The organism is Lysinibacillus sp. YS11 (assembly GCF_002896375.1).
GTDB lineage: Bacteria > Bacillota > Bacilli > Bacillales_A > Planococcaceae > Lysinibacillus > Lysinibacillus capsici.
In genome coordinates this window covers 142,501-373,186 of sequence record NZ_CP026007.1, presented here as the reverse complement: position 1 = coordinate 373,186, position 230,686 = coordinate 142,501, and the positions used below count along the sequence as shown (strand labels likewise).

The following is a 230,686-nucleotide window of genomic DNA, read 5'->3' as shown; positions in this document are numbered from 1 at the left end:
AATAATAAGCAGAATTTTTTCTTTAAGCCTTGTACAAACTCGTAAATTTGTGTTTTATTATTTTTTAATTTATGTGCCTCATCAATAATTATCATGTCATAATCCTGCTCATAAATGCGCTCTCTATGTGGACTCTTTTTTGCCGTATCCATACTCATAATAAGGACATCATAGCGCTCTATCGGGCAATTTTTTTTATATGCGACGGCAGGAATATGAAATTTTATATTTAACTCTTCAATCCACTGATTAATTAAAGAAGCAGGTGCTAAAATTAATGCTCTTTTCACAAGACCTCGAATAAGGTATTCCTTTAAGATTAAGCCCGCTTCTATTGTTTTACCTAGCCCCACCTCATCAGCTAAAATAGCTTTCCCATTCATACGTTCAATAACTGTTTCAGCTGCTTCTAACTGGTGTTTCAAAGGTTGTAAATTAGGTAAGTACTTTGTAGCCTGCAATCCTGTAAAATCAGGAATTAGTTTCATTTTCACAATATCATAGTTCATCTTGTACAATGTCCAGCTATCCCATTTTTCAAGATGATTTAATCGATCGATAAAGCCCTCTTCCCACTCGGACGACCTTTCTATTTTCATGATCATCACCCCATGTCATTTTTTCTAGTTTAGGGTGTCCAAAAAAGGAAAAGCTATGTTATTTCTAGATGAAAAACACCTAATGAAAGTTATTTTTTCATTAGGTATTTGTTAATTCATATATTTACGGAATTGTTTTGGAGATTTTTCAGCAAATTCTTTAATGATAAATGAGAGTTTCTCAGGTACATTTTAGATTTTTTGAGTTGACGAACATTTTTTTCTCTAATAGATAGACTCTTTATTAAAATGTTTCCATGACAATCATATTCTCTGTATAATTTTCTTATATATACTCCATAATCAGCGTTATGTTTTCTTTTTATATTGATAGTCCATCAGAAGTATTTCTTCTAAAATATACATCAAGACAAAAAGAAAGGAACACCAACAATATATTAGTGCTCCTAAAATTGATTATTTTAAACTTTCCTGTAATAGCTTACGATTACGTTGTTTGAAAATGTCATTATGTGAAGAAACAATACCTCCCTCAGAAGCATCAGGTTGAATATACTTCTTCGCACTATTCACTGCATGAAGTGCATCATGAAAGGCTGCTGCAATTAAATGAATTTTACCATCATGGCTCAAAATATCACCCGCAGCATAAAGGCCTGGGATCGATGATTCACTGTTAATCGTACCAGCGATAAAATAATCATTTTTGCGCTCAATGGCTAATGGACTATTATCTAACAATTCTTTATCACGCACATACCCATGACTAATAACAACTTCATCAATAGGAATTTCTGTTACAGTCCCAGTTTCATGATTTGTTAAAGCAATAGCTTTAATCATTCCTGCTTGATCGTCTGCAATCAGCTTAGTAATTTCAGAATTGAAATGGCATTCGATCGAACTATTTGCAAGCTCTGTAATTTGAGCCTCATGTGCAGACAATGTATCTTTTCGATAAGTTAAATAGACCTTGGATGCTACCTCCGTTAATTCTAATGCCCAGTCTACCGCTGTGTTACCACCACCAGAAATAATAACTGCCTTATCTTTAAATTTTTCATAGGATTTAATTGTGTAATTTAAATTAGATACTTCAAAGCGTTCAGCCCCCTCAATTTCAATTTTTTGAGGATTTAGGATGCCACCACCAATAGCAACGATAACTGTTTTGGAATAATGAATATTCCCTGACTCTGCTGCGATGACAAATATACCATCTTCATTTTTAGCAATGGACAGCACTTTTTCATTTGTATAAATAGAAGGATTAAAGGTTAAGGCCTGCTCAACTAATTGTTTAATTAGTTGCCCCCCTGATATAGGCGTTACACCTCCCACATCCCAAATCATTTTCTCTGGATAAACATGAATTTTACCGCCTAGCTGTGGTTGTGATTCAATTAGCTTGGTTTTCATTTCACGTAAACCACAATAAAAGCTTGAATATAAACCCGCTGGCCCACCACCAATAATGGTTACATCATACAATTCTTGTTCTAACAATTCCTAACACACCTTTCATTTGGTCATTACTATCTCAACAATTGGACTAGCTCATACTGCATAACAGCTCAATCGTAAATGTCTAAATGTAAATATTGCTTTGGAAAATCCTCCTTAACTCCATTATACGATAATGATAATCATTATCAAATAAAATTATAACAAATCATGATATTAATAACAGATGTGGTCACCTTTTATTAATATTTTCATTTATGTAATTAGTAAAAAAATAAATTTATGTATTTGTCCATAAAAATTTTCATCATTATGCTTTTGCACTATTCATTCTAAAAGCAGATTATACGTTTTACTTACTTTTTGATACACTATTGGAAAAAAGATCGAGGGCACAATGAAAAGAAAAATTTTTATATTACATGAAATCTATGGAGTTAATCATTTTATTGAAGAACAAATACAAATATACAGCGATGAGGACACTGCCGTTTCCCTTATTTCACTTTATCCAGAAGGGCTTTCCTTTCCATATGACCTGGAAAAACAAGCCTATGACTTTTTCTTACAGACAGTTGGCTTTGATGCTCCTCTTGAATTGCTTTCACCAAAAATATTGGAGGCTTGTGAAAACTACAACGAGGTAATATTAATTGGATATAGTGTAGGTGCAACTTTAGCCTGGAGATTAACTACACTCCCCCTACACCGTGTCATTTGTGTATATGGCTCACGGATCCGCCAATACCTTGATAACATTCCATCTTGTCCAACTTTGGTTGTTTTACCTAGCCATGAAGATAGTTTTGATATTCAATCATTGAAGGATACTCTTGTAAACATACCGAATGTTCAAATTAAACAATTTCAAGGCTTACATGGCTTTATGGATGCCTCTAACTCAAACTACTGTCAGTTGAGCCACTCGCAAGCACTCAACGACATTCAATACTTTTTACAAGCTAGCAAGCTATAGGAGGAATAAACGTGGAACAAAATATTGATATTCAGGTTGATCCATATATTGAAGCAGGCAATGTTATTTATCCAAGCTTCCATCTTTCTCTACAACCTGGCACGATTATAGGCATCTATACAGATGTTTCCAAAATACATACATTAATGCAATGGTTTATGAAACGAGATGATACGTATACTTCTTTTCGTGAAAGCTCGTTATATGAGCGACTCACAGCGCGCGAGTATATCCAGTTCATTTTAAAGCTTTTTAACCGCCCAACTAATGAAACAGAGAACATATTGAATCTTTTTAAACTTACTGAACAAAAAAACAATAGAATTAGTAAGCTTTCTAATAGTGAAAAACAGCGATTAAAACTATTGAATATGTACCTACATCCGGCATCTATTCAAACTTTAGAAGAACCCTTTCAAAATATAGATGAATTTTCAAAGCAAACTATCCAACAGTTATTAAAAAATCTTACAAAAGAGCATAAAATTATCATTTTGTTATCAAATAATCTAGAAGACTTAATGGTTGCAAGTACAACTATACATCGATTAGATGGGGCAGACTTACATACTTTAGACGTAAAAGAGGGTAGCCTTGAGCAAGCTCAAAAGCCTCTTGAAGATGCACCAATTCGACTAGATAAAATCCCAACAAAGAAAAATGAAAAGATTATTTTATTTAATCCACCCGAAATTGATTATATTGAAAGTGTTGAAGGAGAAGTATCTATTTATGTAGCAGGTGAAGCTTATCCATGTACTCTATCGCTAAATGAGTTAGAGCAAAAATTGACACCATTCGGCTTTTTTAGAAGCCATCGTTCTTATATTGTGAACCTACAAAAGGTTCGAGAGATTATTACTTGGACACGCAATAGCTATAGCTTAGCACTCAACAGTACAGAAAAGACAGTTGTTCCACTGTCGAAAAATAAATTGGCCACTTTAAAGGAAATACTCGGAATTTAGTAGATTTCCCAGGAAATAATCGACTCCTGTCACCTTTAATAATATTCCATTAAAGGTCCTTTTTCTGCCATTCACATGATTTTTACTGTGAGCCTTACCCTTGTTGTTTATAGTGTAGACATCAACAACAAACAGGAGGTTACACATGAACACAGTGATTGATGTGCAACATTTGAAAAAAATTTTTAATAATGAAACAGCATTACAGGATGTTTCCTTTACCATTAAAAAAGGGGAAATATTCGGCTTTCTTGGCCCAAGTGGTTCTGGTAAAACTACTACAATTAAAATATTAACCGCACAAACAGATAAATCGGCTGGTAATGTTCTATTATTTGGGCAGCATGCATCTGAAATGAAGCAAAGTCAAAATCGTAAACGTTTTGGTATTTTAACAGATAATAGTGGCTTGTATACGAGACTATCAATTGAAGAAAATTTAATACTTTATAGTAATTTATATCAGCTATCTCAATCTGCTGTAAAAGAAGCTTTGGACTTTGTCAATTTATATGCAGAACGTAAGAAAAAGATCAGTCAGCTTTCCAAAGGAATGATTCAACGTGTTACACTTGCTCGTGCAATTATGCACAAGCCCGAATTATTATTTTTAGATGAGCCTACTTCTGCTTTGGACCCAGTAAATACACAACATATATATAATGGCTTACGAAAATTAAATGCTATGGGTACAACAATTTTTTTAACAACACACGATATGAGCGAAGCAGAAATACTTTGTGATCGTGTTGCTTTCCTGCATAAAGGGAAGATCCGAGCAATCGGCACTCCAAAAGATCTAAAAAAAGAATTTGGCTCTGACACTATTACAGTAGAGCTTAAAAATGGTGAACAGGAAATTATAGAGAATGGTTCTCAAGATGCAGAGAAGTTATATCAATGGATGCAATCCGATCAAGTAACACGTATCTATACAAACGAGCCAACACTAGGTGACATTTTTATGCAAATAACAGGGAGTGATTTAGTATGAATATCTCAATGACACGTATTCAAGCTATATTGATGAAGGATTATAAGGAATTCTCACGGAACTATGCCGTATCAACTATGGTATTACTACCACTTATAATGGCGTTTTTATATAATCAATTAGGTGCAAATACTATTAGCATGTATTTTCTACCAATTAACATGACATTTTCCATAGTGACTACTTACGTACAATGTAGTTTAATTGCAGAAGAAAAGGAAAAAAACACTCTTCGCAGTCTTATGCTCTCCCCTGCCTCACTTGGAGATATTTTAATTGGTAAAAGCCTGTTTGTTCTAATTGTTACAATTGTATCTGTAACAATGGCTATTTTTCTAGTTGGCTACGAACCTGCAAACCTTTTTATCTTAACAATTGCATTATTGCTTTCTGCTGTGTTTTATATTGCTCTAGGTACAATATGCGGTTTATTTGCTAAATCTATTATGGAAGCATCTATTATTGTGTTGCCTGTAATGGTTATCTTCTCATTTGGACCTCTGGCCTTAGCTCTATCTTCGGCATACCCAATCTTAAAATTAGCTGAATGGCTACCAAGCTCACAGTTATTACTTTTAGCAGAGGCGTTAGAAGGTAAGTATTCTATGGCAGATGTTCTTATTCCTATGATTACGATAATTGTATGGTCTCTTCTTTCTTGGATTTTTGCAGCAATTATCTATAAAAAAAGAATGGTCGATTAAAGACCATTCTTTTCTTCAGGTAATAATTCCTTCTCCCGTTTTTCAATTTCCTCTAACGTATCTGCATACCATACACCCACAAATCTAGAAGGTACAGACTCCTCAAAATAATCTCCATCATAGAAAGATAAAGGAAATAACATACCCTTTTCTATATATTTCTTAATTGTTTGATAGAAATGATCATTCTGTTGTGGGCTTTGTGATGAATAGGAGCTAAATTTATTGATGGGCTTTCCTAAAGCATCATGAAACATCAGCATTGAGGTTGAACCATTTTGGCGGAAATTTAAGTCTATTGCTTGAACATCACCAGCTTCCGTGACAATTAAATCAAAGCCTGCCACACCGACAAAGCCTTCCTCAACGCCACGTTCCATAATATGCTTTCCTACTTCAATTACTTTTTCGGGTACTTTATCTACAATGATATTCCCTTCGTAAATGCCGTTATCATCCGTAATTTGCTGGGAAGCTCCTAAGTATTGAATCCCTAGCTCCTCTGAGTAAACAAATTGACAGCTATAGTTGTCCTTTGTCTGTAAAAGCTCCTCAATAATTATACTTTCAGTTCCTGTCATGCGAAATTGTCGTAAACCTTCCGTCAATTCATCTTTATTATGACAAATGGTAACGCCATATCCTCCCGAGGTTGGCGAATCATCACCAGGCTTTAATACTACAGGGGGCTGCCAATTTTTAATGGCATCTGAAAGTCTATACGTCTCCACATTTAGACGACTTGGCACATATTTACTATCGATTAAATGATCAATATAAGCTTTTGTATTCAACTCATTAAATTTCTCCGCATCCATCCAATAACATTGACGATCCATATGCTCCAGGTCGTGTATATATTGACATACAATGGTCTTCCCTTCCTTACACCATGTTTGGATCTGTGCCAGATATTCCTCTTGAGTCTCATAACTATAAGGCTGTTCTACCCATGGTAATCCTGCTAATTGATGAAGCTCTTGCGCCTTTTCTGTTTGTGTTGCTCGATGTACTAGCACGGGGATATCAGCAATAGCAACTTCTCTTGAGGTTAAAGCATCTAGCTTATGAGAATCATCCATCATCCATGGATTATCGCTATACGGTGTTCTTGGTGTATACACAGCATTATCACCATAAATTTGTCTTAACGTGTATTTAGGTTTCAAGTAGATTACCCTCTTTCAATTTTTCGGTACTCTACTCTACCCTCCCCTTTATTTTTTGACACTTTTTATAAGAAAAAAGGGTTTTACGGGTTATATAAATCCCTTTTTATACCTATTAACATCCCAATTGCACTAATAGACTTTCTAAATGCTTTTTCACCTGTGGCCATTCTTCTATTGTAATGCTATACATAACGGTATGCCTAGTTGTCCCATCTTTGCGAATCATATGGTTACGCAATATTCCCTCTTTTGTAGCACCAATTCGCTCAATTGCCTTTTGAGAACGAATATTTTCATGATCCGTTTTTATTTGTACACGTTGTAAATGAAGATGCTCAAAAGAGTATCGTAATAGCAAATACTTACAATTAGTATTAATAGCTGTACGCCAGTATGCGGGTGTTAGCCATGTATAGCCAATTTCTAATCGCTGATGCTTGTCATCAATATCCATAAAACGTGTAGACCCGATAATGTCCCCTGATTGTTTATCCACAATCACAAATGGAAATTCTGTTTTTTCGTTTTTTGCCTTTAATGCGTTTTCCACAAATTTATTCACATCTTCCTTTTTTTCTATGGTTGTGGACATATGTGACCAAATTTCTGGATAACTTCCTGTCTCTAAAATTCCTGGTAAATCCCTCAATTCTAAAGGCTTTAGTTTAACCACTTCATTTTCTAATGTTATAAATTCCATTACACTTCACTCCTTTTTACTTATTTAACGGTAAAATTGATATGATATATATAACCAATTACTAAAAAATCAACCATACCAGAGGAGGAGGAAATTATCTGGAGCTCTCCATTATATTTACAGGCAATCTAGCGAAATACATTCAAATCTATGAAGAAATAAAGCATAAGATTATTACTAAAAAATTACTTGCTCATGAACAACTGCCTTCTAAACGAGCTCTCGCCCTAACATTGAATGTGAGTGTACACACCATAAAGGAAGCCTATGAGCAGTTACTTGCAGAAGGCTATATTTATAGTAGAGAGCGTTCTGGTTATTTTATTGCGCCCTTTGAATTTGATTGGCTACAGCAAGTACCCCGGCATGTATCTGTTCCAAGTAACAATATCCCTAACAATATACAATTTGATTTTACAAATGGACATGTGGATAACGAGGCTTTTCCCTATGCTGCTTGGCACAAGCTTATAAAAAAGCATTTTAATAGTAACAACTTATCAACAAGCCCTTGGGAGGGAGAGACAACTTTACGCACAGAGATTGCCCGCTATGTAGAGCGTTCTCGTGGGGTTAGCTGTGATGCTTCACAGGTATTTATATACAGTGGTACACAAAGCCAGCTTCAGGCTCTTTGTCATTTTCTTGGGTCTGCGATACGCGTTGGGTTAGAGGAGCCAGGATTTAAAAGAGTGCGTGCCGTTTTACAGCAATGTGGATTGTCCACAGAGGCGATTCCTGTGGACTATTCAGGGGTTACACTCCCTGCAACACCAATTCACATGTTATACACAACACCTGCTCATCAATTTCCATTAGGCATGATTATGACCATAGAAAGAAGAGTGGCATTGTTACAATGGGCTAACTCGAACGCGGGGCTTATTATTGAAGATGATTATGATTCCGAATTTCGTTATAAGGGGCTACCAATCCCGTCTTTAGCAAAAATGGATCAGCTTCAGCGTGTCATTTATTTCGGAACATTTTCAAAAACATTACTTCCATCCTTACGCATTAGTTATATGATCCTTCCAAAGTCTTTAGTAGTGCCGTTTATGACTTTTCATTCTGAGCAAAAATCGGTTGTCTCCAAAGTAGACCAACTTGTCTTAGCAGACTTTCTTGCACAAGGTCTATTCGATAAGCATTTGGCAAAAATGCGAACAATCTATCGTAAAAAACAACAAGCATTATTGACCGCCATCTCTTCACATTTTTCAAATGAATTTCAAGTAATCGGTGAAAAATCCGGACTTCATATAGTCATCAAGCTACCACAACATCTCACCGAGAGTAGAGCGATTCAGCTTGCTCAAGAGGTAGGGGTTCAAGTCTATCCATGCTCTACCTCCTATCAGAATGGAACAAATGAAACCATGATCATTATAGGGTATGGTGGACTGACACTTCAGCAAATAAATGAAGGAATTGCACTCCTTGCGTCCGTTTGGCAATAGCATGTGATTCATTAGTTTGTCGAAATCTCATTTAAATAAAGCGAAACTTTATATAGTTTTTTTCGTATTTAAAGTTAAATGGACACATAAGGGGATAAGACAATAATGGAGAATCGAGAGTTATTAGAGCAGCATTTACAAGAGATTCAAGTGTGGGAAAAAGATCAAAAAGATTTATGGTTTTGGGAGAAATTAGGGAGAATACCATTTAAATTATTAGATAAAATGACACCTGCCTTTCTCCAAAATAAAATTGCTTTATTGGTAGATGAACTAGGCAATTATATTCAGTCCGGTGGAAAGTATTTAATCAATGAACAAGCCATGATACAAAAAATTCGTGACCATTCTTCCACTCAGCATATTATAACTATATCTGATATTGGTCAGATTCCTTTAGAGGACATGATCTCCCTCAGTGACCAATTACAAAATGAACGTGTGAAATTTGCTACTGTACAAGGAGCCTCTACTGGCTTTGGAGGCATCTTTACTTTAGCTATTGATATTCCAATGATTTTAGGGACTGCACTAAAAACTTTGCAAGAAATAGCAATTATTCATGGCTATGATCCGAACGATAAAATGGAACGTATTTTTATTGTAAAATGTCTACAATTTACCTCTGCTGATATTGTTGGTAAAGAAGCAATCTTACAGGAGCTTTCTACTATAAATAGCTCAAAAAAAGCTTCAGATAACATGATTTCTCAGCTTCAAGGATGGCAGGAGGTATTTTACACATATCGTGATCAGCTAGGCTGGAAAAAGCTGTTTCAAATGATCCCTATTGCAGGGATGGTTTTTGGAGCCTATGCTAATAAAGGCATGATTCAGGATGTAGCCGAAACTGGTATTATGCTTTATCGTAAAAGACGTATTTATGAAAAACTTACTGAACTAGATTGTTGATCGACAAAAGATGACACTCCAAATATGGGTGTCATCTTTTTTGTGCTTTATATTTTAATAAGTATTTTTCCTTGGTGCTGACGACTTTCCATAAATTCATGAGCCTTTTTCATTTCCTCTAAGGCAAATATTTTAGCAATTGGCACCTGAAAACTGTCTTCGTTTACTAAAGAGAAAATATCCTGCGCCACCTGTTGTAACAGTTCTGGCTTCAAAGCTCTTGTCGTACCTAAGCTAAATCCTTTTATATTGCGGCAGCTATTATGTAAATCTGCTGTTTTTATATTTCCTGCTCTTCCTCCACTATTCCCGAATTGGACAAGAGTGCCATAAGGCGCTAAACAAGTTAAACTCTCCTCGGTGATAGCTCCTGCAATAGAATCGTACACAATATCAACACCCTGACCCTTTGTAAGTTCATTGACATTTGTACTAAATTGATCATATGTAAGTACATGATCCGCACCAAGCTGATAAACAATTGGGGCTTTTTCTAAATTACTCACCGTACCTATAATCTGTTTAGCTCCGAGCCTTTTGGCCATTTGGACAAGCATTGTCCCTACCCCACCAGAAGCAGCATGAATTAAGACGGCATCCTGCTGACCAATGGCCGCTATTTGATGTGTTAACATATATGATAAAAATAAAACTGTCGGTACAGCTGCTACCTTCTCGATTGGTACCCCACTAGGAATTTTAAAAACTAGTTGTTCCTTTGCTACTACAAATTCTGCATAAGCACCGTTTTTCGGGAATGCGATAACTTGGTCACCCTTTTGAAAACCACTGCTATCATTAAAAACTTCTTCTATTACCCCTGCAACATCTAAACCAAGAACCATCGGAAAATTTGCTTTAGCTTTATTACCTGTGCGATTTTTAATATCTGCAAAATTTACGCTTGTATGGGTTGTCCTTATTAAGACTTCACCCTCAGAAATAGTCGGTTTTGGACAATCAATAAAAGTTAAAACATCCGATGTACCAAATTCATTGATAATAATAGCCTTCATAAATTTCTCCCTCCTTGCTATGGTAAAATTATATACTATATATAGAAATGATGGAGGAATATTCATGAAAATCAAACCTAAGCACGCCATGTACAATGGTATATCCTACAATTTTTTTGATGGAACAAGCGATAAGGTATGTTTTATGCTCTCTGGCACGGGCTATACCTATGATAAACCTATACTTTATTATTCTACAGCATTACTGTTAGAACTTGGCTATGATGTCGTCCAAATCAATTATACATTTGAGCAACAGCAATTCGAACAGGACTCCCAAGCCATATCAAAAATGGTCTATCGTGTTGCCAACCCTATTGTAGAAAATAGCTTGCAATCAAAGCCTTATAGAGAAGTCGTTTATCTAGGAAAATCTTTAGGTACTATGCCTATTGTCGATTATTATATGCAGCAGACTCCTTCTATTCCTGCTCGTTATGTACTTTTCACCCCATTACTTTCTCTTCAACATACAATGACAAATCTATTAGACAAACATGCATTTTTGGCAATTGGTACAGCGGACCCTCATTATTCACAGGAGAAGCTAGCGCAACTTGCTACCCTTCAGCTTGCTGTTTTTGAGGACCTTAATCATTCACTTGAAATTCCTTTGAATGCTGTTTTATCCATACAGCACTGCCAATCGCTGATAACACAATTAAAAATCTTCCTACAAAATAATTAGTAATATTTTTATAGTACTATTTACCAAAATCGTGTACATATGCTACACTAGCAAAAATACATTGAAGAGAAGAGTAAATAAGGCTGTTCTTCCCAGAGAGCTCGGATTGCTGAAAACGAGTAAGAACGAATTATTGAAACAAGCCTCGGAGTAGCGCATTGGATTTTGTTTGAATGATGGTGCGACGGGAACTCCCGTTATAGAGTTACAGTATAAGCATAGGCTCTATGCCGTACTGAAAAGGCTATTATGGTGACATAATAGTGAACTAGGGTGGCACCACGTGAGTATATAAATTCTACAACCTCGTCCCTAAGACTAATCGTCTTGGAGGTGGGGTTTTTTATTTTGCAAATCGTCACTTTGCTTAAGGAGGAATTTATATGAGAAAAGCTTTAGAAAGCTGGCGTTATCCTGCCATCCTATTATGTAGTATTGGTGTTTCAAGTGTTGGCGAATGGATTTATTTTATCGCCTTAAATTTAATTGTGTTAAACCTCACAGAATCTGCTCTGGCTGTCTCTGGATTATATATTGTAAGAGCGATCTCTTCCTTGTTCACTAATTTTTGGTCAGGAAGCCTAATCGATCGTTTTAATAAGAAAAAGCTAATGATTTTTCTAAATTTGGTTCAATCTATACTCATTGTCATACTCCCCTGCTTTTCTAGCCTCTTGTGGATGTATGTCCTTGTTTTTCTCATTACAGTAGCTAGCTCTATGTATCAGCCGACATCTATGACTTATATCACTAAGTTAATTCCTGTCGAACAAAGGAAACGTTTTAATGCATTACGCAGCTTACTCGACTCTGGTGCATTTCTAACTGGACCAGCAATCGCAGGTTTCTTGTTCACAGTCGGAACACCCTATATGGCCATATATTTAAACGCAATTGCTTTATTTCTATCAGCCTGTATAACGTTCAAAATGCCGAACATTGAAGCCCTTGAAAAATTTATTAATCGTACAGAAAAAGCATCCCTTTTTCGAGTATTGCTTCTGGATTGGCAAATGGTCATACGCTTTAGCTTAAAAAATTCCTATGTTATGGTAGTCTATTTGTTGTTTAGTGCTATCATCATCTTGATGACAGCTACTGATTCTTTGGAGGCTGCCTTTGCAACACAGATATTAGCTTTATCCGAAGGAGAATATGGGATTTTAGTCAGTATCGCAGGGGTAGGTGTTTTATTTGGCTCGCTAACCAACTCTGTTATTGTTGAAAAAATACCAACTTCTTGGTTAATAGGTATGGGGTCTCTCGTAACAGCACTGGGCTATTTAATATTTACCTCATCCTTTTCCTTTCTTATAGCTGCTATAGGTTGCTTTGTATTATCCTTTGCAACTGCCTTTGCGAATACAGGATTTTATACATTTTATCAAAATAATATTCCCTCTGAGAGCATGGGTCGTATAGGAAGTATTTATGGATTTTTTGAAGCACTTTTTATTATTATTTTTACTACTATTTTTGGGATTTTCGCTGAATGGATTACTATACGCTCAGTTGTCATTAGTGCATCCTTTATGATGGCATTTGTAGCTGTCATTCTACTATGGCTAAATATAAAACCTTCGAAAAGCCACTATTATAGAAGGTTGATAAGTAGCAAGCAACAGTAATCTCACTTTTCATATAAAAATTAACCATCTAATGTCTACTAATTACTGACACTAGATGGTTTTTTATCGAAATAAGCAATTTTATATATACCCTAATTCAAAGGATAGCTGCTGTGCAGTTTTAAGGACTTCCTGTGTTATACTTTCTAATTTTTCAGCATCTGTATCATATTCAAAGCACTCTGCACTAATGGCTGCAATTGTTTGTTTATTTGAATCAAATATAGGTGCTGCTATGGATACTGTCCCCTTTGTTTTTTCTCCAACGCTTATGGCAAAGCCTTTTTCTCTTACATCATTGAGGCTCTCTATCAATTTTTCTTTCTCAGGCTCCTCAAGTTGTTGGAAAAATTGTTGCTGTACATCGCTTTTAGAAAACGCAAGTAATACTTTATTTGGAGCTCCTATAGGATATGGAATTTTTTCACCAATCATATCAATAATACGGACATTTTTAGGACTATCAATTCGATCAATAATAATGGATGCAAACTGTTTAGCAATACTTAAATAGATTGTTTCTCGAACATTATATGCAAGGTTTTCTAATAGAGGATGCGCTTTTTCTCTAATATCCGTCTCATGATACATTTTCATGCCAAGTTGCAGCCATGTATACCCCAATCGAAATTCTTTTTTATTCTCATTTCTCTCTACTAAATCAAAACTCTCTAATGTATATAATAATCTGTAAATTGTGCTAGTAGGCAAGTCTGTTTCATTAAAAATTTCTTGCACAGTAAAAAAACGCTTCGGATGCTTCGCCAGTATATTTATAACTAACATTGCTCTTTCGATTGATTGAATCATTACAATTACTCCCTTTCATTTCCCCATATGATCACTATCTTAAGGTTTTTATAGATCCATTTAGCTTTTACTAGGATCATTATGAAATTAAAATTCATGCAAATTATCAAATTTTTATGTACCTTCAATTTTTTACATGTAGCCCTGCTTTTAAATGTAGTTTCATTTTATTTTAACTAATTTTTATGCATATAAATAGATGCTACATGAAATATATACATAGTTCCACTCAATTAGCGCAGAAAATTACGAGTATTCACAAAAATTCAAATTGACAATTTGTTGTTTTGCATTTACGATGAATTTATATTCCACTATGTAGATTTAATTTCATATAGTGAAAAATATATAACGGTAAAAATATGTATTTCTCTACTAATTATCTATTTATATCATCTTGAAAATAAAAAACTTTTCTATAAAAGGAGAAAAAATCATGAATACTTTTATGTGGGATACACCCGAAAAACTACGTGCCCTATTATGTGAACTTGTGAGCTGGGAAAGCCGTACATTAACGGAGGGTGAAAATAAATTTGCCTTTCGACTAAAAGATAAATTGTTAACGCTTCCATATTTTGAAAAGCACCCAGACTTGATTGAATTACATGATGCAGGACTTGGCAGAAATGCAGTGACAGCCTTCTATAAGCATCCAACCGCAACTGAAACCGTTGTGTTAATCAGTCACTTCGATACCGTGCATACAGAGGAATATGGTGAACTAGAGCCGTTAGCCTTTTCTCCAGAAGAACTAACGAAAAAGCTAATGGAACCTAAATACCTAAAAGATTTACCAGAGGCAGCTCGCATTGATTTGGCGTCTGGGAATTATTTATTTGGACGCGGCACAATGGATATGAAAATGGGTCTTGCCTTACACATGCAGTTGATCGAAAAGGCAAGCTTTGAGCAATGGCCGATTAATTTGATTTTAACAACGGTCCCTGATGAGGAAGTCAACTCTGCTGGTATGAGAGCGGCTGTTGTGGAACTGGTGAGACTGCGGGAACAGCATGGCTTAACCTATAAATTATTTTTAAATAGTGAGCCATCGTTTTCACAAGGGCCTTCGGATACGAATGAATATATTTATTCAGGTACAATTGGTAAAATCATGCCTGCTGCTTTGTTCTACGGAAAAGAGACACATGTTGGTGAGCCATTAAAAGGGATGACGGCTCCCTTTATCGCTTCCTATATGACACAGCATATGGAGTGGAATCCCCTTTTCCGTGAAACAGATTTAGGCGAAAGCACACCACTACCCGTCTCTCTACAATTAAAAGATTTAAAAATGGAGTATTCTACACAAACACCATACCGTGCGGCGGCACTTTACAATGTCTTTTTGTTAAAACGTACAGCGGCTGAGGTGATGGCTATTTTTGAGGAAGTTGCGTTACAGGCAATGGCTGCTTGCAATGCGCACTATCAGGACATTTGTACACGCGAAAATGTTCAGGGTGTGGGCAAGGTAAAGGTCTTACGCTACGAGGCATTATTGGAGCATGCGATCCATAAGTTAGGAGCTGAGGAAGTACAAGCGATTAAGCACCAGGTTCAGCAGCATCCTGCATGGGATGATCGTGAAAAATCCATTCGTATTGTGGATCAGCTCATGATTCGCTGTCAGGAATTAGCACCTGCCACAGTTCTGTTATATGCACCACCTTACTATCCAGCCATTAATTCATCCAACCATCCATTAGTGAAACAGTCGATTGAATTAATGAAGCAAACAGCTCAAACATTTGATATTGAGGTGGAGCAGATCCACTACTTTAATGGAATTTGTGATTTAAGCTATGTCAATTATTCAGATGCATCCAATGAGTGGCTAGCATTTGAACGGAACACACCTGTATGGGGCGATACGTATCATATTCCATTCAAAGAGATGGCGGCATTACAAGGTCCTGTCTTAAATGTCGGTCCATTTGGAAAGGATGCCCATCAAAAAACAGAGCGATTGCATGTGGATAGTGCGTTTAAAGAGATGCCTATTATGATTGATACATTGATTAAAAGTTTATTTTAAATAAAAGAAACTTCATTCAAAATAGCTTTCATATCCTCTCATTTAAATTGTTACCTAATAATCTAAGATGACAAGTACAAAATAGAAAGAGGTTGTTATATGGATTTTGCCGCTTTAACAGGTAAAATAGCAGGGATTATCTGGAGTAACGCATTAGTTTATCTTTGCTTAGGAGCTGGCGTTTACTTTTCGCTTATTATGAGGTTTCCACAGCTGCGTCTCTTCAAAGATATGATTAAACAATTATTTAATAGAAAAACTTCGGCAAATGGCGTTTCATCTTTTCAAAGCTTTGCAATGGCATTGGGTGGACGTGTCGGAATTGGGAATATAGCTGGTGTAGCTACTGCAATTTATTTTGGAGGACCAGGGGCTATCTTTTGGATGTGGGTCATAGCCTTTTTAGGAGCTGGTGCTGCCTATATTGAGTCCTCGTTAGCCCAGGTTTGGAAACAAGAAATCGCAGGAGAGTATCGTGGAGGGCCAGCATATTATATTGAGAAAGGGTTAAAAAATAAGCCATTTGCTATATTATTTGCTATCGCTACAATTATAGCAACTGGTTTCACTGGTTCAGGTGTTCAAGCCTTTAATATTGCTGATTCAACAAAAAATGCCTTCGGGATTTCACCAATAATTACAGGTATTATTGTTTCTGCAATATTTGGATTTGCTATTTTTGGCGGTATTAAAAGGGTTGGAAAAGTTGCTGAATATGCTGTACCGTTTATGGCAACTGCTTACATACTTCTTGCATTCATTATTTTATTGATCAATATAAAAGATGTACCTGCAATATTTGCTTTAATTTTCAGCTCTGCCTTTAATTTAAATGCTGCATTCGGTGCTGTTTTTGGAAATGCAATTATGTGGGGAGTAAAAAGAGGGGCTTATTCAAATGAAGCAGGTCAAGGTACTGGGGCACAGGCAGCTGGTACCGCAGAAGTATCTCATCCTGCTAAACAAGGGCTTGTCCAAGCATTCTCGGTCTATGTAGATACACTGCTTGTTTGTACAGCTACAGCCATTATGATCATCTCCACAGGCAGTTACAATATTGCCCATCCTAATGGGGGATTTTTAGTTGAGAATCTACCAGGAGTTGAAGCAGGTACTGCATTTGCACAAGAAGCAATTAACTCATTCATTCCTGGTTTAGGAAGTCCTTTTATTGCTATCGCTGTATTTTTCTTTGCAATAACTACTATGCTTGCTTTTGGGGTATACACAGAAAGTAATGTTGCTTACTTATTTAGAAACAATAAAAACTTTGCTACTATTGCTATTGTCGTAAAAGTACTACTAGTTATCTCTATCTTTTTTGGAACGATTCGTTCCTCATCAACTGCTTGGAATCTTGCTGATATCGGTGTAGGTACACTTGCATGGTTAAACCTAATTGCTATTATTTTATTAACAAAGCCAGGTATAGCTACATTAAGAGATTATGAAGAGCAAAAGAAGTTGGGGCTTGACCCAGTCTTTATTCCCGAAAGATGTGGAATTAAAGATGCACAATTGTGGAATGAAATAACTGAAAAAAACTATCCAGATCAATTAGCCGCATTAAAAGAAAAAGTTGGCGACTTGAAATAATTAAATGAACCCTGTAGTAGTCACTAAGAAGTTGAAAAGTTGCTGCTATGCAGGGTTCTTGCTTTTTAAATTTCCATAGAATGAAGTTAAAATCTCTATCTTTCAGTTGGGAAATGCTTTACTTGATCAACTGCCTCTAATAATTTTTTTGTTACAATTTCTGATTCATCAATATGGCTTGTTAGAACGCGATTTGTTTCATCGAATAAGGCTGTCGTCCTATTAAATTTATGGATAACATCTTCGTTTGATAGCCTCTGATCTTTAATTGAAGCTAATAGCTCATTTATTCCCGTTTGAACATTTGTCATAATGTGCAGTAATTGATCAATTTTTACTGATGTTTTAGCACTTTTATCAATGCCTTCCGTTACTAGCTGCATGTTATTTTTATTATCCTCGTAAGCAAGTCCAATTTGTTCTTCGATTTTCTTTGTTAAATTAGCAATATCTTCTGTGCTTGTTTTCGTATTTTCAGCTAATTTGCGAACTTCCTCGGCAACAACCGAAAAGCCTTTACCATGCTCCCCTGCTCTTGCTGCCTCAATAGATGCATTCAAAGCTAGTAAATTGGTTTGATTTGATATTTCTCCAATAACATTTACAATTTCAGCTATTTGCTTTGAGCGCTCACTTAAATTACTCATGCTTAAAGACGTTTTTTGAGACTGCTCTCCCAACGCATCAATCAAATGCTCTACTTCCTGAACAGCATGCTTGCTTTCAACCGATAATGTCATCATTTGATCCGAGGAAGAGATTAATAAATTTCCTTTATCTAGGGCATTTTCAGAAATTTTATTGGAGTGAATTGTGCTATCCTCAACTTTATTAAACTCTCCTACAATATCTGCGACCATTTCTCCTAAAATAGTATGCTGGTCATTTACCTTGTTATGTTGTTCAATAGTTTCAATGATTTCCTTATGTAACTCATTTAAAAAAATTTGAAATTCATGATCTTTCTTATCCAGCTTTGCATTCAGTTCATCAATTTTAGCCTTAAATTGCTCTATATCTACTTTTTTTGATTGGAACATTGTTAACACAGCCATCACCTCAGAAAATAGAATATTGAATATGTATTTATTTTACTGGATTTAAAGTAATTAATATACATCTTTAGAAAAAAACAAACACTCACTACTAACAACGACATAGCGTGATAGTAGTGAGTGTTTTGTTTTTTAATAGGCTAAACCAAATAAAGCTTTAATATGTGTTAAGTAACGAATATTAGAAGCTTCTTTCATTAATGTTGCAGGAAGGCCTTTAAGCTCTGTGTTGCTCGCACCAATTGTAGCAACAGCATCTTTACGACCTAAGCTTGCAAGTGTGCCAGAGTTTACAGCTGAGAATGCTTTCATGTCTTGGTTTTTGTATTGTGCAAATACATTATAACCAGCACATTCACCCATTTGCCATGCAACTTGTGCTGTTGGAGCGTATAGTGGACGACCTCCATCAGCTGGTAGTGCAACAGATGCATCACCAATAACAAAGACATCTTCGTGAGACGTAGATTGTAAGAATTCATTAATAGTTGCTTTTCCACGATCAGCAGCTAGACCTGATTCGCCTACGATTGGAAGTGGAGCTACCCCACCTGTCCAAACAAGTGTATTTGCAACAATTGGTTCACGGTCTTTTAAAGAAATAACGTTGCCGTCAACACCTGTTACTGGTGTACCTGTAATAAATTCTACGCCACGTTTAGTTAAGCTTTCAGTAGCGCGTTGGATAAGTGTATCTGGAAGAACTGGCAAGATTTTTGGACCAGCTTCAACAAGTTTAATTTTAAGATCAGCAAAATTAACACCATGTTTTGCAGCGATTTTCGGGAAGTTGTCCACGATTTCACCAACAAGCTCAACACCTGTTAAACCGCCACCACCAATAACGATTGTTGCATCTGCTTCATCTTTAGATTGTGCATATGCTTTAATGCGGTCTTCAATATGTTTGTTGATTTTATTGGCATCATTTACTGATTTAAGAACCATAGAGTTTTCTTCTAATCCTGGGATACCAAAGAATCCAGTTTGGCTACCTAAAGATACTACAAGTGTGTCATAAGTTAATGTATAACCATTATCTAAATCAACTTTTTTAGTATCTACATTAAATTTTGATACTTTCGCAATGTGTAGGTCGATATCTAAACCTTTAAAGATTTTTTTAAGTGGTAATGCAACAGCACCTTCTGCAATTGTACCACCAGCTAAACGGTGAAGCTCAGTGATAATTTGGTGTGTTGGGAATTGGTTTACTACAGTAATTTTAGCTTCATCAGCTGATAGATACTTACGTGCTGTTAATGCAGTTAAAACGCCAGCGTAACCTGCACCTAAGATGACGATTTCTTTTGACATGATTAATTAATCCTCCGTCCTTACGAATTGAATTTACCTTGAGTCTTATTTGGCTTTGCGTTCTGAGCTTACTTGTAAGAAAGCATTAACAAAACGGAAAACATTTTGAACTTGAGGGTCTTTTAACATTTTCACAAGACCGAATAAACCAATTACCTCATGGCTTTCAGATGCACGGTCTTTCGCTTCAATTGCAGTTGCTGCAAGGTTTTTCGCAGAGCCCACTACAGGACCAGCGATTTCTGTTACTGCTCCAACAGTATCGTTTTTAAGCACTTCGTCTGTTGCAACAGCTTGAGCAAACTCATATGATTTCGTTAATAATGTCATCATTTCAGTTAACTTTGGTAATTGCTCAACTAAAGTTGTTAGTGATTCTTGAACTTCAGGCTTTAATAATTGATCTAGTACATCTAATTGCTCTTTACTCACAGTTACTTGTTCAGCCTGTGTTTGGTTATTCGTTTCTGACATTTTGAACTCTCCTTTGCCATCACTAGTACTATTTTTTATTGCTTACATGTAAAAAAGACCATTAAGGTAAAACTTAACAGTCGTTACAGCGTATATCTTACACAATCACCAGTCACAAGGGCTGGATAGCGATTCGTATGACTTGTTATTACAATGTTTACTTTAAATCGCAAAAAGCGCATCATAATACCATCCTTATCTTGTCTTGGTGACATTACAACCTTCATTATAAGACTGTTTGTACATTATTTCAATGAGCTATATCACAATTTCGACAATCTTTTCAAAATTCATTGATTTCATCAACTATTAACTGTCTTGCTATAATAAATTTTCCAACGCATCATAATTTTTATTGATAATTCCTTTTCCTGTCATCTCTATATCCCCTTCTCTTTGGAGAGCAGATAAACGACGGCTTTAGATTTCTCTAGTAATATTCAATAAGGACGCTAAATCTTTTTTGTTAGTGTCAATAGAAATGTGTCACTCTTGGCTAACAAAGCAGATTTTAGAATATAGGAGCTTTTCTTTATTTTAATTTAGTTTAATGACAATAACACGAACGTCTGTAACTGCTTCTAAGCTGTGCTTTTCAGATGGTTTTAAAGTTAAAATTGTATCTTGTGTTAAAATTTCTTCCACACCTTCAACAATAAAGCGAACTTCACCAAATTGAACAATAATTAGCACTTCATTGTCCGCACGATGCTCAGGAATTTTTTCACCTGCACGCAATTGAATGTTCAAAATATCTGCACCAGCGATACTCCCTAATTTACCAATATGTTTTGACTTTTCTTCTAGCATTGCTTGGATTGGTATAATTGTCATTGTCATTCCTCCATTAAACTGTTTTTATGCTATTATAGGTTCTTTTGATTTACGATGTTCCACTACTTTTTAGGCCACACCCCCACTATAATGAAGAATCACTCTAATTGTCTGTGACTTACATCACTAAAAAAGAAGTATCCCAAATGAATGAGATAGCTCCTCTTACAAACCTATTTTGTGTTAACGTTTTTCAACAGAAAGCCAGAAGAAATTTGTTACTTCCTTTGCCGTCACATCTACTGAGCCTAGCAAAGTTTTACCATCCCCATCTTTAAAATACCCTACAGTCATCAATGCCATAAAGTTATGAGCGAAAAACTTTGCATTTCCTTTTCGAATTGTGCCCTTTTCCATCTCTTTTTGCATAGCCTGCTCTATTGTTTGAAACATACCATTTTCGGATGCTTGAACTTGTCTCAGCTGCGATTCCGATAAATTAATGGTAGCCTCTTTCATAAAATTTTTCATATCAATATCGATAGTGGCTGATAAATGAACCTCAACGAGCTGTTCGAGTCGTTCTTTAAATGGTTTAGGCTGCTCTAAAATTTGTAGAATAGATAGCTTGATACGATCCATCATAGCGATTAAAGCAGATGTATATAAATCCCCTTTAGTTGGGTAGTAGTAATAGACAGTCGCCTTTGTTACGTTACAAGCCTTTGCTACATCATCCATTGAAATATTTTTGTAGCCCTCTTTAATAAAAAGTCTTGTGGCCGTTTCAAGGACAATATCTTTTGTAGGTTTCGCATTTTCATCATGGCGAGGTCTCCCGAGAACACGCGGTGATTGTTTCAACAAGTTCGCCTCCTTAATTAAGCATTCTTTTTACACATATTATAACATATTAATATTTATGGATTGATTAATTAACCTTCTAGTATATATAATTAAATCACTTACATGAATGGGGGTCTTTTGATGAAAAAACATCCACTTGAGCAATGGGGCTCAATGGTTGCAAGTAAAAAGGGAAGATTATTAGCACTAGCTTTTTGGGTGCTATTAGTAGTTGTATTCTCATTTGCTTGGCCACAAATCAATAGTATAGAAAGTGAGTCAGGCAAAAACTTACCTAATACCGAAATGTCTGAGCAAGCTGCGTCCATTATTGCAGAGCAATTTCCTAATGATGCTGGAACACCTCTATTGTTGGTGTGGCATCGTGAAAATGGCTTAACACCTGATGATTTTTCGGCTATACAAGGTGTATACAACGAGTTGCAAGCAAAGCCCTTAGCCCATCAAACAATGGTTCCACCATTTGATCAAATGCCACCTCAGGCTTTAATGGCTTCCGCTTCTGAAAATGGTTCAACAATTGTTACACCTGTGTTTTTTGAAAAAGGTGTCGCAACAGATATGCTACAGGATAGTTTAGATAAGCTGTCAAAAATAATGGAAGGCTATCAAGTCCAATTAGATGATAAATTATCAAGCGATGCACTCCATGTGCGCTATTCTGGACCAGTGGGAATTGCCACTGATGCTGTCAGTTTATTTTCACAAGCAGATGTGAAGCTATTGATCGCAACTGTATTACTCGTTTTAGTATTACTTATTATTATTTATCGTTCTCCATTGCTAGCTATTATTCCTTTAATTGTTGTAGGGCTTGCCTATGGTGTGATTAGCCCGACACTTGGTTTTTTTGCTGAACAGGGATGGATAGATAAAGATTCACAGGCAGTCTCCATTATGACTGTTTTACTATTTGGTGCAGGTACTGACTATTGTTTATTTTTAATTTCAAAATATAGAGAAATACTCTTTGATGTTGAGGATAAGACGGTCGCAATGAAGCTAGCTGTTAAAGAATCGGGTGGTGCTATTTTAATGAGTGCCCTAACAGTGGTTATAGGTTTAGCGACCCTTAGTCTTGCCCATTATGGCGCATTTCAACGCTTTGCTGTACCATTTAGTTTTGGTGTGCTTGTCATGGGGGTCGCAGCACTTGTTGTCCTACCAGCAATTCTTGTCCTTATTGGGCGAGTAGCGTTCTTCCCCTTCACTCCTCGAACGGAGGAAATGGCCAAGAAAAAGGGCAAGAAACAGCATAAGCCTTCACATAAGGTTAGTCATAAAATTGGTCATTTTGTTACCCATAAACCTTGGGTCGTTATCGCTGTAACTGTAATCTTACTTGGAGGGTTGGCGGCATTTGTTCCGCGAATTCAATATACATTTGATTTGCTTTCATCCTTCCCAAAAGATATGCCGTCTAGAGAAGGATTTACATTAATAGAAGAGAATTTTTCGCCTGGAGAACTAGCACCTGTTCAATTAGTAATAGACACAGAAGGTACTGATATTAATATCCAGCAACAACTTGAAGCTATCTCTTATATTGATAGTGTGGCAGATGTACAAATTGGCGAAAAAAATAAGAATATACACTTGTATGAACTCAATTTCGATGCCAACCCTTATGCACAGGAGTCATTAGCTCATATTCCTGAACTACAAAAAGAGGTTATTAAAATACTAGAGGCACAAGGTCTCAACAATGCTGATAAACATGTTTGGCTTGGTGGAGAAACAGCTAGTCAATATGATACACAACAAATAACTAAGCGAGATGAAACAGTAATCATGCCAACCATGATTGCCTTAATCGCATTATTATTATTTGTCTATTTACGTTCTATTACAGCAACTGTTTATCTATTAGCAACTGTTATTATTTCTTATTTTGGGGCATTAGGCGCTGGATGGTTAATCTTACATCATATCATGGGGGCCGAAGCAATTTCTGGAGCTATTCCATTGTATGCTTTTGTGTTCTTAGTAGCTCTCGGAGAGGATTATAATATCTTTATGATCTCAGAGATTTGGAAAAAGCGTAAAACCACTGACCATTTATCAGCTGTAGAAGAAGGTGTTGTCCGAACAGGAAGCGTTATTACATCTGCTGGACTCATCCTAGCAGGTACATTTGCGGTACTGGCAACATTACCGATTCAAGTGCTTGTTCAATTTGGTGTTGTGACAGCCATTGGTGTATTGCTCGATACATTTATTGTAAGGCCATTACTTGTACCAGCCATCACAACAGTACTAGGTAAATATGCTTTCTGGCCAGGTAAGTTATTTAAAAAAGATGCCTAAATAGATAACACGGACATTAGCTAGGTGTGATTGTCATGCATGCTAATGTCCGTGTTTTTTTATATTAATACTATAATCATTTCATCATATAATTATAGTAAATTAACCTTATTACATTAAATAAGGAGTGGCATGTATGGATCTTCAAAAATTACAGCAACGTTTCCCATTATTAAGCCCCTTCTCAGGTAAAACTGATGGAAATTATGTATTTAATTTTGACAATCAGCTTTACGAAATTCCCATACACACAATGACACAAAATGAATATGAGCTATTGCGAATATTCTCAGGCCCCACTGTCTTATACGATAACAATGATATGATTTGGCTTGATTATTTTACAGATAAAACAGATATTGCTCCAACTAATCTTTCTATGCATCGTTTGTTATTTCTTCATTTTGATAAAGACTTTACAACACCTACATTATTGCGTTCAGTCTTCGAAGCTTTACTTGGGAAGGATATTATTCTGCTATCGCTTCAGCCACAATTATTTGTCATAATCGAATGTATCGACTACAATGAGGAGTTTTTAGATTTGACTCATTATGTTAATCCCATAATGGCAGACTTAGAGACTCATTTTAAAATTTTTGTTTCTGATATTATACACAACATCACCACGACCAAGGAACGATTTAACTGGTATGTTCACCTTCTACCATCCATTTGGACTTATACACCAAAGCATGTACTCACACAGCAAGAGCTTTTAGTGCCTTATATAACGCGGCATCTAGCCTATCAAGAGAAAGAAATTTTTATCTCCTCTATCCTAAAAAGAGCCACTTCTCAGCCAGAATTACTCCATACAATTAAGAAATTGATTGAATGTGATGGAAACATTACATTAGCCTCTAAAAAAATGTATATGCACCGTAATACCTTACAAAATCGCTTAGAAAAATTTCAACAAATGACGCAAAAGGATATTCGGCAATTTTCCCATCGGCTAGAAGTTTATCTTGCAATTATTTTCTTAGAATCACTTTAAGACCAACTGCACAAATTATGCCTTCAACACTGTGCAAGCTTTCCATATCACTCTATTCTAAAGTCATTTACAATGAAAATATGACTTGTAAAGGGGTGCAGTATGTATGGCGGAATTACGGTTAGAGCATATCTATAAGATTTACGATAAAAATATCCAGGCTGTAACTGATTTTAATTTGCATATCCATGATAAAGAATTCATTGTGTTTGTAGGCCCTTCTGGCTGTGGCAAGACCACAACTTTACGTATGATTGCTGGCTTAGAGGATATATCAAAGGGAGAACTATACATTGACGATGTTTTCATGAATGATGTGGAATCAAAAGATCGTAGCATTGCAATGGTATTTCAAAGCTATGCTTTATATCCACATATGACAGTCTATGAAAATATGGCATTTAGCTTAAAGCTACGAAAGGTTGATAAAAAGGAAATAGACCGTCGTGTTAAAGAAGCTGCTAAGATTTTAGGATTAGAGGATTATTTAAAAAGAAAACCAAAAGCTCTATCTGGTGGACAACGTCAGCGTGTAGCACTGGGAAGAGCAATTGTCAGAGATGCTAAGGTATTTTTAATGGATGAACCTCTTTCTAATTTGGATGCCAAATTACGTGTACAAATGCGAGCAGAAATCCAGAAGCTCCATCAACGAATTCAAACGACAACGATCTATGTCACACATGACCAAACAGAGGCTATGACGATGGCTACCCGTCTGGTAGTGATGAAGGATGGCCTTATACAACAAATTGGGACACCTAAAGAAGTATATAATACACCACTTAACATGTTTGTGGCAGGCTTTATTGGTTCACCATCCATGAACCTCTTCCACTGTCGTCTAACAGATACCGAGATCCTTTTAGGCGAGCAAAGCTTCCCTATCCCATCCATGCATTTACCATTGTTAAAGGAAAAAAATTATATAGGGAAAGAGATTATTATGGGTATACGACCTGAGGATTTACAAATGACTGATGTTATTTCCCCTTACACTTTCACTGCAACGATTGATGTTGCAGAATTACTAGGAGCAGAAACTTATCTCTATTGTTCTTTAGTAAATCAGAATTTTATTGCTCGAGTACAGGCTGATAACAATTTTCATCCATCCGACAAGGTTTTCCTATTTATGAAGGAAGAAAAGATCCATTTCTTCGACCCTCAAACAGAGGAACGTCTTTAAAGCCTGCTTCGAATCCATGAGTTCGGGAAGAGAAAGCCAGCTGTATATACCATTGATGGCAATCGAATTATGTTCAAACTTCTACATCTGGTAATTTAAATAAGAAATTAATTGATTTCTTCAAACGAATTAAAAGCACGCTAGGCATTATCCACCTAGCGTGCTTATTCTATTAATCTTATTTTGCCGCGGCTTGAATCTCAAAGTAAGCCCAATGCTCTTTAGGTATATCCTTGAAGATTTGTTCTGTGTCCTCAGTTGGTATTGGACGATTAAAGATTCGATTCAGTACCTTTACTGCCTGTGCACGTGTTAGTTTTTCTTCAGGTCTAAATTCACCATTGCCTGAGCCAACCATTATACCTATCGCACTTATGCGATTGATTTCTTTTGCTGCCCAATGTGTGACCGCCACATCACGATATGTTTCTCCACTTGTATTTATTTCGCAATACGAGGTATCTGTAGCCCCTTCTACACATTGTTTATCAATCCATCTCACAGCAATAACCGCCATTTGGGCTCTAGTAATCATTTCATTCGGCCCGAATGAACGATCATGACGTCCTTGCATAATTCCTTCTGTACGAATATATTCAATATCGTTTTTTGCCCATGAAGTAGCTGTATCTGCATAAAATAGGTTAGACGCTTCTGGTACATGATTGTCACTTAGGTTTCTTGCCAACATTGCTGCCATTTGGGCACGAGTGACATTTACATTCGGACGGAAAGTGCCATCTGTATAGCCGTGAATATAGGAAGCAAATGTGCTGTCTACCTCTATTGGTTCTTTCTCTGGTGGCACTTCTTCCTGCGCTTGTTCTACATAAAGTAGAGAAAATGTAGAAAAGTGCTCTACATCAAAGACTATACCTGTTTGCCCTCTCGTAAATTCTGCAAAACGCCCACGTATTATTTCAACTGTTCCATTACTATGCTCTACATAGACCATCATATTTTCTCGTTGAGCTGATGTGAGATTCGCTGGTAATGGTAGTAGCAATGTTACTTGACGGTTTTGTAGATTTGTGTCGATAGATATTGGCTGACCAACGAGTTTTACATTAGCGCCATTACCCTGTTGTAAAACGATTTCAGCTTGTTTAGCCTGATCCTCAATAGCTTTTTGCCGCAATGCATCCTTAATCGGTACAATTCGGAAGTAAATGTCTTCATTGAAATCATTCATTGAAGTAAAAGGAACATCTATTTTGACCATTCCCATAGCTATACTAAAATGTGATTTACCCTCTATTAATCGCTTAGCAGCATCTCTATCAAGTATCACCTTTGTTTCACTTGCTGGAGGTTCCATATTAGGGATCACAAGTCGAGATCTTTTATCTTCCTTATTCCCTAATATCCGAAGAAACTCGTTTGCATTTGCAACTGTAAAGTTTACTGTATCTTGAAAGCTACCGTTACTCAATACACGTGTTAACACGGTTTGGAGGAGCACATCATCTGGCATACTTTGATCTACAACATTTATCTTTAGCTGATTACTTGGTGCAACAGGATCAGGTGTTGGTGTAGGACTAGGCGTTGAAGATCCTCCATCTCCTGGTACATTGTTTTTAGACCACAAAGCATACAATATCAAATTCCCTTTCCCCATTTGAATCGTTTGCCCAATTTTATAAGTAACACCTTTTCCATCAGCCCTCGTATTCCATCCTACAAATGTATAGCCTGCTTTCATTAAATTACCTGTATTGCCCAGTACTGTAATAGTGTCCTGATTTTTATACTGCTTTGAATCTGTTGGTACTATCCCCCCATCAGACCCGTTACTGTCATACGTAACCGTATATGTTTGCAGTGCACTAGTCGTAAAATTCCAGGAAGTATTATTAGTAATACCTTTATACGCATTACCTGCTACATCAGTAAATGCACCTGCGTCAATTTGAATGCTGTAAGTAGTATTATGGGCTAAATCCAATGTAGGATTTACTGTCACAGTTTCATTAGTGATAGAAACATTTGCTTGTGTAACAGCAATAGTTTCGACAATTTGGTTATCTGCAGCATTTCTTATGACAATATTTTTACTAGTTACAGGTAAGACCTTTTCATCAAATGTTAATACAAGATTATCTGCAGGCTGTACATTAATTGCCTGATGCGCTGGGAAATAGGTTGTTATTTCAGGAGAAATTTTATCAAATATCACAATTGTCCCTGATGAAATCTCTGTTACCTGTAAGCCCTCATTCCCTGCTATATCTTGAAAATCAATTGTAAAACTGATAGGTCCATCTGAGTCTATGGACTTTAACGTATTGCTTGCTTGCCATGTTTTAGCATCCCCATCACCTTTATCATTGACATTTGCTGTTTGTCCTAGGATTGATACATTCGGTGATTGAATGTCCTCACTTGTCTCAAAGTCGATTGTGATTACATCGTCTACCTTAGCAACTGTTGGGTTAGCATTATTTGAAGCCATTGTCACCTTTTTTACTGTTGGCTTTACGCTATCGACAATGACATAGCTTCCATCAGTTACGTCCGTTACCTCTATTGCCGAATTACCTAACAGATCTTTAAAGTTAATTGTAAAAGGTGCTGTTCCCTCTAAATCACCATTATCTATAACATATGTTGCCTGCCAGTTTGTGGATGCTCCTGTTACAATAGCAGCTTTCCTCGAAATGGTAATTATAGGTGCTTGTATATTTTTATCTGTTTTCATTGTTAAGGTGATCGTATCTCCTACCTTAGCCTTTGTTGGATCCAGATTATTCGATTTTATCTTTACCTCTACAGCTTTTGGCAGAGCTTTATCAATCACAAATGTAATGGTTGTGGTATTCCCTGCACTATCTGTTGCTACCAAAGTATAATTTCCAGATGTACTTACTGTGGTTCCACTTGAAAAGGTTGCTCCATTCAGGGTAGCAGTTCCTTCATTAAAACTAATCGTTACATCAGTGTTATAAACACCGTTATTTGTAACCCCTGTTATGACTGGTGGAGTTGTATCTAGAACAATTGTATCTGAGAATGTATTTGATATATTGCCAGCAGTATCCCTTAGTTGCATATAAACTGTTTTACTACCTTCTCCATGGGATAAAGTCCAACTTTTCGTAGATATTTTTGACTCCCAACTGGACCAAGTAATACCATCATTCGAAAAGCGCATTTCTATCGCTTCTCCTTCTAAATCTGTTGCCGTCAAATTTAAGGTAACATTTATAGAACTTGTCGAGATTTGTCCACCGTTAACAATGATGGAACCTGATGGTGCATGATTTTTAGTAATCTGGATTGTAAACTCCTTATCCAACGTATTACCAGCCTCATCAGTTACTCTTATCGTAATCTTATAACTATTTTTCGTATCGAATTCAAACATTGCCTTTGTCTTTAATACATTCCCATCAATCGTAAAGAAGCTTGTATCTCCAGACTGTAATGAATACGTGAATGTTTGTGAGCTTCCTGTATCCACTGCCGCCAATGTTCCAACTGTTGTACCAATGGGTTTCTTTTCTTGTACAGTAGTATTATTGAGCTCAATATCAGTAGGTGGTGTACTATCATAGAATATTTGTAATTCATTTGATGCTTTATTTAAAGCACCTCCACTAGTTGCAACAACCTTTTCAGGAATTTTGATTTTCACAGCTCCATCTGTAATAGGTGATACTAGGGCTGTATACGTGTTACCAATTCCTGATAGCGCTGTCACATTTCCATTTGTAACCTCTATATCCCCAATCGTAAAGCCTGTCACTGACCCACTGAAAACAATAGCTATAAAAATTGGAAGGCTATTTGTTGGACTAGGTTTATTTGTTGAAATTGTCACTGCTGGACGTGCATTGACGACTAGACTCATCGTATAGACAGTACTAAAATCAATACCATCGCTTACCTTAAATGTAAAAGATGAAGAAGATCCATTTTCTGTAATATATTTTAAATTACCTGCATCTAAATTAGCCTTACTGATTGTCATACCATTTGTAATCGCTTCCCCACCATCAAATTGCTGATTATTATTGCTATCAAGAAAGAGCTGTCCGCTATTTGGGATAGTAGAGATTTGAATCTGTTGCAAAGTATCTCCTGCATCTTCATCAGAAAATGCGAAGGAAGTACTATTAAATGTATACACTTGACCCTCGTTTACATCTATGGTTCCATTACTGGATGTCGGTGGTTTATTTAAGGCAAGGGTTGTTACCTGCTGCATCGTATATGCACTCTTATTGCCATCGGTATCTTTGACAATGATATTAAAATAATAGGTAGTATTGGCAGCAAGGCCTGTAACATTAAAGGAGTTACTATCTTTGGTATAGCCGTCTAACGGTGTCCCATTCAATTCTATGGTACTAACCGTATCAATATTGTTACTACTAGATTGATAGATTTGATATTCTAAATCCTCTTGAGCTGTTATATCATCAGATGCTTTAGCCCAGTCCAGCTGTACGCCTGAGGTAGTAATATTTGAAGGAGTTATAGCACCATTTGTAATTGTTGGCGGATTATTATTTGGGATATCAATCGTAAATTGGGTAAACGTTAAATCCCATAGTCCCGCCTGTACAGTAGGTATAAAATTTACACTCGCAGTAATGACAAATGAGTTGATTCCTTCTATATTAATAGGAATATCATAAATAGGCTCATGATTTGCAACTGTCTTAAAAGTTACAGGATTTCCTTTTAGGTTTCCTGCCCCATCATACCCTTGAATTGTTAAGGACAATGCATCGTTTTCAAGATGTTTATTAATCGTATTAATTTTTATTGATTTTAAATCGAAGATCCCGCCTGCAAAGCTTTCCCCAGCAGAAATTCTAATTGATTTTGGTGGTGAATATTCATCTGCATCAAAATAATAACCAGCTGGAAATTGTGATCCATTGCTATACGTGAATAGATCAATACCATTATCACCAGGAATACCGCTTACTACAAAGCCATTATTTGTGTCATCTTTCCACGAAGCTTGACTTAAATCCTGTATACAACTTGGAAAATCTGGCGAATCGCATGCAGCCGCCTCCACTTTTAAAGGTGACACGAACCCTATCCCTACCATTTGACTATAAGCGATTAACAGCAAACACAAGGTTATGGTTAATATCTTTTTTCCCATTCTATATTCTCCTTCTTGGTTTCACACCCTTCATTTAATGAATCGTTAACTCTTAGGAGGCCATTCCCCATATAAACAAATAATAAAGTTTAGTCCTAAATATGGTTGCATATTGTTATGTGGTTGACTTCCCCCAGTTTGATCGATAGCAAAGGCGTTCATTGATGTATTCACTGAATTTGAATATACCGGGAGAGAACCTCTACCTCGTTGTTCGGTCCATAATGCTCCAGTTGGCTCATTATTTGATGGTTGAGTATTGTTACAAGTAACAATATGATTATGACTAGGTATTTCAGTGGTTAATAATGTAACAGTAGATGAACCTCCAGATGCTCCAACACTTCTTGGTGTTAATCCAACACCTGTTCCTTGATGAAGCGCTACCCTACCATTTAAGTTTGGTAATGCAAACGTTGTTTTACCATCTCCCCCATATCTGTTACCCAAAATAGCATATAATGCACTATTCGAGGCAATGTTTATTATCTGACCATCGCACAAAGCCCAGTCTTTTGGTGCAAAATTACCGCCAAATATTCTAATTTCTCCTATATATGCTTCTGACACTTTGCCCACCCCTTTTTTCTAATCTCTTGATGGATAAATTCCGACTAAAGCTATGCAGTAATTAGCGACACTATATGGCTGCATATTTTGATGTGGCTGTGAATTTCCTGATGTTGACAATGCTTGCAAGTTCATATTAGTGTTTGGTTGATTGATAGAATAAATATTATTAGCAGATGTACCCCACACATTTCCAGTAGCCACTTTCAACGTAGCACTTTCTGAACTACCATTAATAATATGTGTATGAGTCGGCATCTCATTAGTTGTTAACACATGTGCCTCTTCTCCTGCTTTTTGTCCACGTGTGATGCTACTGCTTACATGAACTGGGACTCTTCCCCTTAAGTCAGGTAATGCAAATGTCGTAGAGCCATTACCACCATAAGTTGCTCCTAAAATTGAATACAGCGCTTGGTTTGTATTAATTTGTAATATTTGTCCATCACATCGCGCCCATCCGCTTGGAACTGTCCCAAAGCTAAATAATCGTATTTCACCTACATATTGTTCACTCATCCTTCATACCCCCTATTCTGTTGGATACATACCGTAAAGAGCAATAATGTAACTAATTGTTAAAAACGGCATTACATTGTTATGAGAAGCGTTTCCTCCCACACTTGAAACAATGGCGGCATTCATTGTGCCATTTGGTGGTTGTGTCGAATATTGTATATTTTTTGCCCAAACAGCATTTTCTGGACTAGGGGTTGTGCCATCAAGAGAAGAAGCTTTTACCTGATGTGTATGTGCAGGAAGCTGTGACGAGATTAAAGTGACGGTTTCCACCCCTCCCATTTGACCATTGACAAAGGTAGTACCAGTAGTTGGATTCTGTCCTTGATGTACTACAACCCTGCCCTGAAAATTTGGTAATGCAAAGGTTGATTGACCATCTCCCCCATAGGTTGTGCCAATCAAAGAAAAAAGTATTTCATTTTCGGAAATAGATAATAGTTGACCATTACAAAGAGCCCAGCCATCTGGGGCATAATCACCAGCAAATAATCGAATTTCTCCGACATATTGTTCCATTCTTAAAACCTCCTTACAAAATATTGCTTTACCTAGCACATTACAATAACAAGGTTAAAATTAGGTTAAAAAATATATTTTTTCCAAAATGGACTAACTCACCAACCATTTAATCCAAAATATCAATACAATATTGTTGCTTATAAGAAAGAGTTAAAAGAAAAAAGTGGGTAATGATATTACATCTATAAAAATATTAAACTAAATACCTAAAACCAAATTCGTTTTTATTTCCGAGAATAAAAATGTCAAAAGCTATCGAGAGAAAACTTCTCGATAGCTTTTGTCTACAGTCTGAACATACTAACACTAATATGTTTTTATTTTATTTTTTCTTTTAGCCACTTTTTTATGCAACCCCTGAATAACAGAACGTGTTTCATCTAAATAATCCACTGTCTGCTCATAGGCACTCGTCACTATCCCCATAAATAAAATATCAATGACAAGTAACTGCGCTAGACGTGAGGAAGTGGCACCACTTCTAAAAGTTGCTTCAACATTGGGAGAGATATATAAACAAATGTCTGCTAGGCTAGACACTAGTGAACTACCATAGCGCGTTAAACTGATTGTAGTGGCTGGTGTTTGGCTAGCTATTTCAAGGATTTTAGCCACTTCATGCGTTTCTCCGGAGAAGGAGATACCTACTACCACATCCCCCTTCTGTGTATTGACAACGGCTGTAGCGCCTAAATGCAAATCCACAAATGCCCTACTATTTTTATTGATTCGTAAAAATTTTTGATCTGCATCCATTGCTGCTATACCTGATGCACCCACTCCAAAAAATATAATTTTATCAGCTTGTGATAAGGCCGTTATTGCACGCTCTAATTCAGCAATATTTATTAAATTAGCTGTTTGTGTCAAAATTTCACTACTTTGCGTCGTTACCTTCTCTACAATCGATGGCAGCGCTTCATTCGCCTCAATATCTCGATCTTCAACTTTAGCATGTTGTAAATCACCAGCAATGCGCAATTTCAGCTCTTGAACACCACTAATATTTAACGATTTACACAGCCGAATAACTGCGGCACTACTTGTTTGACTTGCCTCTCCTAGTTCAACCGCGGTCATTTTTATAGCCTGTGTAGGATGTGCTAATATATAGCTTGCCACCTTTTTTTCGGAGAGTGGAAGCTTTTCGCACATTTCAGCAAGCATAATTAAACCCGCATTTATTTTTTCCATTTTTCCAGCTCCATCTCTAGATAAAAGGAAGTTATCCATGTACCTCCTTCATCAATATTTCTTTAGAGACACCGCTCTCCGCACATGCCCTTCTGATTGAGCAAGTAATTCCGTCGCCTCTTCAATCGTTGTATTCGTCAGTAGCACCACAATCGCGAGCTTTACTTGATAATTGTTTTGCTCCAGAACACTTTCAGCCTGATTATAAGAAACTCCCGTTACCTCACAGACGATTTGTTTGGCTCTCTCTCGCAATTTAAAATTACTAGCATGAACGTCCACCATTAAATTTTTATAGACCTTTCCAAGCTTAATCATGGTTGTCGTTGTAATCATATTTAATATTTGTTTATGAGCTGTTGCAGCCTTTAGTCTTGTAGAACCTGTTAAAATTTCTGGTCCTGTAATCACCTCTATTGCAATATCTGCATGCTTACTAATAATAGAATGAGCGTTGCTCACTAAGCTGATTGTTTTTGCCCCTAGTTGTTGAGCATAATTTAATGCTCCTTTGACAAAAGGCGTTCGACCGCTTGCTGCAATCCCTATCACTACATCTCGGTTTGTTAGCTGTTGTTTCTGTAGTTCAACCTCTCCTAATGAAAGATCATCTTCTGCACCTTCTATGGCAATCATTACTGCATCTGCTCCTCCAGCCAATATTGCCTGCACAAGCTTTGGTGATGTACTAAATGTAGGTGGACATTCTACGGCATCTAGCAAACCAATTCGCCCACTTGTCCCTGCACCAACATAAAATAATCTACCGCCTTTCTTTAGTGCATCCACAACAGCTGTGACAGCCTGCTCGATTTCAGGTAAAACCTTTGCTATGGCTAATGGTACTTTTTTATCCTCTTCATTCATCAGCTTTACAATTTCAATAGTGGACATTAAATCTAGATTTGTCGTATCTGGATGATAGCCTTCAGTCGTCAGTTTTGTCATTCGTTCCATTGAAATCAAATCCCTCCAAACTATTTTTCATGGATACTCATCCAAGTTCCTTTTACCTTTCGTTGTAAAGCCTCTGTGATTGGAATTCCTTCACTGAGAAGTCCATTAACGAAAGCTCCTATAACAGGTGGCACCTCTGGTTGTATTAGTCGATTAGGTATTTTAGCAAGCTGTAATTTTTCTCGAAAGCATTGAACAAAATAAAAATTTTCGAATAAACCTCCACATAGGACAATAGAGTCACCTTTTAGCTGAGGCTCTTTTTTCAACATTATTTGGATGAAATGAGTTAAATGATGAGCAGCGTGTTCAATAATTTTTTGTGCCCTATCATTATTTTGCTCTGCTAAACGCAACACCACACGAGCTACGGAGGCTATGAGTACACGTGGCTGTGGATGCTCATAAACATGCGTAATAATTTCAGTAGGATTCTTTAATGCTAGCTGCTCCATAATAGTCGCTGTAAACAGATCCTCATTCACGCCAATAGCATCATAATGTCGCGTAATCAATCGCAATGCCTCTTGCCCAATATAGTAGCCACTGCCCTCATCTCCTAATAAATAACCCCATCCTCCAACACGACTAACTTGATGATTTTTTCCAACTGCATATACGATGGAACCCGTTCCTGCTATCACAACGAGCCCTTGCTGTGTAAATGTGCCGCTAGTAAGTGCCGCTACCGCATCATTGGTGATGGTTATCTTACAGGAGCTAGCAGGGAAAAGGAAGCTAATCCATTGCTCCCAGCGTTCTTTATCTAACTGGCGATCGCCCCCTGCCACACATAAGAACACCGCAGCAATATCATTATTTGTTGCATCTATCTTTTGTAGTAACGTGGCAAGGAGCTTGATAATATGTAGCCTTACCTCGTCAGGTGGCGTTGATTTTATATTCGTTCCAGCTCCTTCAACAAAAGCCAGCACTTCCCCTTTTCTTGTCCCAATCACTGCACGAGTTCTAGTCCCACCACCATCGACCCCAATAATGTATTCCCTATTTAATGGCACCAGCCGTCAGCCCCTCCATAAATTGCTTTGAGGCAATAAAGAATAATAGGATCATTGGTAATGAAGCTAATGTTAAACCTGCAAAAAGAGAGCCCCAATCTGCCGAATGCTCACCAAAAAGTGACATCATTCCAACAGGTATCGTCCGTTTCATTTTTTCTGTAATAAAAATAAGTGGGAAGAAGAAATCATTCCATGAAGCAATAAAATTTATAATAACCACTGTTCCAAGGGCAGGTCTCATTAACGGTAACATTACATGCCAAAGAACTCTTAAGTTCCCCGCCCCATCTATACGGGCTGCTTCCTCTAATTCATAAGGCATTGTTTTAAAAAAGCCAGTTAAGATCAGCATGGATAATGGAATACCTGTCGCCATGTTCATCAAAATTAAAGACCATAAGGAATTTATCAGCCCTAAATCACGCATTAATATAAAGAGCGGGACAATCCCCAATTTTATAGGAATCATCATGCCTAATAAAAAAATAAAGAACAATGCATGATTCCAAGAAAATTTAAAGCGAGCAATATAAAATGCAGCCAGTGAACAAACAACCACTATTAGTATCACAGATACAATACTGACAAATAGACTGTTTAGAAAGTATGTGGTAAATGGAATTTTTGCTAATAATGTACGATAAGTATCTAAGCTAAAGCTAGTCGGTAAACCCAATGGATTTTTATAGATATCCACGCTCTTTTTAAATGAAGATAAAATCATTAACAAAATTGGATATAAACTAATGGTCGCCACCGTAAACACCACAAGATAATAAAATGGTCGAACCCAAATAGCGCCTTGCTTCACTATAATCACCCCTTACATTTGAACATTCTTTTTATTGGCAAAGCGTAAAAATAGCGTGGTACAAACTAATATAAATAAGAATAGTACTGTAGCTAACGCCGAACCCAATCCAATAGCTGTTGCCCCAGAAGCGGTAGAGCTACCAAATGCTAAACGATAGAAAAACACAGCTAACGTATCTGTAGAATAGTACGGCTCTCCCATGGAGCCCTGCATTGCATATACTAATTCAAATGCTTCAAATGACTGGATAAATGTTAAAATGCCCATGATCATAATTGATGGCACCATTAAAGGCAAGTAAATCGTACGCAATAAAGTAAAACCCTTAGCGCCATCTAACTTTGCCGCTTCGACTAACTCACTTGGGATCCCTTGAAAGCCAGCAAGAAAAATTAAGACACCAAAACCTAGTCCAAACCAACAATTGACTAAAATAATGGCGATTAACGCCGTGTTGGGATCACCAAGCCAAGCCTTTTGTAAAGTTTCAAGACCTAATTTCTCCAAAATGACATTTAAAGTACCAAAATTTGGATTTAGAATGAGCTTCCATAAGAAACCTACAACAATCACTGATAATAATCGCGGTAGAAAGAAAGCAGCCTTAAAAAACTCTGCACCTTTAATTTTTTGATAAATAATAAAGGCAAGAAAGAAGGCTAATCCATTCATAACAATCATTTGCACAACAAAATAGAGGACATTATGCTTAAAGGCATTCCAAAACATGGAGCCATAGGGTTCTGTCGTAAAAAGCGTCACAAAATTTTGAAAACCAATAAAATCACCACGAGCCATCCCTTTCCATTCAAAAAAACTATAGGATAATGCCGCTATTATCGGATAAAGCACAAACAACCCATAGATTATTAGTGCAGGAATAGGGAAAAGATGGATAGTCCACCTTACTCTCGATTTCCTCCTTCTTACTGATGGAGCTGTATATTCTCTTATCATGAGCAGCCTCCTTTTACTAATCATGAAACAACAAGACCCCTAAACTCCTTATAGCACTTCAGGGGTCTACTGACTTGATACTTTCATTATTTTTGAAATGGCGTAAACCAAGTTTTAGCGTTTTCCTGTACTTTTGTGGCAACCTCTTCAGGCGTTACTTTACCTAAATACATGCCTTGTAGCTCACTTTCAAGCAAGCTCTTTGTTGTTGGGTCCCCACCAGTAAAATTAGTTACCCACATATATGGCGTTGCTTCATTTGCAGTCGAATGACTAATAGCGTTTAACAATGCATCGTCAGAGGTAATACCTGGAATAGCGCTGATCATAGAAAACTCTTTTACAAACAAATCGCCAAACTCCTTAGTTGTTAAAAATTCTAAAAATACTTTAGCTGCTTCTTTATTTTTCGAATTAGCATTAATCGCAAATGAGCCATCTACCCAAGTCGTCACTGTTGTATTACTCTCTTTAGATGGAATAGGAAAATAACCTAAATCTAAATCTGGATTCATTTCTAATACAACAGGAATTTCCCAGCTACCTAACGGAAACATTGCCGCGTCTTCTAGTGCAAACAAAGTACGGATATCATCCATTCCTAAGCCTTCTGAATTGACAGGAAAATACTTTTTCAAGTCATTCATTACTTGAATGGATTCAATAAACTTCGGATCTGTAAAATCCTTTTCTCCTGCGAGCACTGCTTGGTAAAAGTCATTGCCCTCATAAACAGCAGGACCGACAATACCGTGTAGCAACGATAATAGCCAGCCTTCTTTTGTACCCATTGCAATTGGTGTAATACCCTTTTCTAATAATTGGTCATTTAATGCTATGAATTCATCCCATGTAGTAGGAATTTCAAGATTATTATTTTTAAAAATCTTCTTATTATAGAAAAATTGTGTAGAGCTTAAGTTAATTGGTACACCGTACTGATTCCCTTGGTCATCACGAGAAGCCTGTAATGCTTCTTCAGGAAATACATTCAATCCATTTAAACCGTTTATTTTCTCAACATAACCTGCCTCCGCAAGCTTCAATCCAGCTGCATAAGGACGTAAGTGAAAAATATCTGGACCCTCTCCAGCCTGTAATGCCGTATTGAGGACTGTATTATATTCAGTATTTTTAGTTGGGTTAAATGAAACATGTATTTCAGGATGTTGTTCATTGAATAAAGCAATCACTTTTTCATACTTGGCAACATCTTCTGTGCGCCAACTCCCTATTGTTAGCGAAACCTCTTCAGTTTTCGATTTCTCTTCATTATCAGGTGTTGTTGAGGTCGTTATTTTCTCGTTCGTGTTACAGCCTACCAAACCCACAACCAGTAATAAAAGAAGCAACAATAACCATTTACTCTTTTGTCTCATACCAGCAGATCCACCCTTCATATCAGTAATTTTTCATAAATCATCGTATGAAGCTTCTCTCTAATCCTTCCCATGTTTGTATTTCTCCCATAATGCACAGCATTCGTTAGTAAAATGACAAATGCCTTTTTTACAGGGTCCATCCAAATACTCGTGCCTGTAAATCCTGTATGACCAAATGAGCCCTTGCTCCACCTCCTACCAAAACAAAATGATGCTTCATCTCCTCCCCATACTTCAAACCCAAGTCCCCTCGTTTTAAAAGTTTTCGTATAGGCAAGCTCTAACCATTCATATGGAATTACACTTTGTTGCTTGATCCCCAACCAAATTTCCGCATACTTTGCTAAATCCTCTACACATGAAAATAAACCTGCACTACCAGCAATACCATCTAGTAATAAAGCTTTCTCATCATGGACTATTCCCTGTACAAATTGACCTGCCACCATTTCTGTAGATGCAGCAAGCCTTCTTGTATGCACAGGCAGTTGAAAACATGTATGATGCATGCCCCATGGCTTAAAAACCTCTTGCTCTACAAAACTTTTTAATGAAATGCCAGTAACTTCCTCAATCACCTTTCCTATAATAATCATACCTAAATCACTATATTGCACTTGTTCATTTGGCTGCCATACTACATCACTTGCCAGTACCTCCTGCAGGATGTCACGCTTATGATGTCTTTTAACTACAGGTGTTAAATCTGCTGGCAATCCTGAGCAATGCTGCAATAAATGCTGGATTGTAATAAGAGGATAATTAAAATCAGGCAAATAGGTTTGGACTGGATCTGTTATATAAACTTGATTTCGACTCATCAGGAGTAAAATAGCTGGGAGTGTTGCGACAACTTTTGTTAAGGAGGCTAAATCAAACAACGTATTACTTAAAATAGCTTGCTCGCTGCCATCCTCAGCAGTATAGGCTCCATAATTGCATGAAAATAGCCTTCTTTCTTGCTGCTGAACAATTAATACAGCACCTGGAATTTTCTGTTCTTTCACTAAGCCAGTTATATATGCATCTACCAAGGAAGCACCCCACTATTAAATATCTAAATTTTCTGTAAATTAGTATTATCATATAAAATAAAATGATGAAAAATAACACCAATCCTAAAATTTTTTTCATGTGTACTCAATAAAAAAAGCCCTAGCCAGTAAGTATTTACTGGCTAGGGCTACTTTGATTATTTAGTTGGTTTTTTTAAATCCATTGACGCTGCTGCGCTTTCAACTTTTACGCGTTTCAAGAAGAATGCAAGTACCACTGCAATCACTGTTATACCAGCTGCAATTAAGAAGGAATGCGTAATACCATCTAATAAGGCGGTTTGCATAATCTGATCTTGCATTTGTTGCATTTGCTCTGCTGTAGGCGTTGCTCCTGATTGTGCAGCATTCGCTTTGGCTTCTGCAATTAATTCTTCCGCTTTAACTTTTGTACGATTATTCATAAATGTTACAAGGATCGCACTACCGATTGCTCCTGATACCTGCTGTAATGTATTGTTAATCGCTGTACCATGTGGATTCATCATTTGCGGTAGTTGATTTAAACCGTTTGTCATAATAGGCATCATGACCATCGACATACCGAACATACGAATTGTATACATCGATACGATATATGTGTAGCTTGAATCAATTTCTAACTTTGTTAAACCGAAAGTTGCGATTGTTGTAATCGTTAATCCAATAATGGCTAACACACGTGGACCAAATTTATCGAAAAGCTTACCAGTGATTGGTGACATAATCCCCATGACAAGTGCTCCTGGAAGCATCATTAAGCCTGCTTCAAATGGTTCGATACCACGGATAGACTGTACATATGCTGGTGTTAAAATCATCCCTGAGAACATTGCCATAGAGACAATAACTGAGATAACAGACCCTAAAGCAAACATTGGATATTTATAGATACGTAGTTCCAGTAATGGCTCATCCATTTTCAGCTGTTTAACAACGAAAATAATTAAAGCGATGAAGCCAATTGTAATTGTGCCATATACCCATGGACTTGACCAACCTTTATCTCCTGCAGTACTAAAGCCGTATAAAATACCACCAAATGCAACTGTTGATAAAAGTACTGAAAGGAAATCTAAGTGAACTTCACGTGTCTCCATCACGTTTCTTAATTTCCAAACACCAAATAATAAACTAATTAAAGCAAATGGAATAATCATTTGGAAAAGCATACGCCAATCATGATGTTCCACAATATACCCTGATAATGTAGGACCAATTGCTGGCGCCATAATCATAACTAAACCAAAGATCCCCATTGCTGCCCCACGCTTTTCTTTCGGGAAGCTTGTTAGCATAACGTTCATTAAAAGTGGTGACATACTAGAAGCTCCGGCTGCTTGCACCATACGACCTGCTAGCAGCACGCCAAAATTAGGAGCGAAACCTGCCATAATTGTACCAATTGTAAAGATAGACATCGCTGTAATAAATAAATGTCTATTTTTAAAGCGTGTCACAAAGAATGCTGAAGCAGGCACTAGAATACCGCTCACAAGCATATACCCTGTTGCTAACCATTGTACTTTTGAATAGGTGATCCCAAAATCTTTCATGATTGTTGGTAATGCCACATTCAACAATGTGTTATTTAGAAAAGCAACAAAAGCACCCACAAATAGAATAGCTATCATGCCATAAGGGGGCTTTTTCATTGTTTGCTCACTATTCATTTATATCCCTCAATTCTTTCTTGTGTTTTACGATAAAACTTATTTTATACTCGTAGTCTACTTTTTTCAACAAATAAGTTTATATTTTTTATAAACGTTGATATAAAAGCATTCCAAGTGTAGAATAAGAGTATAATATTATAAAAAAGGTGAGGTTATGAACAAAAGAAAAAGACAAATTATAACAGCAGCACGTGAACTTTTTATTGAAAAAGGCTTTCTAGATACATCAATTAATGACATCATCAATGCGGCTAAAATCTCTAAAGGCACATTTTATAATCATTTTACTTCGAAAAATGAATGCTTAATCGCCATCTTAGATGAAGGTCGCGAAGAAGCTAGTAATCGTCGCCATGAGCTCATTTATGGCAAAGACCCTACAGATTTAGAGGTATTGACGCAGCAAGTCGCTGTTCTCATGTATGTCAATCGTGAACATAATTTAGTACAGATATTCGAATCCATCTTCCAATCAAGAGATAAAGAACTAAAAAAAATTATTATTAATTACCATTTACAAGAACTAGAATGGCTCGCCAATCGTCTAGTACAAGTCTTTGGAGAAGAGATTAGCCCTATTAGCTATGAATGTGCTGTTCAAACACTTGGAATGATTAACCTCACTCTACGTGCTGTCTTTATTGCCGATTATAAATATATCAATCGAGAAGCTATTGTACGTGTAGCATTGCGCAATATTAGCGTAATTATACCCACTATGCTTGAGTCAAAAGAGATTATCGTAAGTGTTGAAATGATCAATACCATTCAAAATGTCGTGAACTATAAAACCGTTACAAAAGGAATGGTTATTGAACAACTAAAAGGATTTACAAAGGGATTATCGAATAACGAAACAATGGAAGGTTTGGAGTATGCACAATTCTTATTAGAAGAATTGCAGAAAGAAAAACCAAAGCTTTTTATCATCGAATCACTTCTTACACCTTTCCGTAAGGCTTTCGTCGGCACAGAACATATCGCAGAGGCCCGTGACATCGCCAATAACTTATGGCGTTACGTAAAAATTGAACAGCCCGCTGAACGATGTACGAAAAATAAATAAAAAAAGAGGTATCAAATGAACACTTTGATACCTCTTTACTCTGTTGAATGAAATTAAGTTCTATGACAGACCTTTGTACAGTCTTAAGAAAGCTCAGAGATTCACCTTAATGACATTGAAATATTAGCACAAAGATTGTCCCATCCTGACCTGAACGGACACTAATTGTGCCATTGTGTAAATCAATGAGCTGCTTCGTTATGGCTAGTCCTAGCCCTGTTCCTGTTATATCGTCTGTTGTATTCGTACCTCGATAATAGCGTTCGAATAGATTATCGAGCTCCTCCTGTGGAATACCGGGTCCTTGATCAGCAATGGTAAGCATTACTTCTTTACCAGTATGTTGTGCTTCCACAATTACCTTCGTGCCTTCAGGAGTATATTTTTTCGCATTGGTAATTAAATTATCCATTATTCGCTTGAGTAAAAGCTCATCCGCTTGTAACAACACTTCACCATACACCTTCACACACACCTGTTCGTCTGCAAATTGTGGTAGCCATGTTGCTAGCGGCAGTACCACTTTCTCTAGCTGTATGGCTTTATTTTTTAATTGATACGTATACGTCAAATCCTGAATAAGTGCATCCATATAGGTTGCCTTTTCCTGCATGGTCTGTGCAAAAATCCGCATCTCATCCTTTGTCCACTCATAATCCTCCGATGCCAGCATCGTTGAATAACCGTAAATTGAGCTTAACGGGGTCTTTAAATCATGCGATAAACCTGTTATCCACTCCTCCCGTAATTGCTCTGCATGCTTGATTTGCCTTTCATTTGAATCAAGTCGCTCTGATAAGTGATTGAGTGACTCTTCTACAGGTTGGAACAGTTTAAATTTTCTTTTCAACTTACCTGTCTTTTTATGATGGATTTTTTTGTCACTAATCTCACTGTAATCGAATTGGGTAAGTCGCTCAATGCGCGATATCACATAGACAAGTGGTCGCACGAATTGACGTGAAATACTAATAGATAAGAAAATAACGCCCAACAGCAAAATAATATGTCCCCCAAAGAAGATAGAAACAAACAGTACCATTGCCTTATTAAAAGGCTCTTCAAATGGCTTATACGATGGATTAGGCATTCTTACAACAAATGTCCTATCATTGGATAAGGCTGTACTTTGCTTCAGCTCCGCATGCTCGAAAATATCGTATTTTTCCTCTAGTAATTGTGGCTTATTTAGCTTCTCATAACGTTCGCCTATGACCTCAATCCGATTCCATTGCTCGTCATAAATTTCAACACTAGCTTTATTTTCTTTTAGACGTTGCCGTGTTACAGCTGAAATGTCCCCTGTCGCTGTCCAGTTTTCAAGCGCATCCTCAAAAAGTGGTTGCACAGGAGTAGTTGGAAGAAATAATAAGTAGTAATTTGGCAATTCCCATGTATGCATGCCTGGTTGCTGCAATGCCAATATTTCACTATCTGACTTTCCACATAGACCACATGTATCTCCTGTATAATCAACAATCTTCATGGTTGGATCAAATAAATAAAGCTGTCCAACATTTTCTTCAGCTCTCTTCACTAAATAATCAGCAATTTTAACTGTCTTCCCTTGCTCTACAACTGCATCATCTTCGATTTCAAAGGAGCTCATCACATGAATGTTGTCACCAACACGGTCATTGATAAAAATAGCAAAAAACACCAAACTCATAATAAAACCTGAAATGATCAGTAGATAGAATATGATGAAATACGAAACAAAGCGGAGTGTTAATTTTCCAGCAGGCTTCATGAAGAAATGTCCCCAACAAGCTTATAGCCAATGCCTCTGACAGTAATAATGCATGTCGGTTTTCCAGGATTTTTTTCTATTTTTTCTCGCAGCTTTCTTATATGTACCATCACTGTATTATCATCAAATAAACAATCACCCCATACACGTTCGTATATTTGCTCTTTTGATAACACTTGCCCTGCATTGTCACATAAATATTTTAATAAATGAAACAAGCGACCACTGATTATTTCCTTTACACCGTCTACCTCAATTTCTGCTGCATCAATGTCAAATGTAAAACGGCTGCAAGTAAATATGTGATTTTCTGGTACACCTTTTTTCTTCATATAACGGACTAGCTGCACCTTTACTCGTGCTACAAGCTCTAAGGGGTTAAATGGTTTTGTAATATAATCATCTGCACCATTCATAAAACCACGAAGCTTATCTGCATCACTACTTTTTGCGGTTAAATAAAAAATAGGGGCATCACTTTTTTCTCGAATACTATTCGCAATATCCAGCCCACTTCCATCTGGTAGCATGATATCTAATAGATAAAAATCAAATGTTTTAGTATTCATTTCATCTTTTGCTTCTTCAATTGTATTACATAAGGTAATATTGTTAATTCCTTCTTTTCTTAAAATGATTTCAATCATTTCAGCAATGGCACATTCATCCTCTAACACTAAAATTGATGCTTCCTGCATTTCCTCACCTACTTTTAAGATTACTTTAAGGTAGTCATTATTTCACCATAAGCTTCCCTATTTATTATATGTATAAGATAACCAATTAAGGAGATAAAACGCAATGACAACTAATCGTGTTACTTTCATTGATACAATGCGTGGATTTAGTTTATTTGGCATCTTAATGGCAAATTTGCTAATCTTCCAATTCGGGATGTATGGCAAAGATGAATTAAAAAATCTTTCTACCTTAGATAACGGGGCTTTATATTTTGTAAAAGTTGTGATTGAAGGCTCGTTTATGCCCATCTTCACTATTTTATTCGGCTTCTCACTTATTAAATTAATTGAATCCATCCGCAGAAAAAAGAATAAAAGCCGTTGGTCTATTTTACGTCGTGCAACAGGATTAATTGCCCTTGGCTTATTACATTCTATTTTATTGTGGGAAGGCGATATTCTATTTTCTTATGGCTGTATGATGTTATTTTTAATCCCATTTATTAATCGTAAACCAAAAACTTTATTTATTTGGGCTGGTATCCTATTTGTACTAACTACGGCGTTAACATACGGCTCTATGGAAACGTCTAAAAAAGAACAAAAAGAGATAGACACATACATCGAGCAAGCGGATGATGTTTACGCTAACGGCAGCTACTTAGAAATTTTTGATTTTAGAGCTAATGCCGAAGTACCAGGAATGGATGATTCTTCATTTATTTTCATTATATTAATTTTTGCACCTATGTTCTACGCACCACTATTCCTGTTTGGGATGGCGCTTGCTAAGAAGCAAGCCTTCGTGGAGATGCATAAGGAAATGAAATGGTATAAGCTAGGTGCTCTCCTTGTACCTATAGGACTCGTATGTAAAAGTGTAAGTTTTATAGAAAGTAAAAGTGCATTTTCTTCTATTTTATTAATGGGCGGCTCCCAGTTATTAGCGATTGGCTATGTTTGCCTCGCAGCATACATTTATAACACCCGTCCCGTTCAACTACTGGCTCCTGCATTTGAGAGCGTTGGCAAACTATCACTAACCAATTATTTACTACAAACCATCATTTGTACAACTGTTTTTTATGGCTATGGCCTTGGCTTATATGGCAAATTAGGGGTCTTTGGCGGAATCCTTTTCGGAATTGTTGTTTATAGCCTGCAATGTGTTTTCAGCCTTGCCTATTTAAAGAAATTTAAACGTGGTCCATTTGAAACAATTTTACGAATATGGACAAATTGGTCTTGGACTGGTCAAGTAAAATAAAACCCCTCAAACAAGCAAATTAGAAAGGAATATTTTTTATGAATAGTGACACAAAAGAAGACTTTACAGACTCATGGTGGTTTTTAGGCATTTGTGCAGCTGTAGCAGTAATTTTAACACTATTTGCCTTTTCATAGACAATATCGATTTCATTTGCCTCCTTGCTGTATACTAGTATTACAACTATACAGCCTAGGGGGTATTTTGTTGTTACATCGTATTATGATTGCTGGCTATAAACCACATGAGCTTGGTATCTTTAATGATAAACATCCTGGTATTGTCATCATAAAGAAAGCACTGGAAGCTCATCTACGTACACTGCTTGATGAAGGACTCGAATGGGTTATTATCAGCGGTCAGCAGGGCGTAGAAACTTGGAGTGCTGAAGTTGTTTTAATGTTAAAAAAAGAATTCCCACTTTTAAAATACGCCGTGATCACACCTTTTTTAGAGCAAGAGAAAAATTGGCAAGATCATAAAAAAGAAAAGTATCAAGCATTAATTGCCCAAGCTGATTTTGTCACAAGCGTGACCAAAAAACCCTATGAAGCTCCTTGGCAATTTATTGAGAAAGACAAATTTATTATCCAAAATACAGATGGACTTTTATTAATTTATGATGAAGAAAATGAGGGTTCACCCAAATATATCAAACGGCTTGCAGAAAAATATATGGAGTCCCATGATTATAATCTTTTAACAGTAACTGCCTATGACTTACAATTAATAGCTGAGGAAATTCAACAGCAAAACTGGTAGAAAAATATTGATATAATTTTCTGACAATTATATACTAGAAGTAATAAAAGCTGATTGTTCTTATGGTTTTTACCTATAATTTGAAAGGAGCTGTCATCATTTGAATAAACATATTGAAATGATTCTTGAAGCTTCTCCCGTAAATGTGTCACATGATACGTATCGTAGAGAATGTCGGTATACACGGGGAATTCATATTGAAGAACAAGAATTTCTTGCTATTTTAAATACAATGAGTCATGATTCACGCTTATATTTTGATTTCCATAATCCACGTAAAGAGTTTAAAAAGGGAACCTATTTGAATGGACACTCCGGTTTAGCCTACAATATTTATGAGTACTATAAACAAAATTATAATATTGAGATATCCGAATTAATCAATGGTAAAGATTTTTATGTAAAAATCGTATAAAGCTGAAGCCCCGTTAAAGTTAAAACTTTAACGGGGCTTTTTTGATCTTATAGGTCTGCTACTTGAGCACCTAATTCTTTATTATTATACATTTCTGTATCTAATTCTTTAGTAATACGCGCTGTTGTAACACCAGCAGTCATTGAACCACTTACATTTAACGCTGTACGACCCATATCAATTAAAGGCTCAACAGAGATTAATACACCTGCTAGAGCAATTGGTAAATCAAGTGCTGATAATACAAGGATAGCTGCAAATGTTGCACCACCACCAACACCAGCTACACCAAATGAGCTAACTGCTACTACTGCAATAACTGTAATAATGAACACAGGGTCAAGTGGATTAATGCCGACTGTTGGTGCAATCATAATGGCTAACATCGCAGGATATACACCTGCACAACCATTTTGACCGATTGATAATCCGAATGAGCCTGAGAAGTTTGCAATCCCCTCAGATACTCCAAGACGACCTGTTTGCGTTTTAATATTCATCGGTAAAGTACCAGCACTAGAACGTGATGTAAAGGCGAATAATAATGTTTCTGCCGATTTTTTCAAATACGTAAATGGATTTAAACCACTTAATGTAATGATTAATAAGTGTACGATTAAAACAATAAATAGAGCTACATAAGAAGCAATAACAAACTTACCTAAATTATAGATAGCTCCAAAATCAGATGTTGCTACCGTACGAGCCATAATCGCTAGAATTCCATATGGCGTTAAGCGTAATACAATTGTTACAACACCCATAACAAGGGCATAGATGGCATCCAAGCCTTTTTTAATTGTAGCTGCTGTTCCCTCATCCTTACGTGCCACACGTAAATAAGCAAAACCAAGGAATGCTGAGAAAATTACAACCGCAATCGTTGAAGTAGAACGAGCACCCGTTAAATCAAGGAACGGATTTGCTGGGAATAACTCAATAATTTGTGTTGGTAAATCAGGAGCTGCTAAGCCCGTTGTTTTTTCTTCAAGGTATTGACCACGTGCAGTTTCTGCGTCACCTTGTAAAATTTGTGTTGCATCTAAATCAAAGACTGTTGCAGAAAGAATACCTACAGCTGCCGAAACGGCTGTTGTACCGATTAAAATGGCTAAAATAAGTGCTGCCATTTTTCCGAAATTTTTACCAATCTTCATTTTAGTAAATGCAATTAAAATGGAGATAAATACTAATGGCATTGCTACCATTTGGAGCAGTTTCACATACCCAGTACCGATAATATTGTACCAAGATGTTGTTTTGGCTAATACTTCAGAATCGAGACCATAAATAAAATGAAGTCCAAGACCAAGTACAATCCCTAAGCCTAAACCGGCAAAAACACGATTAGAAAACTTAACGTGCTTTTTATTCATAACATATAAAATTCCAACGAACACAAGTAACACTGCTACGTTAAGAATGATTTGTAAATTCGACAATGGAATGCCTCCTAAGATGTTTTATAATAATGTAATCGAATTATATACCCATAATCCCTATAATTCAAGTATGTTTTATTAAGATTAATAAATTCCTATAACAAAATGCTTTCTTGCTAAGGATTATACCCCGAAAAATGGCGTAACAATCATCCTCTGGCAAAGGATTAATCATGGAAAAGCTCATAAAAAATGTTTGTAAATGTATAGCTAGTTTAATCAATGCCACTACATTTGGTGACAAATGAGTAACTGCCCCTATACTGTTAGTTTTTAACAGTGCAGGGGCAGCCTTTTAAGCATTATTTCTAATTACAAATCTTGGTTCGTAGTCACTAATGATGTCAAACACACCGTCATTATAGCAGTAGATATGATGTTCTACGGTAGGAATTTCTTTGCTTCCAATCCACTGGAGTTGATCAAACCATTCTGCTGAAGAATTTTTAGATTGTTCTTGGTCATGGCTTTAGTGACCATGTCTACTAAATCAGATCATGGGATTTCTCCAGTATAGCGAAAAGAACAAACATAATCTTGAATAGGTGACATCTTATTGCATTGTTTCGATCTATTAATGTTAAGCATAGTCCTCAATCTGTATAATTCAATGTGGCATTAACGATTTGGGCTCTTTTTAAGCAAGTGACAGGTTGCCAAATGTGCAGTTTTCTTGAATCCATCTAAACCTCCTGTAACCAAAATATATATCAATTTTATTTAAATTTTCATATATTTTACATATTAGTTCCACAAATCTAACATAGTTTGCTAATGAACAAAATAATTTTGTTGTTTATTAATGAGGTAACAACTACCAGCTACTTTTTTACACTGCTTTTTTACATGTGTTACCGCATTGGATAATTGTTCCACAGAGTCAAAATACTGATATTCATTCGTAATAACGGCAATAGATAAAGATGTGCATGTTAAAGGTTCCAGTTCGCCAGATCTATTAGCCACCTGAACATATGCTAGATCCTCTAACTCGTAAAAACTAAGTATGTTGGCATCAAAGTCATCAATAATTTTTTGACACATCTTTTCTACCTCGTAATAAGATAGAATGGCTACAAAATCATCTCCTCCAATATGTCCTAAAAAATCCTCTACGCCGCAGATATGTCTTTTTAGTATTTCTGTTAAATACCGTAAAATTTTATCGCCTTTATTAAAGCCATATGTGTCATTGTAGGATTTAAAGTGATCTAAATCAAAATAGATTAAACTATATTGCGATAGCTGTAATGCTTCTTCTAATTTTTCATCGATTAATTTATTGCCTGGAAGACTACTTAATGGATTCAGGAAACTTGCAATGGCAACTTGTGTATCAACAAGCTTTAACAATAACTCTCGAATACTAACCATGCCATAATAAAGATTGTTTTTCGTGACAATGACATCATCATATAAATCCTCTGGAGGTCTAGCCATAGCTAATGTACTAACCTCTGTGATTGGTGTATTACGATCAACGATTAAAGGATTTTTCTTTATCATCAGCTGATTTTGACGTTCCATTAATAAATGATAGCCATATCGAGTACCGATTTTTTGATAGAAATGTGTGCGTGTAATATGTCCAATTGGTTTTTCATCACGCACAACAACAACGCTACGCAACGATGGATTACTTGTAAAAAGTACATCTACTTCTTTGTTTTTCACAAATTCATCAATACATGGAACTTTCTCAATGACTTCCCCTATCTTCATGGTCACCCACCCTTATTTTCCCCATATATATTTCCTTTGCAGGCTTTCCTATCGCATATCCCTGTGCATAATGAATGCCAATATGATGGAGATAATCAAGCTCTTCTTGTCTTTCAATCCCTTCAGCGATGATTTTAGTATTGGCTTGTTCAGCATATTTCATTAACAATGTGACGAGCTGCTGTTGTTCACTATTTTGGTCTATGAATTGAATTAATGAACGGTCTAGCTTAATAAATTCCGGCTTTAAATAGATGAGCGTTTTTAAACTATTATAACCTGATCCTACATCATCTACGGCAATGCGATAGCCCTGTGATCGATAATGCGATAATACACGTTCAAACTCCACAAAATCTATTACTGCACTTCGCTCAGTTAGTTCAAAAACCACTTGCTGAGGTTTGATTCCAAGCTCCTTCAATAATTGTAGTGTTTCGCCACTGTGATATTTTTTATCTAATAAAACATTCGGATGTATATTAAGGAACACTAAAAAGTTTTTATTCACCAAGTCTTTGTGTAAACGTTCCTTGAAACGTTTCAAGGAAAGATTTCTACAAAAACATTCAAATAAAAAAACGCAATCTGTTTGTCCTACAAACTCGTAAAACTGGTCCACACTGTTAAATAATGTTGAGGGTAATGGTCGATTTAAGGCTTCAAATCCTATTGTTTGCTGTGACTGTAAATCTACAATAGGTTGAAAGTATGTATGTAAATCGTTATGTTGAATAATTTGTTTCAATGCCTTTAAACGTTTCATATATAACGAACTACTTTGATGCTGACCATATAAATATTTAAAAAAAGAAAATATATTACTTGTTTTTATACTTTGTCCCACTACAGACTCCATCCCTGCACCTCTTCAATTGGTTATTATGGTTCATTGTACGCTTTGATTGTAAACAGACTGTGAATCGAATGTAAAAAGAGCAAGTTCCAGCAATAGGTTTTAACAAAACTCTTTTCTAGTTAATATTTCACAATATTAAAACTATTACAAATAATTTATTTGATATAAAATGATATTAGTGTATGATTGTAATAATAGGTTTATATTACCTATTATATTTTTTGTGTTTTTACTGTATTGGTCTTAATAGGGATACCTATTTAGATAAAAATTATTCAAGGGAGGATCCTGTTAATGAGCTTGTCTATTCAACAATTATTGGAGAACAAAGGAATTACACCGAAACCTGAACACCTTGAACTATTAAAAACACGCTGGGAAGGTATGCAGTCACTTCGCAGCAATTTAGAAGGTATTGCGATCGATGATGCAGACATCGCCGTACGTAGTATTCCTGGAGGTGATCACATTGACAACTGATTTACATTTAAAATCTGTTGAAGAGTTGGCACCTTTACTTGCATCAAAGTCGCTATCTCCCGTGGAATTAACGAAAGCTATTTTAGATTTTGCTGAGGAAAGTCAGCCTAAAATTAATTCCTATATGGCTTTTTATCGGGAAGAAGCCTTAGCAAGGGCAAAAGAAGTTGAACAGGAGATTCTCCATGGTCATTATAAGGGTATGTATCATGGGATACCTATGGCCTTAAAGGACAACTTGTATTTTAAAGATAAAATAACAACGATGTCCTCAAAAATTCATAAGGACTTCGTTTCTGATTATGATGCGACAGTGGTTGAAAAGCTACGTGATGCTGGTGTTATTTTCACTGGGAAATTAAGTATGCATGAATATGCATGGGGAATTACAAATAACAACCCTCATTACGGCCCTGTTCGTAACCCATGGGACTTAGATAAAATTCCTGGTGGTTCAAGTGGAGGCTCTGGTGCGGCTGTTGCAGCTGGAGCAAGTGTTGCTTCACTAGGGACAGATACAGCAGGCTCTATTCGAATTCCATCTTCTGCTTGCGGCATTGTAGGTTTAAAACCTACACACGGTCGTGTAAGTAAATACGGCTGCTACCCGCTAGCATGGAGCTTAGACCATATTGGTCCGATGACAAAGACAGTTAAGGATGCAGCGGGCTTGCTCGAAGTCATTGCTGGTTTTGATCATCGAGACCCTACTTGCGTGAATGTTCCAGTAGACAACTATGAGAAGCAGCTTACTGGTAAGATCAAAGATCTAGTGATTGGTATCAATGAAGAATATTTCTTTAATAATGTTGATGCTGATGTAGAGAAGGCTGTTAGAGCAAGTATTCAAAGCTTAGTGGATTCAGGCGCTAAAGTAGAAGTGGTGCGTATTCCTTCCCTACAATATGCAGAATGGGCAGAGCTTGTGACGTCTCTTTCAGAGGCAGCAGCTATACACCATTCAGATTTACAAAAGAGACCACAAGATTTTGGTGACGATATTCGTCTGCTATTTGAGCTTGGTGAATTGCCTTCTGCAGTCGATTACTTGCAGGCTCAGCAGGTACGTCGTCAAATAAAGCAGGAGTTTACAGAGATTTTTAATAAGGTAGATGTGCTCATTTCCCCTACCCTACCTGTTGTAGCTAGTACAATTGGGGATGATTTTGCAGAGTTAAACGGTAAAAAGGTAGATTTAATTGATAATATTATCCGCTTTACAGGCCCTAGTAACTTAACAGGCTTACCTGCCCTCTCGGTTCCTTGTGGCTTTAAAGGAAACTTACCAATAGGTCTACAAATTATTGGCCCAGCCTTTAAAGAAGGACGCATTTTAAATGTAGGCTATGCTGTTGAGCAAGCAAATCCACAGAGAAATAGAAAACCAAATATTTTTGCTAATATCTAAACGATAAGCACTAGAAATCTGCTCACTTCACGGTATACCACTGAATGAGCAGATTTTTTTGTGGGGGAAACCTGCTAGCATTCATACTAATGGTTTTTTATGAACAAGTAATTTTATAATAGAAACTAGAAGCTTACTACAGGAAAGGCAATGATCCACTCATGAATGTAGAGAAATTTTTACAACTACCTATTACCAAAGACTTCACTGTTATAGCGGGTCACAACGGCTTAAATAAAGCTGTTCAAAATGTAGAAATATTAGACTTTGAATTTTCACCTGACATCCACCATGTCAGAGATACTATCTTTACACCAAACAGTGTTGTGTTAAGTAGTTTATTATTTGCTAAGCAAAAGCCTGAGTATTTATTCAATGCTGTTAAAAATCTAATTGAGCTTGGGGCTAGTGCTTTAGCTTATAAGCCTGTTATTTTTAAGGAATTACCTGAAGAAGTTTTGTCGTATGCAGAGCAGCATAATTTCCCTATATTGCGCTTTGGTGGAGATGAGTTTTTTGAAAAAATCATTTTAGAAACGATGGCTTATGCTAAGACACAGGATTATTCCTATTTTATAGAAACGATTTTACGAAGGTTAGTGGAGGAAGATGTAACACAGGAGCAAATCAAATCCATTTTACAACAGCTCAATAAGCCCTTTGAAAAATATGTATTTATAGCAAATTTACGAGCTGGTGACACAATCCATCCGAACTGGATGCAGCCCTTTTACTCGTTGGAGCCACTATTAAAATCGGGTATGATTTGTTCTTATAAAAAAAGTCTATTTATCATCATGACACATCCATCTCAGCAATTCCAATTTGAAAGGGTTTTACATGAATGGCTAGCATTATATGCCATACCCACTGATACAATCACTTTCGGCTATAGCAGTTGTAATGATACCCAAACTGGATTCCCAATGGCATTACGCGAAGCTTTTTTTGCCAATATTTTCGCTGAAATCGATATGCTCCCTAGCTGTCATTATAAGAATCTCGCGTCTGATTGTTTATTAATCGAGTTATACCGTAAAGATGCAACATTCGCTATGGACTATGTTAGCTCCTTTTTAGCCCCTCTACTTGATGATAAGGCTGATCCAGACTTAATGGAGACCGCCATAACTTATATCATTAAAAAAGGAAATATTAAGGAAGTTGCTGTAGCACAATTCTGTCATCCAAATACAATTCGCTATCGTATGGCTAAAATACGTCAGCTAGTAGCACCCATAGATAATGATTATGTTTTTTATGAACGCCTAGCTACAGCCGTTAAATTGTACTTATTACATAGCAAAATGACCAGTGACTAATCGCTTTGGAATAAGTACAAAAAAACGCCTGAATATTTAGAAATAAAATCAAATTCTTTTCTTCTCTCTTATGCTATTCTATTGAAGTTAGGAGGAAGAACACATGAAAACTTACATAGCTGATGGCATGTTATTAGTTACTGCAATCGTGTGGGGTAGTGGATTTGTTGTAACGGCCATTGCTCTAGAATATTTAACAGCATATCAAGTAATGGCTGGTAGATTTTTATTAGCTTCAATCATATTAACCGTTTTATTTGGCGCCCGCTTAAAAAAGGCTTCGAGATCAGTAATTTGGAAGGGAGCTTTATTAGGTACGATTTTGTATATAGCGTTTGCCCTTCAAACAGTCGGACTGCAATATACAACACCCTCTAAAAATGCCTTTTTAACCGCAGTTAATGTCATTATTGTTCCTTTAATAGCATATGCCGTTTATAAACGGCGTATCGATGGCTACGAAATCATTGGTTCGATAATGGCAATTGTGGGCATTGGCTTTTTATCATTACAAGGCTCATTGACAATGAATATAGGTGATGCCCTATCATTAGCTTGTGCTGTTGCTTTTGCCTTTGATATCTTTTGTACAAACCTTTTTGTTCAAAAAGAAGATGCCATTGCTCTAACTATTATTCAGTTTCTCACAGCATCCTTTATAGGTGTTCTCGTTGTCATTAGTCAAGGTGAAATTCCTACGTCGCTTGAAAAAGAGGCAATTTACTCGCTTGTTTATTTAGGGATTTTTTCTACGACAATAGCTTATCTTTTCCAGAATGTGGCCAATCAATATACAACTGCCACAAAGGCTGCGATTATACTATCAACGGAATCTTTTTTCGGCATGGTTTTATCCGTTATCTTCTTGCATGAAATGCTAACAAGCCGTATGGTCGTTGGTGCCGTCCTTATTTTACTAGCTATACTAATTGCCGAAGTGAAACCCGCACATCCAAAAAAGAAGCTAATGAAAGCACTCGATAATCAGACCCCCAAATAGTTTCAGTTTATACTGGAACTTTTTTTATGTTTATTAAACTCGACTAGTAATAATGCTTGTCGTAATCCCCACAACTAGCACTGTAATTATAGATAATAGCAAGGTCGAGGTTGATAGGAGAAAGCCACCTATAACAATCACGATGGAATCAATAAAAAATATTAATATCCCAACATTGATACCCGTTTTATCACAGATAAATTGTGCTATCAAGTCAGTCCCCCCTGTGCTTGTCTGAAATCGCAGCATTAGACCAATACCAAAGCCTACAAGTATTCCTCCAAGAATGGCACTATAGAGCGCATCAATTTGCACAAGATTGCGGACAGGCTTTAAAAAATCGATAATGAAGGAAGACGTTAGTAAGCCATGTATACTATTGTAAAAATAGGTTTTATATTTAAACCACGCAATAATAAAAATTGGAATACTAATGATAATAATCATTAAACCAATTTGGAGCTTATATAAATAATGTAATATTAGCGCTAACCCTACTACTCCCCCATCTAAAATTTCATAGGGCGTTAAAAATAAGTTTATTCCTAACGACAATGAAATACTTCCTATTATAATGACTAGACTTTTTGTAAAGAAATACATACAACCCCCCTCCGTGTCTATGCATGTCTTATAGTATGAAAATAGGTTATTGAACATGTTATGAAATAACCTTAGATGATTAGCCATTTTTATCGAGTGCATTTGCTAAATTTCTTCGAAACTTATTCAATTTATTTCCGTATATACAGATAAATTTTAAATTAACAAAGGGGATTATGATATGGAGCATGCTTTATTGGAACAAGTTAAACATACTAGAACTTTTTTAAGACAAGAACAATTGGAAACAATCTTTGAAGAGTTTGATGGTCAACGAATGCGCTTAACAGAGGTACAGCGCTTGGAGAAATACCGTAAAATGCTTGAAAGTCCTTTTCGCTTTTTCCGTGGAAGTGCCTATCTCTTTTATTTTGATATGACAAAATCCGCTTCAATCTTCCATACTCCTGATAGAAAACCGACTTGGATTCAAGGTGACATGCATATGGATAACTTCGGTGCTTTTCAAAATGAAGCTGGCTCCATTGTTTTTGATGTCAATGATTTCGATGAGGGCTATGTCGGTTCATATTTATACGATATTATTCGTATGAGTATTAGTATTGCACTTTATTTAGAAGAACAAGGCTTACATAAGACAACACAAGAAACGGCTATTCAACATTTTCTTAATAGTTATATCAATCAACTAAAACGATTTGAGCGTAAACAGGATGATCCTCTAACACTCATTTTCACAAAGAACAATACCAAAGGACCCGCAAAGAGGTTATTGAAAAAGCTTGAGAAACGCCAACGATCCTATTTTTTACAGGATATTACGTATCTCAATGAAGACGGCGAGCGCGCTTTCTTATGGAATGAAGAAATTCAACCAGTCACTGCTGAGGAATACAGTGCCATTTCAAACGCACTTTCTACATATAAAATTAGGGACATAGCTTATAAATATGGATCTGGTACAGCTTCAATCGGTTTAAAACGTTACTATATTTTAGTGGAAGATGAAAAGGGTGCATCATGGGTTGAAAATTTAGTGTTAGAAATGAAAGAAGTACGCACAGCCATTCCTGCCTACTTTCTTCCCTATCAGGATCTATTTTGGGCTCATTATGAGCACCAAGGAGCACGAGTAGTTGGAACTCAAAAAGCCATGCACCACTTAGAGGATCCACATTTAGCCTTTATTACAATGAATGGTCAGGAATTTTATATTCGAGAACGTTCTCCTTATAAAAAGAAGATTAAGCCTAAAAACTATAAGGATGTAGAGGATTACTTTACAACAACATCACTTATGGGGAAAATTGCCGCTAAAATACATGCACGAGCTGACATCGATTATTCTCATGTTTTTACCTATCACAGCGAGGAGGAGATTTTAAAAGCAATCGGTAAAGAACGGAATGTATTTATAGAACATACAATTTTACAAGCAATGAGTTACAAAGAAACCGTCTATACAGATTATGACTTATTCAAAAACTGGGTTGAAACAAAAATGTAAAAAGGGACCTTCGCTTTTAGCGAAGGTCCTCTCATATTGAATATTATTTTTGCTTGGCCTTCATACGAGCAAGTAAAAAGCCGCCCTTAAATGATTTAGGCTCATACGAGATAATAAACGCATTCGGCTCAAATTGCTCTACTATTTGAAAGAGCTCTCCTTCACGATTCCTCTTCGTTAAGATCTCATATTTATAGCGGTTACTATCTCGCCCTTCTCCTATATAAATCGTGACTGCAAACCCTTCGTGGCGAAGAAATTTCACAAGCTCTTCATTTTTATTTTGCGTATTAATGGTTGTATAAACATAGCCTATCGCTAGCTTTCGTTCTATTTTTGCTCCTAAAAATATACCTAATCCAAACCCAACTGCATAGACAACCATAGATAACATACTTTGCTTCCCACTGAAAACGAGTGAAAGGCCAAATACATACACCAACATCTCCAGCATACCAAATATCGCTGCAAGGAATGTGATATTCTTTACCAAAAATATTGTTCGTAATGTTAAAAAAGGTACATATACTAATTGTAGGATTAAAATTAAAACAATACTTTGCATTTGTGCTAGACCTTTCTGAGAGTAGTTTTATATAAGTATATGTTGAAAGAGAGAGTTACATGCGATTTCAACAACTCTATTTTAAATTCCCTTTTAGTCTAATGTTAAACATTCCTTATGACAGTCTAAAGTTATTTTAACGGAACAAATTTTAACTAAAATCATAATCTATAGTTTAAAACATACAATCCATAACAACAAAAAAGTGACACCTCCTCAAATCTAAATCAATAGATAAAAGTAGGTATCACTTTCTTTTCATCAAAATATGTAAAATATTTAGATGAATGTTATTTAATTATCTTTTTATACTTCCCCGTGCATCGGGTCTTTTTTATGCTTAGGCCCAATCATGTTGAATAAAATATTTAGGATAATCGCTGTGACTGAACCACAAACAATACCATTTGACGTTAAGATTGAAACGCTTGTTGGCAGTGCATCAAAAATGCCAGGAACAACGGATACACCGACACCTAAACTTACTGCAATCGCTGCAATCATTGCGTTTTCCGCTGATTCATTCATAACAGGTACAAGCATTCCCATACCTTGTGTAATCACCATACCGAACATCGCAAGCATTGCCGCACCTAGTACAGACGTTGGAATAATTGTTGTTAATGCTGCGATTTTTGGTAGGAAGCCTAATGCTACAAGTAGACCACCTGTGATGTAAATGACTTTACGGTCCTTAACGCCTGACATACGAGTTAGTCCCACGTTTTGTGAGAATGTTGTGTATGGGAAGGCATTGAAAATACCACCGATTACTGAAGCTAGACCTTCTGAACGGTAGCCACGAGCCAAATCTTTTGAATCTATTTTTTTATTACAAATATCACTTAGCGCAAAATAGACACCAGATGATTCTACTAAAGATACCATTGCTACAAGTGTCATGGTAATAATCGCCGTTACATCAAATGTTGGCATGCCAAAGTAGAAAGGTTGTACCATGTGAAATACATTAGCATCTGCAACTGGGGTGAAATCCACCTTGTCCATGAAAGCACCTAAAACAGTACCTACTACTAATCCTATTAAAATTGAAATAGCACGAACAAAGCCCGTAGAAAAGCGATAAACGACTAAAATGATAACCAATGTAATAAAGGCTAAAGCTACATTAGAAGCAGAGGCAAAATCCTCAGCACCTTGTCCACCTGCCATATTGTTTAATGCTACTGGTAATAAGGAAATACCGATAATTGAAACAACTGATCCTGTTACGACTGGTGGGAAGAATTTCACAAGCTTGCCGAAGAAGCCCGCAATTATCATTACAATTACACCAGAGGCAATAATAGAACCATAAATGTCCGTAATACCCTGCTCTGGGTTTGTACCAATCGCAATAATTGGACTTACCGCTGTGAATGTACAGCCAAGTACTACAGGTAAGCCAATACCAATGAATTTACCTGAATAAACCTGTAAAAGTGTAGCGATCCCGCACATCATAATATCAATCGCTACTAAATACGTCATTTGTGTTGAATCGAAGCCAATTGCCCCACCGATAATCAGTGGCACTAAGATGGCTCCAGCATACATTGCAAGTAAATGTTGAATCGCTAGCGCAGTCGATTTAAAGGTATTCATTACGCGCGAGCCTCCGTAGCAAATGTTACTTTACCATCTTCAAGAGAATCTACTATTGCTAATGACTCAACGCGAACACCTTGCTCACGCAATAGTTTTCCGCCATCTTGGAAGCCCTTTTCAATAACAATTCCAACTCCTACAACATTCGCACCCGCTTGTGCAGCAATATCAAGTAAGCCTTTGACAGCCTCACCATTAGCTAAGAAATCATCTACGATTAAAATATTGTCATCTTCGCTTAAGAAATTACGTGAGACAGAGATCTCATTTGTTTCATTTTTTGTGAATGAATGTACCTTTGAAGAATAAAGGTTATCTGAAAGAGTTAATGATTTACGTTTACGAGCAAACACGACAGGCGCGCCAATTTCTAAGCCTAACATCACGGATGGGGCAATACCTGAAGATTCTATTGTTAAAATCTTTGTAATCACTTGATCAGAGAAACGATTTGCAAATTCATGACCAATTTCCTTCATTAGCATCGGATCAATTTGATGGTTTAAAAATGAATCAACCTTTAATACGGATGAAGATAATACTTTACCCTCTTGCATAATTTTGTCTTGTAATAACTTCATTTCTTTCATATCCTTCTTTCGTAAAAAATTATAAAAAAACGCTGAATACTTTGATTCCATTCTGCTACGAGTGGAGCAAAGCATTCAGCGCAAAAACGTCGAAATGAATAGAAAACATCATTAAATTGAAGTTCTCTAAAAGCATTGCTACCCATAGTCGATTCATTTACGGTAAATCGGTAGAAACTTGCGAGCCCTATTCTCGCTATTATATGAGTGGATTTGTATGAAACTATCAGAATAACCAATTTATCACTTCATTCGGTAAGGGCTACTATCTCTCACCAAAAAAAGCTTGATTTTTCGGAATTTAATGGTATTCTGGAACTTTTTAATTGTAAACGTTCGTGTTTTCAATCAACGTACTGATTATAACAGACTATTTTCTAGCTTGCTAGCATTATTTTGATAAATGGAACGGTACTGTCATAATGACGACATTTCTGTGAAATAACAGTGATGTACGAATGAGAAGACTCGATTGGTTGTGTAGCATATGATGCCACCCTTTTTTCGGTAAGAATTGAGGGATAACAACTGTAACTTTATGACCTGTCTTCGTACATTGATGTTCTACTTTATCAATAAATTTAATTAATGGCTGTGTAATGCTGCGATATGGTGAATAGTAGGTAACTAATCGTACATCAGGTTGCCAGGCGTTCCACTTCTCTTCAAAAGCTTTTGCATCTGCTTGATCGAAAGCTACGTAAAAGGCTATCACTTTATCAACCTTAAGTGATTTGGCATAATGTAGGGAGTTTTCAACCACCTTTGTTATACCAGCTACTGGCACAATGAAAACATTCCCCTCAATAGTAGCCAGTTCCTCATGATTTAATCTTAACTGTTCTCCAACAGCTTGATAATGTTGCTTAATGCGATGGAATACAAAAATAATAATTGGTAAAAAGATAAACACTGGCCATACTTGAGGCATTTTTGTCACAAAAAACATCATTGCCACGATGAAAGAGATAGCAGCCCCAATTGTATTGATCGTAAATTTTGCTACCCAGCCTTTAGGTTTTTCGCGCCACCATTTTCTCATCATTCCCGTTTGCGCTAATGTAAAGGGAATAAATACGCCTACTGCATAGAGCGGAATTAAATGCTCTGTGGCCCCGTCAAAAAGTATAATTAAAAAAATGGCTGCAATACCTAGCATTAAAATACCATTTGAATAGCCAAGACGGTCCCCACGAATTTGGAAGATTCGTGGGATAAAACCATCCTTCGATAAATTTACAGCAAGCAAGGGAAATGCTGAATATCCTGTGTTTGCGGCAAGTACTAAAATCATTGCCGTTGTCCCCTGGACAATATAATAAAGAAAATTCCGACCAACACTAGCTTCTGCTAGTTGGGAAACGACTGTTGCTTCTGCTGTTGGTGCAACGCCATAAAAATAAGCTAGACTAACAATCCCGATGAATAAAACGGCTAAAATGGCGCCCATTGCTAAAAGCGTTTTAGCAGCATTATTCGGGGCAGGATTTCTAAAATTAGGTATAGCGTTAGAAATAGCCTCTACTCCTGTTAACGCTGAGCTTCCTGAAGCAAATGCCTTTAATAAAATAAATAGGCTAATCCCTGCCACTGGTGTGCCAATCTTTGGATGTAGCTCTGCAGGCACCTGTCCAGTTGCCACATTATAGAGCCCAATCCCGATTAGCAACAGCATAACGCCTACAAATAGATAAACTGGGTACGCCAAGATAGAGGCTGACTCTGTTACACCTCGCAAGTTTAAAATCGTTAAGAAAATCACAAATATAATAGCAATGGGTACATTATAAGCATGAAGACTTGGAAATGCAGATGTAATGGCATCTGTCCCGGCCGACACACTTACTGCTACCGTTAAAATATAATCAACAAGCAAAGAACCCCCTGCAACAAGACCTGCATTCACGCCTAAATTTTCTCGTGATACGACATAGGCGCCTCCTCCATGTGGATAGGCGAAGATAACTTGACGATAGGATAAAATCAGTGCCACGAGTAGAATAACCACTCCAGCGGCAATAGGTAAAGAATACCAAAACGCCATTGTACCTACCGTCATTAGGACAATTAAAATTTGTTCTGGTCCATAGGCTACTGATGACAATGCATCTGATGATAATATGGCCAGTGCTTTTGTTTTACTGAGCTTTTGTTCCCCTAACGCATCGGATCTTAATGGTTTGCCGATTACATAACGTTTGAATGAGGATTTCATTGATAAACACCTTCTAGTTTCATAGAATGTGTTTCGCCTTTCTAAATTACATCAAAAAACGCCTACAAGTCATCACTAAATAAGACTTGTAGACGCTCATCCGTCTGCCAAGCTCCACTTTTCTGCTCTTAACGCTTACGAGGTTAGCTGTCGGATTCGGGCCTGAGTAGCCCTACTCCTCCACAAGGAAGAGATTCACCCCAAGAATGGCTATGCCATCCATCAAAATTGGTTCCCCCGCGTTTAGTTGCTTCAGCGATTTAGAAATTTGAAACTTTTATAATGATGTCATATTACGCCTGCTAATTGAAAAAGTAAAGAAGAAAATTTTTCTGTTTTTTGAGTAAAAGCATAGGCTTTTTTTGAACATATAAATAATCGCTTCTTAAAGAAAATTTCCTGAATACCTAGTAAATACCCATAATACAAACAATAAAAACTGCCTTAAAGGTATGTTCTACCTTTAAGACAGCTCAATTATATTAGTCATCAAAGCCTTGTTCAAAGTCGATAATGTTCCCAGAGACTGCATCCACATCTACTTCGTATTCATATTGACCATCTTTCAGTTCAATTTCATATACACCATCATCAAGCTTAATTTTTGTCACTTTACCCTTTGCTTTTGTTTGGGCTGTCTTGATAGCCTGCTCTTTTGTAATTATTTTTGTTGTAGTAGTCGTAGCAGGAATATGATCATCCCAATCATCGTCATCTAGACGTTCCTTTTTCTGCTTGAGTAATTTTCCACTATAAGCATCAAATTTTAAATCATATTCTTCTGTATCTGTATACACCTCTACTTCATAAATAGAGCTAAACTGATTTTGGTCAAATTCGATATTGGCAACTGTACCATCCACTACCGCTAGAGCTTTCTTCTCAATTTCCTGCATGGATAAGACCTTTTTTTCTTGGGCATTTCCTGATAATAAAGTCGTCGAGCCAATCGCTGCACCCACTCCCAGTGTAATTACTAGTGCTGGAATCATGATCATTTTTTTCATGTTCATCTCTCCTTTGTTTTATCTAAACTTAGCTTACCAAGTGAAGATGATAGAACTATAAGAGGAACATTAGAATTTCATGAGAATGATTTAATGATCGTCATCCCATGTTACAGATAGTACTTTTCCTGAAACAGCATGAATTTGAAATGTAGCTTCGTCCTCCTGCGTTTCAATCTCAACTAAATAATAACCACCTTCTGAGGTTTCTTCAAAATCAACTGAATCCACTTCACCCTTTAATTGCTTAAGAGCTATTTGAATGGCCTGTTGCTCAGTAATAATAGGCTCTTCGATAGGTTGTTCTTGTGGCTCAACCTTTTTCTCAGCCAGTAGTTCGCCAGTATAACCATCAAACGTTAAATCCTTTTGAATTTCCTCATTTTCAACACGTACAGTGTAAATGGCGTCTGTAAGCATAACGCTTTCTACATCTCCATATTCCTTTTTAACCATTTGTCTGATCTGCTTTTCTGTTAATAGTAATTTACTATGTCCTTCTTTCAGGATTAGATCAGTCACCTGTTGTGTCGTAACATCGAGTATAGCTCCATACTTGACATCGTCACGCGTAAAAAGCATTTCAAAGGTGCTTCCTTGTTTTTCAACCTGTGTAACATGACCATTGTAGATAGTCTCAATATGCCGAATAGCCTGCGCTTCACTAAGAGGTTGAACGTAAAAATAACGATGTTGAACAAACCAAATTACTCCACTACAAAGAAGGATAATAACAACAATTACTAACATCCACTTTTTCATTGCTGTCCCTCCTTTGGTATACATAAAGTAAAGCTTGAGCCTTCCCCTAGCTTACTTTTCACATCTATCGTTATACCTAATTGTTGTGCCAGTTCGTGTGCTATTGCTAGCCCTAGCCCTGAACCACCTGTTTTACGATTACGATCCTCTGTTACACGATAGAAACGCTCAAACAAATGAGGAATATGCTCGACCGGAATACCAATACCAAAATCTTGGATGGTAATACGTACATGGTTGGTTGTTTCAGTGGCTTGAATACGTACTTCATCCTCACTATATTTCCTAGCATTATCCAGCAAAATAAAAAGTAGTTGCTTCAATATTTTTTCATCACTATAAATAAATTTTGGTATCTGCGCATCAATTCTAAATGTTCGATGATAAGCCTGTTCCATTTGTGAAGCTACTTTATTTAAGAAAGGGGCAAGCTCTAGTTGTTCGAAATGAACGTCCAATTGCTCTTTGTTTTTAGCTAGTTCTAGCAATTGCAACACCATTTCATGCATACGAGATGATTCATTGGCAATGGCCTGTAAGGATTCCTGAGCAACCTCACGATTATCAAAACCCCTTCTTAGGAGTAGTTTTGCATAACTTTCAATGACAGTTATAGGAGTTTTTAACTCGTGAGAGGCATTTGATACAAATTCTTGTTGCTTTTGATAATGTTGTTCAAGCTTCTCCATCATTATATTAAAAGTGCGGTTAATGTTTATTAACTCGTCCCCACCTTTTTCTGTAGTATCTATTTTTTCATATTTCCCAGTAGATGCACTTTTGCGCATGGTCTCATTTAAACGTTCTAGCGGTAATAAAATAAGTCGCCCAAGTACCAAGCTCGCTAGGAAAATTGGAATCGTTGCAACAACAGATACAACCACTAAGATGACCTTTAACAAATCTAATGTCCGTTCTACTTCTTCCATAGATTGCTGTAATGTTATGTCCACTACCGTTCCGTCGATCCAAATAGCAGGCATAGTGTAGGTAATGGCAGGGACTTCTTGCATTTCAAGGGTAGCTTGAACCTTTGTTTTCAAGCGTTCACCATCATAAATATAAACAGCACCATCCGTTGGCATATAAGCTCTTAATACTTGCTGTAGGTTGGTTTGTGCATTTAACTGACTCAGTGTAGAGCTTAAATCATTTGCCCGTGACTGGAGCTGATTATATTCCGTATCATAGGCAAATTTCTCATACAACAAATAAATTCCACTATTTGTTGCCACTATAATAACTAGCATAAGCAATGTTGTTAGTAGATGAATTTTTGTTTTAAGTCTCATAACTATGTTCCTTTAGCACATATCCAACACCTCGAATTGTTTGGATAAGAGGTGCTGGATTAGCAGCCTCAAGCTTTTGCCGTACATAACGTATATAAACATCCACAACATTTGTATCCCCATAATAATCATAGCCCCACACAGCCTCTAATATTTGCTCCCTTGTCAGTACTTGTTTAGGATGCTTTAGTAAATAGAACAACAAATCATACTCACGGGGTGTCAGCTGAATTTCCTTATCAAAATACACAACTTCCCTTGTTTGCTCGTTTATCGATAAATGGCCAAATGTAAGTGCAACTTGCTTTGGATTTACCTTCTGCGAAAACCGTAGTGCATTGCGAATTCGTGCCAGTAGCTCCTCAATTTCAAAAGGCTTTGTCACGTAATCATTGGCTCCTAAATCCAAGCCCTTTACCTTATCCTCTACTTCACTTTTAGCAGTTAGCATGATAACAGGTGTTTGGGATTCTGTTGCACGAATACGCTTTAGCACATCAATACCGCTCATCTCAGGTAGCATGATATCAAGTAAAATTAAATCCCATTGCTGCTCACGGTATTGTAGTAAGCCTTCTGCTCCTGTATGAGCCATTGCTGCCTCATATCCTTCAAATTGAAGCTCCAGTTGTAGCACTCTCGCAATATTCTCTTCATCTTCTATAATTAAAATTCGATGTGTCATGTCGAATCCGTCCTTCGCCTTTTCTTTTCATCGTATACGATACAAGTGGTGAAAGTCTAATTAGAAAATGATGAGAAAGACAATACATTTCTTTTTTTGACACAGGGTACGTCTTTAACTAATAAACTTTCGGTAAAAAGCTGTAAATATCCCTTTTCTCAAAAATTCCTGAGCTTACTTTAGCAACTTTTTTGCCATTTAAACGGCTTGGAAAGGGAAACTCAATATGTGGACCATTATAATGAATAATTGTCACTGTACCATCAGAGTTATTACGCCAATCATAATTCCTTTCATCCGTTTTAATTGAAAGTTTAATCGATACAAAAGCTAAACTTAAGAATAATATGAAGAAGGCAAGACGAACGATTTTCAATAGAAACACTTCCTTTTCTATTAGCATAATAATTTACATCCTTACGCACTATTGAGTAATGTTAATAATTTGAACAAAAAAATCTCACCAAAAGCTTTATGGATAGCCATTGGTGAGGTTTTTAATTATTGATGCAAAGCTCTATACAAAAATGTTACAAACTCCGCACGTGTTACAGGATCATTTGGTCTAAAGTTGCCATTATCTCCAATTGTGATCCCATTTCCTGCAAGTATAGCGATAAAGTTGTGTGCCCAGTGTGTTTTTGGCACATCCTCGAAAGTATCTTTATTCGATGAAGTTAAATTAAAGGCAAGAACTAATACTTTTGCCATTTGAGCGCGTGTCAAATTCGTAGTTGGCTGGAAGTTCCCATCTATGCCTTCAAACAAACCTGCTTGTTGCACCTGATCGATTACCCCAAAATAGAGATGGCTTTTAGGTATATCGTTAAATTCTCGCGCATCTTTTTTCGGTTCTAGCGCTAATGCTCTTGTTAATATCAGGGCAGCATGCTGGCGCTGAATTGGTGCATTTGGCTTGAAGGTGCCATCTTGATAGCCTGTAATAATGCCCTGCTTTGCCATCTCCTGAATCATCGCCCAGGCCCAATGTCCTTGAGAAATATCTGAGAAGATGATATCTGGCTCTGTTGGTTGTGGATCAATTGGTTCTTCAGGTTTAGGTTTTTGTTCTTCAGATTTAGGTTCTTCAGGTTTTTGTTCTTGTTTTTCAGGTATGTTTGGCCCTGGTTTTGGGGATGGATTCGGAGATATACTTCCTCCACCACCCGATGAACCGTCTTTTACCCAATGGGCATATAAGGTGATATTGGACTTCACTACATCTTTAGAAAAATTCCATGGTATCGTCAGTTCAATATCCTTATACCAGCCTGTAAATGTATAGCCTGCCTTTGTTGGATTTACTGGATTTGTTGCTAAGGTATCTTTAGTTACCTTCTGTGATGCTACTGCACTTCCTCCATTTGTTTCGAAATCCACCGTATACTGTGCGACGACGTTTTCCCATTTTGCATACAAGGTTGTATTTTGGGTTATCATATCCGTTGTAAAATTCCATGGTGTGGTGAATTGAGCATCCTTATACCAGCCTAAAAATGTATACCCTGGTTTTATAGGGATTACTGGTTTACTTACTAGTGCCTCATAAATTACTGTAATAGGATTGATTGCTGTCCCCCCATTTGTATTAAATGTGACAACATATGAATTTGCTTCCCATTTCGCATACAAGGCAAGATCTGATTCTTCAATATCAACAATGCTATTGACTGTATAATCTATACCATCTCCCACGTTAGTGCTGTTCCAACCATCAAATGTATAGCCAGTTTTTTCTAAAGATCCTATATTATCTAAGATCGTTGCTGGAGTATTTCTTGGATACATATTCATATCTACTGGTGGATTTCCTTGTTCAGAGCCATTTCCATGATAGATAATTTGATAAGTAAGTAACTCGAACTGGTGATTATTTTGATTGGCATAGGCTTGAGCAGTCGATGCATCATGACCATAAATAATTAAATTACTTGGATTTGCATTAAAAATATCTTCTAAAAGAATCGTTGCATCCGATAATATTTTCACTTGTTTAAGATTATTGTCATTAAAGGCATTATCCTCTACAGTCATTACATTTTTAGGAATTTCGATGCTACTAAGTCTATTCTTCCCAAAGGCCCATCTACCAATATTCGTTACACTACTAGGAATCTCTATACTTGTAAGCTGATTATCGAGAAATACACTTTCCGCTATACTTGTTATACTTGAGGGAATCGTTACATTTGAAAGTTCATTGGTAGCAAATGCATACGCTCCTATACTTACGACACTAGTAGGTATTACTAAAGAGGTTATGTGATTATCTGAAAACGCCCATTCTCCTATAGTCTCCAAAGTTGCTGGTAACTCAATGTTTGTTAATTGGTTCTCCATAAATGCGAAATCCCCAATTGTCTTAAGTTGATTTGGCAGCTTAACTGTAGCAAGTGCATTATCTAAAAATGCATATGAGCCAATTTGAGTAACTTGATCTGGTATTTCTATAGCAGTAAGTTTATTTGTAAAGAATACACCTTCACCTATCTTTTTAAGGTTATTTGGTAGTTTCACATACGTTAATTGATTTTCTGCAAATGCCACATCTCCAATGCTTGTTACACTGTCTGGTATAATTACCTGCGTAAGACCTTTTTCACCAAATGCTCCACTACCTATTGCTGTTACTACCCTGCCATCTAGCTGACTTGGAATGGTTATTGCCATATCAGTACCTATGTAATCTCTAATCGTTACTGACCCATCCCTATTTTTTGTCCACTCATAATCCGCTTCATTGACAGGATCTGGAGAATTTATACCTTGAAAGTTTATATTCAACCTATCTGCATACTCTTTTGCAGAAGAATTCTCTGGAGCATAAATAACAAGGTTAGGACTATGCCCTATAAAAGCATCATCACCTATTTCAACATCTTTAGAATATATAATGATTTCCTTTAGGTAATTATTTGAAAAGGCTTCATCTCCAATGCTTTTCACACTTTCTGGTATCTCTAAACTTTCAATATCATTCCTTGCAAATGCATTTGACCCTATTATTTTTACACCCTCTGGAATTTTCACATTGACAATATCATTCGTTGAAAATGCATGATCTCCTATACTAATAACACTTTTAGGTATATCTACGCTTTCTAGAAAATTTCCAGAAAATGCATAATTTCCGATACTACTTAGATTATTTGGAAGTATCACATTTGTTAGTTGGTTTAAGGAAAATACACCATCACTAATGTTCGTTAGATTACTTGGCAGTGTCACACTTGTTAACTGATTTGATAAAAAGCATAAGCACCAATTGTTGTTATTGTTTCTGGTATCATGAGGCTTGTCAGATTTTTATTAGTAAACACCCAAGCGTCTATCCCTGTTACGATTTTCCCTTGTATTTGATGAGGAATTACCATGTCTCCGCCAGTACCTGTGTATGTCTTTATAGTTATCGATCCATCAGGGCTATCTTCCACATCATAATCAGCTTCATTAGCAAAAGTAAAAGGGATTTTCACTAACATCATGAAGATAAATAGTGTAAACCATATTCCATATCTAACACTTTTTGCTTTCATATAGTCTCTCCTTTCTTTAAAAATGAAATAATTCTTCTTCATCTTAAAGGTAATTATTTACTCCCACTATTGAGGAATGTTAATTATTTTTAGGTAAATACAAAAATCCCATCATTGGTAGTCTTATCACACCAGTGATGGGATTTTTTCTTATTGAGAGAGGGCTCTATATAAAAAGATTGCGAATTCTGCCCGTGTAACAGCATCATTAGGTCTAAAATTACCTTGATCACCTATTGTGATACCGTTTGACGCAAGAATAGCAATATAATTGTATGCCCAATGAGTAGCAGATACATCATTAAATGTTTCTTTCTTATGGGCTGTTAAGTTTAAAGCCTCTACCAATACTTTGGCCATTTGTGAACGTGTCATATTAGTTTTTGGTTGGAAGTTTCCATCTATGCCATCAAACAGCCCTGCTTGTTGCACTTGCTTAATTTCCTCAAAATAGAGATGACTTTCAGGAATATCCTTAAATATAAACGCCTCTTTTTTCGGTTCTAGCTCTAATGCTCTGGTTAACATTAGGGCAACATGCTGGCGCTGAATTGGTGCATTTGGCTTGAAGGTGCCGTCTTGATAGCCTGTAATAATGCCCTGCCTTGCCATCTCCTGAATCATCGTCCATGCCCAATGGCCCTGAGGAATATCTGAGAAAGTAATGTTTGCCTCTGTTTGGGGTGTTGGCTCGGTTGGTTGTGGCTTAGCTTGATCTTCAGGTTTAGGTTCTGGTTTTTCAGATAAGGCTGGCTCTGTCGTTTCTGGCTCTTTTAGTGTTGGGGACGAATTTCCTCCACCACCTGAAGAATCGTTTGCTAGCCATTGCCATTTTGCATATAAAGTAGTATTAGCTGTCACTATATCTGTATGGAAATTCCAGACTTTTGTGAAATGAGCATCTTTATACCAACCTGCAAATGTATAGCCTACCTTTATTGGGTTGATTGGTTGCATTGCGGTTGTATTAGCAGTAATCCTTTGGGGCGATATAGCACTTCCACCATTTGAAGCAAAGTCCAGAATATAATGTACAGTTACCCTTTCCCATTTCGCGTAAAGTGCTGTATCTTCTGCCACTTTATCAGTATCGAAGCTCCATGGTTTGGTCAGCTCTTCATTCTTATACCAGCCTACAAATTTATAACCTGTTTTTGTCGGGAACAGTGGTTCATCTATTACCTCATTATACTTAGCTGTCACAGGAGAAATTAACGTCCCTCCATTTGTATAAAAGGTAATGATGTATTCATTTGTTAGCCATTTTCCATATAACGTCATACTCTCTGTCACTTTATCGATCTCGAAGTTCCACGGTATCATCAGCTTTTCGTCTTTATACCAACCTGCAAATGTATAGCCAACTTTCGTTGGATCTGATGGCTTGGCTAATAGCTCTCCATTCAATACCTCGATTGTTATTGTGTCTGTATCTGTATGAAATATAACAGTGTATGGTTTTTTTGCCCATTTTCCATATAAAGTTATATTTCCCGTTATCACATCTGTATCAAAGTTCCAGGGTACAGTCAATTCTTCATCTTTATACCAGCCTATAAATTGAGAGCCATCTTTTATCGGAGTTGCTGGTGCAAGTGCTTTTTCTCCAGCCAGTATTTGCTGTTCATCAATAGCTGTATCGCTATTTGGCTCAAATGTAAGTGTATATGTTAACGCATTTCCCTTTGCATAAATTTTTGTTGGCTGTGTGATATTGCCATCCCACGGCTTTGCCCATGCCAAATCACTATACCAACCATCAAACCTATCACCTTGGTAGTTAAATGTATTAGGCTGCAGCACTAATGGTCTATTAAAGTAAACCCAATGCAACTGATTAGAGGCAAATGCCCAATCTTCTATATATGTAACTGCTTCAGGAATAGTCACTTCTTTCAGGTTATTACCATAAAAAGTATAGAACCCTATCTTCTTTAAGTCATCAGGTAGAATAATGGTTGTTAAGTGATTTTGATAAAACGCGTAGTTCCCTATACTTGTCACGCTACTGGGAATGGTTACACTTTCTAATTTATTCCTCGAAAATACACTGTTCTCAATTCTTGTTATACCATCTGGAATTGTCACTGCTGTTAGCTGATTATTCGCAAATGATTCTGCTCCTATTGTTTTTACGCTATCAGGAATATAGACAGTCGATAACCGATTGTCAAAAAACGCTAGATTACCTATACTCTCTAATCTATTAGGGAGGGTCACAGTCGTGATCTGATTCATCAAAAATGCTCTATCCCCTATTTTGGTCACACTTTCAGGGATAGTTACACTTGTCACATTCTTATTGAAAAATGAAGATTCCCCTATTATCGTAACGGGCTGTCCGTTAATAACAGCTGGAATATCAACATGCCCTCCTGCCCCTCCATAGGCTACAAGTGTTATGCCTGTGTCATTTGGCGCTGTATGGAATCTTGCATTACCAACTAGATTTTTGTTAAGGCTCTTTTTAGCATGACTATCCGCTCCTTCTTCAATAGCATTATGCTCATTCGCATAAGAGGCTGGAACTTGCCCATATTGGAAAAAGAGCAATATTAGAACAATCATCATGTTCGAGATTCTTTTCATTCCTCTCGCTCCTTCCTCTTAAAATCAAGTATTCTCCTCCCTTTATCTTAGAAAATTCAAGATACTTCCACTATTGAGGAATGTTAATTGTTTTATGTAAAAAAAAGACCGCTACCTAAAAAAGATAACGGATAACCTTATACCAGCGTGTTTAATAATATTGCCTGGGCTCGATTTTTAACACCTAACTTACTATAAATCCCCGAGAGATAGACTCTTACTGTACCTTCCGATAAAAATAGCTGCTCGGCTATTTCTTTATTAGAAGCACCTTTTGATAATAATAAAAATATTTCCTGTTCACGAGTTGTAAGGGACGCCAATGGTGAAATTTGCTTATACTTTTGAACACATTGGAGCAAGTGCTCAACGTAGCTCATGGAAACCTCCCTCCACTCCATTTCAAAAGATTGCTTTCGAATAGCGGCATATTTTTTTAATAAAGCATATGTTTGAGGCTCATCTATAAAGGTTCTGATATATTGATATGGTTCGGCTAATTTCAAGGCTTGGTGTAATTTTTCTAACGCCTCATCTGCTTGTCCTTGCTCAACCAAACATATGGCTAATAAAATTGTCGCTTCTATACGAGTAGATAGCTGTTCTTGTTGTTGCGCCTGTGATTGCACCTTTATAATCAATTGCTGCGCTGCTAGTAGATGTCCTTCCATGAGTAAATAACGTGCTTTTACTAGCAAATAAAATGGAAAATCCTTACCTACTTTGACCTTAGCTAACTCCTGTTCTGCTTGGACAACATTGTCTTCACGTAAAAATAAAAGTGCCTTCATTACTCTTATACTATCAATCCACTGGCGTTCATTGACAGCTTCAATTGCATGATCTAAAACCCCTTGAGCAACTATATATTGCTGTTCTAACACGGCAATTTTACTTTTAAGAATATACATCGGTACTAACAATCCTGCATCTTGAAATTGATGTCCAGAACGTATAGCTTCCTCTAATTCTATTGATAGCTCAGCAAATTGGTTCCACTCATATAATTTTTCTGCACGCACGCCATAGCTATAGCCCGTCATACTTAAGTTTTTAAATTTCCCTGTTCTAAACTTAGCAAAATAAGACATAGCCTGTTCATCTGAAAGTAACTTTCCTCGAGATCCGATATTTGTTCTAAACAACATAGGCTCTGTTTGATTATATTGTATAAATATTGCGTCCCATTTGGAATCAACTGGATTTCTCTCCAGTCTTTGTCGAATATATTCTCCAGCTTGAGAAAGATCTCCGTTTTTCATGACAAAGACATAGGCTTTCACACCTAGAAAATCATCGACAGCAGATGCATACTCACTTTTATTCATCCATTGATTGGACCTATGCTTTTGTTCTAGGTCTAGGATCGTCCGATAAGCATCTTCTAAATTGTGTAATGCTGCGAGTGTATATGCATACATTACCATCAACTCTGGGTGTACCTCATAGCCATTAGATAAAAATGTATCAATCCATTTTACATAAGATGTTGAATGTCCACAGGAAAGAAATGTTACAAGATGCTCCTGAATCCATTGTTCAGCATACATAAATACGTTGCCGCTTAAAGCAAGCTCTATAGCAGATAAAAAATTTCCATTATTATATAAAGCTACAGCTGCCTTTTCATATAAATACAAAATATCCTGCTGAGTAAAACGATTGCTCAATTCTTGGCGCAATGCTTCTCTAAATAAGTTGTGATATCGAAAAACCTGCTCTTTTGCTTCTACTCTACTAATAAATAATCCTTGTTGATCAAGCTCTAATAAGACTAGTTGAGCATCAGTACGGTTTGTTAGGACATTACATGTATCAGCGGTTAATTGTTCCAAAAGTGAAGTATAAAGAAGAAAAATTTGGAGGGATGGTGCTAGTTTGGAAAAAACCTCACTCATTAAATATTGGAACACATATAAATTACTTTCTTTTAACTCTTTTTCTACATTATGAAAATCCGCTAAATTAGTTAATTGCAACCCTGTTGGCCAGCCCTCTGTTATCTCAAAAACCTTTTGAAATACCTTTACATCCAGCTTTTTATTTAAACTTTTATAAAATTCTTTTGTCTCTTCATACGTAAAAAGAAGTTGCTCTAAACCAATTTCAAGCAAGCAATGGTTTAATCTCCACTTTGCAATAGGTAATGAAATAGTTGATCTACTAGTCAAATAAATAAAGCAATTTTCAGGTAAGAAATCAATTAGTCGAGTCATCGCTTGATGGATAGCAATATTATGAATATGATGATAATCATCAATCATAATATGAATCTTTTTAGTAGATAGCGATAATTCATATAAGAGAGAGTCCACTAAAAACTCTAATGGTAACTGTGGTTGTGCATGGAGTATAGAATTAATCCGAGAGGCAGCTTCTGGCTGTAATGAGTGACCAATAGCATGAATTAAATACTTCCAATAGCGATTTAGATCATTGTCTGTTTGGTCCACCGTATACCATGCTACTGCCGTCTCAAGTTGCTGAAACCAACTACTTAGAAAAGTGGTTTTACCATACCCTGCTGGCGCTTGTACTACTATAAGTTTTGCTGTTGACTGGAGTAGAATGGCATTTAATCGTTCTCGCTCAATAATTTGCTTGCCCGTTTGAGGGACTGTTGTTTTTGAGGCTACTAAAATATTTGGCACATGTAGACCTCCTTTCTCTTTAACAACTTTAAAAGCCTAGCCATTCTTTTGCCCATAAAATGGCCTTCGTGCGAGATTTCACACTTATTTTACTGTAGATTCCTGTTAAATATATACGAATTGTTCCCTCTGTCAGCTGCAATTGTTGTGCAATCTCCTTATTAGAAGCACCTTCTGCGAGTAATTGCAGAACATCTTTTTCTCTTGCAGTAAAGTTAGTGAAAAACTCATCTTCTGTGCTGTCATTTAGTAATAGTTTATTTACATAGGCTAACGGCACTGACTTAAATGTATCTCCCTTATTATGCTGACGTAGACGCCAGTATTTATTAAGTAATGGCCAGATAGAATCCTCCTCTATAAATGTACGGTAATACCCATAGGACACTCCATGTTCAAGAGCATCATGTAATACTGTTAAAGCGAAATCCTCTTTACCAAGTGAAAAATGACAAATGGCTTCTAGCAAGCCCGCTTCAATAAGCGTAACGATTTGCTTTTCCTGAGTTGCTCCTTCTTTTAAACGAATAGCAATTTGCAATGCTTCCTCCAGTTGATTTTTAGCATATAGAATTTTACCTTGAACTAATAAATAAAATGGATTTTTTGATGCAATTCTATAATTGATAAAATCCGTCACTCTAAAAAATTCCTGTTGTGCATATGAAATATTTCCTTCCAATAAATAAGATTGTGCTTTCATAATATAGAGCATACCTATCCAATAAGGTTTATCGGTTTCCTTCATAGCTTCAAGCAATAACAGATGTGCTTCTTCGAATTGTTTTTTAGTCATATAAATACGAGCCTTTAATAAGTACATTGGTATAAATAATCCTGGATCTTGAAAATGTAAACCATATTGTAAACCGATTTCTAACTCTTTACTTGCTCTATCTAAATCATTTATTTCATACAAAATTTCAGCTAGTAATCCATAGGTAACGCCTGTAATATTTCGCTCCCTTATTTCACTTTCATTCAACACTTGAATCAGTTCATCCATTTTTACTACTGGTAAGAATTTTCCTTTTGCACCTACAAAAGTACATAAAATTCTAGGCTCAAATTGATTATATTTTAAAGAAATATGATATAAAGATGACTTATTCTTTCTTACATTTACGCGTGTTTGTAAACCTACTTTTGCCTTTTCAATGTCTCCATCTTCCATATAACCTATATAAGCCTGAATAATTTCAAAGATTTTTGATACAGCAATGAACTGAAAACCCTCCATCCATTTCCATTTATTTTGTTTAAATAGTAGTTCCTCTATGATTTTATTCGCCTGATCAATTTCATGGGTTGAAAACAGAGTAGTAATATATAAGACAAGCATATTAATATCTACTGGAAACTGAGCATTCCTTAATTTCTGTATCCACTGCCCGAATAATAGAGTATGTCCCTCGGCAAATATTTCGACTAAATATTTTTGAATCCATTCATGTGCAAGCTTGTATAATTCGCCATTTAAAGCAAGCTCAATTGCCGCTACATAGTCTTCTCTTTGGCATAAATTAGTGGCTGCTTCGTAATAAATAGAGGTAATCATTTCATAGGAATATTGCCTTTGAAATTCTACCTGTAGGGCATGCCTAAATAAAGTTTGGTAACGATAAACGGGTGGATGAGCTTGTACTTGTTCGATAAACAAACAATTTTTCTCCAGCTCTGAGAATGTAGTTAAACTATCTAATCCGTTCGTGATGGATCCACAAACACTCGGATCTAAGTAGTTTAAAATGGAAGTTCTTAGTAGAAAATCTTGCAATTCTTGAGGTAATATTAAAAGAATTTCTTGCATGAAGTACTCATGTATATATGAACTAGCTTTGGCTAAAATTTCTTCACTACTAAGATTACCTATCATTCCACCTGTTGATAGCTTTATCAGTTGGATACCTGCTATCCAGCCCCCTGTAGTCTTTAATAAAGGCTTCAGCGCATCCTTCTGTTCATCATTAGTAACAGAATTAAAGAAAGATTGTAGCTCTTCTAAATCAAAACATAATTGACCCGTCCCGACTTCTAGTATCCAACCTTTTACACGCCATTTTGCTAGTGGAAGTTCTAAATTAGTTCGTGTAGTTATATAGATCCGTGCATTGGCTGGTAAATATTCAATAAGTCGATTGATAATTTGATGAATTTGAGGGTTGTGGATTTCTTGAAAATTATCAAAAACAATATGAATATTTTCTTTATATGTATCCAAATCGTTTAACAGTGTATCTATAATTGTTTCAAAAGGTGGTGTTTCATCTAGTATATTGTTTAACTTTTGTTCTACATTCAATATGCTAAAAGATAATGTATGTATTAAGTACTTTAAAAATCTCACAGGATCATTGTCATTCTGATCGATAGTAAACCATGCTACCGATTCATCAATATGCTTCAACCACAGACTTAAAAGAGTCGTCTTTCCGTATCCTGCGGCTGACCGTATAATGGTTAGTTTCTTCATTCGATTGTTAGATAAAATAGAAAATAATTTCTTCCTCTCTAATACATTTGGCACTGTACGTGGAATTGTTACTTTTGATTTTACCCATACCATATCCATCACCTTGTCTCCCTTCTACATTTCATTAGTTCTATAAATTTCGAATTTTCCCTGCAATTTAATTTTTCTACTCATTCACTTCATCCAAAAGAGCATACTTATTTTAGAAGGATAAAGCAAACTACTTCACTTTTTTTATTCCTAGCGTTAGAATACTAATATCTTATTTTCCTATAGGAAACTTTATTTCACTGATGATACTTTTTGAAACGAGGGAACAATATGGTTTACAAACGAGTCACAAAATCGTCTGCAGAGGCGGTTTTAGATGGAGATATAAAAGGTTGGCGAAGACTCTTGCCATTTTTAGGACCTGCTTTCATTGCAGCAGTTGCCTATATTGATCCTGGCAATTTTGCTACAAATATTACAGCAGGCTCTCAATACGGCTACCTGCTACTTTGGGTTATAGCCTTTTCTAATTTAATGGCCGTGTTAATTCAGTCCCTGTCTGCCAAGCTTGGGATTGCGACAGGAAAAAATTTACCTGAAGTAGCACGCGAGCATTTTTCTAAAAAAACATCTATCTTTTTATGGATACAGGCGGAATTGGTCATCATTGCCACAGACCTCGCGGAATTTATCGGAGCAGCATTAGGGCTTTATTTACTTTTTAATATCCCAATGCTTCCCGCCGCATTGATTACAGCAGTGGGTTCATTCGCTATTTTAGAGTTGCAAAGAAGAGGATTTAGAGCCTTTGAAGCAGGTATTTCTGGAATGGTTTTAATTGTTGTATTGGCATTTGCCTTCCAAACATTTTTAGCGCAGCCAGCATGGGGCGATGTGGCGATTGGCATGTTCACACCACACTTTGAAGGTGTAGATTCACTATTATTAGCAACAGGTATTTTAGGTGCAACCGTTATGCCTCATGCTATTTACTTACATTCTTCTTTAACTCAAAGTCGTATTATTGGTCGAAATGAGGCAGAAAAAAAACGTATTTTCCGTTTTGAATTTATCGATATTATCATCGCTATGATTATTGCTGGTGCCATCAATATGAGCATGCTCATCATTGCCGCAGCCGTATTCCATACCCAAGGTGTTGTAGTTGAAGATTTAGATGTTGCCTATAATGGCTTAAAAGTTGCGCTCGGCCCAATGGCTGCCATTTCCTTTGGTCTTGGTTTACTTATTGCAGGGCTTGCTAGCTCCTCTGTAGGGACTTTAGCTGGTGACGTAGTGATGCAAGGCTTCATTCAAAGAAAAATACCTCTTTATTTACGTAGAGCGATTACCATGGTGCCACCACTTGCAATCATTGCCTCTGGTGTGAATGCTACCTATGCTCTCGTTCTTAGTCAAGTTGTTTTATCATTTGGTATTGCCTTTGCACTTGTCCCTCTTGTTATGTTTACAAGTAAACGAGACATTATGGGAAGCCTAGTTAATCACCGTATTACAACTGTTTTAGGTTGGTTTGTCGTAGTCGTTGTTGTTACGTTAAATATTTACTTACTGTGGGAAACAATTTTTGGATAACAAAAAGCCAGGTACTCTATAGCAATGAGCACCTGGTATCTTTTTGATTAAACATCCACCTTTTCGATATTTCTAATGGCTAAATAAGCAATACCAAGACCCACGATTGCTAAAGTAATTGGAATAATAATAATATCGTTTAAAGTAAAGTTACCTGAATTTGACGAAGTTACAGACACAATTATAATAGATGAAATGATAGTTGTCGGTATAGAGTATTTTCTCATCCCGAAATACAATGGGATTAAAGCTATACCTGAGGCAGCAATCGCATTCATCAATACAGAAGGTATTTGCTGGATAATTAAAGAACTAGATAGTACATCAGGAATTAATTCATATCGATCGCTTATGATACAAAAAATGGTTGTAATAAGAGCATTGGAGATAATGATCATACTGAAAGTAAATAGCATGACAATAGCAAGCTTTGCGACCATTAATTTCTTTCTACTTATAGGATACATAAAGGCTAATGTAATGGTTTTAAATTTATATTCTCCGATGATTAACTTAGCTATTAACGTAGAAGCAAAAATCATAAAAACTGCTCTTACAAATGAATCAATAACACTGAATGCAACCTCATAATTTTCAAGCCCTGGGTCTCCTTCCACTTTAGAAATAAATAAAATCATAAACAAAAAACCAAGAATAACAAAATTAGCGATAATGGCTCCTTTAACATATGAACCTAAATGAAATTTTTTCATTTCTAAACGCATTAAATTAAGCATGGACAACACCTCCATTGATTAGCTTTAAGAAATAATCCTCTAATGAACTAGTTTTTTTACTAATCTCTTCAATCTCAACGTCATGTTCAATTAATGCTCTCGATAGGCTTTGTTGGGATACTGTTGAGTCGTATATACGTATAGAGTTATCATCCATCAGCTTAAAATTCGTAATGTTTAATTCGCTTTCAATAATAAACGCTGCCTTTTTCCCATCACTTACGATCACTTCCGTATAATTGACCTGATCACGATTAATAGTATCCATTGCTACCTCAGTGATGAGCCTTCCATTCTTAATAACACCTATTGTATCGACCAATTGTTCTATTTCAGCTAGAATATGACTAGAGATAATAATAGTTATGCCGTACTCCTTACAAAGCATCTTGAAAAGCTCTCTTAACTCCTTTATCCCTACTGGGTCCAATCCATTAATTGGTTCGTCTAATATAAGTAACTCTGGCTTTGTAATAATGGCCCTTGCGATGCCTAATCTTTGCTTCATCCCCAGAGAAAAATCTTTAACCTGCTTATTCTCTGTATTCGATAACTTTACTAAATTAAGAACATGTGCAATTTCTTTCTTATCATAATAACCCATGTATTCACAATGTAATTCCAGGGTCTCTCTAGCCGTTAATTTTTCATAAAAAATAGGATATTCAATAATTGTCCCCATTCTTTTTAGTATTTCATAGGATTTGTCCGTCAATTTCGCCCCCAAAATTTCTACATCCCCACTTGTAGGCTTCGTAAGATTAGTTAGCATCTTCATAACAGTCGTTTTACCCGCACCATTTGGACCTAAAAATCCATAAATCTCTCCCTTCTTAACGTTCATATTGACAGCAGAAACAACTTCCTTTCCATCGTACACTTTCGTAAGCTGATTTGTTTTTACAATGTATGTCATGTAATTCTCTCCCTCAATTGTGACTAGCTTCATTATAAAAAATGAAACTCTCTATTTTATTACTGCATTCTTACATATTTCTTAAGTAAAAAAGCCTGCAAAGCATTAAAGCTCTACAAGCATAATCGATTTAATACATCATTCGCTTTAACGAAATCGTAAAAATAGTTCTTTCATAGGGAATACTCGATAAACGGATGGAGCCATTCATTATTTCTACTAGTCTCTTTGTAATCGTTAGTCCCAAACCGCTACCTTGGAAAGATTTATTTCGAGAATCCTCAAGTGTATACATTCTTTCAAAAACGCGATCGATATGATATTCATCAATGCCCCTGCCACAATCCCACACATCAATATCAATATTGACTTCATCATTTCTTATGGTAATTCCAATTACATTGCCATCTGCTCCATATGCAATAGCATTAGACAGTAGATTGTTTAACACTCTATTTAATGCTTCTTCATTACCAAGTGCATATATGGAGCTTTCTGGGATATCAATTTTAATATTTAATCCCATTGAAGTAACCAAATCGTAAAAAGACAAAACATTTTTTCGGCATATTTCACTGACATTGATTTTAGTGATTGGATAATCTGTGTCCCCAGCCTCTAATTTTGCCAAGTCAAAAAATGTATGAATAATTTTTAATACTTCTAATGTTTTAGCATGTACACCCTTAAGTAAACGTTGCTGTTCCTCGTCACTAATCCCGTTTTGAAGTTGAAGCATTTCAATATAGCCAAGTACAACGGTTAAAGGCGTTTTAAGATCATGGGAAATATTGGCCAACATCTTTTTCATGGAATTTTCCATTTTACGATGTGTAGCCTGAATTTTTTGATGTTGATCTAGCAAAGTATTCAGTGTAATAAGTAACTGTTGAATTTCTGAATTTGTAGTTGTTACTAGAATCTTTTCATACGTCTGTTCATTCACAATTACGTGTAGTTTTCGATGAATATATTGGATAGCATGTTCTTGTTCCTTCTTGATTTTCCATTGAAAAATAAGAATGCCGATTAGCAATACAATGATTAATAATAATAGAAATATCATATATTCTTACCCTTCAAATTTATAGCCGATTCCCCATAGGGTTTTAATATAGTGAGGATGTGACGGATCATCTTCTATTTTTTCACGGAGTCTTCTGATATGTACATTTATAATATTTTCATCTCCGTAATAGGCATCTTTCCATATCGTCTGATAAATTTGCTCTTTGGTAAAAACTCTGTGACGATTTGTCACAAACAATTTTAAAATGGAAAATTCCTTTGATGTCAGCTTTATGTCTTGTCCGCTCTTTGTTATTGAGAAATTAACGATATCTATCTTTAAATTATCAATTTCGAGGACCTCTTGCTTTTGTTCAGCTTGACTAGAGTATTTCGTAGCTCTTCTGATAACAGCCTTTACACGTGCTGAAAATTCCAGCATAGAAAAGGGTTTAGCAATATAATCATCTGCCCCTAATCCTAAGCCCAATGCTTTATCAACATCACTGTCTTTTGCAGACATAATAATGATAGGAAGTGCTGCCTGCTCTCTAATAATCTTTAATACTTCCAATCCATTTAATTTAGGAATCATAATATCTAAGATGACTAAATCAAAGGTTTTTTGCAAACAATTTTGTAATGCCTCTTCGCCATTAGTCACTGTTGTGACATGGAAACCTTCCATCGTTAAGTAATTAGAAACCATTTCACGAATGGCTTCATCGTCTTCTACAAGTAAAATATGCTTTTGCACTATGATGCACCTCTCCTATCAAAACCCAATTTCCATATGTATATTACATTACCATATTTATGATGTATCATTAGAGATTTGTTTATGAGTGTTGAAAAAAGAGCTGCTCCATAAACCATCACTCTTTGGTTTATAGAACAGCTCTATTATTTAATCTTCAACTTTTAAATCACAATCTTCAAGTGGAAGCATTTTTGTTTTGTGCTTTAATTTATAGCCAAACCATAATGCTAAAAATAATGGAATCCCAATATACGAAACAAGGATACCGTACCAATCAATCTTATCGCCTGTAAAGGCTGTGTAATTTTGTCCAATGACTACGATCATACAAACTGTAAAAGCAAATAATGGTCCAAACGGATATAATTTGGCTTTATAAGGTAATAACTTTGGATCTAAGCCTTGTGCATCAAACGCTCGGCGGAAACGATAATGACTAAACGCTATACCTAGCCATGCAATAAAGCCAGACATTCCAGAAGCATTTAATAGCCAGATATAAACCACTCCATCGCCAAAGAAGGATGCCAAAAATGCTAAACAGCCTACAGCTAATGTTGCCATAAGTGCATAAATCGGAATACCTCTACGACTTAGCTTTGCAAAAAATTTAGGTGCATGTCCATCCACTGCTAATTGCCATAACATACGAGAAGATGCATATAGTCCTGAATTTCCTGCTGACAGCATAGCCGTTAAAATAATGGCATTCATTAATGAAGCAGCAAAGGCAATACCTAGGCGGTCAAACACTAGTGTAAACGGTGATACTGCGATATCTTCTGATAATAAACGTTCGTCTGTAAATGGAATTAACATCCCAATTGCACCAATCGCTAAAATATAAAACAAAAGAATACGCCAAAATACAGATTTAACAGCCTTCGGAATATTTTTACCAGGATCATCTGTTTCACCAGCTGTAATTCCTAGTAATTCTGTTCCTTGGAATGAAAATCCTGCAGCTAGGAAAATACCAAATGTAGCAAGGAAGCCACCATGGAATGGCCCATCACTAACAAAGAAATTAGTGAAACCTACAGGAGCCTGCCCACCTAAAATACCAAAAATCATTAGTAAGCTAATGATAATAAAAACAATAACCGTTGCTACTTTAATCATGGCAAACCAATATTCACTTTCACCATAACTTTTTACGGATAGTAAATTAAACGTCAATACAACAGCAATAAATAATACTGTCCAAAGTGCTGATGAGCTATCTGGGAACCAATATTTCATAATTAATGACACAGCAGCAATTTCGGCAGCAATGGTGATTGCCCAGTTATACCAGTAGTTCCAGCCTAATGCAAAGCCCAAAGCAGGATCTACAAATTTGGTTGCATACGTACTAAATGAACCTGAGGATGGCATATAGGCAGCCATTTCCCCTAAGCTTGTCATTAAAAAATACACCATAATACCAATTAAAGCATAGGCAAGCAATGCTCCTCCAGGACCTGCCTGAGCAATTGCTCCTCCACTGGCTAAAAATAGCCCCGTACCAATTGTACCGCCTAAAGAAATCATTGTAATATGACGGCTTTTTAATTCTTTTTTCAGCTTCGGCGCTTTATGTCCGAGCTGATTTACTTTTATTTCACTCACGATATAGCTTCCTTCCTATTTATGAGGCAAAAAAATGCCATCACATATACACTGTGATGGCTACTTAATCCTCAGTTTTCCTACATGATAGCTCAACACGTTGTGCAAACGTGACAGTTCTGTTCCTTTCGGAGACAGCCCCAGCATGAGGTTTTCAAGTCCCCTCACACTTCGGCAATATTTCCTTTCAGCTAATTTCATCAATGCTTGTCATTTCAATTAGCATACTTATAAATATCGCGACCTCTACCTCAATACAAACATGAGGCATATAATTATTAAATTTATGATGTTTATTATACTAACATAAGACCATAGACATTTCAATACAACCACAAATGTTCTGTATTTTATGAATCTTCTACTATTTTTAATAGTGTGATAAAGTGTTATAGTAGTTCAATTAGAATGGTTATTATTAGGGGGGATTTTATTTTGACTACAAATGATCATTCCACTAGTTTTCCAAGTAAAAAAATTAGCTGGAAAGGAACAACCTTACTTTTAGTCTTTGGAGTTATCTTTATAGCCTCTACATTACGAATGCCACTAACTGTTGTTGGCCCAATTATATCCTTTATCCGTGAAGATCTTGGAATATCTAATGTTTTGGCAGGCTTTCTAACAACGATACCATTGCTGGCTTTTGCTGTTATATCTCCATTTGCACCAGTTGTAGCACGCAAACTAGGGCTTGAGCTAACATTATTTTTATCAACTTTTCTCTTGGCTTTAGGAATTGTCCTACGTTCACTTGGTACTACAGAATTACTTCTATTGGGTACTGTGTTAATTGGCGTAGCCATTTCTTTTGGAAATGTACTAATTCCAGGATTATTGAAATTGAAATTTCCCTATCATGTGGGTTTATTAATGGCCTTTTTCACCATGTCCATGAATTTTACTGCTGGCCTTGGTGCTGGTATTAGCTATCCGATAGCTAATTCATCGTTAGGCTGGCAAGGTGCACTTTCCATTGCACTCATACTCGTTCTAATTACAATCTTAATTTGGATACCTCAACTAAAATCAAATAAACCGGAACCAGTTACTACATCTAAGAAGACCAGTACACCTTTATGGAAATCACCTGTTACTTGGGCTGTCACAGGGGCAATGGGTTTACAATCTTTATTATTCTACACAACAGCAGCTTGGATACCTGAGATCTATATTGCTCAAGGTTTAGCACCTGATAAAGCTGGCTGGATGTTTTCAATCATGCAATTCTCACAAGTACCAATGGCCTTAGCAGTGCCTATTATTGCTGGTAAAATGACTTCTCAACGCCCACTTGTATTGATGTTTACATCCTTCTATTTAGTAGGCTTTGTTGGGGTTGTCATGGAATGGACAAGTCTTGGGGTACTGTGGATGGTTCTTCTAGGGTTAGCAGGTGGTTCTTCATTCGCCCTAGCAATGATGTTCTTCACTCTCCGGACTCGTACTGCATTTGAAGCAGCAGATTTATCAGGCTTTGCGCAATCTTTGGGTTATTTATTTGCCGCAATTGGTCCTATTCTTTTTGGCTACTTGCATGATTTATTTGGCGGCTGGAATATTGCGGGATGGCTCTTTGTCGTTGTAGCAATGTTACTCTTCTTTTGCTCAATGAGAGCCTCTAAGGATGAATATGTGCATTAAAATTAAATAAAGCAGGTGGATTTGATTCCTCCATCTGCTCTATTTCTATATAGTGTTTACACATTACTTAATTGTCGGGTTGCTGGAGTAATGTTAGCAATTCAGCAAGGCATTCTGATGCTTCATTATTATGAGCTGTTATAGTAGAAAAAATAGGAACAGCCTCTTGTAAAAGCATATAACTATAATAGTAATAGCCTACAAAAGCTTGCTCCTCATAGCCCTTTGGCGTTTCTTTCTCCCACTCCTGCTCATCATTATCCTCATTTTCTATCCACAAATAGTTGACGTCTAATAGCTCCTGCATATTTTTAACAGTATTGACTGGGTCGAGATAATCCTTGGTAATAGCATGTGCCACAGCTAAATATAACTGTACCTCTTGTAAGGAGACAACCTCTAATTTTTTACGAATAAGCTTTTTTAGAAGGACAAGCAAAACCCATGGTGTCACCTGCCACAGTGTACCTTGATGTTCAATTAATTCAGCTAGTTGTGTGTATTGCTCCTGTTCTATCAGCTTAGGAATGGCTGTACCTCTACCATAAGGTGTCGTCAATTGTCTCCATGGGATATTGGGAATTTGCTGATCTAACATAGTAAGCCCTCTCTCATCAAAAGTATCGAAAGTAAACAATTCTTTTACACTAATAGCATGGTTTTTGATAAAAATAATTTGGTGTATGATAAATATTTACATAGGGTTTATGGAATATATGAGTTGTGGCAGGGGAAAGTGGTGGGATTAACCATGTCCAGTTGCCTGTAACTTCTCTTCCTGTTGATTTTTCTGCCTCCTCAAACAATTTAAACTGCTGAGCTGCTGTATGATGATCAACAATGCTCACACCATCTTCTTTAAATGAGTGAAGAACAGCAATATTAAGTTCTACTAAAGCACGATCACGCCAAAGAGACGCTTGTTTGGTTGTATCAAGATTAAAAATCTCTGCAATTGCAGGTAACATATTATAACGATCATGATCTGCTAAATTTCGTGCGCCAATCTCTGTTCCCATATACCAGCCGTTAAATGGAGCTGCTTGAAAATCAATTCCAGCCATTTGAAAACGCATACTCGAAATAATAGGTACGGCATACCACTTCATTCCTAATTTTTCCACATCGTTTGACTCTGGATGACGGATTGAGACCTCTACTATATTTTCTTCAGGAATTACAAACATTTGAGGAGCACGATTATCTACCTGTATAACGAGTGGTAGTACATCAAAATCAGTTCCTTTACCTCTCCATCCTAACGACTCACACACTTTTGTAAATTTAATGGACTGTGAATCTCCAATAATGCCTGCATCTGTTTCATAGCCTGCATAACGAATTAGTTGATGATTCCAAATCCGTACTCTATCTGAAGCAAACACTGTTATAGTTGGACGAATTTTCCCATGATTTGTCGCATAATCAATATGTTCTAGTAATTTTTGAAAAATAGCCTTTTCATCTAAAACATCACGTGCATCTACCACATGCAGTGACTGCCAAAACAGACGTCCAATACACTTATTGCTATTTCGCCATGCCACACGTGCGCCAAAAACTAGCTCCTCTGTTGTTGGGTGATATTTACCTGCATCCTTAACTGCCTGTAATCTATTCTTTAACCAAAGTTCTGATTCATTTTGTTCTGTCTGATATAGACTTAAAAATTGCTGTATCTCCTGTATATTCATATCGATTCCTCCACTTATCCTCATATTAGAGGAACAAAACAACAAGCACCATGAAAATAGTAATTGAAAAAACATACATATTTTATATATGAAATAGTTTGTTCATATTTACTCTATAGACTCTCTTTCGTAAGAGAATGTAAGGGAGAAAGATTTTAATTATTATAAAAAGGCTACAGTAGTCATGTAGCCTTTTTCAGGGGGTTGTAGAACAAAGAAATCAATAGAATTTTTGTAAATGGTGAAAAAGCTATACGTTCTGGGCTACTTACTTGCTGCTGTTGCTTCGCTTTCGCATAGAGCAGAACCAGTTTCACAAATTCTCTGGCCAGGATTTCGCCTGTATCGCTATACTAGAGAAGTCAAGCAGCCTTCACAAAAGTATTGACCATGGAAGTGTACGTGGTAAGTGAAACGGCTTATAGGAGCCCATAGTAAGATGCTAGGGGAATTAAATTCAGTCCCTCACCTTGCAAATAGGTCTTTTTCTGCTATTGCATTATCTTTTATCGTTTAAAGAACAGGAGAATAGAAAAAAGCATGTAACACACATCTGTGCTACATGCTTGATGACCCGTACGGGATTCGAACCCGTGTTACCGCCGTGAAAGGGCGGTGTCTTAACCACTTGACCAACGGGCCGTGGCTCCGAAGGCAGGACTCGAACCTGCGACAACCTGATTAACAGTCAGGTGCTACTACCAACTGAGCTACTTCGGAATAATATGGGCCTAAATGGACTCGAACCATCGACCTCACGCTTATCAGGCGTGCGCTCTAACCAGCTGAGCTATAGGCCCATTTTGGAGCGGGTGATGAGAATCGAACTCACGACATCAGCTTGGAAGGCTGAGGTTTTACCATTAAACTACACCCGCAATAATGGTGGGTCAGGACGGAATCGAACCGCCGACACTTAGAGCTTCAATCTAATGCTCTACCAACTGAGCTACTGACCCGAAAAATGGAGGAGGTAGAGGGATTCGAACCCCCGCGCGGTGTTACCCGCCTGTCGGTTTTCAAGACCGATCCCTTCAGCCAGACTTGGGTATACCTCCAAAAATATTACAATGGTGGAGCCTAGCGGGATCGAACCGCTGACCTCCTGCGTGCAAGGCAGGCGCTCTCCCAGCTGAGCTAAGGCCCCATTTATCATGAAAGATGGTCGGAATGACAGGATTCGAACCTACGACCCCTTGGTCCCAAACCAAGTGCTCTACCAAGCTGAGCTACATTCCGTAAACATGATTTTATTGGCGCGCCCGACAGGAGTCGAACCCATAACCTTCTGATCCGTAGTCAGACGCTCTATCCAATTGAGCTACGGGCGCATGTTAATTAAAAAATGATGAGCCATGAAGGACTCGAACCTTCGACCCTCTGATTAAAAGTCAGATGCTCTACCAACTGAGCTAATGGCTCGTGAAATTAAAAATGGCTGGGGTACTAGGATTCGAACCTAGGCATGACGGAATCAAAATCCGTTGCCTTACCGCTTGGCTATACCCCAATTTTAAAATGGGGCGACTGATGGGAATCGAACCCACGAATGTCGGAACCACAATCCGATGCGTTAACCACTTCGCCACAATCGCCACTATATAGATTATATTAGCTGTATTATGAACGAGTACCTCAATACCTGGCAGGGGCAGTAGGAATCGAACCCACACCAAAGGTTTTGGAGACCTCTATTCTACCGTTGAACTATGCCCCTAAAATGGTGGAGGGGGACGGATTCGAACCGCCGAACCCTAAGGAGCGGATTTACAGTCCGCCGCGTTTAGCCACTTCGCTACCCCTCCAAGGGAATGGTGCCGGCGATAGGAGTCGAACCCACGACCTACTGATTACAAGTCAGTTGCTCTACCAACTGAGCTACACCGGCAATAATAATGGCGGTCCCGACCGGGATCGAACCGGCGATCTCCTGCGTGACAGGCAGGCATGTTAACCGCTACACCACGGGACCAAAATGGTGGAGGATGACGGGCTCGAACCGCCGACCCCCTGCTTGTAAGGCAGGTGCTCTCCCAGCTGAGCTAATCCTCCACAAAAAATAAGCGAAGCGACGTCCTACTCTCACAGGGGGAAGCCCCCAACTACCATCGGCGCTAAAGAGCTTAACTTCCGTGTTCGGTATGGGAACGGGTGTGACCTCTTTGCCATCATCACTTCACTTATTCAGCTGAAAGACTTATTCTTTCAAAACTAGATAAACGATACATTGAATGTTTCAAACTTTTTTGGTTAAGTCCTCGATCGATTAGTATTCGTCAGCTCCATGTGTCACCACACTTCCACCTCGAACCTATCTACCTCATCGTCTTTGAGGGATCTTACTTACTTGCGTAATGGGAAATCTCATCTTGAGGGGGGCTTCATGCTTAGATGCTTTCAGCACTTATCCCGTCCACACATAGCTACCCAGCGATGCCTTTGGCAAGACAACTGGTACACCAGCGGTGTGTCCATCCCGGTCCTCTCGTACTAAGGACAGCTCCTCTCAAATTTCCTACGCCCACGACGGATAGGGACCGAACTGTCTCACGACGTTCTGAACCCAGCTCGCGTACCGCTTTAATGGGCGAACAGCCCAACCCTTGGGACCGACTACAGCCCCAGGATGCGATGAGCCGACATCGAGGTGCCAAACCTCCCCGTCGATGTGGACTCTTGGGGAGATAAGCCTGTTATCCCCGGGGTAGCTTTTATCCGTTGAGCGATGGCCCTTCCATGCGGAACCACCGGATCACTAAGCCCGTCTTTCGACCCTGCTCGACTTGTAGGTCTCGCAGTCAAGCTCCCTTGTGCCTTTACACTCTACGAATGATTTCCAACCATTCTGAGGGAACCTTTGGGCGCCTCCGTTACCTTTTAGGAGGCGACCGCCCCAGTCAAACTGTCCGCCTGACACTGTCTCCTGCCCCGCTAAGGGGCATGGGTTAGAATTTCAATACAACCAGGGTAGTATCCCACCGACGCCTCCTTCGAAGCTGGCGCTCCGAGATCTCTGGCTCCTACCTATCCTGTACAAGTTGTACCAAAATTCAATATCAGGCTACAGTAAAGCTCCACGGGGTCTTTCCGTCCTGTCGCGGGTAACCTGCATCTTCACAGGTACTATAATTTCACCGAGTCTCTCGTTGAGACAGTGCCCAGATCGTTACGCCTTTCGTGCGGGTCGGAACTTACCCGACAAGGAATTTCGCTACCTTAGGACCGTTATAGTTACGGCCGCCGTTTACTGGGGCTTCAATTCGCAGCTTCGCTTGCGCTAACCACTCCTCTTAACCTTCCAGCACCGGGCAGGCGTCAGCCCCTATACGTCACCTTACGGTTTTGCAGAGACCTGTGTTTTTGCTAAACAGTCGCCTGGGCCTATTCACTGCGGCTCTCATGCGCTTGCACGCTCAAGAGCACCCCTTCTCCCGAAGTTACGGGGTCATTTTGCCGAGTTCCTTAACGAGAGTTCTCTCGCACACCTTAGGATTCTCTCCTCGACTACCTGTGTCGGTTTGCGGTACGGGCACCTCTCACCTCGATAGAGGCTTTTCTTGGCAGTGTGAAATCAGGAACTTCGTCCATACGGACTCGCCATCACAGCTCAACGTTACAGTGTGCGGATTTGCCTACACACACGCCTTACTGCTTGGACGCGCACAACCAACGGCGCGCTTACCCTATCCTACTGCGTCCCCCCATTTCTCAAACGGTGAGGAGGTGGTACAGGAATATCAACCTGTTGTCCATCGCCTACGCCTATCGGCCTCGGCTTAGGTCCCGACTAACCCTGAGCGGACGAGCCTTCCTCAGGAAACCTTAGTCATACGGTGGACGGGATTCTCACCCGTCTTTCGCTACTCATACCGGCATTCTCACTTCTAAGCGCTCCACCAGTCCTTCCGATCTGACTTCAACGCACTTAGAACGCTCTCCTACCACTGACATCGTAGATGTCAATCCACAGCTTCGGTGAATCGTTTAGCCCCGATACATTTTCGGCGCAGCGTCACTCGACCAGTGAGCTATTACGCACTCTTTAAATGATGGCTGCTTCTAAGCCAACATCCTGGTTGTCTGTGCAACGCCACATCCTTTTCCACTTAACGATTACTTTGGGACCTTAGCTGGTGGTCTGGGCTGTTTCCCTTTTGACTACGGATCTTATCACTCGCAGTCTGACTCCCGTGTATAAATATCTGGCATTCGGAGTTTGTCTGAATTCGGTAAACCGGGATGGCCCCCTAGTCCAAACAGTGCTCTACCTCCAGTATTCTCATCACGAGGCTAGCCCTAAAGCTATTTCGGAGAGAACCAGCTATCTCCAAGTTCGATTGGAATTTCTCCGCTACCCACACCTCATCCCCGCACTTTTCAACGTGCGTGGGTTCGGGCCTCCAGTAAGTGTTACCTCACCTTCACCCTGGACATGGGTAGATCACCTGGTTTCGGGTCTACGACCACGTACTATTTCGCCCTATTCAGACTCGCTTTCGCTGCGGCTCCGCCTTCTAAAGCTTAACCTCGCACGTAATCGTAACTCGCCGGTTCATTCTACAAAAGGCACGCTATCACCCATTAACGGGCTCTAACTACTTGTAGGCACACGGTTTCAGGATCTCTTTCACTCCCCTTCCGGGGTGCTTTTCACCTTTCCCTCACGGTACTGGTTCACTATCGGTCACTAGGTAGTATTTAGCCTTGGGAGATGGTCCTCCCGGATTCCGACGGAATTTCACGTGTTCCGCCGTACTCAGGATCCACTCAGGAGAGAACGAACTTTCGACTACAGGGCTTTTACCTGCTCTGGCGGACCTTTCCAAGTCGCTTCATCTAACTCGCTCTTTTGTAACTCCGTATAGAGTGTCCTACAACCCCAAGAGGCAAGCCTCTTGGTTTGGGCTCTTCCCGTTTCGCTCGCCGCTACTCAGGGAATCGATTTTTCTTTCTCTTCCTCCAGGTACTTAGATGTTTCAGTTCCCTGGGTCTGCCTTCAAGACGCTATGTATTCACGTCAAGATACTACGCGATTAAACGTAGTGGGTTCCCCCATTCGGAAATCTCCGGATCAAAGCTCACTTACAGCTCCCCGAAGCATATCGGTGTTAGTGCCGTCCTTCTTCGGCTCCTAGTGCCAAGGCATTCGCCGTGCGCCCTTAATAACTTAACCAAGTTATTAAGCCTATAAAAAACTTAAAAAATAAATGTGTTTGTTACAATTTCAATGTCGTTTTATCCAGTTTTCAAAGAACAAGTTTTGAAGTGTTTCATTCAGATAGAATGAACCTTCAAAACTGAACGCAAAACGTAATCTTACAAACCCAAGGTTTGTATTCCGAAATAATCCTTAGAAAGGAGGTGATCCAGCCGCACCTTCCGATACGGCTACCTTGTTACGACTTCACCCCAATCATCTATCCCACCTTCGGCGGCTGGCTCCAAAAGGTTACCTCACCGACTTCGGGTGTTACAAACTCTCGTGGTGTGACGGGCGGTGTGTACAAGGCCCGGGAACGTATTCACCGCGGCATGCTGATCCGCGATTACTAGCGATTCCGGCTTCATGTAGGCGAGTTGCAGCCTACAATCCGAACTGAGAACGACTTTATCGGATTAGCTCCCTCTCGCGAGTTGGCAACCGTTTGTATCGTCCATTGTAGCACGTGTGTAGCCCAGGTCATAAGGGGCATGATGATTTGACGTCATCCCCACCTTCCTCCGGTTTGTCACCGGCAGTCACCTTAGAGTGCCCAACTAAATGATGGCAACTAAGATCAAGGGTTGCGCTCGTTGCGGGACTTAACCCAACATCTCACGACACGAGCTGACGACAACCATGCACCACCTGTCACCGTTGCCCCCGAAAGGGAAACTATATCTCTACAGTGGTCAACGGGATGTCAAGACCTGGTAAGGTTCTTCGCGTTGCTTCGAATTAAACCACATGCTCCACCGCTTGTGCGGGCCCCCGTCAATTCCTTTGAGTTTCAGTCTTGCGACCGTACTCCCCAGGCGGAGTGCTTAATGCGTTAGCTGCAGCACTAAGGGGCGGAAACCCCCTAACACTTAGCACTCATCGTTTACGGCGTGGACTACCAGGGTATCTAATCCTGTTTGCTCCCCACGCTTTCGCGCCTCAGCGTCAGTTACAGACCAGAAAGTCGCCTTCGCCACTGGTGTTCCTCCAAATCTCTACGCATTTCACCGCTACACTTGGAATTCCACTTTCCTCTTCTGCACTCAAGTCCCCCAGTTTCCAATGACCCTCCACGGTTGAGCCGTGGGCTTTCACATCAGACTTAAAGGACCGCCTGCGCGCGCTTTACGCCCAATAATTCCGGACAACGCTTGCCACCTACGTATTACCGCGGCTGCTGGCACGTAGTTAGCCGTGGCTTTCTAATAAGGTACCGTCAAGGTACAGCCAGTTACTACTGTACTTGTTCTTCCCTTACAACAGAGTTTTACGATCCGAAAACCTTCTTCACTCACGCGGCGTTGCTCCATCAGGCTTTCGCCCATTGTGGAAGATTCCCTACTGCTGCCTCCCGTAGGAGTCTGGGCCGTGTCTCAGTCCCAGTGTGGCCGATCACCCTCTCAGGTCGGCTACGCATCGTCGCCTTGGTGAGCCGTTACCTCACCAACTAGCTAATGCGCCGCGGGCCCATCCTATAGCGACAGCCGAAACCGCCTTTCAGTCTTTCACCATGAAGCAAAAGAGATTATTCGGTATTAGCCCCGGTTTCCCGGAGTTATCCCAAACTATAGGGTAGGTTGCCCACGTGTTACTCACCCGTCCGCCGCTAACGTCAAAGGAGCAAGCTCCTTTTCTGTTCGCTCGACTTGCATGTATTAGGCACGCCGCCAGCGTTCGTCCTGAGCCAGGATCAAACTCTCCATAAAAGAAATTTGATTAGCTCAAATTTTGCTGGCATCATGTTTGATGTCCAAAATTTTTGTTTTGTTCACTAGCAAAACTAGCTACTTAAAACTTTATTGATTACGTTTTGCTTGTTCAGTTTTCAAGGTTCATGTTTTGCTTTATTTTAGCGTGTCACCCTGGCGACTTGTATAATACTACACCCTTATTTTTAAAAGGTCAACACTTTTTAATAAAAAACTTTATTATTTTTATTACCAAAGTAAAACTTCCTATATTAGTAACTATAAAATCTATTCACAAGCTAGTTCAATATTAGACCATGAACTAGAAAATAATTTTATCATAATTTCCTACAAAAAAATAATAGATCTTTAAAAAAACAAAAAACTCGGTAAAGAAACCGAGTTTTTAAAATGGGAAAAAGAACGGGATGGCTATCATCATCACAATAAACATAACAAGCTGTAACGGAACCCCTATTCTTACGAAATCCATAAATTTATAGCCCCCCGCCGTCATTACCAGTGCATTCGTAGGGGAAGCAATTGGCGTAGCAAATGCCATACTTGCTGCAACTGCGACTGCAATCATAAATGTTGTGGGACTAACCTCCATTGCAATGGCTGCACTCATGGCAATGGGTGCAAACAATACAGCAGTTGCCGTATTGCTAATAAATTGACCGAAAATAGCTGTCAAAATATAAACTCCTATGAGTACACCGTATGGTCCGAAACCACCTAAAGCATTAATAATACCATCAGATAAAATGGTCATGCCCCCTGTTTTTTCTAACGCTGTCGCCATTGGTAACATCGCAGCCACTAACACAATACTTTCAAAATTCATATTGCTATAGGCATCTTCCATGTTTCTCAAGCAGCCTGTTAAAATCATAAGTACAGCGCCAATCATCACAGAAATGACAGCAGGGAAAACTTCAAATGCCATCAAAATAATCATGAATAACATAATAATCCCCGCAATTCCAGCTTTGCCTGTAGCTGCTGCCACACTTGCGTGTTCTTTCGGCTGTCCTACAACCACGACATCTTGCGTTTCTCTTGCTAACAAAAGAATTTCATCCCATGCTCCCTGTACTAATATTGCGTCTCCAAATTTTAATTTGTGAGACACCATATCCTGAAGCTTGTAACCACCCTTACGATTAATACCAATGATATTTAGATTGTATTTTTCCCGGAACCCAAGGGAACTAACCGTTTCATTGATAAAGCTCGAATTTGGGGTAAGCAATACCTCTGCAATACCCAGATGCTTCGATACCAATTCATCGGCTTCTCCTTCAACTAATCCTTGCATCTCAAGATGATAATCCTCAACAAAACGCCGAATATCCTCTATTTCTCCTTGAACATATAACTCATCCTTGGCATGAATGACACTAGTTGGTCCTGCCATTTCTTGATAAGTCATCGGTAGTAAATTAATGCCCTCCTGTGATTTCCGATGAATTTTCATCATACAAAGCATATACTTAGCTGGTAGTTTTAATTCCGCTAACGATGTTTCAATAATAGGTGACTCCTCAGGAACGGAGATTTTAAATAGACGATTATTTAAATCATATTGTTTAATAATTTTTTTCGGCGAAAGTTTATAGCCTTCATTGGTCTGTGTACGGTTTTGATCCTTTGGTAATAAAATATTTCTTACAAGTACTAAATAGGAAATGCCAGCAATCATCCCCACGATACCAATAGGAGTTACTTCAAAAAAGCCAAGTTTGTTATAGCCTCGATCAACCAATAACTGACTGACAATTAAATTGGTTGGGGACGCAATCAGTGTCATCAGACCAGAAAGACTTGCTACATAGGAGAGTGGTAGTAGAAATTTAGAAGGGCTGACTTTCATGCTTATTGCTATACTTACAACGATTGGCATCATTAAGGCGACAGTACCCGTATTACTCATAAATGCACCAACCGATCCTACAATAATAAGCAGTAGCACAAATAACTTCAGCTCACTATTGCCTGACCATTTTAGTAATAGTTGCCCCGCCATGCCTGCCAGGCCCGTACGTAAAATCCCTGCACCCACGACAAATAACCCTGCAATCATTAAAACTACAGAGTTTGAAAAACCAGCTAATGCCTCCGCGGGCGTCAAAATATCCATAATGACAAATGCTAATAGTGACACAATTGCTACAAGATCTGCTCGTATTTTATTGGTCACAAATGCGAAAATTGTTGCTCCTAAAATAAGAAATGTTAATGTAAGCTGCACATTCATGAATTCCTTTCTAACATTAATCATTATTAAAAATTGACAGCAAAAAATTGTACTTCATTACTATTTTTATTATAGCTTACCCTGAGCTCTATATGATAAAATTCACCATCTTTTCAAAATTAAAATAAGTGTGGTAGTCATCCACACTTATAATGATAGCTTCACTATTTTATTTTTGGTAAAGATGATGTTCTTTAATATAGTTGTAACAAGCAGTAGGCAAGAGGTATCTCGGTTCTCCTCCCATTGCGAATTCTTCTCGAATATAGGTAGAGCTAATTTCCATCGCTAGCCCTTTATCTATAAGATGAAATCTTCCATCATCATTATTTCTTAAAATCGGAGAACGACTAATGGTTGATAGCATATCAATGCCATGTCGTGCCATTACAATAAATTTATTCTCCGCTACTAATGCGTCGCCCTTTTTCCATAAACCTGCACCAATATCCACTAGTAAATCAGCACCCATAATAAAATGCACCTCATCCTCTGGGTTCTTCTCTCTAAAGTATTTCATAGTGTCATATGTGTAGATATTCCAGCCTTCTTGATCCATCTCATAGGAATCTACGATAAAACGATCATCCTTAGCAATAGCTAACTGAAGCATATTCCAACGATGTGTATCAGCTGTTTTGATGGTTTTATCTTTGCGTTTATTTGAACAAGGCAAAAAAATAACCTTATCTAACTTACACCGATGTGCTACAGTGCTTGCTGTCCAAAGATGGACATTGGTAATGGGATCAAATGATGAACCATAAATACCTATTCTCGCCATCGTATCTACCTCCTAGCAGTTACTTTTAAATACGTTGTGAAACCTTTTCTTTTATTGCCTGTATGCTTGCCATTTTATTGTCCCAACATACTTGACTTAAATCGACTGGATATTCTTCAGGATTCATTGTTCGTTTATACTCACACCACAATAAATGTAAGTTTTCCTGTACATATTTTTGTATTTCTTGAATAGTTGGCTCCTCATAAACAATATTTCCATTTTCTATAATACTTTCATGTAACTCTTTCGCCGTAAAATTTGTAACAAATTTACTAATATACGTATGAATAGGGTGGAACATTTTCAATCTTTCTTCTTGCTGTATGTTTTCATTATCTAACGCAATATAATCTCCTTCAGCATGACCATTCTCCGCATTAATAATACGGTAAACACGTTTACGTCCAGGTGTAGTCACTTTCTCAGGATTTGCTGAAATTTTAATGGTATCAACTAGTTCTCCACTTTCGTTTTCTATCGAAACTAATTTGTATACTCCTCCAAGAGCTGCTTGATCATAGGCTGTAATCAGCTTAGTTCCGATACCCCAAGCATCAATTTGCGCCCCTTGTGACTTTAAATGCATAATTGTATATTCATCCAAATCATTCGAAGCCATAATTTTAGTTGCAGTAAATCCTGCATCATCTAGCATTTTCCTTGCCTGTTTTGAGAGATAGGCTAAATCTCCACTGTCTAAACGGATACCAATAAAATTAATTTGATTCCCTAGCTCCTTCGCTACGCGGATAGCATTAGGAACACCAGAACGTAGTGTGTCATAAGTATCTACTAGGAAAACACAGTCTTTATGGGCTGCTGCGTATTTTTTAAACGCAGTATATTCATCTCGATAGGTTTGAATCATCGCATGGGCATGTGTTCCTGACACAGGAATACCAAATAATTTTCCTGCTCTTACATTGCTTGTTGCAGAGAATCCACCTATATAAGCAGCACGAGTTCCCCAAATAGCAGCATCAAATTCATGTGCGCGGCGGGTTCCAAATTCCATTACAACATCCTCACCCGTCACTTGTTTGATACGTGAAGCTTTTGTCGCAATCAGGGTTTGGTAATTAACGATATTTAACAACGGCGTTTCAATTAATTGAGCCTCTGCTAATGGTGCTTCAATTCGCAGGATAGGCTCGTTTGCAAAGACCAATTCTCCCTCTCTCATCCCCTTAATTGTCCCTGTAAATTTAAGTTCTTTTAGGTATTCAAGAAATTCCTCGGGATACTTCCCCTCTTCTCGTAAATATTGAATATCGCTTTGAGAGAAACCAAAGTTATTAATAAACTCAATCACTTTTTTCAATCCAGCGAAAACTCCATAGCCATTGCCAAATGGAAGCTTTCTAAAATATAGTTCGAAAACAGCTTTACGTTGATGAACACCATCTTGCCAATAAGTTTGAACCATATTAATTTGGTATAGGTCCGTGTGTAACATGAAACTATCATCTACATATTTCATATTTTCCCCTCCATTCATGTCAAATAATAGTCGCACCTAGAGTATGCTCGAAATGATTTAACGCCCACTCATGTCCAGCTTGATTAAAAGAGGCGACAGCATTTTTATGAATGACGATATCGAACCCTTTATTATAAGCATCTACTGCTGTATGAAGAACACAAATATCTGTACAAACGCCGATTAAATGCAGCTCAGCAATTCCTCTTTCACGCAATTTCAATTCTAAATCTGTTCCTGCAAAAGCAGAATAACGCGTTTTATCAATGTAATAGACGAAATCTTGGTCTTTATTTTCTTCATATAATGAGTTTAATGCACCATATAACTCTCTACCTTCTGTATGACGAATATTATGAGGTGGAAATAGCTTTGTTTCTGGATGATAAATATCTCCCTTTTCATGAACATCTATCGCAAATACTGTAAAATCCCCCCTCTTAATAAACTCCTTTGTTAAATCAACATTTGCACGTTCGAGCAATTGCCCAGGCTCTCCGCAAGTAAGAGCCCCATCCGTCGCTACGAAATCCACTGTATAATCAATATTAATTAATGCACGCTTTTTCATCATTTCATCACTCCAGTTTTTAATTAGTAATACTTAAATTACAAATTACTTTCTTTAAAATAATCAGGAAAGACGGATCTTTCCTAATGATAGATAGACTCTACCATTTCGAAATCATTAAATGTATAGAGCTGGGAAGGCCGGAACGAATTTCTTTTTGTTTTCTTTGGTTTTCCTTCTTCATCCAATGCTTTTTCGATAAATGGTAATTTAGGTGCTTTTGTAAAGAATACGGAATCGTTAGAGATTCGTGGATCTTCTCCAACTGTTAGAAGTACTCGTTGCAATTCTGATAATGTAAACTCTTGTGGTAAAAAGTTTTTAGCAACAGTTGTCTGAATCATATCCCTTTTAATAAAATGCAACGCATCGGAAATGATTTTTCGGTGATCGAAAGCTAATGGAAGCGTAAATACACTTTCTATATCAAACAGTTCTACATCGTCTGCATCATCATTCGCTTGACGTTGCTCAATATATGTCTCAGGAACAATGGCATAAAATGCATTTGAAATCATCCAACCACGTGGATCTCGATCGATCTCATCATAAACACCAAAATGTTGAACATGTAAACCTTCTACATTTGTTTCTTCTTTTAATTCTCTCTTTGCTGCGATAAAGGCAGTTTCTTTTTGATTTGCATCTACAAAGCCCCCAGGAAGTGCCCATTTTCCTCCTTCAATATTGGGATTTCCTTCAGCATCCCTAGTAGCACGCTTAATTAACATAATCTTTAGCGTCATGTTTGGCGGTGCTTTTTCCTCTGTTTTCTCTGAGGTAATTGTAAAAATAGCAATATCTGCGGTATATCCATCGGGTGTTTGATATTTTGAAGAATCATAATGTGCAAGCACTTCTTCTTCGGTACGAAATTTTGTCATTGTATAACCCCTTCTATAATTACAAGGTTCAGGTAATTTGTAATTCGTTAATTACTATTTATTAGAATTATAATCTTTCATCAAAGCATTTGCAACTAATTTATAAAAAAAGCATAAATAAAGCTACTCCGCCTTATTTATGCCCATTATTATTATTGATCTTTCAGCAGAATTCCGTTTTGTACAACAACTTGCCCATTTTTGATTACTGTATGTGTATGATTCATGCCGTAGAAATATTGCAGTTGCTTGTAATTAGCAACATCAAGGATAAGTACGTCAGCTTTTTTATGTGCTTCAAGGGAACCAATTTGCTCGCCTCGATTTAGGGCATATGCTGCATTAATTGTTGTTGCCGTTAATACTTCCTCCAATGTCATACCCATATGCATGCAAGCTAAATTCATAATGAAGGGTAGGCTCATTGTTGGGGATGACCCAGGGTTAAAGTCTGTTGATATCGCCACAGGCACTCCCTCGTCAATCATTAGACGCCCTCTTGCAAAAGGTGCACGTAAAAAGAATGCAGTACCTGGCAGCAATACAGCAATTGTACCCGCTTCAGCCATTTTTCGAATTCCCTTATCAGAAGCAACTAACAAATGCTCCGCAGAAATGGCCTCTACTTCCGCAGCCAGCTCGGCGCCTTGATAAGGTTCGATTTCATCCGCATGTATTTTTGGGGTTAAGCCTAGTGCTTTTCCAGCCTCTAAAATGCGTCGGGATTGTTCGGGTGTAAAGACGCCTTTTTCACAAAATACATCATTAAATTCAGCCAACTCTAGTTCTGCTACTTTTGGCAGCATCTCATGGACCACCACATCCACAAATTCATCCTCACGCCCCTTATAATCACGAGGAACTGCATGGGCTCCCATAAACGTGCTAATGACATCAATGTGATGTGCAGCTTGTAATTCTTTTGCGACCTCTAGCTGTTTCTTTTCCGTTTCCCAGTCCAAGCCATACCCTGATTTTGCTTCAACTGTTGTTACGCCATGCTTTAAAAATACATCTAAATGCTGCATCGTTTTTTCATATAATTCATCAAAGCTTGTTTCTCGTGTATGCTTTGTTGTAGCATGAATGCCACCGCCTGCATTCATGATTTCCATATAGGTAGAACCATTTAATCTCATATTAAACTCTTGCTCGCGTGTTCCACCATGCACTAAATGTGTATGACAATCCACTAAGCCAGGCATAACAATCTTACCAGTAGCATCAATCGTTTCTGCCTTCTTTATTAATTCTGGGAAGTCAGCTTCTAATTGCTCATACGCTCCTACTGCTACAATACGCTCTTCTTCAATTAGAACACTGCCATATTCTATTACTGCAATTTCCTGCATTTGTTCTTTTGTACGTGGTCCTTGTACATTACTTTTCAAGGTAATTACTTCATTTGCATTTTTTATTAGAATGGTCACTTCACATCACCCTTTAACATTGGTATATGGACACCTTTGTTTTTTGCTGTATTGATAGCAATATCGTAGCCTGCATCAGCATGACGAGCAACGCCCATTCCAGGGTCTGAAACCAATACACGTGCAATTTTTTCAGCGGCAAGCTCTGATCCATCTGCTACTAAGACTTGACCTGCATGCTGTGAATAACCCATTCCTACACCACCACCATGGTGTACGCTTACCCAGCTTGCACCACTCGCAGTATTAACAAGAGCATTTAAAATTGGCCAATCCGATACCGCATCCGAACCATCTAGCATTCCTTCTGTTTCACGATTTGGTGATGCTACAGAACCTGAATCTAAGTGATCGCGACCAAAGACAATTGGTGCTGATAATTCACCATTTGCAACCATTTCATTGACCTTTAATGCAAAACGATGACGATCACCATAACCCAACCAGCAAATGCGTGCAGGTAGCCCTTGCCATTTCACCATTTTTTGTGCCATATCAATCCAATTGACTAGACCCTCATCTTCAGCAAACATCTCTTTTGCCAGTGCATCTGTTTTATATATATCCTCAGGGTTTCCTGAAAGCGCCGCCCAACGGAATGGGCCCTTTCCTTCACAGAATAACGGACGAATATACGCTGGTACAAAGCCTGGGAAATCAAAGGCATTTGTCACACCCATTTCTTTGGCATAGGCACGAATGTTATTCCCATAATCAAATACTTCTGCGCCTGCCTCTTGGAACTCTAGCATTGTACGAACATGCTCTGCCATTGTTTCTTTTGCTTTACGCTCATATGTTTTTACATCCTCTTTGCGAAGTTTTAGCGCTTCTTCAAAGGTCATGCCATTAGGTACATAACCATTAATCGGATCATGTGCAGATGTTTGGTCTGTCACAAAATCTGGAATAATTCCACGATTCAACAACTCACGATTAACATCAGCACAGTTACCAACAAGGCCAATGGATGCTGGCTCATTTTGGTCACGTAATTTATTAACTAATGCAATTGCTTCATCTACAGTTTCTACAATATAATCACAGTAACCTTCTTTGATTTTACGTTCAATGCGAGCACGTTCAACTTCAACAACTAAGATTACAGCCCCAGCCATTTTCCCTGCTAATGGCTGTGCACCACTCATACCGCCCATACCACCTGTAAGGATGAATTTACCACGTAAATCAGCAGTGCCAAATACCTTTTTGCCTGCTTCTACAAAGGACAGATAAGTTCCTTGTAAAATTCCTTGAGCACCAATATAAATCCAACTCCCAGCAGTCATTTGGCCATACATCATTAAGTCTCTTTCTTCTAATTCATAAAAGTGATCCCAATTTGCCCATGCTGGTACAAGGTTTGAGTTGGCAATCAACACTCGAGGGGAATGCTCATGTGTACGGAATACAGCTACGGGCTTTCCAGATTGGATTAATAGAGTCTCATCATTCTCTAATTCTTTCAAAGATGCAATGATTTGTTCATAGCTTTCCCAGTTACGAGCAGCCTTACCAATACCCCCATAAACTATCAGTTCATCTGGATTCTCTGCTACCTCTGGGTCAAGATTGTTCATTAACATACGCATTGCTGCTTCCTGTGTCCATCCCTTACATGTTAGTTCATTTCCACGTGGTGCACGAATATCTGTCTTAAATACCATTAAAAACACGCTCCTTTTCCTATTAAAAAAATGTGAATGTTGCTGTCTAAAGCTATTAATAACTGAATATTCAGACTTAAATACATATAAATATTTTCAAAGCAGAGGCTACTCGGTGTATAACCGAGCGACGCCTTTGCTCTTTCATATCAAAATTTAAACTAATTTACACATACTCATTTACTAAATCATTACTTGATAGTAAATATTTCGCCAATGCTTCAATTTCATCGCCAATTGGTTGATCGGCTAATAATGGTGGGCAAAATTCTCGCACTTTCTTTAAGAATTTACTTGTAGTAGGAGATAATTGCTCTTCTGCCTTGTCTAAATGAATAGCCTGTGATGCACAAATCAATTCGATAGCTATAACGCGAGCAGCGTTGTGAACAATCTGACGTACTTGACGTGCCGAAGTTGTTCCCATACTTACATGATCCTCTTGGTTACCTGATGTAGGAATAGAATCCACACTCGAAGGATGTGCTAAAACTTTATTTTCTGAGACAATAGAGGCTGCTGTATATTGAGCAATCATAAGCCCACATTCAATCCCAGGGTTTGTTGCTAGAAACGGTGGCAGCCCTTCATTAAGTTGAGGGTTTACCATACGTTCTGTACGTCGTTCTGAAATATTGGCCCACTCACATACACCTATTTTCAAAAAGTCCATTGCCAAGGCTATTGGCTGTCCATGGAAATGCCCACCCGATAAAACCTCCCCGCTTTCTAAAACGATTGGATTATCAGTTGTTGCATTCATTTCAGTTTGAACACGGTCCTGTGCGTAGAAAAATGACTGCCAAGAAGCACCATGTACTTGCGGTATACAACGTAGTGAATAAGCATCCTGCATGCGAATTTCACCCTGCTTTGTCACACGTTTACTGCCATCGAGCCACTTACGAATACGCCCGCCCACTAGTTCTAACTCTGGATGTGGTCTTACTGCTAAAAGTGCTGGATCAAATGCCGAGGTAATGCCCTTTAAAGCTTCCAGTGTTAAGCTAGCAGCCATATCCGCTGCAAGACCGATTCGTTCAGCTTCATTGACCGTTAATACACCTATACCCGTCATAGCTTGTGTACCGTTAACTAATGCTAGCCCCTCTTTAGCTTGAAGTCTAACAGGGGTTAATCCTGCTTGCTTTAGCGCGTCACTACCACTCATGATTTCTCCGTTAAACTCAGCCTTTCCTTCTCCCACTAACACTAATGCCAAATGTGATAAAGGCGCTAAATCACCACTTGCTCCTACTGAACCTTGTGACGGAACAATTGGATGAACACCTTTATTAATAAGATTCAACAATAGTTGGACAGTTTCCTCACGAATGCCAGAAAATCCTCTGGCCAAAGCATTGGCACGTAACACCATCATTGCACGTACAACATCTGTTGGGAATGGTTCACCAACACCGGTTGCATCTGATCGTAATAAATTTAGCTGCAATAGCTCAATGTCTTCTTCTTCAATTTTTATATTGCTGAGTTTACCAAACCCTGTATTCACACCATAAATTGTTTGGCCTTCAGCTAAACGCTTTTCGATACGCTCTCTACTTAAACGAATACGTTCCAAACTCTCTGTAGCAAGCGCAACTGTTGCTTGCCCCTTCACGATTTCCTCTATTTGTTGTCTTGATAATGTATTGCCATCAAGCTCGATGATTGACTTCACATGACATCCCCCTATTCCCTATATGGCTATGTAAATAAAAATTATCTTCATTCATATTTTCGTAATATGAAAACATCAGTCTCAAACTTTTTAAGCGTTTTCATAACAAAAGTTGGCTTCTGCTGATGATCAATTACTCTATTTACATTGTACTAACTACCTTTTTCAGAATATAGAGAATTTTAATAGAGAAAACAAGACTTTTTTCAGATTACTATGTTATTTTTATTAATATAACCGTACTTTTATATGAAACTAGAATATTTTAAGAAGGGCTGATGGTATGAAGCTGTTATTAATTGATCGCGATCTAACCGACCTAGCAGGAATAAAGTGGTTTTTACATACATATTTCCCTGGAGATGTTTTTATTGAAATGTGCACAAGTATTTCAGAGGTGTCTCATAGCATTAAACAATTTGAACCTGATGCCATACTGTTAAATATCGATATATTCCCTAATAATCGCTTAGCAGCTCTTTATCGCGATATACAAAAGCTTTCTGGTGCCATTTTAGCAATGACAACTGAGCCATTATTTAAAAATGCTTTGAAGGCAATTGATTTACAAGTTGCTCATCTTTTTGTGAAGCCTATTGATTTAGAGCTATTAAAGAATAAACTCACAACCATTTCTCTTCGCACACCACAGATTACAGAAGATGCTCAAGAGACTACAAACGATTCCTTTTATAATCAATTATTTTTAGATAATAAATCAAGTTCAATTGAGACAACATTACATTTCACAATGATTGAACCCGAGCATACTGAAACCTTCAATAAGCTTTACAATTGGCTTCAACAAACACCGATTCACTTTCATATGAAAACCTATCCTCTATCTAATAGAATCGTATGTCTTTTTCAAACAAATGATATAAGGATTGTGGAAAAAGATGTACGTACACTTATGAAGGAATGGCGTTTGATTAGTAATAGTTCTTTAAATATCGGCATATATGATGGAACACCTACAACCATTAAAACTATGTATACATTAACAAAGCGTGCACTACATCAAAGTTTTTATGAGGGCTTTGGCCATATTTTTTATGCGAGCAAACAATATGAAACTCAGCCCTTTGATCCCTTATTGACACCAGAAGAGCAACAATTACTAATAAGTAGTTTGGAAGATGGAAACCTAGAGGCCGTTAAAACATTTTTATATCGGCTTTCTAATGAAGGCATATATTATGAGCAAGACGATTTACGCATTCATTTGACGAGTGTCTTAGCACAAATTAGACGCTTTATGCTGAAATATAAATTACATGAAAAAGCGGTTATCGAACAACACTACCGTCAGCTATTTCATTTAATCATTGAGCATCCTATATTTTATACGATACTCAATGGGATTATTTCTTTCACGCAGACATTAATTGAGTTAGCAAGGGAAGCTCGCATAGAGAAACGAGCTGATTATGTTGAACTAGCTATAGAAATAATTGATCAACAATTTAAAGATAGCGCACTGTCTCTTCCCTTTGTCGCTCATAAACTTGGAATAAGCCCCAATTATTTAAGTACAATTTTCTCAAGAAAACAAGGCTTGCCATTTAAGCGCTATTTACAGCAAATAAGAATTCATCATGCCACAAAAATGCTGCGAGAAACAGATTTTGCTATTAGCGAAATTGCTCATTTAAACGGTTTTGATGACCCAAATTATTTCATAAAATTATTTAAGCAACAAATTGGTATTACGCCTAACCGATATAGAAAAAATTAAAAGATTGATTAAAATAATTTTCAATTAGTTGATTTTATTTTCAATAAAGATTTTATCATGATGTGATTATCTTGATCTTAATATGACAATTATCTATAAAATTGAGATTAAATAAAATAAATTTAAGTTAAAAACTATGTATAAACCCTATGTCTAGCGCATATATTTATAGTTTATACTTAAATATAAAAATTCTTTAACGATAATTATTATAATGTACTAGCAATTCTATTTTATATTTGTTATAGTTATAGACGAAGAGTTTGACTCACATTTTTTTCAGGAGGTAAACTAATATGACAAACGCAAATGATCGTAGCCGTCGCTTTACAACAGCAGGTGGTGCTCCAGTAGTAAGTAACCATGACTCTATGTCAGCAGGTCCACGTGGCCCTCTTTTACTTCAAGATGTATGGTTAGTTGAAAAACTAGCAAATTTCAACCGTGAAGTAATTCCAGAACGTCGTATGCACGCAAAGGGCTCAGGTGCATTTGGTACTTTTACTGTAACGCATGATATTTCACAATATACTAAAGCGAAAATCTTCTCAGAGATCGGCAAGAAAACTGAAATGTTCGCACGTTTCTCTACAGTAGCGGGTGAGCGTGGTGCAGCAGATGCAGAGCGAGATATTCGTGGCTTCGCCCTTAAATTCTATACAGAAGATGGAAACTGGGATTTAGTAGGGAACAATACACCTGTATTCTTCTTCCGTGACCCGTTACACTTTACAGATTTAAACCATGTGGTAAAACGGGACCCACGTACAAATATGAAAAATGCCAACTCTAACTGGGATTTCTGGACTTCATTACCTGAAGCACTTCACCAAGTGACAATTGTTATGTCTGACCGTGGTATTCCAGCTGGTTACCGTAATATGCACGGATTTGGTTCTCATACGTATAGCTTTATCAATGCTAATAATGAACGTGTTTGGGTTAAATTCCACTTCCGTACAGAGCAAGGCATTAAGAACTTAACTGGTGCCGAGGCTAATGAGATTATTGGTCAAGACCGCGAATCTTCACAACGTGATTTATATGAAGCAATTGAAAAAGGCGATTTCCCTAAATGGAAAATGTACATTCAGGTAATGACAGAGGAACAAGCTCGTGAGCTACCATACAACCCATTTGATTTAACAAAGGTATGGTATAAAAAAGACTTCCCATTAATTCCTGTAGGTGAATTCGAGTTAAACAAAAATCCAGACAACTACTTTGCAGAAGTTGAACAAGCTGCATTCGCACCATCTAACATTGTTCCTGGCATCAGCTTCTCACCAGATAAAATGTTACAAGGTCGTATCTTTGCATATGCTGATGCCCAACGCTATCGTCTTGGTGTAAACCACTATATGCTTCCTGTCAACGCACCAAAATGTCCATTCCGTACTTTCCACCGAGATGGAGCAATGCGCTTTGATGGCAATCTTGGTTCGACATTAAGCTATGAACCAAATAGCTATGGTGAGTGGGAGCATAATTTAGACCATAAAGAGCCTGAATTACGTATTGATGGTCATGCAGGTATTCATGATTTCCGTGAAGACGATAATAATTACTTTGAACAACCAGGTAAACTATTCCGTCTATTGACTTCGGAAGAGCAGCAACGCTTATTTGAAAATACCGCGAACGATATGGCTTCTGTTGAAGAATTCATCAAACGCCGTCACATCCTTCACTGCTATCTAGCTGACCCAGCATATGGTGAAGGTGTCGCTAAAGCGATGGGTCTTTCCTTAGAAGGTATGGACCTTACAAATCCATATGTAAAACAACCAACAAACGTTTAATATTCCACTTTATTATTGATATCCAAATCCAACTTTCACTCCATGTGAATCCACTATTCACATGGAGTTTTTTTATTAAGAAAAGGCCTATGTCTATTTTTTTGACATAAGCCTTTTCTTTCATTATTGGTAAATTTGACTGCCTGCTTTTTTAAACTCCTCAGCCTTTTCTTTCATACCTTGATGGATCGCTTCAGTCGTATTCAAATCCTTATCTTTCGCATAATTACGAATATCCTGTGAAATTCTCATGCTACAGAATTTAGGCCCACACATAGAACAAAAGTGTGCTGTTTTTGCTCCCTCTGCTGGCAGTGTCTCATCATGATATTCCACTGCACGCTCGGGATCTAGTGACAGATTGAATTGATCACGCCAACGGAACTCAAAGCGCGCTTTAGACAGTGCATCGTCTCGTTGTTGTGCACCTGGATGACCTTTTGCTAAATCAGCAGCATGTGCAGCAATTTTATAAGTGATAACGCCCACACGAACGTCCTCGCGATTCGGTAAACCAAGATGCTCTTTCGGTGTCACATAACAAAGCATCGCTGTACCAAACCAGCCAATCATGGCTGCCCCAATGGCTGATGTAATGTGGTCATAACCTGGAGCAATATCTGTTGTGAGTGGTCCTAATGTATAGAAGGGAGCTTCCTTACAAACCTCTAATTGCTTGTCCATGTTTTCTTTAATCAAATGCATTGGTACATGACCTGGTCCCTCAACCATTACCTGAACATCATGCTGCCAAGCAATCTGTGTTAGCTCGCCTAGTGTTTCAAGCTCTGCAAATTGTGCCTCATCATTGGCATCTGCAATTGAGCCTGGGCGTAAACCATCACCTAAGGAAAAAGCAACATCATAGGCTTTCATAATTTCACAGATTTCCTCAAAGTGTGTATACAGGAAATTCTCTTGATGATGATATAAACACCACTGTGCCATTATAGAGCCACCTCGAGATACAATACCTGTCACACGATTTGCTGTTAGTGGTACATAGCGTAAAAGGACACCTGCATGAATGGTGAAGTAATCCACACCCTGCTCAGCTTGTTCAATGAGAGTATCACGATAAACCTCCCACGTTAAATCCTCTGCTACACCATTTACCTTTTCTAAAGCCTGATAAATTGGCACTGTTCCCACTGGCACTGCCGCATTTCGAATAATCCATTCTCTAGTTGTATGAATATGTTTACCAGTCGATAAATCCATAATATTATCTGCGCCCCATCGAGTTGCCCAGGTCATTTTCTCAACTTCTTCTGCAATGGAAGAAGATACAGCAGAATTCCCGATATTCGCATTGATCTTTACATGAAAATTACGCCCAATAATCATTGGCTCTGCCTCAGGGTGATTAATATTAGAAGGCATTATAGCACGCCCAGCTGCAATTTCTGAACGTACAAATTCAGGATCCATATTTTCACGAATCGCTACAAACTCCATTTCAGGCGTTATAATTCCCTTTCGTGCATAGTGAAGCTGTGTCACATTTTTACCTTTTTTAGCACGCAAAGGCTTTCTCGCCAACTCAGGGAAGACATTTTCTTGAATACGCGGGTCATCAACATGACGAAAGCCATTATCCTCCGGTTTAATGGAGCGTCCCTCATATGCTTCTACATCCCCTCGCTCTTGAATCCATGCATTTCGTAAGGCAGGTAAACCTTTCGTAATATCTACTTGGTAGGCTGGATCTGTATAGGGCCCACTCGTATCATATACTCGAATAGGAGCATTTTCTTCATTTCCAAAACTGCCTGTTGTCGGACTTAATGCAATTTCTCGCATAGGTACTAGAATATCTGGGCGTGATCCTTCCACATATACTTTTTTGCTTCCTTCAAAGCTGGACATAATGGTAATATTCTTTTCACTAATTGCTGACATGAGCTACTTCTCTCCCTTAAATTTATTTTGATATAAGGACCGATTCTAGCTCACCCCAACAATCCAAAAAATAAAGGCCGAATCCAAAATAATTATTTGGATCCGGCCACGAATGTAAAGGTCTATTGATTGCATACTCTGCAATAGCTTCTTAACTTTCCCACGCTGGTATGAGCCAGATCAGGTCCAAAGGGTCAAGAAACTTCGTAGCGTTTCCCTCTCAGCCTGACTCATCAGACTCCCCTAGTTAATACTATTTAGTTTGATGCTAGTGTAGCAGATAATACTAAGAGATGGAAGTTATTTTTTATCTTACTAGGTAAATAATACTTCTGCAAAATAGATCACAATGGTTACAGTTATACAGCTTACAATGGTTGAAAATAAAACAGCTTGCGCGGCTGTTGCTGATTCTACATCATATTCCAATGCTAGACTAGAACTATTGCGGGATGTTGGAAAAGCACTAGCTATAAACAGTGATTGTGCGACGACTCCATCTAATCCCAATATATAAATAATGGCCAATGCAACAGATGGTCCAATAATTAATCGCGTAAAACAGCTGATAAAGACGGTTTTATTAAACATTGATTTCATCTCTAATTGTGATAATTGCGCACCTAAAGTAATTAGAGCCACAGCAATAAATCCATCTGCCACATGTTCTACTGGTATTTTGATAAACTGTGGAATACCGATATCAAAATAATTCATAGCGACACCTATAATCAGCGCATGAATAATAGGCATTTTAAAGAAATCCTTGATGATTGTCATACCTGACTTTGTAGAAGAAATTAAATTGTATAAACCATATGTATACGTAGTCATATTTTGAAAGATTACGAGCATGACCTGAATGGCTACTCCAATAGGTTGCGTGGCAAATATCATTTGAGCCACTGGAATACCGTAATTACCCGAGTTAATGAGCACAACACTATTTTTAAAGACAGCTGCCTCTGTTCTAGCTAAACCTAACCCTTTTGCCATAAAGTGACTGAGTATCATTTGACTACCGATAAAGAGTACAATAAATAATCCGACCTCTCCCAGTACAGTTAATTCCACATGTGTTTCATATAAATTTACAAAAACAGCTGCTGGCATAAAGCAATATGTAATAAGCTGAGACAATGCTTTTAAATTAAAGCGAAATTTCTTTTGTAGTATAGCGCCTATTACAAGTAACACTAAAATAGGTACAACAATTTGAAAGAAAATCATTCCGAGATACATCATATCAATGTCCCCCTTCCAGTGTTAATAGTAGTGTTGAATTCCTTCTAGGTCAATTTCTCCGGCTTTCACCATAAAGAAGACTGCCTCTATATTGAAGGCAGCCTTTCTTTTTAAGCAAGCTTAAATCGGTTTACAACTTCTTGTAGCTCGTTTGAAATATCGTTCATATTTTGAATAGACTCTGCTACTTTTTGTAATTCTACTTGTTGATCCATTGCAGAAGCACTTACTTGTTCCGCAGAGGCTGCTGTTTGCTCTGAAATAGCCGAAATACTTTGGATAGCCATGATTGCCTGATTTTTATGCTCTAACATGCTAGATAGTTTATTCATTAAATCACTAATAGAATTTGCAATTGAACCCGACAAATCACTGCTATCTTTAAATGCTAGTTGCGTGCTTTGTACGGACTCATTTTGAGATTGCATTAAATCTGCATTAGATGCAATCACAGCAACCGTCTGCTGAGAATTTTCAAGAATACTTTCTACTGTACTCTTAATAATTTCTGTTTCATTCTTAGATTGTTCTGCTAGCTTTCTAACTTCCTCTGCAACTACAGCAAATCCTTTACCATGTTCACCAGCACGTGCAGCCTCAATACTTGCATTTAAAGCTAGCAGATTAGTCTGCTCGGTAATGCTTTGAATCGAAGCAATAATCTGATTAATATTGGCAATATTAGAAGCTAATGATTCCATTTGCTGCTGGATACGCCCATTCATTTCATTTGTCTCCATATTACGTTCTCTTAAACTTTCAACCTCATGCAATCCTTTTTCCGTTGTTACACCTGTTTTATGAGATAGCTCATCCATTTCATTAGAAAGAGCCGTAATAGCATCAATCTGATCTGATAAATCCATCATTCGATAATTTGTTTCTTCTGTATCCTCTGATTGCTTCGAAGCTCCTTGTGCAATCTCGTTGATAGCTACAGAAACCTCCTGACTAGAAGCAACTACCTCATTAAATGCCTCATTTACCTGATTAGAAGATTGGTTCAATAACCTCGTGGAATTTAGTACAGTTTGAATCGCACTATTGGTTTTATCTAACATATTATTATAGGCCACAGCAACTGCACCAATTTCATCAGGCTTAATATATCGCTCTTCTACCTTTTGTGTTAAATCCCCTTCGGCTGCAGTTTCAATCGATGCACGTAAAAATTTAAGTGGTTTTAATTGTTTATAGATGAATAACACACTTGCAGCTGTCATCAAAACCACCATAATAATGGAAGCAATAATCGTAAATACAAATACATGATTATATGTTTCTAGAATCTTTGATTCAGCTAACACGACTTGAACAGTCCATGTTTCGTCAATACCCTCTAAAATCATTGGAGCAAAAACATTATAGGCCTTTTCCTTCAGTTGATTAGAGTCAACGTACATACTTGTTAGTTCACCATTTTCCATTGTCTTACTAATACTTGTCCAAGTAGGATCCTCTTGCATATTGCGCCCAACTAGCTCATCACCAAAACTGTTAGCTGTTAGCACACCTTTATTCGTAATAATTGCCGCATAACCGCCTTCTGGGGCATTCGATTTTGTTAAATCATTTAAAAAATCTATTGATACATCGGCAGTCAATACACCGAAAAATGTCCCGGAAGCATTGATTAATGGCACTGAAATGGTTGTCATTAATACGGATTGACCGTTTACATTATAATCATAGGGCTCTGTCAAAACTGCACGTCTCTCTTCTTTTGGTACCCAATACCATTCAGAAATACTCTTATCATCAATACCTTCGATTAGAGCCGTCGAGATATCATTTCCGTTCTTACTTAAATAAGGGATAAAACGTTTTTTAGTATCTACTAAAGCAGCTTCAGTTGGTTCTAAAATAATAGAATCTTGCTCAAAGATTGCTCCTACTCCAAGAATGTCATTATTGCTAGCTAAATTGTTTTCCATTACGTCTATGACACCCTTGGTAGACAACGTATTATTCTTCTCCATGCTTTCTATGATACGCTTTGTTGTTTGTAATGTCGTATTGGCTTTCTTAAATCTTTCACTCATAATAGCTGCAGAAGATTCAGCCGATTGTAATGTTCCATGCTCTGCGTCTTCAACACTTTGCTTTTTTATAATAATCCCCGTTATGACAGTATAGGATAAAAATAAAATAAGAAATAATCCTATTATAAGGGAAGAAAGTTTTAAGGCAATTCCTCTTGATTTTTTCATAACTAACACCCCCACTTTTATACTAATAATAATGGATGGATGATTGTATCACAATAAAATATTTAGCGAATAAAGTAGAAAATTTACAGAATTATAGAGAAAAATACCGATACTTCACCAAACATTTATTTTTCAATATAAAGGACTAATGACTTATTTGAATGGAGATTCATAGTAAAACATCCTCTTCTAATTCTAAATTATAGAAAAATATGATATATTAACTATTAAATAGAATGATTGGAGTGACTTAAATTGAAAAATAAAGCGCTATCAACATTAATGGTCACGGCTATTACAGCGACACTAGTATTACCAATGTCTACGGCAAGTGCCACAACATCTCAAATACAATCAAATTTATATGAGACACAGGTGGCAGCAGCCAAAAAGGTGATAGGTGAATCCGTAACGATCAAAAATATAACAAAAGATACTGTGATAACATCTAACGGTACATTTAGAATTCAATCTGCATTAAAGCCCCTATTCAATACATCAAATAAAACAGCATTATCCAATGCCCGAGCAACTATTGTAGTGAAAAACGGACAACTTACCGACGTTACAGCATTAATATTAAACAAAGCAGGTACCAGCAAAAAATCTGTTTATTTTGATGGAGGTAACGCACAAATCTCTGGAGACCTCACTGTTAACGCGGACTATGTAAAAGTTCAAAACGTTAGTGTGGATGGTCAGCTTATCATTACAAACAGAGTAAAAAAAGCTGTTACACTTGATGATGTAGTAGTAAGTGAAACAATTACACTAAAACCAATTGTAACGAAAAAGGTAAGTTGGCTATACGTTACTTTAATCGATATGAAATCATCAAACATCAATTTAGCCCGTACTAAAGTCAACGTATCGTCTGATCAACTTCTTTCCAAAGTAGAGGTAGTAGGCAAAGTAGAATCCTTTGGAGCAATGGCTAATATTGAAAAACTTACAATTGATGTAACAAAAGATTTCAACCTTTATGGAGAAGGTAAAATTGAGCAAATCGTTGTAAAAGGTGGAGCTAAAGTAGCTTTAGATTCAGGGCATCTAGTAAATAATGTACAGGTGAACGATAGCCGTATCTCAGTAACGCTCCCTGTCATTGATAAAAAAGAACTTAATGCACTAATTGCATCCCCGCCATATGTACAAGTATCTGTAAACGGCTATGATATATTAAATACGGATAAATGGACAACACATACAGACCGTGCAGTATTTGATTCTGCTGTAGTGACTGCAAGAGCTGTAGCGAACAATAATAGCGCCTCTCAAGAACAAGTGAAGAACGCCATCATTCAATATAAAAATGCACTGGTAGTCTACCAGGCTGCACAAAAGAATGGCACAAAGTATGGCTACGGTGATAAGGCATCACTACAGTCTTTAATTAATTCTATTCAATATGTTACAGTGTCTTGGGATGGATCGAATATTCCATATAATTCTCAATGGACTACTCAATCAGAGAAAAATGCAATTGATTCTGCTGTTTCATCTGCTCAAGCAGTCGTAAATAATTATTATGCAACTCAAGCAGATATTGCCAACGCTATCAATAATTTAAATAATGCTATTTGGACTTATAAGAATGCCTATAAACCTGGAAATAGTGGACAATATGTTGATAAAACTTATCTACAATCACTTGTAAATCATGCAAAAGATATGTACGTGATGGTTTCAGAAAATGGGATAGGTATACCATCAACTACTAATTGGACAACATACAATGAGTGGTATATTTTTAACTCAGCCGTTTCACACGCTGAATCACTTTTAGTTAATAGCAATTCGACTCAATCGGATGTGTCATATGCGGTAGATCAATTAAATAGTGCGATTTCTACCTACACGGGACAGTATAAGCCAGGTAAAAATTAGGCTGTTTGAAGTTAAAAACAGGACTCTGAAAGCTACAGAGTCCTGTTTAAAAAACTATCTAGTTAAAAGCATCTACTTGTATTATAGCATTTGCCTGCTTCCACCTACGATACCAAACCTCAATCTCCTCTCTTAGTTCCACTGCCAAGTGCTCTTGAAGCATCTTTTTAACAGCCAGTATTGCTCCTCAACGGCAGCTGAATTACTCAGTAGCTCATAAAGCTTCATTAAAGTAAAATAGTTATCTTCTGCATCAGCGTATAGTTCTTGCACTTTTTCCTGCACCTTTATAGCAGCATTGTAACTTTCATTTCTTATGTAAAATTCGCTTAGTTGCTGAGCATGGTGCAACCACAGTCTCCTTAAACGTTCTCTTTCACTTTCCGCCCATAAATAATCACAGTCTCCTAAATAATCACCCGTATACATCCGGAATACTTGTTCATGTTCATCGACTGTTGTCTGCTGTATTGGAGGTAATGATTTTAAGCGAGATAGCCATAGTTCTACATCCACTACAATATTTTCAACTACTAGTTTGTAGCCAGAACTTAGCAATGGACTTGAAATTTTCACGCCCTCAACCCCATAGTTTTTTAATGTTTTCCGTATGGTATAAATGGCTGTATAAAGTTGTTTTGATGCTTTATCAATATCAGACTCTGGCCAAAATAACTCTAGAAGCGTATCACGGAAAATCATTTCATTTTTATGCTCTAGCATGTAAGCAAAGGATGCTCCTATAAATAGACCTGTTACATATTATTTTACGCTAAATACCACCGAAAGCGACATTATTATGGCATTCATGCCAATCACTATATACAAGGTGGCTTTAATAGAAAAATAATTTTAGGAGATTTACTGAAAATGGAACGCATCACAAACTTTTCTAAAGGAACTTAATTAGCAGTATGCTTAGTTTTTCTATTTTTATTCCTACCTGAATTGATGAAGGAAAATATGCGAATTCAAACCATTGATCTGTGCTACCTATTATTATTTATTTTAGCTGCTCCGATCCGTTTTTTCTTTAATACACTGAATTCTATTATTTCCTAACATGGTGTTGATAATGAGAGAAGATGGAGGAATTGTTACTCGCCTTTAGTGATTATCTATAAATGAGCTTTGATTTTAGAATGTCGATTTAACTGTACCGATTGACTACGAATTAAAACTTGACGCGCCTATAGAACAAATACGCTTTGGTGACAGAGTACAAATCATATAGGACGTACCCCCAAAAATAAAGCTATTTGTTCCTCCATTGTCGATACAAACTCTTGTGGAAAATGCTATTCAGCATAGCATTTTACTATTACAAGAAGGAGGCTCATTCCAATAAGCTGATTTTTGAATTAGGATAATATTCATTTTTAGTAACCAAAAAAGACTAGGCTTAAAAGCCAAGTCTTTCTCGGTTTATTTAAGATTTAAGACATTGACAAGATTACAAATAATAGCTTACTACACTTTTCTAAACAAATCCTGAACAAGTTAAGTAATTCAATAAATCAGCCACCATACCAACATAACTTACTTGTAGATATCGTTCATAAATTTAGCAATCCCTTATTAAAAAATAAAAGAACTAGATAATAGCATATCTAGTTCTTCTTCAAATTGTACGCTATGATTCTCACAATAATCACAACAATAAAAAATTAACATAACCTCCTCAACAATTTCTAAACATTAACAAGCACCTCTTGCCACTAATATTTAATATTTTGAAAGCTGTTCTGTCACATCTTGATAAAATAAAAGTGAGAATTTGCGGCCTCCTCACACACCCGCTCTCAAACATACGGTTCATCACCACAACTGCTTGGCTTGTGTTAAGGATGCATTTGGTTTGAAGCTATCATCATCTAAGCCCTTAATGAAACTGGCTGTACGATTTGTTTCAATAAGTCACAATGAGTATTTCACTTAGAGTCGAAAGATAGGCAAAAAAACTATCAACTATCTACCTATTCATCTAAAAATGCTTAAAAATATCCTAGGCTATGATAAAATTAAAACAACACCATATATTGGATAAACCTCTGCGAACCGAGGCCAATTTTATCTATAATAATTATGGAAAATAGGAGGTTTCTCATCATATGAAAAATAAAAAAAATTAGTATTACTGTCTTTAGTGGCAGTACCCTCCCTTCTTTACAGCGCACCAGCATCGGCTACCGAAATTTCAAAGCCAGCCTACATACTTGCTAGCTACAATGCTAACGTGGCAAATGTTGTACAACTAATTAACAACATTAACAATACAACTGCTACTTTCCAAACAAATTTAGAGGCAGCTTTGAAGGCTTACAATGCTTTAACGGAAACAGAAAAACAGTATGTTACGAACTACTCCACATTGTCAGCACATCAGCAGACAAGAATTGCTTATCGTAAGCTTGCAGCACAAATTGAAGAGAAATTGTATTCTGTGGATTCTACGTCCTCTAATTATTATCAAAATGTTATTGAAACAAAAGATTGGTATAATACCCTGAATGCAGCGCAAAAAACCTTTGTAAGTGCATCTGCGCAAAAAATTCTAACTTCCTATATCGCGCCAAATACATCTGTTGACAAGGTGGTTAATAAAATTCAATTGATTAATTCATCTCGTCTCTCGTTCCATAAAGATGTAGCCAATGCCCGAGCAGAGCTTAATGCATTACGTAGGTTTTCAAATATTTCTTTACCTGTAGGTATCGAGCAACAATTACTTGATGCAGAACAGTTGGTTGTAAAGGATAAGGCAGCAGCTAAAGAAGTTGAAAACGCTATTGCAGCTTTATCACCAAAAACATCGACAGCTCAGGATGTGCAGGCAGTCAAAACTTCTTTTGAAGCATTAACACCTGTTCAGCAGCAACTCGTCCCAAATGTATGGACTTTAGTGGATTTTGTACAAGGAAAACACACACTTCCTACAAAAGATAACATCCCTAAAACACCTGTTTTATCTGATGCAGCAGCTGTCCCAGGGAAAACTACAGCTATGACAAAAAATAAAAATATCTATAAAGCCAAAATTAATGTAGCCGCATCAGAAAATGACACGGAACGTTTTATTCTAACAACAAAAGACAAAATGACCATTATCATTCCTCCACTTTATACACTTGTGAATGAAGATGAAGGGGTGATGGACATTCAAGTTACAAAAAGGGGCAATCGCATTACACTTATAGCAACATTAAACAAAGTACCAGTAACTTTTGATGCTAATATGGAAATCATTATAGAAGGCTTACAAGCCAATTCTTCCTTCAATCGCTCAAATGGTTTTGGCAAGCAAGTTCCAGCTGACTTTATCATCAGTGGAAATCGTCATATTATCCAAACTACTACTCCTGGCACGTTCCAAATCGTAAGAAATTAAATTAAAGCACTAAAGAAACAATGTTGGTTTCTTTAGTGCTTTCTTTTTGAAAAATAATCTCTATTATTACAAGTTCACTTTAAAAAAGAATAGACAAAGTCAAATAATCAAACTTATCTCATCGTAAATAAAAATATAATCGATCCATAGATGTGATGTATCAATAAACATTTATGAGGTAAACCATCCATTTTTAACTTATTTAGTTGTAGCAACTAGTTGATCCACAATGAAATCTAGCTGTTTTGATAATGAATAAATGTCGTTGTAGTAACAAAAACCAAAATCCATTTCGATAAGCCTTCCTTCTTTAATGGCAGGAATGTTAGCCCAAACTGGATGATCTGTTAAATCTACCATTCCTTCATAAGATGAGCGGAACACATAATCTCCTGCATAATCTGTTAATACTTCTAATGAAACATCGATTGCCTCATTGGTGTTGTTTTTATCATCTATTTTCTTTTGAATAATATCTGGTGCTTTTATTCCTAAATACTCATAAATAGCTTGAGAACCACGTCCAAAGGTATAGCTTGTTACAACAGACATTTTTCCTTTGCCGCCTTCCATAATACTAACCGTTCTATCTGAAATACCTGCCTCTTCTAGCTTCTCTTGGCTATCCTCTACTTTTGTATAGAAATTAGCTAAAAGCTCTTTTGCTTCTTTCTCTTTCCCTAGTACTTCACCAATCTTTGTTAAACGTTCATCTAGAGAGGTTGAGAAATCGATCATGACAGTAGGTGCAATTTTCTCCATTTGATCGTAAAGTTCATTCTTACTTGGGATAATGATGACATCAGGTTTTAATTGGATTACTGCCTCGACATTTGGTTCAAACCATTCACCTAAACTTTCAACTGTTTTTAATTCTTCCTCAAATGCTGCTCCCTCTTGTATTTTAGAAGAACCCACTGGTGTCACATCAAATGCTAGTACATCACCTGTATAATACATCACCACTACTCGCTCAGGGTTAACAGGTATTTCTACGTCTCCTTTCATAGTAGAGACAGTTTTTGTTTGTGATTCGCTTACTGTTTGAGTGGTAGAGGCTTGTTTTTCCCCGCCCTGTGTACTGGTTGATGCCCCACTACTGCAAGCACTTAATAAAAGCGTCAGACATAGAAAGAGTGTTGTAAAAGCTGATAAACCTCTTTTATTCATTGGTTCATACTTCCTTTCATTATATTGATAACCATTCTCAATATAATCTTGGAAGCTCCAATCGACAATGGAGTATCTTTCAGACATTGAAGGACTATCTTTTATCAGATCACTTGCTTTTGACGGAATTTTGTAGGAGAAACGCCTACTCTCTTTTTGAAAAGTCTACTAAAATAATAGACATCACTATAGCCCACACCCATAGCGATATCGCGTAAGCTAGCATTCGTCTTCTCAAGCAAAATAGAAGCTTTTTCAATCCGTAGTTGAATTAAATATTCAATCGGGCTGCAACCTAATTGTTGCTTGAATTGAATGGATAAATGAGATGGACTATAGCGCAATGCCTTCGCAATGGATTCTAAGGTCAATGGCTGTGCATAATTTTGCTCTAGATAGGCTTTAATTTGACTAGAGATATTTAATTTTTGAATGTCGACACTGTCCTGATCTAGCTGCATAAAAATTTCATTTAATAATTGATAGAATAGCGATTTAACAGTAAATTTGCTGAGGCTATTGGCATTTTCCCACTTCTTATACATAAAATATATTTTTTCAAACATTGTAATAGGCGAGTTAGGAACAAGACTGTATTGATAGTTGAAAGGATTATTTGTTTGTAACGCCCTTGCTATCATTTTATTTGAGGTTAAAGGAATGGAAGCTCGATAAAATATTAAAAAATATTCAAAGCCTTTGTCTGTAGCCATTATTTGTAGTGTGGTGCCCTTTCCACCGTGAATAAGATGAAAGCCCTCTAGTGTATAGTTTATTAAATCGATTTGAACTTCCGCACCACCACCTGTGGCATAAAGAAACATATTTGCAGGCAATTTATATGATTTTCCGATTTCCTCAGGTTTGAATAGCTCATATCTTATATCGAGCACTTTGATCGTTGCGTGATTCCAAAGAAATAGAAACTCCTCTTTTGGTAGCATCCTACATCATTCCTTCCAATTCTTCACTACCTACAAGTTTATTATAATTGATAATCGTTCTCAATATAAACCTGTATAAGCATAGAAAAATCACTCAAACAATCCAATGCCTGAGTGATTTTATGGAATTTCATTTAATTTTATTTAGTATGTTGTACTAGCATTTTCAATTATTTAGCTTATTTTTTATTCGTGAGCCAGTTTGTTAATTCCTCTACCTGAGCCAACACGGCTGTTGGGTCATAATACCATGAACGCTCCTCAGGCCAAACATAAAGATGATCATTTTTTACTGCTGGCAAGCTACCCCATATTGGATCTTTCTTAAAATATTCAACTGTACGATCATCTGAAGTCAAAATAATGTAGTCTCCTGCATAATCTGCCAGCACCTCTTCGGAAATTTCAGCCCACTGCTTTTCCATCATTTCATCTGCTACTTTAGCAGGTGGTTTGCGACCAAGTGCCTGATAGACTGGTTGCCCACCACGTCCAAAATTATCACCATATGCATAATACGTTTTGCCTGCGTCCTCCATAATAGAGAAGCTTGCATCCTTTGGAATAATCGCATCTACCTGTGCTTTGGCATCGGCAATCTTTTGATCATATTGCGCCAGCCAATCCTTAGCTTCTTGCTCTTTGCCAAGCAACTCACCGAAATAAGTAAGTTCTTCGTGCGCATCCTTTAATTCACCATAGGGAATGACAACTGTAGGAGCAATTTTACTTAAAGCATCATAATTTTCCCCATTGCCAGTAATAATCAAGTCAGGTTTGAGCGCGATAATCTTCTCAATCGACGGTTTCCCATAGTCACCGATTTCTTCTACATCTTTTAATGCATCCTTTAAATAATAGTTTTCAAGTGCCAACCCAGGAGCTCCCACAGGTTTCACATCTAATACAAGCAAACTTGCAATATACTCCTCTGCTACAATACGCTGAGGACTAGTCGGAATAACAACCTCACCATTTGTCGTCTGAACAGTTTTTGCCTCTGCTTCTTTTGTATCTTGCACTGTAGTCGGACTAGAATTTTTCTCCTTTTCTCCACAAGCCGTTAACAGAAGTAATATTATAAGAAATAGTGGCGCTATGAATTTTCTATTTTGTGTCAGCAATTTTTTCCCTCCATACATGCCAGTTGATAATCATTCTCACTAATTGTAGAAGAATGTAAAATAACTGTCTATGTATGAAAGTGATTTGTTGCTCTGTATATTTATGATGTTAATACTTCCATTAATTTTTGTAATTGCATAGCTGTAGATAATGGGTCATAGCCATAAAATAATTCATACTGATTCAAAAAGTACACCTGTTTCTTTTGCACCGCTGTAAGTGACTGCCATTTTTCCGAATGTAATACCCTCAAGAGATGCTCTTTTCCAAAATCTTTTGTAGGAAGAGCAGTGACGAATATATAATCAGCTGGAAAATAAGCAATATCCTCAATATCTACTGTTAAGTAACCTGTTTGTTCAATATTTCGTGTGACAATCGCAGCTGGTCGACTAAAGCCCAAATCTTCGTACAGTATATGACTCCCTCTTCCATGACTACTATTTAAACAATATGCTTGATGACTACCTATTTCCCAAACAATAGCAGTCCCTCTTGCTCCATGTTGTTGGTCAAGAATATCGTTACACTGAGCTATCTGTTCATCATATTGCTGGAGCCAGCTCTTACATACTTCTTGTCTATCAACGATATGGGCAATCAACCCAAATTGCTCTCGCCAGCTTAATTCTCTACATGGTAGCTCGAATATAGGAGCTACTGACAGTAATAATGGTTTTTCATCACCACCACTGTAGTTAATAATGATATCAGGACACGCTTCGGTGATTGCCTGATAATTTGAAGCAATATCATACTCATAGCCTTTTAGTTTATGCGTATTAGGGACAGGCTTGATACCCTCTAGAAATGGAGAGTATACACCCAACACCGGCGTAATACCAAGAGCTAGTAAGCATGCTGTATGATTGGTATTGAGTGCAAGGACACGCTTCGATTTCTGATAATAGACTGTTGGTGATACACCTACTTTTTCTTTAAATTTCCGACTTAAATAAGTTCCCTCATTGTAGCCAACTTCCTCGGCAAGCTCATCTAATTTAGGCATTGTAAACAATAGCCTTTTCTGTGATTCTCGTATTCTTAGCCATGTTAAATATTCACTATATGTATAGCCTGTGTGCTTATGAAACGTCCGAGAAAAATGCTCTGGACTTACCTGTGCTTTTTTGGCCATCTGCTCTCTTGTTAATTCCTCACGGAAATGTAGATTAATATAATGAAGTACTTTATCAATCCATAGTTCTTCTTTTTTTGATTTTTATCACGTAAAAGGCTGTATAGCACTTCTAGCATTTCACCAAATAATTTTTGTAAACGAAACGGATTATTGCTCTCAGTGTTTGCTTCTTTTTCTACTTCTTTAGCTAATTTCATCAGTCGATAGGAGCATTGCTCAATTAAGATAGAAGCTTGCAATAAACGATCAATTTTGTAGCCATAAACACGATATTGAATGATGATCCCTCTGCTTTCACATGTTTCTAGAAGATGAAAATCGTCAGTATTATCTAAAAGCATAACAGAATTTGAACTAAGCCTAATGTGCCTACCTTGAAGCGTACACTCTATATATCCCTCATACACTATGACCATAAATGGGTAGGTGAATTGTGTTTCTATGTCACTTAACATTTCATTTAATTTCACTATTTGTATAGGTTGATAAAAAATATGGGACAGTAGCTGATTGTCTTTGTACATTTAAACGCTATCTCCTAAACATCAAATTGATATTGATTATCATTTTCATTATAATGAAATAGAATGATAGAAATCAATTGAAATAGGAGGCTTATAGCTTTGAAAAAATTTATAAAAAAGAATGCCTTTTTAACTGGCATTTTAATTATTTCCATCCTTTTGGCTGCATGCGGAACTCAATCTTCTTCCACAATAGAGAAGGCAAAGGAAGAAAACTCCAATCGAGTATTAACAGATTCAATAGCACATGAAGTGACCATTCCTAAAAATCCCCAACGCATCATAGCTCCTTATCTAGAAGATCACCTTGTAGCATTAGGTTTAAAGCCCGTTGCACAATGGTCCGTAAAGGGTGGGACTTCTATCCAAGACTATCTCCAGAATTCATTAAAGGATATTCCAACAATTGAATTCGATCTTCCCTATGAAGCTGTGACAAGCTTTAATCCAGATTTAATTGTAATCGGTTCTCCTGAAATTGCTGAAGGTGAAAAATATAAGCAATATAGCAAAATTGCACCTACGTATGTGATGGGAACGGAGGATAATAATTGGCGCAATAAACTATTAAAAATGGGCGAAATTTTTGGTCAAACAGATAAGGCAAAGGAAGTTCTAGCAGATTATGATCAATTCGCTAAAGAAGCAAAAGAAGAAATTCACAACAAAGTCGGGAAGCCTTCAGCCACTGTGATCTGGAATATCAAAAATTCAATCTATATGGTAAGTGACACAGCTTCTAGCGGTGTTGTTCTTTATGAGGATCTTGGGTTACAAACGCCAAGCCTTGTGAAAGAGATGTCAGCTTCTGCTACTGGTGATTGGTCGCAAGTTTCTTTAGAAAAATTCGTTCAAATAGATGCTGACTATCTTTTTGTTATTAACAGTGATAGTGCAGGTAGCTCTGAATTGCTAAGCGATCCTCTGCTAGCTAATATACCTGCCATTAAAGATGGTCATGTTTATGAATTCGATTCAAGTTCGAGCTGGTTATATTCAGGTGCTATTGCCAATCGCCAAATTATTCAAAATGTATTGGATAGCATAGTGAAGTAAAAAAAGTCCCTTCAGCTTTGTCCAAAAGCTGAAGGGTTTTATTGTGATCTGTATCTGACAAAGTCTCGCGGATTCAGCCCATATTTCTCCTTAAAAACCTCTGCAAAATGACTCGGATTAGAATACCCAACAGCATTCTCTACTTCCATAATATTCATTGTTCCAATTTGTAACAAATAACATGCCTTCTCCAAACGTTGTTTTTCTGTATAGAACTTGGTTGCTTAATTGTACAAAACGCTAACAATACGACGATTAGTGTCAAAACCGCGAAAATTAGCCATGCTCCTCTCCAACCTAACTCAGAAGTTGATGAAGCAAGAAAGGTACCATCAAACCTGATAAAAGCATTCCTATCCCAGCTCCACTCATTAACAGTCCCATGACAGTACCTCGTTTCTTAGGATACAGGTTAATGGCTATCGATAGTAGTGGCGTATTGACAAGTGTACTCCCAGTACCTGCAAGGAACAGTGTGATGACAGACCACCAGAAATTTGCAACAAACACCAGTCCTATTAACCCTAACTAAGTAACCAGATTGAGTGGTCGTGAAATTCATTCCCTCCTGCATAAACGGCAATATAACTCCATATGCCATGCGACCAAATCCCGTAGTTGTAACAATTAATAGCATTCCTGTTATGACAAACATCCAACAATTTTTCATTTTTTACCCCCTTTCATTACACACGAATCTTAGTCCAATGAAAGGTCCATTCTCCACCAATGGAAGGATACTTATACGGTAAAACGGATTTTATTTTAAAGTTACAGTTAGATTTTTGGATAAACCTTAATGGCCCTTTTTCATTTTATCCATTGTTCTAGGCCATTGACTAATTTATGCTAGCCTATATCGATAATGATTATCATTTACGGAGGAAGAGACATGAAAAAATTAAAGCGACATATGCTCATTTATAGCCTATTATTACTGGTTAGTATCATACTAGCTGCTTGTGGTTCTACCAATGAAGAAACGAAGAAGGAAGAGACAACAACATCAGCATCAACCACTCGTGTTTATAAGGATTATTTAGGTCATGAGGTTGAAATTCCTGTAGATCCTGAGAGAGTGGTTTATCATGGAGAAGGATACGGTGATTTACTTGCATTGAATATCAAAACAGTTGGTGCTGGCTTCTCTTGGATTACAAATTACGCTTGGGAAGATCGCGTAAAAGATGTGGAGGACGTTGGTTTTCCTATTAATGTGGAAAAAACATTGTCATTAAAGCCTGATCTTATCATTATTGGTACTTCAGATGAAAAAACATATTCACAGCTTTCTAAAATCGCCCCTACTATCGTGTTTGATACTTTTGCACCCTTAAACCAACGTTTAACAGAGCTGGGCGATATACTTAATAAAAAAGAAGAAGCAACTCAATGGATGGATGCTTATACAGAAAAAGCGGATAAAATGTGGGAGTCGCTTGTAGCTGATGACATCATTAAACCAGATGAAACGGCATCGGTTTTAACATATTATCCAGGAGATCGATTATTTGTCATGGCACGTGCTGGACTTTCTCAAGTTTTATACGATTCAAATGTGCTTAAGCCTGGCGACAAAATACAAAAAATTCTTGATGATGGAACAGGCTTTGCTGAAATCTCCACAGAACTTCTTCCTGAATATGCTGGTGATCGAATTTTCATCCTCACACCAGTCGATGATGAAGCAAAACAATCGACAAAAGAAATGATGGAAAGTCCAATTTGGAAGAACCTACCGGCAGTGAAGAACGGTCATGTCTACACATTTGATATTGAAAAAAGTGATAGCGATGCCTCAACAAGAGAATGGCTGTTATCACAATTACCTACTATGTTAAAAAAATAACTAACAAGAGACATTTCATCTTTGTTGAAATGTCTCTTTACTTTTTATACAATACAGTTAATTGATAATCATTTTCATTTACTAAGGAAGTGAACAGATGGAAGACAATAAATCAGCTTCTATTAACAATGATTTACTATTTCATTTAGAAGATATTGACTGTATTTCGCAGAGCTATCCGTTTATCTCGACTTCTCATCATACGATGATACTTTTTACAAATGGCTGTGGGACATTAACGATTGATGATATACCCTATTTGGTGACGAAAGGAAAAATTTTTCTTGTTCAGCCCCATTCTATGATTGATTTATCGGATATAAATCATGGTTACCGTTTCTATAAAATTGCCTTTTCAGCCTTTCAGCTAAAACATAAGCACCCTTCCCCACATCTAGGATCTATTTTTTCTGATGAAGTGGAATATACAATTTATCCGTATACACGATTAATTCGTCTTAGCGAAGATCTGTATAATTTAAATCCTAAATTGGATTTTCTTAAACAACAAGGAGTCTTGTATGAACTCTTAAATTTATTATTTGAACATCAGCTTCATATGAACTACCAGTTGACAATGACAAAGGCGGTTGAAGAAACTATCGACTATATACATAACTATTTTCGACAGCCTTTAACAGTGAAAAAGCTAGCGGAACTCGCTCGTATAGCTCAATGGCAATATAGTACGATCTTCCAAACCTTAACTGGGAAGAAACCGCTTGATTATATTACAGATTTACGTCTTACAAATGCCAAGGAATTATTACTACAAACAAATGAGCCATTAAAAGATATTGCGCAGCAAGTGGGATTTGATGATGAATATTATTTTAATCGCCGCTTCCGACAGGTAATTGGAATACCTCCAAAACAGTTTGCACGACAATATAAACAAAAAACTGTTGTAAAAGATTGGACAGGACACGAGGTAGCCATTCCTCGTTCACCACATCGTGTTATTTATCATGGAGAAACGTTTGGGGATATGTTGATTTTTGATGTGCAGCCAATAGGTGGTAACAAAAACTCTATTAGTAAATCCTTCTATAAAAACCATGTTCCTTATATTCAAGATGTTGCCTTTCCAATCAATCTTGAAAAATCTTCGAAGCTGAACCCTGATTTAATTATCTTTACAAATAATGACGAGCAGCAATATCAAGCACTATCTTCTATTGCACCAACAGTTACCCTAAATTCCTGGGATTCATTGGAGGAACGCGTTCTTTTATTAGGGCAGTGGCTTAGCCAACAACAGCGTGCAGAAGATTGGCTAGAATATTTTAAAATCCAAGAAAATACTATGTGGCAGCAGCTACAAACAGTGATAGAGCCTGGCGAAACAGCATCTGTTTTGACTTTTGATCATGGCAAACGCCTTTTTATTATGGGCTGTACAGGTCTATCCCCTGCTCTTTTTCATCCAGATGGTTTTCAGCCTCACCCACAAGTCAAAAAGCTACTTCAAGCAGGCGAAGGGTATAGAGAAATACCAATAGATCACTTACCTCAGTATGCTGGTGACCGGATCTTTATGTTGTTATCTGATAAACCCGAATCGCAAATGGCTACGATGGAATTGATTAATAGCGATATGTGGAAAGGACTCCCTGCTGTACAAACTAACCATGCTTATTTAGTGGATGCAACAAAGTGGAATTACGGAGATGCCTTTACAAGAGAGAAGTTACTCGGTGCATTACCAAAACTATTGGTTACTGCCAAGTAATTCTCATACTTATAATAAGGGGTGACATTTATATGAAAAAGGGAAGTATAACAGATACGACAACTCAAATATCATTAAAGGATATTCGAGATTATATTGCTAAAAACCATCATCAACCTCTCACGATTAAGCATCTAGCACTCATTTCGGGTCTGAGTTCCAGTTACTTTGGAGAGGCATTTAAAAAGGCATTCGGTCAAAGTGCCACAGATTATTTAACGGCGCTACGTATCGGACATGCCAAGCAATTACTGCGTGATACCGATTTATTACTTCGTGAGATTGCTAGAAAAGTAGGTTACAGTGACGAATTTTATTTTAGCCGAAAATTTAAAAAGGAAGTTGGGATTTCACCTTCTGCTTATAGTGAGATGGCTCGCCAGCGTATTTCTACTTTTTCGGTCTCCGCTACTGGAAATTTATTAGCGCTTGGTATCATACCAGTTGCGGCTCCGCTGAATGCTAAATGGAGTCCTTATTATTACAATCATTATCAAGAGAAAATTCCCGTGCATGTTAATATATTTGATACAGAATCAGAGGATAACTTCAAAAAATTAGCCTCCGCTAAGCCAGATATTCATATTTTTCAAGAGGAACCCTCCCTCTCCATGCTTAATTGGCTTCAAACTATTGGCATCAAAAGTGTCTTTATACAAGCGAAGGATTGGCGAACACAGCTGAGAGAAATAGCTGTAGCTGTTAAAAAGCAAAGCGTAGGTGAGCACTTCATTCAAACATATGAACAAAAGGTATTACAGGCGAGATTAGAAATTAATCAAGTTGCTGAAAATGATACGTTTGCTGTTCTTCGTTTATGCGGTGATCAATTATTTATGTATTGTAATAAAGGGATTCAGGATGTACTGTATACAGATTTACAGCTTCGCTCTGTCGATACTCACCAACAAACATATAATGAGCATATTACACTTGATCAGCTAGTAAATATAGACCCTGACCGTTTGCTATTTATCATTTGTCCCGATTCACCAACCCGAAATTATTGGCTTACTCTACAATACCTTGATCGTTGGAAAGAGCTCCGTGCTGTAAAAAATGGACATGTCTATGTTTTACCTTCGAATCCTTGGTTCGAATTCTCAGCTATTGCTATAAACCGAATGCTAGATGAAATGTTACTTATGCTAACCGGAAAAAATCCAAATCCTTTTCCTGTCCCCGTCCATGGTAACGTATCAGACAGTGATTTATAATTCTATTTGAGAATGATTATCACTGGAAGGAGACTTTGATGAACAATGAAACAAAATTGTCCTATTCAATGTCATACAATTATAAAATCTGCCTATTTATCAGCGATGTTTTTGCTTACTATCGGCATACTTTCCGCCTGCAATACCCAATCAAGCAATAAAGTGGAACAGGTAGAATTGCAGGCATCCTCAGAAAGTACAAAGGAGCAAAGTATTTATCCATTAACACTAAAAGATGAGGTTGGTAATGAGGTAACACTACCAGCTAAGCCTACTAAAATTTTTGCACCTGTCATGGAGGATTCTTTACTAGCTCTTGGTATCAAGCCTACTATGCAATGGTCTAATGGTGTTAAGCCACAGCTTTATTTACAAGATCAGCTACAGGGTATACCAGAAATTAGCTTTGCAAGCGATCCCCCATCAGCCGAAGCCATTATGGCAGATAAACCAGACTTAATTATTTTGCACAATTCATTTTATGTGGAAAATGGCACCTATGAAAAATATGCAAAAATCGCACCAACCTATGTTTTTAATAATGCTGCAAGTGATTTAGAAGGCTCTATTAAAGTTTTAGGGCAACTACTTGATGAAACAGACAAGGCTGAGCATGCCATACAGGATTATCAAGAAAAAGTAGATGTAGCAAAAACAAAGCTATCCTCTATAACAGAGGGTAAAAAAATTGCGTTAATTCGCTTTAATGCAAAAGGTATGTTTTTCATGACAGATGAGTATTTTAGTGGGTATGTCTTAACACATGAATTAGGATTTGAACAAAGCAGCTACGTGAAAAATGGTGCCTTCGAAGTATCATTGGAGATTCTACCTGAACTGGATGCCGATTATATTTTCCTAATCAATGATGGTAATCTTGGGGATGAATTTTTAAATGAGTTGAAGAACAGTAAAATTTGGCAAAGTACAGCAGCCTTCAAAAACAATCAAGTATTTGAGACATCCGCGGATTACTGGCTAAATGGCGGTATTCATGCTCAAGGAAAAGTGATAGAAGATGTATTGGAGTTTTTAGCGCCATGATAACAATGACAAAGAAACCTTATACATCAGAAAACTACTTTGAAGTTGCCATGGCATCTCGTCAACAGCTAGATTATCGCATTTTAATTGCAAGCCCAACAGATGAACCACCAGCAGATGGTTATACTGTCATCTACGCCTTAGATGGGGACGCCCTTTTTCCAACACTTGCAGAGGCAGTGAAATTACAAACACGTAAACCAAAAGGCTATGATCCTATTCTTGTTATTGGCATCGGTTATCCCTCAAAGGAACCTTTTGATCTGGAGCGACGCTGTCTCGATTTTACACTACCTGTTAACAAAGAACATCTGCCACCACGTCCAGATGGAACGCCTTGGCCTCCAAACGGCAAAGCTAATGAGTTCTTAGATTTTATTGAACATGAGCTCATGCCTGCTATAGCAAAGGAATGGCCTATCAATAAAAAGAAGCAAGCGATTGTCGGTCATTCCTTAGGCGGTCTTTTCACATTATATGCTTTATGTGCAAAACCTCACTTATTCAGTCACATTGTAGCTGGCAGTCCCTCTGTTTGGTGGGCTGACAATGCCGTACTAAAAGTAATAGACAGATGTTTTGATGATTGGAACGGTCAGCATGCTATTAATCTCTTACTCACAATAGGTGCTAACGAGTTGCCAGATATGTTAGAGGGAGCTGATCTAGCGGCTGAACGACTGAAGCGTTTAAGCGACCAAAACATTCATACTAATTATGTGAAGTTTAATGAGGAGGACCACGTGAGCGTCCTGCATTGTATGCTTGGCCGCCTTCCTCGGTTTTTGGATACGTAAAAGTCTAAAGGGGAAAATTATCAAGAGGGTTTCCTATAGCCTTCCATTCTTAAAAAGTCTAAGTATTTGGATGCTTGTCTTCGTTCAGGTATTGAGAACAGTTATTTTTTAGTCAGTAGAATATATTGTATAGGACTTTAATAAAATCTCTACTCGCTTTTGTTACGGCTAGCCCATTCACCTATAGACTCTTGCTACTCAGATGCCTTCCTTGATTACAATCATAGGTTTATTTCCATCTAAATAAAATTGGACCGCTAGAACTCATTGGTCTATATTGCTTTTAAAAAAAGCCCCGTAAAGGTTAGGTTTATAACTAACTTTTACGAGGCTTTTCATTTATGATGGTTGGTTTTTATGGTGATACATAACCAACTTTAGCATATATCTTTTTCAAGTTACCATACTTATCTTCTAATACTATCGTCAGCCAGTCCCCATCAACAAATCCAACTGAATGTTCCAATATTGCTTTAGTACGCCCTCCATCAGTTTCAACAATTCCGATACCTTTAGCCAAACTAGTATCAGTGCTCTTAGTAACGATATTAATTACATCGGCTGGTGTGCGTTTATTAATATCAGTTTCGTCATTTAATTTTGATTCTGATAAATAATAGTACTTTAAAACTTCACCAGGTTCATACTCTTGACCAACAGAAGATTTTAAATCGAACATAGCCTCCACTTGTTTAGCATTTGGTTGTAGTCGTATATGAAGGAATGCTGATTCTAATTTTCTGTACTTGTATTCACCAATATTAATAAATTTATGTGCCTTATCCTTATAGTCAGAGATAACAAAGTCTTTAGTTTCATCTTTCATTGTCACTGTAATAGTTTGGTTTGCATCAATTGGATCTATTGCTTTAATAATAAGTTGGCTATTTTGGGTAGAATCTGAACCTACTGTATATTTTACAGGCTCATATTTATCAGTTACATCTTTACCACTACTATCAGTAATCGTTAGAATCTTATCTAGCTCAACACTAACTGTATCCCCTGTACTTACGATCGTTGATTTACCATCGACTTCACGCATGATAGTTTCACTTGATGTGATAGTAAACGTATCATCACTGTTACGGTAAATTAGACCAGGATAATAGGTTGGCTTTAGTTTTGGATCATTCGGTTTCGAATTTGGATCCTTGCCCACAGGCGATACCATCCCAATCTTAGGAGGTGTACCATCCGAATAGAAATTCTGCTTCATCAAACCACCTGATGTTCTATCATGGTCATTATATGAATCATTCGCCTTATAGATTGTAAAATTACCAGGAGTGTCCTCTGCTCCAACATAAACCACATATTCAGTATGTGGCTTTAAAGTAACGCCTCTGGCATCAACCGTCCCTGACAGACCTTTTCCAATCTTTTCAACAGATGGACTACTTTTGAGTTTTGTTTCTAAATATTTTTCATCTGCTGGAGCGGTTAAATTAGCATCAGGATTATCAATTAATATACCATCCTTATCTTTAATTCTTTTTTCCACAAACCAGTAATGAACTTTTGCTGTTTCATTTGTCTCAAAGCTAATAGTTGCTTTTGTATCATCATTCTCTTTTGGCTTAATCTCTAAATTACGAATTAAAGGTGCCTTAGTATCTTCGAATACTGTCTTAGGACCTGCGATTTTAGAAAGTTCTCCTCCACGATCTCTTAGTACCATGTAAATAGAATAGCTATTAAACGGATCGAGTTTATTTTGTTCCACAGATACAGGGAATTTTTGCGTAGCTGTTTCTAAATCTGCTGTCCCTGAGCCACGTTGAATATATATATCTTTTCCACCAATTTGGAAATAACCAGATTTACTAGTATCACCTGCAAACTCATTAATAAAATCTCGTTCAGTAATTTTATGATCTGTTAAATATTGTTGGAAAGTCTTCGTCTCACCGTTATCTACTACTGTATTAGGTAGTATCATATAGTAATACGTTCCCGCTTTATTAGGCTCAAATTCGATTTCAGCTCTACGGAAACCATCAGATTCATCCGCTTTATTCACTGGATCTTTTATTGTTATCTTTGGTTCCACAGTGTCTTCATGTTTATACTCAGCATAGTTACGAACCGGGTCACCTGGCTTCACTGTGCCAGTATTTTCAAACGCATTATCCGCTAAATCTTTAACACCTGGTAATACTGTTACACGCAACGTATCACCATTAACAAACCCCGTATCAGATGGTATTGTTAATAAAACTTTTTTATCTCCTGCTTTATACTCTACAGCTGATGGTTTGATTCCTTTTTCTCCAGTTACGTTAACAATAACTGTACCCGTTAATAAATAATTGTTAATATCGTTCGCACTTTCTGGATCTAATGCTTCACTAACAGTAAGTTCAAACTGATTATTGCTTTTCCTTACTAACTTTCCTTGTTCTACATATGGATGAACACTATCAAGCGCACCAGTTTTAAAATCTTTTACCGCAGGAGGGTCTATCGAAAAGTTACCTGAATTATCTTTCATCACAACGTAAAGCTGATATTCTGTTTCTGCATCTAATCCCGTTAGAATGCCTTTTATGCCAAGTTCATCAGCTTTTGCTTGGCCTTTTCCTGTAGAGTTAGCAACGATGTCAGCCGTTGTTGGATCAGTTGCTGTTGTTTTCTTACGTATATAATAGTAATAGTCTCCTGGTTCACTGGCTGTAAAAGTAAATTCAGCACGTGTTCCTCCATGTAATGGCGTAACTTGGAGGGATTTCACTACTGGTGGTGAAGCATCTTTCATTTGGAACTCTTGAGAAACTATGTCCGATGCATTTTTCGAGCCATCCACAACCATGATGTAGATAACATATTCTTTTTTCTCACCTAAATTAGAAACCTTAATTGAGTTTGTTCCTTTGATGGCTGCCGCAGTTCCATGTGCTACGTTCTTATTTGAGAGACGGTTAACCATTTCACTTTTATTTGGTGCCTCTGCGCCCTTTTCACGCACAATATAATAGTACGTACCGACTTCATCAGAAGTGAAATCTGCTTGAATTTCGCTACCATTTAGGACTTTTACATTCGTAATACTAATGATTGGTTTTGTTTTATCATCAGGATTTTGATTCTCATTTTCCTCTTTATCAATTGGTTTGCCATCTGGATCAGTAATATTGCCTATATTATCTTTATCATCGAGGAAATCGTCGAAGATATTATTTGGTGATCCATCCTTAGGTAAGATGACCTTATCAATATACGTATAATCTCCAATATCAATTTTGCCATATGAATTATCAACAAATAATGTGCCAATTCGTCCATCAATATACAGCTCTAGATCTGTGTAGCTATTGTAATTGATCCAATCGATATTTCCTGAACCATAAATTGTAAGCTTTGTTTCAGTATTTAAATTTAACGTGCCAATATTGCCTTGAATTTCAAACTCTCGGACATTCCCAATGATGTCTACACGTGGTAGTTTTGTATTCGTTTCAATTTTTGTACCAGTTTGAGAAACTACTAGCCGAGAAACACTGCTGTTATAGAATTCTAAATACTTCTCAACATTTTTCATTTCCTCTTTTTCTTTAGACCAGTTAACAAATGGCTTGTCATTTTCAGTATTTGGTTTTGTCCAATTTTGAAGATCGTTCGAATTGTTATTTGACGAATCATCGCCTTTATTGTTATCTGGGTTTGACCAATTAATAAATGAAATATTGTTACTTGCCACACGACCAAGAGCTAATGGTTGATTGTAAGTAGCCCCTAAATGCAATGGTGGGCGAACGGTTTCGTTGACAAACATTGTCCCTGTCAGCGTCATATTCGAGAATTCTATATAATTACCATTTACTACAATCGTTGCACCAAAAGAACCGTAATTTCCATCAAAATCTAGAGAACGTGTGCTTGTCCCGCTTGCATTAAGGGTCAATTTTGAAATGGAGCGAATTCCCTTACTCGATAAATCCCCCTCAATGAATGCACCTTTTAACACCGGAGCATTATATTCGTTAAAAATATGAGCAAGACTCTCTGGAATTGTATATGACTGGCCATTTATATAAACTGCGTCATCATCCACATTTGTGATTTTGTAAGATGTTTCATTATTTTTCTTCTCTTGTGAACCCACTACAAACGAAGCAAACTGTCCGCGAGTAACAGGATCAAATGGAGAAAATGTAACAGGAGTTGTGCCCTTTGTAATATTCAAATCGATTAAAGTTTGAATATAGATGGCATTGTTTGTTTTGCTATTCACATCTTTAAAAATATTATTGTACGTAGGGGATACCTCTAGATGGAATCCAACTACAACCATTTTGGCTAGTTCCCCTCTAGTCAACACTTCATTCGGCATAAACATGCCATTTGAATAGCCCGACATAATACCTGCATTTTGCAATGCCGCTACGTATTTATAATATTGATTGCCCTTTGGAACATCCTTATAGTAAGGATCTTGGATATTTTTTGTATCCAATTTTAACGCCGTTGCCAGCATTTTCGCTGCCTCTCCACGAGTTACACTGACATCAGGACGGAAAGTATTATCCGCAAAACCGCTCATTACGCCCTGAGAATATAGTTTTAATATTTCATTATAATTATCCGAGTATTGGTTAATATCCGTAAAGGGAGAAGTAGCCGCTGCTGCTTTTGGTGGTGATACTACTGCAGCAATCCCACTTGAAGCAAATACTGTTGCAATCAAGGCTTTATTTACTTTTTGGATTTTAGATTTATCCATTCCACTCTTCCTTTCGTTTATGTATTTTGATACGTACAAATATCATTTGCTCATATCCTTTATATCGACCAAAGACTAGTGAACCTTCATAGATAAATCTAAAATAGTAGGGTAAATTTCTTCTAGAGTTAGAGACTAAAATACGATTTCTTTACTATGCGAGTCCATAAGCTTTCCATCACTGAATATTTAAAAATTCATAGTTTGCAATACATAAAAAAGAAGCCATTAAAGATAGATTCATAATTGGCTTCTCTTTATTAGATATTAATTTGGACTTTTAAAAGTTCGGTTAGTTTAAAAACACTAAATTATTTCATTTTTATAAATTACCTTGTTTACATTATGCCTAACAGTCTTATGACCTGCTTTTATACCTTTACCAATAGCAATCAGCATAACATCAAGATACCTATCAGAAATATTTAAGATCTCTTTCAATTTCTTAGAATCGTAGCCTGACATCGTAATTGTGTCAAAACCAGCTTCATTCGCTAACAAAACTAAGGACATTGAGGCAAGACTTACATCTCTAGTTAACTCTAACTTTAGATCTTCTTTTGTCTTACTTTCATAATAATTTATTGCAGCATTCGCAAGATAGTCTCTTAATGATTCATCAAAATAACCTGCCTGGTACCCCTCCTCATGAATTTTAATAATATTACCTTTGTTAAATGCCTGATAGTCGCCCAACATGACGATTAACGTTGAAGCTTCTACTATTTGCTGTTGATTAAAAGCTATAGGTAGTAATAAATTTCTTAAGTTCGCATCCTCGATTATTAAGTATCGCGTTGCTTGAATATTATTCCCGTTAGGCGACTTACTTGCACTTTCAACTAAGGCAGTCAATGTTTCTGAACTAATTTTATAATTTGAATCATAATGTCTAACTGAACGTCTTTTTTCTAAAATATCTTTTACATTCATTATGAACAACTCCTAAGTTTTTATTGTATTGCGCCTCTAATTATAGTAAGCAATAATAAATAAGAAAATAACGCACAAAAAAGTGGTATAGCCACTTTTTTGTGCCTATTTAGGAGAGGAAGCACATGGTTAACTATAATACAGGAATCAATATTTTTATGGATATTGCAGGTGGCAAATGGAAAGGTTTAATACTATTTTTCTTGAGTCAACAATCAGTAAGGACGAAAGAGTTTTATGAATTAATACCCGGAATTACGCAAAAAGTTCTAACCGATCAATTGAAGCAGTTAGAAAGAGACGGACTTGTTCGGAGAGAAATATTTAAAGAAGTACCACCAAAAGTAGAATATAGTTTAACAGATTTAGGAGAGTCATTTATCCCCGTTTTAAATACGATGTGTACATGGGGAAATGATTATGCACGTTTAAAGGGAATTGCCAAGGAGCAACAAATTTGTTGTCATCAAAAGGAAAGCTAAGTTTTCCTTAATGGCTCCTTGTACTAATCACCTTTCTATAATTCGTATCAAAACCACAGCTTGTCACTTTGTTAGAATATCCCACAAAATGCTAAAAAGCCAAGGAGCATCGGTGCTCGCTTGGCTTTTGACGATATATAGGCATACATCTAGTCGTACTTGGGGTGTCATAAGGGAAAGGGGGATAACCTTACGTCTTGTCAAGTCGATCAAGAGATGTGGCCCGAGTTACATATCATTTGAACATAATTTAAAAGTCATGTGGCTGATGACTTATATACAGCTTGCCCAAATGATGTTTGCATTAATCATTACCCCAAAAATTAGGGTTGTAAGCTCTTTTGTTATATTTTTTTATTCCTTTTTGAGACTCCAACTTTTACCTGATTTCGCCCTTCTTGTTTCGCAAGGTAAAGTGCGTCATCAGCCGCTTCAATTAGCGCTTCAGTTGTATGTGCCATTGCTGGATAGGCAGCTATTCCTGCAGATAATGTTATTGGTCTACCACATGGACTGACCGTATCGGCCAAAGTTTTTCGTAATTGTTCTGCGACTAGTGTGGCTTCCTCTATCGTCGTGTTCGGCAGAAGTATGACAAATTCCTCGCCACCGTACCGGCAACATACATCGCCTTCACGAGCTACTGATTCCATTTGTCGAGCCAAAAATTGTAAAACTTTATCGCCTACTGCATGTCCATATGTATCATTCACACTTTTAAAGTGGTCTAAATCTAGCAAAATAATGACATGTGGTACCTTACTTGCTAACCATTCAGCAAGCATCGAATCCATTGTACGTCGGTTCGTAATCCCCGTCAGTGGATCAACAGTAGATTGATCTTTGAAAAAGGAGACCTGTCCATGTAGAAACGATAAACTTCGAACCAATGCATTCTTCAAAGAATAGGCTTCAAAGTACCATCCACTAACAGATTTTAAACCTTCTACATTTTTCTTATCTAAACTTTCTTCTGTTAATGATGCTAGTTGTTGTAAGGGATTCGCAATACGTGCTGCAGCCCAAAGTACAATGATAATCGAAACAAACATAAGAGGGACAGATTTTATAATGACCTCCTGTACACGATCAAATGAAGGGGCTAATGCTACTTCTAAAGGTTTCTGCGCAACAACTCCCCACCCTGTCGATGCCACTGCACTATAGCCAGCTAGCATTTTCACTCCTTTTGTATTCTCAACTAGTTGGGCGCCATCCTTGCCAGATGTAACAGCTTGAACGACTTTATTTTTCGTTACAATGTCATTAATACGACTTGGATCTTGATGATAGATAACTCGTCCATCTGAATCAACTACATATACGTAAGAACCATCCTTACTATAATGTTCTCCCAACAAGGTTTTAAAGGCATTAGGTTCCTTTAAATAAATAGTGCCAGCAATCATTCCTAGATATTCATTGGACTCCGAGAAAATAGGATGCGATATAAAAATGATGAGCCGCCCTGTCATCGCCTCATATGGCTTAGAAATAATTGGTGTCTTTTTGGCTAATGCCTCTTTAGCGCCAATTGATGTTAAAATCTCTCCTTTAATTTCTATAGATGGCGGAGAGACAGATAAAACAAGTCCCTTTGCATTTGTTATAACCACCGAATTGAACATTTGATTTTGCAATCTCAAACGCTCTGTTTCCTGATTCAATACTTGTTCATCATCCATTTTCGTCCTAACCTGATCCGCGCTATATCCTAAGATTTGAAAAGCTTCATTTAGATAGGAATCAGCAGTTGAGGCCAATTTTTGAGCATAAACTCTATTCGTTTCTAGCGTATTTTCCTTAATGGAATCAATGTTCATCCTATAGCCGCCCCAAACACTACCTATGCTTGTTAAAAAGAATGCTGCCATTGCTACGCCCATTATAAGATGCTTTAATTTTAATCGGTGCGATTTCATTTTTCCCCTCCTATTTATGATTTTTTATATGTATATTTTGAGAGATTCTTAAACAATTAGTGCCTATTATAAGCAAAGACTCCTATAGGTAAAAGTAACATGTATTAATTGTGTAAGAAGAATCCAACACACCTCTAGGATTGTATCAATAAACGGGGTTGTATCATATAGAATCTGGCAAACAAAATTCCAACATTTTAGTTATTTAGATTAAAAATTGCAACAGCTGACGCTAATTATCTGAAATTTGATAGAAAATCTAAATTCTAAATTTTTTTACTTTTATTGTTATTCTGACATATAAAAGTTGAAGCGTTTATTTTATAATAAAAATTAGCATAGGCAAGTTAAGATTTAATCTGTTATAATACTCATTAAAATATAATAAACTGTAATAATACAGTATATAGAATACGCTTTTCACACAATGGGGATTATGAGAAAAGCGCTACTCGCCATCATCATACAGATGGTTGTGTAGCCTACACAAAAAGGGGTTGGAAGATTTGGGCATTTTAAAGGGGTTAAAAATTCTCGATTTTTCTGCATTACTACCAGGACCAATGGCGACAATGATATTTGCTGATTTAGGAGCAGATGTCATCCATGTTGAATCTTCAAAGCGGGTTGATTTAACACGAATTATGCCTCCCTATGACGATGATCACGAGGCATATATCCATCAACATTTAAATCGATCAAAAAAGTCTATAACGCTAAATTTAAAATCACCAGAAGCTATCGACATTGTTAAATCACTTGTACAGGAGTATGACGTTATTATCGAAGGATTTCGACCTGGCGTAATGCAGCGACTTGGCATCGGCTATGAAGCGCTTAAAGAAATAAATCCTAAGATTATTTATTGTGCGATTACTGGCTACGGACAAACAGGGCCTTATAGTAATCGACCAGGACATGATAATAACTATCTATCCTTAGCTGGCTTACTCGACTATTCCCGCCATAAGGATAAAAAGCCTGTTTCCATGGGCGTTCAACTAGCTGACATAGCTGGAGGGACAATGCATGCAGCAATAGGTGTGCTTGCTGCTGCTCTTCATCGCGAAAAAACAGGAGAGGGACAGTTCATCGATATTAGTATGACAGATGCTGTCTTTTCACTTAATGCTATGTATGGGGCAGCATTTATTGGAGGTGGCCGTATTCCACAGCCAGAGCAAGAAATTTTAAATGGAGGCAGTTACTATGATTTTTACAAAACAAAGGATGGGCGCTTTTTCTCTGTCGGTAGTTTAGAGCCTCAATTTCGCAAATTGCTCTGTGAAGCACTCGATATTCCCGAATTGATCGATAATACCTTCAATGACTCCTACTATACGCAAATTCGTTTTAAAGAGGCTGTTCACGATGCCTTCTTGTCCAAGACATATGAGGAATGGCTTGAAGTGTTTAACGAGAATTTCGAAGGTTGTGTAGAGCCAGTTCTAACATTTCCTGAAGCATGTGAGCATCCACAGCTAAAGGCACGAGAAATGATTGTGACTATACCCAAAAGCGATGGCACTCTGCAAAAACAAATTGCCTCTCCGTTTAAATTTGATGGTACGCAGCCTGAATACAAGCATGTTGGTGCTAAATTAGGCGAGCATAATGAGGAAGTTTTACTATCTCTGGGCTTTAATGCTGAACAAATCAAGGCTTTGAAGGAAAAAGGTGTTTTAGAGTAAAAAAGGTGTCTAATACTGTGATGTATTAGACACCTTTTTTATACATACGCACTAATAAACATACGTAGGTTTTCAAAATGATCATCTATTAGTAGATATTTTTTGTAAATCTCCATTAACTTTTCAAAAAGCTCGTACTGCTCTGTTACAAACAAAACTCTTAAAATATTTAACATATGCAGGGAGGCACTTTGTGCTACAACATAGTATGGTGCATTTGGTTGACGATAATTGCGTCGCCACTCTTCCACAGACAAACCAATATGTTGTAGAGAGTTATTCACATGAAGTGCTATATCCTGTTGAACATATGCTTCAATTGCAATAAGCTGTTCACTACTAAAGTTTTTTTGTACTAATGAAGAATTAATTTTTTTATTCGATGCTAAAACATGCTCTTTTAATAAAAGTAAGCCATCCTCATAACGTGCCATTTTTACATAATGCTCTAGTAGAATGGCATATAAATTTTCTAAATAATTTAACTGATAATTTTTAATAATGGCAGGTGGTGTTGGTTTACGATTTGGTAATAGCTCTTTATACTCTAGTAATATTTCAATGGCATAATTATTTATTCGTTCATCCTCTAATAAATATTCACCATAATGTATAACCTTTTCACTCTGCTGTTCTCTATTTGCTATATGAAATAAAATATAGGCAATCAACACTTTTTCCTTCTCTGATAGTGCATACATTGAGTAGCGCCATTCCGCTTCAAATGAAGTAATAAACGATTTGACACTATTAAAATCACCTTCTGATAAACAATAATGAGTAACAATTTGATAAAGACGTAACTGTTTCTTTGCCAAACAGCTAGCATTATGCTTATCCACATGAGTTATACACTTATCCAGTATCGCTTTATAGTTATTCACAAAGTTATCCACATGTTCACAATTTTCTCTCACAGAATGCTCGAAATGTCCCATTATTTCATAAAGAAATGTGAATTGCTCTAAAGGTTTGTGGATAAGCAGTGAATAAACTTTTTTTGTGAAAAGCCAATGCCAAAAAGATGCATGCTCTTTATACATCATATGCACTAAATATTCATCTTGAAATTTATATAAAATAATTGATTGTAGCTCATTAACTGGCATAGCTATTTGCATTCGTTTCCCAAAGACTAACCAAATTAATCGTTCTAAGTCTATTGTATGTTGTGCAAAAAGCTGCTCAAAAAAAGTATCTTTACCTTTTTGAGTATAGAAAAAAGTACTGAGACGCTCATTCACAAATTTTGAATCTAAACCATATTTGTCAAAATATATTTGCATTTCTGTTGATACATGACCCCAATATTTACGTGCTGTGGAAAAGGCAATATTCTTAGCCGTTTCTTCGTTTACTAAAAATAGATTGGGTGAAAGCGAAGTACCAAGTATTTTTGGATCTTCTTGCAGATTTGACTCTGCTTCCAACCAAGTTGCTAGTATATTTTCAGCACCCTTTTTACTTTTTTGTTTATAAGCCATGAATAATTGCTCATCACAGTCCAACAGCATAAAAATGGATCCTCCCATCAATTTCTACCAACAAAGATCTTCCCCTATCATTCAAATACATGATTTTTACACTCTTTCTTCAATATAACAAATCTTAACTAACATATGCTAAAAAAATATGGGTATGCATAGCAAAAACGTTAACAATATAAAAAACCACCTATATAAGTGAACACACTTTATAGATGGATATCATCTTTACCAAAACAACGGATATTTTCTTTTTTCTCGTAAATTATTGATCAACAAACCGAAAAATACAATTATGACTGCTCCAATTAATACAGGGGTTAGTAAATAACTCCAACCATAACCTCCTAAAATAATAATTATAGGATTGGCGCCTGCTGGAGGATGTATGACACCTAAAAAGGCCATAAAAAATATAGTTAATCCGACACCAAGACTAATAGACAATATATTGGAGCCTAGTAATGAATACATGGCCAACCCGATAAATGCCGAAATAAAATGACCTCCAATTATATTTCGGGGCTGGGACAAAGGTGCATTCCAGACGACAAATACAAGAACGCAGCTACCGCCTAATGATGCCATTAACCAAGGTGAATTGGTAATGTTAGTTAACCATAGCAACACAAAAATGCATATTAATCCTCCCATTGCTCCAGTAAAGGCATCAGCGAAATTTGTTCGAGATGGAGCATGACCTCCTCCTCTCATTTTTAATATAAAAGGTTTTATACTATTCTTTTTCTCTATTTTGTTTTCCACACCTATAATTTCTGTCATTAGACACCAACTTTTCTCTTCTATACTCATCTGTTTTATATAAGGTCCTGTTATTCATTTTTAAACTTTAACTATTATATCAACACAACAATAGATTTCAATCCAAACTTCAAATTTCAGACAAACATTTACTTATCTGACTTGTAGCTCATACAAAAAAGCAAACTTTTAAAAGTTTGCTTTTTCAAGAAATCATTTATTAATCATATTGTTTTTTAATAGTTTTATATATTCTTACCTTTTTCAATACAGTTTTAGGTACTTGGAAAGTGGCTGTGACAACCCCTGGATGGCGTCCGATTTCAATGGAGCCTGTGATAGTTGCTCTATTTAAAACCTCTGGTTCGCTCATCTCAAATAGCTTCGCAGCTCGACTAATCGCGTTATCAGTCGCCTCATTTAACGTTTTACCAGAACCAATCACCGACACTGGGAATGCATCCTCTACCTGTTTAACACCAAACTCCTCCGCTAGCTCACGTGCGCGACGTTTTTCTTCCTTTGTAAAGGGTTTGGCTGTATAAGGTAAGTCTTCTACATTTGGTAGTAAAATTGGGCCTTCCAAAGCTACTTTCTTCAATACCTTAACTTGAAGCTGCACAATACCCGCTACATCGGTTGTATGTCCTGCAATCTCGCCGTCTCCTTGCATAGCATGCATGTCTCCAATATATACACCACCGCCTGGTACCTTGACTGGACAAATAATAGTCGCACCTTCTCGTACTCGGCTGATATCCATATGTCCATCGGTACGATGTAAATCCAATTCTTCTTGAGTAAAAGCATATTCATGTGGTGCTCCAATTAAAAATGAACCAAAGTCACCTGCATTATGTGAATCAGGCATCGCTTTAGAAGGGGTTGTCCCAAGCTGACCTAAAAATGGTCGCATTCTCGCCAATACACCTACTAAGTCGCTTGGAGCCAATGCAACAACAGGATTTTGTACAGAATTTTCAGGTGTTCTCATGTAGTTTCTAGCATCAAGTGCAATTCGTCTAGCACCCTCTCGTCCAACAGTTACACCCATTTGCCCTTTATGATCGAGTGCCATCGTATAGCCGTTTGTCATTTTAAAGGGTGCCGTTTCTGTATCACATGTAGAACATCGAATTGCATGTGGGCCTATTCCTTTTACAACTGTGCTTGGATGAAGCTTGCCACAGCCTGGACATTTTACAGAAACAAACGGATCACCAATGAATCGATCTACAATTGCTTCATCATGGCCAGACGAAGTTGCAAGAGATGTGACCTGAATAGATTTAATTTTTATAACAATGGCGTCACCCACCTCTGCTCCTTCTACAAACACGGGCTTCGTTACTTCATGTCCTCCACGAATAGTAGGAGTAAGCATGGGTCCCCAACATCCAGGTGTTGTATTGGCAATAATCGTTCCACCATCCTTAAGCGGCCCTAACATCTTCTGTGACGGATCTAAAATACCATCAATAAACTCATTTACGAACAATGTTTCAGCGGCTTGAGGTTGCTGTATAAAATCATCACTTTCTACCTCTTCTTTTTCTAGCACATGCATGTCGTTTGTCATTTTCTAATCACGCTCCTAGAATAATTTTTATGTATATCGTTATATGTTAAAAATGCTCTCTACACTTGCAGAGAGCTATTTTTATCAATTGTTCATATATAAATCAAAAATATGTGAGAAGTCTTCTTTTTTATACTTTTCTTTATGATCGATCATCCAAGTATTCGCAAAGCTTGTAATTTCTTTGAATGACGACGCAGGAGATATATTGTCATTGCCAATTCGACCAAGTGATGATGATGCTATGTTTAAACTTTTTTCCGCTACTTCTAGCTTATAAGCATTGTTCTTTTGTTCATAGCTAATGGCATGTAGTGCTTTATATAAATCTTTAATGTCATCAATAAAGCGTTTATGAATGTCGATGGATAGTGGGGAATTGCCGATTGTAAACTTAATTTCGACATCAAGGTCGATTGTTCCTGCTGTTTCGAGAAAAACTTCTGTCACAGTATACATTGAATAGTCATAGCGTCGCAGTAATCGTTTCTTGCTCATAGCACTTTCGCCATCTACATGAATAATCGCACGATTTGTAAAGCAATACTCATCTGCCTTCGTTTTAATTAAAAAGTAAATTTTTTCATCAATTTCATGTAAGATAAAATCATCTGCATCTGTCTTATCATAGTCCTCTCTTGGCACAACCACACCAATATCTGAAAGTCCAAGTGCATCTGCTGCTATTTTTTAAACATCGTCATTCCTCCTAATTTGTAATACTCTTTTTACGCTTTAGAATCTGTAAAGGTTTCACCATGTATTGATTTATATAAAAAATGTACTTCTTCTCTTGTAGAATAAAAGCATTTACTGGTTAAGCTATACAACCCAACATTTCCTCTTTTCTATACATTTCATTTATAATAATTGTCAGTAAAGATTCTTCCAAATCGAAAGGTCGTGTGAACAAGTGCAAGAACCAACCATTTTAGTAGTGGATGATGAGGCAGATTTAGCGAATCTACTAAAAGTAAGCTTACAAAAAGAAGGCTACAAACAAATTTATACAGCTGGTACCATTCACGATGCTTGGACAAGCTTTCAACAAACAACACCCGATATTATACTTCTAGATGTCATGCTTCCCGATGGTGAGGGCTACGATTTATGTAGACGTATCCGTGAAGTATCCCATGTCCCTGTGCTCTTTATGTCTGCTAAAAATGAGGAAATTGATAAAATTTTAGGACTAGCCATTGGCGGAGACGATTATATTACAAAACCTTTTAGCCCGAAAGAAGTAGCCTATCGTGTGAAGGCGCAACTACGTAGAGCTGGCTATCAAACACAAGATACCATAACGAATATTGTTGAAAAAGCACTACAAATTGGACCATTTCAGTTGAATGCCGATGAAACTGAAGTCCATAAAAATGGCGTATTATTGGAGTTAACAGCTAAGGAAATTGGATTAATGGCGTGCTTTATGCACAATCCCAATCGAATCTTAAGTAAAGAAACATTATTTGAACGTGTATGGGGAGAGGATTTCTTCGGTTCTGATAACACTGTTATGGTGCATATTCGCCGGTTGCGTGAAAAAATTGAGGAGGATGCCTCTAATCCTCTATATATCACAACTGTAAAAGGACTTGGCTATAAGTTTGTCATGCCAAAAGAGGCACAAGAATGAAGTGGAAATTAACCGCTCGCTTTCTCCTTTCCGTACTTTCTATCGTCATCATTGTTATTTTCGTCAATACAGCTATCTTCATGGGACTCCTTACTTATCGGCTAGCAACTGACTCTGAAGGCGTTTCTGCCACAGAAGAGGAAAACTTTGTGCGGGAATTTCAAAAATATATCGAGATAAAAAATGGAGCAACTTCCATACGTGCAGAAGGAATCGAACAATTGCATCAAAGAAATGCGTGGATACAATTACTTGATGAAAATGGTCAAGTGATTGATGCTCATTTTGCACCAGATAAAGCACCATTGCACTATGCACCTATCGACTTAATTCAAGTATATAAATATAAAGAATTCGATTCTGATACTACGGTGTATATTGGCAGTAAGGATTCCATTAGTTATTTAATCGGTATTAAAGGTAGCGGTGTTACAAGGTTTGTTACGCATGTTTCTGGCACATCACTCTTACAGTTTATAGGGAAATTTGGCTTGTTCATCGTGATTGCGGACTTGTTAGTAGCTACATTAGTAGGGTGGCTTTTTGGTCGTACATTAACGAAACCTCTTTATGCGATGATAGATCGCATTCATCATTTAAAGAATCATGATCATACGTCTATTAAGGCTCCTGGTGGTGTCTACAAGCCAGTTTTTGAAAACTTAAATGAAGTATCACGAGAATTAGCTGCCCATGAACAGGAGCGAAAGAGACTAGAGATCATGCGTGAAGAATGGATTAGTAATGTCTCCCACGATATGAAAACACCACTTGCCTCTATTCGAGGTTATGCAGAACTATTGAATGATGCACAAATAACAAATACTGAGCAAATGGAGTACGCACAAATTATAGAAAAACAATCATTGCATATGCAAAATCTACTGGATGACTTAAATTTAACGATGCGTTTAAGACATCAACAGCTTCCACTTACACTAAATGAAGTGAACATGGTGCCTTTTATTCGAGAGATAGTGATTGAAACATTAAATACACCACAATATGAACAGGCTAATCTAACGTTTGAGGCGACAACTGAGATCAGTCTTCATCTAATCGACGAACATTTTATGCGCAGAGCTATCATGAACTTTTTACACAATGCATTGCTTCATAATGCTCCCAATGTATCTGTCCATGTGTCTGTTGATGAGCATACTCTTACAATTTCTGATAATGGCAAGGGGATAGACCCAGAGGATCTAGAACATATTTTTGAACGCTATTACCGAGGCACAAATACGGACAATACTGCTGGGACTGGTTTAGGTACAGCTATTGCTAGAGATATCATTGAGGCCCATGGAGGAACAGTGATCATCACCTCGGAAAAAGGAAAAGGTACATGCGTTATTATTGATCTACAAAAGGAATACTAAATAAACTAAATTTAACCAGTTGAATTTAAACGCTAAATACTTTGCACTGAACTTTCGTGTGGAAAAGAAGGAGTCTCAAAATTTGAGACTCCTTCTTTGTGCTATTTCATTTGATCCTGTACTTTAGCAGGTAATTCATGGAATTTCACTTCATCAAATGAAGTAACTTCTGTTTCCTTTTTCACGTAAAGCTTTAAATAAGCATCCTGGCGTAAATTTTTATGAGCAGAAAACTTTAATGTTTTCTCTTCCCCATTTTTATCGTAAGTAGGTAGCTCGTACCAATACATTTTAAAGATTTCACCACTATCTGCTTTATACTCCTCTACCTCACCATCAGCCGTGATATGAACATAGTAGGTATCTTTATTTAATCGGTTAAAATCTACAGTCATCAATACAATTAACCCTGCTACGAATAAGATAAACAATGCACCTATTCCGAAAAATACTTTTTTCATATTAATTCCCCTGTCTCACTATTTTATAAAACGAACGAACGGTAAAGATATAATAAATAAAGTAAATAGCTGAATAAGCAATCATCCACAAGATGACTGGTTTTGTAATATTCATGTTAAATAGCTGTGAAAATGCTAGTAATGCAAACACACTATGTGCAATACCCACAATAAGTGGCGCACTAAAGATAACAGCGACCTGCCCTGCTACTGTCTTTAAGATTTGCTTACTATTTACACCAATTTTATTTAAAATAGCATATTTTGCCTGATCTTCTTCGGCTTCCGTTAAAATTTTGAAGTAGATAATACTGCCTGTTGCCGCTAGGAAGACCAATCCTAGGAAGCTTCCCACAAACAATAGGGCACCAACTGTTGCTAAACTATCCTCATAGCTTTGCGGTACACTAGAAAATGATTCTTGTTGTTCAGAAGACAACTGTTGGTAAATGTCTTTCGACACGTCCTGTTGTTTCAAATCATTGTCCAATCCAACAACCTGCATCATAATCTCATCGGCATCAGTAGCTTTAAACTCTTGATCATTCACAACGAGAACTGTTCCAGCTGCTATAAAGTTTAACACGCTTTCCGTGTACATCTTTTCTACATGGAAGGATTCTCCGTTTTGTAGCTTAAAGTCCTCACCTGTAAAATCATGTGAAAATCGTTCATCGTAGGCTGCATCCAGTAAAACCGTAGAACCCTCTGCAATGTGTAGCTCTTTATCCTTGCCTTGTAATTTCGCTAAGCGATTATAGTCCGATTCCTTAAGTAATGTATATTCGAAAAATGAGAATTCATTATCCACACGTAAATTTTTCACAGCCAGTGCTTCATTATATAAGACATCCTGTTGTGAAAATTCTACTGTCTCGCCTTTCCACATAAATGTGTTTGGCAGCATCTGACGTACAGAAGCTTCTGCATTATAATACATACCGAAGACACCGCCACCTGCTGTAATCGTAGTGGCACTTAAAATTGCAATGATTGACAACGATTTGGCATTAGCTCGAATACGATACAATAATTGAGAAACACCGATTAAATTTAAACCTTTCCAGGACCATGATGTTGCTTTCTTTAATGCTGTTAATACAAAGACACTCACACTATGGAATAGAAGGTATGTCCCTGCAATTGTTACCCCTATAACCATTAATGGCGTACCTAATACCGTAAAGAATCTCCATATTTCACTCGTAAACATATCAGAGGCAGCTGTATAATAACCAAATGCAATAAGTACAGTGCCAAGTAAAGCAGCTACTAATGATGCACGTGGAATTTGCTCTCCCTGTTTGTCTGCATGGAATAAATCAATTAGTTTAAATTGATAAATCACACGGTAACCTTGTAAGGATGTGAATAAAAACAGTAGTGTAAAAATGCCCGTTGTATTAATTAGTGCCTCCATTGAAAATGTCAGGCTACCAACCACTTCATAGCCCATTAAGCGTACTAGTATCATTAATAGCCCTTGGGACATAAAGAAACCTAGAAGGATACCAAACACAAGAGAGACAAGCCCTATGACTAAATTTTCAAAAAAGAGCATTAAGCCAATTTTTTGCTTACGTACACCTAGTAACGAGTAAAGGGCTACTTCCTTTTTCCGCTTCTTCATAAAAAACGAGTTGGAATAGGCCATAAAGATGACAATGAAGAACAGAAGTACGACTGACGAGGCACTCATCAATCCTTTAATTTGTTGTGACGATTGCTTTAAGGCTGAAAGATCATCATTATATTTGAGCGTCACAAACGTAAAGTAAATAACGATACTAAATACCATTGAGGCAATATATAAAAAGTAATTCGATAAATTGCGTTGAATATTTTTACGCGCTAAACTAAATAACGTCATTTACTCCACCCCCGATGCTAGATAGCACCTGCAAGATCTCTTGGAAAAATTGCTTCCTCGTTAGAGTCCCACGTTGAATTTCCTTAGATAGCTGTCCATCCTGAATAAATAGAATGCGCTGGCAGAAGCTAGCTGCAAAGGCATCATGTGTAACCATCATAATCGTTGCGGCTTGAGATTGGTTTAAATCACTTAAGCTTTCTAATAAATCGGTTGCAGATTTTGAATCTAGCGCACCTGTAGGCTCATCGGCAAAAATTAGTTTTGGTTCTGTCACTAATGCTCGCGACGAGGCTGTACGCTGCTTTTGCCCACCTGAAATTTGATAAGGATATTTGTTTAATAAATCACTAATTCCAAACAATGCAGCAATTCGATCAACTCTTGCATTAATAGCCTTTGTCGGCATTTTTGCAATCGCTAGTGGTAAAACAATATTTTCTCGCACTGTTAAAGAATCGAGCAAGTTATAATCCTGGAAAATAAACCCTAAATTATCTCGACGAAAATCCGCTAATTCAGCATCCTTCATACGTGCCAAATTAGTATCTTCAATAATAATTTCACCAGTTGTTGGCGTATCAATCGTTGCTAATACATTAAGAAGCGTAGATTTTCCAGCCCCAGAAGGACCCATTACCCCAACAAACTCTCCCTTTTCTACTTCAAATGATATATTCGATAGCGCTGTAAAAGTATTTGCGCCTTTGCCGTAATTTTTCCCAACGTTTTGTACCTTTAATAATGGCGTCATATACGCTCACCTCTTCTTTCTGACTTTAGTATACGACCTCAAACTTACAGCAAATTTGTCGCAAGCTTACAGCAACCTTAAATCATCTGCTTTTTGAAATGTGTAGACAAAAAAAATTCATACACAAACTGTGCATGAATCTTTTCTAATCTATTGTGCTAATACTTTTTGAATATCTTCCTCAAAGCTACTTGGCTTATCTGCTGAGGCGTATCGTCCAACAACCTCTCCATTACGGTTTACAAGGAATTTTGTAAAGTTCCATTTAACACTATTGCCTAAAAATCCTTTGGAATGGGAAGTAAGATAATCGAAAATAGGATGTGCTTCTTTACCATTCACCTTCACGATCTCATGTATCGGGAACGTCACTCCATATGTTAGTCGACATTGGGAAGCCGCTTCTTCAGCTGACGCTAGCTCTTGTTTAAATTGATTTGATGGAAAACCAAGTACAACCAGACCTTGCTCCTGATATTTTTCATAGAGACCTTCTAATTCTTCAAATTGTGGTGTAAAGCCACATTTGGAAGCTGTATTAACAATTAGCATCGGCTTTCCTTTATAACGTTCAAGGCTATAGATAGTACCATCTTCTAAAGTTACATTAATATCATAAATGCTCATCTCTCTACCTCCTATTATAAACGTCCATTCATTCTTGCCACCTGCTGCAAAGGGTCCCAAACACCGTTGAATGGTGGTGCATAGGCCAAATCTAAATCTAGCAAATCAGGTAAGGTCATTTTACTATATAATGCTGTCGCAAACACATCGATACGCTTATCAACTCCCGCTGGTCCCACGATTTGTGCACCCAATAACAATTGATCACGCTTGCGAACGACCACTTTTATAAACATACGTTGTGCACCTGGATAATAGCCGGCTATATGGCGTGCAGATAATTTAAATGCCTCATAGTCAAAACCAAGCTCTTTAGCATCGCGCTCATTAATACCTGTTGTAGCAATAGTTAAATTGAAAAATTTTAAAATAGAAGTGCCCACAATTCCTCTAAACGGAGCAAATTTGCCTGACATGTTGAGACCTGCTAAACGACCTTGCTTATTAGCAGTCGTTCCTAAAGGTATATAATCTAAACGTTCTTTCACAATATTAAAGTGAGTTGCACAATCGCCAGCTGCATAAATATTTTCAAGGGAAGTCTCTAAATGGCGATTTACAATGATTGCTCCATTTTTTGCAAGTGCAATCCTAGTATTCTTTAAAAACTGTGTATTTGGTTTTATGCCTGAAGCGACAATGACTAAATCCGTCTCTAGAACGCCGTTATCTGTAATAACACGTTCCACTCGTTTATTTCCTTCAAAAGCTTCAACGCTCGTATTTAATAACAGCTCTACATCGTTCTTTTTCGCTTCCTCATGAACATGCTGAGCAAGTTCTTCATCTAAAATACGGGCCACATGACTTCCGCGCTGAATAAGCCTTACCTTTTTCCCACAGGCATGTATGGTTTCAGCCATTTCTAAACCAATATAGCCACCACCTATGATTGTTACCTGCTCAATCTCTGATGTTAAATCTGCCATCAAATCTTCCAGTTGAGGAATTGTTTTTACCGTATGGATACCACCTAGCTCATTCCCCCTTTTCACAGGCATGACTGGACTAGCCCCCGTTGCAATAAGAAGTTTATCGTAGGTAATCTCAAATTTATCACCACTTGCTTGTGTACCTGTAATAACCTTCTTCTCTATGTTTACATTCTCTACCTCATAGCCAACTCTTGCATCAATGCCATACTTATCTCGAAAAGTTTCGACATCTCTTGCAATTAAACGTTTGGTTGATGAAATACGACCATCTACAACATAAGGCAATCCACATTGCCCATATGAATAAATAAAACCACGTTCTAAAGTAGTTATTTCTGCTCCTGGAACATTCCGATAGATTTCCATTGCTGCAGACATACCTGCAGCATCTCCACCAATGATGACGTATTTCATTCTACAAGCCCCCTTATTTTTTCCTTGTTGCCATTAAATCTGCATATTGATCGATATACAAACGTCGTTTTCCACCACTTACGATGACCCGTACCACATGAATAGCTATTATCATTGTAAGTGCAAAACCTGCTATTGCGGCAAGTAGAGAAATGACAATTTGTAGAACATAAAATGGTGAATCCATATCTAATTGGATGTCACCTAATGTTGTAATGGCTTCTGATAAACACAAGGTAGCGATAATAGCAATACAACGATGCCATGATTGCTTTACAATACTTTTGCCATTCTTGTTGACCATTGTAAAACGCATCACCTTCATACCGAGTGTTGCACCATTCATCATACTTGGTAACACCCCAAAGAGTACCACGTACAGAGCCATTTTCACTAAGAATTCAAAAGTACCGCTATACCCTGTCAGAACACCAATAATCATCCAAACTGATTGGACGATAAATAAATCAATGGCCAATGCTAGTAAAATAGAAATCGGCTTAACAATATCATTTTTTTCCATTTCAGCAGCTTTAGCCTCAACCTCTTCATGAGAGGGGAATAATGCCCAAACAATTGGTGCTAAGAAGAAACCTAGGAGCGCACCTACACTGTTTAGTAATAAGTCATCGACATCAAAGATTCGGTATGCGCAATTAAAGATGCCATAAATGCCTGTTCTTTGTGTGACCTCATAAAACAATGTTAGCAAAAAGCTAATTAAAAATGCACGTTTCCAGTACCTTCTTTCTTTAAGAAAATATCGCAAGTAAACGCCGAATGGCATTAGTAGTAAGAAATTAAAGAAGGCTTGAAAAAATGCCTGCTGTTTTGTGATAGCAAGCCATGTAGATGGATTTGTGACAACAACGCCACTATCCTTTAAAACATCATCAACAAATTGAAAAAGTCGCAAATTAGTATGAACGGTGTCCGCGGATTGAAGTGAGCAAGTATCTCTTGTAGACGGAAATGGTAGTAATACTAAACAAAGCGCTGATAAAAAGTAAAAAATAAATGAGAACATGATAATGGTTTTGGACATCGATAAGTATCCATACTTACGATACGTATAAATCAGCCATGGTATAAATAGTACAAAGGATAAAATAATAGTTATGAAAAATGCTATAAAAATGGATTGCGTGTACGTTGACATAGAAACACCTCTCTCTTTAAATTGCCCTATTTTCTGAACACTAAAACTAAGTTTAGTCCTTCAATACTACATGTATATTTCATCAAGCTTACATAATCCTTAATTCAATAAAAAAACAGGTAAAGAATCTATACTCTCTACCTGTTACTTACTATGCTTTCGCTATTTCTTCTTTACAGAATGTCAAAATTTCTTCTAGTTCATCATCCTCTAATGCAAAGTCTAAATATTCACCTTCAGCCTTTTCCATGATGAAGTAATTTAATATAAATGGTTCTTCGTCTTTTTCACCAATTAGGACACGAATTTCAATGCCAGCTTCGTGGTAAAGCTCATCCTCTTCATCAATTTCTACATCCAGAATAAATTCATAACGCTTACCTTCAATAATATTTGTTGGGTCTAAAATCTCTTCCATTGAGAATTGTGTAATTTCCATTATATTTGCTCCTTTTTCTTTAGCTGTTCTTTTCTATATTAAATCAATTTCAGCATGGGTCAACTAGAAAACTCGTATACACCTGTCAGTAATTATGCCACAATGAAATGGAATTAATTTAGAACTAAATTTCCCTACATACGAGGAGGCTTTTTCATGAAAGAGCTATTATATTATCAAGACGTTATGTTACAAGAGTTTGATGCAACTATTATTAGTAAAGGAACTGACGAATCCGACCGTCATTATGTTGTACTATCGAACACCGCTTTCTATCCAACTGGTGGTGGTCAACCTCACGATACAGGTACATTGAATGCGTTGGAGGTCATAGATGTTGAAAAAGTGGATGATGAAATTCGTCACTATATTGAAGGTGATCTATCGACTTTAGATGGTGTGGTACATGGCAAGCTAAATTGGCCAAGACGATTCGATCATATGCAGCAGCATGCTGGGCAACATATTTTAACAGCTGCTTTTGTAGAGCTTTTTAATGCGCAGACTGTAAGCTTTCATCTAGGCAGTGAGCAAGTAACAATTGATCTTGCTATAGAAACGATTTCTGAGCAACAGCTTGCAGCGGCAGAAGCAAGAGCCAATGACATTATTCTAGAGAACCGCCCCATTCAAACTATCTGGGTTACAGAGCAAGAGCTGGGCAACTATAATCTTCGTAAAGAAGTTGCAGTGACGGGAGACATTCGACTTGTGATTATCCCTAATTTTGATTACAACGGTTGTGGTGGCACTCACCCTACATCCACAGGGCAAGTTAGTTCCATCAAAATATTAGGGACTGAAAAAATGAAGGGCAATGTGCGCGTTTCTTTTGTGTGTGGTCAACGCGTTTTGACTGAGCTTGGCATGCGGAAAAAAGTATTAGCGGACGTTGCTCGTCAATTAAGTGTCCCTGAGATTGATGCTGCCACAGCACTTACAAAAGTTTTATCTACTCAAAAAACTACAGAAAAAGCACTCGCTGCTGCGAAAGAGGAATTACTCACGTATGAAGCAAAGGCACTTGTTAATAGCGAAGGTGTCGTAACGGCTGCTTTTAATCAGCGAACAATGCAAGAGCTACAAAAAATAGCCCGTATGATTGTTACGGAACAGAAAGATGTAATAGCTCTACTTGTGTCTGAAAATGAAGGCAAACTACAATTCGTTGCAGCAAGAGGTAATAATGTTTCAAAAAGCATGAAGGATGTTGCCCAAAAGGCACTGCCGCTTATTAATGGTAAGGGTGGCGGAAGTGACCAAATGGTACAAGGCGGTGGCGATTGCACCGTTTCGAAAGAAGAATTACTAGCAGCGATGCAAGATGCTTAGTTGCATATATAGAGGAGCTGTTATTAAAAGACGGCTCCTACTATGTTGTTGAAAAAGAAAATGTCGCTAGCAGAAAAAGACTTCTTGACTAGGCGAGGGGTTGATTTCCGTTCCGCCAGCGTCCTTTCCAGGGGGCGTCCGACGAGTCGCTTCACTCACTTACGTTCGCTCCAGGGTCTCATCTATGACGCTAAATCCCCTAGGAGTGACACTGGCTCCACTCCAATCAACCATTCTGTAAAAGTGGCTTTTCCTTATCTTTCATACAGTCGTTGTGAACAAAATAGCAAATGTATAATTCGAGAAAGGATAGACTCTTATTTTCAATGGGAGAAATGATGATTGACCACACCTCTCCATAAAATGAGTAGTGAACACCTTCAATTAAGCCTTCGCTAAAAAGGTAACATTTTTATGAGGTGGAGTGGATGGATACCTGACTTTCGTGGGATAGCGAGACAGACGATCCTCTGCATGGAGCGGTAATCCATTTTGACCTTTCACAAAAATTGTATGGATGGTTTTGTTTTTCAACACTCTGAGAGGAGCTGTCATTAATAGACAGCTCCTCTCTAATTTAATATTTAAATTTTTGAATGGCTTCATATAAACGTTTTGCCATTTCTGATAGTTTTTCAGTTTGATTGTTCATTACTGCTACCGTCTTCAACTGTTCCGCTGTTGCATCTGTTACCTCATGCACATAATCACTTGCCGCATGTGCAGTAGCTGCCATTTCTTCCATAGACGCGGAAACTTCCTCCGTATTGGCAGACATTTGTTCAGCTGAAGCATTCATTTCTTCGATTTGACCTGCTATTTCTCCTACTGCTTGAACCATTTCCTCGAAGCGTTCTCCCACTGCCTCAATAGAAGCTAAACCACGCTCAACATTATCTTCACCAAATTCAGCTGCTTTTACTACTTCTAATGTATAAGATTGAACTCTTTCAATAAGCACATTAATTTTAGTAGCTGATTCTGCTGTTTGCTCCGATAGCTTGCGAACTTCTTCTGCTACAACGGCAAAGCCTTTACCAGCATCTCCTGCCCGTGCTGCTTCTATAGAGGCATTCAATGCCAATAAATTTGTTTGATCGGAGATATCGGTAATCATTTTTGAAATTAAGCTAATTTCTTCTGACTCTTTTTCTAGCTTGTGAATAATTGATAGTTCATCTGTTGTGCCTTGCTGAATCTCATTCATACGTAAAACGGATTGTTGAACTGCATGATTGCTTTCACTAATTTTCTGGGAAATAAAATCTGTATTACAAGCAATTGTGGAGGCAACTTCAGCTACATTTTGTATCCCTATCGCCATTTGTTCCATTGCTGAGGCACTTTCCTCTGCCATCACAGTTTGGCTTTGTGCCCCTCGATCTACTTCACTTATTGCACCAGCAATTTGCTTTGAACGCTTTGTTACTCCATTTACATCTCCCATTAAATCACACGCAGCTTCATTCACTGCCGTTGCTTCTCGACTCACTTTGGCTATCATTTCCCGCATATTATCAGTCATGCGATCTAATGCACGTGCCATCGTTCCCATTTCATCAATACGTTTCAAATATTTTTCTGGAATTTCCTGTGTAAAGTCTCCTTCCGATAAGCCCTCACTAATGCGAAGTACATGTCGAAGTGGTCTACTAACAGAGCGAGAAATGGCAAATGAGATGCATAGCCCAAGTATTGAAACTATGATCGTAGTGACAATGAAGTTCGTCTTAAGCTTAGAAAGCCCTGAAAACATCTCATCTTCTAATGCGATAACCCCCATTTTCCAACCATTATCGAGGGTATGATAGCCCATTAGACTAGTTCCTGTATCTTCCGTTTCAAAAGAAAAATAACCGTTATCATTAGCAATCATTTCTTTAGCAGCCATTGCTCTGCCTGTCTTGATACCTGTTTCGTCTGCTGCCTTAATTGGATTGTATTGCTCCTTCACATACGAATGATTATTATGTCCAATAATTGTTCCGTTAGCATCTAACATAAATGCATAGCCACTGTCTCCAACCTTAATGCCTTCTACAATTTTAGATAGGTAATAGCCGTCAATACGTGCTAATAATAAAGCTTTTTCACCTGTCACTGTGTCAATTGGAGAAACGATTAAAATGACTGGTTCACCTGTTACACGACTAATCGTAATGTCAGACATGACAGACTTACCAGTAAAACCTTCTTTTACGTAATCACGATCCCCTAGATCAGCTGTTGTATCATCCAGATAATGGGCAACTCCATTAGCATTGATAATGCCAAAACCTAAGTAATTTTCATTACTGGCAAGACGTTTCGAGAGATACTGCTTCTGCTTTTCAAAGTCCATGCTCCGAACTGCCTCTTGCTCTGCAATGGCTTCCACCTCCACTAGTGTTAATTGGAAGTGTTCTTCTATGTATTGGGAAACATCCTCTGCTCTAGATACCAAATTAGATTCCACTTGCTCATTCACAGCTTTTGTACTATTTATCCAAGTAGATAGCCCAAGCGTGCCACATGTTACAAATACAAGAGCTATAATTGCAACAATTAATTTACCACCAATACCTTTTAACCACATTTCTCTTTTTCTCACTTCTTCCATTTTTAGCTATACAATCCGCATATTTTTGCATAACTTCAGAGTAAAGTCACTAAAAGTAGAAGTCAACAAAAGTTTTCCAATATGATTAATAAATGTATAATAATACCATTTACACTACCTTTATAGTGCTAACAATTTTCTACAAAATTTTCAATTCATAGATCCCCCTTGTCATTAAAAAGGAGAGTACACCATGCTAATAGAGGTAATTAAAACATTTTCCAACAAAAATTGATTATAATTCACATTTTTTGCTGATTATTAAAGATAGGATCCGTTTAACACATTTTGAGGGGAGGATTTCCATGAGTTCAGACAAAAATAATGTTTCTCGTCGAGACTTTTTAAAAACTACAGGTATTGCTGCTGGTACATTAGTCGGTGGTGGTTTAATTGGAGGATTAGTTGGTTACAACATCCATGGTAAAGGTACTTCTACCCTAGAGCATGGTGGTCATGAAACAACGAATGAGGCCACAGGCTCACCAAAAGCTAAGATGTTCTTCAGAAATGAAAAAGATTTTAGTATCTTATCAAAGGCCACGGAACGTATCTTCCCAGAGGACGATTTGGGACCAGGAGCTATTGGTTTAGACGTTCCCTATTTTATCGATCATCAACTTGCAGGAAATTATGGAAGTAACTCTAAAGAATATATGCAAGGTCCATTTGATGTTGGTGCCCCAACTCAAGGCTATCAGAGCCGTTTAACGCGAGCAGAAATTTTTAGACAGGGTATTCAAAAAATGGAGGATGAAGCACAAAAGCGTTATAAGAAAAGCTTTAACGATTTAGATGGCAAACAAATGGATGAAATATTAACTGCCTTCCAAAAAGGTGACATAGAAATGGTTGGGGTTACTTCCGCGTTCTTCTTTACATTATTACGAGCAGCTACATTAGAGGGAGCTTATTCTGACCCTATGTATGGAGGAAATCGCAATATGGATGGCTGGCGTATGAAGGGCTTCCCTGGTCACCAGATGGCTTATATTACACAAATAGAAGATGCCAAGTTCCAAAAAATTGAGCCTAATCCATTAGGCAACCACTAAGGGGGGATACAAAATGGCTAAAACATTACCGAGTGTAGACGTTGTAACAGTTGGTGTAGGTTGGACTGGCGGTATTGTCGCTGCTGAATGTGCTAAAGCTGGCTTAAAGGTAGTCGGTTTAGAGCGAGGTCAAAAGCGTGGGACCGAGGATTATTTAAATGTTCATGACGAATACCGTTATGCCATCCGATATGATTTAATGCAAAATCTTTCTAAAGAGACCGTAAGCTTTCGGAATGATCGCAATATGAAGGCATTACCAATGCGTCAGCTTGGCTCCTTCTTACTTGGAGAGGGTCTGGGTGGATCAGGAACACATTGGAATGGAATGACTTATCGATTTTTACCCTATGATTTTCAAATCAAGACATTAACAGATAAACGTTATGGACCAAATAAGCTTGGACCAGATTATCTGATTCAGGATTGGGGATTAACATATGATCAGCTTGAGCCCTATTTCGATAAGTTCGAGAAAACAGCTGGTATTTCAGGTGATGATAAAAATAAATTTAGTGGAAAGCGTTCGAATCCCTATCCAACACCGCCTATGAAAAAAACGCCTATGCTTGCACAATTCGAAAAAGCTGCAACAAACCTGAAGCTAACGCCTTATATGGTTCCATCAGCTAATGTATCAGAGGTTTATAAAAACCCAGATGGCGAAACGATCAACGCTTGCCAATATTGTGGTTTTTGTGAACGCTTTGGATGCGAATATGGTGCAAAGTCGTCCGCAGAAATTACTGTTGTCCCTACAGCCCTGAAGACAGGAAATTTTGATTTACGCTTTAATTCCAATGTTGTTGAAATTTTAAAGCAGGGTAACAAGGCTACAGGTGTAAGATATATCGATACTGTTTCGGGAGAAGAATTCATTCAGCCAGCTAATGCTGTTGTATTAACTAGTTATGTCTTTAATAATGCCAAGCTATTAATGGTCTCTGACATTGGTGAAAGATATGACCCTACTACTGGCAAAGGAACACTTGGCAGAAACTATTGCTATCAAATTTTGCCTGGTGCTGCTGGGTTCTTCGAGGAACAATACAATACATTTATGGGTGCAGGTTCGTTAGGCATGTGTATAGACGATTACAATGGTGATAATTTTGACCATAGTGATTTAGATTTTATTCACGGAGGTAATATTGCACTTACACAGACAGGTACGCGACCAATCGGCTCAAATCCAACTCCGCCTGATACGCCTACTTGGGGACCAGAATTTAAAAAGCAATCTATTTATTACTATACACGTTCATTTGGGATTGGTGCGCAAGGAGCATCTATGCCACATAAGGAAAACTATATATCACTGGACCCTACCTATAAGGATGCTTACGGGCTGCCATTAACTCAGTTAACATACAATTTTACTGATCAGGATCGAGCTCTTCATAAATATATCTCTGCACGTGCAGCTGACATTATGAAGGAAATGGGTGCTAAAACAATTGTCCCTAACGCGGAAATTACCGATTACAATATCGTGCCTTACCAAACAACGCATAATACAGGTGGTACGGTGATGAGCTTAACACCAGAACAAGGGGTTGTGAATAATTATTTACAGCACTGGGATGTTGACAACCTTTTCGCAGTAAGTGCAGGCAACTTTGCACACAATAGTGGTTATAATCCAACAGGCACATTAGGGGCACTTGCCTACCGTTGTGCTGAGGGAGTCATCAAATACAGTCAATCAGGTGGTTCATTAGTATAAAAAAATTATTCTAAAGGAGGCAAGACTTATGGGAGGTCTAGGAGCAATTGGAGTACCTGGATTAATCATTATTTTAGTGATTGTATTAATTGTATTTGGCCCAAAAAAATTACCAGAAATCGGTGGAGCGGTTGGCAAAACGTTTGCAGAATTTAAAAAGTCTACTAAGGGACTTATGGATGATGAAGATGATACCGTGAAAAGGTCGAAAAAAAATCTGATGCTTCGTAGGAGGGTTTCCTATGGATCCATATGAAGACGGAAAAAGAAAATATTTAAGCCCTCTAGATAAACCACAAGCCGAGCCTCCAAAGCCAGTGGAGGCTTTAGTTGAAATACCTACGGTAGCAATTGAAGAGGATCATGTGTCAGATGAACCCCTGATACCTGTTACCTCATTATTGGAGCATCTTAGTGATTTACGTAAGCAAATTATCAAAGGGTTAACGGTTTTTATTTTATTTTTCATTGTTGTCTTTTCTACTATTAATATTTGGTTTCCATTCATAACGCGAGGTCACTCACTCGTTATTTTAGGACCACTAGAAGTAGTTAAATTTTACATGACGATTTCAACAACTTTAGCTTTTGGTCTTGCAATGCCTTTCCTCGTCCACTTTCTTTGGAGCTTTATTAAACCAGGCTTAAAAGAAGAGGAAAGTCGCTTTTTAGGCCTCTATGCACCAATCATGTTAGTTCTATTTTTAGTAGGCGTAGCTTTTGGCTATTTCGTCGTTAACCCACTTAGCTATACATTCTTAGTAAGCATTGGGGCTACCAATTTCGATGTCATGGTATCAGCAAATGAATATATGCACTTTTTAATCATGACGACTGTACCGCTTGGTCTATTATTTGAGTTACCGATTGTTGCCCTATTCTTATCAGCCATTGGTGTACTGACTGCTGAATCCATGAAAAAAATACGAGGCTGGTCTTATATCGCAATGGGCGTAGGCTCCGCTGTTATCACGCCACCAGACTTTATAAGTCAGTTACTCGTATTAATACCGATGATTATTTTATATGAAATAAGTATTTACCTCGTTAAACGTATAGAACGCAAACAAATTGAAAGCACTGCGTAAATTTTACGCAGTGCTTATTTTTTCTTTAGATCCATCACAATAATTTCTGGTAGATTAAAAATACGATATGGTACTGTGCTATTACCCAACCCTCTACTAACTACCATTTTCGTCGCGCCTGCTTCGTAGACACCAGCTGTATATTTTGGGAACAGCCCCTGTCCTGGTGCCACAAGTCCTCCAAGCCCAGGAATACGAACTTGCCCACCATGCGCATGTCCCGAAAATACTAAATTTATGTGATAATTTACATACGTATTAAATAATTCTGGTCTATGTGCTAGTAACAACTTAAACATATCGTCTGGCAAATAGGCCGTTGCAATGTCCAGCATATCTTCTGTTGTTCTACCCATTAACGGATCCTCAATACCAACAATCGCCAAGCGCTCCCCGTCGCGCTCTAACACGGTCGATTCGTTGGCCATAATATGTACCCCTAACGATGACAGCGCCTCATAAATTTCATTCACCTTATTCGTCGCTACCTCATGGTTTCCTAGTACATAATAAACATCCGCTATTTTAACTAGTCCTTCCACTGCTTGTAGGCTTTGTTTTAAATTATAGCGATTACTATCGATCACGTCACCTGTGATAAAAATATAATCAGGCTTTGTATCCTTTACCTTAGCAATCAATTTTTGTTGCTTGTCACCAAAGACAGCGTCATGTAAATCCGAAACTTGTACAATGCGTAGCCCATCAAAGCTGTCAGGCACACTATCTGATTCAAACACATGTTTACTTACGACTAGCCAGTGATTGTTTACGTACAAAAAAATGACTATAAAAACAACAAAGAAGATACCATATAATAATTTTTTCAATCGCAATCGCTCACTTTGTGGCTACTTTTTTCAGAAATAATTCTGACTTTCTCATTATAAGCAAAAAACAGAGTGATTGTAAGTATATGCACTTTAAATACACAAAATGCACAAATACACTTAGCTTAAAATTTTTATCATTAGATTATATACACGCTTTAATCTATTTTTTGTTAACTATTGGCATGCTATACTATGGGTAGAAAGGCATATTTTATTATCCCCTCATAATACATCACGATATGGGAAATGCATCTCATTTACTAAAGTGCGAGAATACTAATAAACTTAAATCAGTTAAAGGAGAAAAGAATTGCTTTATTGTAAGTAATGATCCAGTTAGATTGGACGATAAATGTGTTTTACATACTAATAAATTACATAATTTACAGAATCGAATAATTTCAGAATCCAGCTTCCATTGCTACAGGCAAGTATAAAACTGATGACGAAAAATTTATTTAGTACAGTTGGGCTACATAATATTCTAAATTTAGATGATAAGAGGTGAAAAAATGTTGAAAGCCATCATAGTAGATGATGAAATTTTAGCAATCAATTTATTAGAAGCCACGTTACATGATAATAGCGATGTTACTATTATCGGAAAATTCGTAAATCCACTAGAAGCTATTGCAAACATCCCTACACTCAAACCTGATATTCTTTTTTTAGATATAGATATGGCCGAAATGAATGGTATTGAATTTGCTAGTAAGATTGCAGACCTTCCTTTTTTAATGGACATTGTATTTGTCACTGCATATGAACGTTTTGCAATAGAAGCTTTTAATGTACAGGCTGTTGACTATATTTTAAAGCCTATTGAGAAAGAGCGTTTAATGAAGACAATCAAGAGAATATCCATGCGTAGAAAGCAATTTCAAGTTAAAGCTGCTGTACACCACATAGAGGAAGAAGCTCATATAATAGAGGATTTTCACTTTCATGTTCATTCTGGAAGAGTATATATCGGTAACACAGCATTAGCCCTATCTACAAAGGAATTTCAAATTTTTTTCTTTCTAGCACAACGATCAGGACAAATTTTTCCCCCATCAGAGCTGTATAAGCTTATTTGGGCAGAGGAAAGTATCGGGCATACACAGGCATTGAAGGTTCATATTAGTAATTTACGAAAAAAGCTAGAATCCGTTGCTGGCCATAGAGCAAAGATTATAACAGTGAGGGGTTCGGGATATAAATTCCATTTCGAGCCATGAAAAAGAAGGCACTGCGATTACATTACGAATCGCGTACCCTCTTTTTGGTTATTTTTTTGCGGCTTCTTGAATCTCATAAAATGCCCAATGGTGTTTTGGAACATCTTTAAATAATGGTGTTTGATCTTCAATGAGAACTTGACGTTCAAACAGTCGATTTAATACCTTCACTGCTTGTGCACGTGTTAACAATCCATCTGGATTGAATGTATCTGCTGTTATTCCTGTCATAATTTCCGCTGCATTGACAGTATCAATTGCTTGCCTTGCCCAATGATGGACACTCACATCTTTGAATACTGCACTTTGTGAGGTTGGTGAACAGAAATCTGCATCAGGACGTTCTACACATTGCTGTTCTATCCAACGGGCTGCCACTGTAGCCATCTGTGCACGCGTAATAAAGCCGTTTGGATTAAAGTTCGTTGCTGTAACCCCTTTAAACAGACCCTTTTCCTTCGCAAATTCGATTGCATCTTTAGCATCATGTTGGAATGTATCTGTATAGGTTGCCTTTGCTTGCGGTATGGCGTTACCTGTTAATTGACGAGCAAACATACTTGCCATCTGTGCCCTTGTAACAGGAGCATTTGGACGGAAGGTATCATCTGGATAGCCTTGAATGTAAGGTAGATGGGTAACACCCTCAGTAATTGGCTCCTTCACTTCTTCCTTCTCTGGTAAGTAGAGAATGGAGAAGGTGGAGAATTTATTCACCTCAAACTGTAAACCTATTCCCTTTTGATATTCTACAACCTTCCCACGTACAACTTCTTTTGTGCCATCACTATGCTCGATAAAGATCGCCAAATTGGCAAGTTGTTCATCTGTTAAATCTGTAGGCAACGGCAATGTTAATTTAACAGGACGGCTTTGCATATTAGTTTCGATGGTCATCGGACGACCAAGCAACTTTACAACCCTACCTTCTACCAATTGCTGCACAACGGTTTCTCTTTTGGCTTGTTCTTCAATCTCTAGCTGTTTATCATACTCTTTTATAGGAACCAGTCGGAAGTATAGATTCTCATTAAACATTTCCAATGAAGTTTTTGGCACTTCAATTCTAACGTTATCGGTAACAATTTCGAGATGGACTGCTCCATTTTGCAGAAGTGACAGCACATTTTTCGGAATGGACACTTGGACTTGATTTACTTGATCCTTCTCGTCTGGGATGATAATCCTTGCTTTATCATTCCCTTGTTCCTTTAATTTCCTAATTGTCTCTGTTGCGCTTGCTGCTGTTAATGTGACATCATCATTCATCGTGTTATCTACATTTTTTGCTCGTTTTATCGTTGTTTTTGAAACTACATCACCATTTCCAGATTCTACATCTACTACAATTTCCTCTACATTGGTTGAAGGTGTTGATGAACCTGAATCAGGATTTGGTGAAGGATCAGTATTATCGCCACCTGTATTATTACTAATCCATTTTGCATAGATCACTGTGTTTGCTGTAATTACAGTATTAAAGTTATATGGTGTTGTGTAGGCATTATTTGTATACCAGCCACCAAATGTATAGCCAGCTTTCGTTGGCGCTTTTGTTGGCTGACTTGCTTTTCCTTCGTGTACTACCGTCTGATTAGAGACAGCACTTCCCCCTGCTACATCAAAGCTTACCGTATGTGTTACAGTCACTGGATTCCATTTTGCATATAATATGATATTTCCACTACCCATAAGGACAGTTGAAGCTGATGCATAATCTATTCCTCTTCCATCTGCTTGCGTGTTCCAGCCCTCAAACGTGTAACCCACTTTTACTAGATTTCCTATATTACCCAGAACTGTTACAGTTTCTCCTTGCTCATACGTTTCACTATCTGTTGGAGCTGTGCCCCCTGTGTTTGTATTGCCGTTGTAGGTGATAGTAAACGTACTAATCACAGAAGTATTCTCTAGGGTTCCTGCACTTACTAATGAAGCTTTGTGCGTCGCCGTTTCTTTCACTCTCGTGATAAACGTATACTCTGTATCAGGCGTTAGTTCACTAAAGATCGGACTGTCCTGCCACGTTGTTCCGTTATCTCTACTATATTCTTGACCTACTACCCCATTTAGCGTAATATTTGTCGCTGTTTTACTGGCTACAGTTGGGGCTGGCGGAGCACTTGGTCCATCCACTTTTTCCACAATAGTTGTTTCCCCACTCATTACACTTCCTGTTGCATTTGTTCCATCGGCACTGGCTCTTACTTTAATCGTCTCTCCAATATCTGCTTGAACCAACATATATGTGGAAGAGTTCGCTCCTGAAATAGCCGTGTTCCCTCGATACCATTCATAGGTTGGTGCATCTGCTGTCGTTGGTGGCGTATACGTGATCCCACTAATATCTGCAGTTAACACGCTTCCATACTTCGTCTCTCCCGTGATACTTATCGTACCTCCCATTTCTGGAACCGCTACAGGTTGAGTTTGTGTTTGGATCGATGTTCCTGTACTTACCAGTGATGCCTTGTGAGTGGGTGTCTCCTTCACTCTCGTGATAAATGTATACTCCGTTTCAGGGATTAGTCCATTAAAAATTAGACTATCCTGCCACGTTGCCCCGTTATCTTTACTATATTCTTGACCTACTTCCCCATTTAGCGTAATACTTGTCGATGTTTTACTGGCTTCGGTTGGGGCTGGCGGAGCACTTGGTCCATCCGCTTTTTCCACGAAAGCTGTTTCACCACTCATTATACTCCCTGTCGCATTCGTTCCATCGGCAGTGACTGTAACTTTAATCGTCTCACCAATATCTGCTTGAACTAACGTATACGTAGGTGAGGTCGCCCCTGAAATGGCCGTGTTCCCTCTATACCATTGATAAGTTGGCACATCTTCTATCGTCGTTGACGTATATGTGATCCCACTAATATCTGCGGTTAGCATGCTGCCATACTTTGTCTCTCCTGCGATGCTTACCGTGCCTCCTATTACTGGAATCGCTACAGGTTGAGTTTGGATCGGTGTTCCTATACTCACTGACGAAGCTTTATGAGTTGCCGTTTCTTTCACTCTCGTGATAAACATATACCCAGTATTAGGAGTAAGTTCACTAAAGATCGGACTATCCTGCCAGGTCGTCCCGTTATCTTTACTATATTCTTGACCTGCTACTCCATGTAGCATAATACTTGTTGTTGTTTTACTGGCTTCAGTTGGTGCTGATGGAGCACTTGGTCCATCTGCTTTTTCCACAGTTGCCGTCACTTCACTCGTTACACTTCCTGTCGCATTCGTTCCATCGGCAGTAACTGTAACCTTGAGTTTCTCACCAATATCCGCCTCTACCAATGTATACGTGGACGAGGTCGCCCCTGGAATTACCGTGTTCCCTCTATACCATTGATAGGTTGGTACATCTGATGACGTTATTGGTGTATACGTGATGCCACTAATATCCGAGGTTAATACGTTTCCATACTTTGTCTCTCCTGCAATACTTACCGTGCCTCCTATTATTGGAATCGCTACAGGTTGAGTTTGGATTGGTGCCCCTGCACTTACTAGTGATGCCTTATGAGTCGCAGTTTCTCTCACTCTCGTGATAAAAATATATTCCGTATCTGAAGTGAGTCCACTAAAGATTGGACTATCCTGCCAGGTCGTCCCGTTATCTCTACTGTATTCTTGACCTGCTACTCCATTTAGCGTAATACTTGTCGGCGTTTTACTGGCTTCAGTTGGTGCTGACGGTGCACTTGGACCATTCGCTTTTTCCACAGTTGCCGTCGCTCCACTCGTTACACTTCCTGTCGCATGCGTTCCATCGGCACTAACTGTAACCTTGAGTTTCTCACCGATATCGGCCTCTGCCAACGTATATGTGATTGAGGTCGCTCCTGGAATTACCGTGTTCCCTCTATACCATTGATAGGTTGGCACATCATCCGCTGTCGTTGTTGGTGTATACGTGATACCACTAATATCCGCGGTTAGCACACCATCATACTTAGCCTCTCCTGTGATGCTTACCGTGCCTCCCAATTCTGGCAAAACAGTTAGTGTCTCAAACATCTCATTTTCACCATAACTAGTCCCCACCGAATTTTTCGCGTACGCTCGGTAATAATAATTACTACTTGGATTAAGACCTGATAGATCAACACTAAACGCTCCCGTTGTTCCAATAGCAGTTACTTTCTCACTATTCTCCGTAGTTGGTTCGGTACTCGTTGAATACACAATTCCACGTTCTGTAATCTCGGCCCCTCCATCAAAAGTTACCTCCCCACCTACCGTTGCACCTCTACTCGTAATATTTGTCGCTGGGGTTAAGGTTATAACTGCGGGTGCTTGAGTCGGTACATCTGGATTCCCATACAGTATAGTTCCACTATTACCAACTACTACAAACTGGCCATTTCCATAAGTAACCCCCTGTAAAATAGTTTTACCTAAACCAACCGCTTGTTCATACCAATTTATTCCATCTTTAGAGTAATATACTTTACCAGAAGCTGCCACTGTTACATAATGACCATTTCCATAAGATACACTAGTTAAGAGGAAAGACATTGCATCTACTGGTAAATTGTATTGAATTGTCCAATATACCCCATCTGGTGAGGTGAGAATCGTTCCATTTTGACCAACGACCACATATTGACCATTTGCATAAATTACAGATCTTAAAATATTTTTGGTATTAGAGGTTTGCAATAACCAATTTTCCCCATCTGGAGATGTTAATATCGTTCCACCAGCACCTACTGCGACGAATTGATTATTAGCGTATATTACACCATAAAGATGATTTGTCTGTGGGGTTTTTTTTTGCCATGTCACCCCATTGCTAGAAACATACATATTACCTAAATTACCAACAGTAACATATTTATTATATCCATATGTTACTGAATGAAGAGGGGTACTACTATCTACTGAAGTAGCTGTTGTCCATGTTTGCCCATCTGATGACGTATAAAAATTAGATGAATTGTCAACTGCCATAAAATGATTATTTTCATAAACTACTGAGTTAATTGTTTGTAAGGCAGTTATAATAGTTGATTGTGTCCATGATGATCCATTTGTTGAATAATAAGCCTTACCAGTAGTATCAGTAACTACATATTTACCATCACCATAAGCCACTGCTTTATAGTTTACACTTGGTGGTGTTGCTAGTGTAAAATCAGCAAATGTACTGGGTATCCATTGAAAAAATAATAGAAAGATTAGTAGGATACTTACTATTTTCTTATAACGTTGTCTCATAAATATCTCCTCCAACAAAACTATTCCTTCTATGTATCAAATAAAGAAATGTTATATGAACCTAGCATTTTGCAACACCTACTGTTGACTAGGAAATATCCCCTGAATACATATGATAAAATTCAATGCTTGGAAAGGCTGCCGAATATCCAATGCAGAAGGCGCCAATTGTCCCGCTGGCGCAATCGTGGTTGTTACATTCCCACTCACTGTTCCACCTGAGACAGAAAATGGCTTCAAGTTTGTATCCGTAGTTCCCGCTGTATAAAAATCTGCTGTTCCCATACCTTGATCTACAGAGGCTGCAAGGCTTGCATTATTTGGTGAATTACTTCCTCCCCCTTGAGAGGAGGCTGGGATTGCAACGTTCATATTACTTACTGTTAGATTAGATGTAGACGTAGTTGCACTATGAGTATGTTGTGGCATATTTAATGGAGAAAGGGTTATTTTCTCCACACCGCCAGTCTGTCCTAGATTACACGGAGTGACTCCTTGTGGTATAGTTCCTCCCATTCCCCCATTCCCACACGCGCCTACTGGCACACGTCCATTCAAGTTTGGTAAACAAAAAGTATTCTTTCCGTCTCCACCATATCGATTTCCTAATACAGCAAATAAAACTTGATTCTGTTGAATTGAAAGTTCTTGACCGTTGCAAAATGCCCAGCCCTGTGGAGCAAATGATGCTGGCCATGCTACAATAGTTCCTGTGTAATTCTCTGCCATAAAATACCTCACTTTAATTTTATTTAATAAAAAATAGATTTTATTTATTCTCGAATAGGGAACCAGCCTTGAATACAAATAATATAATTCAACGCTTGGAAAGGCTGCCGAATATCCAATGCAGAAGGCGCTAATTGTCCAGCTGGCGCAATCGTGGTTGTTACATTCCCACTCACTGTTCCACCTGAGACAGAAAATGGCTTCAAGTTTGTATCCGTAGTTCCCGCTGTATAAAAATCTGCTGTTCCCATACCTTGATCTACAGAGGCTGCAAGGCTTGCATTATTTGGTGAATTACTTCCTCCCCCTTGAGAGGAGGCTGGGATTGCAACGTTCATATTACTTACTGTTAGATTAGATGTAGACGTAGTTGCACTATGAGTATGTTGTGGCATATTTAATGGAGAAAGGGTTATTTTCTCCACACCGCCAGTCTGTCCTAGATTACACGTAGTGACTCCTTGTGGTATAGTTCCTCCCATTCCCCCATTCCCACACGCGCCTACTGGCACACGTCCATTTAAGTTTGGTAAACAAAAAGTATTCTTTCCGTCTCCACCATATCGATTTCCTAATACAGCAAATAAAGCTTGATTCTGTTGAATTGGAAGTTCTTGACCGTTGCAAAATGCCCAGTACTTTGGAGCAAATGGTGCTGGCCATGCAACAATAGATCCCATATACATTTCGGCCATAATTTTATACCTCACTTTAATTTTATTTATTCTTACTGAGGGAAATTTCCTTTAATACAAATACGCTTGAAAGGTTCTCCGACACTCATAATTAACTTAAAAATCGTATAAGTATTCCAATCATTTAAAAATCGGCAGTTCCCTCACTTTAACTCCAATGACAAAACTACTTAGTAAGTTCAAAGAAACATTCATTATTTCCTATGCCACGCCATCATCACATGCGGCACTACCTCTCCGGTAACAACAAACCCACATCTCTCATACAACCTCTGTGCAGGATTCCCCATCAACACAGTTAATTCTATTGGCAATCTAGATTCAGCAGCTACATGCTGAAATTCCCTCAATAGCACTGTACAGATTCCTCTACCTCTATATTCAGGAAGTATGAAAATATCAATCAGACGTATTGCTTCTTGCTGTACCTCGGTTATTAATCTACCAATACCTACACCTTCATACATTATGATTTCATATTTGGCATTAGGAAATTGTTGCTGATAAGAAGCTTTTTGAGCATCGTATTGCATACGTAATAAACCTTCTATTTGTTGCTCATCCAATTCTAATATGGCAAATTCATTTTTTCTTGTAGATACAAATAATGAATAAAGGGTATCTTCCTCTTCACTTAATGCCACTCGCAATTTCACTTTATCTTTCATTTTTGCTTTGCCACTCACCTCTTTCCTGAAATTTCAAACAATATTAAGCAACACTCGCTAAAATATCCTTATTTTCTTCTTGTATAGCTTCGATTTCTTGAATTTCCATTTCTAAAACTCTTGCTATCTCGGATGGTGTATGCTTTGTAAATAACATATACATAGCTTTTATTTTCTTTGCTTGATCTCCAGAGACTTTTAAAATATTGGAGATTTCAGCTAAATCCGTATGGTTCTCAATCAAATACGAACCTAATAAAGTATTAGTGACTTTTTGTAACTCATTTTGGTCCACAACGTTTTTACATAATGCTTCTGCAGCTATACTCGCTGCTACGGATAAATCCATCCCTTTTTCATGCATCCGTTTCATAGCATTAAATTGATCCGCCCATTTGCGTAATGTATAGTTTTGTTCCTTTACTAGGAAAACAAGCTCTCGATGATTTACATCCGTATCGTGTAAAAGTCCCGTCTCCTTAAAAGTCTTTGCAAGATCCTTAAAGAAAGCATTAACTTGACTTTGGCCACGATTAATCTCTTCTTTTGTCTTAGTTAAATCCTCTTTTGCCTTATTCGTTTCTGCTTGAATATTTTCAAAATACTCTTTGCGTAATTCCCCTTGAATAATTCCTGTAATAAGATAAAGGACAGCTGCTATTGCGCCAAGCGTACCAAGTTTTGCTACTAAGCTATCCAGCACTTTTATTTTTCCAATCCATTGATTAACAACAAATAATGTAAGCGCTACATATTTATCTAAAGTGATTTTTTTATAAGAAGGCACAACGATTGATAAAGAAATCAATGGCAACGTATTTTTAAAGCACTTTCTCCATTCTAGGAATTCCATTAGCAAACTATTTAAATCATCTTGGATATCATGCTTTAAAATATTTAAGTCAATTGATGTTCCACTTAACTCACTTTTCAGCTCTTTTAAAAGCTTAATTGCTTGTGCCTTTCGCTCTGGGTTATCTGTACGAAATACATTGTCCCCAAGCCATGCACTAATTTCTAAATCCTCGTCCAATAGCTTAGAAATGATACTATCAATTCCCTCTTTACATTCAGCCAGCTTGTCTTCTACCTCATAAATATTTTTTAGAGTAGGCTGTAATTCTTCTACATAGGTTGCTAATGTCGCTTCTGTAATCGCCATATTATCCATCCATTCTAAAATTATTTTTTAGCTAACAATTGCTATTAAATCGCTATTTGTCTCTTGAATTGTCATGACCTCGTTTACATCCATTACCAAGACTTGTGCAATTTCATCTGGTGTATGCATTTTAAATAACATGTAGGTTGCTTTTACTTTTTAATTCTTTCTAGGGACATATCAAGCTTTTGAGAAACTACACTATTTTGCTCTCCCATTTCAATAAGGTAGGCACCCATTAACAGTTTGCTGTAATTGTCTAATTCATTTTCATCATCTTGTTTATTTACTAGATTTGCAGCAACCACTTCTGCTGAAAATTCAATATCTAAGCCTTTATTAATCATTCGCTTCATCGAATCATATTGATCCGACCAACGTCTTAATGTGCCAGCCTGTTGTTTAACGAACGATACTAGCTCCTGATGGTTTGTATAAGGCTTTGTTAACAAGCCTGTTTCTTGAAAGCTCTTTGCCACATCTTCAAAAAAGGCATTTACTTGCACCTGCACATCATTGATATCCTGTCTTAACTTTTTAACATCCTCCATCGCAGCCTTTGTTTCTTTTTGGATATTTTCAAATAGCTCCATTCTTTTTTCGCCTTGAATTATTCCATCTATTAACACCACCACAACAATAAGACCTACGACACCTAACCCTAATACCTCAAATATTGGTAGTAATATATCTTTCAATACGACGGTTAATACAAACCCTAGCATTAAACGATGAAAGGGATTAAAAGCCTGGAATTTAGGTACAGCTATGGAAAACGCAATAAATGGTAACCTATCATCAAAGTAAGTTTTCCAGTCCCCATACTCTTTTAATAAAGTATTTAATTCATCTTGGATATCATGCTTTAAAATATTTAAATCAATTTTTGCATTACTTAATTCATTGTTTAAGTCATTTAACAGTTGAATAGCTGTTTCTTTCCTTTTCGGGTTATCTGTCCGAAATAGATTGTCACCAAGCCATGCACCTAGGTCAAATCCTTCATCTTTTAATTTAGATAAAATACTGTCTATATCTCCACCGGCTTTTCCAAGCTTGTCTTCTAGTTCAATTATATTTTTAATACTGGGTTGAAGTTCCTTTACATAGTTGTCTAATTGATATTCCGAAATTGGCATAGCATTTTCTCCTTTCTGATTAGGAAATAATTAAAGAAAATAATTCTTTATTTTCTTTATAAAAAGCTTCAATCTCCATAAATTCTAAATTCACTTGTTCAGCAACTACTGCTATGCTCTCTTGGTTTAGCAATAAGTATGCTGCTACTAAAAGCTTTGCCTGTTGTTCTGATAGCTTTACAACTTGTGCTAATGTCATATAGTTCGCACCTGTTTCGAGTAGATAAGCTCCTTGTAAAACTCTCTGGTTTTGATAGATTTGTGCTGGTTCCTCTAAACTTTCGCTTAATACTTTTGCCGTTAGATGTATAGCTTCTTGGAATTCCATATCTTTTTCAAACATTGTATGAAGCATTTGATAATGGTCCGCCCATATTTTCAACTGCTCTCCCTTGCTCTTAATCTCAGTAATGACATCCTGTTGCGTATAGGGCGATTCTGACAACTTATCACTTTGATTTAAATTAGAGACGACATCGCCAAATAGTTTGTCCAATTCATTTTCAGTATCCATTATGATTGACATTAATTTAGCAACACTGCTTTTTGCTTCATTTATTTGCTCTTTTATGTTCACATCAAACTTGTCTAGGGTTACTATTATTTCATTTACTTGACTCGATTCAATTGTTGCAGTTAGAAGGGGTAATTTTGTTACTATCTCTTTTTCAATTAAGAGGGACAGCAATATGTTGAATTGAACATTTGAAGAAAAACTTGTCTCAAAAGGGATGCTTGATACTGCAAATGGAAGTAGGGGAAGCATTTCCTTAAAAGTTTGCTGTAATTCTCTGTTATTTTTTTGCAAAGTGTTTATTTCATTGACTAGTAGCTGTTTAATATGTGCCATACCAATTAAAGATTTTTGTAAATCCGATTGTAGTATTCTTACTTCTTCGAGATGTTTTTCTTTCTTTTTACTTGCTAATAAAAATCTCCTTTCTTTTTTTTGAATATAGTTTTTGATACTGCTGTCAATTTGTACAATGACACTTTCGATTTGTCCCTCTAAATTAAAAAAGTACTGAATCGTTTGCCGTAAATTTTCTTCATATGTCTGTAAAGCCGAATTTGATATTGGCACTTCACATTCACCTCTCTTTAGTCTTTAATAATGGACGGGAATCAGCTTTAAAAGACTTGATACGTTTATTGCCACCTCATTTTTAAATAGAGTTCATCAGTTGACACTACATGAAATCCTAGTCTCTCATATAGATTTCTTGCAGGATTTGTATGAAGAACTTGTAATATCACTGGTTTATTTTCTTCTTTTGCCTTTTGCTGAAGATTGCTAATGAGATAAGATCCTACTCCATTACCTTGAAAACTTGGCAAAATAGAAATATCAATTATATGTAGTCGCTCAGGTAAATCTTCTGTTAACAATCTTCCAACATATTGCTCATCTGAAGTAATAATACAATGGCTTGCATGTGGAAATTGTTGTCTATATGAGGTTTGCTGTGCGCACCACTGCATTTCTAAAAAGTGCTGTATTTGTTCAGCAGACCATCCCCATGAATCTATTTCTTTCCTACGAGAAGAAGCATAGACTTCGTAAAGGAATGGCTCGTCCTCTTTCGTAATAGACTTAAGCTCTACTTCCATCCTTTCGCCTCCTTCTTTTCTTGAATAGCTTACTAATTATAGAGTCATATCCTATATCTCCCATACTTCATTTATCAAAAAATTCAGATTTTTAAAATCCTAGTAATAAATAATACTTAATACCCAAATAAAAAGTCTGTTATTGCATTTATTTTGTGGCTTTTAGCCTTTTTTTCATTATATTATAGGTCAATAGATTTCACTATGAATTTATTCCATTTTTTAGGTTAATTTTTCTTAACCTTTTATTATGATTAGTGATACTAGTAGCTAAAGTATAGTTATTGGCTTCTTTTTAACTATCAAATGGATTTAATTCCTTTATACTTACTTTCCTGTAGGCGAGCGCTGATCCGCTTCCATTCCATGCAGGGTTCGCCTGTCTCGCTATCCCACCGGAGTCAAGTAGCCTTCCAATCCGCCCCACAAAAGTGTTACCTTTTTAGCAAAGGTTTTCAAATAAGGTGGAGGTCTTCACTACTCTTATGAAGAGGTGTTGTCACCCATCACTTCTCTACAATGAAAAAAAGCCTATTCTTTCTCTAGTTATACAAATAATGGGCTATTTGTTCACTACAGCTAAGTATGAAAGTTAAGGAAAAGTTGACATCATCTTTTTTCAACAACATGAAGAATCTGCTAGAAAGCTAGCAGATTCGTTAGTTCAACTTATTAATCTAATTGGAAGCGGGAGAAGATCTTCCATACTAGCTCATTTCGATTTGAGACATTTACTTTTTGAAAAATTACCTTTAAATGATCTTGTACTGTGTAGATTGAAATATCAAGATTATAAGCAATCTCTTTTGTAGGAATCCCTTTAATAACTTCAAATACTACTTCCTTTTCTCTAGGGGTAAGATTATAGGCCGTTATTAAGAAATTGAGCATTTCTCTTGATGATGCTTCATTTATTAATAAAGCAATTTGCTGTTCTTGTTGGCTTGTCAGCAAAAGTGATGCCCGAATAGCAATATAGCCTGTATCTTTGATAGGTACTATTAAAGAAGTATTTGAATTGTAATTGTCAGCTAGTAGCTTTGCGCATATAGCTTGAATAGGCTTAGGTACTTGTATATCGGCTAAACTTTCATACTTTCTTAAAATAGAGAGCAATTCACAAGCTTTGGTATTACTTGAAAGAATTTTTAAACTTTTATCAAAAATAACAATGCCTTGTTCTCCTTCTACAGCTGGAATCCTCTCCTCAATAATATAATGATGGAACTCCTTTAACGATTGCCCCATAATTGGCATCAGTATTTTTATAAGCACTAGATCTTGATCTTGAAATAAAGGCTGCTCATTTTCAGCTCTTTTGAAAAGTGTTAAAAACCCATAGCATTGTCCTTGATAGGTTAATGCAGCTCTTATTTCATCACTAAAACCATTGGGCATAAACACTTTTTTATAACGGAAGCTTTGACTTGACGAATCGCTTAACCTACCTATGTTTTGACCACTTTGAACTAAGAATCCATATTTATTTACATCTTCTGTCGTATATTCCAACTCCATAATCTTCTGATGAATCGCCTCTATTGATTTTTCTGTGACTGCTCCTACTGAAAAAAGTGTATGTGCATCCGTTAATGTACAGCAATACGCATCAAAATTTATATGTGTTCTTAGAGCTTCTATCATCAATTGACGATATTCAAACGAATTTTTGCTGTGCTTGAAGCATTGGTCAGATTTTCTTTGCCAATAGTGTGCTTCCTTCATAAAAACCTACCTCCCCCCAGAAATATGGGATAGTTCTTTTTTTCCGAAAGTTTATAATTGAGAATAATTCTTAATTGAATTGTACAGAAGTTCAACAAGGAGGAATACTATTTTGAAGAAATTTTATTTTTTATTTTTTATTGTCTTACTAACAACTGCCGTTATTAGTGGCTGCTCAGAGAAATCATCTCAAGCAATTGTGGGTGGTGTGAATTCAGATTAAAGCTACTATTAGTGCCCCTAACTCGTCTGCTATTTTTCCAAGCATCCTGTTGGCAGAACAAAAGAGGATATTGAACTTATTACCTGGGAAACAGTAGATACCCTTTTAGCTCAAATACAAAAAAACCAAGCACAATTTATGGTACTTCCTCTTAATATGGGAGCTAATCTATATGCAAAAAGAGTGCCATTACAACTTATAGGAGGTCTAGCACATCAAACTATTTTCATACCTAGTTAAGGTGGTCCACCAGATATTTTTAGGGAATAGTCCTACACAGATACTAGGTGACTTCACTAAACAATCATCAGCCTTTCATCAGAATGATTGCTTAAAGATGAAGGAATTGCTCTCGAAATTTTAACGTATAAAAATAAATTGCTTTGGAGGTATTTTAATGAATAGATCTATACATAGCTGGGACAGTCCTTCTGTCAACAATTATCAACAGTCCATTCGACAAAAAATCATAGGCTATGATCTTATTTATGACATGATGGTCAATATACTTCAGAATTTCACTCCTGCAAATAAATTTTTAGTGGTAGGTGCTGGAGGTGGACAGGAATTACTCACTTTAGGCAAATCATTTCCTTCTGCCCATTTCACAGCAGTCGATTCCTCAAAGGTAATGCTGGAGCTGGCTGCTAAACAAATTGGATCACTACCACATCGACCTACTATTATGTGGGTTGAGAAGGATCTACTATCCTTAAGAGTAAATGAGGTCTTCGATGTAGTTAGTTGTCATTTGGTTTTGCATTTCATAGAAAGCCTTGATCAAAAGAGAAAAATGCTTCAAAAGATTGCGGATAGCTTAAAAGAAAATGGAGTGTTATTTATTTCATCGATAAATGCTGATTTAACTTCACAAACGTTCAAACATGAGCTTTGTTATTGGCGGGGCTCCATGCTTCATAACGGAATAGGTGAGGATCATTGGCAACGCTTTGAGCAATCCTTTAGCGTCACAACCCATCCGATTAATCTTGAATTGCTTATTAATTTACTGAAAGAGGCTGGCTTTACAACAATCCTTCCCTATTTTAAAACACATATGATTGACGCTTTAGTTGCTATTAAGGGAGAAACTACTATATGAAAAAGGGGAAGATCTTAATCATCGGAGGCTATGGTGAAGTGGGAGGGAAAATTGCAAAATTATTGTTGCAAAGCTATCCCAACAGAATATGGATTGCCGGAAGAAATATAGAAAAGGCTAAGGATTTCTGTGTCGAGCACAAAAACTTAGTAAGACCTCTTCAATTGGATGTGTCAGAAAAAGTGCATCCAGAGCAATTAGAAAATGTAGCACTGGTCATTATGTGTCTAGAGCAAAAGGATACTGCATTTGCACAGCTCTGCTTAAATGAAGGGATTATCTATATCGATATTACTGCAAGCTATACCTTCCTTAAAAAGTTAGAGGCACTCCACTCACTAGCTGTACAAAAACATTCTACAGCCATTTTTAGTGTTGGTATGGCTCCAGGATTGACCAACTTAATGGCCATGCATGCTGCAAGGCAATTATCCTCCCTCGAGAAGATGCATATTTCCATCTTACTTGGGGCAGGCGATACACATGGCACCGCGGCAATTCTTTGGATATTGCAACAATTAAATAAACCCTTTAGTAGCTACAACAATCATAAGGTTGCTAATTTTACTAATAAGAGAACCGTGAAATTTAAAAAGATTGGGAAACGAAGTGTGTATCAATTTAATTTCTCTGACCAGCATACATTAACAAAGCATTTCCCTTCTACTCCTATCGTCACAAGATTAGGCTTTGATGTTGAGCCACTCAATAAATTTGTATCCTTTTTACAAAAGAGTAGAATTGCTAGCCTATTAAAATTTAACGGTATACAAATCTTGCTCGCTTCACTTATTCAAAAAATTAAAATTGGTTCTGATGTGTGTGGCATACAAATAGAAGCCATTGGGACAAAACATCACAAAGAAGTAAGCTTCACATTAGACTTTCTTGATCGCGATGAATCACTTGTAACAGCGAAAGTGGCAGCATTTATAGCTAACGAGTTTCTTAACAATAAACATCCAGCAGGAGCCTATCATATTGAGGAATTATTTACATTAGACACCTTACAGACTCAATTTGATATGTCTCTTCAATAAAAATGGCATTTAGCTCTCATCTAACGGAGAAGCTAAATGCCTGTTGTTTTATTATAAAACCTTCTCTAAAAAATCCTTTGCACGCTGTGTTGATGGCGCTGAAAAAAACTGTTCTGGAGGAGCATCCTCAATGAGCTTGCCGCCATCAAGGAAAAGAATACGATCAGCAACCTCACGAGCAAAGCCCATCTCATGTGTCACAATCAACATGGTCATCCCAGAATCTGCGAGGTTTTTCATAACAGCCAATACCTCTTTAACCATTTCAGGGTCGAGTGCCGATGTAGGCTCATCAAATAATATAACTTTAGGGTCCATGGCAAGTGCTCGCGCAATAGCAACACGTTGCTTTTGTCCTCCCGATAAACGATTTGGATATTCTAGACGCTTCTCAAACAGACCTACTTTCTTTAATAACTCTTCTGCTTTGTTGATAGCTGTAGCCTTATCCAAACCCTTCACATTGATTGGCGCATATGTTAAATTTTCAAGCACAGTTTTATGAGGGAAAAGATGAAAATGCTGAAATACCATACCTACTTCTTCACGTATTTTCATTATATTTGTCCCTTTATCTGTCAGGACATCCCCTGCAATCGTTACCTTCCCACTTGTCGGAGTTTCTAATAAATTTAAGCAACGAAGAAATGTCGATTTACCTGATCCTGAAGGTCCAATAATAGCAATTACTTCTTTTTCTTTAACTTCAGTTGATATACCCTTTAATACTTCATTCTGCCCATAAGATTTGTGTAAATCTTCAATTTTAATCACTTTTTCTCATTCCTTTCTCGATTCGTTTACCAAGGAACGTTAAAACAAGCGTCATGATGTAATAGATTACCCCTGCAAAAAGTAATGGCTCAAGATAACGGTAGGTCGAACCTCCTACAATGTAGGCACGACGCATAATATCTAATGCACTGATTACTGTCACAACTGCTGTTTCTTTATTTAATGTAATAAATTCATTTACTAAGGATGGTAAAATATTTTTTACTGCTTGCGGAATAATAATATCCTTCATCATTTTTGCATATGGAATCCCCAATGCTTGTGCAGCTTCCATTTGTCCTTTATCAACTGCATTGATACCAGCACGGATAATCTCTGAAATATATGCACCTGAGTTTAAACCAAAAGCAATAATAGCTGTTGGAATAGGCTCAATTTGTATATCTAGTAATTGCGGTACTGCATAATAAATAATTAGTAATTGTAATACAAGAGGTGTACCGCGGAAAATCGACGTATAGAAATCAGCAAACCAACGTAAAAAATTCACTTTACCAATTTTACATAATGCTAAAAGTATACCTACGATAAAACCAATGATGGATGCACCGATTGCAATTTGAAGTGTAACACCTATCCCTTTTAAAATATAAGGAATAGAGGGAACGATAGCTGTAAAATCTAAATTCACAGCGCTCCCTCCTTTCTTTTTCATCATGATGTAGCTTTGTTTTTTGTACCAAACACAAATTTAGAAGAGGCTTAAAGGATAATAATGAAAAGCACAAGCGATAGCCTAAAAGTAGAGCTATCGCACGCAATTATTATTCAACTTTTTCTAACCATTTTTCTTCTAACTCTTTGATTTTGCCTTCTTCAGCTAGCTCTTTTAAAGCTTTATTAATTTTATCTTTTAAATCGCTTCCTTTTGGAACAGCGATTGCTTTGAAATCTTCAGGCTGTTCTTCCACTGGGAAAGCCTCTAATTGATCATTCGTTTTTAAATAGCCTTTCGCAACGCCACCCTCTAAAATACCTGCGTCTAAACGTTTAGACATCATATCTTGCACAATCTCAGGGATTCGCGTACGTCCTTCTACTGTTACATCAACCTTTTTCGCAATTTCATTACCTAAGTTTTCCTGAATAGATGCAGTTTGTACACCTATTTTTTTACCAGCTAAGTCAGCTTCTTTTTTAATACCGCTATCCTTTTTAACAAGGATTACTTGCTCTGTTTCATTATATTTATCTGAGAAATCTACCACTTTTTCACGCTCTGGATTCGGTGTCATACCAGAAATAACGACATCAATTTTCCCTGCTTGTAGTGCTGGCACTAAACTGTTAAAGTCCATATCTTGCACTTGCATATCAACGCCTATTTTTTCTCCAACTAATTTGATTAGATCAATATCAAATCCAATAATTTCTTCGCCTTTTGCTGCATCCACATATTCAAATGGCGCATAGTCAGCTGATGTACCAACTTTTAATACTTGCTTACCCTCTGTATCCGTAGTAGATCCTGTATCGCTTGCATTATTGTCTTTAGTGCCACATGCTGCAAGTACACCTATTACTAGTACCAGCATCATGATGAATAACTTGTTCTTCATAAATTGTAACTCCTTTTATTTATAATTTATTGTGTATGAGAATACATTTCTCGAATATAGTTGATTGGATATTTATTCATGTTGAAGAATAAAAAATCTATCTGCTAATTAAGATATACTCTTTTGAAATAATAATCAAGATAAACTAAAAAAATTTTAGCTAAATATTATATGCATAATTTTCTGATAAGTCAATTTATTTTTGTTTTCATTCATTTTACAAAGTAACTTTACTATTTTCCGTTTTAGCATTATTTATTCCTCCATCATAAAAACAACTTAATTTCAACAGTTCAGAGATAGAGATTATCGCCATCCTTTAAGCTCGCAATATTTAGATTTCATCGCTAGTAGGAATTTTGTATTAATGCCGTAAGTTATCTTGTATAATCCAAATAAATCATTTGAAAGGGATTTTTACGATGAAAAAATTATCGTTATTGTTCGCAATTATTATTGGCTCAGTGCTGATAGCAGGCATTACCTTTTTCTTAACTCAACCTAAGTCGCATGGGCCGCAAGCGATTGAAGGTGTGATGGATTTACGTCATCATTCATTTCACGATAATACGCCTATCAAATTAGATGGGGAGTGGGAATTTATCCCGAATCATTTAGTGGACGGTGAAGCCTTTGATTCCTATCAAAGCTATCTTGTTAATGTCCCTTCAGCTTGGACAAAATATACAATTGATGGGCAACAAATACCTGTATTTGAAAGTGGGACTTATCGTCTCAAGGTTTTAATCGATGATACCGAAGATATTTTAGGAATTAAAACGAGTAACATTCGAATGTCGAACGCATTGTATATTAACGGAAAGCGAGTTGGACATAGTGGAGAGCCAGCTGAGGATAGCAGCTATATACCCCACAATACCCCATATACCGCTTATTTTTCGCCTGATAAAAAAGAACTTGAATTGATTGTTCATGTAGCCAATTTTGATTATGCACCAGGAGGAGGAATTATTAGCTCCATTTTTTTGGGGGATCAATCTAGTATTGCAAAGCTTCGAGAGGGTGCCATATTCTACGATTTAATTACCTTAGCAGGTTTTTTAACAATGTTTATCTACTTTTTTGGCTCATATCTTTATTCAAAATTTGGTATAGAACAGCTTTACTTCTCTATATTTTGTTTCGCAAGTGGGGTTTACACCCTTACTCATGGCGAAAAGCTATTACTAGACTTTATAAATATTTCCTATGCTCCATTTCAGAAAATGCAAATGATCTCTAGTATAGCTGTAGGCCTTTTTATATTGTTGTATTTTTACCGTGCTCTAATAAAACATATGAATCGTTTAGTTGTGAAAGTGTTTTGCGCAATAGGTACCCTTCTAATGCTGGTTGCATTACTTCCAACATCCATTAATTCACTATTTCAGAATATCAACTCATTGTATGTATTCGCAAATATTGTTTATATCTTCTATGTACAAATTATAGCAATTTACAAACGTGCTACTGGAGTAATGTATTTAACATTAAGCTCTCTAGCCATTTTGCTTTATTTTATCGTTGCTACTTTAAATACAAATATTAATCTTGAACTGAGTGCTTTACCACCATTGTTGCCATTTATTTGCCTGACAATGCTTTCCCTATATATTTCTCATCGTTTTGCAGATTCTTATTTAGAAAAAGGCAAGCTAACGGAGGCACTGATACGTGTAGATAAATTAAAGGATGAGTTTCTCGCTAAAACATCTCATGAATTCCAAACGCCCTTACATGGCATTATAGGCATTTCACAATCTATGCTGAAGGATAATAGTTTACCTATCTCAGCGGACGAACAAAAAGAAAAAGTATCACTTATTTTCAATATTGCAGAACGTCTATCCTATTTAGTCAATGATTTACTTGATTTTTCAAAGCTGAAGGAGAATGAATTAACATTGCGGATGGCATCTGTTGATTTATATGCCATTACACATATGACTGTAGAAGTGCTTTCCTACACGATTAGCAAGAATGTCAAAATTTATAATCATATAGAACGGGGAACCTTTGTCCAAGCTGATGAAAACCGTCTTCGCCAAATTTTATATAATTTAATTCATAACGCAGTGAAGTATACAAATGAAGGAAAAATTGATATAACTTGTTATGAGAAACAGTCATTCCTTGTGATTGAAGTTAAGGATACTGGGTGTGGGATAGCACCAGAAAATTTAAAAACCATTTTTAACCCGTTCCAACAATTCAATTATTCAATTGGTGGCAGTGGATTAGGTTTACATATTACAAAGGAGCTTGTCGAGCGGCAGGGTGGGAAAATATTTGTTGATTCTATTGTCGGACAAGGCGCTACCTTTTCATTCAAATTACGAAAAGGTCAGCCGACAAATGAGGAATTACCATCCATGCCAATCCAAACATACCAGCATCCTTTCCTAACATTCCCACATATTGTTGAGAAAATAGGAAAGAAAAAAATTCTTATTGTAGATGACGATGCTGTTAATTTAAAAGTACTAATAGATATATTGACACAAGAAAACTATTCCATTATAGCAATTGATAATGGACACCATGTTTTTGAGTACCTTACACAACAACCTAGTATTGATTTATTAATTTTAGATATAATGATGCCCACAATTTCTGGCTATGAGATTTGTCAACAGGTTAGGCAACATTACACGTCTACAGAGCTACCTATTCTAATGTTGACTGCGGCGGTTCGCCCAGAGGATATGATTGCAGCCTTTCAATCTGGAGCAAATGATTTTTTACATAAACCTTTAGATGCTACCGAGCTAATGACAAGGGTTCGCAATCTTCTTTTATTGAAGGAGTCTGCAGAAACAGCTGTGAAAATGGAAACTGCGTTTTTACAAGCACAAATAAAACCGCATTTTATTTATAATGTCTTAAATTCCATTCTGTCCCTAAGCTATTTAGACTTAGATAAATCACGGGCAATGATTACAGATTTTGCTACATTTTTACGTAACAGTTTTGCCTTTGAAAATGCCAACAGTCTTGTCCCTTTGGAAAAGGAGCTTAGTCTTATTGAGGCATATGTAAATATTCATCGTACTAGATATCCTGAGCAATTAGAATTTAATATTTGCATGGATGAGCCTATCCAATGTCTTATTCCTCCTTTACTGCTTCAGCCTTTAGTAGAGAATGCCCTTCTTCATGGTTTGAAAGTCAGAAAGAGGTTAGCGAGCTACTATTAGTTATAAGGCAGGAAGAGCATATGGTGATTTTCCAACTGATTGACAACGGCATTGGGATATCTTCAGAGCTTTTAAGGCAAATTCAAAATGGTGAGAAAACAGCTAGTCAAGGCATTGGTATTTTAAATATTTCCAAAAGATTAAAAAAATTCGACAACGCTACTATCCATTTTGATAGCCACGAAAACAAAGGAACGACTGTTGAAATAAGATTTCCAATAATTACTTTATAGAGGATGTGAGCAGCTTGTTAAAAGCAGTTATTATAGATGATGAAATTTTAGCCATTCGTTTATTAGAATCCATGCTAAAGGCAAGTGGCTCTATTGAGATTATTGGAACCTTCCAGAATCCAAAAGATGGTTTAGTAAATATTGATATGCTAAAACCTGATATATTGTTTTTAGACATTGAAATGACTGAAATGACTGGACTTGAATTTGCTTCTAAAATAGAAGATGTCTCAAGCTATATAGATATTGTCTTTGTTACAGCTTACGAAAATTATGCTTTAGAGGCCTTTAATGTACAGGCTATAGATTATATTTTAAAGCCCATTGACCACAACCGACTCTTAAAAACAATTGAGCGGCTACTTGAACGAAGGCAACATAAAAAGTTGATGCAACCAATTGAACATACTTCCGTAAATGAAGGAATCAAAATTATTCATACATTACACTTCCATATACACTCAGGAAAAGTTTCAATTGGTGATACTGTATTAACTTTATCAACAAAGGAATTCCAAATTTTATTCTTTTTAGCACAGCATTGCAATCAAGCTTTTCCAGCTGCTGAGCTGTACCGACTTATTTGGGACGAGGATAGCTTTGGACAAACACAAGCCTTACGAGTTCATATCAGCAATTTAAGAAAAAAACTTGAAACGATTCCAGGTCATACAGCTAAAATCGTTATGGTAAGAGGCTCTGGGTATCAATTAGTTTTTCAAGAATAATTTGAAAGGGAAGTTGATTTAACCAATCAACTTCCCTTTCACTTATTTAGAATCCACTTGAATGTTAAGAAATGTCCAATGTTTGCTATCTTAAGCCAGTGCTCTCTCATCTTTTGTGCAGGGATTTCGCCACTCTCTTTGAAGAATCTATTCATCAATTTTGCAGTTCTACTATTTTCATTATTTTGCACTAAAAAGACTGTTTGCTTTAGGGCAAACAGTCCTCCTTCTATTTTATCGTATGTTCTTCAGGGAACAATTTTGACTTTAATTCATCTTCACCAGAGTCCTTTGCTAATGGAACGCGAGAACGATAGGCAGCACGACAAATTAAATGCCCTGCAACGGGTGCTGTCACAAAGACGAAAAGAATACCTAAAATGAGCCGTACACTAACAAAACCGTCATGCACCCAGAAATAGATAAACGCTCCTAACAAACAGGTTAAAACCGATAATGTAGAGCTTTTCGTAGCAGCATGTGATCGTGTATAGACATCTGGTAGGCGAATCATCCCAAATGCGCTAATAACACTCACAATGGAACCTATAAGAATAAGGATAACTGCTGCCCATTCAATCATTTGATTTACGTTCAACAATCACACCTCTTTCTATATATTTTGTAAATGCAATCGTTCCGATAAACGCTAAAATCCCCAAAATAAGAATAGCTTCTAAATATGCTTTAGTCTTCAATATAATAGAGACAATCGCAATAGCCGATAATAAATTAACACCAATTGTATCGAGAGCTATCGCTCGATCAGGCATTGACGGACCACGGATAACACGATATAACGACAGCGCAATGGAAATACTGAAGAAAGCAAGTGCAAGAAGTAATATATTGTTAATCATTAGCGTGTCACCTCCATTATTGCTTGTTCGAATTTTCCAATTGATCGTATAACAGCATCCTTTGACTGTTCGATGTCCATAGCATGAATATAAAAGACATCTCCCTCTTCCGATACCTCCATGACGACAGAGCCAGGTGTTAACGTTAACAGTAAGGCAAGAGCTGTAATCTCCCAATCACCCTCTAATACAGTTTTATATGTGAAAATACCCGGTGTAATATTTAGCTTAGGTGTAGTGATTTGTCTTAATACACTATAGCTTGATAAAAATAGCTCCCAGTTAAACAGCCATAATAACTTGATAATGGAAAAGACTCTCCTCATGTAAAATTGAGTACCATAAAAGCGATGCATCGCATATAGAATACCCATACCTACAACAAAACCCATTAAAAATGTTGAAAATTGTGGTGTCACTTCATCCTGTAGAAGTAACCAAAGTGTTGCGATAAATAAATTTAAAATAAACTGCATCGCCATTATTTATTCACCTCACCTTGCCATTGTTCGCCATCTAAAACTGCATCGATATAGATAGATGGTGTATAAAGTGTTTCAGCTGCATCTGTGACAAATGGTGCCAGTTTTTCTGCCCCAATACCTAACCCAAATGTGCAAACAGCTAGTAATGTTAATGGCAACAATATACGTTTAGGTAAAGGTTTTTCATCCTCTAAGCTAATAATGGTTTCGCCGAAAAAGGAAGAAAGAAATATCCTTAACAATGAATATAAAACAATTAAACTAGAGAAAAACCCTAGACCTAATAGAACGAAATGGCCACCTTCTATCGCACCTTGTCCAATTAAAACCTTTCCTAAAAAACCACTCAGTGGGGGTATACCAGCTAGTGAACACATTGCTATAAAGAACAACCATCCAAAAAAGGGGTAGTTACGAATAAGTCCACTCATCTTATCAATTACTGTTTCCCCAGTGAGATATATCATCATGCCAACAGCTAAGAACAACATAGCCTTAGCTATCATATCGTGCATTAAATAGTAGATAACACCTTGTAAGGCTGACTCTGTGCCTACAGCTAGCCCAATTATTATAAAACCAACGCCAATTAGTACATTGTAAGAGGCTATTGTTCTAACATCACGACCTGAAAGTGCACCGATACAGCCTGCTATAATTGTGAGTCCAGCCATGATGCCAAGAGCTGTGTGTGTGACTTCAGGATTGTTAGGGAACAGCAATGTAAAGGAACGTACAAGTGCATACATCCCTACCTTTGTTAATAAAGCAGCAAATAAAGCAGCAATGGCAGTTGGTGGTACACTATAAGATCCTGGCAACCAGAAGAATAATAAAAGTCCAGCCTTCAAGCTAAAGACGATTAAGAAAATAAGCGCTACTGTTGTAATAAGAGGATTAGCTCCTGCCTCCATTACACGAACTGAAATATGTGCCATATTTAATGTGCCTACCGTTCCATACAGAAAAGCTAGTGCCACTAAGAAAATCCAAGAGGCAACAATGTTGATGAGCACATATTTCAATGCTTCACGTAGCTGAATTTTTTCGCCACCTAAGCTAATCAATGCATAGGAAGCGAGCAACATTACTTCAAAACACACAAATAAGTTAAAAATATCGCCCGTCAAAAATGAGCCATTGACACCTGCTATCATCAGCAAGGTAAATGGATAAAAATACATTTTTTCATATCTTAGCTCCATTGTAAAAATTGCATATAGCATACAAATGAGGGCTACAATATTTGCAACTAACACTAATAGTGTCGCAAATGAATCGGCTACAAATGAGATTCCAAATGGTGGTGCCCATCCACTAAAATCAATGCGCATCACACCCTGTTCTTGAATCTCTACTAATAAAATGACGCTAATGATAATAATAAAGCTCAATGTCAATAAGCTGATGATACGTTGTAGCGTCACATGCTCTTTTAAAAACACCAGTAAAATAGCAGTAATTACTGGTACAATTAATGGTAAAACAATCATATTACTCATCAGGCGTACCTCTCAATTCATCAAAATTCCCTGAACCATTTGTTTTGTACGCGCGATACCCTAAAACGAGAACAAAAGCAGTGACAGCAAAGCTAATCACAATCGCTGTTAATATTAATGCTTGAGGTAATGCATCTGTATATGGTCCCTCTGATTCTCCTAATAACGGGACATCCCCTTTTTTTAAACCTCCCATAGTCAAAATCAGTAAGTGGGCAGCATGAGATAAAACAGCGGTGCCTAAAATAACACGCAATAACTGCTTCGAGAGGATTAAGTACGTCGCAACAGCTACTAATATACCTACTAAAACAAGTATTAAAGACTCCATTGGCTACTCATCCTCACTTATACTTAAAATAATTGTTACAACAACCCCCACCACTGTTAAAGCCACACCTGCTTCAAAAATAGTGACAGTTGAAAAGCCCATTTTCCCAAAGATAGGAACATCTATATACGTATGTGCTTGTGTTAAAAATGGGACATCAAAAAACAACGAACCTATTGCTGTTCCAGTTGCAAGCAATACACCAAGAGCTGCAACTTTTTTGAAGTCGAAAGGCATCCCTTTATGAACAGTTTCAATATCATAGGCTAGATATAACAAAACAATGCCTGAGGCTAACACCAGACCACCTATAAAGCCACCTCCAGGAGCATGATGCCCAGCAAAGAATAAATACACGCCGAGTGTTAAAATAATGAACACAACGGCTTTGGTGACGGTTCTTAAAATCACATCATTAATTTTCATGATCTGCTTCCTCCTTTCGAGGCTTAAGCTTTGTCAGAGCATAGACCCCTAAGCCAGCAATTAGAAGAACAACAACCTCTAGCATCGTATCAAAAGCACGGAAATCCCCTAGTATTGTATTAACGATGTTGGAACCGCCAGCCAATTCATAGGCATCATTGAAGTAAGTAGCCACTGGTTCAAAGCGATCATAGTGTACGACGGCTAAACCAACAATAGTTACAGTTGCACCAACAAAAATAGAAATCAATGCTTTTGACCATTGAACCCTTTTACGTGGTAGCTCTGGCATTAAATCTGGCAAATATTTAAAACATAAAAGGAATAAAGCTGTTGTGACCGATTCAACAACTAATTGTGTTAAAGCTAGGTCTGGTGCACGGAAAATAACAAAGAAGAAAGCAATAGAATAGCCTAGTACACCATTTAGCAACATGGCTGTCACCCGACCCTTTGCGAAAATCATCCAAACAGCAGCAAAAATCATGACAAACACAAGGATTAACTCGTAGGATTCTATAGCGGAATCTTTGTCAAAATTAAAGGTCATGGCATCTGACCAAACAAAATAACCAGCGATAAGTGCAACAAAAAATACATATATATAGACAAAATAATGTGTTAAATTACCTGTCATATATTTATTGGTAAGCTTCTGTGAGCCATTTTCACTCATCTCTATCATTCGATTGTAATACGTATTAAACGTATACTTTTGTGAAAATAGACGATAAAGTGGCTTCCAGCTTTTTAATGTTTTAAATAAGATAATTCCAATAATAATGACACCTACTGTCATCAATAACTCTGCATTGATGCCATGCCATGCATGAATATGTGGTGTTAACTCACTTGTAGTTGGGAATGTTGGATAAATACTAGCCATAGCAGGCTCTAAAATATAATGACCTAATATATTAGGGAAGAAAAAGATACCAACTACCAACAAGCATAAAATAATTGGCGATATTAACATGCCAAGAGGAGCTTCGTGTGGTTTTTTATCAATCTTCTCTGGCTGTAGTTTACCCAAAAATGTACGACTAATTAAAATCAAACTATAGACAAAGGTAAAGATACTTGCCACCCATGCTACTATAGGGAAAAACAGCCCTATATCAGCAATAGAGAATGCTTCTACATCACGAATAGCCAATACTGCTGCAAAAAACATTTCCTTACTTAAAAAGCCATTAAATGGTGGCAGTCCTGCCATTGAGAAGCTACCAATCACAGCAATTGTAAAAGTGATAGGCATGAAAGACATTAAGCCACCTAAACGACGAATATCACGAGTACCTACTTCATGATCGACAATTCCAACCATCATGAATAAAGCTCCTTTAAAGGTCGAATGATTCACAAGGTGAAATAGCGCTGCAAAGCTTGCTTGGGTGTAAAGAATTGAGTTTTCCTCATAGCCATAATAATGACCAACAGACCCAAGACCAAAGAGACTCATAATTAAACCAAGCTGACTCACTGTTGAAAAGGCTAATAATGCTTTTAAATCCGTCTGACGGACAGCATTAAAGGAGCCCCAGAATAATGTAACTAGGCCGATAACACTAACTAGCCAGAACCATACTGCCTCTCCTCCAAAAACCGGTGAAAAACGAGCAACTAAATAAATGCCTGCCTTCACCATTGTTGCGGAATGTAAGTAAGCACTAACAGGTGTTGGGGCCTCCATAGCATCAGGCAACCAAATGTGGAATGGAAATTGTGCAGATTTTGTAAAAGCCCCTAGTAAAATTAGAATAAGCGCTGGCGTAAATAAGGTATGATCTCGTATAACCTCTACATTAGCTACAATTTCACGAATACTAAATGTATGAGAAGCTACATAGAGCATTAAGAAACCCGCAAGCATTGAGAGTCCGCCAAAGACGGTAATCATCATCGCTTTTTTAGCACCTGCCCGTGAAGCCTTTCTATGATGCCAAAATGCGATTAATAGGAATGATGACACACTTGTTAATTCCCAAAATGTGTATAATACCATTAGGTTATCTGAAAAAACAACGCCAAGCATAGCGCCCATGAATAGTAATAAATAGCAGTAAAAATGATGAAGAGATTCTTTCGTTGATAAATAAAAAATAGAATATAAAATGACTAAACTACCTACACCTGTAATCAGCAGACCAAAAATCATACTGAGTCCATCTAGGTAAGTTGTGAAATTTATATTAAAAGAGGGAATCCACTCATATGTATGAATAAAGGTTTTACCCTCGGCTAATTGAGGAATATAGCGAGCGAGTAAAAGAAACAAGATGAATGGAACAGATAAAACAAACCAGCCAAGATGTGTGACACGCCTTAGTCGCCTGTAAAGCAATGGAATTAGAGCAGCACAAACAAATGGCAAAAGTATCGCAATGAGAACTGTGACCAAATGAAAACCTCCTACTATCTAAATCATCTAGCAAATTTTTGTGGTGATGGGCATGTAAAGTGCTAAGACTTTAGAAATTTGTTCAAGCTAAGGAACATATTAGATGTATTCTTGAAATTTTTTAATGGAATGTGGTGGGGTATTAAAGTGCCTAATTGTTTATAAAAACGGTTATTTTAGTTATTTAGTCACTTCTAACCCGATGCAAGCCTAAATAACTTGTGGAAAATCAGATAATTTATACAGTTACAACTCAGTTAATATCAGCATAATGAAGACACTTGACTATCTATTTAACTCACTGCATAATAGTGTGGCATATGAAAGCAAATTAGCATAGATGCACAGAATGCATAAATTAAATAATCTCTAATTATCGATTTAAGCTTAATCCTTCAAGGGTTTTCCAATACATTTTCGTTAACTTTTATACATTTTTAAGTATACAATATAAATGAGCATAATGCACTGTAACAGCATCGATTTTAGCTGTTTTAGGATAATTTTTTCAAAATCAACAGTGAAATTAACAAAATACCAACAGATAAGAGGTGTACATTTTTTATGAAGCATGTAAAAGGGCGTTTAGATGAAAGTATATTAGTTTGTGTTTATTACGGCTTAAATGGCGAACGTTTGATTCGTCGTGGTCATAAGATGGCCACAATGCTTGATTGCCCACTCTATATTCTTTCAGTCGATTCGCAACCCCTTGATGCATTTGACGCAGAGAAATCTAGTTATATAGAGCAATGGAAAAAGTTATCAGATGAACTTGAGGTTGAAAAATTTATTTTGCAAGATAATGAAAAACGCCCCATACAAAAGGTTATTGCAGAGGTCGCGAAGAATTATAGTATTTCACAAATTATCGTAGGGCAAAGCGCACAAAGCCGTTGGGAGGAAATCACTAAAGGTTCGTTCTTAAACGTACTGTTAAAGGAAGTTCCTTTTGTTGATTTTCATATCGTAGCTGTTCAACGCCCAACCGATGATGATGCAAATGAAACATATGAAAAAGGAGTACGTGCTTACTTAATTAAAGAACAGGAGAACTTTAAAGTAGCATTTACATGTCCTAAGTATGTATCAATTGAAGGTATATTCTTCAAAGAAATTGGCACAGATTTTGACAATGGCATCTTTAAATTTACTTACAACGATAAAATGCATGAAGTTCATATTTCAGAGGGCTATGTAATTGATCAGGAAAAATTGCCAGCAGAATTTTTAGCTCCATTAAGACAATAAAAAAACGCGTAGATACGCGTTTTTTTTATTAGACAGCAGCTGAAGCTGGTTTATCTTTCGGTAAGAAGAAGGCAACTAGTAATAATAAAGGTAATAATGAAACAACAATCATTGTAAAATCAATGCCTTTATGATCCATTAAAACGCCGATAACCATTGCCCCTATTGCGCCCATTCCAAAAGCAAATCCTGTTGTTAAACCTGCCATGGTGCCAATTTTTGTTGGGACTAACTCTTGCGCATAGACCACCGTTACGGAGAAGCTAATCATAATCAACGTACCAATAATAACTAAAAATATCATAGCCGCCCATAATGGTACATATGGCAGTGCTAAACAAAATGGCATAGGGCCAACTACAGAAAGGATAATGACATTTTTCCTACCAATACGGTCTGATAAAGAACCTCCAAAAAAGGTACCTACTACACCAAATGCCATGAAGGTGAATATTAATATTTGCCCTAGTCGAAGGCTGACCTCATAGTGATCCATTAGATAAAATACATAAAAACTTGTTATATTTGTTGTATAAAATGATCGTGCAAAAATAATTGTAAATAATAATGTTAATGCGATTCCTACTTGTTTCTTTGTTAATGGAGGCAATGTTGAGACGAGTACACGCTTTTTCTTAGTTGCACGCTCCTGCTCCAATTGTTTTTTATACCATGTAGCAATTTTACTTAATAAAATAATACCAAACGTTGCAATTACTAATATGATCGCAGCCCCACGTTGCCCTAAAATATCAAAGATGTAAGCACTAATTAATGGTGCTAGTGCTTGCCCTGAATTTCCCCCCACTTGATAAATAGACTGCGCAAGTCCTCGTTTAGATCCAGCTGCCATAAAGGAAACTCTCGATCCCTCAGGGTGAAAAATAGCTGACCCGAAGCCTATAAATAATACCGCAATAATAATAATCCAATACTGCGTTGTGAACGCTATAATAGCAATCCCTATAAATGAACTAATCATACCGATAGGTAAAGCATAAGGCATTGGTTTTTTATCACTGATAAAGCCTACCGCAGGCTGCAATGCAGAAGCAAATATATTTAATACAAAAGAAATCATTCCAATTTGTGTAAAGGTCAATCCTAATTCACTCTTAAATATCGGAAACATCGCTGGGATAACAGCTTGCATCGTATCATTAATTAGGTGAGCAACACCGATTGCAATCATTATTGGATAGATTGGATTGGTTACATTTAAATGTTTATTCATGTTGCCACCTCACTCTTATTTTGTTTAAACATGATTGTCGCATACTATCGACCTTTTTGCACAAGCTATAGTTCGACAGCTGTAAAAGGAGTTGATATATGCATGGAAAGTTTTATTCATGCTCACTTTTGGGAAATGATTCTACGAACAACACTTTCGTTTTTTGCCTTACTAATTCTGGCACGTATACTTGGAAAAAAACAATTAGGCCAGTTAACATTTTTCCATTACATTACAGGTATTACATTTGGGTCGATTGCTTCAGAGATTGCCTCTCAGGAAGAAACACCATTTTTAGATGGTATGATTTCCCTCGTTTGGTGGAGTGCTTTAACGTATTTGATGACCGTTATTACGATTAAATCTAAAAAAGCTCGCGTTCTCATTGATGATAAACCAACAATTGTTATTCAAAAGGGTCTTATATTAGAATCAGCACTACAAAAAAACCGTCTTCATCTAGATGAGCTTACAATGATGTTACGTGAACAAGCCATTTTCTCCGTACAGGATGTTGAGTATGCTTTACTAGAAACAAATGGAAAGCTCAGTGTGCTACAAAAAACCTCTGAACAAGTGGCTACAAAGCAGGATGTTAAAGCCGATGTATCACCACCTACCTACCTTCCTACTGAAGTTATTTCTGATGGTCAACTTATTACCGAGAATATTGTTGAACTTGAGCTGACAGAAGACTGGGTAATAAAGAAATTGAAAAAGCAAAATGTGCATTCTGTAGAAGAAGTTTATTTTGCTCAAGTCCAAACAAATGGTTCCTTGTACATCAGCTTAAAAGATAAAGCGAGACATTCAAGCCCTTAATGCTTGTCTAGTCTCGTTTTTTTGTTAATCAATTTTGACAATATCTAAGGGCGTAATAATACCGAGTAATCTTTGATGTGGTTGACCATGCTCCGTTATTAATAATGCCTCAAAGCGTCTCCCTCTTTCGACTCCTTGTTTAAATATTTCCTCAGCCTCATAGATGGATATCGTTCTACTGACAAATTTGTAATTCACTCTATTTTTCTCATGCAATAAGATATCATGCAGTGTTGGTATTCTTTTCGGTAAATGATCACCACCCATCTTTGACGCAAGCCAATTTGTGATTCCTACTGTTGTGATTAGCCCCTTAAACTGCTTATTATAATAAACAGGAAATTGTGTATATTTGCGCTGACGTATCACTTTTAAAACATGTTTTAAAGAATCGTTTTCTTGAAAAATCAATACTCTTTTACGGAACATTTGCCCCACAAGCGTTGGCTTAGCAAGGGTAGCATCTATGTATTCAATTCGTTCTACAACATCAGTATGTGGCTCTGCAATCACATAATGTAATGATGTACGATGATGCACAATCGCATTTCGTAAGTCTGCATATGAGCGGAGATCATCTTCATATTTCTTCACCAAGACATCCTTTTTCTTTGCTTGATCAATCAGCCGATAAAAAGGCATAAAATCCTTCGCACCTACAATATCTCTCAGTCTATGATCTATTCGATTAAACGCTGTCAGGAAACGATCGGAATTTTCAGTTCCCACTTTTCATGTCCCTTCTTTCTATAGTAGTCTATATATTTTCCGAGTTATTTGACAAATTTCGAGTTACACACCCATTATATTCCTAAGTTATAGAGATTCCAAGAAAGGAGTTTTACAATCCCTCTTGAAAGTGACGTTACGTCATTTTATATAATGTCATTAACAGAGAGGAGGAGTGATTACCTTGCTTACGATTCACAATGTATCAAAACAAACTGGCATTTCTGTTCGAACGTTACGTTACTATGAGGAGATCGGCTTGTTACTTCCTATAGCAAAGACTGAGGGGGGACATAGGATTTACGGAGAGAACGAGCTCAAAACGTTACAACAGATTGTATTTTTAAAGGCATTGGGCTTCAAGTTGAAAGAAATTCAGACACTTATCAATAATTCATGGAACTGGGAAGCAAGTTTAGACCATCAGTTAGCTTTTGTAGCAGAAGAGCAAAAGAAACTACAGCAAATGAAGAACACTATTCTTGGATTAAAGAATGCTTCGTCTATCGAAGGTGGGTTGACAGAGTCCCTTATCCAAAAGTACATTAAGCTTTCAAATCAAGAACGAGATAATAAGCAAGCCTTCCGCCAGCAGATTTTTGCAGCTACAGAAATGGAACTACTTAGAAAATTACCCAATTTAAATAAAAATGATCCTAATTCTTTAGAGTGGATTGGTTTATTAGGTCAATTAAAGCAGCTTCATAAGGAAAGTCCTGAAGCCGATTCCGTTCAGTTTATTATTAAACGAATGATGGAAAAAGCCGAGGTAGAATATAACGGAAATGATGAATTTTTAGAGAAGATGTGGACCATAAGAAAATCTACTTATAAATCTGAACAAATTGGATTATATCCTTTAGAGGAAGAATTTCTACATTTTATAGAGCAGGCTTTTCATGTTTATGAAACAAAAAAACAGGCGTTAGGAAAATCACAATCATGAACATAGAAATGTTGCTACTGATTGGTACCTTAGCTTTGTTAGACATGTTTAGTCCTTCTATAATTGGCGTATCCGTCTATGTATTGCTTGTGGCTAAAAAACAGCAGATCCGCCTTTTATTAACCTATTTAATGACTGTTGGGTTGTTTTACTTTAGTACTGGGATTTTTTTAATATTAGGTCTAGGTGTCATATTCAACCCTATTTCTAATTTGCTAGATAGTTACTCAGCTCGATTAATCATGACCATAGTAGGGGGAATTTTATTTATTGGCAGTTGGTTAGTTCCAAAAAGAAAGGCAAATGGATCCCCTAAACCAAAATCTTTACATGTGAGCTCTATGGTAGCTTTAGGTTTCACAACTTCTATTTTAGAAGTTGCAACCGCTCTTCCTTATTTCGCGGCAATAGGTATTTTAACGAGTAATCAAATAGTGTTTTATGAATGGTTACCTTTATTGGCAGGATACAATTTAGTAATGATTGCACCAGGGATCATCCTACTATGCTTTCATCTATTATTCCGCCGATTTATGAATAAACCTTTAAGAAAAATTCAAACGCTTTTTGATCAAAGAACAAGCTCGACCCTTTCTTGGATTATGTTCTTTGTAGGATTGATTTTGCTTATAAATGGTAGGATGATTTAAAATAAAAAACGGTAAAAATGGATTTTTACCGTTTTCTCTTCAGATTTTTGTCATAGACGCATTTCTTTTCATCATCACGATACCAATGCCGATGCAGATAATTGTCAATGCTAGCGTAATGACTAAGCTCCACCAGTAATCTGACATCTCTATTGTTCCTCGAAATTTTGCAATTCCGTAGCTTGCTAGTTTCCACGGAGATATTGTCCAAAAGATTCCTATAATCATATCGATAATTTGCCCAACAAAGATCACTGTAAATGCACATGTTGTAGCAATAACTGTTTTAAAGCTGGCACTCATCATTAACGTAACAGCTATCACAAATAGCAACCAAATATAGTACGTAGAAAAGCTTACTAACAGTGCACCCACGTCCAACGTTCCATATAGAATAGTTGTATAATAGACACTTGCACCAAACCCAGCTAAAATACTAACAAAACAAATGGTGCTCATAACAACAAATTTACTCAAAAAATATGCGCCAAATGATATAGGCCTAGCATATAGTAATGTTGCCATACCATTAGCACGTTCCTTACTAATAGCTCCTACAAACGAAGCCATCATCACCAATAAGCCAATTGTTTGAAATTGCCCGATAGAAGCTTGAATTAAATCCAGTGGCATTAATTCTGGCATCAACATTTCAAAGCCCTCTGGAACATTTCCAACAGCATTTAAAATATCCATCATATAATAGTTTGTTAGTGGATCACTCATTCCAAGCAGAGCAAACACTAGAGGAATCCATAGAAACTTCCAACTCCGCCATGCTTCTCTAAATTCCTTTTGCAGAAGTACATTGAATCCTCTCATGCCTTTTTCGCCACCTTCATGAAAATTTCTTCCAAAGATGCTGTCTGTCGCTCTACCTTTCTAATTGTATAAGGACATTCACTTAACCGTTGAAACAACATTTTCATCGTCGGCTCTTCATTCACGATCTCAATATACACATTACAACCTATTACATGATTAGAGGAATTTGCAAAAAGCTTAGCCTCTTCTTCACTGCCAAATTCAATGACATAATTTTGCTCATCAAAACGTTGCCGTACTTCACGTAATGTTCCCTGCTCTACTAGTTTTCCATTTTGCAAGAATAATAGTTGATCTGTCATTTCTTCAGCATCATTTAAAATATGCGTTGAGTATAAAATAGTCGTCTCTTGCTGTAGTCCTTTTAATAAATCAAGTACTTCTCTACGGCCAACTGGATCTAATGCTGAAACAGGTTCGTCTAATAGCAGTAATTTAGGCTTATGCACTATTGCTTGGGAAATACCTAGTCGCTGCTTCATTCCACCTGAAAAAGAGGCTATTTTTTTATGTTGGACGTCCCCTAACCCTACAAATTCTAAGGTTTTTTGTGCTTCTAATTTAGCCTTTTTGGCTGCTACACCATTCAATTTTGCAGCCATTTCTGTAAACTCTAACGCAGTTAACCAAGGATGAAATTGTGGATATTGGGGTAAAAAACCTATATTCGAACGTAAATCATTACCTAGCATCTTTACATTTCCAGCAGTCGGTCTTAAAAGCCCCGTTAACATAGATAAAGTGGTTGTCTTGCCAGCTCCATTTGGACCAATTAAAGCCGTAGAAGTTTTTTCCTCTAAGTTAAAATGAATAGCATCTACAACTTTGTGCTCTGCAAATTGCTTGGTCAAACCTATAACTTGAAGTAAAGTTGTCATGACTGCTTTCTCCCCACTATAAAGTACGCAATTGATCCAAATAGATTAGCAAAAAGAATAATAAACACCCAAAGAATTTTAGGGCCGTTTGTTGCATGAATTTTTCGTAAATCAATAAGTGCTACAATCATCAAAATAATTTGAACGATGATGAGCGGTGCTATTACTGCCCATGGAACTTTTGCTAATTCCTCCATCATACAGATCACCTCATTATTTGTTATACATTAACTATAACAACTTTGTTCTAATATGTATAGAACAAAGTATCTCTTACATCATAAAAAAGATGTACCTTAATTAGTACATCTTCTCAATTATTTATAAAGTTTTTGCAGCGCGTCTTCCATTTTAGGGCGTATCGTCACCAATGGACGAGCTTTTTTGACAGCTGCCTGTGCTGCTTCTAATGAATCAGCCATTCCCAACTCCATTAATATAGCAGTAGCTGCAACACCTGCACGTCCACCACCACTTCCACAGTGAACATATACTTTTTGCCCTGTCTCAAAGGCTATAGCAACTTCTTGCGCGACTTGTTGAATGGATGATGCTACCTCACTATCTTCATCTGCTATAGGCATATGTTTATAAGAATAAGGAACTGTCTCCTGGTCTTGAGGGGATAGCCCTTGAACACGAACATCTATCACAACATCAACGGATTCTTGTGTAAATGCAGCCTCTGCATCTTTTGCACCGCCAAAGAACAGTTGATCCTTTACTAAAACATCGTAGTCTTTCCCCATATTCTCCACGCCTCACATGTTTATTTTAGTAAATGCTTAATATCCTCATAATATGGTAGAGCCGTTAAAGCACCTGCTTTTGTTGCGGCAAACGCTCCTAATTTGTTGCCAAAGCTTGTACAACGCACTAGTTCTTCTTTTGTTGTAGGTAAACCATTGTAATGGACATCACGTAGGACACCTGCCATAAATGCATCTCCCGCACCTGTTGTATCCACAGGCACTACTTTCTCAGTCGGTACATGTATAACTTCACCATTAAGGACTGCATAAGTCCCGTTTTCTCCTACGGTAATTAAAATAATAGGCACTAAATAGCTATTTAATTGCTCGATACCTTCTTCTAAGCTACTTGTCTCTGTCAGGAAGAATAGCTCATCATCCGTCACCTTTAAAATATCGACATCCTCAAAAAATGATGTAATCGTATCTCGACAAATTTCTTCACTGCTCCAACGTAAAGGACGAATATTTGCATCCATTGCAATAATCGCACCCTTGTCCTTAGCCATTTCTACTGCAGCTCGTGTTGTAGCAAGAGCTGTTGGATGGAACATTGTGCCTGAACACACCGTTAAAGCAGAGGCATGCTTAAAAGCTGCTTCATTTAGCTGTGATGGTTCAACTTGTAAATCAGGTGTTTCATCAACATAATCCTTAAAAATTCGCTCACATGCTTCTGTTAGATGCACATATACACCACTTACTCGTTTTGCTGGATCAAATACGGCATAATCCAGTTTCACACCCTCTTGGGCAAGCCCATCTCGCACAAATTGCGAGCCCTCGTCATCCCCCGTAATTGTAATTAATGCGGAAGGCGCACCAATGCGGCTAATACCCGCTGCAACATTGACCGTTGCGCCACCCATATATTTAGTAAATGATGTGTTTGTTACATCATCAGCAATATAGTCAATAAAAGCATCTCCATAGACTAATATAAAATCCTTCTCTTGCTTTGTCATGATAGTCCTCCTGAAAGTCTAGTCATTATAGATTAACACGAAAATTGTCATTCTATAAAGGTTTTTACTTTTGGCATTTCTTTATGAGAGGATGGATAACTTGAGTCATCCCCTATCTTTGTTATACTTGCCTATAGAAAGGTAGGGATTATCAAATGAGTATTACAATTCGACAAGCGCAACCACAAGATGCCCATGCCGTTGTGCCTTTAATTATCGACGCCATTGGCGATATTGCTAATCGCTTAACTGGTGAGCAATCAACGGAGGCTGTTATACGAGAGCTGACTGTTCTTTTTCACCAAGAAGACAATCGACATTCTTATTTAAATACTTTTGTTGCTACTGAAAATGAACAGATTTTGGGGATTCTCGTTTATTATCACGGCGAACAAGCCGTTCACATGGACGCTAACCTTGTTAAATGGCTTGAAGCAAAAAATGCGCCATCCATTGTTATTGACCAAGAAGCCCATGAAGATGAGGCTTACATTGATACAGTTTGTGTTGCACCAGCTGCACGTGGTAAAGGAATCGGAACATTGCTATTACAATTTGCTGAAGAGCTGACAAAGCAGCGTGGCTATACAAAATTATCATTAAATGTTGAAACCCAAAAAGAAGAAGCTCGCCGTCTTTATGAACGACTAGGCTTTGTTATTACGGAGCCTTGGTCAATTATTGATGAGCCTTTTCACCATATGGTTAAACAGTTTTAGGAAGTGAATAACTAATATATGAAAAACAATTTGATTTACCCTCTTTTGATTGTTATTGCATCTAGTAGTTACGGGATCTTGTCAACTATTGTCAAAGTAGCTATGCAGCATGGCTTTACATCAGCGGAGGCTGTATCAAGCCAATATATTATTGGCTTTTTACTCGTAATATCCATCTTTATTTTTACTGACAGAAAATTACCAAGACCGTCCAAGAAGGGCTTACTTATTTTAATATGCGCGGGAATTTTTACAGGGACAACAGGTATCGTGTACGGAGAATCTTTAAAGTATCTTCCTGCTTCTCTTGCAGTAGTCATGTTATTCCAATTTACATGGATTGGTCTACTGATTGATTGTGCCCTCCATAAAAGATTACCAAGTAGACCTGAAGTAATTTCAATCGTTATCTTATTTATAGGAACGATTCTAGCTGCAGGTGTATTAAATGTAGATTTAAGTGACATTCCTATTCAAGGATGGCTATTCGGTTTTACAGCAGCCGTTACTTTTGCATGTTTTATTCAATTTAATTCTCGACCCGTCGAGGGCGTGACTACCACATCAAGGGTATTAATCGTTTCCTCTGTAGCCCTTATTTTGATCAGTATTTTCCTAAGCCCCGAGGTTATTTGGAACGGTAAACTATACATGCAAGGCCTGTGGAAATACGGACTAGCACTAGGTCTTTTCGGTATCATTTTACCGATTTATCTATTTTCAATTGCTATCCCTAAAATCGGTGGTGCGCTTGCTTCTATTTTAAGTGCCATTGAATTACCAGTGGCTGTTACTGTTTCCGTTATTGTTTTGCATGAACCTTTAACTGCTGTACAAATTATCGGGATTGTACTGGTGATTGCTGGTATGATGCTGCCAACCATTGTTGCACAACGTCAACAAAAGGATAGCTTATTAGAAGCACATTCATAAAACGACAAAAAACTCCTTAAAAATGGAATGATTCCTTTTTAAGGAGTTTTTTTGAACTTTAATGAAATGCCATTGCTTACCATTATGCACTTCGCTATGATGAATGCAAATGTAATTTTTTAATAATTCTAACATTAATGTTCCCCTTCGGTATTATACTGCAATATGCAAGTAACTTACTTTAAGAAAGGGGAAGTTGATGAAAAAAGCCTATATTCTTGGTTTTTTCCTTATGTTAATGCTTTTCGTTTTAGCTGCTTGTAATGGCAAAGATCAGCAAAATTCTACAAATGATGCAGCAAATAATGACGAGGCATCGGATGGTAAAAAAACAGAAGTAGCAGCAACGTCGCCTTCAGGCAAGCTAGTAATTTACACTGGACGTGACGAAGAAATGGTGCAAAATGTGATCGATCAGTTTAATGAAAAATATCCAGACATTGAAGTAGAATTTCTAACGATGGGTGCTCAACAAATTTTAGAACGTCTTCGTGGAGAGAAAGCCAATCCTCAAGCAGATTTTTGGTGGGGCGGAACCCAATCAGCGCTCATTGTTGGCGCCAATGAAGACTTACTACATGCTTGGCAGCCGAGCTTTATTGACTCTATTGATACCACACACAAAGATGTTGAAGGACGATGGTTCGGCGAGATGCTGTTACCAGAAGTAATTATGATTAATAGTGATTTACTAACAAAAGAAACTGGTCCACAGGACTGGGATGACTTATTAGATCCTAAATGGAAGGATCAAATTTTAATCAGAGGTGTACTGGCGTCAGGCACAATGCGTACGATTTATTCTTCCATGATTGTACGGCAAGATGCAGATTCACCAGATAAAGGCTATGAATGGTTACTACAATTAGATGCCAATACAAAGGAGTACACACAAGACCCTAATGCCTTGTATTTAAAGCTAACACGTCAAGAAGGCAGTGTCTCCCTATGGAATCTACAAGATATTTTGTTAAAAAAATATACGACAGATTATCCTTTTGATTATATTTATCCTAAAAGTGGAGCACCTATTTTAGTAGACGGTGTAGCAGTTGTAAACAATGCGAAAAACCTAGAAAATGCGAAACTATTTGTAGAGTTTTTATTTGAAAAAGAGATGGTAACACAATTAGCTAATGATTACTATCAAATTCCTACACGTTCTGATATCGACAAAGCCTCCATGCCAGAATGGTATCAGGAATTAGATTTAAAAACATTTGATATTGATTGGCAGCTAATGTCTGACAAAGAAGCAGAATGGATGGAATACTGGGATAACAATATTAAAGGGCGCGGTAAATAGTAGAACGGGTAAAAATTCGGCTTATACAGCGAATTTTTACCTTCCTGTATCATCTAGATTCTTTGTTAGAGAGGAGCTAATGATTGAGAAGTGTCAGAATTGAAAATGTCTCGAAGCAATTTGGTCAAGTGTATGGCGTGAAAGACTTAAATCTTGAAATAAAAGCTGGTGAATTTTTTACCTTTCTCGGTCCTAGCGGCTGTGGCAAAACAACCACTTTAAGGATGCTTGCAGGCTTTTATTACCCTACTAAAGGCAAAATTCTTTTTGATGAGCGAGATGTCACTCGACTTCAGCCCAATAAGCGCAATATCGGCATGGTATTTCAAAATTATGCCCTTTTCCCCCATATGACAGTTGATGAGAATATTGCATTTGGTTTACAAGTTCGAAAATTTTCAAAAGCTGAGATTCAGCACAAGGTTGATCGAATTAGAGGCCAAGTGCATCTTGCTGCTTACGGCAACAGAAAAATAAATGAGCTATCTGGTGGACAGCAGCAACGTGTTGCTTTAGCTAGAGCACTCGTGATAGAGCCAGATATTTTATTGCTTGATGAACCTCTATCCAATCTAGATGCAAAATTGCGTGAGGAAACACGTATTGAAATCAAACGAATCCAATCTGAGCTTGGAGTCACAACGATATACGTTACTCACGATCAAATGGAGGCCATGTCTATGTCGGATCGAATTATGGTCATGGAAAATGGCTATATCAAACAAATTGGTACTCCTCAGGAAATTTATCATCAACCCAAGGATCGTTTTGTGGCAAATTTTATTGGTGAAACTAATTTAATTGAATGCTCAATCCAAGCTATTGATGGGGAAAATGTACAAGTACGAACAGTGAATGGACATAATTTAACTGGGCGAAAGCAACAAAGCTCTCCCTCTTTAACGCATATGATTGGAGACAAAGTATTTATTTCTATTCGTCCAGAATCGATTCAACTTGGAACTGGTGAAAACACATTAACAGGAAAAATTACATTTGTTGAATTCACAGGCATTAGCGTTAATTATATTGTAGATTTTACTGCGTTCTCACTTAAAGTAATGCTTATTAATTCTTATGACCAAATCAAAAAGATCGGTGAAGATATTACAATCCATATGGCACAAGATTCACTGTACTTTTTAGGGGAATAGGAGGAAGCCAATATGGGGAAACAGTCTGAAAGTACTTGGACGCGAATTTTTCATGCTAATTGGTTTGTCTATGTTTTAATATCGCCATTATTTTTAGTGTTATTCGCCTATGTGGTTTACCCCTTCTATCAAACTTTCATCCAAAGCTTTGCTGGCGATGAAGCATTCTTGCACTATAAGAAATTTTTTGATATAGCTAGTCCAGCAAATTTAGAGGCCTTGTGGACCAGTATTTATATTTCATTTATCAGTGTTATTTGCTGTGCACTTGTTGGGGTAACAATGGCCTTTTTACTAGAACGCTATAATTTCCCTGGGAGACGGATATTGTCTGTTTTAGTTTTGGTTCCAATGGCACTTCCTCCTCTAGTAGGTGTTTTATCCTTTTCATTTTTATATGGTGATAGCGGGATTTTCCCACGAATTTTTCAGCATCTATTTGGGTTGGATCACGTTCCTTTTGCCTTGAAGGGAATATGGGGCGTCATCGTTGTTCATACATTCACAATGTATACGTACTTCTATTTGACTGCCTCTGCTGCTATTAAGGGGCTTGATCCTGCTCTTGAAGAGGCAGCTACTAGTCTGGGTGCAGGGCGTATTCGCGTATGGACAAAGGTTATTTTACCAATGCTCACACCTTCTATTGTTGCCTCATCCTTATTGGTGTTTATGATTTCTATGGCTTCTTATACTGCACCTTTGATGTTTGGTGTAGAGCGTACTATGACGATGCAAATTTATTTATCACGTACAAATGGTAATCTTGAGATGGCTGCGACACAGTCGATGATATTATCTTTTGTATCTATCACTTTTTTAATCATTATGCGCTGGTATCAAAATCGCAGAAATTATCAAAATCTAAGTAAGGGAATTAGTGTTCATCGTTCAGAGGTATCCTCAAAAAAGGTAAAAATTATCGCAACAATCGCTTCTTTTGTTGGCACATTAATATTGATACTGCCTATTTTAGTGTTGATATTGATCTCTTTTTCTGTGGATGGCGCTTGGAAAACGCAAATTCTCCCGACCGACTATACAATTGATCATTATATTGCCCTTTTTACCGATGAGCGCACATGGCGACCTATTTGGAACTCCATTCAAATGGGTGTCATTGCAACACTGGGCAATATTATCTTTGGTGTCGCGGCTGCTTATGCTATGGTGCGCTTAAATTTTAAAGGGAAAACCTTGCTCGATATTTTGATAATGGTACCTTGGGCTTTGCCAGGAACAGTTGTTGCTGTTAATTTAATTGCTGCTTTTAGTACAGAAAGTATCTTTAGTTTTAATCAAGTATTGATCGGGACATTTTGGATTTTGCCATTAGCCTACTTTATTCGACATTTACCACTTGTTTTTCGATCAACATCCGCCTCTCTTGTACAGCTAGATCAATCGATTGAAGAGGCATCACGTGGCTTAGGAGCCAACTGGTGGTATACATTTAGACGTATTGTCGTGCCTTTAACATTCACCGGGATTTTAGCAGGGACACTCTTAGCCCTCGTGCAAAGCTTTGGTGAATTCGTTGCATCCATTCTAATTTACAGTACATCCACTATTCCATTGTCTGTAGCGATATTCCAAAAATTATATGCATTTAAATTTGGGACCGCCTGTGCTTATGGTGTCTTACAAATTTGTTTAATTTTAGTTGTCCTTATTATTTCTGAAAAACTATCAAAAGGCAGTGCTGGTACAGCCATTTAGCTGCCAATCTATTAGGGGGCCATGACAATGTTTGAAGATTTTCGCAATAAAACACAGCTGGAAGATGGGATGATATTCCCTTCTAACATCTATCGAAAAATCGTTTTACAGCCAGCTTATGATGAGGCAAAAAAAAATTTTTTAACAATTATGCTACAAATCAATATTGCTCATTTAAAAATGTTAGAAGAACAAGGACTTGTAAAAAAAGATGAAGCAAAGCAAATTGGGATAGCTCTAAAAAAATTGACTTAAATTATTATCGTTTAGAGGATTACAGTCCCCAATATGAGGATTTATTTTTCCGCATTGAAAATAAATTAATAGAGCTTGCTGGTGATGTTGCTGGAAATCTTCACATTGGCAGAAGCCGAAATGATATGGGTATTGCCATCTATCGAATGACATTAAGAAAAAAATTATTACTATTAATGCGCGAGTTACTAACATTACGTGATGATTTAATCGCTGCTGCAGAGGAACATATCGATACCATTATGATTGGCTACACACATACACAGCAGGCCCAGCCTACAACCTTCGCCCATTATTTAAAGGCCGTCATCGATCAGCTAGAGCGTGATTTTGAACGAATGCAGCATGTCTATAAAACCGTCAATCGTAGCAGTATGGGAGCCGCTGCCTTAACAACGACAGGCTTTAATATTAGTAGAGAACGTATGCGTGATCTACTAGCCTTTGATGATATTATCGAAAATGCATGGGATGCGGTTGCAGGAGCAGATTATATAGCTGAGGCTGCAAGTATTGTACAGCTTGCAGCACTCAATCTTGGCCGTACTTCTCAAGATTTTTTATTATGGGCTACTCAGGAGTTTAATGCGTTTACACTCGCAAGTCCATATGTGCAAATAAGCTCTATTATGCCTCAAAAGCGTAATCCTGTTTCTATAGAACATACACGCTCATTACTATCTGCGGTTGTAGGAGATGCAAGTACAGTATTACAGATGGTACATAATACACCTTTTGGCGATATCGTAGACACTGAGGATGATATGCAGCCTTATTTATGGCGTGCCATTGACCGCTTAATTGGTATTTATAAGTTGTTTGGTTCGCTTGTTGTTACAATGGATGTCAATAAGAAGAAGTTAAAAAATCGCGCTGAAAATAGCTTTGCGAATGTCACTGAGCTAGCTGATACATTAGTCCGTTCAGAGGGAATTTCCTTCCGTCAAGCACATAGTATTGTTAGTAAATGTATTAAGGTTCTACTTGCTCATGGAGAGGAATCATTAGCTAGTCTTACATGGGGACTTGCAAATACACAATCGAAATTGATCACGGGCAAGGAATTAACTATTTCAGAAGAGGATTTCTATAAGACATTAAAACCAGAATCTTTTGTTGGTGTACGAACATTACTAGGTGGACCCGCTCCAGCCACTATGAAAGCTGCCCTTGAACGTTCCAAACTGAATGCCCATGATTTTTATGAATGGATTCGCTTAAAGGAAAATTCCATTATTGAAGCAGAAAAAGAACTAACAGCCTTTCTAGAGGAATGGAATCAATGAAGCAATGGTTATTAATTATTGATGGTGGGGCGACAAAAACAGCATGTGCTGTTGTTCATGCTGAATCTGGTGACATTGAATATTCTATATCCGCTAAAGGCTCTAATTATCAAGCCATTGGTGTTGAATCAGCTACAGCAATCTTACAAGAGCTTTTAGCAAATGTTGAAACATTTTTGCAAAAGTATCCTAATTCTCAAATTGCTGTAGCTACCTTTGCTTTAGCTGGCATTGATTCTCCGAAGGATCATGCAACCGTCGTGGCCATTGTTCAAAATGCTCTTCAGACCACACAGTTACAAATCGATACACTAATTATTGAAAATGATGCGGAGGCCACACTATTAGGTGTGACTGCTGGACAGGCAGGTGCACTACTCATCGCTGGAACAGGAGCTATTGCCTATGCCTTTGATGGGCAGCGGATTGTACGTGTAGGGGGTTGGGGACATCGGGCTGGCGATGAGGGAAGTGGGTATTGGTTAGGGCAGGAAGTCGTAAGAGCTATATTTAAAATGGAGGATGGTCGTGGGAAACCAACAATCTTAAAGGAAGCCGTCTATCAATCTTTAGGTATACAAGATGTTACAGAGCTCGCTGAATGGCTATTCCGCCCTTCCTATACCAATGCACAACTGGCCAAGATGGGTTCCTTTGTGGCAAAGGCAGTCGAGCAAAAAGATGCTTGTGCCATCGAAATATCTCAACAAGCAGCCCACGAACTAGCTATTCTAGCAAACGCTGTATTGAAAAAAATTAACTATCAGAATACACCATTTAATCTATATTGCAATGGTGGTGCCATCAAGCATAATCCACTCATTTTAAAGATGTTTACAGAGGAAATAACCTTCATGTATCCTCAAGTGGACATTATCCTTTGTCAGCATCAGCCTATTACTTATTTAATTGAACGAACAAAAAGGGCATATGACTGTTTATAAGTCATTGCCCTTTTCTTGCTTTTAAAGTGCCAGTCTCTTCAATTCATTCGTCGTAAAATAGAGATACCCATCCTTTATAAATAAATCCTTCGAATCCTCCCTATTTAGTACCTCTTCTCCACTACCATCTGGACGAATCTTTGTTAAATACGCCCCTCGTGAATAATTACTAAAGTAGAGCCAACCATCCGAATAAACGATATATTGTGCACGGGAATTTGTGACACGCTTCGTTTTACCAGTTTTCATATCTAGTACATATAACTTATTGTCATCTGCAATATTACTATAAAACAATTGGTCTCCAACCTGTGCTGGGAAGTCTATATCATGATAATAACTATACAGTGTGCTTGTTGCTTTTGGATAGTCTTCAGCAATCCACGTGTGATCCTTCGCCATTGTACGGTCATCTACTAAAAAGTATTGGTAGCGTATTGCGCCCTTACGATCTGGTACTGGATCATTCCATGTCGTATCGAGATGATACCATTGTCCATCCAGCTTGACTAGATTCCACGCATGTCCCTCTTGACCTACATAGCCTACGATATATTTTGTTTCAATACCCAATTTTTGAAGCATAGAGTGGGCAAGTAAAGCATAGCCCTGACATACTCCCCCGTGCTCGGCAAGAACGGTATAAGCGCTGTGTGGGCTAGAATTCGTTTGTTCTGTATAGGAAGTATTGGCAACAATATAGTCATTGACAGCTCGTACCTTTTCTACATCCGTCATAGATTTTTTACTAATCTTAGCAATAATTTCTTGAACATTCATCTCTACATATGCCGCCTGCTCTGGCGTCATTAAATAGCTCTGTTCTCCAAAAATAGTTGCTTTATTTCGCCCATATTCATATCGAATTGAATGTTTACTTACATGGCCGTAAACATAGTCATCGCGTTTGATAGCATTGTTATAGGCCTCTTCTACAATTTGTTCAATTCGCTGTGTATTCCCTTTATATTGAATTTCAAACTTTGGTGAAAAGCTATTATAATACGCATACATCGCATCAGCCAGTTCCTTGGCATTTGTCACGACTAACTTTGTTTCAGGTTTCTGAATAGGTGGAGCTGTAGGGGCTACCTCCGCTTCATGGACATCTTCTATAGGTAGGGCTGTTTCAATTGAGGCATTATCTGAAAGTCTTGCAGTAACATCTACAATCTTCTCTTTAGTTGAAAGTAGCATAGTTTCTATTTCATCATTATTTGTCCAATCGACCACCTGCTGAACAACAGCCTTACCAGCCGTATAAATAGGATCAATAAAAATAATAATAATGGCAATTATAGCTAATTTCTTCCACAAACTCCTCACCTCCAACCGTCTTCTTTACATTATATACAAAAAAAGCACAAAGAACTCACTTAAGGGTCCATTTGTGCCTGTTAATATTTGTTTGTTGACTTAATTAATTTTAAGTTTATGTTCTTTTGTCTGGACATTATACAGTAAATAATTGTCACTAACCTTTAAATTTGTTACTGGCTGCTTCACTAGCACCTCAGCTTTTAACGTTTTTAAATCTAGTTTTGTCAAATACCCACCGTTACTGTAATCACTATAATATAGGTTTTGATTAGTCCCTGTAATATACAACGCACGTTTATCTAATACCTTTGACTTGCTACCACTAGTCATATCAAGCTTATACAGTTTATCGTTATCTGCAGTATTACTAAAATAAACAATATTATTTAACTGATGTGCGAAATGAACATTAAGCATATAACTGTATTTAGTGCTTGTAGCAGTAGGATAATTTCCTTTAATCCAAGTGTGATCTTTGCTAATTTGATTGTCCGACACTAAAAAATAGTCATAGGACGCCGCACCAACGCGATTTGGCAAAGGATCGTTCCATGTTGTATCCAAATGATACCATTTCCCATCAACCTTTACTAAATTCCAAGCATGTGCCTCATTCCCATTTACAAAACCTACAACATATTTTGTCTCTATCCCAGACTGCTCTAACATAGCATGTGCTGCCAATGCATAACCCTGACATACAGCTTGTCCTTCAAAAAACAAAGCATAAGCACTATGTGGACTTGCCTTAGTTTTAGTCCCGTACATAGTATTGGATACAATATAATCGTTAATAGCTTTTACTTTTTGGAAATCTGTCATAGAAGGTTTGATAATATTTTTCAATATTAGATTAATCTTTTTTTGTACAGCTACTTCTTGAGTTTGACTTGTCAGGTACTTCATTTTATACGTTACATTCCCTAGAGAATCTGCGGAAACCATGGTACTTTCTATATGTCCACTTGCATAAACGGCTTGTTGCTTAGCTTTTTCAAGTGCGTCCATCATTTCTTTTTTGAGGTCGCCTATTTTGCCTGTATACGTAATTTTTATATCGGTCTCAAAGTTTTGTATTTGCTTTGCAAGTTCTTCTGTTAATTGATCCCAATTTGCTACTGTTGAGTTAGCTACCATAGGATAAATTTGGGAGGTATTTTCTGTTTGTTTTGCATAGACTGCAGTTGGACTTAATATCAATAAAGCCGCACCACATAACAATAATTTTTTCATCACTCATCACCTTCCCTTTGATTCTTTCTTCACTATTTAGCATAGCAAAGAATGTACCTACTAAGCTATCATACAAGTTCACTAACTAAGACTTTTAACTAAAAATATATTAAATTTTATATAATATAAAATACCTAATAATAAAATATAATTAGCGAATATAACTATTTTTTTGCAAAATAATAAAACTCACCTAATTAATAGTGAGTTTTATTTCAATTTAGATTCTGTAATTGTTCAGGAGTTTAGAAAATTATCTACTTTTCACCACTAAATTAACTGCTTCCTGAATGGCTTCGTTCATTTTTTCGCCATCCCCTTCAGCATTCTGTACACATTCCAATAGGTTTGTACTAACAATAACCCCAACTGTACGGTCTACAGCAGAGCGTACTGCTGATAATTGTGTAATGACTGCCTTACAGTCTTTTTCCTCCTCCATCATTTTCAAAATGCCACGTAGCTGTCCTTCCATCCGTTTCACACGATTTTTCACTTGATCTGAATATTCCATATACATTGCTCCTTCTCTTATACTCGCTACGCTCTAATGAGTGATCGTTATTCTTTATCCTAGCTCATTGTTTTAAATTTAAACCTAGCCATTACTATTCCTTGGCTTTAGATAATTTATGAGCATTCTCGTAATAATGGTACCAGCGTTTGTTATTTCATCGTACTGAATTATTGAATTCTTCTTTATACGTAATTGCCCAATTTCAACTTCGAAAACTGGACACTTTCTTTTAAGTGCAGCAACTAACATGTTTGTATCATAATCATAGCGTTCACCTTTTACTTTCATTAACCAAGGCAACTCATTGATGGAAATATAACGTAAACCTGTTTGTGTATCCATTAATTTCTTATGATATAGTATCTCGAAAAATAAGCTTGTTGCACGATTTCCCCAGTAAGAAAGAAATGTACTATCAGTTGAACGAAAGTTACGTACACCTAGCACAATCCCTTCAGAAAACACCTTTGTCATCGTTAAAACAAGCTTCACATCTTGTAAAGTATGTTGCCCATGGGCCCCAACTGTAAGGATACCATGGCACCTCGCTTGTTGTTCTCGTATATATGCAAAGGCGGTCTTAAGTGCGCCACCCTTACCAATATTGCAATCATGCTGTAGTACTTGGCAGCGTTCAATTTTATCTAGGTTTTCAAAAATATCTTTATATTTTTGATCACTCCCATCATTGACAATGATGATTTGTGTAATAGTCGTTGCTAGCAATTGATGTACATAGGTAATGAGTGATTGTTGTGGATTATATGCTGGTATAATAGCTGCAATATTTTTCATTTCATCCCCCACCTAAAGGCTGACAGGTTCTCCGTAGCTACGAATCTCCCTTATATCAAATAGTATCATGTAACAGCAACAATTCAACTGATGAATCCCATTAAAACATATCAATAATATCGATTTTTCTCCGATATATGAACAAAGAGATGAAGAGGCGCTTTGTAAAAAGGTTGAATAAGAAATTGCTTGCAACGACGCCGAGGTAATTAACTGAAAGAGGTGAGTACTTTCGTCATGCATTATGAAAATCTTGAAGAACAATGTCAAAAATTAAGACAGCTGTCCTTCACAATATTAGCTAAAAATTTACAGGATGCTAGTTTGCTCGCCATTTCAACCCCAGCAGAATCCTTACAGAAGTCACTTCTTGTATTAGAGGAAATTTTATATGAGATTTACCGATTGGAAATGCATACCGAACCTAAACTCAAAAATGTCCGAATGCTATTAAATAATCGAAGTTTTGTGGCGCAAATTCATCCTCGTCGGATTTATTTATTGATGAATCTAATTCATAAAATGACAAGCCATACTAGTAATGACATTGTAGAAGCCAAAGCAGCTAAAATTGTTTTAGATTATCTTAGCGATATTGTTGAATGGTTTATGAAGCGCTATGATCGTAGTTTCAAATCGAACCGCATGTCTTCTCATGCCACAGAACTTCCTTCAATATTTGATAAAAATATACTTCAGCATGAGCAGTCTCAAGAGGCTTACGAACATGCTGTCAAATGGTTTGAAGTAGCTGCCCAGAACGGAGATGCAAGTGCTCAATATAACTTAGGTGCTCTTTACAATCATGGTCGAGGGGTAGAAAGGGACTATCGGCTTGCAAAAATGTGGTATGAACGAGCTGCCGCACAAAATGACGCAAATGCTCACTATAGCCTTGGTGTACTTTATCATCTAGGCCAAGGTGTTATACAGGATTATCTAGAGGCTGCACGACATTACCAAATAGCTGCTGATTTAGAGAATGCTGACGCTCAATACAATTTAGGTGTACTCTATAATCAAGGCTTAGGCCTATCTCAAAATTTTAACGAAGCTGCCAAGTGGTATACCTTAGCAGCCAATCAAGGTAATACAAGTGCCCAAAACAATCTAGGCTTCCTTTATCATAATGGCACGGGTGTGGAGCAAAGCTATGATAAAGCCGTTGCTTATTTCAAAATGGCTGCCTTAACTGGAGATGCAAGTGCTCAATACAATCTCGGCTATATGCATCTAAAAGGGCGTGGTATTCCCCAAAACCAAGAAGAAGCGGCAAAATGGTTTCATATGGCTGCTTTACAGGACCATGTTAACGCAGAGTTTCAACTGGCCATGCTCTATAATACTGGGCAAGGAATGATAGAAGATCATATAGAAGCTTTAAAATGGTTCAAGCTAGCGGCACATAAAGGACATTTAAATGCTCAATACTGTCTTGGCCTGCTGTATGAAAAAGAACAGAATCTTGTGTCAGCAGAAAAGTGGCTACTGCTAGCTGCTGACAATGGCCATATCAGCGCTGGCTTCGAGCTAGGACGTCTATATGTATATCAGCTTCAAGATCCAGCCAAAGCAATGTCATATTTTAGGTCTGCGGCAGAAAAAGGCTATGCAGATGCTCAGTATGAGCTTGGCCTATTACTGACATCTGGAAATGGTGTTCCTATAAATTATAAGGAGGCCGTGATATGGTGGCGAGCAGCAACTGATCAATCACATATTCAAGCTGAATATCAATTAGGTCTACTATATGAACAGGGATTAGGGGTAGCCTTAAATCTTGAGGAGGCGCGCAGATGTTATCGCCTAGCAGCCATTCAAGGCCATGCAGGTGCGCAGTATCAACTAGGCAATATATTTGATAAAGGTAAAGGGGTAGAGCAGGATTACACAGAGGCAGCTAAATGGATTGAACAGGCTGCGTCACAAGGACATATGAAAGCACAATACCAATTAGCCCAAATGCACATTCATGGACAGGGCGTACCAAAGGACTTTGCAAAGGCAGCCCAGCTTTATCGACTATCTGCTAATCAAGGACATCAAAAAGCCCAATTCCAGCTTGGTATGCTATACAAAAAAGGGCATGGTGTTGCACAAGACTATCAAGAGGCGACAAGATGGCTGAAAAAGTCACTTGAAGAAATTAAATAAATATTTTAAAACCTACCGCATCACGAATGACACGGTAGGTTTTATTAAAGACTGCTATTATCCTTTTGTTGTTGAATCATAAATGTTACAACAATAAATAAAGCAAAGCTAATTAATAGTGTAGTTCCTCCTACAATAAAGAAGACTAATGTAAAAGTGCTACCAAAATTAAATGGATTTATATTGTAAAACCACATGCCTAACGTTAAGCCCAGAACACCCACAATAGCTGTCCAACCATGAATGGTTACTAATTTTTGTGATTTCACTTTGAAGGCTCTATAAAAAATACCCCAGGCAAACATACTAAGCCAGCCGACCAGTAAAATATGTGCATGTATCGGTCTATATTCATAGCTACCTGATCCCGACATATGTGAACCTAAATATGTGCCGATTAAAGCAAAGATTGCCGCTAATCGAATAAGACGTATGCTCCACTTTTGTTCCATACGATAACTCCCCCTAGTTGTGTTTCAACTAAGTAGCAGTTTATCGTGTGAACATGAACTTTATATGAACTCCTTATGACAAAATTGGTAGATGGATATAAACCTTTGTGCCCGCATGCATCGTACTTTGCATCTGTATGGTCCCTCCATGTAGCTCAACAATTTGTTTGACAATCGCTAAGCCTAGCCCTGTCCCTTGCTTGGTTCTAGACGCATCGGCGCGATAAAAACGGTCATATGCTTTTGCTAATTGATCCTCAGTCATTCCTATCCCACTGTCCTCAACAAGAATTTCAAGTGAGGCAGATCTTTTTTGTAAATGTAGATGTAGATGTATTTGCCCACCCTCTACATTATATTTAATGGCATTTGTCAGTAAATTATCCCATACATTTTGTAAAAGCCCTGCATCGCCATCAAAAATAATTTGCTCAAGCTTATATGATATTTGAAGCTGTGACTCTTCCATTTGCCAACGATACTTTCGTACGGTTTCCTTTAACTGTTCATCTAAACGATAAGACTCTCGTTTTACAATTCTTGTCGATTGGTCAAGGGAAGTTAATAATAATAACTGTTTGGTTAATGTAGATAGGCGTTTTGTTTCTAGCTCTATGATTGCTGCATATTCCTGTCTTTCCTGTTCAGTAAGGGAAGGATTTTTCAGTAAATCTACATACCCTTGAATATTTAATAAAGGCGACTGAAAATCATGTGATACATTACTAATAAATTCCTTCCGTGTACGATCATTTTCCTGTAATCTCTCGGTCATCCTATTAAAGCTTGATGCTAATTGACCAATTTCATCTGCACGATCAATATCTAGAACTGTATCAAATTTTTCATGTGCTAGCTGTTGAGTGGCTGCTGTTAACTTCGTAATGGGGCGAATTAATGCTTTAGCAAATAGTAGCATGGCAAGAAGACTCAGTACTGTCATAACCAACATTAATCCTGCGAGTATTGTATGCACCTCAGAAAACAATAAACGAATATCTGGTCTTATGAATAGTGCATAGGACTTGCTTTCATAGGTAAATGGCACACCAATTGTATTATTCAGTTCGTTAGCAAAAAATCCTGTTACAAAGGTTTCTTTAGGAAAATCTCGCATACCATGATAGGTTTCCCCATTTAAAACATGCTCCACAACAGATGTTGACAATGTTTTATCACGATATGGACCGCCAAAAAAATGCCCCTCCTCACCAGTTGTCACATATATTTGATAGCCGATTTCACCCAAGGTTGTCAGATAGCTATTTAAATCTTCTGGTTCGTCTGTCTCAATATAATGCACAATATCCTGTGCTATGCTAACGTTTTTCGCATCATTTTTTTCTTTTACAACTTGATGGTAATAGGTATTCGTTACCAAAAAGCCCATACATAAGCTTCCAATCATTACTAGCATTGTTGTTACAACAAATTTACTATATAACGTTTTCATGTTGTTTCCTCTAGCTTATAGCCAACACCTCTTACTGTTGTAATTTCAACAGCCGTGTCATATCGGTTTAATCTTTCACGAATCCGCTTCACATGCGTATTTAACGTTTGCTCATCTCCATCATAGTCATAGCCCCATACTTGTTCCATAATATAGCTGCGAGTAAATACTTGATGGGGGCGTGATGCTAACAAAGCCAGTAATTCAAATTCCTTTAAAGGTAATATAAGTGTATTTTCCCCTATTACAACCTCAAAGCTTCGTCGGTCAATTACTAGTTTACCTACTTGAATGGTTACTTGATTTTTTTTATCAAATCTCCTCAAAATTGCAGCTATACGAAATAATAATTCCTTTGGTTCAAAGGGCTTTACAACATAATCGTCAGATCCTGCTAAAAAGCCACGTTCTTTATCCTCTAGCTCACCTTTTGCTGTTAATAATAAAACAGGAATATCATAATCTTGAGTTAAATACTCTGTTAGTGTAAAACCATCCATTCCTGGCATCATCACATCGACAACAGCTAAATCAGGCAGATTCCCTTCGAGTAAGGCTAGTGCCTGCTTTGCATTTTCAGCAAGTAGCACTTGGTAGCCTTCCTTTGTAAGATAAATATTGACTAGCTGTAAAATATGAACGTCATCATCGACAACAAGGATCTTCATCTGCCCACCTCCAGTTAATAAGAAAAAATCCGATCATATAGAACGAATTTTTTCATCACAAATTACTATTATTTTATAACGAAAATATAGAAATCAACAGCAATAAGAGAAAAGGTAAACCAATCACAATATAGCCTCTAGGATTGGCAAGGTTCATGGTCCATCCTACCCCGAAGCGTTTCTCCACAAAAACGGATGGGTCTTGTCGATTCATATAAATTAAGCCGCCCTTCCAATAACGATCCTCATCCACGTCCATTACCTGGGAATCTATATTTGCTTCATAGCGTACTTTATGTTTATACTTTTTCACCACATATATCAGTAATGAACCCAGCAAAACAACTAAGAACAAAATAAATACTGGTAATAGCTTATAGCCTACTGTCATAGAAGGATAGATGTTGCTTAATTGTAAAATTGTTAATAAAGCTGTTAATGCAGAACTTATCAGTAGTATTTGCCAACTCATGTATTTTCGTGTTTTTAGCTGATCCTCCAACGATTCCTCTTTGCGATTTACAGCTAATTTAATTGCAGAACGTTTAATGGAGTCGGTAATTCCCCACATCATACATTGCATCATTAGCATTACCAGTGGCAGTGAAATAGCCGTAAAATAGGTCTTGTTTCTCCATGCATCCGCTTCACCACTCGGCCCCCAATGTACTGCTATATCATTTGGCATGAGATCGTAATGAAGGTATGTGTAAATGATCAAAAATACGGATATTCCTAATGGTACAGCAAAAAAAGACCAAGGAAGCATTTCATCACGACTTCTTGCAGTTAAATCCACTGCCCGTACTTGTTTAATATTTGCACCCCACTGCTCTTGTTTTTTCAACTTCGATACCTTTTGATGATTTATCCAATACAACGCCATACTTACTGTAAGCATACTAAACAAACAGCTTAATAAAACAATACTTTGAATAGCTTCAGAAGGAGCAAATTGATTGTAACTTATAATCATGATGATTAGAAAAACTATCCCTGTTCCCCCTACGAACCGCACATACTGTTTTTTCAACTGAGCTAAGATGGGATGCTTAATAATTTGATCAGGCACTGTGACTCCAAAAACGATAGTCTCTCTTACAATATAGGGAACGACTATTTGCAAAGCTAATGTCATGATGTAAATGGTTATAAAAACGCCAAGTAGCATTTTGCTACACTCCCTCTGCTGGAATTTGCAAATCAGCAAATACTTTTTTCATCATGTGCTCAATTTGTTCAGCTGTTGCACCGAGCACCATTCCTTCTGCCACAACAGGTTTTAAATTCTTTTCGATTTGTCGTAGTTGCTCAGGTGATAAAGCTCTCTCCTCTGCTGAACTTATAATAGCTCCAGATTTTGGCCGAATGGTAATAATCCCTTTCGCCTCTAATTCATGATAACTCTTATTAACAGTATGCATATTAACACCTAAATCGGCAGCTAAACTCCGCACAGATGGCAAAGTATCACCTGGCTTCATTTCTCCTCTAGCAATTCCTTCAATAATTTGACGTGTTACCTGCTCATAAATAGGTACGTCTGATTGAAATTCTATTTGAATAAACATGTTTATCAGCTCCACATTTGTTATACAACTAATATAACAAATTTCTCTCCACCTTGCATGAGATTCAAATGTTTAAATGGGGGAATTTTTTATGGTTTCAATAAACCTTTGCACAAGTAAATTCTGCTTCTCATTATTCCTTGTACAAATTGCAATTTTATGTTTAATGGCATGAATATCCTTCACATAAACTCTCGCCAATTGCCCACTCTCTACATACTCTCTAACCGCAAGAGAAGAAATAAAATTTGCACCATAGCCCGCCATGACTGAGCGAATGGTTTCATGAATACCATTAAATTGGAGTGCGATATTTGGTGGTCTCACTTGGTATGTTTGACATAATGAGAAAAGATGCTCCCTCATCGAACTACCTACTTCTCTCATAATAAAAGGCTCCTGAAACATTTCAACTAATGTAATAGATTGATGTGCATAGCGATGATTTGGCGATACTACAAACCATAATTCATCCTCATATAATTCCTCCCACTCTATTTCCTTAGGTCTTTCAGACATTCCCCCACCGTAAATAGCCATATCCGCTTTATAGTTTATTAACTGTTCAAAGGCATCCTTTGTGTTGGTTGTTGTAATCATTAAATTCGCCTGTTCATTAGCAGCCTTGAAAGTAGCCGCCCATTTAGGAATTAAAAAATTAGCAGGTAAGAAAGTTGCAACAATGTGTAAATTCCCAGTTCTTGCAAGTCGATAATCTTCTATAAATGTTGCAATATGTTGCTCAAGAGCAATAAGATTTTGAGCTTTTTCTGCTAGTGTCACACCGAATTCAGTAAGTACTACACCACGTCCCTGTTGTTGAAATAGCTGGACTCCAATTTCATGTTCAAAACGTTTGATTTGACTTGAAACTGCAGGTTGACTTATGCATAGCATTTCTGCAGCTTTTGTAAAACTGCCTGTAACCGCAACTTGATAAAACAATTTTAAGCCATGACTATTCATGATTTAACCTCAATTCATAATCTTTAGTTATGTATTAATAATAATAATATATTTTTATTATGATTCATTCTATCATACACTTGATTGGCAAGCTTGCACTTTAAAGCATAATGAAATGAGGACTGTATAATGACAGAATTAAATGTTTGGCAATACGTAGATGACTATTTCATGACTAAGCTCCTTTCAGAAAACGAACATCTTAATACTGCACTACAGGCTAATAAAGCTGCAGGTATTCCAGAGATTGATGTATCTCCTACTCAAGGGAGACTATTATATTTACTCGCAAAAATGAAAAGTGCGGTAAATATTTTAGAGATCGGCACACTTGGAGGCTATAGCAGTATTTGTTTAGCCCAAGCTCTTCCTCAGGCAGGAAAAGTTGTGACATTAGAAATTAATGAAGAGTACGCCAAAGTTGCCAAGCAAAATATAGCGAATGCAGGGTATGGACCAAAGGTTGAGGTCATTGTAGGAAATGCCCTAGATACATTACCAAACTTAAAAAACGCTGGACTATTATTTGACTTTATCTTTATTGATGCTGATAAACCTAATAACCCCGCTTACTTGAAGTGGGCTTTAAAATTAGCAAACTCTGGCGCTCTTATTATTGCAGATAATGTTGTACGTAATGGTGAGGTAATTAATGAAAATAGTGAGGATGAACGTGTTAGAGGCGTACAAGAATTTATGGATTTAGTAAAAGCAAACCCGAGAATTGAAGCAACAGCTATACAAACAGTTGGTGTCAAAGGGTATGACGGCTTTGTAATAGCCGTAGTAAATTAGCATAGAAAAACCGCGTAACTAAAAAAGCAGTTACGCGGATGTACTATATAAAAGATGCCTTACTGCTCCCCATCTAAGCTAGTAAGACATCTTTACCCCTTAAAATCTCTTAACTTTTATTTATAGACCCCTTTTAATTCAATCGTGCTCATCTCTTTAAACGGGGGAACAGACCCCGTCACGTTATGTTAGTGGAATAGGCTGGATTGTACTCGAGTGCAATCCTTAGATAGTTATTAGGAAAGTTTGATATGTTGGATAGTAGACTTGTATTTTACGCTAATTTTTCATACCCTGGAAGTGTCAAGAATTCCGCAAATTCATCTTGTTCAATTAAGGATTTAAACAGTTCAGCAGCTTCTTCATAGCGACCACTGTTATAAGCTTGTTCCCCAACAGCCTCTTTAATTTTCACAAGTTCTTCTTCCAATATTTCTAAAACAAATGCTAGTGTAATACCACGTCCATCATCTAAGATTCCTTTCGGATGACGGATCCATTGCCATACTTGTGTACGAGAGATTTCTGCTGTTGCAGCATCCTCCATCAAGTTATTAATTGGTGCAGCTCCGTTACCTCGAAGCCATGAAGCAATATATTGTACACCAACACTACAGTTAATACGTAGACCTTCAATTGTTATTGTTCCTTCTGGTACAGCTACTAAATCTTCGGCAGATACTTGTACATCCTCACGCTTTTTATGAATTTGGTTAGGAGTTGTCATAATTGCATCAAATTGCTCCATCGCTGTTGCAACCATACCAGGATGTGCTACCCATGTACCGTCATGCCCCTCTGTTGCCTCACGACGTTTATCTTCTGCCACCTTTGCAAATGCCACTGCATTGGCCTCATCGTCATTTTTAACTGGAATTTGAGCTGCCATTCCGCCCATTGCTGGTGCATTTCGCTTGTGACATGTTTGAATACATAAAGATGTATAGGCTTTCATAAAAGGTACTGTCATCGTTACTTGCCCACGGTCTGGCAAAATAACATCAGCTTGATTGCGTAGACGCTTAATATAGCTGAAAATATAATCCCAACGACCGCAATTCAAACCAGCTGAATGTTCACGTAGCTCATATAAAATTTCATCCATCTCAAACGCAGCTAAAATCGTTTCGATTAATACAGTAGCTTTTATTGTCCCCTGTGGAATACCAATATAATCTTGAGCAAACACAAAGACATCATTCCATAGTCGAGCCTCTAAATGACTTTCAAGTTTTGGTAGATAGAAATATGGCCCTGTACCTTGTGCAAGTGCGTTTTTGGCATTGTGGAATAGGTATAAACCGAAGTCAAAGAAACTGCCAGAAATCGGCTCTCCATCCACCAGGACATGCTTCTCAAGCAAGTGTAGACCTCGTGGACGAACTAACAGCACTGCTGTCTCATCATTTAATTTATATGTTTTACCATTGGATTCTTGTGTAAACTCAATCGTCTTATTAATAGCATCACGCATATTAATTTGACCGCCAATCATATTTTCCCATGTCGGAGAAGATGCATCTTCAAAGCATGCCATGAACATTTTTGCTCCAGAATTTAACGCATTAATAACCATTTTCCGATCAACTGGCCCTGTAATTTCAACACGGCGATCTTGTAAGTCGTTTGGAAGTGGTGCGATTACCCAATCACCTTCCCGAATATGCTTTGTCTCTGGTAGGAAATCCAGCTTCTCTCCCGCATCAAGTCGTTTTTGGCGTTCTTGTCGAGCCTCCAACAGCTCCTTGCGACGAGCATCAAATTTTTCGTGCAGAGCAAGAACAAATTCAAGAGCTTCAGGTGTCAAAATTTCATTAGTTTGCTCATTTTGTTCTCCAACAATTTTAAGCTTACCTGTCGTTGCTTGTTCCATTAGCTGTTTACCCACCTTTGCCATTTTAGTTTCGTCATCCTCCGCTTTAGGAGGAGCGGAGGAGACTATTCTATGATTATGAATTTAGGAAAACACGTATTTAAACTACGACTTATACAAACTGTTCTGTTTCAGTAGAACCTGCCATTGCTGTTGTAGAAGAAGTACCACCAGAGATAACTTGAGAGATTTCATCAAAGTATCCAGTACCTACTTCGCGTTGGTGACGTGTAGCTGTATAGCCTTTAGACTCAGAAGCAAATTCTGCTTGTTGTAGCTTAGAATATGCAGCCATACCATTATCTTTATAGTCATGAGCAAGCTCAAACATAGAGTGGTTAAGTGCATGGAAACCTGCTAAAGTAACGAATTGGAATTTGTAACCCAACTTACCAAGTTCACGTTGATACTCTGCAATTTCTTCTTCTGAAAGATTTGCCTTCCAGTTGAATGAAGGTGAGCAGTTGTATGCAAGCATTTTACCTGGGAACTCAGCATGAATAGCTTCAGCAAATTCTCTAGCTTCTTCAAGTGATGGTTTAGAAGTTTCACACCAAATTAAATCTGCATATGGAGCGTAAGCTAAACCACGAGCAATTGCTTGTTTGATTCCAGCTTTTGTACGGAAGAAGCCTTCAGGTGTGCGTTCACCAGTGATGAACTCTGCATCACGTGGATCAATATCTGATGTAACCATATCAGCAGCATCAGCATCTGTACGTGCAATTAAAATTGTATCTACACCCATTACATCTGTTGCTAAACGTGCAGCTACTAAGTTACGAACAGCATTTTGTGTTGGAAGTAATACTTTACCTCCAAGGTGTCCACATTTCTTTTCAGATGCTAATTGATCTTCTAAGTGAACACCCGCTGCTCCTGCTTCAATCATACCTTTTACAAGCTCGAATACGTTTAGAGGCCCACCAAAACCTGCTTCTGCGTCTGCTACGATTGGCGCGAACCAATCAAATTGATCAACACGTCCTTCAGCATGATCAATTTGATCTGCACGTTGAAGCGCTTGATTAATTCGTTTTACTACTGCTGGTACAGAGTTAGCTGGATATAATGATTGGTCAGGATACATTTGACCAGACAGGTTTGCATCAGCAGCTACTTGCCAGCCTGATAGATAGATAGCCTTTAATCCAGCTTTTACTTGTTGTACTGCCTGATTCCCCGTTAATGCCCCCAATGCATTGATAAACGGTTCCTCATGTAATGAATTCCAAAGTCGAGTAGCACCTTTTTGTGCTAGTGTTTGTTCAATTACTACTGTCCCCTGTAATTTAACAACTTCTTCAGCTGAATATGTGCGTTCAATACCAGCCCAACGTGGGTTTTCAGCCCATTGTTTTTCTAAAGCTTCGATTCTTTCTTGACGAGTTGACATATTGAAATTCCACCTTCCCCTTTGTGTACAATATACTCTGTTAAAAAACTTTTAATTATCTGTTCCATAACAGGTTTATTTGTTGTAAATTAATATATAACAGACTATTTGAATTTTCATTATTTTTCGATAAAAGATCAAATTTTAAGGATAAAACTACCTTTTTTGACGATGAAATTTGGAAGACTGTTTACAAACAAGGGGGATATTCACAATGAACAATGAGTTAAATTCTTTCGTAAAAGATATTTCACAACAATATATTTTTATGTTGAAAGACTGGATACCTGCTGATTCATCCATTGCTATTGCTGTTGAAAATGCTTATGTTTATTTTCACTCTGGTCACCAAAGTATTCATTTAGAGATAGGTCAACAAGTATTACCTGGGAGTATTGCCGACCAAGTGTTACAGACTCAAAAAAAAACAGATGCTATTTTAGATAATTCTCTTTTCGATACGCCATATTATGGCATTGGTTATCCCATATACATTCAAAATAAGCCTGCTGCTCTCGTCATTATCCTACCGTCATCATTTACAGCAAAAAGAGCAGAACCATTTCAATTTTTAACTGGAAAGCAAGAGGAGGAATGGAATCCTGTAGCAATTAATAAAATATCTCATATTGAAAGCCTACAGAAAAAAACATGGTTTTATGTAGAGGGGGATCAGTATAAAACAAGTATTACACTTAAAGAACTTCAATTACGATTACCATCATATTTTATTCGTATCCATAGATCTTACATTGTAAATATACATTTCATAAAAAAAATGGCACGTGATTTAACGTCAAATTTTATTGTCACTTTAATTGATGGAAGTGAGTTACCAGTAAGTCAATCTTACCTAAATGATCTTCGGAGTGCTCTTGAGTTTTAGTATATACGGCTGTCCTTTTCCATGGACAGCCTACTTTGAGATAACAAAAAAGACCAGAGAATTTATTCTCTGATCTTTCTTTTGCCTAGCGACGTCCTACTCTCACAGGGGGAAGCCCCCAACTACCATCGGCGCTAAAGAGCTTAACTTCCGTGTTCGGTATGGGAACGGGTGTGACCTCTTTGCCATCATCACTAGACTTTGTATTTAATTGAAAGATTTATTCTTTCAAAACTGGATAAACGATACATTGAATGCTTCAAACGTTTTGGTTAAGTCCTCGATCGATTAGTATTCGTCAGCTCCATGTGTCACCACACTTCCACCTCGAACCTATCTACCTCATCGTCTTTGAGGGATCTTACTTACTTGCGTAATGGGAAATCTCATCTTGAGGGGGGCTTCATGCTTAGATGCTTTCAGCACTTATCCCGTCCACACATAGCTACCCAGCGATGCCTTTGGCAAGACAACTGGTACACCAGCGGTGTGTCCATCCCGGTCCTCTCGTACTAAGGACAGCTCCTCTCAAATTTCCTACGCCCACGACGGATAGGGACCGAACTGTCTCACGACGTTCTGAACCCAGCTCGCGTACCGCTTTAATGGGCGAACAGCCCAACCCTTGGGACCGACTACAGCCCCAGGATGCGATGAGCCGACATCGAGGTGCCAAACCTCCCCGTCGATGTGGACTCTTGGGGGAGATAAGCCTGTTATCCCCGGGGTAGCTTTTATCCGTTGAGCGATGGCCCTTCCATGCGGAACCACCGGATCACTAAGCCCGTCTTTCGACCCTGCTCGACTTGTAGGTCTCGCAGTCAAGCTCCCTTGTGCCTTTACACTCTACGAATGATTTCCAACCATTCTGAGGGAACCTTTGGGCGCCTCCGTTACCTTTTAGGAGGCGACCGCCCCAGTCAAACTGTCCGCCTGACACTGTCTCCTGCCCCGCTAAGGGGCATGGGTTAGAATTTCAATACAACCAGGGTAGTATCCCACCGACGCCTCCTTCGAAGCTGGCGCTCCGAGATCTCTGGCTCCTACCTATCCTGTACAAGTTGTACCAAAATTCAATATCAGGCTACAGTAAAGCTCCACGGGGTCTTTCCGTCCTGTCGCGGGTAACCTGCATCTTCACAGGTACTATAATTTCACCGAGTCTCTCGTTGAGACAGTGCCCAGATCGTTACGCCTTTCGTGCGGGTCGGAACTTACCCGACAAGGAATTTCGCTACCTTAGGACCGTTATAGTTACGGCCGCCGTTTACTGGGGCTTCAATTCGCAGCTTCGCTTGCGCTAACCACTCCTCTTAACCTTCCAGCACCGGGCAGGCGTCAGCCCCTATACGTCACCTTACGGTTTTGCAGAGACCTGTGTTTTTGCTAAACAGTCGCCTGGGCCTATTCACTGCGGCTCTCATGCGCTTGCACGCTCAAGAGCACCCCTTCTCCCGAAGTTACGGGGTCATTTTGCCGAGTTCCTTAACGAGAGTTCTCTCGCACACCTTAGGATTCTCTCCTCGACTACCTGTGTCGGTTTGCGGTACGGGCACCTCTCACCTCGATAGAGGCTTTTCTTGGCAGTGTGAAATCAGGAACTTCGTCCATACGGACTCGCCATCACAGCTCAACGTTACAGTGTGCGGATTTGCCTACACACACGCCTTACTGCTTGGACGCGCACAACCAACGGCGCGCTTACCCTATCCTACTGCGTCCCCCCATTTCTCAAACGGTGAGGAGGTGGTACAGGAATATCAACCTGTTGTCCATCGCCTACGCCTATCGGCCTCGGCTTAGGTCCCGACTAACCCTGAGCGGACGAGCCTTCCTCAGGAAACCTTAGTCATACGGTGGACGGGATTCTCACCCGTCTTTCGCTACTCATACCGGCATTCTCACTTCTAAGCGCTCCACCAGTCCTTCCGATCTGACTTCAACGCACTTAGAACGCTCTCCTACCACTGACATCGTAGATGTCAATCCACAGCTTCGGTGAATCGTTTAGCCCCGATACATTTTCGGCGCAGCGTCACTCGACCAGTGAGCTATTACGCACTCTTTAAATGATGGCTGCTTCTAAGCCAACATCCTGGTTGTCTGTGCAACGCCACATCCTTTTCCACTTAACGATTACTTTGGGACCTTAGCTGGTGGTCTGGGCTGTTTCCCTTTTGACTACGGATCTTATCACTCGCAGTCTGACTCCCGTGTATAAATATCTGGCATTCGGAGTTTGTCTGAATTCGGTAAACCGGGATGGCCCCCTAGTCCAAACAGTGCTCTACCTCCAGTATTCTCATCACGAGGCTAGCCCTAAAGCTATTTCGGAGAGAACCAGCTATCTCCAAGTTCGATTGGAATTTCTCCGCTACCCACACCTCATCCCCGCACTTTTCAACGTGCGTGGGTTCGGGCCTCCAGTAAGTGTTACCTCACCTTCACCCTGGACATGGGTAGATCACCTGGTTTCGGGTCTACGACCACGTACTATTTCGCCCTATTCAGACTCGCTTTCGCTGCGGCTCCGCCTTCTAAAGCTTAACCTTGCACGTAATCGTAACTCGCCGGTTCATTCTACAAAAGGCACGCTATCACCCATTAACGGGCTCTAACTACTTGTAGGCACACGGTTTCAGGATCTCTTTCACTCCCCTTCCGGGGTGCTTTTCACCTTTCCCTCACGGTACTGGTTCACTATCGGTCACTAGGTAGTATTTAGCCTTGGGAGATGGTCCTCCCGGATTCCGACGGAATTTCACGTGTTCCGCCGTACTCAGGATCCACTCAGGAGAGAACGAACTTTCGACTACAGGGCTTTTACCTGCTCTGGCGGACCTTTCCAAGTCGCTTCATCTAACTCGCTCTTTTGTAACTCCGTATAGAGTGTCCTACAACCCCAAGAGGCAAGCCTCTTGGTTTGGGCTCTTCCCGTTTCGCTCGCCGCTACTCAGGGAATCGATTTTTCTTTCTCTTCCTCCAGGTACTTAGATGTTTCAGTTCCCTGGGTCTGCCTTCAAGACGCTATGTATTCACGTCAAGATACTACGCGATTAAACGTAGTGGGTTCCCCCATTCGGAAATCTCCGGATCAAAGCTCACTTACAGCTCCCCGAAGCATATCGGTGTTAGTGCCGTCCTTCTTCGGCTCCTAGTGCCAAGGCATTCGCCGTGCGCCCTTAATAACTTAACCAAGTTATTAAGCCTATAAAAAACTTAAAAAAATAAATGTGTTTGTTACAATTTCAATGTCGTTTTA

General features: G+C 37.5%; 186 protein-coding genes, 17 tRNA genes, 5 rRNA genes, 1 pseudogene, 4 riboswitches and 1 other annotated feature (1 of these 214 cut by a window edge). Of the genes and pseudogenes, 63 read left to right on the top strand and 146 right to left on the bottom strand.

Annotated features, from left to right (window positions below):
* Both LBYS11_RS01760 and LBYS11_RS01755 read right to left on the bottom strand, forming a co-directional pair.
* Positions 1 to 605 carry the 5' portion of a DEAD/DEAH box helicase gene (locus tag LBYS11_RS01760; protein WP_066038410.1) on the bottom strand. It extends 910 nt beyond the left edge of the window, so the window shows 605 of its 1,515 coding nt (coding positions 1–605); the start codon lies at positions 603 to 605; its stop codon lies beyond the left edge, outside the window.
* 411 nt (positions 606 to 1,016) lie between these two features.
* Positions 1,017 to 2,066: an NAD(P)/FAD-dependent oxidoreductase gene (locus LBYS11_RS01755; protein WP_048393196.1), complete on the bottom strand. Its 1,050-nt coding sequence runs from the start codon at positions 2,064 to 2,066 to the stop codon at positions 1,017 to 1,019.
* A gap of 355 nt (positions 2,067 to 2,421) precedes the next feature.
* Between LBYS11_RS01755 and LBYS11_RS01750 the strand changes: the two genes are divergently transcribed.
* The 4 genes from LBYS11_RS01750 to LBYS11_RS01735 all read left to right on the top strand — a co-directional run bounded on the left by LBYS11_RS01750 (position 2,422) and on the right by LBYS11_RS01735 (position 5,666).
* Positions 2,422 to 3,000 (top strand): dienelactone hydrolase family protein, encoded by a 579-nt coding sequence (locus tag LBYS11_RS01750; RefSeq protein ID WP_103117349.1) that lies wholly within the window; start codon positions 2,422 to 2,424, stop codon positions 2,998 to 3,000.
* 11 nt (positions 3,001 to 3,011) lie between these two features.
* Complete coding sequence (locus tag LBYS11_RS01745; RefSeq protein ID WP_103117348.1) at positions 3,012 to 3,968, top strand: LytTR family transcriptional regulator DNA-binding domain-containing protein; 957 nt, start codon at positions 3,012 to 3,014, stop codon at positions 3,966 to 3,968.
* Between the two features lie 145 nt (positions 3,969 to 4,113).
* Positions 4,114 to 4,962 (top strand): ABC transporter ATP-binding protein, encoded by an 849-nt coding sequence (locus tag LBYS11_RS01740; protein WP_103117347.1) that lies wholly within the window; start codon positions 4,114 to 4,116, stop codon positions 4,960 to 4,962.
* On the top strand, positions 4,959 to 5,666 hold the full coding sequence (locus LBYS11_RS01735) for an ABC transporter permease (protein WP_103117346.1): 708 nt from the start codon (positions 4,959 to 4,961) through the stop codon (positions 5,664 to 5,666). Before LBYS11_RS01740 ends, LBYS11_RS01735 begins: the two co-directional genes overlap by 4 nt.
* Here the strand turns inward: LBYS11_RS01735 and LBYS11_RS01730 are convergent.
* Together LBYS11_RS01730 and LBYS11_RS01725 are read right to left on the bottom strand one after the other, a co-directional pair.
* The gene (locus tag LBYS11_RS01730; RefSeq protein ID WP_103117345.1) at positions 5,663 to 6,835 is read right to left on the bottom strand and encodes an L-aspartate--L-methionine ligase LdmS; all 1,173 of its coding nucleotides are present in this window, start codon (positions 6,833 to 6,835) and stop codon (positions 5,663 to 5,665) included. The two genes, LBYS11_RS01735 and LBYS11_RS01730, sit on opposite strands and share 4 nt — an antisense overlap.
* A gap of 115 nt (positions 6,836 to 6,950) precedes the next feature.
* A complete protein-coding gene (locus tag LBYS11_RS01725; RefSeq protein WP_103117344.1) occupies positions 6,951 to 7,538 on the bottom strand; it encodes a GNAT family N-acetyltransferase in 588 nt (195 codons plus the stop codon).
* 98 nt (positions 7,539 to 7,636) lie between these two features.
* Here LBYS11_RS01725 and LBYS11_RS01720 point away from each other — a divergent pair, with 98 nt between their 5' ends.
* Together LBYS11_RS01720 and LBYS11_RS01715 are read left to right on the top strand one after the other, a co-directional pair.
* Positions 7,637 to 8,998: a MocR-like pyridoxine biosynthesis transcription factor PdxR gene (locus tag LBYS11_RS01720; protein WP_103117343.1), complete on the top strand. Its 1,362-nt coding sequence runs from the start codon at positions 7,637 to 7,639 to the stop codon at positions 8,996 to 8,998.
* 105 nt (positions 8,999 to 9,103) lie between these two features.
* Positions 9,104 to 9,910 (top strand): EcsC family protein, encoded by an 807-nt coding sequence (locus LBYS11_RS01715; protein WP_103117342.1) that lies wholly within the window; start codon positions 9,104 to 9,106, stop codon positions 9,908 to 9,910.
* A gap of 47 nt (positions 9,911 to 9,957) precedes the next feature.
* Here LBYS11_RS01715 and LBYS11_RS01710 read toward each other — a convergent pair whose 3' ends face one another.
* Entirely contained in the window at positions 9,958 to 10,926 is a 969-nt protein-coding gene (locus LBYS11_RS01710) for a quinone oxidoreductase family protein (RefSeq protein ID WP_103117341.1), read from the bottom strand.
* 64 nt (positions 10,927 to 10,990) lie between these two features.
* Between LBYS11_RS01710 and LBYS11_RS01705 the strand changes: the two genes are divergently transcribed.
* Positions 10,991 to 11,614 carry an alpha/beta hydrolase gene (locus LBYS11_RS01705; protein WP_048393179.1) on the top strand — a complete coding sequence of 208 codons (624 nt, stop codon included), beginning with the start codon at positions 10,991 to 10,993 and terminating at the stop codon, positions 11,612 to 11,614.
* A gap of 52 nt (positions 11,615 to 11,666) precedes the next feature.
* Positions 11,667 to 11,931 (top strand) — a binding site (T-box leader).
* 66 nt (positions 11,932 to 11,997) lie between these two features.
* Complete coding sequence (locus LBYS11_RS01700; RefSeq protein WP_103117340.1) at positions 11,998 to 13,242, top strand: MFS transporter; 1,245 nt, start codon at positions 11,998 to 12,000, stop codon at positions 13,240 to 13,242.
* Between the two features lie 81 nt (positions 13,243 to 13,323).
* Here LBYS11_RS01700 and LBYS11_RS01695 read toward each other — a convergent pair whose 3' ends face one another.
* Positions 13,324 to 14,052 (bottom strand): IclR family transcriptional regulator, encoded by a 729-nt coding sequence (locus LBYS11_RS01695; protein WP_066038399.1) that lies wholly within the window; start codon positions 14,050 to 14,052, stop codon positions 13,324 to 13,326.
* Positions 14,053 to 14,488: 436 nt separating this feature from the next.
* Between LBYS11_RS01695 and LBYS11_RS01690 the strand changes: the two genes are divergently transcribed.
* Positions 14,489 to 16,093, top strand: a complete 1,605-nt coding sequence (locus LBYS11_RS01690; RefSeq protein WP_066038398.1) for a M20/M25/M40 family metallo-hydrolase — start codon at positions 14,489 to 14,491, stop codon at positions 16,091 to 16,093.
* A 99-nt stretch (positions 16,094 to 16,192) separates the two neighbouring features.
* A complete protein-coding gene (locus LBYS11_RS01685) occupies positions 16,193 to 17,689 on the top strand; it encodes an alanine/glycine:cation symporter family protein (protein ID WP_048391855.1) in 1,497 nt (498 codons plus the stop codon).
* 95 nt (positions 17,690 to 17,784) lie between these two features.
* On the opposite strand, the gene LBYS11_RS01680 is transcribed toward LBYS11_RS01685, so the two are convergent.
* The 6 genes from LBYS11_RS01680 to LBYS11_RS01660 form a co-directional block, all read right to left on the bottom strand.
* Positions 17,785 to 18,744 (bottom strand): methyl-accepting chemotaxis protein, encoded by a 960-nt coding sequence (locus tag LBYS11_RS01680; RefSeq protein ID WP_233732353.1) that lies wholly within the window; start codon positions 18,742 to 18,744, stop codon positions 17,785 to 17,787.
* Between the two features lie 132 nt (positions 18,745 to 18,876).
* The gene (locus tag LBYS11_RS01675; RefSeq protein WP_004227760.1) at positions 18,877 to 20,061 is read right to left on the bottom strand and encodes an NAD(P)/FAD-dependent oxidoreductase; all 1,185 of its coding nucleotides are present in this window, start codon (positions 20,059 to 20,061) and stop codon (positions 18,877 to 18,879) included.
* A 45-nt stretch (positions 20,062 to 20,106) separates the two neighbouring features.
* Positions 20,107 to 20,535 (bottom strand): helical membrane plugin domain-containing protein, encoded by a 429-nt coding sequence (locus LBYS11_RS01670; protein ID WP_004227758.1) that lies wholly within the window; start codon positions 20,533 to 20,535, stop codon positions 20,107 to 20,109.
* A gap of 83 nt (positions 20,536 to 20,618) precedes the next feature.
* Positions 20,619 to 20,762 (bottom strand): hypothetical protein, encoded by a 144-nt coding sequence (locus tag LBYS11_RS23400; RefSeq protein WP_175400799.1) that lies wholly within the window; start codon positions 20,760 to 20,762, stop codon positions 20,619 to 20,621.
* A 310-nt stretch (positions 20,763 to 21,072) separates the two neighbouring features.
* Positions 21,073 to 21,369, bottom strand: a complete 297-nt coding sequence (locus tag LBYS11_RS01665) for a cupin domain-containing protein (RefSeq protein ID WP_066038395.1) — start codon at positions 21,367 to 21,369, stop codon at positions 21,073 to 21,075.
* A gap of 183 nt (positions 21,370 to 21,552) precedes the next feature.
* The gene (locus LBYS11_RS01660) at positions 21,553 to 22,173 is read right to left on the bottom strand and encodes a TetR/AcrR family transcriptional regulator (protein ID WP_103117339.1); all 621 of its coding nucleotides are present in this window, start codon (positions 22,171 to 22,173) and stop codon (positions 21,553 to 21,555) included.
* A 123-nt stretch (positions 22,174 to 22,296) separates the two neighbouring features.
* Here LBYS11_RS01660 and LBYS11_RS01655 point away from each other — a divergent pair, with 123 nt between their 5' ends.
* The 3 genes from LBYS11_RS01655 to LBYS11_RS01645 all read left to right on the top strand — a co-directional run bounded on the left by LBYS11_RS01655 (position 22,297) and on the right by LBYS11_RS01645 (position 26,672).
* Positions 22,297 to 24,483: an MMPL family transporter gene (locus LBYS11_RS01655; protein ID WP_103117338.1), complete on the top strand. Its 2,187-nt coding sequence runs from the start codon at positions 22,297 to 22,299 to the stop codon at positions 24,481 to 24,483.
* 136 nt (positions 24,484 to 24,619) lie between these two features.
* On the top strand, positions 24,620 to 25,483 hold the full coding sequence (locus LBYS11_RS01650; protein ID WP_103117337.1) for a PucR family transcriptional regulator: 864 nt from the start codon (positions 24,620 to 24,622) through the stop codon (positions 25,481 to 25,483).
* A gap of 106 nt (positions 25,484 to 25,589) precedes the next feature.
* Positions 25,590 to 26,672 (top strand): ABC transporter ATP-binding protein, encoded by a 1,083-nt coding sequence (locus LBYS11_RS01645; RefSeq protein ID WP_103117336.1) that lies wholly within the window; start codon positions 25,590 to 25,592, stop codon positions 26,670 to 26,672.
* 178 nt (positions 26,673 to 26,850) lie between these two features.
* Here LBYS11_RS01645 and LBYS11_RS01640 read toward each other — a convergent pair whose 3' ends face one another.
* The 12 genes from LBYS11_RS01640 to LBYS11_RS01585 all read right to left on the bottom strand — a co-directional run bounded on the left by LBYS11_RS01640 (position 26,851) and on the right by LBYS11_RS01585 (position 42,441).
* A complete protein-coding gene (locus LBYS11_RS01640) occupies positions 26,851 to 31,797 on the bottom strand; it encodes an S-layer homology domain-containing protein (protein WP_103117335.1) in 4,947 nt (1,648 codons plus the stop codon).
* A 45-nt stretch (positions 31,798 to 31,842) separates the two neighbouring features.
* The gene (locus tag LBYS11_RS01635) at positions 31,843 to 32,367 is read right to left on the bottom strand and encodes a phage tail protein (protein ID WP_103117334.1); all 525 of its coding nucleotides are present in this window, start codon (positions 32,365 to 32,367) and stop codon (positions 31,843 to 31,845) included.
* Between the two features lie 18 nt (positions 32,368 to 32,385).
* The gene (locus LBYS11_RS01630; RefSeq protein WP_103117333.1) at positions 32,386 to 32,886 is read right to left on the bottom strand and encodes a phage tail protein; all 501 of its coding nucleotides are present in this window, start codon (positions 32,884 to 32,886) and stop codon (positions 32,386 to 32,388) included.
* Positions 32,887 to 32,898: 12 nt separating this feature from the next.
* The gene (locus tag LBYS11_RS01625; RefSeq protein ID WP_054548699.1) at positions 32,899 to 33,405 is read right to left on the bottom strand and encodes a phage tail protein; all 507 of its coding nucleotides are present in this window, start codon (positions 33,403 to 33,405) and stop codon (positions 32,899 to 32,901) included.
* 309 nt (positions 33,406 to 33,714) lie between these two features.
* Complete coding sequence (locus LBYS11_RS01620; RefSeq protein WP_175400798.1) at positions 33,715 to 34,602, bottom strand: MurR/RpiR family transcriptional regulator; 888 nt, start codon at positions 34,600 to 34,602, stop codon at positions 33,715 to 33,717.
* 51 nt (positions 34,603 to 34,653) lie between these two features.
* A complete protein-coding gene (gene murQ / locus LBYS11_RS01615; RefSeq protein ID WP_103117332.1) occupies positions 34,654 to 35,559 on the bottom strand; it encodes an N-acetylmuramic acid 6-phosphate etherase in 906 nt (301 codons plus the stop codon).
* A gap of 20 nt (positions 35,560 to 35,579) precedes the next feature.
* A complete protein-coding gene (locus LBYS11_RS01610; RefSeq protein ID WP_103117331.1) occupies positions 35,580 to 36,578 on the bottom strand; it encodes an N-acetylglucosamine kinase in 999 nt (332 codons plus the stop codon).
* Positions 36,565 to 37,392: a carbohydrate ABC transporter permease gene (locus LBYS11_RS01605; RefSeq protein ID WP_048391881.1), complete on the bottom strand. Its 828-nt coding sequence runs from the start codon at positions 37,390 to 37,392 to the stop codon at positions 36,565 to 36,567. Before LBYS11_RS01605 ends, LBYS11_RS01610 begins: the two co-directional genes overlap by 14 nt.
* A 12-nt stretch (positions 37,393 to 37,404) precedes the next feature.
* Positions 37,405 to 38,352 carry a carbohydrate ABC transporter permease gene (locus tag LBYS11_RS01600; protein ID WP_103117330.1) on the bottom strand — a complete coding sequence of 316 codons (948 nt, stop codon included), beginning with the start codon at positions 38,350 to 38,352 and terminating at the stop codon, positions 37,405 to 37,407.
* An 86-nt stretch (positions 38,353 to 38,438) separates the two neighbouring features.
* The gene (locus LBYS11_RS01595) at positions 38,439 to 39,752 is read right to left on the bottom strand and encodes an ABC transporter substrate-binding protein (protein ID WP_199768287.1); all 1,314 of its coding nucleotides are present in this window, start codon (positions 39,750 to 39,752) and stop codon (positions 38,439 to 38,441) included.
* Positions 39,749 to 40,768 (bottom strand): serine hydrolase domain-containing protein, encoded by a 1,020-nt coding sequence (locus tag LBYS11_RS01590; RefSeq protein WP_048391885.1) that lies wholly within the window; start codon positions 40,766 to 40,768, stop codon positions 39,749 to 39,751. The genes LBYS11_RS01595 and LBYS11_RS01590 overlap by 4 nt, the downstream gene beginning before the upstream one ends.
* Before the next feature lie 158 nt (positions 40,769 to 40,926).
* Positions 40,927 to 42,441 (bottom strand): DHA2 family efflux MFS transporter permease subunit, encoded by a 1,515-nt coding sequence (locus tag LBYS11_RS01585; protein ID WP_103117329.1) that lies wholly within the window; start codon positions 42,439 to 42,441, stop codon positions 40,927 to 40,929.
* 157 nt (positions 42,442 to 42,598) lie between these two features.
* On the opposite strand from LBYS11_RS01585, the gene LBYS11_RS01580 reads away from it, so the two are divergent.
* The gene (locus LBYS11_RS01580; protein WP_103117328.1) at positions 42,599 to 43,510 is read left to right on the top strand and encodes a TetR/AcrR family transcriptional regulator; all 912 of its coding nucleotides are present in this window, start codon (positions 42,599 to 42,601) and stop codon (positions 43,508 to 43,510) included.
* A 106-nt stretch (positions 43,511 to 43,616) separates the two neighbouring features.
* Here the strand turns inward: LBYS11_RS01580 and LBYS11_RS01575 are convergent, their stop codons facing one another.
* Positions 43,617 to 45,260, bottom strand: coding sequence for a sensor histidine kinase (locus LBYS11_RS01575; RefSeq protein ID WP_103117327.1), 1,644 nt, complete (start codon positions 45,258 to 45,260; stop codon positions 43,617 to 43,619).
* Positions 45,257 to 45,958, bottom strand: a complete 702-nt coding sequence (locus LBYS11_RS01570) for a response regulator transcription factor (RefSeq protein ID WP_103117326.1) — start codon at positions 45,956 to 45,958, stop codon at positions 45,257 to 45,259. Before LBYS11_RS01570 ends, LBYS11_RS01575 begins: the two co-directional genes overlap by 4 nt.
* Positions 45,959 to 46,061: 103 nt before the next feature.
* Between LBYS11_RS01570 and LBYS11_RS01565 the strand changes: the two genes are divergently transcribed.
* The 3 genes from LBYS11_RS01565 (at position 46,062) to LBYS11_RS01555 (ending at position 48,384) form a co-directional block, all read left to right on the top strand.
* A complete protein-coding gene (locus tag LBYS11_RS01565) occupies positions 46,062 to 47,207 on the top strand; it encodes a DUF418 domain-containing protein (RefSeq protein ID WP_103117325.1) in 1,146 nt (381 codons plus the stop codon).
* Between the two features lie 222 nt (positions 47,208 to 47,429).
* Entirely contained in the window at positions 47,430 to 47,969 is a 540-nt protein-coding gene (locus LBYS11_RS01560; protein ID WP_369823980.1) for an SLOG family protein, read from the top strand.
* Between the two features lie 100 nt (positions 47,970 to 48,069).
* A complete protein-coding gene (locus LBYS11_RS01555) occupies positions 48,070 to 48,384 on the top strand; it encodes a hypothetical protein (protein ID WP_103117323.1) in 315 nt (104 codons plus the stop codon).
* Between the two features lie 47 nt (positions 48,385 to 48,431).
* Here the strand turns inward: LBYS11_RS01555 and LBYS11_RS01550 are convergent, their stop codons facing one another.
* The 3 genes from LBYS11_RS01550 to LBYS11_RS01535 form a co-directional block, all read right to left on the bottom strand.
* Positions 48,432 to 49,826, bottom strand: a complete 1,395-nt coding sequence (locus tag LBYS11_RS01550; protein WP_004227708.1) for an L-cystine transporter — start codon at positions 49,824 to 49,826, stop codon at positions 48,432 to 48,434.
* 771 nt (positions 49,827 to 50,597) lie between these two features.
* Positions 50,598 to 51,548, bottom strand: a complete 951-nt coding sequence (locus tag LBYS11_RS01540; protein ID WP_103117322.1) for a GGDEF domain-containing protein — start codon at positions 51,546 to 51,548, stop codon at positions 50,598 to 50,600.
* Positions 51,526 to 52,407 (bottom strand): EAL domain-containing protein, encoded by an 882-nt coding sequence (locus LBYS11_RS01535; RefSeq protein ID WP_048391903.1) that lies wholly within the window; start codon positions 52,405 to 52,407, stop codon positions 51,526 to 51,528. Before LBYS11_RS01535 ends, LBYS11_RS01540 begins: the two co-directional genes overlap by 23 nt.
* A gap of 294 nt (positions 52,408 to 52,701) precedes the next feature.
* Here LBYS11_RS01535 and LBYS11_RS01530 point away from each other — a divergent pair, with 294 nt between their 5' ends.
* The 4 genes from LBYS11_RS01530 to LBYS11_RS01515 all read left to right on the top strand — a co-directional run bounded on the left by LBYS11_RS01530 (position 52,702) and on the right by LBYS11_RS01515 (position 56,617).
* Positions 52,702 to 52,887, top strand: coding sequence for a hypothetical protein (locus tag LBYS11_RS01530; RefSeq protein ID WP_009373346.1), 186 nt, complete (start codon positions 52,702 to 52,704; stop codon positions 52,885 to 52,887).
* Positions 52,877 to 54,295: an amidase gene (locus tag LBYS11_RS01525; protein ID WP_103117321.1), complete on the top strand. Its 1,419-nt coding sequence runs from the start codon at positions 52,877 to 52,879 to the stop codon at positions 54,293 to 54,295. Before LBYS11_RS01530 ends, LBYS11_RS01525 begins: the two co-directional genes overlap by 11 nt.
* 161 nt (positions 54,296 to 54,456) lie before the next feature.
* Complete coding sequence (locus LBYS11_RS01520) at positions 54,457 to 55,617, top strand: PucR family transcriptional regulator (protein WP_103117320.1); 1,161 nt, start codon at positions 54,457 to 54,459, stop codon at positions 55,615 to 55,617.
* Positions 55,618 to 55,720: 103 nt separating this feature from the next.
* Positions 55,721 to 56,617, top strand: coding sequence for a DMT family transporter (locus LBYS11_RS01515; protein WP_066038376.1), 897 nt, complete (start codon positions 55,721 to 55,723; stop codon positions 56,615 to 56,617).
* Positions 56,618 to 56,650: 33 nt separating this feature from the next.
* Here LBYS11_RS01515 and LBYS11_RS01510 read toward each other — a convergent pair whose 3' ends face one another.
* The gene (locus LBYS11_RS01510; RefSeq protein WP_048391911.1) at positions 56,651 to 57,220 is read right to left on the bottom strand and encodes a YitT family protein; all 570 of its coding nucleotides are present in this window, start codon (positions 57,218 to 57,220) and stop codon (positions 56,651 to 56,653) included.
* A 181-nt stretch (positions 57,221 to 57,401) separates the two neighbouring features.
* On the opposite strand from LBYS11_RS01510, the gene LBYS11_RS01505 reads away from it, so the two are divergent.
* Entirely contained in the window at positions 57,402 to 58,688 is a 1,287-nt protein-coding gene (locus LBYS11_RS01505) for a DUF2252 domain-containing protein (RefSeq protein ID WP_048391913.1), read from the top strand.
* A gap of 43 nt (positions 58,689 to 58,731) precedes the next feature.
* Here LBYS11_RS01505 and LBYS11_RS01500 read toward each other — a convergent pair whose 3' ends face one another.
* The 14 genes from LBYS11_RS01500 to LBYS11_RS01435 form a co-directional block, all read right to left on the bottom strand.
* Positions 58,732 to 59,253: a DUF2179 domain-containing protein gene (locus LBYS11_RS01500; RefSeq protein ID WP_048391915.1), complete on the bottom strand. Its 522-nt coding sequence runs from the start codon at positions 59,251 to 59,253 to the stop codon at positions 58,732 to 58,734.
* 306 nt (positions 59,254 to 59,559) lie between these two features.
* Positions 59,560 to 60,858 (bottom strand): nucleobase:cation symporter-2 family protein, encoded by a 1,299-nt coding sequence (locus LBYS11_RS01495; RefSeq protein WP_048391916.1) that lies wholly within the window; start codon positions 60,856 to 60,858, stop codon positions 59,560 to 59,562.
* Positions 60,858 to 61,442 carry a xanthine phosphoribosyltransferase gene (locus LBYS11_RS01490; RefSeq protein WP_048391917.1) on the bottom strand — a complete coding sequence of 195 codons (585 nt, stop codon included), beginning with the start codon at positions 61,440 to 61,442 and terminating at the stop codon, positions 60,858 to 60,860. Before LBYS11_RS01490 ends, LBYS11_RS01495 begins: the two co-directional genes overlap by 1 nt.
* A 134-nt stretch (positions 61,443 to 61,576) precedes the next feature.
* A riboswitch (purine riboswitch) is annotated at positions 61,577 to 61,678 on the bottom strand.
* 164 nt (positions 61,679 to 61,842) lie between these two features.
* Positions 61,843 to 63,666 (bottom strand): APC family permease, encoded by a 1,824-nt coding sequence (locus LBYS11_RS01485; protein ID WP_054548693.1) that lies wholly within the window; start codon positions 63,664 to 63,666, stop codon positions 61,843 to 61,845.
* Between the two features lie 118 nt (positions 63,667 to 63,784).
* A riboswitch (cyclic di-AMP (ydaO/yuaA leader) is annotated at positions 63,785 to 63,934 on the bottom strand.
* A 214-nt stretch (positions 63,935 to 64,148) separates the two neighbouring features.
* Positions 64,149 to 64,673 (bottom strand): PepSY domain-containing protein, encoded by a 525-nt coding sequence (locus LBYS11_RS01480; RefSeq protein WP_103117319.1) that lies wholly within the window; start codon positions 64,671 to 64,673, stop codon positions 64,149 to 64,151.
* A gap of 90 nt (positions 64,674 to 64,763) precedes the next feature.
* Positions 64,764 to 65,435, bottom strand: a complete 672-nt coding sequence (locus LBYS11_RS01475) for a PepSY domain-containing protein (RefSeq protein ID WP_103117318.1) — start codon at positions 65,433 to 65,435, stop codon at positions 64,764 to 64,766.
* Positions 65,432 to 66,727: a HAMP domain-containing sensor histidine kinase gene (locus LBYS11_RS01470; protein ID WP_103117317.1), complete on the bottom strand. Its 1,296-nt coding sequence runs from the start codon at positions 66,725 to 66,727 to the stop codon at positions 65,432 to 65,434. Before LBYS11_RS01470 ends, LBYS11_RS01475 begins: the two co-directional genes overlap by 4 nt.
* Positions 66,717 to 67,412, bottom strand: a complete 696-nt coding sequence (locus LBYS11_RS01465) for a response regulator transcription factor (protein ID WP_048391922.1) — start codon at positions 67,410 to 67,412, stop codon at positions 66,717 to 66,719. Before LBYS11_RS01465 ends, LBYS11_RS01470 begins: the two co-directional genes overlap by 11 nt.
* A gap of 118 nt (positions 67,413 to 67,530) precedes the next feature.
* Positions 67,531 to 67,815, bottom strand: a complete 285-nt coding sequence (locus tag LBYS11_RS01460) for a hypothetical protein (RefSeq protein ID WP_048391923.1) — start codon at positions 67,813 to 67,815, stop codon at positions 67,531 to 67,533.
* 98 nt (positions 67,816 to 67,913) lie between these two features.
* Positions 67,914 to 70,640 (bottom strand): leucine-rich repeat protein, encoded by a 2,727-nt coding sequence (locus tag LBYS11_RS01455; RefSeq protein ID WP_103117316.1) that lies wholly within the window; start codon positions 70,638 to 70,640, stop codon positions 67,914 to 67,916.
* A 5-nt stretch (positions 70,641 to 70,645) separates the two neighbouring features.
* Entirely contained in the window at positions 70,646 to 70,948 is a 303-nt protein-coding gene (locus LBYS11_RS01450) for a leucine-rich repeat domain-containing protein (protein ID WP_103117315.1), read from the bottom strand.
* Between the two features lie 150 nt (positions 70,949 to 71,098).
* Entirely contained in the window at positions 71,099 to 73,537 is a 2,439-nt protein-coding gene (locus LBYS11_RS01445; RefSeq protein ID WP_103117314.1) for an InlB B-repeat-containing protein, read from the bottom strand.
* Positions 73,538 to 73,674: 137 nt separating this feature from the next.
* Positions 73,675 to 76,188, bottom strand: coding sequence for a winged helix-turn-helix domain-containing protein (locus tag LBYS11_RS24070; protein WP_103117313.1), 2,514 nt, complete (start codon positions 76,186 to 76,188; stop codon positions 73,675 to 73,677).
* A 28-nt stretch (positions 76,189 to 76,216) separates the two neighbouring features.
* Entirely contained in the window at positions 76,217 to 78,760 is a 2,544-nt protein-coding gene (locus tag LBYS11_RS01435) for a winged helix-turn-helix domain-containing protein (RefSeq protein WP_103117312.1), read from the bottom strand.
* Positions 78,761 to 78,982: 222 nt separating this feature from the next.
* On the opposite strand from LBYS11_RS01435, the gene LBYS11_RS01430 reads away from it, so the two are divergent.
* Complete coding sequence (locus tag LBYS11_RS01430) at positions 78,983 to 80,248, top strand: Nramp family divalent metal transporter (RefSeq protein WP_103117311.1); 1,266 nt, start codon at positions 78,983 to 78,985, stop codon at positions 80,246 to 80,248.
* A gap of 47 nt (positions 80,249 to 80,295) precedes the next feature.
* Here the strand turns inward: LBYS11_RS01430 and LBYS11_RS01425 are convergent, their stop codons facing one another.
* The 5 genes from LBYS11_RS01425 to LBYS11_RS01405 form a co-directional block, all read right to left on the bottom strand.
* Positions 80,296 to 80,985, bottom strand: a complete 690-nt coding sequence (locus LBYS11_RS01425; protein WP_048391929.1) for an ABC transporter permease — start codon at positions 80,983 to 80,985, stop codon at positions 80,296 to 80,298.
* Positions 80,978 to 81,901 (bottom strand): ABC transporter ATP-binding protein, encoded by a 924-nt coding sequence (locus LBYS11_RS01420; RefSeq protein WP_103117310.1) that lies wholly within the window; start codon positions 81,899 to 81,901, stop codon positions 80,978 to 80,980. Before LBYS11_RS01420 ends, LBYS11_RS01425 begins: the two co-directional genes overlap by 8 nt.
* Positions 81,902 to 82,031: 130 nt before the next feature.
* Positions 82,032 to 82,967, bottom strand: a complete 936-nt coding sequence (locus LBYS11_RS01415; RefSeq protein WP_048391931.1) for a sensor histidine kinase — start codon at positions 82,965 to 82,967, stop codon at positions 82,032 to 82,034.
* A gap of 6 nt (positions 82,968 to 82,973) precedes the next feature.
* Positions 82,974 to 83,666 carry a response regulator transcription factor gene (locus tag LBYS11_RS01410; RefSeq protein WP_048391932.1) on the bottom strand — a complete coding sequence of 231 codons (693 nt, stop codon included), beginning with the start codon at positions 83,664 to 83,666 and terminating at the stop codon, positions 82,974 to 82,976.
* A gap of 150 nt (positions 83,667 to 83,816) precedes the next feature.
* Positions 83,817 to 85,280 (bottom strand): amino acid permease, encoded by a 1,464-nt coding sequence (locus LBYS11_RS01405; protein ID WP_054548681.1) that lies wholly within the window; start codon positions 85,278 to 85,280, stop codon positions 83,817 to 83,819.
* Positions 85,281 to 85,360: 80 nt separating this feature from the next.
* Positions 85,361 to 85,537, bottom strand: a riboswitch (Lysine riboswitch).
* 178 nt (positions 85,538 to 85,715) lie between these two features.
* Between LBYS11_RS01405 and LBYS11_RS01400 the strand changes: the two genes are divergently transcribed.
* Positions 85,716 to 86,924, top strand: coding sequence for a CynX/NimT family MFS transporter (locus LBYS11_RS01400; protein WP_048391934.1), 1,209 nt, complete (start codon positions 85,716 to 85,718; stop codon positions 86,922 to 86,924).
* 67 nt (positions 86,925 to 86,991) lie between these two features.
* On the opposite strand, the gene LBYS11_RS01395 is transcribed toward LBYS11_RS01400, so the two are convergent.
* The 30 genes from LBYS11_RS01395 to hutH form a co-directional block, all read right to left on the bottom strand.
* Positions 86,992 to 87,522: a hypothetical protein gene (locus tag LBYS11_RS01395; RefSeq protein WP_103117309.1), complete on the bottom strand. Its 531-nt coding sequence runs from the start codon at positions 87,520 to 87,522 to the stop codon at positions 86,992 to 86,994.
* Positions 87,523 to 87,571: 49 nt separating this feature from the next.
* Positions 87,572 to 88,618 carry a nitric oxide synthase oxygenase gene (locus LBYS11_RS01390; RefSeq protein ID WP_103117308.1) on the bottom strand — a complete coding sequence of 349 codons (1,047 nt, stop codon included), beginning with the start codon at positions 88,616 to 88,618 and terminating at the stop codon, positions 87,572 to 87,574.
* 570 nt (positions 88,619 to 89,188) lie between these two features.
* A tRNA-Glu gene (locus tag LBYS11_RS01385) sits at positions 89,189 to 89,260 on the bottom strand.
* Between the two features lies 1 nt (position 89,261).
* Positions 89,262 to 89,338, bottom strand: a tRNA-Asn gene (locus LBYS11_RS01380).
* Positions 89,339 to 89,344: 6 nt separating this feature from the next.
* Positions 89,345 to 89,418, bottom strand: a tRNA-Ile gene (locus tag LBYS11_RS01375).
* Positions 89,419 to 89,422: 4 nt separating this feature from the next.
* Positions 89,423 to 89,496, bottom strand: a tRNA-Gly gene (locus tag LBYS11_RS01370).
* Positions 89,497 to 89,501: 5 nt separating this feature from the next.
* Positions 89,502 to 89,577: transfer RNA gene (locus LBYS11_RS01365), tRNA-Phe, on the bottom strand.
* Between the two features lie 6 nt (positions 89,578 to 89,583).
* Positions 89,584 to 89,676 (bottom strand) — tRNA-Ser (locus LBYS11_RS01360).
* A 13-nt stretch (positions 89,677 to 89,689) separates the two neighbouring features.
* Positions 89,690 to 89,765 (bottom strand) — tRNA-Ala (locus tag LBYS11_RS01355).
* A 15-nt stretch (positions 89,766 to 89,780) separates the two neighbouring features.
* Positions 89,781 to 89,857 (bottom strand) — tRNA-Pro (locus LBYS11_RS01350).
* A gap of 15 nt (positions 89,858 to 89,872) precedes the next feature.
* A tRNA-Arg gene (locus LBYS11_RS01345) sits at positions 89,873 to 89,949 on the bottom strand.
* A gap of 18 nt (positions 89,950 to 89,967) precedes the next feature.
* Positions 89,968 to 90,040, bottom strand: a tRNA-Lys gene (locus LBYS11_RS01340).
* A gap of 13 nt (positions 90,041 to 90,053) precedes the next feature.
* A tRNA-Gln gene (locus LBYS11_RS01335) sits at positions 90,054 to 90,128 on the bottom strand.
* 9 nt (positions 90,129 to 90,137) lie between these two features.
* Positions 90,138 to 90,213: transfer RNA gene (locus LBYS11_RS01330), tRNA-His, on the bottom strand.
* 48 nt (positions 90,214 to 90,261) lie between these two features.
* Positions 90,262 to 90,335: transfer RNA gene (locus LBYS11_RS01325), tRNA-Trp, on the bottom strand.
* A 4-nt stretch (positions 90,336 to 90,339) separates the two neighbouring features.
* Positions 90,340 to 90,423 (bottom strand) — tRNA-Tyr (locus tag LBYS11_RS01320).
* A 7-nt stretch (positions 90,424 to 90,430) separates the two neighbouring features.
* Positions 90,431 to 90,506, bottom strand: a tRNA-Thr gene (locus LBYS11_RS01315).
* Between the two features lie 8 nt (positions 90,507 to 90,514).
* Positions 90,515 to 90,590, bottom strand: a tRNA-Asp gene (locus LBYS11_RS01310).
* A 4-nt stretch (positions 90,591 to 90,594) separates the two neighbouring features.
* Positions 90,595 to 90,670, bottom strand: a tRNA-Val gene (locus LBYS11_RS01305).
* A gap of 11 nt (positions 90,671 to 90,681) precedes the next feature.
* A 5S ribosomal RNA gene (gene rrf / locus LBYS11_RS01300) occupies positions 90,682 to 90,797 on the bottom strand.
* Between the two features lie 67 nt (positions 90,798 to 90,864).
* Positions 90,865 to 93,791 (bottom strand): 23S ribosomal RNA (locus LBYS11_RS01295).
* A 181-nt stretch (positions 93,792 to 93,972) separates the two neighbouring features.
* Positions 93,973 to 95,524: ribosomal RNA gene (locus LBYS11_RS01290) — 16S ribosomal RNA — on the bottom strand.
* Together the 16S, 23S and 5S rRNA genes with 17 tRNA genes alongside form the textbook arrangement of a ribosomal RNA operon.
* A 388-nt stretch (positions 95,525 to 95,912) precedes the next feature.
* On the bottom strand, positions 95,913 to 97,766 hold the full coding sequence (locus LBYS11_RS01285) for an SLC13 family permease (protein ID WP_048390703.1): 1,854 nt from the start codon (positions 97,764 to 97,766) through the stop codon (positions 95,913 to 95,915).
* Positions 97,767 to 97,935: 169 nt separating this feature from the next.
* Positions 97,936 to 98,550: a nicotinate-nucleotide adenylyltransferase gene (gene nadD / locus LBYS11_RS01280; protein WP_103117307.1), complete on the bottom strand. Its 615-nt coding sequence runs from the start codon at positions 98,548 to 98,550 to the stop codon at positions 97,936 to 97,938.
* Between the two features lie 25 nt (positions 98,551 to 98,575).
* Positions 98,576 to 100,033: a nicotinate phosphoribosyltransferase gene (locus LBYS11_RS01275; protein WP_048390708.1), complete on the bottom strand. Its 1,458-nt coding sequence runs from the start codon at positions 100,031 to 100,033 to the stop codon at positions 98,576 to 98,578.
* Positions 100,034 to 100,052: 19 nt separating this feature from the next.
* Positions 100,053 to 100,607: a cysteine hydrolase family protein gene (locus LBYS11_RS01270; RefSeq protein ID WP_103117306.1), complete on the bottom strand. Its 555-nt coding sequence runs from the start codon at positions 100,605 to 100,607 to the stop codon at positions 100,053 to 100,055.
* An 80-nt stretch (positions 100,608 to 100,687) separates the two neighbouring features.
* Positions 100,688 to 101,488 carry an NUDIX domain-containing protein gene (locus LBYS11_RS01265; RefSeq protein WP_048390712.1) on the bottom strand — a complete coding sequence of 267 codons (801 nt, stop codon included), beginning with the start codon at positions 101,486 to 101,488 and terminating at the stop codon, positions 100,688 to 100,690.
* Between the two features lie 152 nt (positions 101,489 to 101,640).
* Positions 101,641 to 102,918, bottom strand: coding sequence for an imidazolonepropionase (hutI, locus tag LBYS11_RS01260; RefSeq protein ID WP_048390714.1), 1,278 nt, complete (start codon positions 102,916 to 102,918; stop codon positions 101,641 to 101,643).
* Positions 102,915 to 104,585, bottom strand: a complete 1,671-nt coding sequence (hutU, locus tag LBYS11_RS01255) for a urocanate hydratase (RefSeq protein WP_004233805.1) — start codon at positions 104,583 to 104,585, stop codon at positions 102,915 to 102,917. Before hutU ends, hutI begins: the two co-directional genes overlap by 4 nt.
* Positions 104,586 to 104,751: 166 nt before the next feature.
* The gene (gene hutH, locus LBYS11_RS01250; RefSeq protein WP_048390715.1) at positions 104,752 to 106,266 is read right to left on the bottom strand and encodes a histidine ammonia-lyase; all 1,515 of its coding nucleotides are present in this window, start codon (positions 106,264 to 106,266) and stop codon (positions 104,752 to 104,754) included.
* 283 nt (positions 106,267 to 106,549) lie between these two features.
* On the opposite strand from hutH, the gene LBYS11_RS01245 reads away from it, so the two are divergent.
* On the top strand, positions 106,550 to 108,004 hold the full coding sequence (locus tag LBYS11_RS01245; RefSeq protein WP_103117305.1) for a response regulator transcription factor: 1,455 nt from the start codon (positions 106,550 to 106,552) through the stop codon (positions 108,002 to 108,004).
* A 296-nt stretch (positions 108,005 to 108,300) separates the two neighbouring features.
* A complete protein-coding gene (locus tag LBYS11_RS01240) occupies positions 108,301 to 109,806 on the top strand; it encodes a catalase (RefSeq protein WP_048390717.1) in 1,506 nt (501 codons plus the stop codon).
* A gap of 123 nt (positions 109,807 to 109,929) precedes the next feature.
* Here the strand turns inward: LBYS11_RS01240 and thiC are convergent, their stop codons facing one another.
* The 3 genes from thiC to LBYS11_RS01225 all read right to left on the bottom strand — a co-directional run bounded on the left by thiC (position 109,930) and on the right by LBYS11_RS01225 (position 115,163).
* Complete coding sequence (gene thiC / locus LBYS11_RS01235) at positions 109,930 to 111,708, bottom strand: phosphomethylpyrimidine synthase ThiC (protein WP_048390718.1); 1,779 nt, start codon at positions 111,706 to 111,708, stop codon at positions 109,930 to 109,932.
* Positions 111,709 to 111,848: 140 nt separating this feature from the next.
* Positions 111,849 to 111,963, bottom strand: a riboswitch (TPP riboswitch).
* 60 nt (positions 111,964 to 112,023) lie between these two features.
* The gene (locus tag LBYS11_RS01230; protein WP_048390721.1) at positions 112,024 to 112,953 is read right to left on the bottom strand and encodes an AEC family transporter; all 930 of its coding nucleotides are present in this window, start codon (positions 112,951 to 112,953) and stop codon (positions 112,024 to 112,026) included.
* Between the two features lie 110 nt (positions 112,954 to 113,063).
* A complete protein-coding gene (locus LBYS11_RS01225) occupies positions 113,064 to 115,163 on the bottom strand; it encodes a methyl-accepting chemotaxis protein (protein WP_048390723.1) in 2,100 nt (699 codons plus the stop codon).
* Positions 115,164 to 115,418: 255 nt separating this feature from the next.
* On the opposite strand from LBYS11_RS01225, the gene LBYS11_RS01220 reads away from it, so the two are divergent.
* Positions 115,419 to 117,050 (top strand): FIVAR domain-containing protein, encoded by a 1,632-nt coding sequence (locus tag LBYS11_RS01220; protein ID WP_066038071.1) that lies wholly within the window; start codon positions 115,419 to 115,421, stop codon positions 117,048 to 117,050.
* Between the two features lie 132 nt (positions 117,051 to 117,182).
* Here LBYS11_RS01220 and LBYS11_RS01215 read toward each other — a convergent pair whose 3' ends face one another.
* On the bottom strand, positions 117,183 to 117,773 hold the full coding sequence (locus LBYS11_RS01215; RefSeq protein WP_233732349.1) for an AfsR/SARP family transcriptional regulator: 591 nt from the start codon (positions 117,771 to 117,773) through the stop codon (positions 117,183 to 117,185).
* A 1,423-nt stretch (positions 117,774 to 119,196) separates the two neighbouring features.
* On the opposite strand from LBYS11_RS01215, the gene LBYS11_RS01210 reads away from it, so the two are divergent.
* Complete coding sequence (locus tag LBYS11_RS01210; protein ID WP_233732338.1) at positions 119,197 to 120,438, top strand: hypothetical protein; 1,242 nt, start codon at positions 119,197 to 119,199, stop codon at positions 120,436 to 120,438.
* Positions 120,439 to 120,636: 198 nt separating this feature from the next.
* On the opposite strand, the gene LBYS11_RS23385 is transcribed toward LBYS11_RS01210, so the two are convergent.
* The 5 genes from LBYS11_RS23385 to LBYS11_RS23375 all read right to left on the bottom strand — a co-directional run bounded on the left by LBYS11_RS23385 (position 120,637) and on the right by LBYS11_RS23375 (position 125,159).
* On the bottom strand, positions 120,637 to 121,695 hold the full coding sequence (locus LBYS11_RS23385; RefSeq protein ID WP_233732335.1) for an iron-siderophore ABC transporter substrate-binding protein: 1,059 nt from the start codon (positions 121,693 to 121,695) through the stop codon (positions 120,637 to 120,639).
* A gap of 17 nt (positions 121,696 to 121,712) precedes the next feature.
* The gene (locus LBYS11_RS23380; protein ID WP_233732333.1) at positions 121,713 to 122,552 is read right to left on the bottom strand and encodes an AraC family transcriptional regulator; all 840 of its coding nucleotides are present in this window, start codon (positions 122,550 to 122,552) and stop codon (positions 121,713 to 121,715) included.
* A 179-nt stretch (positions 122,553 to 122,731) separates the two neighbouring features.
* Positions 122,732 to 123,676 carry an ABC transporter substrate-binding protein gene (locus tag LBYS11_RS01200; RefSeq protein ID WP_103117303.1) on the bottom strand — a complete coding sequence of 315 codons (945 nt, stop codon included), beginning with the start codon at positions 123,674 to 123,676 and terminating at the stop codon, positions 122,732 to 122,734.
* A 101-nt stretch (positions 123,677 to 123,777) separates the two neighbouring features.
* Complete coding sequence (locus tag LBYS11_RS01195) at positions 123,778 to 124,815, bottom strand: ABC transporter substrate-binding protein (RefSeq protein WP_233732329.1); 1,038 nt, start codon at positions 124,813 to 124,815, stop codon at positions 123,778 to 123,780.
* 11 nt (positions 124,816 to 124,826) lie between these two features.
* The gene (locus LBYS11_RS23375; protein WP_233732327.1) at positions 124,827 to 125,159 is read right to left on the bottom strand and encodes a hypothetical protein; all 333 of its coding nucleotides are present in this window, start codon (positions 125,157 to 125,159) and stop codon (positions 124,827 to 124,829) included.
* 282 nt (positions 125,160 to 125,441) lie between these two features.
* Between LBYS11_RS23375 and LBYS11_RS01190 the strand changes: the two genes are divergently transcribed.
* Positions 125,442 to 126,398 carry an ABC transporter substrate-binding protein gene (locus tag LBYS11_RS01190; RefSeq protein WP_103117302.1) on the top strand — a complete coding sequence of 319 codons (957 nt, stop codon included), beginning with the start codon at positions 125,442 to 125,444 and terminating at the stop codon, positions 126,396 to 126,398.
* 38 nt (positions 126,399 to 126,436) lie between these two features.
* Here LBYS11_RS01190 and LBYS11_RS01185 read toward each other — a convergent pair whose 3' ends face one another.
* Together LBYS11_RS01185 and LBYS11_RS23015 are read right to left on the bottom strand one after the other, a co-directional pair.
* Positions 126,437 to 126,574, bottom strand: a complete 138-nt coding sequence (locus tag LBYS11_RS01185) for a helix-turn-helix transcriptional regulator (RefSeq protein WP_233732325.1) — start codon at positions 126,572 to 126,574, stop codon at positions 126,437 to 126,439.
* Positions 126,575 to 126,695: 121 nt separating this feature from the next.
* A complete protein-coding gene (locus LBYS11_RS23015) occupies positions 126,696 to 126,908 on the bottom strand; it encodes an MFS transporter (protein ID WP_158651938.1) in 213 nt (70 codons plus the stop codon).
* Positions 126,909 to 127,290: 382 nt separating this feature from the next.
* On the opposite strand from LBYS11_RS23015, the gene LBYS11_RS01175 reads away from it, so the two are divergent.
* From LBYS11_RS01175 to LBYS11_RS01155, 5 genes are all read left to right on the top strand, one after another.
* Positions 127,291 to 128,247 carry an ABC transporter substrate-binding protein gene (locus LBYS11_RS01175; protein ID WP_197078705.1) on the top strand — a complete coding sequence of 319 codons (957 nt, stop codon included), beginning with the start codon at positions 127,291 to 127,293 and terminating at the stop codon, positions 128,245 to 128,247.
* 97 nt (positions 128,248 to 128,344) lie between these two features.
* Positions 128,345 to 129,979: a helix-turn-helix domain-containing protein gene (locus tag LBYS11_RS01170; protein ID WP_103117299.1), complete on the top strand. Its 1,635-nt coding sequence runs from the start codon at positions 128,345 to 128,347 to the stop codon at positions 129,977 to 129,979.
* 32 nt (positions 129,980 to 130,011) lie between these two features.
* Positions 130,012 to 131,196, top strand: a complete 1,185-nt coding sequence (locus LBYS11_RS01165) for a helix-turn-helix domain-containing protein (RefSeq protein WP_103117298.1) — start codon at positions 130,012 to 130,014, stop codon at positions 131,194 to 131,196.
* A gap of 45 nt (positions 131,197 to 131,241) precedes the next feature.
* Positions 131,242 to 132,240: an ABC transporter substrate-binding protein gene (locus LBYS11_RS01160; protein WP_103117297.1), complete on the top strand. Its 999-nt coding sequence runs from the start codon at positions 131,242 to 131,244 to the stop codon at positions 132,238 to 132,240.
* Entirely contained in the window at positions 132,237 to 133,037 is an 801-nt protein-coding gene (locus LBYS11_RS01155) for an alpha/beta hydrolase (protein ID WP_103117296.1), read from the top strand. The genes LBYS11_RS01160 and LBYS11_RS01155 overlap by 4 nt, the downstream gene beginning before the upstream one ends.
* A gap of 355 nt (positions 133,038 to 133,392) precedes the next feature.
* Here the strand turns inward: LBYS11_RS01155 and LBYS11_RS01150 are convergent, their stop codons facing one another.
* Together LBYS11_RS01150 and LBYS11_RS01145 are read right to left on the bottom strand one after the other, a co-directional pair.
* The gene (locus LBYS11_RS01150) at positions 133,393 to 137,760 is read right to left on the bottom strand and encodes an S-layer homology domain-containing protein (protein ID WP_103117295.1); all 4,368 of its coding nucleotides are present in this window, start codon (positions 137,758 to 137,760) and stop codon (positions 133,393 to 133,395) included.
* A 306-nt stretch (positions 137,761 to 138,066) separates the two neighbouring features.
* Positions 138,067 to 138,693 carry a nitroreductase family protein gene (locus LBYS11_RS01145; RefSeq protein ID WP_103117294.1) on the bottom strand — a complete coding sequence of 209 codons (627 nt, stop codon included), beginning with the start codon at positions 138,691 to 138,693 and terminating at the stop codon, positions 138,067 to 138,069.
* Between the two features lie 125 nt (positions 138,694 to 138,818).
* Here LBYS11_RS01145 and LBYS11_RS01140 point away from each other — a divergent pair, with 125 nt between their 5' ends.
* Complete coding sequence (locus LBYS11_RS01140; RefSeq protein ID WP_048390751.1) at positions 138,819 to 139,175, top strand: winged helix-turn-helix transcriptional regulator; 357 nt, start codon at positions 138,819 to 138,821, stop codon at positions 139,173 to 139,175.
* A 344-nt stretch (positions 139,176 to 139,519) separates the two neighbouring features.
* Here LBYS11_RS01140 and LBYS11_RS01135 read toward each other — a convergent pair whose 3' ends face one another.
* Positions 139,520 to 141,097 carry a sensor domain-containing diguanylate cyclase gene (locus LBYS11_RS01135; protein WP_103117293.1) on the bottom strand — a complete coding sequence of 526 codons (1,578 nt, stop codon included), beginning with the start codon at positions 141,095 to 141,097 and terminating at the stop codon, positions 139,520 to 139,522.
* Between the two features lie 506 nt (positions 141,098 to 141,603).
* On the opposite strand from LBYS11_RS01135, the gene LBYS11_RS01130 reads away from it, so the two are divergent.
* A complete protein-coding gene (locus LBYS11_RS01130; RefSeq protein WP_103117292.1) occupies positions 141,604 to 142,788 on the top strand; it encodes a CaiB/BaiF CoA transferase family protein in 1,185 nt (394 codons plus the stop codon).
* 38 nt (positions 142,789 to 142,826) lie between these two features.
* On the opposite strand, the gene LBYS11_RS01125 is transcribed toward LBYS11_RS01130, so the two are convergent.
* From LBYS11_RS01125 to LBYS11_RS01110, 4 genes are all read right to left on the bottom strand, one after another.
* Positions 142,827 to 144,302, bottom strand: a complete 1,476-nt coding sequence (locus LBYS11_RS01125) for a hypothetical protein (protein ID WP_103117291.1) — start codon at positions 144,300 to 144,302, stop codon at positions 142,827 to 142,829.
* Positions 144,303 to 144,500: 198 nt separating this feature from the next.
* Positions 144,501 to 145,055 carry an HPP family protein gene (locus LBYS11_RS01120; RefSeq protein ID WP_103117290.1) on the bottom strand — a complete coding sequence of 185 codons (555 nt, stop codon included), beginning with the start codon at positions 145,053 to 145,055 and terminating at the stop codon, positions 144,501 to 144,503.
* Positions 145,056 to 145,254: 199 nt separating this feature from the next.
* A complete protein-coding gene (locus LBYS11_RS01115; protein ID WP_103117289.1) occupies positions 145,255 to 146,613 on the bottom strand; it encodes an acetamidase/formamidase family protein in 1,359 nt (452 codons plus the stop codon).
* An 84-nt stretch (positions 146,614 to 146,697) separates the two neighbouring features.
* Positions 146,698 to 147,300, bottom strand: coding sequence for a PH domain-containing protein (locus LBYS11_RS01110; RefSeq protein ID WP_103117288.1), 603 nt, complete (start codon positions 147,298 to 147,300; stop codon positions 146,698 to 146,700).
* Between the two features lie 226 nt (positions 147,301 to 147,526).
* Between LBYS11_RS01110 and LBYS11_RS01105 the strand changes: the two genes are divergently transcribed.
* Both LBYS11_RS01105 and LBYS11_RS01100 read left to right on the top strand, forming a co-directional pair.
* Positions 147,527 to 148,249, top strand: coding sequence for a response regulator transcription factor (locus LBYS11_RS01105; RefSeq protein WP_048390763.1), 723 nt, complete (start codon positions 147,527 to 147,529; stop codon positions 148,247 to 148,249).
* Complete coding sequence (locus LBYS11_RS01100; protein ID WP_103117287.1) at positions 148,246 to 149,631, top strand: sensor histidine kinase; 1,386 nt, start codon at positions 148,246 to 148,248, stop codon at positions 149,629 to 149,631. The genes LBYS11_RS01105 and LBYS11_RS01100 overlap by 4 nt, the downstream gene beginning before the upstream one ends.
* A gap of 101 nt (positions 149,632 to 149,732) precedes the next feature.
* On the opposite strand, the gene LBYS11_RS01095 is transcribed toward LBYS11_RS01100, so the two are convergent.
* The 7 genes from LBYS11_RS01095 to LBYS11_RS01065 all read right to left on the bottom strand — a co-directional run bounded on the left by LBYS11_RS01095 (position 149,733) and on the right by LBYS11_RS01065 (position 156,290).
* Complete coding sequence (locus LBYS11_RS01095; protein WP_004233888.1) at positions 149,733 to 150,092, bottom strand: YxeA family protein; 360 nt, start codon at positions 150,090 to 150,092, stop codon at positions 149,733 to 149,735.
* Position 150,093: 1 nt separating this feature from the next.
* Positions 150,094 to 151,962 (bottom strand): ABC transporter permease, encoded by a 1,869-nt coding sequence (locus LBYS11_RS01090; RefSeq protein ID WP_103117286.1) that lies wholly within the window; start codon positions 151,960 to 151,962, stop codon positions 150,094 to 150,096.
* Entirely contained in the window at positions 151,949 to 152,716 is a 768-nt protein-coding gene (locus LBYS11_RS01085) for an ABC transporter ATP-binding protein (protein ID WP_054548905.1), read from the bottom strand. Before LBYS11_RS01085 ends, LBYS11_RS01090 begins: the two co-directional genes overlap by 14 nt.
* A gap of 150 nt (positions 152,717 to 152,866) precedes the next feature.
* Positions 152,867 to 153,343: a glutathione peroxidase gene (locus LBYS11_RS01080; protein ID WP_103117285.1), complete on the bottom strand. Its 477-nt coding sequence runs from the start codon at positions 153,341 to 153,343 to the stop codon at positions 152,867 to 152,869.
* A gap of 14 nt (positions 153,344 to 153,357) precedes the next feature.
* Complete coding sequence (locus tag LBYS11_RS01075; RefSeq protein ID WP_103117284.1) at positions 153,358 to 154,692, bottom strand: FAD-dependent oxidoreductase; 1,335 nt, start codon at positions 154,690 to 154,692, stop codon at positions 153,358 to 153,360.
* Between the two features lie 13 nt (positions 154,693 to 154,705).
* Entirely contained in the window at positions 154,706 to 155,851 is a 1,146-nt protein-coding gene (locus tag LBYS11_RS01070; RefSeq protein WP_103117283.1) for a VanZ family protein, read from the bottom strand.
* Between the two features lie 151 nt (positions 155,852 to 156,002).
* A complete protein-coding gene (locus LBYS11_RS01065) occupies positions 156,003 to 156,290 on the bottom strand; it encodes a DUF6509 family protein (protein WP_036075918.1) in 288 nt (95 codons plus the stop codon).
* Between the two features lie 156 nt (positions 156,291 to 156,446).
* Here LBYS11_RS01065 and LBYS11_RS01060 point away from each other — a divergent pair, with 156 nt between their 5' ends.
* Positions 156,447 to 157,622 carry an alanyl-tRNA editing protein gene (locus tag LBYS11_RS01060; protein ID WP_103117282.1) on the top strand — a complete coding sequence of 392 codons (1,176 nt, stop codon included), beginning with the start codon at positions 156,447 to 156,449 and terminating at the stop codon, positions 157,620 to 157,622.
* 577 nt (positions 157,623 to 158,199) lie between these two features.
* Here the strand turns inward: LBYS11_RS01060 and LBYS11_RS01050 are convergent.
* Entirely contained in the window at positions 158,200 to 160,221 is a 2,022-nt protein-coding gene (locus LBYS11_RS01050; RefSeq protein ID WP_233732305.1) for a methyl-accepting chemotaxis protein, read from the bottom strand.
* Between the two features lie 305 nt (positions 160,222 to 160,526).
* On the opposite strand from LBYS11_RS01050, the gene LBYS11_RS01045 reads away from it, so the two are divergent.
* The 4 genes from LBYS11_RS01045 to tatC are packed head-to-tail and all read left to right on the top strand — an operon-like array spanning position 160,527 to position 164,090.
* On the top strand, positions 160,527 to 161,276 hold the full coding sequence (locus LBYS11_RS01045) for a gluconate 2-dehydrogenase subunit 3 family protein (protein ID WP_054548901.1): 750 nt from the start codon (positions 160,527 to 160,529) through the stop codon (positions 161,274 to 161,276).
* Positions 161,277 to 161,289: 13 nt separating this feature from the next.
* A complete protein-coding gene (locus LBYS11_RS01040; RefSeq protein ID WP_004233912.1) occupies positions 161,290 to 163,002 on the top strand; it encodes a GMC family oxidoreductase in 1,713 nt (570 codons plus the stop codon).
* 28 nt (positions 163,003 to 163,030) lie between these two features.
* Positions 163,031 to 163,258, top strand: a complete 228-nt coding sequence (gene tatA / locus LBYS11_RS01035; RefSeq protein WP_103117279.1) for a twin-arginine translocase TatA/TatE family subunit — start codon at positions 163,031 to 163,033, stop codon at positions 163,256 to 163,258.
* Positions 163,245 to 164,090: a twin-arginine translocase subunit TatC gene (gene tatC / locus LBYS11_RS01030; RefSeq protein WP_048390786.1), complete on the top strand. Its 846-nt coding sequence runs from the start codon at positions 163,245 to 163,247 to the stop codon at positions 164,088 to 164,090. The genes tatA and tatC overlap by 14 nt, the downstream gene beginning before the upstream one ends.
* Before the next feature lie 14 nt (positions 164,091 to 164,104).
* On the opposite strand, the gene LBYS11_RS01025 is transcribed toward tatC, so the two are convergent.
* A complete protein-coding gene (locus LBYS11_RS01025) occupies positions 164,105 to 164,920 on the bottom strand; it encodes a metallophosphoesterase (protein ID WP_054548899.1) in 816 nt (271 codons plus the stop codon).
* 515 nt (positions 164,921 to 165,435) lie between these two features.
* On the opposite strand from LBYS11_RS01025, the gene LBYS11_RS01020 reads away from it, so the two are divergent.
* Positions 165,436 to 166,143, top strand: coding sequence for a response regulator transcription factor (locus tag LBYS11_RS01020; protein WP_103117278.1), 708 nt, complete (start codon positions 165,436 to 165,438; stop codon positions 166,141 to 166,143).
* Between the two features lie 48 nt (positions 166,144 to 166,191).
* On the opposite strand, the gene LBYS11_RS23370 is transcribed toward LBYS11_RS01020, so the two are convergent.
* The 9 genes from LBYS11_RS23370 to LBYS11_RS00975 form a co-directional block, all read right to left on the bottom strand.
* The gene (locus LBYS11_RS23370; protein WP_233732300.1) at positions 166,192 to 171,366 is read right to left on the bottom strand and encodes an S-layer homology domain-containing protein; all 5,175 of its coding nucleotides are present in this window, start codon (positions 171,364 to 171,366) and stop codon (positions 166,192 to 166,194) included.
* Between the two features lie 78 nt (positions 171,367 to 171,444).
* Positions 171,445 to 172,095 (bottom strand): phage tail protein, encoded by a 651-nt coding sequence (locus LBYS11_RS01010; RefSeq protein ID WP_103117277.1) that lies wholly within the window; start codon positions 172,093 to 172,095, stop codon positions 171,445 to 171,447.
* A 44-nt stretch (positions 172,096 to 172,139) separates the two neighbouring features.
* Entirely contained in the window at positions 172,140 to 172,790 is a 651-nt protein-coding gene (locus LBYS11_RS01005) for a phage tail protein (protein WP_103117276.1), read from the bottom strand.
* Positions 172,791 to 172,984: 194 nt separating this feature from the next.
* Positions 172,985 to 173,458: a GNAT family N-acetyltransferase gene (locus LBYS11_RS01000; RefSeq protein WP_103117275.1), complete on the bottom strand. Its 474-nt coding sequence runs from the start codon at positions 173,456 to 173,458 to the stop codon at positions 172,985 to 172,987.
* A gap of 43 nt (positions 173,459 to 173,501) precedes the next feature.
* Positions 173,502 to 174,620: a hypothetical protein gene (locus LBYS11_RS00995; protein ID WP_103117274.1), complete on the bottom strand. Its 1,119-nt coding sequence runs from the start codon at positions 174,618 to 174,620 to the stop codon at positions 173,502 to 173,504.
* Positions 174,621 to 174,772: 152 nt separating this feature from the next.
* The gene (locus LBYS11_RS00990) at positions 174,773 to 175,759 is read right to left on the bottom strand and encodes a hypothetical protein (protein WP_233732292.1); all 987 of its coding nucleotides are present in this window, start codon (positions 175,757 to 175,759) and stop codon (positions 174,773 to 174,775) included.
* A 19-nt stretch (positions 175,760 to 175,778) separates the two neighbouring features.
* A complete protein-coding gene (locus LBYS11_RS00985; protein ID WP_103117273.1) occupies positions 175,779 to 176,843 on the bottom strand; it encodes a hypothetical protein in 1,065 nt (354 codons plus the stop codon).
* Positions 176,844 to 176,908: 65 nt separating this feature from the next.
* Positions 176,909 to 177,370 carry a GNAT family N-acetyltransferase gene (locus LBYS11_RS00980; RefSeq protein ID WP_103117272.1) on the bottom strand — a complete coding sequence of 154 codons (462 nt, stop codon included), beginning with the start codon at positions 177,368 to 177,370 and terminating at the stop codon, positions 176,909 to 176,911.
* A 672-nt stretch (positions 177,371 to 178,042) separates the two neighbouring features.
* The gene (locus LBYS11_RS00975; RefSeq protein ID WP_103117271.1) at positions 178,043 to 179,095 is read right to left on the bottom strand and encodes a helix-turn-helix transcriptional regulator; all 1,053 of its coding nucleotides are present in this window, start codon (positions 179,093 to 179,095) and stop codon (positions 178,043 to 178,045) included.
* A 620-nt stretch (positions 179,096 to 179,715) separates the two neighbouring features.
* Here LBYS11_RS00975 and LBYS11_RS00970 point away from each other — a divergent pair.
* Together LBYS11_RS00970 and LBYS11_RS00965 are read left to right on the top strand one after the other, a co-directional pair.
* Positions 179,716 to 180,420: a class I SAM-dependent methyltransferase gene (locus tag LBYS11_RS00970; protein ID WP_103117270.1), complete on the top strand. Its 705-nt coding sequence runs from the start codon at positions 179,716 to 179,718 to the stop codon at positions 180,418 to 180,420.
* A complete protein-coding gene (locus tag LBYS11_RS00965) occupies positions 180,417 to 181,460 on the top strand; it encodes a saccharopine dehydrogenase family protein (RefSeq protein WP_103117269.1) in 1,044 nt (347 codons plus the stop codon). Before LBYS11_RS00970 ends, LBYS11_RS00965 begins: the two co-directional genes overlap by 4 nt.
* Before the next feature lie 51 nt (positions 181,461 to 181,511).
* Here LBYS11_RS00965 and LBYS11_RS00960 read toward each other — a convergent pair whose 3' ends face one another.
* From LBYS11_RS00960 to LBYS11_RS00950, 3 genes are all read right to left on the bottom strand, one after another.
* On the bottom strand, positions 181,512 to 182,234 hold the full coding sequence (locus LBYS11_RS00960; protein WP_054548544.1) for an amino acid ABC transporter ATP-binding protein: 723 nt from the start codon (positions 182,232 to 182,234) through the stop codon (positions 181,512 to 181,514).
* On the bottom strand, positions 182,227 to 182,886 hold the full coding sequence (locus LBYS11_RS00955; RefSeq protein ID WP_036075291.1) for an amino acid ABC transporter permease: 660 nt from the start codon (positions 182,884 to 182,886) through the stop codon (positions 182,227 to 182,229). The genes LBYS11_RS00960 and LBYS11_RS00955 overlap by 8 nt, the downstream gene beginning before the upstream one ends.
* A gap of 133 nt (positions 182,887 to 183,019) precedes the next feature.
* Entirely contained in the window at positions 183,020 to 183,814 is a 795-nt protein-coding gene (locus LBYS11_RS00950; protein ID WP_004233155.1) for a transporter substrate-binding domain-containing protein, read from the bottom strand.
* A 422-nt stretch (positions 183,815 to 184,236) separates the two neighbouring features.
* Here LBYS11_RS00950 and LBYS11_RS00945 point away from each other — a divergent pair, with 422 nt between their 5' ends.
* Genes LBYS11_RS00945 through LBYS11_RS00940 form a run of 3 tightly spaced genes read left to right on the top strand, consistent with a single transcriptional unit; the run spans position 184,237 to position 187,972 of the window.
* Positions 184,237 to 187,011, top strand: a complete 2,775-nt coding sequence (locus LBYS11_RS00945) for a response regulator (protein WP_233732288.1) — start codon at positions 184,237 to 184,239, stop codon at positions 187,009 to 187,011.
* A gap of 20 nt (positions 187,012 to 187,031) precedes the next feature.
* Positions 187,032 to 187,244, top strand: coding sequence for a sensor histidine kinase (locus LBYS11_RS23365; RefSeq protein ID WP_233732285.1), 213 nt, complete (start codon positions 187,032 to 187,034; stop codon positions 187,242 to 187,244).
* Between the two features lie 14 nt (positions 187,245 to 187,258).
* Positions 187,259 to 187,972, top strand: a complete 714-nt coding sequence (locus tag LBYS11_RS00940) for a DNA-binding response regulator (protein WP_048395759.1) — start codon at positions 187,259 to 187,261, stop codon at positions 187,970 to 187,972.
* A 229-nt stretch (positions 187,973 to 188,201) separates the two neighbouring features.
* Here LBYS11_RS00940 and LBYS11_RS00935 read toward each other — a convergent pair whose 3' ends face one another.
* The 7 genes from LBYS11_RS00935 to LBYS11_RS00905 are packed head-to-tail and all read right to left on the bottom strand — an operon-like array spanning position 188,202 to position 193,977.
* Entirely contained in the window at positions 188,202 to 188,570 is a 369-nt protein-coding gene (locus tag LBYS11_RS00935) for a Na+/H+ antiporter subunit G (RefSeq protein ID WP_048395761.1), read from the bottom strand.
* Positions 188,548 to 188,832 carry a Na(+)/H(+) antiporter subunit F1 gene (locus LBYS11_RS00930; protein WP_004233151.1) on the bottom strand — a complete coding sequence of 95 codons (285 nt, stop codon included), beginning with the start codon at positions 188,830 to 188,832 and terminating at the stop codon, positions 188,548 to 188,550. Before LBYS11_RS00930 ends, LBYS11_RS00935 begins: the two co-directional genes overlap by 23 nt.
* Positions 188,832 to 189,314 (bottom strand): Na+/H+ antiporter subunit E, encoded by a 483-nt coding sequence (locus LBYS11_RS00925; RefSeq protein WP_048395764.1) that lies wholly within the window; start codon positions 189,312 to 189,314, stop codon positions 188,832 to 188,834. The genes LBYS11_RS00930 and LBYS11_RS00925 overlap by 1 nt, the downstream gene beginning before the upstream one ends.
* On the bottom strand, positions 189,314 to 190,819 hold the full coding sequence (locus tag LBYS11_RS00920; RefSeq protein ID WP_048395766.1) for a Na+/H+ antiporter subunit D: 1,506 nt from the start codon (positions 190,817 to 190,819) through the stop codon (positions 189,314 to 189,316). The genes LBYS11_RS00925 and LBYS11_RS00920 overlap by 1 nt, the downstream gene beginning before the upstream one ends.
* Positions 190,812 to 191,150 carry a Na(+)/H(+) antiporter subunit C gene (locus LBYS11_RS00915; RefSeq protein ID WP_004233143.1) on the bottom strand — a complete coding sequence of 113 codons (339 nt, stop codon included), beginning with the start codon at positions 191,148 to 191,150 and terminating at the stop codon, positions 190,812 to 190,814. Before LBYS11_RS00915 ends, LBYS11_RS00920 begins: the two co-directional genes overlap by 8 nt.
* 3 nt (positions 191,151 to 191,153) lie before the next feature.
* Positions 191,154 to 191,576, bottom strand: a complete 423-nt coding sequence (locus LBYS11_RS00910; RefSeq protein WP_004233141.1) for a Na(+)/H(+) antiporter subunit B — start codon at positions 191,574 to 191,576, stop codon at positions 191,154 to 191,156.
* On the bottom strand, positions 191,566 to 193,977 hold the full coding sequence (locus tag LBYS11_RS00905; protein WP_048395768.1) for a Na+/H+ antiporter subunit A: 2,412 nt from the start codon (positions 193,975 to 193,977) through the stop codon (positions 191,566 to 191,568). The genes LBYS11_RS00910 and LBYS11_RS00905 overlap by 11 nt, the downstream gene beginning before the upstream one ends.
* Before the next feature lie 564 nt (positions 193,978 to 194,541).
* Between LBYS11_RS00905 and LBYS11_RS00900 the strand changes: the two genes are divergently transcribed.
* The gene (locus tag LBYS11_RS00900; RefSeq protein WP_036075307.1) at positions 194,542 to 195,228 is read left to right on the top strand and encodes an adenine nucleotide alpha hydrolase family protein; all 687 of its coding nucleotides are present in this window, start codon (positions 194,542 to 194,544) and stop codon (positions 195,226 to 195,228) included.
* Between the two features lie 28 nt (positions 195,229 to 195,256).
* Here LBYS11_RS00900 and LBYS11_RS00895 read toward each other — a convergent pair whose 3' ends face one another.
* The gene (locus tag LBYS11_RS00895; RefSeq protein ID WP_054548546.1) at positions 195,257 to 196,462 is read right to left on the bottom strand and encodes an MFS transporter; all 1,206 of its coding nucleotides are present in this window, start codon (positions 196,460 to 196,462) and stop codon (positions 195,257 to 195,259) included.
* Positions 196,463 to 196,564: 102 nt separating this feature from the next.
* Here LBYS11_RS00895 and LBYS11_RS00890 point away from each other — a divergent pair, with 102 nt between their 5' ends.
* Positions 196,565 to 197,284 carry a DUF421 domain-containing protein gene (locus tag LBYS11_RS00890; RefSeq protein ID WP_081010917.1) on the top strand — a complete coding sequence of 240 codons (720 nt, stop codon included), beginning with the start codon at positions 196,565 to 196,567 and terminating at the stop codon, positions 197,282 to 197,284.
* Between the two features lie 24 nt (positions 197,285 to 197,308).
* Here the strand turns inward: LBYS11_RS00890 and LBYS11_RS00885 are convergent, their stop codons facing one another.
* Positions 197,309 to 198,013, bottom strand: a complete 705-nt coding sequence (locus LBYS11_RS00885) for a CBS domain-containing protein (RefSeq protein WP_048395772.1) — start codon at positions 198,011 to 198,013, stop codon at positions 197,309 to 197,311.
* 175 nt (positions 198,014 to 198,188) lie between these two features.
* On the opposite strand from LBYS11_RS00885, the gene LBYS11_RS00880 reads away from it, so the two are divergent.
* Together LBYS11_RS00880 and LBYS11_RS00875 are read left to right on the top strand one after the other, a co-directional pair.
* A complete protein-coding gene (locus LBYS11_RS00880) occupies positions 198,189 to 198,959 on the top strand; it encodes a MerR family transcriptional regulator (protein WP_233732282.1) in 771 nt (256 codons plus the stop codon).
* Positions 198,956 to 199,609, top strand: a complete 654-nt coding sequence (locus LBYS11_RS00875; RefSeq protein WP_103117268.1) for a GAP family protein — start codon at positions 198,956 to 198,958, stop codon at positions 199,607 to 199,609. The genes LBYS11_RS00880 and LBYS11_RS00875 overlap by 4 nt, the downstream gene beginning before the upstream one ends.
* A 39-nt stretch (positions 199,610 to 199,648) precedes the next feature.
* Here the strand turns inward: LBYS11_RS00875 and LBYS11_RS00870 are convergent, their stop codons facing one another.
* The 5 genes from LBYS11_RS00870 to LBYS11_RS00850 form a co-directional block, all read right to left on the bottom strand.
* Positions 199,649 to 200,431 carry an ABC transporter permease gene (locus LBYS11_RS00870; protein ID WP_103117267.1) on the bottom strand — a complete coding sequence of 261 codons (783 nt, stop codon included), beginning with the start codon at positions 200,429 to 200,431 and terminating at the stop codon, positions 199,649 to 199,651.
* Positions 200,428 to 201,312 carry an ABC transporter ATP-binding protein gene (locus tag LBYS11_RS00865; RefSeq protein ID WP_054548550.1) on the bottom strand — a complete coding sequence of 295 codons (885 nt, stop codon included), beginning with the start codon at positions 201,310 to 201,312 and terminating at the stop codon, positions 200,428 to 200,430. Before LBYS11_RS00865 ends, LBYS11_RS00870 begins: the two co-directional genes overlap by 4 nt.
* On the bottom strand, positions 201,309 to 201,512 hold the full coding sequence (locus LBYS11_RS00860) for a PLDc N-terminal domain-containing protein (RefSeq protein WP_081010918.1): 204 nt from the start codon (positions 201,510 to 201,512) through the stop codon (positions 201,309 to 201,311). Before LBYS11_RS00860 ends, LBYS11_RS00865 begins: the two co-directional genes overlap by 4 nt.
* A 117-nt stretch (positions 201,513 to 201,629) precedes the next feature.
* Complete coding sequence (locus tag LBYS11_RS00855) at positions 201,630 to 202,061, bottom strand: protein-tyrosine phosphatase family protein (RefSeq protein WP_048395783.1); 432 nt, start codon at positions 202,059 to 202,061, stop codon at positions 201,630 to 201,632.
* 20 nt (positions 202,062 to 202,081) lie between these two features.
* Entirely contained in the window at positions 202,082 to 203,029 is a 948-nt protein-coding gene (locus tag LBYS11_RS00850) for a carbohydrate kinase family protein (protein WP_054548551.1), read from the bottom strand.
* A gap of 155 nt (positions 203,030 to 203,184) precedes the next feature.
* Here LBYS11_RS00850 and LBYS11_RS00845 point away from each other — a divergent pair, with 155 nt between their 5' ends.
* The 7 genes and pseudogenes from LBYS11_RS00845 to LBYS11_RS00815 all read left to right on the top strand — a co-directional run bounded on the left by LBYS11_RS00845 (position 203,185) and on the right by LBYS11_RS00815 (position 211,345).
* A complete protein-coding gene (locus LBYS11_RS00845) occupies positions 203,185 to 203,748 on the top strand; it encodes a GNAT family N-acetyltransferase (RefSeq protein WP_103117266.1) in 564 nt (187 codons plus the stop codon).
* An 18-nt stretch (positions 203,749 to 203,766) separates the two neighbouring features.
* Positions 203,767 to 204,681, top strand: a complete 915-nt coding sequence (locus LBYS11_RS00840; protein WP_103117265.1) for an EamA family transporter — start codon at positions 203,767 to 203,769, stop codon at positions 204,679 to 204,681.
* A gap of 199 nt (positions 204,682 to 204,880) precedes the next feature.
* Entirely contained in the window at positions 204,881 to 205,987 is a 1,107-nt protein-coding gene (locus LBYS11_RS00835; RefSeq protein WP_048395791.1) for an extracellular solute-binding protein, read from the top strand.
* A gap of 83 nt (positions 205,988 to 206,070) precedes the next feature.
* The gene (locus LBYS11_RS00830; RefSeq protein ID WP_066038451.1) at positions 206,071 to 207,141 is read left to right on the top strand and encodes an ABC transporter ATP-binding protein; all 1,071 of its coding nucleotides are present in this window, start codon (positions 206,071 to 206,073) and stop codon (positions 207,139 to 207,141) included.
* A gap of 12 nt (positions 207,142 to 207,153) precedes the next feature.
* Positions 207,154 to 208,860, top strand: a complete 1,707-nt coding sequence (locus tag LBYS11_RS00825) for an ABC transporter permease (protein WP_103117264.1) — start codon at positions 207,154 to 207,156, stop codon at positions 208,858 to 208,860.
* Between the two features lie 27 nt (positions 208,861 to 208,887).
* Positions 208,888 to 210,401: pseudogene (gene argH, locus LBYS11_RS00820) on the top strand (argininosuccinate lyase).
* Positions 210,398 to 211,345, top strand: a complete 948-nt coding sequence (locus LBYS11_RS00815) for an N-acetylglucosamine kinase (RefSeq protein ID WP_103117263.1) — start codon at positions 210,398 to 210,400, stop codon at positions 211,343 to 211,345. The pseudogene argH and the gene LBYS11_RS00815 overlap by 4 nt, the downstream one beginning before the upstream one ends.
* 21 nt (positions 211,346 to 211,366) lie before the next feature.
* Here LBYS11_RS00815 and LBYS11_RS00810 read toward each other — a convergent pair whose 3' ends face one another.
* From LBYS11_RS00810 to LBYS11_RS00795, 4 genes are all read right to left on the bottom strand, one after another.
* A complete protein-coding gene (locus tag LBYS11_RS00810) occupies positions 211,367 to 212,671 on the bottom strand; it encodes a transglutaminase domain-containing protein (protein WP_233436279.1) in 1,305 nt (434 codons plus the stop codon).
* Between the two features lie 90 nt (positions 212,672 to 212,761).
* Complete coding sequence (locus LBYS11_RS00805; protein WP_103117262.1) at positions 212,762 to 213,898, bottom strand: transglutaminase domain-containing protein; 1,137 nt, start codon at positions 213,896 to 213,898, stop codon at positions 212,762 to 212,764.
* 253 nt (positions 213,899 to 214,151) lie between these two features.
* Positions 214,152 to 214,412 (bottom strand): metal-sensitive transcriptional regulator, encoded by a 261-nt coding sequence (locus tag LBYS11_RS00800; protein WP_004233098.1) that lies wholly within the window; start codon positions 214,410 to 214,412, stop codon positions 214,152 to 214,154.
* 84 nt (positions 214,413 to 214,496) lie between these two features.
* A complete protein-coding gene (locus tag LBYS11_RS00795) occupies positions 214,497 to 215,210 on the bottom strand; it encodes a glycosyltransferase family 2 protein (RefSeq protein WP_048395935.1) in 714 nt (237 codons plus the stop codon).
* A gap of 237 nt (positions 215,211 to 215,447) precedes the next feature.
* Between LBYS11_RS00795 and LBYS11_RS00790 the strand changes: the two genes are divergently transcribed.
* The gene (locus LBYS11_RS00790) at positions 215,448 to 217,364 is read left to right on the top strand and encodes an SEL1-like repeat protein (protein ID WP_048395934.1); all 1,917 of its coding nucleotides are present in this window, start codon (positions 215,448 to 215,450) and stop codon (positions 217,362 to 217,364) included.
* A 44-nt stretch (positions 217,365 to 217,408) separates the two neighbouring features.
* Here the strand turns inward: LBYS11_RS00790 and LBYS11_RS00785 are convergent, their stop codons facing one another.
* The 6 genes from LBYS11_RS00785 to LBYS11_RS00760 all read right to left on the bottom strand — a co-directional run bounded on the left by LBYS11_RS00785 (position 217,409) and on the right by LBYS11_RS00760 (position 222,474).
* Entirely contained in the window at positions 217,409 to 217,816 is a 408-nt protein-coding gene (locus tag LBYS11_RS00785; RefSeq protein WP_048395933.1) for a hypothetical protein, read from the bottom strand.
* Between the two features lie 73 nt (positions 217,817 to 217,889).
* Positions 217,890 to 219,269, bottom strand: coding sequence for a HAMP domain-containing sensor histidine kinase (locus tag LBYS11_RS00780; RefSeq protein WP_103117261.1), 1,380 nt, complete (start codon positions 219,267 to 219,269; stop codon positions 217,890 to 217,892).
* On the bottom strand, positions 219,266 to 219,937 hold the full coding sequence (locus LBYS11_RS00775) for a response regulator transcription factor (RefSeq protein ID WP_048395929.1): 672 nt from the start codon (positions 219,935 to 219,937) through the stop codon (positions 219,266 to 219,268). The genes LBYS11_RS00780 and LBYS11_RS00775 overlap by 4 nt, the downstream gene beginning before the upstream one ends.
* Before the next feature lie 73 nt (positions 219,938 to 220,010).
* A complete protein-coding gene (locus LBYS11_RS00770; protein ID WP_048395926.1) occupies positions 220,011 to 221,108 on the bottom strand; it encodes a DUF1648 domain-containing protein in 1,098 nt (365 codons plus the stop codon).
* 4 nt (positions 221,109 to 221,112) lie between these two features.
* Positions 221,113 to 221,508: a GntR family transcriptional regulator gene (locus LBYS11_RS00765; protein ID WP_048395924.1), complete on the bottom strand. Its 396-nt coding sequence runs from the start codon at positions 221,506 to 221,508 to the stop codon at positions 221,113 to 221,115.
* A gap of 72 nt (positions 221,509 to 221,580) precedes the next feature.
* Entirely contained in the window at positions 221,581 to 222,474 is an 894-nt protein-coding gene (locus LBYS11_RS00760) for a LysR family transcriptional regulator (RefSeq protein WP_103117260.1), read from the bottom strand.
* Positions 222,475 to 222,603: 129 nt separating this feature from the next.
* On the opposite strand from LBYS11_RS00760, the gene LBYS11_RS00755 reads away from it, so the two are divergent.
* Entirely contained in the window at positions 222,604 to 223,269 is a 666-nt protein-coding gene (locus tag LBYS11_RS00755) for an O-methyltransferase (RefSeq protein ID WP_103117259.1), read from the top strand.
* A gap of 274 nt (positions 223,270 to 223,543) precedes the next feature.
* Here LBYS11_RS00755 and aceB read toward each other — a convergent pair whose 3' ends face one another.
* Positions 223,544 to 225,142: a malate synthase A gene (aceB, locus tag LBYS11_RS00750; protein ID WP_048395937.1), complete on the bottom strand. Its 1,599-nt coding sequence runs from the start codon at positions 225,140 to 225,142 to the stop codon at positions 223,544 to 223,546.
* Between the two features lie 112 nt (positions 225,143 to 225,254).
* Positions 225,255 to 226,538, bottom strand: coding sequence for an isocitrate lyase (gene aceA / locus LBYS11_RS00745; protein ID WP_004233046.1), 1,284 nt, complete (start codon positions 226,536 to 226,538; stop codon positions 225,255 to 225,257).
* Positions 226,539 to 226,752: 214 nt separating this feature from the next.
* Here aceA and LBYS11_RS00740 point away from each other — a divergent pair, with 214 nt between their 5' ends.
* A complete protein-coding gene (locus LBYS11_RS00740; RefSeq protein ID WP_054548492.1) occupies positions 226,753 to 227,424 on the top strand; it encodes a LytTR family DNA-binding domain-containing protein in 672 nt (223 codons plus the stop codon).
* 83 nt (positions 227,425 to 227,507) lie between these two features.
* Here the strand turns inward: LBYS11_RS00740 and rrf (LBYS11_RS00735) are convergent.
* Positions 227,508 to 227,623: ribosomal RNA gene (gene rrf, locus LBYS11_RS00735) — 5S ribosomal RNA — on the bottom strand.
* 69 nt (positions 227,624 to 227,692) lie between these two features.
* A 23S ribosomal RNA gene (locus tag LBYS11_RS00730) occupies positions 227,693 to 230,620 on the bottom strand.
* Positions 230,621 to 230,686 lie beyond the last annotated feature (66 nt).

What these genes read in the sequence shown, in the direction of transcription:
- LBYS11_RS01560 (WP_369823980.1), top strand. Translation starts at nt 47,430, where the DNA reads ATGATTGCTGGCTATAAACCACATGAGCTTGGTATCTTTAATGATAAA.
- LBYS11_RS01145 (WP_103117294.1), bottom strand. Translation starts at nt 138,693, where the DNA reads ATGAATGTAAAAGATATTTTAGAAAAAAGACGTTCAGTTAGACATTAT.
- LBYS11_RS00835 (WP_048395791.1), top strand. Translation starts at nt 204,881, where the DNA reads ATGAAAAAAGCCTATATTCTTGGTTTTTTCCTTATGTTAATGCTTTTC.
- LBYS11_RS01085 (WP_054548905.1), bottom strand. Translation starts at nt 152,716, where the DNA reads ATGACGCCATTATTAAAGGTACAAAACGTTGGGAAAAATTACGGCAAA.
- LBYS11_RS00900 (WP_036075307.1), top strand. Translation starts at nt 194,542, where the DNA reads ATGAAGCATGTAAAAGGGCGTTTAGATGAAAGTATATTAGTTTGTGTT.
- LBYS11_RS01445 (WP_103117314.1), bottom strand. Translation starts at nt 73,537, where the DNA reads ATGAAAAGAATCTCGAACATGATGATTGTTCTAATATTGCTCTTTTTC.
- LBYS11_RS01695 (WP_066038399.1), bottom strand. Translation starts at nt 14,052, where the DNA reads ATGATTCAATCAATCGAAAGAGCAATGTTAGTTATAAATATACTGGCG.
- LBYS11_RS01740 (WP_103117347.1), top strand. Translation starts at nt 4,114, where the DNA reads ATGAACACAGTGATTGATGTGCAACATTTGAAAAAAATTTTTAATAAT.
- LBYS11_RS00980 (WP_103117272.1), bottom strand. Translation starts at nt 177,370, where the DNA reads ATGGAAGTAGAGCTTAAGTCTATTACGAAAGAGGACGAGCCATTCCTT.
- LBYS11_RS00895 (WP_054548546.1), bottom strand. Translation starts at nt 196,462, where the DNA reads ATGAATAAACATTTAAATGTAACCAATCCAATCTATCCAATAATGATT.
- LBYS11_RS00965 (WP_103117269.1), top strand. Translation starts at nt 180,417, where the DNA reads ATGAAAAAGGGGAAGATCTTAATCATCGGAGGCTATGGTGAAGTGGGA.
- LBYS11_RS00945 (WP_233732288.1), top strand. Translation starts at nt 184,237, where the DNA reads ATGAAAAAATTATCGTTATTGTTCGCAATTATTATTGGCTCAGTGCTG.
- LBYS11_RS00790 (WP_048395934.1), top strand. Translation starts at nt 215,448, where the DNA reads ATGCATTATGAAAATCTTGAAGAACAATGTCAAAAATTAAGACAGCTG.
- LBYS11_RS01685 (WP_048391855.1), top strand. Translation starts at nt 16,193, where the DNA reads ATGGATTTTGCCGCTTTAACAGGTAAAATAGCAGGGATTATCTGGAGT.
- LBYS11_RS01490 (WP_048391917.1), bottom strand. Translation starts at nt 61,442, where the DNA reads ATGAAGTTATTACAAGACAAAATTATGCAAGAGGGTAAAGTATTATCT.
- LBYS11_RS01060 (WP_103117282.1), top strand. Translation starts at nt 156,447, where the DNA reads ATGAAAGAGCTATTATATTATCAAGACGTTATGTTACAAGAGTTTGAT.
- LBYS11_RS01665 (WP_066038395.1), bottom strand. Translation starts at nt 21,369, where the DNA reads ATGACAATTATACCAATCCAAGCAATGCTAGAAGAAAAGTCAAAACAT.
- tatC (WP_048390786.1), top strand. Translation starts at nt 163,245, where the DNA reads ATGGATCCATATGAAGACGGAAAAAGAAAATATTTAAGCCCTCTAGAT.
- LBYS11_RS01475 (WP_103117318.1), bottom strand. Translation starts at nt 65,435, where the DNA reads ATGAAAAAGTGGATGTTAGTAATTGTTGTTATTATCCTTCTTTGTAGT.
- LBYS11_RS00890 (WP_081010917.1), top strand. Translation starts at nt 196,565, where the DNA reads ATGGAAAGTTTTATTCATGCTCACTTTTGGGAAATGATTCTACGAACA.
- LBYS11_RS01540 (WP_103117322.1), bottom strand. Translation starts at nt 51,548, where the DNA reads ATGAAGATAGGGGAAGTCATTGAGAAAGTTCCATGTATTGATGAATTT.
- LBYS11_RS01650 (WP_103117337.1), top strand. Translation starts at nt 24,620, where the DNA reads ATGGATCTTCAAAAATTACAGCAACGTTTCCCATTATTAAGCCCCTTC.
- LBYS11_RS01500 (WP_048391915.1), bottom strand. Translation starts at nt 59,253, where the DNA reads ATGCAAAGTATTGTTTTAATTTTAATCCTACAATTAGTATATGTACCT.
- LBYS11_RS01480 (WP_103117319.1), bottom strand. Translation starts at nt 64,673, where the DNA reads ATGAAAAAAATGATCATGATTCCAGCACTAGTAATTACACTGGGAGTG.
- LBYS11_RS00875 (WP_103117268.1), top strand. Translation starts at nt 198,956, where the DNA reads ATGAACATAGAAATGTTGCTACTGATTGGTACCTTAGCTTTGTTAGAC.
- LBYS11_RS00850 (WP_054548551.1), bottom strand. Translation starts at nt 203,029, where the DNA reads ATGACAAAGCAAGAGAAGGATTTTATATTAGTCTATGGAGATGCTTTT.
- LBYS11_RS01045 (WP_054548901.1), top strand. Translation starts at nt 160,527, where the DNA reads ATGAGTTCAGACAAAAATAATGTTTCTCGTCGAGACTTTTTAAAAACT.
- murQ (WP_103117332.1), bottom strand. Translation starts at nt 35,559, where the DNA reads ATGGAACGAATGACAAAACTGACGACTGAAGGCTATCATCCAGATACG.
- nadD (WP_103117307.1), bottom strand. Translation starts at nt 98,550, where the DNA reads ATGGCGAGAATAGGTATTTATGGTTCATCATTTGATCCCATTACCAAT.
- tatA (WP_103117279.1), top strand. Translation starts at nt 163,031, where the DNA reads ATGGGAGGTCTAGGAGCAATTGGAGTACCTGGATTAATCATTATTTTA.
- LBYS11_RS00740 (WP_054548492.1), top strand. Translation starts at nt 226,753, where the DNA reads ATGAACAATGAGTTAAATTCTTTCGTAAAAGATATTTCACAACAATAT.
- LBYS11_RS23385 (WP_233732335.1), bottom strand. Translation starts at nt 121,695, where the DNA reads ATGTCTGAAAGATACTCCATTGTCGATTGGAGCTTCCAAGATTATATT.
- LBYS11_RS00760 (WP_103117260.1), bottom strand. Translation starts at nt 222,474, where the DNA reads ATGAATAGTCATGGCTTAAAATTGTTTTATCAAGTTGCGGTTACAGGC.
- LBYS11_RS01485 (WP_054548693.1), bottom strand. Translation starts at nt 63,666, where the DNA reads ATGAAATCCTCATTCAAACGTTATGTAATCGGCAAACCATTAAGATCC.
- LBYS11_RS01710 (WP_103117341.1), bottom strand. Translation starts at nt 10,926, where the DNA reads ATGAAGGCTATTATTATCAATGAATTTGGTACATCGGATGTTTTAACT.
- LBYS11_RS00950 (WP_004233155.1), bottom strand. Translation starts at nt 183,814, where the DNA reads ATGAAGAACAAGTTATTCATCATGATGCTGGTACTAGTAATAGGTGTA.
- LBYS11_RS00795 (WP_048395935.1), bottom strand. Translation starts at nt 215,210, where the DNA reads ATGAAAAATATTGCAGCTATTATACCAGCATATAATCCACAACAATCA.
- LBYS11_RS01140 (WP_048390751.1), top strand. Translation starts at nt 138,819, where the DNA reads ATGGTTAACTATAATACAGGAATCAATATTTTTATGGATATTGCAGGT.
- LBYS11_RS01000 (WP_103117275.1), bottom strand. Translation starts at nt 173,458, where the DNA reads ATGAAAGATAAAGTGAAATTGCGAGTGGCATTAAGTGAAGAGGAAGAT.
- LBYS11_RS01175 (WP_197078705.1), top strand. Translation starts at nt 127,291, where the DNA reads ATGAAAAAATTAAAGCGACATATGCTCATTTATAGCCTATTATTACTG.
- LBYS11_RS00775 (WP_048395929.1), bottom strand. Translation starts at nt 219,937, where the DNA reads ATGAAGATCCTTGTTGTCGATGATGACGTTCATATTTTACAGCTAGTC.
- LBYS11_RS01505 (WP_048391913.1), top strand. Translation starts at nt 57,402, where the DNA reads ATGGAGCATGCTTTATTGGAACAAGTTAAACATACTAGAACTTTTTTA.
- LBYS11_RS00845 (WP_103117266.1), top strand. Translation starts at nt 203,185, where the DNA reads ATGAGTATTACAATTCGACAAGCGCAACCACAAGATGCCCATGCCGTT.
- LBYS11_RS01700 (WP_103117340.1), top strand. Translation starts at nt 11,998, where the DNA reads ATGAGAAAAGCTTTAGAAAGCTGGCGTTATCCTGCCATCCTATTATGT.
- LBYS11_RS23370 (WP_233732300.1), bottom strand. Translation starts at nt 171,366, where the DNA reads ATGAGACAACGTTATAAGAAAATAGTAAGTATCCTACTAATCTTTCTA.
- LBYS11_RS01585 (WP_103117329.1), bottom strand. Translation starts at nt 42,441, where the DNA reads ATGAATAGTGAGCAAACAATGAAAAAGCCCCCTTATGGCATGATAGCT.
- LBYS11_RS01515 (WP_066038376.1), top strand. Translation starts at nt 55,721, where the DNA reads ATGAAAACTTACATAGCTGATGGCATGTTATTAGTTACTGCAATCGTG.
- LBYS11_RS01450 (WP_103117315.1), bottom strand. Translation starts at nt 70,948, where the DNA reads ATGAAAGCAAAAAGTGTTAGATATGGAATATGGTTTACACTATTTATC.
- LBYS11_RS01090 (WP_103117286.1), bottom strand. Translation starts at nt 151,962, where the DNA reads ATGACGTTATTTAGTTTAGCGCGTAAAAATATTCAACGCAATTTATCG.
- aceB (WP_048395937.1), bottom strand. Translation starts at nt 225,142, where the DNA reads ATGGAACAAGCAACGACAGGTAAGCTTAAAATTGTTGGAGAACAAAAT.
- LBYS11_RS01285 (WP_048390703.1), bottom strand. Translation starts at nt 97,766, where the DNA reads ATGAATGTGCAGCTTACATTAACATTTCTTATTTTAGGAGCAACAATT.
- LBYS11_RS01435 (WP_103117312.1), bottom strand. Translation starts at nt 78,760, where the DNA reads ATGGATATGGTATGGGTAAAATCAAAAGTAACAATTCCACGTACAGTG.
- LBYS11_RS01065 (WP_036075918.1), bottom strand. Translation starts at nt 156,290, where the DNA reads ATGGAAATTACACAATTCTCAATGGAAGAGATTTTAGACCCAACAAAT.
- LBYS11_RS01430 (WP_103117311.1), top strand. Translation starts at nt 78,983, where the DNA reads ATGGTTTACAAACGAGTCACAAAATCGTCTGCAGAGGCGGTTTTAGAT.
- LBYS11_RS00805 (WP_103117262.1), bottom strand. Translation starts at nt 213,898, where the DNA reads ATGAAAAAATTATTGTTATGTGGTGCGGCTTTATTGATATTAAGTCCA.
- LBYS11_RS01225 (WP_048390723.1), bottom strand. Translation starts at nt 115,163, where the DNA reads ATGAAAAAATCAAGAGGAATTGCCTTAAAACTTTCTTCCCTTATAATA.
- thiC (WP_048390718.1), bottom strand. Translation starts at nt 111,708, where the DNA reads ATGTCAGCAATTAGTGAAAAGAATATTACCATTATGTCCAGCTTTGAA.
- LBYS11_RS01625 (WP_054548699.1), bottom strand. Translation starts at nt 33,405, where the DNA reads ATGGAACAATATGTCGGAGAAATTCGATTATTTGCTGGTGATTATGCC.
- LBYS11_RS01465 (WP_048391922.1), bottom strand. Translation starts at nt 67,412, where the DNA reads ATGACACATCGAATTTTAATTATAGAAGATGAAGAGAATATTGCGAGA.
- LBYS11_RS01535 (WP_048391903.1), bottom strand. Translation starts at nt 52,407, where the DNA reads ATGGAGTCTGTAGTGGGACAAAGTATAAAAACAAGTAATATATTTTCT.
- LBYS11_RS00855 (WP_048395783.1), bottom strand. Translation starts at nt 202,061, where the DNA reads ATGGGGAAAGACTACGATGTTTTAGTAAAGGATCAACTGTTCTTTGGC.
- LBYS11_RS00975 (WP_103117271.1), bottom strand. Translation starts at nt 179,095, where the DNA reads ATGAAGGAAGCACACTATTGGCAAAGAAAATCTGACCAATGCTTCAAG.
- LBYS11_RS01415 (WP_048391931.1), bottom strand. Translation starts at nt 82,967, where the DNA reads ATGATATTTCTATTATTATTAATCATTGTATTGCTAATCGGCATTCTT.
- LBYS11_RS00800 (WP_004233098.1), bottom strand. Translation starts at nt 214,412, where the DNA reads ATGGAATATTCAGATCAAGTGAAAAATCGTGTGAAACGGATGGAAGGA.
- LBYS11_RS01600 (WP_103117330.1), bottom strand. Translation starts at nt 38,352, where the DNA reads ATGATAAGAGAATATACAGCTCCATCAGTAAGAAGGAGGAAATCGAGA.
- LBYS11_RS00925 (WP_048395764.1), bottom strand. Translation starts at nt 189,314, where the DNA reads ATGGCGATGCAGTTTATTTTAAATTTATTTATCGCAACACTTTGGTTA.
- LBYS11_RS01530 (WP_009373346.1), top strand. Translation starts at nt 52,702, where the DNA reads ATGAGCTTGTCTATTCAACAATTATTGGAGAACAAAGGAATTACACCG.
- LBYS11_RS01050 (WP_233732305.1), bottom strand. Translation starts at nt 160,221, where the DNA reads ATGGAAGAAGTGAGAAAAAGAGAAATGTGGTTAAAAGGTATTGGTGGT.
- LBYS11_RS00865 (WP_054548550.1), bottom strand. Translation starts at nt 201,312, where the DNA reads ATGACAACTTTACTTCAAGTTATAGGTTTGACCAAGCAATTTGCAGAG.
- LBYS11_RS01040 (WP_004233912.1), top strand. Translation starts at nt 161,290, where the DNA reads ATGGCTAAAACATTACCGAGTGTAGACGTTGTAACAGTTGGTGTAGGT.
- LBYS11_RS01655 (WP_103117338.1), top strand. Translation starts at nt 22,297, where the DNA reads ATGAAAAAACATCCACTTGAGCAATGGGGCTCAATGGTTGCAAGTAAA.
- LBYS11_RS01125 (WP_103117291.1), bottom strand. Translation starts at nt 144,302, where the DNA reads ATGCTGTTGGACTGTGATGAGCAATTATTCATGGCTTATAAACAAAAA.
- LBYS11_RS01395 (WP_103117309.1), bottom strand. Translation starts at nt 87,522, where the DNA reads ATGTTAGATCAGCAAATTCCCAATATCCCATGGAGACAATTGACGACA.
- LBYS11_RS00755 (WP_103117259.1), top strand. Translation starts at nt 222,604, where the DNA reads ATGACAGAATTAAATGTTTGGCAATACGTAGATGACTATTTCATGACT.
- LBYS11_RS01240 (WP_048390717.1), top strand. Translation starts at nt 108,301, where the DNA reads ATGACAAACGCAAATGATCGTAGCCGTCGCTTTACAACAGCAGGTGGT.
- LBYS11_RS01595 (WP_199768287.1), bottom strand. Translation starts at nt 39,752, where the DNA reads ATGAAGGGTGGATCTGCTGGTATGAGACAAAAGAGTAAATGGTTATTG.
- LBYS11_RS01575 (WP_103117327.1), bottom strand. Translation starts at nt 45,260, where the DNA reads ATGAAGCCTGCTGGAAAATTAACACTCCGCTTTGTTTCGTATTTCATC.
- LBYS11_RS00930 (WP_004233151.1), bottom strand. Translation starts at nt 188,832, where the DNA reads ATGATTAACAATATATTACTTCTTGCACTTGCTTTCTTCAGTATTTCC.
- LBYS11_RS23375 (WP_233732327.1), bottom strand. Translation starts at nt 125,159, where the DNA reads ATGCTTTTAGATAATACTGACGATTTTCATCTTCTAGAAACATGTGAA.
- LBYS11_RS01165 (WP_103117298.1), top strand. Translation starts at nt 130,012, where the DNA reads ATGAAAAAGGGAAGTATAACAGATACGACAACTCAAATATCATTAAAG.
- LBYS11_RS23400 (WP_175400799.1), bottom strand. Translation starts at nt 20,762, where the DNA reads ATGAAGGTTGTAATGTCACCAAGACAAGATAAGGATGGTATTATGATG.
- LBYS11_RS00770 (WP_048395926.1), bottom strand. Translation starts at nt 221,108, where the DNA reads ATGCTACTTGGCGTTTTTATAACCATTTACATCATGACATTAGCTTTG.
- LBYS11_RS01520 (WP_103117320.1), top strand. Translation starts at nt 54,457, where the DNA reads ATGAATGTAGAGAAATTTTTACAACTACCTATTACCAAAGACTTCACT.
- LBYS11_RS01725 (WP_103117344.1), bottom strand. Translation starts at nt 7,538, where the DNA reads ATGGAATTTATAACATTAGAAAATGAAGTGGTTAAACTAAAGCCTTTA.
- LBYS11_RS01570 (WP_103117326.1), bottom strand. Translation starts at nt 45,958, where the DNA reads ATGCAGGAAGCATCAATTTTAGTGTTAGAGGATGAATGTGCCATTGCT.
- LBYS11_RS01020 (WP_103117278.1), top strand. Translation starts at nt 165,436, where the DNA reads ATGTTGAAAGCCATCATAGTAGATGATGAAATTTTAGCAATCAATTTA.
- LBYS11_RS01675 (WP_004227760.1), bottom strand. Translation starts at nt 20,061, where the DNA reads ATGTCAAAAGAAATCGTCATCTTAGGTGCAGGTTACGCTGGCGTTTTA.
- LBYS11_RS01155 (WP_103117296.1), top strand. Translation starts at nt 132,237, where the DNA reads ATGATAACAATGACAAAGAAACCTTATACATCAGAAAACTACTTTGAA.
- LBYS11_RS00780 (WP_103117261.1), bottom strand. Translation starts at nt 219,269, where the DNA reads ATGAAAACGTTATATAGTAAATTTGTTGTAACAACAATGCTAGTAATG.
- LBYS11_RS00870 (WP_103117267.1), bottom strand. Translation starts at nt 200,431, where the DNA reads ATGAGAGGATTCAATGTACTTCTGCAAAAGGAATTTAGAGAAGCATGG.
- LBYS11_RS01620 (WP_175400798.1), bottom strand. Translation starts at nt 34,602, where the DNA reads ATGGAAAAAATAAATGCGGGTTTAATTATGCTTGCTGAAATGTGCGAA.
- LBYS11_RS00910 (WP_004233141.1), bottom strand. Translation starts at nt 191,576, where the DNA reads ATGAAAATTAATGATGTGATTTTAAGAACCGTCACCAAAGCCGTTGTG.
- LBYS11_RS01080 (WP_103117285.1), bottom strand. Translation starts at nt 153,343, where the DNA reads ATGAGCATTTATGATATTAATGTAACTTTAGAAGATGGTACTATCTAT.
- LBYS11_RS01510 (WP_048391911.1), bottom strand. Translation starts at nt 57,220, where the DNA reads ATGTATTTCTTTACAAAAAGTCTAGTCATTATAATAGGAAGTATTTCA.
- LBYS11_RS01150 (WP_103117295.1), bottom strand. Translation starts at nt 137,760, where the DNA reads ATGGATAAATCTAAAATCCAAAAAGTAAATAAAGCCTTGATTGCAACA.
- LBYS11_RS01095 (WP_004233888.1), bottom strand. Translation starts at nt 150,092, where the DNA reads ATGAAAAAAGTATTTTTCGGAATAGGTGCATTGTTTATCTTATTCGTA.
- LBYS11_RS01215 (WP_233732349.1), bottom strand. Translation starts at nt 117,773, where the DNA reads ATGCTAGAGCATAAAAATGAAATGATTTTCCGTGATACGCTTCTAGAG.
- LBYS11_RS01135 (WP_103117293.1), bottom strand. Translation starts at nt 141,097, where the DNA reads ATGAAATCGCACCGATTAAAATTAAAGCATCTTATAATGGGCGTAGCA.
- LBYS11_RS00765 (WP_048395924.1), bottom strand. Translation starts at nt 221,508, where the DNA reads ATGTTTATTCAAATAGAATTTCAATCAGACGTACCTATTTATGAGCAG.
- LBYS11_RS01630 (WP_103117333.1), bottom strand. Translation starts at nt 32,886, where the DNA reads ATGAGTGAACAATATGTAGGTGAAATACGATTATTTAGCTTTGGGACA.
- LBYS11_RS01750 (WP_103117349.1), top strand. Translation starts at nt 2,422, where the DNA reads ATGAAAAGAAAAATTTTTATATTACATGAAATCTATGGAGTTAATCAT.
- LBYS11_RS00785 (WP_048395933.1), bottom strand. Translation starts at nt 217,816, where the DNA reads ATGGAACAAAAGTGGAGCATACGTCTTATTCGATTAGCGGCAATCTTT.
- LBYS11_RS01070 (WP_103117283.1), bottom strand. Translation starts at nt 155,851, where the DNA reads ATGTCAACGTACACGCAATCCATTTTTATAGCATTTTTCATAACTATT.
- LBYS11_RS01120 (WP_103117290.1), bottom strand. Translation starts at nt 145,055, where the DNA reads ATGACAGAAATTATAGGTGTGGAAAACAAAATAGAGAAAAAGAATAGT.
- LBYS11_RS01580 (WP_103117328.1), top strand. Translation starts at nt 42,599, where the DNA reads ATGAACAAAAGAAAAAGACAAATTATAACAGCAGCACGTGAACTTTTT.
- LBYS11_RS01245 (WP_103117305.1), top strand. Translation starts at nt 106,550, where the DNA reads ATGAAGCTGTTATTAATTGATCGCGATCTAACCGACCTAGCAGGAATA.
- LBYS11_RS01495 (WP_048391916.1), bottom strand. Translation starts at nt 60,858, where the DNA reads ATGAATACCTTTAAATCGACTGCGCTAGCGATTCAACATTTACTTGCA.
- LBYS11_RS00995 (WP_103117274.1), bottom strand. Translation starts at nt 174,620, where the DNA reads ATGGCGATTACAGAAGCGACATTAGCAACCTATGTAGAAGAATTACAG.
- hutU (WP_004233805.1), bottom strand. Translation starts at nt 104,585, where the DNA reads ATGGTATTTAAGACAGATATTCGTGCACCACGTGGAAATGAACTAACA.
- LBYS11_RS01170 (WP_103117299.1), top strand. Translation starts at nt 128,345, where the DNA reads ATGGAAGACAATAAATCAGCTTCTATTAACAATGATTTACTATTTCAT.
- LBYS11_RS00920 (WP_048395766.1), bottom strand. Translation starts at nt 190,819, where the DNA reads ATGAGTAATATGATTGTTTTACCATTAATTGTACCAGTAATTACTGCT.
- LBYS11_RS01390 (WP_103117308.1), bottom strand. Translation starts at nt 88,618, where the DNA reads ATGAATATACAGGAGATACAGCAATTTTTAAGTCTATATCAGACAGAA.
- LBYS11_RS01705 (WP_048393179.1), top strand. Translation starts at nt 10,991, where the DNA reads ATGAAAATCAAACCTAAGCACGCCATGTACAATGGTATATCCTACAAT.
- LBYS11_RS00860 (WP_081010918.1), bottom strand. Translation starts at nt 201,512, where the DNA reads ATGATGGAGGAATTAGCAAAAGTTCCATGGGCAGTAATAGCACCGCTC.
- LBYS11_RS01230 (WP_048390721.1), bottom strand. Translation starts at nt 112,953, where the DNA reads ATGATGTATCTCGGAATGATTTTCTTTCAAATTGTTGTACCTATTTTA.
- LBYS11_RS01715 (WP_103117342.1), top strand. Translation starts at nt 9,104, where the DNA reads ATGGAGAATCGAGAGTTATTAGAGCAGCATTTACAAGAGATTCAAGTG.
- LBYS11_RS00990 (WP_233732292.1), bottom strand. Translation starts at nt 175,759, where the DNA reads ATGCCAATTTCGGAATATCAATTAGACAACTATGTAAAGGAACTTCAA.
- LBYS11_RS00815 (WP_103117263.1), top strand. Translation starts at nt 210,398, where the DNA reads ATGAAGCAATGGTTATTAATTATTGATGGTGGGGCGACAAAAACAGCA.
- LBYS11_RS23365 (WP_233732285.1), top strand. Translation starts at nt 187,032, where the DNA reads ATGGTGATTTTCCAACTGATTGACAACGGCATTGGGATATCTTCAGAG.
- LBYS11_RS01425 (WP_048391929.1), bottom strand. Translation starts at nt 80,985, where the DNA reads ATGCTTAATTTAATGCGTTTAGAAATGAAAAAATTTCATTTAGGTTCA.
- LBYS11_RS01735 (WP_103117346.1), top strand. Translation starts at nt 4,959, where the DNA reads ATGAATATCTCAATGACACGTATTCAAGCTATATTGATGAAGGATTAT.
- LBYS11_RS01005 (WP_103117276.1), bottom strand. Translation starts at nt 172,790, where the DNA reads ATGGCCGAAATGTATATGGGATCTATTGTTGCATGGCCAGCACCATTT.
- LBYS11_RS01195 (WP_233732329.1), bottom strand. Translation starts at nt 124,815, where the DNA reads ATGGCCAAAAAAGCACAGGTAAGTCCAGAGCATTTTTCTCGGACGTTT.
- LBYS11_RS01100 (WP_103117287.1), top strand. Translation starts at nt 148,246, where the DNA reads ATGAAGTGGAAATTAACCGCTCGCTTTCTCCTTTCCGTACTTTCTATC.
- LBYS11_RS00915 (WP_004233143.1), bottom strand. Translation starts at nt 191,150, where the DNA reads ATGGAGTCTTTAATACTTGTTTTAGTAGGTATATTAGTAGCTGTTGCG.
- LBYS11_RS01265 (WP_048390712.1), bottom strand. Translation starts at nt 101,488, where the DNA reads ATGACAAAATTTCGTACCGAAGAAGAAGTGCTTGCACATTATGATTCT.
- LBYS11_RS01075 (WP_103117284.1), bottom strand. Translation starts at nt 154,692, where the DNA reads ATGAAATACGTCATCATTGGTGGAGATGCTGCAGGTATGTCTGCAGCA.
- LBYS11_RS01470 (WP_103117317.1), bottom strand. Translation starts at nt 66,727, where the DNA reads ATGAGACTTAAAACAAAAATTCATCTACTAACAACATTGCTTATGCTA.
- LBYS11_RS01565 (WP_103117325.1), top strand. Translation starts at nt 46,062, where the DNA reads ATGACAACTAATCGTGTTACTTTCATTGATACAATGCGTGGATTTAGT.
- LBYS11_RS01160 (WP_103117297.1), top strand. Translation starts at nt 131,242, where the DNA reads ATGAAACAAAATTGTCCTATTCAATGTCATACAATTATAAAATCTGCC.
- LBYS11_RS01640 (WP_103117335.1), bottom strand. Translation starts at nt 31,797, where the DNA reads ATGGGAAAAAAGATATTAACCATAACCTTGTGTTTGCTGTTAATCGCT.
- LBYS11_RS23380 (WP_233732333.1), bottom strand. Translation starts at nt 122,552, where the DNA reads ATGCTACCAAAAGAGGAGTTTCTATTTCTTTGGAATCACGCAACGATC.
- LBYS11_RS01010 (WP_103117277.1), bottom strand. Translation starts at nt 172,095, where the DNA reads ATGGCAGAGAATTACACAGGAACTATTGTAGCATGGCCAGCATCATTT.
- LBYS11_RS00970 (WP_103117270.1), top strand. Translation starts at nt 179,716, where the DNA reads ATGAATAGATCTATACATAGCTGGGACAGTCCTTCTGTCAACAATTAT.
- LBYS11_RS01645 (WP_103117336.1), top strand. Translation starts at nt 25,590, where the DNA reads ATGGCGGAATTACGGTTAGAGCATATCTATAAGATTTACGATAAAAAT.
- LBYS11_RS00825 (WP_103117264.1), top strand. Translation starts at nt 207,154, where the DNA reads ATGGGGAAACAGTCTGAAAGTACTTGGACGCGAATTTTTCATGCTAAT.
- LBYS11_RS01115 (WP_103117289.1), bottom strand. Translation starts at nt 146,613, where the DNA reads ATGACAAACGACATGCATGTGCTAGAAAAAGAAGAGGTAGAAAGTGAT.
- LBYS11_RS01275 (WP_048390708.1), bottom strand. Translation starts at nt 100,033, where the DNA reads ATGAAATATGTAGATGATAGTTTCATGTTACACACGGACCTATACCAA.
- LBYS11_RS01420 (WP_103117310.1), bottom strand. Translation starts at nt 81,901, where the DNA reads ATGACATACATTGTAAAAACAAATCAGCTTACGAAAGTGTACGATGGA.
- LBYS11_RS01680 (WP_233732353.1), bottom strand. Translation starts at nt 18,744, where the DNA reads ATGGCTGTGTTAACAATGTTCCAATCAAAAAAAGTAGATATAGAGCAA.
- aceA (WP_004233046.1), bottom strand. Translation starts at nt 226,538, where the DNA reads ATGTCAACTCGTCAAGAAAGAATCGAAGCTTTAGAAAAACAATGGGCT.
- LBYS11_RS01460 (WP_048391923.1), bottom strand. Translation starts at nt 67,815, where the DNA reads ATGCTAATAGAAAAGGAAGTGTTTCTATTGAAAATCGTTCGTCTTGCC.
- LBYS11_RS00840 (WP_103117265.1), top strand. Translation starts at nt 203,767, where the DNA reads ATGAAAAACAATTTGATTTACCCTCTTTTGATTGTTATTGCATCTAGT.
- LBYS11_RS01670 (WP_004227758.1), bottom strand. Translation starts at nt 20,535, where the DNA reads ATGTCAGAAACGAATAACCAAACACAGGCTGAACAAGTAACTGTGAGT.
- LBYS11_RS01690 (WP_066038398.1), top strand. Translation starts at nt 14,489, where the DNA reads ATGAATACTTTTATGTGGGATACACCCGAAAAACTACGTGCCCTATTA.
- LBYS11_RS01270 (WP_103117306.1), bottom strand. Translation starts at nt 100,607, where the DNA reads ATGATGAAAAAGCGTGCATTAATTAATATTGATTATACAGTGGATTTC.